This window comes from Ruegeria sp. K7, assembly GCF_056531785.1.
This window is the reverse complement of the sequence record NZ_JBQFMJ010000002.1, coordinates 55,280-283,272: the sequence shown is the minus strand read 5'-3', so window position 1 is coordinate 283,272 and position 227,993 is coordinate 55,280. Positions and strand designations below refer to the sequence as shown.

Genomic DNA, 227,993 nt, shown 5'->3' with positions numbered 1-227,993 from the left:
AGCCGCCGCATGCGTCGGGTTGAATGTCATAGGTCTCGGGCTTGACCACGCCTTCGGCAAAGGTCGGGTGATTGGTCGGGCAGTGGTAGCATTCCGAGTAATTCTCGATACTGACCTTCCAGTTGCAGTTTTCCGGAATTTCCACCCATTCCAGCGGTTCCAGATTGTCGATGTTCGGAACAAAGGCGCGGATTTCTTCGCGCACACCGGGATACCATTCATCCATAGGCGCGGCGTCATCATCGAGGTTGACGAAGATGAAACCGTTAAACACCTCGGTCCGGACAGAGGTCAGGCAGATGGCGCTGCGGTCAAAGCCGGGGACGGATTTGATGTTGGGACCGGCGCGCAGTTGGCCGGACAACTCGTAGGTCCAGGCGTGATAGGGGCAGACGACGACGCGCGTGTTGCCCGCGCCGGTGACCATCTCGTGCGCACGATGCTGGCAGACGTTGTAGAAGGTGCGGATTTCGCCATCGCGGCCGCGGATGCAGAACAGGCTTTGCCCGGCGATCTCGAAGGCGAAGTAATCCCCGGTCTCGCGGACCTGCGCGATGTGGCCCGCGAACTGCCACGTTCGGGCCAGCAGACCCTGCAACTCCTGCCCGAATATGGCGGGATCGGTATAGTATCGGGCGTCAAGGGAATGGGTCAGGGGGGCGTTCATTCGGGCTCCTCCGCGTAGAGGCCAAGTTGGTGTCTGCGTTGGTGAAACCGTTCCACCCGTTCAACGATCTCATCGCTGGACACCGCGATCACGAAGGACAGCAGCGTTTCCAGAAGCGCGATGGTTGAAACGGAGGACGGGAAGAACTGTGGTGTGTCGGCGGCGACGACAAAACCGTGATGTGCGTTCAGGATCACCGGGCTGGCCGGGCTGTCCGAGATGCCAACGACGGTCAGGCCTTGCTGGCGGGCCAGCTTGATCGCTTCGATCACCTCGGTCCGGTAGGGGCGGCAGGTGATCGCGATCAAAACGTCCTGTTCATCGGCCCAGGCCAGATCATCCACCGGGGTCGAGCCGGGTCGCGGGATGGCGTGGAACTGTTTCATCCCTGTCGAGGCCAGATAGGTGAAATTGCGCGCGTTCGAGTTGTTGACGCCGACGCCCAGCGTGAAGATCTGGCGGCTGTTCCAGATGTCTTCTGCGGCAGCTTTCAGCTTTGTGGCGTCGATACCGGCAAAGGTTTCTTCGATGTTGCGAATCGCGGCGCCGACCATATCGGCGTAAAGCCCGCCCAGTTCGCCCGACTTGCCAATGTCCTGCAACCAGCGGGCACGGTCGGGAAACGACACGCTGCCCTTGCGAATCGCTTCGCGGAAGGGCGCGCGGAAATCCTCGTACCCATCGAAGCCGACCTGACGCGCCATGCGGACAAAGGTGTTGGGCTTCACTTTTGCCGCTTCGGCAATCTCGCGCACGGTCGAGACCCCAACGTCGCTTGGGTTTTCCAGCACATAACGCGCGGCTTTCTGCGCCTCGGGGGTGAGGGCGTCCCACTCCTGACTCAGGCGGTTCAGAACGATTGATGATACATTTGTGTCATTCATGATTGACGATGGTACATTTGTGGAATTAGCCTGTCGAGCAGAAATGCGACTCGGGAAGAGGAAAAATCATGTCCGGGAATGAATTGCCGTCACAGGCCCGTGTGGTCATCGTCGGAGGCGGTGTTATGGGGGTCGGTCTGGCCTATCATCTGGCGCATGAAGGGTGGGGCGGTGATACCGTCCTGCTGGAGAAGGCTGAACTGACCAGCGGCAGCACCTGGCATGCGGCGGGCCAGATCACGCATTCGACCTCGAGCTTTGGGCTCGGCAAATGCGTGGACTACAACATCGGCCTGTATTCCGGCCAGCTGGAGGCTGAGACCGGCCAACCCGTCACATGGCATGGCTGCGGCTCGTTCCGGCTGGCCTATACCGAGGACGAGATGGACTGGTTGCGCCACACGTTGTCGGTGGGCCGGTCGCTGGGGTTCAACATCGAGCTGGTCGGCCCCGAGAAGGTCGCCGAGCTGCATCCGTTCTATAATCTCGAGGGCGTTCTGGGTGCGCTCTATACGCCAGATGACGGGCATGTGGATCCGACCAATGTAACAATGGCGATGGCGACCGGCGCGCGTCAGAAAGGCGTGCGAATCTTCCGCAATTGCCGCGCCACCAACATCACGCAGGCCGAAAATGGCGAGTGGGTGGTCGAGACCGAGTTGGGCGCAATCACCTGCGAGCATGTGGTGAACGCGGGCGGTACCTATGCCCGGCAGATGGGTGAATGGTCCGGTTTGCAACTGCCGATGACCTCGATGACCCACCATTACTTCGTGACCGAGCCGGTGCCGGAGTTCCAGAACCTGGATAAGGAGCTGCCGGTGATCCGCGATGACCGCAAGGTCTCGGGCTATATCCGGATGGAGCAGCAGCGCGGGCTGATCGGGATCTATGAGAAGGAAAACCCGAACTCGGTCTGGCACGATCATTGCCCTTGGGAATACGAGAACTGGCTGTTCGACGCGGATTACGACCGGGTGATGCCGTGGCTAGAGGAAAGCCTGAACCGGATGCCGATTTTTGCCGAGCTGGGTATTCAGCGCGATGTGCATGGGGCGATCTCGCATCCGCCGGATGGCAACCCTCTGATCGGGCCCGCGCCCGGTGTTCGGAACTACTGGTGTTGCTGCGGGACCCAGATCGGGATCGGCTGGGGGCCGGGTCTGACCCGCGAACTGGCGCGCTGGATGGTGCATGGCGCTGCTGATATTTCGATGCGCGAGTATGACCCGCGACGGTTTGGCAGCTATGCCAACAAGGACTGGCAGGTGATCAAGGCGGAAGAGGACTATTGCCTGCGTCACGAAGTACCCTTTCCGCATTTCAACCGTCTGGCGGGGCGCCCGATCAAGCCGTCCCCTTTGTATGAGTTGCTGAAATCCAAAGGCGCGGTGCACGAGGAGGTCTATGGTTTCGAACGCCCCCGCTGGTTCGCGCGGGACGGCGTGGAGCAGCGCGATCACTATTCCTTCCGCCGTACACCTGCCGATGACATGGTCGCGGCTGAAGTCAAAGCGGTACGCGAGAGCGTCGGCATCATGGATGTCACCGCCTTCACCAAGGTCGAGGTCTCGGGGCCGGATGCTTATGCCCTGCTGGACCGGCTGACCGCCAACCGGATGCCGCAGAAGGTCGGCTCGATCACGTTGACCCATATGTTGAACCGGCGAGGGCGGATCGAGTTGGAGACGACCATTGTCCGCATGGCCGAGGATCGGTTCTATCTGGTCTGCGCGGCGTTCTTCGAACAGCGCCTGCTGGATCATCTGGCGCAACAGCGCGCAGTTGAGGATGTGCAGATCACCGCATTGTCCGCAGACTGGTCGGCCCTGTCGCTGAACGGCCCCCGCTCGCGGGACGTGTTGGCGCGTTGCACCGACGCCGATCTGTCCAATGCCGGGTTCCGCTGGCTGTCCGCGCAGGAAATCACCATAGCGGGCCACAAGGTCTGGGCCTTCCGTATGTCCTATGCCGGTGAGTTGGGCTGGGAACTGCACATGCCCAACGCCGCCTGCCTGGATGTCTACAACGCGTTGTGGGTGGCAGGCGAGGCCCATGGCATCACCGATTATGGCAGCTTTGCCATGAACGTGATGCGGATGGAGAAGGCCTTCAAGGGCGCGGGTGAACTGACCAACGAGGTCACGTTGGCCGAGGCAGGCGTGCTGCGCTTTGCCCAGACGGACAAGGACTATCTGGGTAAGGACAAGACCCTGAACACTGACCTGCCCTGGGTGTGTGCATATCTCGAAATCGAGCCGGATGGTGTTGCGGATGGCCATGGTGGAGAAGCTGTGGTGCTGGACGGGCGTGTCGTGGGGTCGACTGCTTCGGTGGTCTATGGTCACACAGTCGGTAAGATCCTGGCCTTTGCCTATGTCAAACCCGACGCGGCCGCGCCCGGAACCGCAGTAGAGGTCGTGATCCACGGCAAGCCCCGCGCGGGCCGTATTCTTGGTCAGCCGGCCTATGACCCCGAAAGCCTGTTGCCCCGCACAGACGCAATAATGGAGACCGCGTGATGAGCCTGCCCGATACGATGAAAGCCATGGTCACGATGGGTCACGGCGGGCTGGAGCAGATGGTGCTGCACACGGACTGGCCGCGCCCGGACCCCGCCGCCGGAGAAGTTCTGATCAAGGTCGCCGCCTGCGGTCTGAACAACACTGACGTGAACACGCGATCCGGCTGGTACTCCAAAACCGTCTCTGAGGCGACCACCGGAGGTGCTTTCGAAGAAGTCAGTGAGGATGACCCGACATGGGGCGGCGCGCCGATCACCTTCCCCCGCATTCAAGGGGCCGATATCTGCGGTGAAATCGTGGCCGTCGGTGAAGGCGTTGACCCTGCCCGTATTGGCCAGCGTGTCATCACCGATGGCTGGTTGCGGGACCCTGCCGACCCGGAAAACATGGACAAAACCGGCTATTTCGGTTCGGAACGCGATGGCGGATTTGCCGAATACGCGACCACACTTGCGGTTAACGCTGTGCCGATCAACTCGGGCCTTTCGGATGCCGAATTGGCGACGTTCTCGTGTTCTTACTCCACCGCCGAAGGCATGCTGACCCGCGCCAACGTGACCGACAAAGACACCGTTCTGGTCCCCGGAGCCTCGGGCGGAGTTGGCGGTGCGCTGGTGCAACTGGCCAAACGCCGTGGCGCGCGGGTGATCGCAATGACATCCGAGGGGAAACACGCTGATGTCGCCGAGCTTGGCCCCGACATGATCCTGCCCCGCGGACCGGAAAACCTGCGGGCGGCGCTGGGCGACGAGAAGATCACCGTGGTTGCCGATGTGGTGGGCGGGCCCTACTGGCCGACCCTGATCGACATTTTGGAACGAGGTGGTCGGTATACCTGTTCCGGCGCCATTGCGGGCCCGATGGTCGAGTTTGACCTGCGGACTTTCTATTTGCGCGACCTGAACTTTACCGGCTCGACCGTGATCGACCCGCAGGTAATGCGGAACCTCGTGAAGTATATCGAAGCCGGAGAGATCAAGCCCGCGCTGGCCGCGACCTTTCCGCTGGAAAAGTTGCGCGAGGCGCAGGCCGCCTTCATCGCCAAACAACACACCGGCAATATTGTGGTGATCCCATGACGCTTGATGACGTACTGGAAGCGGCCCGGTTGGTGCATCAGGCGCATCCTGATCTTGCCGCTTTCGGGGCCTGGCCCGATGATCTGACCCCCACAGGTCTGCAGCCTGCGCCGATACCGGCGACCGATCTGGTGCGTGACTTTGCCGAGGACGTCGGGGAGCCGACCCGCGATCTGGTCGCGGCGATCAAGGCGACGGCGCATCTGGCGCAGTGGAAGCTGACCTATACCGAAGAGGAGGTCGGCGCGGATTTCCTGAACCGCTTTGGGTACTACGAACTCTTTGGTCCGACAGGGCATTTCCACTCGACTCAGCTGCGGGGCTACGTCGCGTATTGGGGTGCCGGCCTGAACTATGACTGGCATAGCCATCAGGCTGAGGAGCTGTATCTGACCCTGGCGGGCGGGGCGGTGTTCCGGGTCGACGGAAACGAGGCCTTCGTCGGCTCTAACGAAACGCGGCATCACGAAAGCTGGCAAAGCCACGCCATGACCACGACAGAACAGCCGATCCTGACCTTTGTCCTGTGGCGCGGCGACGGGATGGGCGATCTGCCCAGAATGGACGCTGCATGAAGATCAACCGTATCCGCGTCTTCCAGACCGGGCTGCCCTATGTAGGTGGCACGTATGTCTGGGGTGCGGGCAACGCGATTGAAACCGCTATTGCGTCGGTGGTCGTGATCGACACCGATGCCGGATTGCAGGGCTGTGGGGAGTTCACGCCCTGTGGCGAGAACTACATGGTGGCGCATTCCGAAGGTGTTCCTGCACTCGCACGTCTGGTGGCACCAAAGCTGCTGGGGGAAGACCCGCGTCAGGTCGGGCGGATCGAACGGCTTCTGGATCATCTGGTGCAGGGGCACGGCTATGCCAAGGCCCCGTTCGATGCCGCATGCTGGGATATTCTGGGGCAGGCCTGTGATCAACCGGTGTGGATGCTGCTGGGCGGTAAGCTAACCGACGGTGCGCCGATGTACCGGGTGGCCCCACAAAAGGCGGTGGACGAGACCGTGGCCGAGATGGCTCGCTACCGGGATCAGGGCTATCGCCAGTTTCAGGTCAAAGTCGGGGGCGATTGGGCCAGCGACATCGACCGCATACGCAGCACAGTGCCTTTGCTGAAACCGGGCGAAAAGGCCATGGCCGATGCCAACCAAGGCTGGCGCGTGGACAATGCGATCCGGGTGGCGCGTGCCACGCGTGATCTGGATTTCATTCTGGAACAGCCCTGCCGCACCTATGAAGAATGCCAGCAGGTGCGCCGTGTCGCCGAACAGCCGATGAAGCTGGACGAATGTCTGACCGGCATCCACATGGCGCAGCGGATCGTGGCGGATCGCGGGGCCGAGATCTGCTGTCTGAAGATCTCGAACCTCGGGGGGCTCAGCAAGGCGCGGCGCGTGCGGGATTATCTGGTCGATAACCGAATTCCGGTGGTCAGTGAGGATACCTGGGGTGGCGAGATCACATCCTCGGTCCTGGCGCATTTCGCGGCCTCGACCCCGGCAGAGTATCTGCAGAACACCACCGATCTGATGAATTACAACACCAGGTCGACCGGAATCGGCGGTCCGGCGTCGCGGGATGGCAAGCTTTACGCCTCTGATACGCGAGGACTGGGCGTAACCCCTGATTTCGAAAGCCTCGGCGCGCCGATAGAGGAGTTCCGCCTATGAGACCACAAGCAACGGCTACTCAAATGATTGACGACGCCCGTGTTCGGGTGACGCGATTTGACTTTGCGCCCGGTGGGGAAACCGGATGGCATCGGCACGAGATGGATTATGTCATCACCGCCATCTCCGATTGCCACATGCGGCTGGAATTGCCCGATGGCTCGGTCAATGACGTGACGGTCCCGGCCGGATCCGCGTATCGGCGCGATGAAGGGGTCGAGCATAACGTTATCAATATCGGGGACAGCCCCATGTCCTTTGTCGAAGTGGAACTGAAATGAAGATCACCCGGATATCGGTCTATCACGTCGATCTGCCGTTGGAGCATCCCTATTGGTTGTCCGGCGGGCGGCTCAAGTTCGAGGTGCTGGATGCAACGCTGGTCAAAGTCGAAACGGATGAGGGCCTGACCGGCTGGGGCGAGGGCACGCCCTGGGGCCACACGTACGTGCCCGCGCACGGGCCGGGTATCCGCGCGGGAATCGAGACGATGGCGCCCTTCGTTCTGGGCCTGGATCCGCGCAAAGTGTTGGATGTGGAACGTGCCATGGATCTTGCCTTACCCGGACATCTCTATGCAAAAAGCCCGATCGACATGGCCTGCTGGGACATCGCCGGTCAGGCGGCGGGCCTGCCCATTGCCGACCTTATGGGCGGCGGATCACGAACACCGCGTCCGATTGCTTCGTCCGTGGGTGCGAAGACCGTGGAGGAAACCCGCGCGGTGATCGAGCGCTATCGCAGCCGGGGCTACATCGCCCATTCGGTGAAAATTGGTGGAGATGTCGAACGCGACATTGCCCGTGTTCGCGATGTCGAAAGCATCCGGCGACCGGGTGAGATCATCCTTTATGACGTCAACCGGGGTTGGACCCGGCAACAGGCGCTGCGGGTGATGAGTGCCTGCGAGGACCTGAACGTCACGTTCGAACAACCCGGCGAGACGCTGGATGATATCGCCGCTATCTCGGGCCGTCATGCCTCGCCCGTGTCAGTCGACGAAAGCCTCGTCACCCTGCAGGACGCCGCCCGCATTGCCCGCGATGGCCTGGCCGAGGTGTTCGGGATCAAGCTGAACCGTGTCGGCGGCCTGACCAAGGCGGCGCGGATTCGTGATATCGCGCTGGCCCATGGTATCGACATGTTCGTGATGGCCACGGGCGGGTCGGTTCTGGCGGACACCGAAGCGCTGCATCTGGCCGCGACCATCCCGGATGACAACTGCCACGCGGTCTGGGCCTGTCAGGATATGATCACCCTCGACATCGCTGGCGGGCGCGGTCCGCGTAACATTGATGGCTACCTGCATCTGCCCGAAACGCCCGGCCTTGGTGTTTCGCCGGACGAGGATGCGCTAGGCGATCCGGTCGGAGCCTACCAATGAGGATCACCAAGATAACGCTCTGGTCCGTCGACCTGACAAGTCACGAAACCTATCACATGGCCGAGGGCAAGACCTGCGCGACAGTCAAAAGTCATATCCTGTGTCTGGAAACGGATACCGGCTTGAAAGGCTGGGGCGAGGTCTGCCCGATCCCGCATTACCTTCCCGCCTATGCCGATGGGGTTCCCGCAGCTGTGGCCGAGATGGGGTCGGAAATTCTTGGCATGTCTCCCTTCGGGGTCGATGCGCCCATGCGCAAGCTGGATGGGTTTCTGCAGGGGCATCTCTATGCCAAATCCATTGTGGATCTGGCGCTGTGGGACCTGTTTGGCAAGGCCTCGGGTCAGCCGGTCTATGCGCTGCTGGGCGGGCGGACACAGGCGGATATGCCGCTGTACCACTCGATTACCTGCATCGCGCCAGATGACATGGCGCGGATCGCCAAGACCGCTTACCAGACCGGCATTCGCCAGTTTCAGGTCAAGCTGGGCGTCGAGGGCGATTGGCAAGCCGACGCTGAGCGGCTGTCCAGGGTGCGCGAGGCCGTGGGCCCGGGACCGCTGGTTTATGGCGACTGGAATTGCGGGGCAACGCGCTTGCAGGCGACGCGTACGGGCCGGGCGGTGGCGCATCTGGATGTGATGCTGGAACAGCCCTGCAAAACGCTTGAGGACTGCGCGGCGGTGCGTCAGGCGACCGGCCTGCCGATGAAGATCGACGAAAACGCTCATGATCTGGCCTCGCTGTTGCAGGCGCATGCGCTGGGCTGCATGGATGCCGTCGCTTTGAAAATCTCGAAATTCGGCGGGCTGTCGGCCATGCGCCGGGCGCGGGATCTGACCGTGCATCTGGGGGCCGAGATTTGCGCCGAATGCACCTGGGGGTCGGATATCGTGACGGCGGCAGCGCTGCATTTCGCGGCGTCGACACCGGCTGCGTCGCTGATGAATACCTGCGACCTGTCTTCCTATGTCTCCCCGCGCGTCTGCCCGGACGCACCAAACCGTGAAAATGGCCGGATTGCCCCGCCTGAGGGTCCGGGGTTAGGTGTTACACCGGACCCGGAGGTTCTTGGCTCCCCAATATTGGAGATCGTTTGAGATGCTGAAAATCAATACGCAATCCGAATGGATCGCCCGCGCGAACGAGGTTCTTCCCGCCGGCGGGTTTGGCAATTTCGATCCGGGTATCATCATCGCCCGCGGCGAAGGCAGCCGCGTCTGGGATGAGGATGGCAAGGAATATGTCGATTACCTGATCGGCTCGGGGCCGATGCTGCTGGGCCATGGCCACCCCGAGGTGATGGAGGCGGTGCTGGAGCAATTGCCCAAGGGTATGACCTTTTTTGCCAACAATGCAAAGGGTGTCGAGCTGGCCGAAGCGATTGTCGATGCGGTGCCGTGTTGCGAGCAGATCCGCTTTGTCGCCTCGGGCGGTGAGGCGGATATGTATGCGATCCGGCTGGCCCGCGCCTATACCGGTCGCGACAAGATCCTGAAATTCGAAGGCGGTTATCACGGTATGAGCGCCGAGGCGCAGATGAGCCTGGCCCCCAGCCGCGAGGTCAACTTCCCACAGGCCGTGCCCGACAGCGCCGGTATCCCGCAGGGCGTGGCCGACCAGATGCTGATCGCGCCTTTCAATGATCTGGAGGCGGTGTCGAACCTGTTGAATGAACATGACGACATTGCGGCCATCATGGTCGAGCCGCTGCAGCGGATCATCCCGCCTGAACCGGGATATCTGCAGGGGCTGCGCGATCTGTGCGACAAGCACAGTGTTCTGCTGATCTTCGATGAGATCGTGACCGGGTTTCGTCTGGCCTATGGCGGTGCGCAGGAGAAATACGGTGTGACGCCCGATATCTGCACGCTGGGCAAGATCACCGGTGGCGGTTTTCCCCTGGCGGCTCTTGGTGCCAGCGCCGAGATCATGAAGCATTTCGACAAGGCGAAGGTGGGCGAAGAGGGCTGGCTCATGCAGTTGGGCACGCTGTCCGGCAATCCGATCGCGTCCGTGGCCGGTTTGAAAACCATGGAGGTTCTGCGCCGCGACGGTGTCTATGACAAGCTGCGCGCAACCGGAAAGGCGCTACAGACCATGCAGTCTGAAGCGCTGAGCGCCGCCGGTATCCCACACCGGATTTGCGGCGATGAGACACTGTTCGACATCTATTTCACCGCCAACACTTGCCGGGACTACCGCAGCGCGAAACATGATGATCCCCAGCGCAACGTCGTCTACAACGCCGCCTTGCGCGAGGCGGGTATCTTCAAGGCGCCGGGCAAGCTGTACCCGTCGCTGGCCGTGACCGAGGCTGATCTGGAACACACACGTGCGGCGGTGGCAAAGGCGGTTGCGGCCATCGTCTAAGGGTTTTGGCGCCCTGCGATCAGGTTTGCCCGGGCTTGCGCAATGGCCGGTGTTCTGCGCAAGTCGCATCTGAGTGGTGTCCCGGGATACCGCTCTTCAGGATCGAACCCAACAAGCTTGGTCCCCAGGAATGTCGCAGATCATATTCTGCACCCGCCGGACTGGGCCGAAGCCATGAAACAGGGGCTGAGACACCATGACATGCTGTTTGTCGGCGTGCACTGCCCGGTGCCTGAGCTGATCCGCAGAGAGGCAGCCCGCGGTGACCGTCCGCCCGGCAGCGCGGAACAGGACCAGCGGACAATTCACAAAGGCCGGCAATACGATCTGGAGGTCGACGCGATGGACGGGGTGGATGCCAACGTGGACGCGATCCTTGCGGCGTGGCGCAGCGGCACGCGCAAATCAGAATTCGCGATCTAGCGTTGGGGGGCTTGACGTTTAGCCGCGCGGCTGTGCCGCCGGGTAGACGCCCAGAATTTCAACGTTGGTCGTGAAGTGTTCCAGCTCGTCCATGGCCAATTGCACGTTGCGGTCCTCGGGGTGCCCAACGATGTCGGCGTAGAACTGGGTCGCGGTGAACGAGCCGTCGATCATATAGCTTTCCAGCTTGGTCATGTTGATGCCGTTTGTCGCAAAACCGCCCATCGCCTTGTAAAGGGCGGCCGGGATGTTGCGCACCTGAAACACGAAGCTGGTGATCATGCCGTGATCCCCGCGTGGCGTCAGGTCGGACTGCCGGGACATGACCAGAAACCGGGTGGTGTTGTTGTCGCGGTCCTCGATATGGCGGGCCAGCACGTTCAGGCCGTAGATTTCTGCCGCAAGCTCGCTGGCAAGGGCCGCCGAATGCAGCTCGGCCTGTTCTGAAACCTCGCGCGCGGCGCGGGCGTTGTCGGGGCTGACGCGGCCGCGAATGCCGTGTTCCTTCAAAAATCCCGCGCATTGCGGCAGCAGCACCAGATGGGAATGCGCCTCGGTGATGTCTTCAAGCTTTGCGCCCGGAACGCCCAAAAGGTTGATATGGACGCGCACGAAGGCCTCATCGATGATGTGCAGCCCGCTGTGCGGCAACAGCCGGTGAATGTCGGCCACCCGGCCATAGGTCGTGTTCTCGACCGGCAGCATCGCCAGATCCGCGTCACCGGCGCGAACCGATTCGATCACATCTTCGAAAGTGCGGCAGGGCAGGGCCTCCATATCGGGGCGCGCGTTGCGGCAAGCTTCGTGGCTGTAGGCGCCGGGCTCACCCTGAAATGCGATGCGATTGGTCATTTGGTCGATTCCGTGCAACAAGTTCTTGATTTGGGCGTTTAGTCGCGGTGTCTATACCTTGCCTCTTGCAAGGGGAAGCCTTAGACACCCCGCAGACAGCTGAAATGGACTCGCGATCAATGTTCGACACGATGACAGTTACCAAGGCCGCCGCAGGCCTGTTCGGCACCTTCCTGGTGCTTCTTCTAGCCAAATGGGGGGCAGATGTTCTCTATAGTGTAGATGCCCATGGCGCCGAAGCCGCCTATGTCATCGAAACCGAAAGCTCGGGCGAAAGCGCCGACGGCGAAGAAGTGGTATTCGAGGACATGCTGGCAGCCGCCGATCCTGAAAAGGGTGCGAAGGTATTCCGCAAGTGCACCGCCTGCCACAAGCTGGAAGACGGCGCCAACGGCACTGGCCCATATCTGTACGCGATTGTGGATCGTCCGGTTGCGTCCGCCAAGGGCTTTACCGGCTATTCCGCATCCATGCAGGCCCATGGCGGCAACTGGACGCCAGAGGCGCTGGATGCCTTCCTGACAAGACCCAGCAGCTACATTTCCGGCACCTCGATGAGCTTTGCCGGCCTGAAGAAGCCGCAGGAACGTGCCGACCTGATTGCCTATCTGCAGACCATCGGCAACTGATCGGCCGATCGGATGAACCGAATTCAAAGCCGCTGCCCCGTGCAGCGGCTTTATTTTTTGTCTAAGGACAACTTCACAATCCGTTCACGCGTTCTAAACTTGCAACTTACAGTTCTGGCCTTTTAGCTGTCGGTCACAACAATGAAGACGGAAACGACCAAGAGGATGAGCACCATGAAATCCCTTCTGTCCAGTAATCTCAAATTGCACGCCCGGTCCTGGGCTGCCGTTGTGGGGGTTTCTGCCGCTCTGGTCGTGGGGGCCGCGAATCTGGCCGGGGCCGTTGAGGAGGGCGTGACGCGCAGCCACGGGTATTCCTATTTTGGCAATCTCGACTACCCGCCCGATTATCCGCATCTGAACTATGTCAATCCCGAAGCCCCCAAGGGGGGCGAGCTGTCGCTGGCGGGGTCTGGCACCTTCGACTCGCTTAATCCTTATTCGCGCAAGGGCCGCGCCGGGGCGCTGACGTCGATCCAGTATGATGCGCTGATCGACAGCGCGTCAGACAGTGTGGGGCAGTATTACGGTCTGCTTGCACACAGCATGGAGTATGATGAAGGGCGCAATTACGTGATTTTCCACATGCGACCGGAGGCGACGTTCTGGGATGGAACACCGGTGACAGCCGAGGATGTAGTCTACAGCCATCGCCTGTTCATCGAGCAGGGGTTGCCATCTTATGCGCAGGCCGTCGGTCGCATGGTTACAGGGGCCGAAGCGCTGGACGATCATACGGTGAAATTTTCCTTTAGCCCGGAAGTGACGCGCCGCGGGTTGATCGAAACGGTCGGGTCGACGCCGGTATTCTCGAAAGCCTGGTTCGAGGCTGACGAATCCCGCCGTCTGGACGAGCCCCGGCTTGAGGTTGCCGTGGGGTCCGGGCCTTACAAGCTGGACAGTTACGACATCAACCGGCGCATCGTCTACAAACGCCGGGACGATTACTGGGGCAAGGATCTGCCGATCAACGTTGGCCGCAACAACTACGACACCATTCGTATCGAGTATTTCGCCGATCAGACTGCCGCTTTCGAGGGGTTCAAGGCCGGTGAATACACCATGCGGATCGAAAGTGACCCCAAGCTTTGGGCCTCGAGCTATGATTTTCCGAAGCTGACCCAAGGAACGGTTGTCCGCGACGAGATTGCGGATGGCAGCCCGCCGACGCCTTCCGGGTTTGTGTTCAATCTGGGTAAACCGCAATTCGAAGACAAGAAAGTGCGGCAGGCGCTGGCGCTGGCCTTCAACTTTGAATGGGCCAATGAATCGCTGATGTTCGGCTTGAACGCACCGCGCAATTCCTTTGTTCAGGACACCCATATTGAGGCCAAGGGGCCGCCGGAGGGGGCTGAACTGGCCTTTCTGGAAAGCCTTGGCGATATCGTGCCGGATGAGGTTCTGAGCGAACCGGCCCTGGTGATGCACGAGTCCAGTTCGGCGCGCCTGAACGATCGGCGAAACATGCGGGCGGCCTCGAAGCTGCTGGATGAGGCTGGCTGGCCGGTTGGAGATGGCAATCTGCGCCGAAACGAACAGGGTCAGACGCTGAAGGTGAACATTCCCTATTCTTCCAGCATTCCGACCTCGACCGCGACGATGATCGAGACCTTTGTGCAGAACCTGCAGGCCATTGGTGTGGATGCAACGGCGGAAAAGGTGGATCCGTCGCAATACACACTGCGCCGGCGCGAGCGGGACTATGACATGATCCATTCCACACAGTATGGGGCGTTCCTGTCCACCGGCGGGGGGCTCAGCCAGATGTACGGCTCGAAAGAGGCTGCGTTCAGCCTTTTCAACCCGGCTGGTCTGGCCAGCCCATTGGTGGATGCGGTGATCGAAGCCTCGTTCGATACCACGAATCAGGCAGAACAGGACGCGGCGTTGATGGCGCTTGACCGCGTGTTGCGGTATGAGTTTTTCGTGATCCCGGATGGATACGTTGCGGACTATTGGACGGCTTACTACGACATGTATGAATACCCGGAAAACCTGCCTCCGTTCAGCCTTGGTTATCTGGATTTGTGGTGGATCAATCCGGAAAAAGAGGCGGCTCTGAAAGCGAAAGGCGCGCTGCGATAACATGGGCGCGTATATTCTAAGACGCCTGTTGCTGGTCATTCCGACCCTTCTGGGCATCATGATCGTCAACTTCACGCTGGTGCAGTTCGTGCCGGGCGGCCCGGTTGAACAGATCATCGCCCAGATCGAAGGGCAGGGCGATGTCTTTGCCGGATTTGCAGGCGGTGGCGATGCCGGGGCGGCCTCGGAACCTGCCGGGGGCGCCTTTGACGACAAATATGTCGGCGCGCGGGGGCTGCCGCCCGAATTCATTGCCGAACTGGAGAAAGAATTCGGCTTCGACAAGCCTCCGCTCCAGCGCTTTCTGAGCATGATGGGCAACTACCTGACGTTGGATTTCGGCGAGAGCTATTTCCGTTCCATCAGTGTCATCGATCTGGTGCTGGAAAAGATGCCGGTTTCGATCTCGCTGGGTCTTTGGTCGACCCTGATCGCCTATCTGGTGTCGATCCCGCTGGGCATCCGCAAAGCCATCAAGGACGGATCGACCTTTGATACCTGGACCAGCGGAACCATCATTGTGGCCTACGCCATTCCCGGTTTCCTGTTCGCCATCCTGCTGCTGGTGCTGTTTGCGGGCGGATCCTACTGGCAGATTTTCCCGCTGCGGGGGCTGACATCGGACAATTGGGACAGCCTCAGCCTGATTGGCAAGATTGCGGACTATTTCTGGCACATTGCCCTGCCGATCATTGCGCTGACGATTTCGGCGTTTGCAACGCTGACGCTGCTGACCAAGAACTCGTTCCTGGATGAAATCAAGAAGCAATATGTGATGACCGCCCGCGCCAAGGGCCTGAGCGAGCGCGAGGTTCTGTACGGTCATGTGTTCCGCAATGCGATGCTGATCGTGATCGCGGGCTTTCCGGCGGTGTTCATCGGGGTGTTCTTTGGCGGTTCAATCATCATCGAGACCATATTCTCGCTGGACGGGCTGGGCCGTTTGGGGTTCGAGGCCGCGGTGGCGCGTGATTACCCGGTAATATTCGGCACGCTGTTCATCTTTGGTCTGATGGGGCTGGTGGTCGGCATCATCAGCGATTTGATGTACGTGGTGGTCGACCCGCGCATCGATTTCGAAAAGCGGGAGGGGTAAATGGCGCTGTCCCCTCTCAACCAGCGCCGCTGGCGCAACTTCCGGCGCAATGGTCGCGCGTTCTGGTCGCTGATCATCTTCTCGGTACTGTTCGGCCTGTCGCTGTTCGCCGAGTTCATCGCCAACGACAAACCGATTCTGGTGAAATACCGGGGCGAGTTCTTCACGCCGGTGTTCAATTTCTACGCCGAAACCGAATTTGGCGGGGATTTCCAGACCGAAGCCATTTATCGCGACCCCGAGGTGAGATGCCTGATCGACAGCGGTGGTCTTGATCAGTGTTTTGACGACCCCGAGCGGATCATCGAAGAGATCGATGCCGGCACGTTTCAGGCGGACGGGTTCGAGCGGGGCTGGGCGATCTGGCCGCCAATTCCGTACTCCTACAACACCAGCGTTGACCGGCCGGGTGCGGCACCCCTGCCGCCGAACGGGCAGAATCTTTTGGGCACCGACGACACCAAACGTGATGTTCTGGCGCGCGTGATCTACGGGTTCCGACTGTCGATCCTGTTCACGCTGGTCGTCACCGGCGCGGCCAGCCTGATCGGGGTGTTTGCAGGGGCCATCCAGGGCTATTTCGGCGGCTGGCTGGATCTGATCTTTCAGCGGATCATCGAGATCTGGTCCGCGACACCGTCGCTCTATGTCATCATCATCATGTTTGCGGTTCTGGGACGAAGTTTCTGGTTGCTGGTCATCCTGATGATCCTGTTCAGCTGGACAGGGCTGGTCGGGGTTGTGCGGGCGGAATTTCTGCGTGCGCGCAATCTTGAATATGTCCGCGCCGCCAAGGCGCTCGGCGTCGGCAACATGACGATCATGTTCCGGCACATGTTGCCCAACGCGATGGTGGCCATGCTGACCTTCATGCCATTTATCGTTACCGGCACCATCGCGGGTCTGGCCAGCCTTGATTTTCTGGGCTTCGGCCTGCCGTCCTCGGCCCCGTCACTGGGCGAACTGACCTTGCAGGCAAAACAGAATCTGCAGGCGCCGTGGCTGGCCTTCACCGCGTTCTTCACCTTTGCCATCATGCTGTCGCTGCTGGTCTTCATCTTCGAAGGCGTGCGGGATGCGTTTGACCCCAGAAAGACGTTCTCATGAGTTTGTTGGATGTGAATAACCTCAGGGTCTCGTTCCGGCAGGACGGGCAGGTTTCCGCGGCGGTCAGGGGAGTGTCCTTCACCGTCGACCGGGGCGAAACGGTCGCGCTGGTTGGGGAATCGGGGTCGGGCAAGTCTGTAACGGCGCTGAGCACGGTTTCACTTTTGGGTGACAGCGCGATTGTCGAAGGTTCGGTCACGTATGACGGTCAGGAAATGATCGGCGCGTCCGAGGACCGGCTTATGGATGTGCGCGGCAACGATATCAGTTTCATCTTTCAGGAGCCGATGACCTCGCTCAACCCGCTGCACACGATCCAGAAGCAGATGGCCGAGTCGCTGGCCCTGCATCAGGGTGTGACCGGCGACGAAGCGCGCGAGCGGATTGTGGAACTGCTGATCAAGGTTGGCATCCGCGACCCGAGGGATCGGCTGGACAGTTATCCGCACCAGTTGTCCGGCGGACAGCGCCAAAGGGTGATGATCGCGATGGCGCTGGCCAACAAGCCGGACATCCTGATCGCGGATGAGCCGACAACCGCGCTGGATGTCACAATTCAGGCGCAGATCCTGGAGTTGCTGGCTGACCTGCAGAAGTCCGAAAACATGGGGATGCTGTTCATCACCCACGATCTGGGTATCGTGCGGCGGATTGCCGACCGGGTGTGCGTGATGAAGGACGGTGAGATTGTTGAAACCGGCGAAACCGCCGAAATCTTCGACAACCCGCAGCATCCCTACACGCGCAAGCTGCTGGCGGCGGAACCGTCGGGCGAACCCGATCCGGTGGCCGCCGATGCCGAGGAAGTGGCGCGGACGAACCACCTGAAAGTGTGGTTTCCGATTCAGCGCGGGTTCTTCAAGCGGACGGTGGGCCATGTGAAGGCCGTCAACGATGCGACGCTGTCGGTACGCGCGGGTGAGACGCTGGGGATCGTGGGCGAAAGCGGGTCGGGCAAGACCACGCTGGCACTGGCGATCATGCGGCTGATTGCCTCTGAAGGCGGGATTACATTCCGCGATCAGGACGTGCGCCGCTGGTCCACGCGTGAATTGCGCCGCTTGCGCAAAGATATGCAGATCGTGTTTCAGGACCCGTTCGGCAGCCTCAGCCCCCGCATGACCTGCCAGCAGATCATTGCCGAGGGGTTGGCGATCCACAACGTTGATCCGCACCGCGCGCCGCGCGAACTGGTGGCCGAAGTTATGACCGAAGTCGGTCTGGACCCGGCGGCGATGGACCGGTATCCGCACGAGTTTTCCGGCGGTCAGCGCCAGCGCATCGCCATCGCGCGGGCCATGGTGCTGCGGCCCAAACTGCTGGTGCTGGATGAGCCGACCAGCGCGCTGGACATGACGGTGCAGGTGCAGATCGTCGATCTGCTGCGCGATCTGCAAAAGAAATACGGGCTGGCCTATCTGTTCATCAGTCACGACCTGAAGGTGGTGCGCGCCATGTCCCACAACGTCATCGTCATGCGAAATGGCGACGTGGTCGAGATGGGCCGGGCCGAGGACCTGTTCGAGAATGCCCAGACCGATTACACCCGAGAACTGATCGCGGCGGCGGGCTGAGAGCAGCCCGCCACGTTGCGTCAGGCGTTGGCCGTTTCACGCGATGCCGATTTCGGCACCGGTCCGCGCAGTTCCTGATAGTGATCGAAGCTCAGCTTGACCCAGCCGGTACCGCGCGTGGCACTGGCAAGGGTGCGGTGCAGCTCATCCTCGGCCACGGCGGGAAGCTGGGCGTTGAAGATTTCCCAGCCCGAGGCATTTGGGTTGCCTTCGAAACCCAGAACCTGCCCCTGGAGCGAGCTGATCGTCGGCACCAGGTCGCCCACAAAATCCGACGGCAGGTGGATCTCGGCGTTCAGGATCGGTTGCAGGACAACGGGTTTGCCCTGCGGCAGTGCCTCGCGCACGGCATTCTTGCCCGCAGTGCGGAAGGCATAGTCCGAACTGTCCACGTTGTGGTGCTTGCCATCGCTCAGCGTCACTTTGACATCGACAACGGGAAAGCCTTCGGGGCCTTCAACCAGCGCGTCTTTCGCGCCGTGTTCAACCGACGGAATGTAGTTCTTTGGGACCGCGCCGCCTTTGACAACCTCTTCGAACTGAAAGCCCGATCCGCGCGGCATGGGCGCGACCGTGATCACGACGTCAGCGAACTGACCGGCACCGCCCGATTGCTTGCGGTGTCTGTGACGATGTTCAACCGGTGTCCGGATGGTTTCGCGATAGGCAGTTTCGACCTGATCCGCCTCGATTTCGATCCCGAAGTCTTCTGCCAGCTTGGCGGTGACGCGCCGCATATGCTGAGGGCCCTGCGAGCCCAGAATCGCGTGACCGCTCAGTTCGTCCTGTTCGAGGGTCAGGCCGGGGTCGATTTCGACCAGGCGGCTCAGCGCGTTGGACAGGCGTACGTCGTCCCGTTCATGCGCCGGTGAGACGATCTGCCGATGCGCCGCGGGACGCGAGGTGGCCCAGTCTGGCAGAGGCGTGGCGGAGGAACTGTCGTAAATGTTGCCCGGATTGAGGTGATCGGACTTGACGGCGAGACCGATCTGACCGGCCTCAAGCGCGCCGATCTGGGTCTTGGCGTCCAGCGTGGTCAGGTTGCCGACGGTTTCGCCGCCCAACGCCTCATGCGCGGTGACGCCTTCGCCAAGGCCGCGCAGCACGATGATCTTGCCAATGTGTTTTTTTACGTCGGCGAACCCGGCAATGGCGCGGGCATTGTCTGCGGCCTCATCCCGCCCGGCGGCGATGTCGAACTCGGGCGCTTCGTGGCGCAGGGCTTTCATCAGGCGGGTCAGGCCGTTGCCGTGGCTGGCGGCGCCCAGGCAAGCGGGGATCAGCTGGTGGTTCTGCAGAACCTGTGCGGCCAGTTCAAAAACCTCTTCGTTGGGGGGCTGCTTGTCCTCAATCAGCTGTTCCAGCAGCTTGTCGTCGAAGTCGGACAGGGTTTCTAGCAATTCCGTGCGCGCTTCCTGTTCGCGGTCCTCGACCGATTGAGGCAGTTCGATCAGGGCCGAGGGCTGGCCTTCCTGATATTTCCACGCCCGCTCGGATATCAGATCAACCGCGCCGATGATGGCCTCGCCGTCGCGAATGGGCACCTGCCGTAGCGCGATATGATGGGTGCAATAGGTTTGCAGGGCCGCGATGATATCGCGGATGCGGCCGTTGGGGTTGTCCATCCGGTTGATGAACAGGAAGCAGGGAATCCCGGCTTCTTCGACCAGTCTGAGATAGGGGGCGCACAGCACTGCGGCGTCCGGGTCGGGCGGAACCACCACAACCGCCGCGTCCGAGATTGCCATGGCAGGACCGACATAGGCCAGGGAATCCCCGCCGCCATCCACGTCGATGGCGCACCACGGCTCGTCCAAATAAGAAAAACCGTGCAGATGCACGGTTCCGGATACGTCGAATGTTGTTGGCCGACCATCAAGGCGGCTGATGGCCTCGACCAGGGTGGATTTGCCCGATTGACTGGGGCCGAGGACGGTGAAAACGCGCATGAGTGCTGTCCCTCTTTCAGGTTTAAGAACGACTGCGCGATATCGGCTGCCTTGCGCTGACGCGCAGGGGTCAATTGCCTGAAAACGGATCTGCCTCGGGGTTGGGGCGGCTTGCCGCCCGCGTTCTTAAGTTTGCGGAATACCCCCTGTCTGCGTCAACCCCCCCTCTGTCCGAAGTCAATCAGATGGCCGAACTGTGGCCTGCCTTGCTGAGGTCATAGGCGTCAAAGCTGCGGGCGATCATCCGGGTCAGGGCACGGGCCTCGGGCGGGATGAAAAGACCGTCCCCGGTCACCTGCAGCAACCCGTCGAACGCATCGTTGGCCGTGTTGAACATGCCCTGCAGTTCCCCGACCGAGATGTCGTGGTCACGCAGGATTTCAGCCGAATCGATCCGGAAATCACACATCAGCGCCTCGATCAGGCGGGCGCGCAGGATGTCCTGCCCCTTGAACAGGTGCCCGCGCGAGGTCGAGAACTGGCCGTTCCGGATGGCCTTGGTATGCGCTGACGTCGCTGGCGCGTTCTGGGCGTACCCTTGCGGAAACTTTGAGATCGAGCTGGCACCAACGCCGATCAGAACCTCGGCCTGATCGTCGGTATAGCCTTGAAAGTTCCGTTTGAGCTTTCCGGTCTGCAGTGCACGGGTCAGCCCGTCATCCTGCGTCGCGAAATGGTCGATACCAATCTCGGCGTAATCGTCCCACATGAACAGGCGGCGCGCGGTATCGAACAGGTCAAGCCGCTGTTCCGGCGTCGGCAGCGCGTCCGAGGGGATAAGCTGCTGGCGTTTGGCCATCCAAGGCACATGGGCATAGCCATAGAGCGCCACGCGGTCCGGGCTGAGCGACAGCAGCTTTTGTACGCTTTCGGTCATCCGGGTCTTGGTCTGATGCGGCAGCCCATACAGGATATCGGCGTTCAGGCTGGTGATGCCGCGCGCGCGGATCATGTCGATTGCCTTGCGCGTGGTGTCATAGCTTTGGATGCGGCCGATGGTTTTCTGGATTTCGTCGTCGAAATCCTGCACCCCGATCGAGGCGCGATTCATGCCGGCCTCGGCCAGGGCGTCCAGCCGTGCTTCGTCGATTTCGTTCGGGTCGATCTCGACCGAGAACTCGGCGTCCGGGCCCAGCGGCACGATGTCCAGAATCCGCGCTGCCAGATCGCGCATCAAATCGGCGTTCAGCAGGGTTGGCGTGCCGCCGCCCCAGTGCAGCCGCGACAGGGTGACGCCCTCGGGCAGGCGCGCGGCCAGCAGATCAAGCTCGGCCTTCAGAACGTCAACATAAGCGATGACGGGGTTGTCGGTCTGTGTTCCCTGGGTTCGGCAGGCGCAGAACCAGCACAGTCTGCGGCAAAAGGGGACATGGATGTAAAGGGACACGGCGCTTCCGGGCTGAATGCCCGAAATCCAGTCGCCAAACATGCCTGATCCCACATCGTTGCTGAAGTGGGGCGCTGTCGGGTAGCTTGTGTAACGCGGAACTTTAGCGTCAAATAGTCCAAGCTGTGCTAATTGTGGTTTCACTATCATGGCGATACCGTTAAGGGACGGCCTTCAACAAGACCTTGACTGAGATCAAGTGGAAACGCGAATGAACCTGAATTCCCAATTTGACCACTCGAATTGTGCGGACTGCCCGATCCGGCACCGTGCCGTGTGTGCCCATTGCGAACCCGACGAGCTTGTGGAACTGGAAGAGATCAAGTTCTACCGCAGTTTCGAGGCCGGGCAGACAATCATCTGGTCCGGTGACCAGATGAATTTTGTCGGGTCCGTGGTTTCGGGCATCGCCTCGCTGACGCAGACGATGGAAGATGGCCGGACCCAGATGGTGGGCCTGTTGCTGCCCAGCGACTTTGTGGGCCGTCCGGGACGCGAAACTGCGCCCTATGACGTTCAGGCCACAACTGATCTGGTGATGTGCTGTTTCCGCAAGAAACCGTTCGAAGAATTGATGAGCACAACCCCGCATATCGCGCACCGGCTGCTGCAGATGACGCTGGATGAGCTGGACGCGGCCCGCGAGTGGATGCTTGTCCTTGGGCGCAAAACCGCGCGCGAGAAGATTGCCAGCCTGTTGTCGATCATCGCGCGGCGCGATGCTTCGGTGGCCCAGAAAAGCAACTCCGGTCCAATGGTGTTTGATCTGCCGCTCACGCGTGAGGCGATGGCGGACTATCTGGGGCTTACACTGGAAACGGTCAGCCGTCAGATGTCGGCGCTGAAAAAAGACGGCGTCATTACACTGGACGGAAAACGCCACGTGACCATTCCGGACATGGCGCGCCTCATGGATGAGGCCGGCGATGATGCGGACGGCGGTTTTCTGGTCTGACACCCGATACGCAAAAGGAGATTCGGATGGAGTTCACCAGCCTGCTTGCAATGTTGTTCATCGGCGCAATCGCCGGATGGCTTTCAGGCAAGATCATGGAAGGCCGGGGTTTTGGCCTGTTCGGCAATATCATCATCGGGATCGTCGGCGCGTTTCTTGCGGGCGCGATTTTCCCGGCCTTGGGCTTTTCGGTTGGCGGTGGGCTATTCTCGTCGATCTTTTTCGCAACCATCGGTGCGGTGATCCTGCTGTTCGTGATCGGCCTGATCCGGCGCAACTAGTTTAGAATACTGCCCCAATGAAAGGGGCAGTATCTGCAAGCCGCACGTCCCTTCGGATCAATGGGCCAAAAAGACCGGCACAACGGATTGTTCCAGCATGTTGCGGGTGGCACCGCCCAAAATGGCCTCGCGGAACCGCGAATGGCCATAAGCGCCCATGACGATCAGGTCAGCCTCGGTATCGCCAGCATGGCGGTTGAGGATGTCCGAGACGCGGGTCATGGTTTTGCTCAGCACGTCAATTTCGCATTTCACCCCGTGCCGGGCCAGCATTTGTGACAACAATCCACCCGGGTCCGAGCGGTCTGGTCCGTGGCGCGGCGGATCGATGACGACGATGCGCGCCAGGTCCGCCTGTTTCAGGAAGGGCAGGGCGCGGCGGATGGCCCGCATGGCCTCGACGCTTTCATTCCATCCGATCAGAACGGTTTTTGGTTTCTCGAACGGCGTCACATCATCGGGCACAACCAGAACCGGTGCGTGGCCTTCGAACATGGCGGCTTCAATGATGGGCTCGGCCTCGGCCGCGCGATCCTCGCCATAAGGCTGCGGCAGCACAACCAGATCGGAAAACCGTGCGCGATGGGCCACGTGGCGGCCGATATCGGCAATCTGGGCCACGCCGTTTTCCGCGGACCAGCGGATCCCGGTTTTGCCCAGGTAGTTCTTTGCATACTCCAGAACAGCGTCGGAATCGGCATTGGCGCGGCTGAGCGTCTCCTGAAGGATCAAGGCGTTTGCGCCAGCGTAATAGTAGCCGGTCTGGCTACGATCAACGCCGAGACACAGCGCTTCGACATGCGCGTCCTGCGCGTTTGCCAGAGCTACAAGCTGGGCCAGTGCCGCGTTCGCCTGCTTTGTCTCTGTCATGACTGTTAGAAGGGATTTGTAAGCCATTTTGACCTCACTCGATGTGCGCGGGGGGCAAGCTGCGACCAGTTAACCCACTCAATTGTTTATCACTGCCACGGAAAACAGGCTATTGTCTTGACACAGATCAAAGCAGCTATGGCCCTTGTCAGACAGAACAGCGGCCAGTCAAATGGGTTTCGTGCGGCGTCAAGAATCGCACGGGGCATGCAAAGGGACGCAATATGTCAAATTACATCAAGCTGATCGTGCTTGGTCTGATCGTGATTTTTGCCGCGATCGGGTCCAACTATGCACGGGATTTGGCGTATCAGGTGCACGCGATTCTGGTGATGCTGATCGCCGTTGGATTGTTCATCTGGACGCTTCGAAACACAGATGAGCCAGATATTCTCGTAGACCGCTCGGCCGAGTACATGGATGACGTGATCCGCTATGGCGTGATCGCAACTGCCTTCTGGGGCGTGGTCGGGTTTATTGCAGGAACTTTCATTGCGTTTCAGTTGGCCTTTCCGGCACTGAATTTCGAATGGGCCCAAGGATATCTGAACTTCGGCCGTTTGCGTCCGCTGCACACATCGGCGGTGATTTTTGCCTTTGGTGGCAACGCCTTGATCGCAACCTCGTTCTATGTTGTGCAGCGCACCAGCGCCGCGCGCCTGTGGGGTGGCAATCTGGCGTGGTTCGTCTTCTGGGGCTATCAGCTGTTCATCGTGCTGGCGGCAACCGGCTATGTCCTTGGCGGTACGCAATCCAAGGAATACGCCGAACCCGAGTGGTATGTTGACCTGTGGCTGACAATTGTCTGGGTCGCCTATCTGGCCGTTTATCTGGGCACGATCATCAAGCGGAAAGAGCCCCATATCTACGTGGCCAACTGGTTCTATCTGGCGTTCATCGTCACTGTCGCAATGCTGCACCTGGTGAACAACATGACCATCCCTGTCAGCATCTGGGGTTCGAAATCGGTCATCGTCTGGTCGGGTGTTCAGGACGCCATGATCCAGTGGTGGTATGGCCACAACGCCGTGGGCTTCTTCCTGACTGCGGGCTTCCTGGGCATGATGTACTACTTCATCCCGAAACAGGCCGAGCGCCCCGTGTTCTCGTACAAGCTGTCGATCATCCACTTCTGGGCGCTGATCTTCCTGTATATCTGGGCCGGTCCGCACCACCTGCACTATACGGCGCTGCCTGACTGGGCGTCGACGCTGGGTATGGTGTTCTCGGTGATCCTGTGGATGCCGTCCTGGGGTGGCATGATCAACGGTCTGATGACCCTGTCGGGTGCATGGGACAAGTTGCGTACAGACCCGGTGATCCGCATGATGGTGATCTCGGTCGGTTTCTACGGCATGTCCACCTTTGAAGGCCCGATGATGTCGATCCGCGCCGTGAACAGCCTGTCTCACTATACCGACTGGACCATTGGTCACGTGCACTCGGGTGCGCTGGGTTGGAACGGCATGATCACCTTTGGTGCGCTGTACTTCCTGGTGCCTGTTCTGTGGAAGCGGGAACGCCTGTACTCGCTGCAGATGGTCAGCTGGCACTTCTGGCTCGCGACTATCGGCATCGTGCTCTACGCCGCGTCGATGTGGGTGACCGGTATCATGGAAGGCCTGATGTGGCGTGAAGTGGATGCCAACGGCTTCCTGGTGAACTCGTTCGCCGACACCGTGGCCGCCAAGTTCCCGATGTATGTGGTTCGTGCTCTGGGTGGCGTTCTGTTCGTCGCTGGCGCTGTGATCATGTGCTACAACCTGTGGATGACTGTGCGGAAAGCGCCGGCCAAAGAGGCCAGCCTGACCGTCTCGGTCCCGGCTGAATAAGGAGGGCCGGAGCTATGGCAATTCTCGACAAACACAAGATCCTCGAGACCAACGCGACCCTCCTGCTGATCTTCAGCTTTCTGGTCGTGACCATCGGCGGCATCGTGCAGATCGCGCCCCTGTTCTACCTTGAGAACACCATCGAGAAGGTGGAGGGCATGCGTCCTTACACCCCTCTCGAGATGGCGGGGCGTGAGATCTACATCCGCGAAGGCTGCTATACCTGCCACAGCCAGATGATCCGTCCGATGCGGGACGAGGTCGAACGCTATGGCCACTACTCGCTGGCGGCTGAATCGATGTATGACCATCCCTTCCAGTGGGGGTCGAAGCGCACCGGGCCCGATCTGGCCCGTGTCGGCGGCCGGTATTCGGATCAGTGGCAGGTGGACCACCTGCGTGATCCGCAGTCGGTGGTGCCGGAATCGGTGATGCCGAAATACGGCTTCCTCGAGCATCGCAAGATCGATGGCAAATACATTGGCGACATCATGAAAGCGAACGCGATGGTCGGCACGCCCTACACCGACGAGATGTTGGAAAACGCCGTGGCGGACTTCCGCGCTCAGGCCGATCCGGACAGCGACTATGACGGGCTGCTGGAACGCTATGGCGACAAGGTCAACGTGCGGAACTTCGACGGTCAGCCCGAACTGACCGAAGCCGATGCGCTGGTCGCCTATCTGCAGATGCTGGGAACGCTGGTCGATTTCTCGACCTTCACCCCGGACGCAAGCCGCTAAGGGAGGATCGTGATGGAAGAGTACACCCTTCTCAGGCAGTTCGCGGACAGCTGGATGCTGCTTGTGCTGTTTGTCTTCTTTGTGGGCATCATCATCTGGGTTTTCCGCCCCGGTGCCAGCAAGGAATACAATGACACCGCCAACATCCCCTTCCGGCATCAAGACAAACCCGCCACATCCAAGGAGGCGCGGCAATGAGCAAGACACCTGAAAAACAGCCGGGTGATCCGAACACCACCGGCCACAGCTGGGACGGGATTGAGGAATTCGACAATCCGATGCCGCGCTGGTGGCTGTGGACCTTCTACGCCACCATCGTCTGGGGTGTGATCTACACGATCATGTATCCGGCATGGCCTCTGGTACAGTCGGCAACCGCCGGTGTCATGGGCTGGTCTTCTCGGGCGCTGGTTCAGCAGGAGATGGTTGCGTTCGAAGAAGCCAATGCGCCCTGGAACGCGAAGCTGGTGGAAACGCCGCTGGAAGACATCGCCAAGGATGCCGAGTTGCAGCAATACGCCGTCAATTCGGGTGGCGCTGTGTTCCGCACGTGGTGCGCGCAGTGCCACGGCTCGGGCGCGCAGGGCGCGCCGGGCTTCCCGAACCTGCTGGATGACGCCTGGTTGTGGGGCGGTTCGCTTGAGGATATCGAGTACACTGTGGCCTATGGCATTCGAAACGAAGAAAGCGACGATGCGCGCTATTCCGAGATGCCTGCCTTTGGTGAAATCCTCGAAGCGGAAGAGATCACGCAGGTGGTTCAGTATGTCATGTCCTTGACCAACGCCCAGACCGACGATGCAGCGGCACAGGCTGGCAAGGTCGTGTTCGAGGACAACTGCGCGTCCTGCCATGGCGAGGACGGGACCGGCGACGTCACGCAAGGTGCACCGAACCTGACCGACGCGATCTGGCTGTTCGGCGGCTCGGAAGAGGCGCTGACAGAGACGGTTACCTACAGCCGCTTCGGGGTCATGCCCGCGTGGGAAAACCGCCTGACCGAGGCACAGATCCGCGCCGTGTCGGCTTACGTCCACCAGCTGGGTGGCGGTCAATAAAGATAAGTGAACACCTTCGGGCGGTTCGCCGCCCGAAGGCTTAGGCACCGGCTGTTCCATCTGTTCGCGCGTTTCCTGAACAGCCGGTGCCGACTTTCCCGAGAATAGAACCAGGACCTGCCCGGGTCCAGTTTCCGGTGTGGCCATCTTCGTCGGATGTCACCGATTAACCTGCCGGTTTTCCGCTTTGCGGCCTATCCTTTCTTCGCTGAAACCGACCGAAAATGTGCTAGGTGTGACAAAAGGTGTCTGCCCGATGCGCATTTGACACATGTCAAAGTTGGTCAGCGCATGATCTGGGAAAAGACGCCTGATCAAAGCCAGACGTGGAGCCTGCCCGTGAGCGATTCCGACCCTGCCCCCAGCCTTTATGCAGCACGTGAGCCGATTTTCCCGCGGCGCGTGTCGGGTCCATTCCGTAACCTGAAATGGATCATCATGGCTGTGACCCTGGGGATTTACTACATCACCCCATGGTTCAGATGGGACCGGGGTCCCAGCCTGCCGGATCAGGCCGTGTTGCTGGATCTTGCGAACCGGCGATTCTATTTCTTCTGGATCGAAATCTGGCCGCATGAATTCTATTTTGTCGCCGGTCTGCTGATCATGGCAGGGCTTGGACTGTTCCTGTTCACCTCGGCCCTGGGCCGGGTCTGGTGCGGATATGCCTGCCCGCAGACGGTTTGGACCGACCTGTTCATTCTGGTCGAGCGCTGGATCGAGGGCGACCGGAACGCGCGCTTGCGGCTGCATCGTCAGAGGAAACTGGATTTCCGCAAGGCCCGCCTGCGGGCGACGAAATGGGGGGCGTGGTTTCTGATCGGACTGGCCACCGGCGGGGCCTGGATCTTTTACTTCGCGGATGCACCGACACTGGCGCGGGATCTGGTGACGGGCAACGCGCACCCGATCGCCTACACAACCATGTTGATCCTGACCGGCACGACCTTTCTGTTCGGCGGGTTTGCCCGTGAGCAGATCTGCATTTACGCCTGCCCCTGGCCCCGTATTCAGGCAGCTATGATGGATGAGGACACGCTGGTCGTCGGCTACCGCGAATGGCGGGGCGAGCCGCGCGGCAAGGGCAAGCGGACCGCTGACACCGAACTGGGCGATTGTATCGACTGCATGGCTTGCGTGAATGTCTGCCCGGTTGGTATCGACATCCGCGACGGCCAGCAATTGGAGTGCATCACCTGCGCGCTCTGCATCGATGCCTGTGATGACATGATGGCCAAGATCGGCAAGCCGCGCGGCCTGATCGATTATATGGCGCTGAGCGACGAGGCGCATGAACGCTCGGGGCAGCCGGCCAAGAATGTTTGGAAGCACATTCTGCGCCCGCGCACGATCATGTACACCGCGCTGTGGGCGCTGGTTGGGTTAGGCCTGTTGTTTGCCCTGTTCATCCGTTCCGACATCGACCTGACCGTGGCGCCGGTACGCAATCCGACCTTTGTCACCCTGTCAGACGGCACGATCCGCAATACCTACGACGTGCGTCTGCGCAACAAACATGGCGAGGATCGGTTGTTTAAACTGTCCCTGACCGGAGACCCGGCCATGCGGCTGGAGATTGAAGGAACGATCATAGACACTGTGAATGTCAGCGCGGATACGGCACAATTGAGCCGCGTTTACATAACCGCCCTGAAGGACACCGACCCAGCCAACACCGACGCGACGCCGGTTCGTATCTGGGTCGAGGATCTGATCAGCGGTGAACGCGCGTACAAGGACACCACGTTCAACGGACGAGGGAACTGAGAATGGCAGAACGACAGTTTACCGGAAAGCACGCGCTGGCCGTGTTTGTCGCCGCCTTCGGCGTGATCATCGGTGTTAATCTTGTACTGGCCTACAGTGCGGTCAAAACCTTTCCCGGGCTCGAGGTCAAAAACTCGTATGTCGCCAGCCAGGAGTTCAACGAGCGTCTGCAGGAACAGCAGGCGCTGGGTTGGGACGTGCGGGCCGAGACCAAGGGCGGCTTGCTGATACTGCACATCAACGACGCGCAAGGCGAGCCGGTCAGGGTCGATCAATTGCAGGCCGTTGTGGGGCGGGCGACCCATGTGCGCGAGGATTTCACCCCCGACTTTGTGTTTGACGGAACCGCATATTCCACCCCGGCGACCCTTGGAGAGGGCAACTGGAACATCCGGCTTGTCGCCAAGGATGGCGAAGGGGCGACCTTCTCGCAGCGTATTCCGCTTTACGTCAAAGGCTAGGCTGATGACGGCGCAACCCTCACCCGGAACCATGGCCTGTCCCGGCTGCGTCGCGGCCCCGGCCGAGCCTGCGCGTACGGTTCCCGAGGATGTCCAGATCGCCCTGTCCCTGCCTGGCATTCACTGTTCGGCCTGCATCTCGACGATCGAGCGGGAACTGAACGCGCTTCCGGGCGTCGAGGATGCGCGGGTCAACCTGACCCTGAAACGGGCGATGATTAAGGCCGCGCCTGAGATCCGCGCCGCCGATCTGATCCCGGTGCTGAAACAGGCGGGGTTTGAGGCGCATGAACTGGATACCGGTGCGCTGTCGGCCACGCAGACGGACAAGGCGGGCCGGGATTTGCTGATGCGGCTGGCGGTGGCCGGGTTTGCGTCGATGAACGTGATGCTGCTGTCGGTTTCCGTCTGGTCCGGGGCCACGGACGCGACGCGCGACATGTTCCACTGGATTTCGGCGGCCATTGCGTTGCCTGCCATCGCCTTTTCAGCGCAGCCGTTCTTCGCCAATGCCTGGAGCGCCCTGCGCGTGCGCCGTCTGAACATGGATGTGCCGATCGTGCTGGCCATCCTGCTGGCGTTGATCACCTCGCTTTGGGAAACTGCGCTGAGCGGCAAACATGCCTATTTCGACGCTGCGCTGACGCTGACATTCTTCCTGCTGGCCGGACGGTATCTGGATTATCGCACGCGCGCCGCTGCCCGGTCCGCGGCCGAGGAACTGACGGCGCTTGAAGTGCCGCGCGCCATCCGGCTGGTCGACGGCACAGAAGAGGAGGTGGCCGTCGCGACGCTGGCCGTCGGTGACCTGATCCTCGTTCGGCCCGGTGGCCGTATGCCCGTGGACGGAGAGATCGTTTCGGGCCGGTCGGAACTTGACCGCTCGTTGCTGACCGGGGAAACCCTGCCGGTTTTTGCCGAAGCTGGGCTGACAGTCAGCGCGGGCGAGGTCAATCTGACCGGTCCGCTGACGATCCGGGCGACAGCGGTGGGCGAGGACACCTCGCTGCACCGGATGGCCGATCTGGTGGCCATCGCTGAATCGGGCCGGTCGCGGTATACCTCGCTGGCTGACAAGGCGGCCAAGCTGTATGCGCCCGGGGTGCACGTCCTATCGGCGCTCAGTTTTGTGGGCTGGTACATCTATTCCGGCGATATCCGCACGGCGCTGAACATTGCGGCGGCGGTTCTGATCATCACCTGCCCCTGTGCGCTGGGGCTGGCGGTGCCTGCGGTGACGACGGCGGCATCGGGGCGGCTGTTCCGTAAGGGTATGTTGATCAAACACGCTACAGCGCTGGAGCGTCTGGCCGAGGTGGATACTGTTGTCTTCGACAAGACCGGCACGCTGACATCGGGTGCGCCCGAACTGACCAATCTGGCGGATCATTCCCGTTCCGATCTGGAAGTTGCGCTGGCGCTGGCCGAGGCGTCGGCGCATCCGCTTTCCGTCGCGTTGGCCAAAGCGGCGCGTGACGCGGGTATCAGGCCGGCCTGCCTTGACGCTGTGGTCGAAGTGCCAGGTTTTGGCACCGAAGGCGAACACAAAGGACAGCGCGTTCGGCTGGGCCGGGCGAATTGGGTCGGAGCCGAATCCGGCACTCAGACGTCAGCATGGCTTGCGGTCGGGAGCTGTAAACCCGTGCCGTTCGTGTTCGCGGACGCTCTGCGACCGGGCGCGGCCAGCGCGGTTGAGGCGTTCAGGAAAGCGGGCAAGGATGTGATCCTGATTTCAGGCGATACACGGGCTGCAGTGGAAAAGCTGGCTGGAAATCTGGGTATCGCAAACTGGGTGGCCGAAGCGCTGCCACAGGACAAGGCGCAGCGTGTTCAGGACCTGCGCGACAACGGGAAAAAGGTTCTGATGGTGGGGGATGGCCTGAACGATACCGCCGCCCTTGCGGTGGCGCATGTGTCGATCTCGCCCGCCTCGGCGCTGGATGCGGCGCGGGTTGCCTCGGATATCGTGCTGTTGGGCAACGACCTGTCGCCCATCGCCGATGCCTGCGACACGGCCACAAAAGCGACCAGACGGATTCGTGAAAACTTCCAGATCGCAACCGTGTATAATGTCATCGCGGTACCCCTGGCGGTGGCCGGGCTGGCGACGCCACTGATCGCGGCGCTGGCGATGTCGACCTCGTCCATCACCGTGTCCCTGAACGCCTTGCGGCTGAGGTGATCTGATGGAAGTTCTGGCCTATCTCATTCCGATTTCGCTGCTTTTGGGCGGTGTCGGTCTTGTGGCCTTTGTCTATACCGTGCGGTCGAACCAGTACGACGATCCCGAAGGCGATGCCCGGCGGATTCTGAGCGACGAATGGGACGACAAGCCCAAGCCCTAACCGCCCTTGAAATTGCCGCAATGCCCGGCTATGACGGGCGCATCCGCTAGCAGAGAGACAAAGCCTCATGGCCACCACAAACCCGATCCAGTTCATCCAGCAGGTCCGTGCCGAAGTATCCAAGGTCGTCTGGCCGACCCGGCGCGAGGTGCTGTTGACCACGGTCATGGTGTTCATCATGGCGGCGCTGACGGCCGTGTTCTTTGCGCTGGTGGATCTGGGCATTCGCGGCGGGCTGCAGTTGATTCTGGGCGCGTTTAGCTAAGACGGGACGGGCAGTGCGGAAACGCGGCTGCCCCCTTGCGCCGCGCGCAATGTCAGAGTAGTTCACGCGGAACTATCCGGAATGGGCGTGCGGCGATTCGGGCTGCGCGCCGCTTTTTGTTCCGGGTCTCGCGACAGAATTTCAATGACGGTACATCCGGATGTGCGGATGCGACCTAAGGCAAACAAGGACGGCAGGTTCATGGCGAAACGGTGGTACTCGGTCAGCGTTCTTTCGAATTTCGAAAAGAAGATCGCAGAGCAGATCCGCACGTCGGTGGCCGAGCAGGGCCTTGAGGACGATATCGACGAAGTTCTGGTGCCCACCGAAGAGGTGATCGAAGTGCGCCGGGGCAAGAAGGTTACGACCGAGCGCCGCTTCATGCCAGGCTATGTGCTGGTGCATATGGAAATGTCCGATCAGGGCTACCACCTGGTTAACTCGATCAACCGCGTCACCGGTTTCCTGGGTCCGCAGGGCCGCCCGATGCCGATGCGCGACGCCGAGGTGAACCAGATTCTGAACCGTGTTCAGGAAGGTGAAGAAGCGCCCAAGCTGATGATCACTTTCGAGATCGGCGAAAAGGTTAAGGTCAACGATGGCCCGTTCGAGGATTTTGACGGCATGGTCGAAGGCGTGGACGACGAGAACCAGAAGCTGAAGGTCTCGGTCTCGATCTTTGGCCGGGAAACCCCGGTCGAGCTGGACTTCACGCAGGTGACCAAGCAGAGCTGACAAGCTCGCCAACGCGTTTCGAAGCGCCGCGATGCCCTGGGCAACGTGGCGCTTTTTTGTTGTGCCGGTCCAGTGAAACTGGCCCAGGCAAAAACTGCAGGCTACTTCCCCAGCAAGGAAGGTGCTTTACGGTTATGGTCGGCCGGGGATCAGTTGTTGTTTTTGAAGAACCGTCAGAATGTCGAGAATGGTCGAAGGGCTGACATCCACCGATCCTTCCAAAAAAACACCAAGCCCGCCCTCTCCGATCTCCTTTGGACCGCCATTGTCGTAAGTAGGGTCAAGGGACGCGAGTTCGGGGGGTAATTCCGGGCACAAGGGGGTTTCGTTCAATACAAGGTCAACAGCGGCCAGCATAAGTTCCTTTGCCGACTCGAGCGTGTCATCCTCCAGAAGCTGTTCGCGCTGTTCTTCCGGGGCCGCAAGCGTCAGGTCGATGAGTTTGAAGTAGGCACAATTGTCACGCAGTTCGACGGTCGCTTCGGTGGACATGTTCGCCAGGATTGCCCTTTTCTGTTCACCCCGCTGAAAGTCGCGTTCACTGGTCCGGCTGCATTCGAAAATCGTGATGGTCACGTCGCCATCCAGATCGATCGCATCGTCCAGAGCTTGCAGGCTCAAATCGTCCAGGCGCACTTGCAGGCCACAGTTGTCGATTATGGCATTGTCCGCCAATCGCTCGGGCACCGTTTTCTGGATTTCGCGCAGATCGAGAAGGGCGCCCACCCCGATCCGAGTGGGCGCAACTGCGGTCAGGCTCAGATCAAGCTTGTATGGCAGTTCCGTTTCCCGGACCTGCTGGGTTGCATCGATGACAAAAGTCACTTCTTGTGCGCCGGACGAATGGGCACCCAGCGCTGCGGCCATCAGGGCCGGGAAAACCAACCACCGTCTCATTTGGCAAACTCCAATACGCCGAGGTCCTGCAGCCCACCAAGGACTTTGACGATGGTCTCTGCGCTGACATCAGCCGATCCGGTGATGGCTGCGCCCAGCCCGCCGGGCGCAATCTCGCGCGTGCCTCCGGATTCATAATTCGGGTCGAGAACCGTGAATTCCTCGGGCAAGGGCGGACAGACCGGGTTGGCAGCCAAAAACTCGCCACCCTTTTCAAGGACGGCTTCATTAATGCGGCTGGTCAGGCCGAAGAGGTTGGAGACAGCGCCGATGAACCCGCGCGGGTTCAGATCAATGTCTTCGATACTGAATGTAAGGCACTGGCCTTTTACCTCTGCCTTGGCGACGGCAACCGCGTCCACGGTTCCCCCGAAATAACGAAAGCCCGGTTCCTGGCGCCGGTTGCAGGTTGTAAATCGTGCACGGGCCGAGCCTTCGACCCTGACGGTGTCATCCTTGGCAGTGACATCCCGGATCTCGAGGTGGATTTGGCGTTTGCAGCTTTCTTCAAGCGGACCCGTCAGTATCTGGGGGGCCTTTTCCTGCAAGCCGCGCAAGTCCATGAACGCCCTCAACCGCAAGCGGGTAGGGCTGGCTTCTTCCAGGCCGCTGTAGACCGTGAAAGGCACCGGAATGTCGCGAACGGGGACTTCCTTGGTGAACTTGATCTGAAACCGACCGGCGTAAGTGGCGGGGTCGATCCCTGTTGCGCCGAAGGACGCTGTGCTGTCGGTGTCGTCGGTTTGGGTTGCCGATCCAGACCCTTCGCCCTGATCCTGAGCCCTGCTGCCACAGCCCGGCAGCATGGCAAAAAGAACGCAGATCAGTAATCCCTTGTTCAGCCGAGATGATCCCATCCCTGACCACCTCTTTTGTGTCCAAGTTTCACCAAGATACCCACCTGCGTCTCCGACGCAACTTATGTATTCAATAAAATCATTTTGTTCCGTCAGTTCCCTGGCCTCACCGAAGCCCGACTGGTATACAAATGGGTCACTTGGGAATAGGGTGCCAGCCACTTGCCAACCCCTCCGTTCCGCTGTATGTGCCGCCTCTATCGTCTTCGGGCGAGATTCTCTCGTGGGAGATTGCAGGGATCGCGATCCCGGATCGGACCACGCAACATAATCTGGGTGAGACGCGTTTCACCTAAGTTGAAAGGAAAACCAAATGGCCAAGAAGCTTGCTGGTACAATGAAGCTGCAGGTTCCTGCAGGTCAGGCGAACCCGTCGCCGCCAGTTGGTCCGGCGCTGGGTCAGCGCGGCATCAACATCATGGAATTCTGCAAGGCGTTCAACGCCAAGACCGCAGACATGGAGCCCGGCGCTCCGTGCCCGACCGTGATCACCTACTATCAGGACAAGTCCTTCACCATGGACATCAAGACGCCGCCCGCGTCTTACTACCTGAAAAAAGCGGCTGGCCTTAAGCCGGTTGGCAAGCGTAACCGTCCCCGCGGCGCGGAAAACCCAGGTCGTGAGACCGTGGCAACCGTGACCTCGAAGCAGGTTCGTGAAATCGCCGAAGCCAAAATGAAAGATCTGAACGCCAACGACGTCGAAGGCGCAATGCAGATCATCCTGGGCTCGGCCCGCTCCATGGGCATCGAGGTGAAATAAGATGGCAAAACTCGGTAAACGTACCCGCGCTGCGCGCGAAGCTGTCGCCGGCAAGGAAAACCTGTCGGTCGAAGAAGCCGTTGCCCTGGTCAAAGGCAATGCAACCTCGAAATTCGACGAGACCATCGAAATCGCTCTGAACCTGGGCGTTGACACCCGTCACGCAGACCAGATGGTGCGAGGCGTTGTCGGCCTGCCGAACGGCACCGGCAAAGACATGCGCGTTGCTGTTTTCGCTCGTGGCCCCAAGGCTGACGAAGCGAAAGAAGCAGGCGCAGATATCGTCGGTGCAGAAGACCTGATGGAAACCATTCAGGGCGGCACCATCGAATTCGACCGCTGCATCGCAACCCCGGACATGATGCCGATCGTTGGCCGTCTGGGTAAGGTTCTGGGTCCTCGCAACCTGATGCCGAACCCCAAGGTCGGCACCGTGACCATGGACGTGAAAGCGGCCGTGGAAGCAGCCAAGGGCGGTGAAGTTCAGTTCAAGGCGGAAAAAGGCGGCGTTGTGCACGCCGGTGTTGGCAAAGCTTCGTTCGACGAAGCCAAGCTGGTCGAAAACGTCCGCGCATTTGTCTCGGCTGTTGCCAAAGCCAAGCCGTCGGGCGCCAAAGGCACCTACATGAAGAAAATCGCGCTGAGCTCGACCATGGGCCCGGGCGTGACTGTTGATGTTGCGCAGGCTTCGGGCGAATAAGCCTCAGCCTCTGCAAAAACACGAAATAACCCGGGTGGTGCCAGCCATCCGGGTTCTTTCGTTTTTGGGTCGCTTGAATTCCAGTAAATGCCGGATCAACCTGAACTTCGGGGCAGGTTGAATGCCTGTTTCAGCCGTATCTCCAGCCGGGTGCGCCGGTGGTCTTCGAATTCGCTGCAAACATGGCTTGGCTGGCTAAGAAACAGCAAGTCCTTGAGCAGGCGTCCGCGAATGCAGAAATCCAGAATGTCCATATTGATTGGATGGCGGTACTGGCGGAAGAACATGTCCTTGTTTCGTTTCAGGATGCCGCTGCGATCCACATCTGACGGCTGACTGTCGCGGAATATGTCGGCCTTCAGGAAGTCGACGATGTCGTATACGGCCAGCTTTTCGCGTGCCTCGGTGAAATCCAGCCCGATGGTTTTCCCTTGCCCCATGATCAGGTTGAGACCGTGAAAATCGCCATGCGCGAACACCTGAATATCCGGCGTCCCTTTCAGGCGCGCGGCCTCGGCCAGCATCGTGTTGATCATTCGCTGACTTGTGCCGGCAAGATTGGCGGGCAGGTTTTCCGACAGGTCCCGGATGCTGTCGGTCATCCATTTGGGCCGGAACCCATAGTCTTTTGGCGGGCGAAACTCGTGCAGATCGTTCAGCCATGCTCCGGCGCGGCGATAGACCTGGGCGACCTGATCGTTGTCGGGGCTGTTGTAGATCAGATCGACGGCGGTGGGGCGTTTGATGTATTCGGTGACCATGAAGTCACCTGCGGAGGAGAGGTAGATCGGACGCACAACCTGCGACGTCTTCTTGTCGTCGAAGTATTCGGCAAGCTGACAGAGCAAATTATACTCCTTGCGCAGCCGGTCGGTTATGGGGGCTTGGGTGTCGGCCTTCAGCGCGTACATCGCCCCTTGGGTTTCAAGCTTAAGAACAAGCCGTGTTTCGGGGAAATCATGAGACCGGTAGATACAGGAATGTTCGCGAATGGGGTCGATCGTGCCGCTTCGGGAAAGCTGATCCAGATATTGGTATGTCCGGTCGCGCTCTTGTTGAGAAAGGATCAGCATTTTAAGGACGCGCGCCAGTTCGGATCGGGATCGGGGTCATAGACATTGACAGGACCGCAGCGCGTCCTTGGTGTCAATGAGTGACGGGCGCGATTTATCCGTGTTAGAACCGATGACGCCACAGCCCGCGAAACCCGTTTTTCGTGCAATTTACCTCTTGGAAACCGAGCGTGTCTGCCCTAAGTAGGGCTACGAAGTAAAGCGTGCGATTCGTCGTGCGCTTTATTTTGTTTCGTCCAAGACGGTGGGTGGGGCCATACGGTTCCTTAATTCCCTGCCTGAGACGGGTAAGACCAAAGAATTCTGAGGGTCCCACCCTCGGGCGAGTTTTGGCCAATCCCGTAACAACGGACCTGAACGCCGGGGCGCAAGCCGCGGCAAATATGAGCCGGGATGTCTGACATCCCTAACTTGGAGAGAACTGTGGATAGAGCCCAGAAAGAGAAAGTGGTCGAGGAACTCGGCCAAATCTTCGAAAGCTCTGGCGTCGTAGTGGTTTCGCACTACGCCGGTCTGACAGTTGCCGAGATGCAGGACCTTCGCGCACGTGCTCGTGACGCGGGTGGCTCCGTGCGTGTTGCCAAGAACAGGCTCGCCAAAATCGCCCTTGAGGGTAAGCCGTGTGCAAGCATGGCCGACCTGCTGACAGGGATGACCGTTCTAACCTATTCCGAGGACCCGGTGGCAGCAGCCAAGGTGGCCGAGGACTTCGCCAAGGATAACAAGAATTTTGAAATCCTCGGCGGTGCAATGGGCGAGAACGCTCTGGACCGCAAAGGCGTTGAAGCCGTTTCGAAAATGCCGTCGCGTGAGGAGCTTATTGCTTCGATCGTGGGCTGCATTGGCGCACCTGCTTCGAACATCGCCGGCGCGATTGGCGCACCTGCAAGCAACATCGCAAGCATCCTTTCCACCATCGAAGAGAAGGCGGAAGCTGCGTAAGCGGTTGGCACTGAATGATCTGCGTGGGGCATTTGCCCTGACGTTGGAACACACACTGTAAAACGGAAAGAGCTAATACAATGGCTGATCTGAAAGCACTCGCAGAAAGCATCGTGGGTCTGACCCTGCTGGAAGCACAAGAACTGAAAACCATCCTCAAAGACGAGTACGGCATCGAGCCCGCAGCAGGCGGCGCAGTTGTCATGGCAGCTGGTGGCGACGCCGCCGGTGGCGCAGCTGAGGAAGAAAAAACCGAATTCGACGTCGTTCTGAAGAACGCCGGCGCTTCGAAAATCAACGTGATCAAAGAAGTTCGCGGCATCACCGGTCTGGGCCTGAAAGAAGCCAAGGAACTGGTCGAAGCCGGCGGCAAGATCAAAGAAGGCGTGTCGAAAGACGAAGCCGAAGAAGTCAAAGGCAAGCTGGAAGCAGCTGGCGCAGAGGTCGAACTGGCCTAAGCCCTTTGTCTGGTGCGTCGCTGATGCGCCTGAAAATTTGGCTGGGTCCGGAGAAATCCGGGTCCAGCCGAACCTGTCTTAGAAAGGGCCTCATGGGTTGGGGCGTTTTCTAAGACACGGTTGTCGGATCGGGAGGCCGCCTTCGGGACGGTGGCCATGAATTGATCCGGACGTGTCGTCTCGAATGTGCAAGATGCCGGGGCCCGACGGTGTCTTTGCCCGCTGAGAACATCGAAAGGTGACATCTGACATGGCTCAAACGTTCCTTGGCCAGAAACGTCTTCGTAAATATTACGGCAAAATCCGCGAAGTGCTGGAGATGCCGAACCTCATTGAGGTCCAGAAATCTTCTTATGATCTTTTCCTGCGCTCCGGCGATGCAGAACAGCCCACAGACGGCGAAGGCATCAAAGGCGTGTTCCAGTCGGTTTTCCCGATCAAGGATTTCAACGAAACCTCCGTTCTGGAGTTCGTGAAATACGATTTGGAAAAACCCAAATACGACGTCGAAGAGTGCATGCAGCGCGACATGACCTACAGCGCTCCGCTGAAGGTAACCCTGCGCCTGATCGTGTTTGATGTCGACGAGGACACTGGCGCCAAGTCGGTCAAGGACATCAAGGAACAGGACGTGTTCATGGGCGACATGCCCCTGATGACGCCGAACGGAACGTTCATCGTGAACGGTACCGAGCGTGTGATCGTGTCCCAGATGCACCGTTCGCCCGGGGTTTTCTTTGACCACGACAAGGGCAAGACCCACTCCTCGGGCAAGCTGCTGTTTGCCTGCCGCATCATCCCGTATCGCGGCAGCTGGCTGGACTTCGAGTTCGACGCCAAGGACATCGTGTTCGCCCGTATCGACCGCCGCCGCAAACTGCCTGTGACAACCCTGCTGTATGCGCTGGGTCTGGATCAGGAAGCGATCATGGACGCGTATTACAACACCGTGTCCTATAAGCTGGACAAGAAAAAGGGCTGGATCGCGCCGTTCTTTCCCGAGCGTGTACGCGGTACCCGTCCGACCTATGACCTGATCGACGCGAAATCCGGTGAAGTGATTGCCGAAGCGGGCAAGAAAGTCACGCCGCGCGCGGTCAAGAAACTGATTGACGAGGGCGCCGTCACCGACCTGCTCGTTCCGTTCGATCATATCGTTGGCAAGTTCGTCGCCAAGGACATCATCAACGAAGAAACCGGTGCGATCTATGTCGAAGCCGGTGATGAACTGACCCTGGAATATGACAAGGACGGCGACCTGATCGGCGGTACCGTCAAGGAACTGCTGGATGCGGGCTTCAAAGACATCCCGGTTCTGGACATCGACAACGTCAACGTCGGCCCCTACATGCGCAACACCATGGCGCAGGACAAGAACATGGGCCGCGAAAGCGCGCTGATGGACATCTACCGCGTCATGCGTCCGGGCGAGCCGCCCACCGTCGAGGCTGCGTCGGCCCTGTTCGACACCCTTTTCTTCGACAGCGAGCGTTATGACCTGTCCGCCGTCGGCCGTGTGAAGATGAACATGCGTCTGGCACTGGACGCGCCGGACACCCTGCGCACCCTGCGCCGCGAAGACATCGTGGCCTGCATCAAGGCGCTGGTTGAACTGCGTGACGGCAAGGGCGACGTGGACGATATCGACCACCTCGGCAACCGTCGTGTGCGTTCGGTCGGCGAACTGATGGAAAACCAGTACCGCGTCGGTCTGCTGCGTATGGAGCGCGCGATCAAAGAGCGTATGTCGTCGGTCGAGATTGACACCGTCATGCCGCAAGACCTGATCAACGCGAAACCGGCTGCGGCTGCTGTTCGTGAATTCTTCGGCTCGTCGCAGCTGTCGCAGTTCATGGACCAGACCAACCCGCTGTCGGAAGTCACCCACAAACGCCGTCTCTCGGCGCTTGGCCCCGGTGGTCTGACGCGTGAGCGTGCAGGCTTTGAGGTTCGTGACGTACACCCGACCCACTATGGCCGGATGTGCCCGATTGAAACGCCGGAAGGTCCGAACATCGGTCTGATCAACTCGTTGGCTACCTTTGCCCGCGTGAACAAGTATGGCTTCATCGAAACACCGTACCGCGTCGTCAAAGACGCCGAAGTGACCGATGAGGTTCACTACATGTCCGCGACCGAGGAAATGCGCCACACCGTGGCGCAGGCGAACGCGACGCTGGATGAGAACGGCAAGTTCATCAACGATCTGGTTTCGACCCGTCAGGCCGGTGACTACACCCTCGCCCCGCGCGAGAATGTGGACCTGATCGACGTGTCGCCGAAGCAGCTGGTCTCGGTCGCTGCATCGCTGATCCCGTTCCTTGAAAATGACGACGCCAACCGCGCTCTGATGGGCTCGAACATGCAACGTCAGGCGGTTCCGCTGCTGCGCGCTGAGGCGCCGCTGGTCGGTACCGGTATCGAGGAAAAGGTTGCGATTGACTCGGGTGCTGCGATCCAGGCGAAGCGCGCCGGTATCATCGATCAGGTCGATGCCCAGCGTATCGTTATCCGTGCCACCGAGGATCTGGAACTGGGCGACGCTGGCGTTGACATCTATCGTCTGCGCAAATTCCAGCGTTCGAACCAGAACACCTGCATCAACCAGCGTCCGCTGATCAAGGTGGGTGACACCGTCCAGAAGGGCGAGGTCATTGCCGATGGTCCGTCGACCGATATGGGTGAACTGGCCCTTGGTAAAAACGTGGTCGTCGCGTTCATGCCGTGGAACGGTTACAACTACGAAGACTCGATCCTGATCTCGGAACGTATCGCGCGTGATGACGTCTTTACCTCGGTCCATATCGAGGAGTTTGAAGTCGCTGCCCGTGACACGAAGCTGGGCCCGGAAGAGATCACCCGCGACATCCCGAACGTCGGTGAAGAAGCGCTGCGCAACCTCGACGAGGCGGGCATCGTTTACATCGGTGCGGATGTTGAGCCGGGCGATATTCTGGTCGGCAAGATCACTCCGAAGGGCGAAAGCCCGATGACCCCGGAAGAAAAGCTGCTGCGCGCCATCTTTGGTGAAAAAGCATCTGACGTGCGCGACACCTCGCTGCGCGTGAAGCCGGGCGATTACGGTACGGTCGTTGAGGTTCGCGTCTTCAACCGTCACGGCGTCGAGAAAGACGAGCGTGCGCTGCAGATCGAGCGTGAGGAAGTCGAACGTCTGGCCCGCGACCGGGACGACGAGCTGGCGATCCTTGACCGCAACATCTATGCGCGTCTGCAGGGTCTGATCCTGGGTAAAACCGCTGTCAAAGGCCCGAAAGGCGTCAAGGCAGGGTCGGTGATCACCGAGGACCTGCTGGAAACCCTGACCCGTGGTCAGTGGTGGCAGCTGGCACTGGAAGGTGAGCAGGACGCACAGATCGTTGAAGCTCTGAACGAGCAGTACGAAGTGCAAAAGCGTGCTCTGGACGCCCGTTTCGAGGACAAGGTCGAGAAAGTCCGTCGTGGCGACGACCTGCCGCCGGGTGTGATGAAGATGGTCAAGGTCTTCATCGCCGTGAAGCGTAAGCTGCAGCCGGGCGACAAGATGGCCGGTCGTCACGGGAACAAAGGTGTGATTTCCAAGGTTGTACCGATGGAAGACATGCCGTTCCTGGCCGATGGTACGCCGGTTGACTTCTGTCTGAACCCGCTGGGCGTGCCTTCGCGTATGAACGTTGGTCAGATCCTTGAAACCCACATGGGTTGGGCCGCGCGCGGTCTGGGTCTGAACATCGATGATGCTCTGGGTGAATACCGTCGGTCCGGCGATCTGACCCCGGTTCGCGAAGCGATGAAGCTGGCCTATGGCGAAGATGTCTACGAAGAAGGCATCACCGGTCTGGACGAGGATGACCTGATTGAGGCTGCGGGCAACGTGACCCGCGGTGTTCCGATCGCAACCCCGGTCTTCGACGGTGCCAAAGAGGCTGACGTCAACGACGCGCTGGTGCGTGCGGGCTTCTCGGAAAGCGGGCAGTCGGTTCTGTTCGACGGTCGCACCGGTGAGCAATTTGCACGTCCGGTGACCGTGGGCATCAAGTACCTGCTGAAACTGCACCACCTGGTGGATGACAAGATCCACGCGCGTTCAACCGGGCCGTACAGCCTGGTTACCCAGCAGCCGCTGGGTGGTAAGGCGCAGTTCGGTGGTCAGCGCTTTGGTGAGATGGAGGTTTGGGCTCTGGAAGCTTACGGCGCCGCCTACACCCTGCAGGAGATGCTCACCGTGAAATCGGATGACGTCGCCGGCCGGACCAAGGTCTATGAGTCGATCGTCAAGGGCGAGGATAACTTTGAAGCGGGCGTACCGGAATCGTTCAACGTTCTGGTTAAAGAAGTCCGTGGCCTCGGCCTGAATATGGAACTCCTGGATGCGGAGGTTGAGGAGTAAGGGCGCTGCCCTTTCTCCCGTCCCCCCTTCCGCAAGATTTGAGGTAACAAATGAACCAGGAAATCACCAACAACCCGTTCAACCCGCTGACGCCCCCGAAAGTCTTCGACGAGATCAAGGTCTCGTTGGCGTCGCCCGAGCGGATCCTGTCTTGGTCCTATGGCGAGATCAAGAAACCCGAAACCATCAACTACCGGACGTTCAAGCCCGAGCGTGACGGCCTGTTCTGTGCGCGTATCTTTGGCCCGATCAAAGATTACGAATGTCTTTGCGGCAAATATAAGCGGATGAAGTATCGCGGCGTTGTCTGCGAGAAATGCGGTGTGGAAGTCACCCTGCAGAAAGTCCGCCGTGAGCGTATGGGCCACATCGAACTGGCCGCGCCTGTTGCACACATCTGGTTCCTGAAGTCGCTGCCGTCCCGCATCGGTCTGATGCTGGACATGACTCTGCGCGATCTGGAACGCGTTCTGTACTTTGAAAACTATGTCGTCATCGAGCCCGGTCTAACCGACCTGACCTACGGCCAGATGCTGACCGAAGAAGAGTACATGGATGCGCAGGATGCTTATGGCATGGATGCGTTCACCGCGAATATCGGTGCTGAAGCCATCCGCGAGATGCTGGCCCAGATCGATCTGGAAGCCGAAGCCGAGCAGCTGCGTGCTGATCTGGCCGAAGCAACCGGCGAGCTGAAGCCCAAGAAAATCATCAAGCGTCTGAAGGTTGTTGAATCCTTCCTCGAGTCGGGCAACCGTCCCGAGTGGATGGTGATGACCGTGATCCCGGTTATCCCGCCGGAACTGCGTCCGCTGGTTCCGCTGGATGGTGGCCGTTTCGCGACCTCGGATCTGAACGATCTGTATCGCCGCGTCATCAACCGGAACAACCGTCTGAAGCGTCTGATCGAACTGCGTGCACCTGACATCATCGTCCGCAACGAAAAGCGGATGCTGCAGGAATCCGTGGATGCTCTGTTCGACAACGGCCGTCGTGGCCGCGTGATCACCGGCGCCAACAAGCGCCCGCTGAAATCGCTGTCGGACATGCTGAAAGGGAAACAGGGCCGCTTCCGTCAGAACCTTCTGGGTAAACGCGTCGACTTCTCGGGCCGTTCGGTCATCGTGACCGGTCCGGAACTCAAGCTGCACCAGTGTGGTCTGCCCAAGAAGATGGCGCTGGAACTGTTCAAGCCGTTCATCTACTCGCGCCTTGAAGCCAAGGGTCTGTCTTCGACCGTGAAACAGGCGAAGAAACTGGTCGAGAAAGAGCGTCCCGAAGTGTGGGATATCCTCGACGAGGTGATCCGCGAACACCCTGTCATGCTGAACCGTGCGCCGACGCTGCACCGTCTTGGCATTCAGGCGTTCGAGCCGGTCCTGATCGAAGGTAAAGCCATCCAGCTTCACCCGCTGGTCTGTTCGGCCTTTAACGCCGACTTTGACGGGGACCAGATGGCCGTTCACGTCCCGCTTAGCCTTGAGGCCCAGCTGGAAGCCCGTGTTTTGATGATGTCGACGAACAACGTTCTGTCGCCTGCAAACGGCGCACCGATCATCGTTCCGTCGCAGGACATGATCTTGGGTCTGTACTATGTGACCCTGGAACGCGAAGGCATGCCGGGCGAAGGCAAGGTCTTTGGTTCGATCGACGAGGTTCAGCATGCGCTGGACGCGGGTGAAGTGCACCTGCACTCGAAAATCACCGCGCGGATCACGCAGATCGACGACGAAGGCAACGAAGTTCAGAAGCGCTATGAAACCACTCCGGGCCGTCTGCGTCTGGGTGCGTTGCTGCCGATGAACAACAAGGCGCCGTTCGAGCTGGTCAACCGCCTGCTGCGGAAGAAAGAAGTGCAGCAGGTGATCGACACCGTCTACCGTTACTGCGGTCAGAAAGAGTCGGTCATTTTTTGTGACCAGATCATGTCGATGGGCTTCAAGGAAGCGTTCAAGGCGGGCATCTCGTTCGGTAAGGACGACATGGTCATCCCGAACGACAAGTGGGGCATCGTTGATGACACCCGCAACCAGGTGAAAGACTTTGAACAGCAGTACATGGACGGCCTGATCACTCAGGGCGAAAAGTACAACAAGGTTGTCGATGCCTGGTCGAAGTGTAACGACCGCGTGACTGAGGCAATGATGAGCACCATCTCGGACGTCGCCAAGGCCGAAGACGGGTCGGACATGGAGCCGAACTCGGTCTACATGATGGCCCACTCGGGCGCGCGTGGCTCGGTCACTCAGATGAAACAGCTGGGCGGTATGCGCGGCCTGATGGCCAAGCCGAACGGTGACATCATCGAGACGCCTATCATCTCGAACTTCAAGGAAGGTCTGACCGTTCTTGAATACTTCAACTCGACCCACGGTGCCCGTAAGGGTCTGTCGGATACCGCTCTGAAGACGGCGAACTCGGGTTACCTGACCCGTCGTCTGGTGGACGTGGCGCAGGACTGCATCGTGCGCGAGATCGATTGCGGCACCGACCGCGCGATCACTGCCGAAGCGGCCGTCAACGATGGTGAGGTCGTCGCCTCGCTGGCCGAGCGTATTCTGGGCCGTGTGGCCGCTGACGATATCCTGCGTCCGGGTACGGAAGAGGTGATCGTGGCTGCTGGTCAGCTGATCGACGAGCGTATGGCCGACACCATTGATGAGGCCGGTGTTCAGTCGACCCGCATCCGCTCGCCTCTGACCTGTGAGTCCGAGGAAGGCGTTTGTGCCACCTGCTATGGTCGTGACCTGGCGCGCGGTACGATGGTGAACACTGGCGAAGCTGTCGGCATCATCGCAGCCCAGTCCATCGGTGAACCCGGTACGCAGCTGACGATGCGGACCTTCCACATCGGTGGTGTTGCGCAAGGTGGCCAGCAGTCGTTCCAGGAAGCCAACCAGGAAGGTGTTGTCACATTTGAGAACCCGCAGATTCTGATCAATGCCGCAGGTGAAAGCCTGGTCATGGGCCGGAACATGAAGCTGGTGATCAACGACGAACATGGCGAAGAGCGTGCCAGCTTCAAACTGGGCTACGGCTCGAAGCTGTTCGTCAAGGACGGCACCAAGGTGGCTCGTGGCGACAAGCTGTTCGAGTGGGATCCGTACACCCTGCCGATCATCGCCGAGAAAGCCGGTACTGCAAAATACGTCGATCTGGTTTCGGGCCTTGCCGTCCGCGACGAGACCGACGAAGCAACCGGCATGACCCAGAAGATCGTGATCGACTGGCGCGCGGCCCCCAAAGGCAGCGACCTCAAGCCCGAGATCATTCTGGTCGGTGAAGATGGCGAGCCGGTCCGCAACGATGCGGGCAACCCGGTTCACTATCCGATGTCGGTGGATGCGATCCTGTCGGTCGAAGATGGTCAGAAGATCGAAGCCGGTGACGTCGTTGCGCGTATCCCGCGTGAAGGCGCCAAGACCAAGGACATCACCGGTGGTCTGCCGCGTGTGGCCGAACTGTTCGAAGCCCGTCGTCCGAAAGATCACGCGATCATCGCAGAAGCCGATGGTTACGTGCGCTTTGGACGCGACTACAAGAACAAGCGCCGCATCAGCATCGAACCGGCTGATGAGTCACTGGAGCCGATCGAGTACATGGTGCCCAAGGGCAAGCACATCCCGGTTGTGGAAGGTGACTTCGTCCAGAAGGGTGACTACATCATGGACGGCAACCCGGCACCTCATGACATCCTGTCCATTATGGGTGTCGAGGCTCTGGCGAACTACATGATCGACGAAGTGCAGGACGTTTATCGTCTGCAGGGCGTGAAGATCAACGACAAGCACATCGAGGTTATCGTGCGCCAGATGCTGCAGAAGTGGGAGATCCTGGATTCAGGCGACACCACCCTGCTGAAGGGCGAGCATGTCGACAAGCAGGAGTTCGACGCGGCGAACGAGAAGACCATCGCCCGCGGTGGTCGTCCGGCACAGGGCGAGCCGATCCTCTTGGGGATCACCAAGGCCTCGCTGCAGACGCGTTCGTTCATCTCGGCGGCGTCGTTCCAGGAAACCACCCGCGTGCTGACCGAAGCCTCGGTTCAGGGCAAGAAGGACAAGCTGGTTGGCCTGAAAGAGAACGTCATCGTCGGCCGCCTGATCCCGGCCGGTACCGGTGGTGCCACCCAGGCAGTGCGTCAGGTTGCCCAGTCGCGCGACAATGTCGTGATCGAAGCTCGCCGGGAAGAGGCCGAAGCGGCCGCTGCCCTGGCAGCGCCGATGATCGACGACGACATGGTTGGCGACGAGCTGGACGTGCTGGTGGAAACACCGGAAAGCCGCGAGTGAGCGCCATAAAATGCTGAAGATCAGGCCCTGCGAAATCGCGGGGCCTTTTTCTTTGTGAGGCCACCACCGCCATTTTACTTAAGTCTCAAGAAAGCGTCGGGCTTTGGCGCTGGCAAAATTTTTCTAAATTTTGGGTGGTCTTGCAGATATTCAATAAGGCCGCGCTGCAATGTGGTAAGCTTAAGACTTGATGCTGGGGGCGAAAATGCTCAAGTTTGACCGGGAAACCGCCAAGATACTGGACGTTGCCTATCAGGGTGCCGACATTATTCGAAGAAGACGCGCTTCCTTTGATGCTCTCAATCCAAGTCCGGGCGAGACCATCTTGGATATTGGTTGCGGAAATGGTCTGCTGACCGCAGAGCTCGCGCGCGCAGTTGGCCCGTCGGGTCGGATCGTGGGCGTGGATCCAAGTAAAGATATGCTGGCGGTCGGAAAGAACAGATGCCTGGATTACTCCTGCGTTGAGCTTCTTGAAGGTGTTGCCGGTAATCTGCCACTAGCGGATGAAATCGCTGATAAAGCTGTTTCTGTTCAAGTATTTGAGTATGTTGAAGATATAGGGGCGGCCTTCGGCGAGGCGATGCGTTGCCTCAAACCTGCAGGGCGGTTTGTGATCAGCGATCTTCATTTCGGCAGTCTCATTTGGTTCAGCGATGAACCGGAAAGAATGCAGCTTGTGCTTTCCATCTGGAACGAACACTTCGCCAGTGGAACAGTTCCGGAACGACTGCCAGCCCTAATCAGGGAAAGCGGGCATAGTGTGGAGGATGTCGTATCGATCACGATGACGGATCATCAGTTAAAGCCGGATGGGATTGCTATCATGATGATGCATCTCATGAAACAATTTGTAGTGAACAGTGCAAAAATTGAGTCAGCTGTCGCACAAGCTTGGTTCGACGAACAAGTCAGACTTGCGGAGCAGGGTCGCTTTTTCTTTTCGGTTACGCAGTTTGTTGTCGTGGCGCGGAAATCAAGCTGAACCGTGAAATTGAGTGCGCGCGCGCGCGGTCGTCGCATGAACATGAACTTCGATAAGCGGGTTCCAACTTTGGGCTGTAATCAATTGGTGTGTTTTTCAAGCCTCCTCAGGGGCATGCTGAACACTGGTTGCCAACGCAGCCGGATGACCTTTCGGCGTCACTGGTATGAGTTGACAAAACTGGTCCCAAAAGCGCCAATGCCTCGATTGATTTGAGACCGGGCCTGATTGAAATGACCCCAAACCTAAAAGGCGCCTTGCTGATGATGGGCAGCATGGCTGCGTTTACCGTGAATGACACGCTGGTGAAGGTGGCGCTTGATGATTTGCCGCTGTTTCAACTGGTTGCGTTGCGCGGGTTGCTGGCCTCGTGTCTGGTGTTCATTCTCGCCCGGCATCTTGGGGCGTTGCACCTGAATTTCTCGCACCATGACAAGTGGCTGGTCGCGCTGCGCTGTCTCAGCGAATTGTCGGCAACGTTCTTTTTCCTGACAGCGCTGAAGCATATGCCGCTGGCGAATGTCACTGCCGTGCTGCAGGCGCTTCCGCTGACGGTCACCCTTGGCGCCGCGCTTTTCTTTTCCGAGCATATCGGTTGGCGGCGAATTACCGCGATCGCCATGGGCTTTGCCGGAATGTTGCTGATCGTCCGTCCCGGCCCGGACGGGTTCAGTATCTATGCGCTTTATGCGCTGATCGCTGTTGCTTCGGTCACGGCGCGCGATCTGATCACGCGGCGTATGTCGGCGGATGTGCCATCGATGGTTGTGACATTGGCGACATCGTTTTCGATCACGACCGCGGCCGCGGTTGCTTCGGTCGTTGAAGGATGGGTGCCAGTCACGGCCGGCTCTGGCCTGCTGGTTGCATCGGCCGCGGTATTTGTTCTGATGGGGTACTTGTTGAGCGTCATGGTGATGCGGGTTGGTGAGGTCGGATTTGTCGCGCCCTTCCGGTATTCCAGCCTGATCTGGGCGCTGGGGTTAGGCTGGACCGTTTTCGGCGACTGGCCGGATGCCGTGACAATGCTTGGCGCAGCTCTGGTCGTGGGCGCGGGCCTGTTCACACTGTTCCGCGAGCGGTCGCATCAACCGGCGGAATGAACCCGCCGAACGACGTTTTGATCAATGGCAAAGCGCGCAACGAACTCGCCTTCCTGTTAGGGGCTGAGGTCTGACAGACCGGCCCTGCTTTTGCGGGTCTGGGGCGAGTCGTTGAACTGATTCAGTGAACGCACCCACATAGGCGCGTCCGGATAGCTGACAACGGGCATGCGCCGAGCGATCTTGTTGTGGGCGAAATTCATGATCGTCAGCGAGCAACCGCCCTGAACGTGCATTCCCAAACCGGCGGTGACGAGATCGCTGTATACATTCAACGCCCGAATACCTGTCGCATCCATGCGGGCCAGAAATCCGTTGTTAAAATCAATGCCGACCGCAGGGTTGTTTTCAAAAAGTCCCCGGCAATCCTGCGCTGCAAGACGAAGGCGTTCGACGAAGTCGACGGAAACGGCGTCATCGTCATCGTGGCGAAACTGCAGGCAGGGTTGGTCCGGGTCCTGACGTGCAGCGTTCAGGATATCCTGCATGACCCTGCGATGTCGGGCAGGCTTTCTTTCGATGATCCGGACCTGACGGATGTTGGCCGTCAGGTCTTGCAGCCGGTCACGGGCCTGTGTGGGCAGGCAATCCCCGATTACGATCAGAAGCTGGAAATCTTCATCGGTCTGTTCCCGAAAACAGGGCAGGGTGCTGGACTCGAACAGCCTGAACCTTTCTTCCAGCCGCCTGGGACTGTAAAGATAACGTCGCCTGTCCTCCAGGGTCTCGTGTTCGATCTGAAAGCCGCCGAGGGCTGGATAGGAAAAACGGCACAGGCCGATGACTTGCATTGAATGTCCGGAAGCTAGGGTCTTGCCGGGACTATGCCGCTGCATTAGGTGCATCGCAAGCGGCAGACCGCTCCTTTGTCGCGGCCGCGAAAGCCGGTTGGACAGGGCACTGTTGACACTTGGGCCGACTTCCCCTATTACGCGCGTCATCTCGGTACCGGGGGCCGCCCCATAACCGATTTCAGTAATGAACTGGTCAAGGCCCGGACAATTTTGCAGTTCGCGCCCTCTGATAACAAACCGCGACGTTCACCTCGGAATGGGAACGCTCGCGGGTTTTGCGCTTGTGGACGCATGAGTGCAGCAAGTTTAACCGCACGCAACCGCGTGCATGTCATGTGTGTTGCAAAACGGGGAAGAAACCGGAATGCCAACTATTCAACAGCTGATCCGCAAGCCGCGGCAGCCGAAAGTAAAACGCTCGAAGTCCATGCACCTGGAGCAGTGCCCGCAGAAACGCGGCGTCTGCACACGTGTTTACACCACCACACCGAAGAAGCCGAACTCGGCTATGCGTAAGGTTGCCAAGGTGCGCCTGACCAACGGGTTCGAGGTCATCTCGTACATCCCGGGTGAAAGCCACAACCTGCAGGAACACTCGGTTGTTCTGATCCGTGGCGGCCGTGTGAAAGACCTTCCCGGTGTGCGTTACCACATCCTGCGCGGTGTTCTGGATACTCAGGGCGTCAAAGACCGTAAGCAGCGTCGTTCGAAATACGGCGCGAAGCGTCCCAAGTAAGAAGGAGAGGCTGATATGTCACGTCGTCACGCTGCCGAAAAACGCGAAGTCCTGCCTGACGCCAAATTTGGCGACAAGGTACTGACCAAATTCATGAACAACCTGATGATCGACGGCAAGAAGTCGGTCGCAGAGCGTATCGTTTACAACGCGTTTGACCGCGTTGAGAACAAGATCAAGCGCGCCCCGGTCGAAGTGTTTCACGAAGCGCTCGACAACATCAAACCGTCGGTCGAGGTTCGCTCGCGCCGGGTTGGTGGTGCAACCTATCAGGTTCCGGTCGAAGTGCGCCCCGAGCGCCGCGAAGCTCTGGCCATCCGCTGGCTGATCACCGCCGCCCGTGGCCGCAATGAAAACACCATGGAAGAGCGCCTTGCAGGCGAACTGTTGGACGCCGTTCAGTCCCGCGGTACCGCCGTCAAGAAACGCGAAGACACCCACAAGATGGCCGAGGCGAACAAAGCCTTCAGCCATTACCGTTGGTAATCCCAGAGGCTTATCCAAATGGCACGCGAATATCCGCTCGAACTATACCGCAACTTCGGTATCATGGCGCACATCGACGCAGGTAAGACCACCTGCTCGGAACGTATCCTGTATTACACTGGTAAATCCCACAACATCGGTGAGGTGCACGATGGTGCAGCCACCATGGACTGGATGGAGCAGGAGCAGGAACGCGGCATCACCATCACTTCGGCTGCGACCACCACCTTCTGGGAGCGCACCGAGGACGGTCAGACCGCCGATACCCCAAAGCACCGCCTGAACATCATCGACACCCCCGGCCACGTTGACTTCACCATTGAAGTTGAGCGTTCGCTGGCGGTTCTCGACGGTGCCGTCTGCGTTCTGGACGCAAACGCCGGTGTTGAGCCCCAGACCGAAACCGTGTGGCGTCAGGCTGACCGCTACAAGGTTCCGCGTATGGTTTTCGTCAACAAGATGGACAAGATCGGCGCAGACTTCTTCAACTGCGTTCGCATGATCGAAGACCGCACCGGCGCACGCGCTGTTCCGGTTGGTATTCCGATCGGCGCCGAGTCCGAACTGGAAGGCCTGATCGACCTGGTCACCATGGAAGAGTGGCTGTGGCAGGGTGAAGACCTTGGCGCAAGCTGGGTCAAAGCCCCGATCCGTGACAGCCTGAAAGACATGGCCGATGAATGGCGCGGCAAGATGATCGAAGCGGCCGTCGAAGAAGACGACGACGCGATGATGGCCTACCTGGAAGGCGAAGAGCCCGATGTTCCGACCCTGCGCAAACTGCTGCGCAAGGGCACGCTGGCGCTGCACTTCGTTCCGGTTCTGGGTGGTTCGGCGTTCAAGAACAAAGGTGTTCAGCCGCTGCTCAACGCTGTGATCGATTATTTGCCCAGCCCGCTGGACGTTGTCGATTACATGGGCTTCAAACCCGGTGACGAGGAAGAAGTTCGTAACATCGCACGTCGTGCCGACGACAACATGGCCTTCTCGGGCCTGGCGTTCAAAATCATGAACGACCCCTTCGTCGGTTCGCTGACCTTCACCCGGATTTATTCGGGTGTCATGAACAAGGGCGACTCGATCTTGAACTCGACCAAAGGCAAAAAAGAGCGCATCGGTCGTATGATGATGATGCACTCGAACAACCGGGAAGAGATCGAAGAAGCGTTTGCAGGCGACATCATCGCGCTGGCGGGTCTGAAAGACACCACCACCGGTGACACCCTGTGTGACGCGAAGGATCCGGTGGTTCTGGAAACCATGACCTTCCCCGATCCGGTGATCGAGATCGCGGTCGAGCCCAAAACCAAGGGCGACCAAGAGAAGATGTCCCAGGGTCTGGCCCGTCTGGCCGCCGAAGACCCGTCCTTCCGCGTGGAAACCGACCTGGAATCGGGTCAGACCATCATGAAGGGCATGGGCGAACTTCACCTGGATATCCTGGTCGACCGTCTGAAGCGTGAGTTCAAGGTCGAGGCGAACATCGGTGCACCGCAAGTGGCCTACCGTGAAACCATCTCGATGCCTGTCGAGCACACCTACACCCACAAGAAACAGTCGGGTGGTTCGGGTCAGTTCGCGGAAGTCAAGCTGGAGATCCAGCCCACTGAGGCGGGCGAAGGCTATTCGTTCGAAAGCCGCATCGTTGGTGGTGCCGTTCCGAAGGAATACATCCCCGGCGTTGAAAAAGGCATCAACTCGGTCATGGACAGCGGCCCGCTGGCTGGCTTCCCCGTGATCGACTTCAAGGTTGCCCTGCTGGACGGTAAGTTCCACGACGTTGACTCGAGCGTTCTGGCGTTCGAAATCGCATCGCGGATGTGTATGCGTGAAGGCATGCGCAAAGCCGGCGCGAAACTGCTGGAACCGATCATGAAGGTCGAAGTGATCACCCCGGAAGAATACACCGGCGGTATCATCGGTGACCTGACCTCGCGTCGTGGCCAGGTGTCTGGACAAGAGCCGCGCGGCAACGCAATCGCGATCGACGCGTTTGTTCCGCTGGCGAACATGTTCGGCTACATCAACACCCTGCGTTCGATGTCGTCGGGCCGTGCCCAGTTCACCATGCAGTTCGACCACTACGATCCGGTTCCGCAAAACATCTCGGACGAGATCCAGGCGAAATACGCATAAGCGAAGATTTGAGGGAGCTCGGGTAACGGGCTCCCTTCATTACCGAAAAAGGAGGCCATCATGGCAAAGGAAAAGTTTGAGCGTACAAAACCGCACGTCAACATCGGCACGATTGGGCACGTTGACCACGGCAAGACGACGCTGACGGCGGCAATCACCAAGTATTTCGGTGACTTCAAAGCGTATGACCAGATTGACGGTGCGCCGGAAGAGAAAGCGCGCGGCATCACCATCTCGACCGCCCACGTGGAATACGAGACCGATGCGCGCCACTATGCGCACGTTGACTGCCCCGGCCACGCCGACTACGTCAAGAACATGATCACCGGTGCTGCCCAGATGGACGGCGCGATCCTGGTTGTGAACGCAGCTGACGGCCCGATGCCGCAGACCCGCGAGCACATCCTGCTGGGCCGCCAGGTTGGCATCCCGAAGATGGTCGTGTTCATGAACAAGGTTGACCAGGTCGACGACGAAGAGCTGCTGGAACTGGTTGAGATGGAAGTTCGCGAACTGCTGTCCAGCTACGACTACCCCGGCGACGATATTCCGATCATCGCAGGTTCGGCTCTGGCGGCGATGGAAGGCAACAACCCGGAAATCGGCGAAGCGAAGATCCGCGAGCTGATGGCGGCTGTTGACGACTACATCGACACCCCCGAGCGCGCTGTTGATCAGCCGTTCCTGATGCCGATCGAAGACGTGTTCTCGATCTCGGGCCGTGGTACCGTTGTGACCGGTCGTGTTGAGCGTGGCGTGATCAACGTTGGCGACGAGATCGAAATCGTTGGTATCCGCGACACCGCGAAAACCACCTGCACCGGTGTGGAAATGTTCCGCAAGCTGCTGGACCGTGGTGAAGCCGGCGACAACATCGGCGCCCTGCTGCGCGGTGTTGACCGTGACGGTGTTGAGCGTGGCCAGGTTCTGTGTAAGCCGGGTTCGGTGACACCGCACACCAAGTTCGAAGCCGAAGCCTACATCCTGACCAAGGAAGAAGGCGGCCGTCACACCCCGTTCTTCGCGAACTACCGTCCGCAGTTCTACTTCCGTACGACGGACGTGACCGGCACCGTGACCCTGGCCGAAGGCACCGAGATGGTCATGCCCGGCGACAACGTGTCGTTCGGCGTTGAGCTGATCGCGCCGATCGCGATGGAGAACGGTCTGCGTTTCGCCATCCGCGAAGGCGGCCGCACCGTCGGCGCCGGCGTTGTGTCGAAAATCATCGAGTAATTCGCATCTGCGAAAAGCTACGGAAAGGGCGTCCCGCAGGACGCCCTTTTTTGTTTTTGCTAAGCCTTCTGTAATGCTAACTTCTTTCGTATTGAGACATTGCAATTAGAAAGAGTCATAAGATGCATTTTTCGGCGCGTTCATTTTGTCTTGTCGTAGCAGTTGTTTTCTCATCTACCTCAGCGTCTTCACAACAGATTGCGGATAAGATCTATCTCGGAGGAACCATCGTAACGATGAACGATACGGCTCCGTCCGCCGAAGCTGTCGCAGTTAAAGATGGGCGCATTCTTGCCGTTGGGTCGCTGTCTGACTTGTCGGCGCATCAGGGTGAAGAAACCGAAACCTATGATCTGGAAGGGCGCGCGATGCTTCCAGGTTTCGTAGACAGCCATGGGCATGTCGTTTTGGGGGGGGTGCAGGCTTTGTCCGCCAACCTTCTTGCGCCACCGGATGGAGAGGTCACTGATATCGCCAGTCTGCAATCCACACTGACAGACTGGGCCGAGGAGAATGCGCAGGCTGTTGAAAAGGTCAAAATGATCATCGGCTTTGGTTACGACAATGCGCAACTAAAGGAACTGCGCCACCCTACGCGGCAGGAGTTGGACATGGTGTCCGAGGACCTGCCCGTTGTCATTATTCATCAGTCTGGGCACCTGGGTGTGGCAAACTCGAAAGCCCTGGAGTTGGCAGGCATCACAGCGGCCTCAGAGGCTCCTCCGGGCGGTGTCATTCAACGCGATGAGGCCGGGGAACCAAATGGTGTTCTGGAAGAATACGCGTTCTTTTCGGTTCTGGTGCCGATATTGGGGAGTCTGGGCGAGGAAGGTCTGGCAGCATTTGCCCGAGCCGGAACCAAACTTTGGGCAAAGTTTGGGTATACGACCGGGCAAGAAGGCCGGTCATCGGGTGAAATCGTCGAAGCTCTCAAGAAAGTTGCCGCCGAAGAAGGACTTCCTATCGACGTTGTCGCGTTTCCAGATGTTCTTGAGTCGAGGGAGTATATTGGCGCAAACACCTCGGCGGATTATGACAACAGGGTTCGGGTAGGTGGCTGCAAGCTGACAATTGACGGATCGCCGCAGGGCTTCACGGCTTTGCGGGATCGACCCTATTACGATCCGGTTGGCAACTATGCAGCTGGGTATGCAGGATACTCCGCCATCACGATGGAGCAACTCCAGGATGCCGTGAACTGGTGTTTCGAGAACGGTTTCCAGATCCTCGTGCATTCCAACGGTGAAGGGGCATCTGACATGCTGATTGCGGCCCTCGAAGAGGCGCAGATAAAGTATGGGGATCCGGGCAACCGCCCTGTTCTGGTTCACGGTCAGTTTCTGCGAGAGGACCAGGTTGCCAGCATAAAACGGTTGGGAGTGTTCCCGACGCTTTTCCCTATGCACACATTTTACTGGGGTGATTGGCACCGGGAACACACAGTCGGTCCAGTGAATGCCGACAATATCTCTCCAACAGGGTGGCTGCGTGAGCGGGACATGATGTTCGGCACGCATCACGATGCCCCGGTCGCCTTTCCGGACAGTATGCGTGTCCTTGCGGCGACGGTTACACGTCGAACACGGTCTGGTGACATTCTTGGGCCGCACCAGAGGGTTGATGTGATGACTGCGTTGAAAGCCATGACAATTTGGCCCGCCTGGCAACATTTCGAAGAAGATCAGAAGGGCTCAATCGAAGTTGGAAAAGTCGCCGATTTCGTCATTTTGTCCGACGATCCAACTGCTGTTTATCCCGAGAAGCTGGCCGAACTTGAAGTACTTGTGACCATAAAGGGGGACGAAGTTGTCTATGAGGCCGAAGACGGTATCAGGGAAGGCAATCTGCAATTCTCGCCGTTTTCGAATGATCCAGTAATCGCGCACCTTTTTCTGCATGCGGTTTATCAAGGGATGAAGGTCGAAACCCCATGGCTCGTGCGGAATTAACATGAGTTTTTTCGCGGAAAGCTGAGGCTTTTTGTCGAAGATCATTGAGTAAATCGCATCTGCGAAATGCTACGGAAAGGGCGCCCTGCGGGACGCCCTTTTTTGCTTCGTACACGGCCGAGACTTCTTCGCGAATGATCTCGGGGTGCGGACTCTGCTGAACATAAGGCCGTTCCACTCCTGCAAGCGGTTTGCCCTGCGGACCGGACCGCCCGTTTTCAGAAACGCCGCTCGAAGCCCAGCTCAAACTCGGTTTCCATATAGCTGTAGGCCCTGATATCAGACTGAGTTCGGTTGTATTCCAGTTGCATGAACGGCGAGAAGCCGTTGCCAAAAAACAGATCGTTTTTTTCGACCCTGACTGCCGTACCCCACGACGTCTCGTCCGGCGAGGCGGTGAGGATCGGGCTGGGTGATTGGAATATCCTGTTTTCAAGATAGACGGACGGACGAAACGTGAAGCCGCCGCGTGTGTCGACCTGACCAAACAGGGTCAATCGCTTGCGCAAGTAATTGTCCAGATCGCCTTCGACTGACTTGTCCTGGATCAGCGCGCTCAACCCGATGGATCCCCGCCCGCCGATGGACCGGCGGACACCAAGTTCGGCCTGAAACTCATGACCGTCCAGCGCGCTGTTTGTCGGGTTGTGCAGGCGCGACGCGGATACAAGGCCAAAGACAGATCCCCCGAGCAGGTTTCTGCGTTCGAACGCAGTTTCCAGAGCGATGCGGTTTTCGAACACATTGCCGCCGACAAGTCGGGTCGAGAGGGCCGGCCCGAAAGACACGGTGGTCAACGAGGCGAGGGTGCGCAGACCGAACCTTCCGACAAAAATGTAGTCATCGTAGTTCGAGGTTCGCGCCTCGGTCACGTCAAACGCCAATGATGCAAATGCAACGGTATCGAGGGTGGAAAAGGACAGGTCGACCGGTTTGCGGAAATTCGCAGCTCCGGTGACGCGCAGGCCGAGCTCGGTCGAGGTGTCGCGGTCCAACGTGAACGGCAGCTTCAGCCCGAACAGGTTCAGTGTGATCTGGTCCGTGTCGTATTTGCGCGGATTGCCGACGGTGGTCAGGCCGAGGCTGAGATCCCAGTCGAACCCCCGGCGGGCGTCGATCTGCCGGATGTAGCTGAGAACACGGGCGCGCACAGGGTCCGGCAGATCGCCGGAAAGAACGACAAAGAACTCGTTTCGTGCCCGGTCCCACTGATGGGCCAGAAAGAATGCGCGGGCAAGTTCCAGCCTGACCCGCACGAGATTCGGATTGGCCGCCAGTATCGAGGAGAACTTTTCGATTGCAGCTTGCGGTTGTCCGCGTTGCAGATCCGCAAGGCCACTTAGAAACAAAGCTTCGATTTCCGTTTCGTCGACAAACGCAGCGACTGGAACTTTGTTTTCTGACTGGGCGCGGACCTCGGTATTGGGTAACAGGACAAACAGAAAGCTGAGGGCGGTAAGCAGAATACGGGTCAAGAACAAGCCTTTTTGGACGTCATCCGGCCCCAGAACGAAATTGAGCGGCGCGGTCTATTATTGTTGTTGCGGGAAACCATTTTTGCCGTGAAAACAAACTTTTGCGTCAATTCGGCCCACGGTGCCTGTCGCATTTTCAACAACAAAAACATATCCTATAGATTGCACGGGCGGCATCACTTGCGCCGTATGGGTGAGTAACTAATGTGCCGTTTCAGATTTGACTATGGAGCAGTTATGAATTCCCAAACACGTTGCCTGATTGCAGCATTCATCCCCGTATTATTCCTTGGCGCATGCGGCGGAGCCGCCGGTCTTGATTTTGATGGCGGCGGCGGTGGTGATTCGTCCTCTGGTGGTGGAAATTCTGCCGAAGGGCCGATTTCAACAACGCTGGCGCAGAAAATCAATCTGCCGCAGGATGGCACTGCAACCTTGAATGGCAGGGCAGTCGTGCAGGCGTATTCGTCAAATCAGGTGAATGGTCAAGTCATCGTTCAAAACCAGACTGGCCCGATTCCATCGGATCTGACGCTGATTACAAGCGGCGGAAACATCGTTGCGGCGACGGCTGTTTCGGGGGGATCCAGTTTCAATCTGGACAGCCGCAATGGTGACAGGATTGATCAGGGTACGGCAGCGGTCACCTTCAACTCTCCGGATTTGAATTCCGGTGCAACCATTCTGGACCCAACCCGGACACGGTTCGAGTATCAGACCTTTGGCGCGTGGTTGCATGACCGGAACCAGCCGTCCGGTACTGCGGGCGCCGGGTCCTATGGCTCGGTTACGCCGACCGCCGACATGCCGCGCGGGCAGACCGCCAGCTATCAGGGTGCCAGCACCGGGATTGCACGGCGCGCCGATGGAACCCACTATCGGACGGTTTTCGAAGTCAATGTGTCGACAGATTTCTCCACCGTTTCGATGAGCAGCACCAATACCGTGGCAGACAGCCTGCTGGTCGGAGGGGGCACCGGTCTCGCCCCAGAGCTGGATTTCGCAGGTACCGGCAGCGTTTCGAACTCGGTGTTCGTGGCGAATGTCGCCGGTTCGGGAACCAGCGGTCAGGCCCATGGTGTTTTCTACGGCCCCAATGCGGAAGAAGTTGGCGGAACATTCCAGACCACTGGCGCGAACGGTGTGTCTTATATCGGAGCGTTCGGCGCAGATTGATCACCCTGCAAGAGCCTTCCTGTGTAAAGGCTCTTGCTATCAGGGCTGAATGCCGGTGTCCCAAGCCTGTTACATGCGGGCTTGGGTTTCGTTGCCAAGAGTTCCCCAGGGTTCTCTGGCCGCGATGACGCCTAGAGTGCGGAGTTTGCGGCCGCCCGGACTGCCTGAATGTTTGCACCGTATACTTCGGGTCGGGAGACCGAGCCGCCCTTGAATACGGCGGAACCGGCGACCAGTACGTCCGCCCCGGCGGCTGCGACCAACGGTGCCGTCTGGGGATCAACGCCGCCATCAATCTCGATGTGAACCGGGCGATCACCGATCATCTGCCGCAGGCGGCGGATCTTTGCGGTCATATCGATGAATTTCTGGCCACCAAATCCAGGGTTCACCGTCATGACGCAAACGAGGTCCGTCAGGTCCAGCAGATGCTCGACCGCCTCGGCAGGAGTTCCCGGGTTCAGCGCAACGCCCGCTTTCATCCCGGCGGCTCGGATCGCCTGTAAGGTGCGGTGCGTATGTGGGCCTGCCTCGACATGGGCGGTCAGGATGTCGGCACCCGCATCGGCATAAGCCTGAATGTAGGGGTCGACCGGCGTGATCATCAGATGCACGTCCATCACTGTCTTCACATGCGGGCGGAATGCCTTTACCGCAGGCGGACCAAAGGTCAGGTTCGGCACAAAATGACCGTCCATCACATCGACATGCACCCAGTCGGCGCTCTGGGCCTCGATCGCCTGAATTTCTTGTCCGAAATTGGCGAAATCGGCGGACAGGATGGATGGGGCAATCTTGATGGAACGGTCAAAGCTCATGGCTGGCCTCGTGCGCAGGTAACTTGTTGCCCGCGCATATAGCCGCGATTGATGCCAAAGGGTAGGCCCAATCCCGCGTTTGCGGGGCTTGGAGCCGGGTGGCCGATACTTGCAGCACGGATCGCAGTTACAAAACTTTCATCGAACCGACACATCCCCGTTGAGTGCCGTCTGTAGCTGGCCACCAACACGATTTGGGGGTGGCACGTGCTGCGTATCGAAAAACTGACCAAACGATTTGGTGACAACGTTGCTGTCGATGCGGCAACGCTGGATGTGGACAAACCTTGCATGATCGGGATCATCGGCCGGTCCGGGGCGGGTAAATCGACGCTGTTGCGAATGCTCAACCGGTTAACCGATTCCAGCAATGGCCGCATTCTGTACGAAGGCCACGATGTTACCCGACTGAAAGGCCGGGAAAAACGGTCCTGGCAGGCCGAGTGCGCGATGATTTTCCAGCAGTTCAATCTGGTGCCGCGCATGGATGTCGTGTCGAACGTGCTGCACGGGACGCTGAACCGACACTCGACACTGGCGACGATATTCAACCTGTTCCCGATGGAGGATATCCATCGCGCCATCGACATAATGGATCGTCTTGGCATTGCCGAACATGCGCCAAAGCGGGCTGAGGCCCTGTCGGGGGGGCAGCAGCAACGCGTCGCCATCGCACGTGCCCTGATGCAGGATCCCAGGATTATTCTGGCCGACGAACCTATCGCCTCGCTGGACCCGATGAATGCGCAGGTCGTGATGCAGGCCCTGCGCCGTATCCACGAAGAGGACGGCCGCACCGTCATCGCAAACCTTCACACGCTGGACACCGCGCGCCGCTATTGCGACCGCGTGGTTGGCATGCGTGACGGGCGCATCGTGTTTGACGGGTTGCCCGAGCAGCTGACCACCGGGGTTGCCCGCGAAATCTATGGCGCCGACGCCAGCTTCTCGGAAGAGGCGACATCGACCGAGATCGAAACGCTCGGCGCCACCCAGAAGGCCCTGATGGAAGCCGAGGCCACCATCTGAGCCACCCCCACGACCTTTCATCGCCCGGCCCGATGAGAGGTCGGGGCAATCAAACTGGAGAGAGACAGATGAAAAAACTAATGGCTGCCCTTGTTGCGACCACTGCCATGGCCGCACCTGTAATGGCTCAGGACATCAGCGAATTCCGCATCGGTATTCTGGGCGGCGAAAACGCTCAGGACCGTCTGAACAACAACGAGTGCTTGAGGGAATACACCGAAGAGGCGCTGGGCGTTGAGACCAAACTGTTTGCCCCTGCCGACTATAACGGCGTTATTCAGGGTTTGCTGGGCGGCACCATCGACATGGCGTGGCTGGGCGCGTCGGGCTACGCCAAAACCTATCTGAGCGATCCTGAGGCGGTTGAGCCGGTTCTGGTCAAAGTGAATGTCGACGGCGGCTACGGCTACTACTCGATCGGGTTTGCCCACAAAGATAGCGGCATCACCTCGCTGGATGACATGAAAGGCAAGACCTTTGGTTTCGGCGATCCAAACTCGACCTCGGGCTATCTGATCCCGTCGATCGAAATCCCGCAGGCCACGGGTGCGACCATGGATTCGGGCGACTATTTTGGTGAAGTGAAGTTCACCGGCGGTCACGAGCAGACCATCGTTGCGGTCAACAATGGCGACGTTGACGGGGGCGTTACCTGGGCTGACGGTCTGGGCAACTGGGAAGACGGCTACAACTCGGGCGCCCTGCGCCGTGCTGTTGATGCCGGTCTGGTCGACATGAACGACATGGTCGAAATCTGGAAATCCAAGCCGATCCCGGAAGGTCCGGTTGTTCTGCGCACCGCGCTGCCTGCGGGTGTCAAAGAAAAGATGACTGCCCTGATGGCTGGCCTGCACGAGAAAGACCGCGACTGCTTCTACGGTGTTGCAGCGGGTGAGGCAAAAGCGTTCGAGCCGATCACGCATGACGCCTACGAAATCATCATCGAAGCACGCAAGCTGAAGTCCAACTAAGCCTGCCTATCCAATGATCGGGGTCTGGTACTGAACCGGACCCCGTTTTCCCCTCAGGAGCATTCCATGACAGACCTGACTGCAGGGTCCCAAAGCGTCGATCAGATCCGCGACGAATATACAGCGATGACACTACGCAAGAGGGTCTATGGTGGTATCCTTCTGATCTTGTTCGTGGCTTTGATGGCGGCGGGATTCCGCACCGCTGACAGCCGCAATGCAGGAAGCTTCACCGACGGCTGGCATCGCATTCTGGACTATCCGGCCGAGGTGTTGTCGGAAGCCTGGGAAAAGATCGGCGCGATGCCTGCGAATCTTGTCGAGTTTTTCCCCGCATTGATCGAGACATTGAACATTGCGGCGGCGGCAACTTTGGTCGGGACGATCGGTGGAACGTTTCTGGCACTGATGTCGACGCGGGGCATGGCGCTTTGGCCATCCCTGATCCCGGTCTTCCGCCGGATCTCGGACATCTTCCGCGCCATACCAGAGATCGTGATTGCGCTGGTTCTGATTTTCATTCTGGGTGGTGGCCCGATCCCGGCGATGATCGCCATTGCCATTCACACGGCGGGCGCGCTGGGCAAGCTGTTCTCGGAGGTCAATGAAAACGCCTCGCTCAAACCGGTGGAAGGGTTGCAGTCGGTCGGGGCCAACTGGTCGCAGCGCATGTATCTGGGCGTGATCCCGCAGGTCGGGCCGAACTATGTTAGCTATGCGCTATTGCGGTTCGAGATCAACATCCGCGCCTCGGCCATTCTGGGCTTCGTCGGTGCGGGTGGTCTGGGCTATGAGCTGCGTAATGCCATGTCCTGGGGGCAGGGGCGTTACGATGAGGCTGCGGCCATCTTCATCCTGCTTTTTGTCACCATCGTTATCGTGGATCAGCTGTCCGGGCTGCTGCGCGACCGCCTGACCCACGGGTCGGAAAAAGGAGCCACGGCATGAGTACCTTTGCCACCGACCTGTCGATAGATGACCTCAAGGCCGAGGCTGACCGCCTGTTTAGCCGCAAGCGTATCTTGAACTTTGGATTGCCGGGTCTGGTTGTTCTGTACCTGATCTATGTTTTCTTTGCCTTTGACGTGCCCGGTCTGGCCGAACGCGCCAATTGGGAAAATGGCAAGACGCTGGTTTCGGACAGCTACAGCTACAAAACCCATGTCGAGCGCGACAACCGCAATGGTGAAATTTCGGTTGCCATCGAGGGTGAGCGGAAGGGGGCCTATCCCGAGGGGACCGCGCCGGATTGGGTCGCGTTGGGTGAGACGACCGTAATAGATCTGGAAGACGGACACGTTGTGCGCTTTGGTCCTGAGACGGTCGAGTACGACATCCCGGGTTATGGAAGGGTACGCGCGACACCCAGCCGATCCGCTGGCGTGCAGGCGGAATTGCCGTCAGGGGATGTGCCTGAATGGATCAATGTCTCCAAGAACCGTTTGGCAATCACGACGGATGCGGGCCGTCTGACGGTCACCCGCAATCGCTCTGAGGTATTCCGCTATTTCACCGGTTGGGAGCTGTTCTGGTTTACGCTGGATAGCCCGTATTACGGAAAATCCTTCTCGGAGTTGATGGGGCGTGCCGCATCAGGCGAAGCCGGTGCGATCTTCAATGACTTCTGGACCAACAAGATGTGGCGGCATCAGGATGTGGCCTGGGCGATCTTTGAGACCATTTTGATGGCCTTTCTGGGAACCCTCGGGGCCGGCCTGATCGCATTGCCGCTGGCCTTCATGGCGACGCGCAATTTCAATCCGTTGCGGTCGGTGCGCTTTATCACGCGCCGGGTGTTCGATTTTGTCCGTGGCGTGGATGCGCTGATCTGGACGGTTGTTCTGGCCCGGGCCTTTGGTCCCGGCCCGTTGACGGGCGCGCTGGCCATTTTGGTGACGGACACCGGCACATTCGGCAAGATTTTCTCGGAGGCGCTGGAAAATGTGGATCAGAAGCAGATCGAAGGTGTGCAATCCACTGGAGCGAACGCGCCACAGCGCTATCGCTTTGGGGTGATCCCGCAGATCACTCCGGTGTTGTTGAGCCAATTGCTTTACTTCCTCGAATCCAACACCCGCAGTGCCACCGTGATCGGTGCGATTACCGGCGGCGGGATCGGTTTGCTGCTGACGCAGGCCATCATCACGCAAAAAGACTGGGAAGAGGTCGCCTATTACATCGTCCTGATCATCCTGATGGTGATGTTGATGGATTGGTTCTCAGGCTGGCTGCGCCGACGTCTGATCCAGGGTGAAACCGGAAAGACGCGCAAACCGCGGGATCGCAAGGGCAAGCCGTTCCTATTGCCGTGACCTAAGAACAAGGACAAAAAGACCATGGCGCGACTGCGTTCCGACCAGCCGTTCATCCATCCCGATTGCCAGATTACCGGCAGCAACTTTGGCGAGTTTGTCGAGATCGGTGCCGGTACCCGCGTGGCGAATTCCGAGTTCGGTGATTACTCCTATTGCGACCGAACCTGCGACATCGCCAATGCCCGGATCGGCAAGTTTGCGAACATCGCCAGCTTCACTCGGATCGGGGCGACTGATCATCCGATGGAGAATGCCTCGCTGCATCATTTCCACTATCGGTCAGCTGACTATTGGGACGATGCCGAAGACGATGCCGATTGGTTTGCCCATCGCGCGGGTCGCACAGCTTTTATCGGCCATGACACGTGGATTGGACATGCCGCGATCATCAAGCCCGAGGTGACCATCGGCCATGGCGCGGTCGTCGCCTCTGGTGCGATTGTCACCAAGGATGTAGTGCCATACACGATTGTTGCTGGTGTGACTGCACAACCGGTGCGTCGTCGCTTTCCCGAGGATATTGCAGATCGCATGATGGCACTGGCCTGGTGGGATTGGGACAACAGCAGGCTTCGTACTACCCTGCCAGATTTCCGTGCCATGTCTGCCGAAGCATTTCTGGAAAAACACGAGGCGTGATCAAGTCAGCCAAGACGGCTCCCGCGCCCGCAGGGACATCGGCTGCGCCGATACCCCTTGGCGGCCTTGGGCCCGGCGCCGCGCATAGCGCGGCGCTATGCCCAACGGGATGAGGCCTCCGTCAGGAGGCTGAAGACGGGCGGTAGCACTCCAGTTATTCATCGCTTAGGGTAAGTGTCACGCGCTCACCTGCGAATACGGTCTTGCCATATTCAACGGGCTGTTCGTCAGGATCAGCGTTTACCCCCAGCGAATGCAGCACGGGGGCACCTTCGGTCAATTGCAAATGCAGTGCCTGCGTTGCGCTGGCGGATCGCGCGGTCAGGCGGGTCGAAATACGGGTGTAATCCGTCACACCGCAGGTTTGCAGGGCCTTTGTCACCGATGCGTTTTCGGACAGGGCGTCCAGTAGGTCGGGAAATCGCTCTGCCGGAAAGACGCTCTGAAACAGACCCACAGGTTGCCCGTCAGCCAGAGACAAGCCGTCGTAGACATGCACCGGGTCACCTGTTTGCAGGCCGAGCGCTTCCGCTTCGGCCTCATCAGATGCGCGGGTCGTCAGGGCCAGTACCCGTTTGCCCGGGATCTTGCCGCTGGCCGAGATGTTCTTGTGATATCTGACACGTTTGCCAATCGGGTAATCGGTGGGGCGGGCCGAAACAAACACGCCTGCACCGCGCCGGGCGTGGACCAACCCGTGCTCGGCCAGATCGGACAAAGCCCGTCGGACGGTATGCCGGTTTACGCCATGGGTTGCGGCCAGTTGTGCCTCGGTGGGCAGGCGGTCGCCGGTGTTGTAGCGGCCCTCGGCTATGTCCGAGGTCAGGGTCAGGGCGATGCTTTTCCAGATCGGTGTTTTGCTCATGTCATAAAAACTTCACGGCTGCGGAGATTGCGACTCGAGGTCGAAAGGTGTAATATTTGTCTAGTTGTATAGTAAAAATAGACAACCTGGCCAAGAGGCTATGATGGTGGAACAGACAGATAAATCAGCCGAAACCAGGCAGGCATGGATGGGTGTGCTGGCCCGGGCGCCGCAGGATGCCCTGATGGCGCTATGGGACGGCCTGCAGCTGAACCCGACATATGAATGGCTGCGTGCGCCCGAAATCGGTGGCGTCATGGTGCGCGGTCGCACGGGTGGCACGGGGGCCCCGTTTAATCTGGGTGAGATGACAGTGACGCGATGCTCACTGGTGCTGGAGGATGGCACGGTCGGGCACGGCTATGTTCAGGGCCGATCCCGGGATAAGGCCCGAACGGCGGCTCTGGTCGATGCGCTGATGCAGACCGGGTCTGCCGACATGGTCCGGGCAAAAGTGATTGATCCGCTTGCACGGGAGATGCAGGCCACCAAGACGGCACGTGCGGCCAAGGCAGCGGCCACCAAAGTCGAGTTCTTCACCATGGTACGCGGAGAAGATCAATGAGCGCGCAAACCCAATTCTCGGGTGGGTTCCTAAATGCGCCGATTGATGCCGCACATGCCTTTCGTGCGGCAATGACCGTCATGGCGCGACCTGGAGAGATTCGTGACCTGACTGGTGCTGAACCCCCCGTGCCTTTGTCCATTGCGGCGGGTACATTGCTGTTGACGCTGTGTGATCCTGAAACCCGCGTTCATCTTGCCGGGGAGGCTGATACCGAAACGGTGCGGAAATGGCTGACCTTCCATACCGGCGCGCCGATTGTTCCGGCGGTCGAGGCCGATTTCTCGGTTGGCCGCTGGGAGGATCTCATGCCGCTGAACACCTACCGGATTGGCACGCCGGAATATCCCGACCGGTCTGCCACGCTGATCGTGGAATGCGACGCGCTCAAACAGCAGGGCGCGGCACTCAGCGGGCCGGGGATCAAGGAGGTGGCGCATCTTTCGCTGCCGGATATCGCTGTCCTGCAAGGCAATGCAGCGCTCTACCCACTGGGATGCGACTTCTTTTTCACCAGCGGAACGCAAGTCGCGGCATTGCCGCGCAGCACGCAGATCAGGGCAGAGGGTTAAGCGATGTATGTTGCTGTCAAAGGTGGCGAGAAGGCCATCGAAAACGCCCATTCCTGGCTGGCCGAGGAACGGCGCGGATCAACGGATGTTACCGAGTTGAGCCTTGCGCAGATCCGAGAACAACTGAGCCTCGCCGTGAACCGCGTGATGGCCGAAGGGTCCCTGTTCGATCCTGATCTTGCGGCGCTGGCGATCAAACAGGCGCGCGGTGATCTGATCGAGGGGATTTTCCTGATCCGGGCCTATCGCACGACACTGCCGCGGTTTGGTTATTCCAATCCGGTTGAGACGGGTGGCATGGCATGTGATCGCCGCATCTCGGCCACCTTCAAGGATGCGCCGGGCGGGCAGGTGCTGGGCCCGACTTTTGATTACACGCACCGTCTGCTGGATTTCAAACTGGCTGCCGACGGAGAGGTGGCTGCTGCGCCCGAAGGTTCTGCCAGGCAGGAGGCAACACCGCATATCACCGAATTCCTCAAGGGTGAGGATATCATTCAGGACGAACCGCCCAGCGACGTGACACCGGGAGACCTGACACGCGAGCCGATGGAGTTCCCGTCGAACCGGCCACTGCGCCTGCAATCCCTAACGCGCGGGGATGAGGGGTTTGTGCTGGGCATGGCTTACTCGACCCAGCGCGGTTATGCCCGCAATCATGCGTTCGTAGGAGAGTTGCGGATTGGGAGGGTCGCGGTCGAGATGGACATCCCAGAGTTGGGCTTTTCCATCGAGATTGGCGAGGTCGAACTGACCGAATGCGAAACGGTGAACCAGTTCAAAGGGTCCAAAACCGAACCGCCGCAGTTTACGCGCGGCTATGGTCTGGTCTTCGGCCAGTCCGAGCGAAAGTCCATCGCAATGGCTCTGGTTGACCGTGCCCTGCGCTGGAAAGAACTGGGCGAGGACGATCTGGGCGCCCCGGCTCAGGACGAGGAGTTTGTTCTGAGCCACGCGGACAACATTCAGGCCACGGGCTTTCTCGAGCATATCAAGTTGCCGCACTACGTGGATTTCCAGTCTGAACTGGAATTGGTGCGGAAACTGCGCCGGGAAGCCGAAGAACGGATTACTGGGAAGGAGGCAGCAGAATGAAGGCGGTAGTTTTTGATATTGGCGGTGTACTGGTCGACTGGAAACCGCATCTGGCCTGGGTCGAGGCGCTTGGGTCGGAAGACGCCGCACATGCGTTTATCGAGCGCACGGATTTCCTGGCGCGCAATGCGCGTGGAGATAATGGCGAGCTTTTTGCCGATCTGGCACTGGAGCTTGACGATCCGCAGGACCAGCGCCTTTTTGCAGCATATGTAGGATTGTACACGCGTACCGTTGAAAACGCGATCCATGGAACCTGGGATGTTCTGGACCGGCTCAGGGCGCAGGGTACGCCGGTTCATGCCATAACCAACTGGTCAGCCGAAACCTGGCCAGAAGGACTGAAGGTGCACCCGCGTCTGGGCGAGGTGTTCGGAACATTGGTCGTTTCGGGGCAGGAGGGCGTGATGAAGCCTGATGCGCGAATTTTCGAACTGCTTTGCGCGCGTGCTGGTATTGCGCCCGAGGAGTGTGTGTTCATCGATGACGGTCTGCACAATGTCGAAGGCGCGCGTGCGGTTGGCATGGATGGCATTCACTTTACGACGCCGCGGGCGCTGGAGGCAGAACTGACCGAAAGGGACTTCCTGTGACGGGGTTCAGGATTGTCTGTCCGGGGCGAAGTGAGTTGGGGAACGCTCCGGTGTATCCGCGCGGGCTGGCGGAATTTTGCCGAGAGAGGTCTGCGTCGGCGCGCCGATCGCGCTCCATTCGTCTGTTGGGTCGCGTTGTTGCGCCTCACGTCGCCGTTTTGCATGGCGGGTGTGCCAAAGCAAATAGAAGAAAACGATCAATAAGAACGAACCAATTAACATTACGTCCACAAAAACACCAAAAAACAAAACGATACGCCAAATGACTGAGTATAACTTCGCATATCTGGACGAACAAACCAAGCGAATGATACGCCGGGCCATCCTCAAAGGCCTTGCCATTCCGGGCTATCAGGTGCCGTTTGCCAGCCGTGAAATGCCGATGCCTTACGGCTGGGGCACCGGGGGTGTGCAGGTTTCAGCGGCGACGTTGACGCCTGATGACACGTTCAAAGTGATCGATCAGGGCGCGGATGACACGACGAATGCGGTGTCGATCCGCAAGTTCTTCGAGAATACGGCGGGCGTCGCGACAACCGAAGAGACGGCCAAGGCCACAGTCATTCAGACCCGCCACCGCATCCCCGAGGCGAAGCTGACCGAAGATCAGATACTTGTCTATCAGGTACCGATCCCGGAACCGCTGCGCTTTCTGGAGCCGCGCGAGACAGAGACGCGCAAAATGCACAGCCTTGAGGAATACGGGCTTATGCATGTGAAGCTATACGAGGATATCAGCCAGCACGGCGCGATTTCGACCGCGTATGCCTATCCGGTCAAGGTGTCGGGTCGCTATGTCATGGACCCGTCGCCGATCCCGAAATTCGACAATCCCAAGCTTGAAATGGATGCGATCCAGCTGTTTGGCGCGGGCCGGGAGCAGCGGATTTACGCGGTCCCGCCGCACACCAAAGTCGTGAGCCTCGATTTCGAAGACCATCCGTTTGAAGCGACGAAGGCCGACCATCCGTGCAGTCTGTGCGGGGCCGAGGACAGCTATCTGGACGAGGTGATCATGGATGATGCGGGCAACCGGATGTTTGTCTGTTCTGACACTGACTATTGCCGGTCACGCCGTGAATTAGGCCATGTGGGCCGATTGGCTGAGGAGAGCGCGGCATGACCCCTTTGTTGCAGGTCAAAGGCATCGGGAAACGCTATGGCGCGCGGATCGGGTGCATGGATGTAAGCTTCGACCTCTACCCTGGCGAGGTGATGGGGATCGTTGGCGAGAGCGGGTCGGGCAAGTCGACCCTTCTGAACTGCCTGGCGGGGCATCTGGAACCGGATGGGGGTCAGGTGATCTTTGAAACTCGGGCGAATGGACCGGTTGACACCGTTACCATGTCGGAACCCGAACGTCGGATGCTTGGCCGTACCGACTGGGCTTTTGTGCATCAGCATGCGCGGGATGGTTTGCGCATGTCGGTCAGTGCCGGCGGCAATATCGGCGAGCGGCTGATGGCGGTCGGCGATCGTCACTACGGCAATATCCGCCACAAGGCCATCGACTGGCTGGGCCGGGTCGAAATCGAGGCAGAGCGTGTCGATGACCGCCCGACCGCGTTTTCGGGCGGGATGCAGCAGCGGTTGCAAATCGCGCGGAATCTGGTGACCGGACCGCGGCTGGTGTTCATGGATGAGCCAACCGGCGGGCTGGATGTCTCGGTTCAGGCGCGTCTGCTGGATCTGCTGCGTGGGCTTGTGCGTGAAATGGGGCTGAGCGCCATTATTGTCACCCATGATCTGGCTGTGGTGCGCCTGTTGGCGGACCGGTTGATGGTGATGAAGGATGGTCGCGTGGTCGAAGCCGGGTTGACGGATCAGGTGCTGGACGACCCGCAACACGCCTATACGCAGCTGCTTGTGTCGAGCGTTCTGCAGGTATGAGTATTTGGGAAAAGATGAAGTGCGATGATTGAGTTAGTCAACGTGAGCAAGAGCTTCACCCTGCACAATCAGGGGGGCGCGGTGATCCCGGTGATGGAAGGTGCCTGTCTGCAAGTCGGACCGGGTGAATGCGTGGCCCTGACCGGAGCCTCCGGAGCGGGCAAGTCGACCCTGATGCGGGTGATCTACGGAAATTATCTGGCCGCCTCGGGTCAGGTGCGCGTCGGCGGGGTGGATGTGGCGCGGGCTGAACCGCGCGAGATTTTGGCGTTACGGCGAGAGACGTTGGGCTATGTCAGCCAGTTCCTGCGCGTGGTGCCCCGGGTGCCGACGCTTGAGGTAGTGGCCGAGCCGTTGTTGGCGGTTGGCTGCGACAAGCACGCGGCCTTGGACCGCGCGGCCGGGTTGCTGCGGCGTCTGAATATTCCCGAACGCCTTTGGACACTCAGCCCGACGACATTTTCGGGCGGCGAACAGCAGCGGGTGAACATCGCGCGTGGTTTTGCGCATGAATATCCTGCCATGCTGCTGGACGAACCTACAGCCAGTCTGGATGCGCAAAATCGTGAAACCGTCCTGTCGCTGATCCAGGAGGCGAAACAGCGCGGCGCTGCGATTGTCGGGATTTTCCACGATGTCGCGGCGCGGGAGCGGGTTTGCGATCGCGAGGTCAACGTCTCGGATTTCACGCCGGGGGTGGCTGCATGACCTTGGCCCCCGTCATAGCGATTGTCGGCCCTTCGGGTGTGGGCAAGGACAGTGTGATGGAGGCGCTCGAGGCGCGGGTGGACGGCATTCAGCGGGTGCGGCGGGTGATCACGCGACCCGAAGGCGAAGGCGGCGAAGATTTCGAACGTGTTCCGGTCGAGATGTTCCGACAAATGGCACAGGATGGCGCATTTGTGCTGCATTGGTGCGCCCATGGGTTGCAGTACGGAATTCCGGGCGGGGTCGCGGATCAGCGCCGCGGGGCCGAGGCGTTGCTGGTCAACCTGTCGCGTGCGGTCCTGTTGCAGGCGCAGGATGTGTTTGGTGAGCTGATTGTCGTGTCGCTGACCGCAGATCCGGACGTTCTGGCACAACGCCTGTCGGCGCGCGGACGTGAAAATGCCGCGGAACAAGCGCGTCGTCTGGGTCGGGCGGAGGCTCCGCTGCCCGAAGGTTTGAACCGGGTGATCGAAATCGACAACTCAGGGCCCCTTGATGCCACTGTGGATGAGATCCTGTCCCGGCTTCAGCCGGAAAGGGCGTAGCGATGGATCAGGTGGAACCGACCGTCTTCAGCCTCGCCCACCAATGCCAAGTCGTCGATCCGAAACGGGGTTGGCAGCATCGGTTCAAGGTGTGTTGCAAGCGCTGCCTGAGCGCTGCGAAGCGTGGGTTTGTCGAGTTTGCCGCTAAGCGTGATGTGAAATCGGAACGAATCCAACACGTAAGGGTAGCCCCAGTTGACCAGATTGGCGTCCTGTTCCGGTGTCAGGCCGTTGCCACGACGGCGGGCCAGATCCGCGTCGGTCGCAGGGGCGCGGAACGTATCGAGATCGCGAACACAAGCGGCGGCCAGTTCGCCAAGTTTCGCGGTGTCTCCCAAGGGGCACAGGGCGAGGAAGCGGCCGAGCCGCGCAATCTCCAGACCCTCCAACGTGACCGGAGCGTAGGATGCCGCCAGTCGTATGCAGGCGTCCTGCAGTTCTGCGGCTGTTCGGGTTTTGTGCAGGCGGAAGGGCGGTTTCATCGTCGCATGCAGGCCGTATTTGCGCGGAACCTCGGTCACGGCGGCTACGTCTACGCCGTCGACGTCAGGATGCGCCGCCACCGAGCCCGTTTCCATGTTCCAACCCAGCCAGCTGGTTGCGAACCTTGTCCAGTCCGCGTCGCCGGATGGCGCAAAATAGATCGCATATCGCGTGAATGTCACATTGGCCTCCTACCTGTGTGGCCGATCCATAGCCCAAACTGCGTGAAGTTCAGATGACAGAAGAATTGATCCTTGCCAATGCGACGCTTGTTTTGCCCGATGAAACGGTTACGGGCAGCATTCGCATCCTCGGCGAAACCATTGCTCAGGTCGATACTGGCGCGGCAGTCCCCAAGGGGGCGACGGATTGCGAAGGCGATTACGTCAGCCCCGGTCTTGTCGAATTGCATACCGACAATCTGGAGCGTCACATTCAGCCGCGTCCTAACGTACACTGGCCGCACGCCGCGGCGATCATTGCCCATGATGCGGAACTTGCCAGCACCGGCATTACGACCGTCTTTGATGCCATGCGCGTGGGTTCCATCCCTTCGGGCGCGGGGCGTTACGGGAAATATGCCCGGGGTTTGTCGCGCGAGCTGTGGCAATTGCGCGAGCAGGACGCATTGAAGATCAGCCATTTTCTGCATTTGCGGGCCGAGGTCTGTTCGGAAACTCTGATCGAGGAACTGGCCGAATTCGGCCCCGAAGATCGTGTCGGGCTGGTCTCGCTGATGGATCATACGCCGGGGCAGCGGCAGTTCCGGGACATGAACAAGCTCGAAGCCTATCTGAAGGGCAAATACGCGATGGATGACGCGATGTTCACGCGTCACGTGGCCCAGCTTAGGGGGTTGCGGGAACGCAATGGTAAAAAACACGAAACCGAGGCGGTCAAGGCCGCGCGTAGGTTCGGTGCGGTTCTTGCCAGCCATGACGACACCACAGCAGATCAGGTTCGTATCTCAGCCGGTCACGGCATTCGTCTGGCCGAGTTTCCCACAACGGTCGAGGCGGCGCAGGCCTGCCATGCGTATGACATCAAGGTCATGATGGGCGCGCCGAACGTGATCCGGGGTGGGTCGCATTCGGGCAATGTGGCCGCTCGGGATCTGGCCGAGCTTGGACATCTGGATATTCTGTCTTCGGATTACGTGCCGTCGGCGCTGCTGCTGTCCGCCACGATGCTGGGTGAGCTGTGGGGCAACATGGCGCAGGGCCTGAAGACAGTGACACAGACCCCCGCGCAGGCCGCCGGTCTGGCCGATCGGGGTGAACTGCGCGCGGGTTTGCGTGCCGATCTGATCCGCTTTCGCCTGCGCGATGGTATTCCGGCGCTGAGCGCGGCTTGGTCGCGAGGGCGCCGCGTCGCTTAGAGTGGCAGGGCAAAGGCCGCTCAGGTCCTGTAGAACAGATAGCGGTCCGGGGCGATGGTCTCGGGTCCGGCAAATTGCTTGAATCCCACTAGGGGCTGGCCGGAGATCAGCAATCCGCCCGGCAGCATGACCCGCGCGATCAGCGGGCTGAGGCGGGCGGCCTCGGCAACATCCTCTTCCTTGATGCCGCGTCCGAAATCATAGTGGGCCATGGCGATGCAGGGGCCGTTTTCTGCCAGCTTTTCCAGCATCGGTTCTGCCTCGCCCTGTAGAAAATCTTCGGCCGGGGGTGTGCTGGAGGGATGGCATTGCAACACGCGATCCATGACCCAGATGCGCCGGTCGGGCAGGATCTCCCGCAAATGGTCATAGGTCCGGCCATTGCCAAGTCCCATATCCAGAATATCCCCAGGTGTTTCGGCGATCCGGGCTGCAGCCCAGTTCAGACCGTCGCGTTGCGCGGTCAGGCGGCGCAGCATGGAATCAAGTCGGCTCATCGGGTACTCCGTGGGTGTTTCGAATGTGGGGCGCGGCCCAGATCTCCGTGGGTCCGTCCTGCAATCTGGCCAGCAGGGTTTCGGTAAATCGCCAGATGCCTGGATCGTGCACCAGGTGATGGGTCAGCACGCCAAACGGTTCGGCATTGTCCGCGCGACCTTCGCGCCGGTCGCGCAGCAAACCTGCGGTTCGGGTGATCAGTATGTCCGGATCAACAAGTCCCCGTGTCCCACGCCAGTCGATCGGGTCCAGATGGGTGTTCACCTGTTCCAGCCCAGGCGCGGCCAGCCTTGACGCACGCGGCGTTGCCGTTGACAGAATGCGGTAGCCGAGATCGGGCAAAACCTGCGCCACTTCGGGCGCGATGCGGTTCCACGGCGGAACGAAAACGGGCCTGAGCCGGTCGCCGAACAGTTTGTGCAGAGTCGAGATTCCAGCCCCCGCGTCCTGCGCAATTTGCGCCATTGGACGGTGCAGGCGGAATTCAGCTTTTTTCTCGGTGGCCGGAGCGTGGTTTTGATGGGACCACCCGTGCACCACCGGGACCAATTCGGAATGCTGCGCGACATAATCGACCAGGGCTTGGTCTGCGTCGCGGGGGATTACGGCAAGATGTACGGGCAGGCCGATGCGGCAAGACAGAGCCGACAGGGTTTCAAGCTGCGGCGTCACGGTTACCGCATCGTCGTCCCGCCACCAAAGCGGCAGGGTCAACTCTGCATCCGACCAGAGTTTCAGTTCGTGTGTCAGAGGGTTCCAGTTTGCGGTCATCGGCACCGCTCCAGCAGCGTTTTCGTGATCTCGACCGCTTCCCGCGCCCCGTCGAACCCCTGTGTTGGAACCTCCCGTGCACCGTCTGACAAGACTGTGCCGACAGCCTTGGCCAGAGCAGTGCCGCTTAACCGGGCGCTGGGCAGCACCCCGATGCCCGGAAGATCCGCAAGGCTTTGAGCGCGCAAACCCTGTTCGACCTCATTGCCGTCGTCAAAGGGTATGAAAACCGCCGGCGTTCCGCTTTGCAGAATATCCAGCGCAGTGTTGTAACCGCACATGCTGACCGAAGCGGCGGCAATTGGAAGCATTTCACGAAAATCCGGCCGGACCGGTTCCAGCGTGATGTTGGTGCCTTCGGCCTGTTTCGACAGATCGGCGATGCGCGCGCTTGCGTCTCGTCCGCCGACCAGCAGGCGCCAGCGCCTGTCTGGCATCTTTTGGGCGGCCTCGATGGCCGCGCGAAAGATCGGCTGGCCCACCGATCCGCCACCGGCGCTGACGATGACCTCGTCCCGGCCGACGCCGTCCGCGTGCGGTTGCGGTGCCGGTGGGGCAACAAAACCGGTGTAGTGCAACCGCTCGGACAGCTCAGCCGTGACAGGCCAACTGACATCCAGTTTCGTGAATTTTGGGTCCGAGTGGACAAGGATGCCGTCATAGTACCGCATCACCATCGCAAGTGCGCGATGAGCTTTCTCTGGTTTGGAGGGCGGCGCAAGGATGTCGCGGATCGACCCCAGAATCAGCGGGCGGCGCGGCAGGCCATGTGCTGCTTCAAGGGCAGCCGTGAACTCTCGGGCCAGCGAGCGCCGACCAAACGGAAACAGTTCGGTGATCAGAACATCCGGCTGAAAACGCCGAACGGCCTGCGTCAGCGCGACGATCCGGGCTGACAGATATATGTCGTCCGCAACAGAGCCTGTTTCGGTCAGAAGTCGCGTGAAGTCCGTTCCATCCGACCGCAGGGGAGGCAGCCCGAAAAGCGTCAGCCCCGCACTGTTCAGTTGCGGTGCGGGCATCCCGCCAGATACGACCAACACCTCAGCCCCGTCCCGCGCATAGGCGCGCCCAAGTGTCAGGGCACGGCTGAGATGACCAGTGCCCAACAGGTGCGTGACTACGATCAGAACCTTCATGAACTGCCCTTCGGGCGCAGCAGGCGAACCGGTTCGGGATCAGGGTGCATGTTTCTCATGTCGACGATATACAGCCGGTTGCGCTTGATTTTGAAGGGTGCGGGGCCGTTAAAGTCCCACCCCCAGGCCTGCGCCAGAATGACCCGCATGATACCGATATGGCAGACGGCAAGTGTGTCCCTTTGCAGGCCTGACAGCCAAGGGGCCAGACGGGCTCGGACGTCGGACGGGCTTTCTCCGTTTGGGGGGCGGAAATCCCATCCCCAGTCCTCGATATGGCGGTAACCGCTGCTGGCATCTGCGATCAGGTCAACGCCACGCTTACCCTCCCAGGCCCCCCAGTTCATTTCGATCAGGGCGTCTGATGTCTGCGACGCGCGTCCGGACACCAGTCGCGCCGTTTCGCTTGCACGCGTCAGAGGGCTGGACCACAGCTCGGCCGTGTCCCACGGGGAAGGGAGGGCGGAACCCGAAAGCTCGGCTTGCGCGTCGTCATCCAGTGCAATATCGCTGCGCCCCTGAATGCGCCCCGCACGGTTCCAATGCGTGTGGCCATGGCGAAGAAGGGCAAGCCGGGTCATGTAGGCACCCCCAATAGCGGGCGGGCGTGTTGCCAGAAGCGCCTGGTGGCTTCGGGCATCAGGTTGCGCGCTGCCACATGCGCGCGCGCGTTTTCTCCCAGCGCGCGGCGCAGGACCGAGTCATTCAGCAACAGCTGCATCCGGTCGGCCAGGCCTTGAGCGCCCGCTTCGACAGTCGGATGGTCCGAGGGGGCCAGAACATCGCAAACACCGGGTCTGTCCTGCGCAACAACCGGAAGGCCACAGGCCTGAGCCTCAAGATAGATCATGCCATAGGCTTCGTTCACGCCGGGCCAGACAAGAAAGGACGACTTTAGGTAGGCAGTTTGGACCCCGGCCCGGTCCAGCAGACCCAGAATACGCACCTTCCCGTTAAACCGGGCCATCAGTGCTTCGACTTCGGGTCGGGCGGGCCCATCGCCAACGATATTTAAGGCCCATTCCCCGTCAAGCTGGGCCAGTGCGTCGGCAAGAACCCGGTACGAGGTCAGCTTGTCGCCATGCCGCATCATGCCGACCGCCAGCATGGGCCCGTTGCGTTCCGAAACGGCGGGCAGATCTGCAATGGGCAGAAACGGCGGCAACTCGGCCAGGATTTGATCGCCAAATCGGTCCCGTTCCAGCGTGATCAGGTCGTTGGCGGTGTGATAGTAGATCACCCGCGCCGCATCACAGGCCCGATGCGCAGCACTGGCAAAATCGGCCCAAGGGCCGTTCAGCCGGCTGGAAGCGCGGGTGCTTTCCAATTGCACATACGGAAGACCCCGGGCCTTGCAGACCTGTGGCCCCAGCAGATCAGGGGCCTTGTAGTAGTTATGATAGGTCACCCACAGCGCAGTTTCGGCTGGCATCGTGTCCAGAACGCGTTCCACTTCGACCCGTGCCGCGGCATGCAACGCCTGCTGGGTTCCGGTATCTCCGGTCTTGTCATAGATGCGGAGCGTGGAAACGAGATCGACCTTGTCCCCCTGCGCGCCGATCGCCTTCATCAGATTGCGTGCCATTTCGCGGTCGCCCGAGGGAACCGGGCTGTCCGGAGATTTCATCGGAGCGTAAAAGGCAACCCGTGCCATCAGGCAGGTTCCAGACACAAGGCGTTCAGGCGGGCGGACAGCCGGGCAATGCCGGGATCCATTTGGAATTCGGTGATCAGACGGTTGTATGCCGCCGCAGCCATTCTGGCCGCATCTTCCGGATCGGCGGCAACACCGGATATCGCAGATGCCAGCGCTGCGGGATCATCGTCCGCCAGAATACCGTGCACTCCGGTCTCGATGAACTCGGGAATGGCGGAAACCGGGGTGGACAGGATTGGCAACTGCTGAGAGGCCGCTTCCATCAACACGTTGGGCAAACCATCACGGTCGCCGTCCACCGCAATCCGGCTGGGTAGAGCAAACAGGTTGGCACGCCGCATCGCCTCGATCACTTCGGGCTGATCGCAGGCACCTTTCCAGCTGATCCGGTTCGCCAAACCCGCAGCGACGGCCCGTTCCTGCAGCTGTTTGTTCAATGAACCGCCCCCGATATGGGTCCAGTGCCAGTCCAGTGCATCCGGTAACAGGGCGAATGCGTCGATCAGTCGGTCAAACCCTTTTTTTTCGACCAACCGGCCGACGGACAGCATGTGAAACGGGTCGTTTGCGGCCCGGATCATACGGTCAGGAGGGGACGGGAAGCGCGACAGATCCAGCCCGTGATAGATCAGTTCGATCCGCGCGGGATCATCAGAAAGCCCACGCAGGTGTTTTGCGCCAATGGCGGTGCAAGTGGCCCCAAACGCGGCACCAAACGTGTCGGACCGCAGTTTTTCCCGCTTCTCCCATTCTGGTGAGGTCCAGATGTCCTTGGCGTGGGCGGAAAAGCTCCACGGCAATCCCCGCATGATCGCGGCATATCGCGCGACTGAGGAGGGCGTGTGCATGAAATGCGCATAAAGCGCCAGCGATTGCTCCGGCAGTTCGGCGGCCAGAACGCAGGCCTGCCCGAAGCGCCGGATGCGATTGTGACTAGGGTCGCGGCGAAGATCATCGCGCCAGACCCGGTAAGCCTGGTTGTAGCCGGGCAAAGCCCGCGCCACATGACGGGCAGCCCAGACACGGCCGGGTTCTTCGTACAAGTACTCGGGCAGATAATGGACCCGACCCCGAAAACGGTCGTGCAGAGGGTGGCGTTTGACATCCGTTGGGTGGCGCAGGGACCAGATATCAAAGCGGTGGCCAGCCTCTTGCAGGGCCACCAGTTCCTGGGCGATGAACGTCTCGGACAGGCGCGGCCAACCTTTGACCAGCACCGCCAGTTTCGGCAGGTCTGCGGTCATCCGGTGGCCCGTTCCCGTTTGCGGCCCAGCAAAACCTCTATACGATCGGTCACGTAATCCAGCCCGCCCAACAATCCGCCCCGGATGGCTTCTGACGGCAGCGGCTGGTGCGGAATATTGCGAATGGCCTGGATCATTGCCTCGGTTGTCAACCCTTCCCGGCGTTCGTCCAGCATGCGGATCAGGCCCAGGTTTTCGGCCCGGGAAGCCCGGATCCACTGTTCCAGGCGCGGTGTCGTGCGCGGTACGATGACCGCGCGTTTGTCAAAGGACAGAACCTCGCAAAAGGTGTTGTAACCACCCATGCAGACAACTCCGGTGGCGCCGGCAAACAGGGTTTCAATCTGCGATTCAAATCCTACCGCGGTAACACGCCCATCAAGCGCGGCAACGCGCGTTTCGAACTCTTCTCGCAATTCGCCCGACAGGAACGGTCCGTAGACCAGCACCGCCCTTGGCGACAGGTCGGGGTCGCTTTCGTAAGCGGACAGCACCAGATTGACGAGCGCCTTGCCGTCTCCGCCGCCGCCGGGCGTGATCAGCACGTAAGGCTGCTTGGGTGGTTCGCCAACGGGGCCAAGATCGCGCCGAAGATAGCCTGTCCAGTGAATACGGGACTGCGCCGCCGGGCTGAGCGGCAGCCCCTTGGTCGGATCGTAGACCGAGCGCAACCCGTACACCCAGATTTCGTCGTAAAACCGCTCCGTCGCGGCCACTGCGTCCTTTCTGGCCCACTCGGCGGCTAGAACCTCGGGCTCGTCCAGAACATCCCGCAGACCCAGCACAAGCCGCGTCCGGCGCGAACGCTCAAGGGATTCCAGTGTACGCAGCAACTCGCCCCGAAACCCTGTCGGCTCTTTGTCCACGACAAAGACGTCAGGGTCGTATTGCTCGACCGCGGTCTGAATCAGACGGGCGCGCAGCTCCGTGACTTCTTCGATGCCCATGCCAATGGTCTGCGAGGCATATGAACCGTCGGCCCGCTTGGTGACGCCGGGCAAGCGCACATGGTCGACGCGGCGTGGAAACGTAAACCGCCCCGCCACGGGCGAACCCGTCAGGATCAGCGCCGACGCCGTCGGGTCTGCCTGAGTGATTGCGGCGGCCAGCGCACGGGAACGGCGCAAATGGCCCAACCCGAACGTATCGTGGCTGTAAAACAAAATGCGCGGCGCGCGGCCGGATATCTCACTATGTCGTTCTAGGCTCATGCCTTCGCCCGTTTTTTGTCATTTCGGTGCAGTATCCGCGCAAATGCACCCCTATCTTTTTATTTCAGTCTCTGCCCGCCAAACGAGCGCTGCCCGACCTGCAAATGCGCCATGCATTGCGATTTGGCAACATCAATTCCAGGGCAGAACAGGCGCGTGGCACCGGATTGTCCCGCCCGAACCTGTCTGACGGTGTTCACTTGTTACAGGATTGGTCATATTCAGTTTTTGTCAGGTTGAAAACAGCCTTGTCCAAAACTGTGCGCCAGGAACACGGCTGGACACTTTATCGAGATGGGAAGGTTGGATAATTTGAACACCTGTAAACGCTTGAGTATTCTGTGCGGCAACATGCGAACTGGACACAAACCCATGCACTTCAAACTGTTTGCCGCGCTGGTTTTCACTTTCTGGGCAGTGCTTGCTGCCGGAACGGGGGCCGTCGCTCAGACATCTTTGATTCCTGGATACCCGACTGCTGGCGACACCAGTGCCGAGACGAGCGCCGATGGAGACATAGGCGCAGCCATCCGCGCCGCGACCGAAGCTGGCGCAAGCGTGATCGTGATCGACAGCGCCGGGCAGGTCGCAACTGCCGGAACCACCGGAGCCGACGGTGCGGCTGCGGGTGCTGAGAACGACCCGATGGGTGAAGGCTCGCAACTGATGAAGGCGCAGGAGAGGTTCAGGACTTTCCGGGAGTCGGTTCAGTCGCGGCTGGAGGCGTTGCCCTATTCGATCTTCGAAGTGCAGTACATTCTGCGCCAGACCAGCCCGGACGGGCGGATCATGACCTATGTCGAGGTTCTGGCCTGGAATGTCCTGTTCCTGCTGCTGGGACGGTGGCTGTCCATCGAGATCTACGGCAAGCGTATCGCGCGGCGTATCGTGGTGGCGCGATCCAAGAACAACCCCCAGGGGTACCGTGAGAAGATGCCGTTCCTGGTGTTCCGTTTCCTGATGGGGATCGGGGCCACCGTGTTTGCCATGTTGCTGGCGCTGATCGTGGGGTATCTGTTTCTTGGCGAGGCCGAGGACATCTCGATCCAGTTCACGGTCACAGCCATCTTCACGGCGTTCTTCCTGTCGCGGACAGTGTCGGATCTGTGGCGGATGGTCCTGTCGCCCTACCTAAGCCAATACCGACTGCCACCCTTTTCCGACAGGGACGCAAAGCGGTTGTACATCTGGGCTTCGGCCATCGCGACCTATGACATTTCGGTCGTTCTGTTTTCCACCTGGGTTGCCGATTTCGGGCTGAACTACAACGTCTACGCGATGGTCTACGGAAGTCTGACAATGCTGGGCGCTGTCGCCAATGTCTTCATGATCCTATTCAATGCCCGTGCTATCTCGAACGCCATTCGCGGCGGACGCGCGCCGGATCAGGTGTCGTGGATATTGCGGTTCATCTCGTTCGCCTGGGCTCCTGTGCTGATCGTGTATCTGGTGTTCAGCTGGCTGAAACTGGCCGTGGATCTGTTGCTGGAAAATCAGAACTCAATACCGATTGTCGCCAGCAGCTATCTCATTTTCATGTCCGTCGTGATTGCATACGGCGCCATGAACTATCTGTTGGAGCGGTATTTCGACCGTAACCGTCAGATCGAGGAAATGAACGCCCGCGCGGAAGAGGCCGAAACCGAAGAGGGGCAAGGCGCAGCGGAAACACCTGAAGCTGAGCAGAGAAAGCACACCATCCTGACCTACGAGGATCTGGCCCGGCGCGTTGCGGGCATTCTGGCCTTTGTGGTTGGTGCCTACGCACTGGTGGTGATCTGGAACCCGGACGCCAACTGGAGCGAGGATCTTCCGATCGAGCGGGTGCTCGATGTGATGGTAATCATCTTCATGGGCTATATCCTGTTCCATTTCTTCCGCATCTGGATCGATTCCAAAATCGCCGAAGAAGAGGTCGATGTCGGCGAAGCGGAACTGGGCGATGAAGGCGGCGAAGGGGGGCAAAGCCGTCTGGCCACCCTGCTGCCGCTGTTCCGCGGTGCGATCCTTGCAGTTGTCGTCGTGACCATAATTCTGATTGTGCTGATGGAGCTGGGCATCAACGTCAGTCCGCTGTTCGCGGGTGCCGGTGTTGTTGGTCTGGCCGTCGGGTTCGGCTCGCAAACGCTGGTGCGGGACATCTTCTCGGGCGCGTTTTTCCTGATGGATGATGCCTTCCGTAAAGGCGAATATATCGATATCGGCGACGTGAAGGGGACAGTTGAGAAAATCTCGGTCCGGTCCTTCCAGCTGCGCCACCATCTTGGGGCGCTCAACACCATTCCGTTTGGCGAGATCAAGGTGCTGACCAACTACTCGCGCGACTGGGTGATCATGAAGCTGCCGCTGCGTGTGACCTATGACACCGATGTCGAGCAAGTGCGCAAGCTGATCAAGAAGCTGGGCCAGCAGTTGCTGAGCGATCCGGTGATCGGCGAGAACTTCATCCAGCCATTGAAATCGCAAGGCGTGATCGAGATGCAGGATTCGGCGATGATCATCCGGGTCAAGTTCATGACCAAGCCGGGTGACCAGTGGTTGGTGCGCAAAAAGGTCTATCAGGAAATTCGCGAGCTGTTCGCGCGCGAGGGCATTCGTTTCGCCCACCGCGAGGTCACCGTGCGTCTGGCCGATGACAAGAATGCCGAGGACCTGACGCCCAAGCAGCGCGAGGCCGTAACAGGCGCAGTGCAGGCGGCGATTGATGAAGACTATCTTGACGATATTGGCCCGGGCGGCGGCGATGACAGATAGCGCATCCTCCCGCCCCTTTGACCGGCGTCTCTGACGAGACGCCAGCAAAGAGTTGGGCTGGGCCGCGCGTCCCGCGCGGCGGTGGCTCTTTGGATGAGTGGGATAAACTGACACGCCTTTGAGCCACGGCGGGCCGAGAACGTGCAGAGCGGTTGGGGTTTTTGCGAGCGAGGGTCTGTCGGAAAAGCGTCAGGCAGACAGACCAGCCCACTGCGGCGGGGAGGTGCCAAGCCTTGATGCGGGCAGCGGCCAGTGCATCCTGGCAGTCCCGACGCTCAGCGCGGATTTCAGGCGGTGGCCAGGCCCCCAACCCGAAACCTCGGTAGCCTGGGCATAGTCCTGCGGGGTGGCACCCTGCATCTCGACCTCGGGGTCGGATTTGCTGAGTGCCACCAGCAACTCTGCGGTGCGTGCAAGTGACAGTTTGGCGTGCATCACCGGGTTCCCCCGCGCGGCCTGAGCAAGCGCCGACAGGATTGATGCGGCCATCAGGTAACCGGTGGCGTGATCCAGCGCCTGCACGGGCAGGGGGGTAGGCTTGTCCGCCTGCGCCCAGATGCGCCCGGCATCGGCGATCCCGGCGCTCATCTGGACAAGGCTGTCAAACCCGCGTCGGGTCGACCAGGGGCCTTGCCACCCATAGGCGTCCAGTGTCACCTCAACCCGGTTCGGGGCCAGTTCATCCCGTTTGGTTTTGGTCAATCCAAGCGCGTCCAGTGCGCCGGGACGATAGCCGTGAACAAAGACGTCCGCCTCGGCCAGTAGGTCATGCAATTTTTGACCCCCGGCAGGAGATTTCAAGTTCAGATAGGTGCATCGTTTGCCCAGCGAGATGTCGGGAATGACCCCGGGCTCGTCCCAACCGGGGGGATCGATCCGCAGCACTTCCGCGCCGAATCCGGCGAGGGTTCGGGTGGAAACCGGGCCAGCCAGAACGCGGGTCAGATCAAGGACCCGCAAGCCAGCGAGTGGCCGTTCTGCTGTGGCATTTGGCCGGTTGCGCAGGGTGACGATTCGCGGGTTTTCCCAGGTAATCAGCGGGTCGCGCGACACGGCACGGCCCTGAGGATGTTCAAGCCATTCCACCCGGCTGCGCATGGCAGCCGCAACACCGCCTTCGGCAACAATTGCGCTTTCAAGTTCCGAAATCGCCCACTGCCTGACCGCCTGGGATACGGCTTCCCGATCTGCGGGTGTATCCAGAACCTTGAGGGCCGCGTTGCGATGATGCGGCAGGTTGGTGTGCAACCGGATCCAACCGTCCGATGCCCTGTAGTTGCCGGCAACCGCATCCCACAGTTCCGGCATCTGCCAGCCATCGGGTTTGAACGAAAACCCGAACCAGAGCGATGCCAGGCGGTGATCGACGGTGATTTCCGGTAGCTTCGCGGACAGGTTCAGGGCGGAAGTCAATGAAGCAAGCTCTTGCCCGACGGCGGCAAAGCTGGCCGTGGCCAGCTCTGACACCGCAAACACGCTTGAAAGTGCGCCGTTCCCGGTAGTCCGATAGCTGTCTGCGGCGGGAAGGGACGACAGCAGGCTCATTGCTGATAGGGGTCCAGACTGTCGCGCAGCCCGTCGCCAAGGAAGTTGAAGGCCAGCACCACGACGATAATCGGCAGCATCGGGATGGCGGTCCACGGGTAGATCTCGATCGAGGCGAGGTTCTGCGCATCGTTCAGCATCACGCCCCAACTGACCGCCGGTGCCCGCAGGCCAAGGCCGAGGAAACTGAGCGCCGTTTCCCCGAGGATCATTGCCGGGATCGACAATGTGGCCGAAGCGATCAGATGTGACATGAAGTTCGGCAAAAGGTGCTTGCGGATCACCCGCCCCGAGCTTGCGCCCATCATTTCCGCCGCGCGCACGTATTCCTCTTCGCGCAGGGACAGGAACTTGGCGCGGACGGATCGGGCGAGACCGGGCCAGTCGAGAATGCCGAGAATGATCGAGATGATGAAGAACACCGCCACCGGGCTCCAGTTCGACGGGACTGCGGCGGACAACGCCAGCCACAGGGGCAGTTCCGGCAGCGAGCGCAGGATTTCGATCACCCGGTTGATGGTCCAGTCGATCCTGCCGCCGAAATACCCCGCCATCGACCCGAACAGGATACCCAGAAAGAACGACACCGAAATACCGATGAGGCCTACGGTCAGCGACAGTTGCGCGCCGTAAAGGATGCGGCTGAACACGTCCCGGCCCAGCCGATCCGAGCCCCAAAGGAACAGCGTGGCGCCCTCGGGGGCGCAGAACAGGTGCCTGTTTGTTTTGATCAGTCCTGCCAGCTTGTATTCGGACCCTTCACAGAAGAACCGGATCGGTCGTGGGTCTTCGGTGTCGGGGACGAATTTCCACTGAAAGGTCTCAAGATCAGCTTCGGCTATGATGGGGTAGACGTAAGGTCCGACAAATTCACCTTCGTGGAACCAGTTGACGCTTTGGGGCGGGGCATAGAGGTGTTCACCATTGCGGTCGTTCGGCCCGTAAGGCGCAATGAACCCGGCGAAGGGCAGCATCAGATAGCATAGCAGCAGGAAGATACCCGAAATCAGGCCCAGCTTATGGGTCCGGAACTTGCGCCAGACCAGAACCCAGTTCGGTGCGTCCAGATCCGCGCGTTCGAGTTGTTGGATCGAGGCTTCGGGATCGAACGGGGCGTCGTCGACATAGCGGCCGTCAGGAAGTTTGCTCATGCTTCACGGCCCTCGTATCGGATGCGCGGGTCCAGCATGACCAGCAGGATGTCGGAGATCATCGTCCCGATCAGGGTCAGCAGGGCGACGAACATCAGGATGAAGGCCGACAGGAACTGATCCTGTGTCTTAAGCGCGGTCAGCAGGGTCGGGCCAATGGTTTGCAGACCCAGAACGACCGACACAAGTACCGATCCCGATACCATCGAGGGCAGCAGGTTGCCGATGTCCGCCACAAACGGGTTGAAGGCAACGCGCAATGGGTATTTCGTCAGCATCCGCGACGGGGCCATGCCCTTGGCGATGGCGGTTTCGACATAAGGCTTGCCCAACTCGTCCAGCATATTGGCCCGCAAACGCTGCATCATTGCGGATGCCCCGGAGGTGCCGATGACAAAGGTCGGAACAATCAGGTGGACAAGAATGGACTTCAGCTTGTCCCAACTCATCGGCTGGCCTTCGAAGGATGGGTCCATCAGCCCGCCGATGGGCAGGTTGAAATAGCGGTGGCCGTAATAGAACAGGATCAGCGCCAGAAGAAAGTTTGGCGTGGCGAGACCAAGATAGCCAACAAAGGCCGAGGTGTAGTCGATCCAGGTTCGTGACTTTGCAGCAGCCAAAACACCCAGCGGCAGGGCCACTGCATAGACGAAAAGGATCGCGGCCAGGTTGACCACGACCGTCAGCCACAGCGTGTCACCCACGATTTCGGACACGGGGCGGTCGAATTCAAAGGACCAGCCGTAATTGCCCTGCAACAATCCTTCGAACCCGTGGGGACCGGGCCAGAATCCCATCCAGATCAGGTATTGCTCCGGCATCGACCGGTCCAGCGCGTATTCCTTGCGCAGAAACTCGGCCTTGGCCACGCCGGCCGACTGACCCGAGGCCTGCAATTCGGCAATCTGGTTGCTGAGATAGTCGCCGGGCGGCAGGTTGATGATCACGAAGATCAGAACCGACACCACCAGCAGTGTCAGCAGCATCGTGAAAAAGCGGTACACCGCGTAGCGCAGCATGATCATTTAGCTGCTCCTGTCAGTCGGCGAAAAAGAACTCGTCTGGCCGGTGGACGCCGAAATGCGCACCGGGTTCCCATGCCCACATGGCTTGCTGAGGTACATTGCGCAGACGGTTCGAAACCACGATCGGTTGCGGTGCACCGTTCAGAATACCGATGGCGTAAAGCTGGTCGGCATGAATTTTCAGCATTTCGGTCCAGACGGCCTGACGCTCTTTGTCGGTTGTGGCGATTTCCCATTTGTGGGCCAGTTCCATCAACCGCTCTGCCTCAGGCATGTCTGGTGACTCGCCCGCTTCGCCACCTGTCTGATGATACTGCCCCCATTTCGGCCACGCCAGAAATACCTGATCGGTCGGGGCCAGGTAGGCGGGGGAAGTGTGATTTTGCGGGATACCGTCATCCCAGCCGAACCAGACGGATGCCATCGTATTGCCCGAGAAGACGCGGTTGCGCAGGATGTCCCGGTCCAGCGGGCGCATGACCAGCTTGACGCCAACTTCGCGCCAGGTGTCGGTGACGATCTGCAATGCGTTTTCAACCTCTTGCCGTTCGCCAGCGGTTTCGATCACCAGTTCCATCGGACGTCCGTCAGGCAGCAATCGGATTCCATTGTTATCCCGCTTGTCCAGCCCGGCCTCGTCCAGAAGGGCATTGGCCTGCTCGATGTCGAACTGCGCCCAGGCCTGTGCATTTTCTTCGTTGTAGAAAGGTGAGGCAGGCAGCACCGACATCGCACCGGGCTGGGCCAGTTTGAAGTAAAGCGCCTGGTTGATCGTCTGGCGGTCAATTGCGAGTGAAAGGGCGCGGCGCACGCGCACATCGCGCAACACTTCGCGCCAGCCATCATCCGAGTAATTCAGGTTCGGGTAGATTGCGATCTGTGACGCCACCCCAGTTTTCCAAAGCAGTGTCTTGTAGTTCCCCTTCTCCTCACCCTTTTTCAGGATTGATGCGTCACGGAAAGCCAGCCCGCGCCCCTGCAAATCGGTCTCACCCGCGTTGGTCTTAGCTGCAACAAGGCCGGGGGCGACGATCTCCATCTCGACCACATCGATATAGGGCAGTTGCACGCCCTTGGAGTCGATGCGGTGATAGTAAGGGTTGCGGACAAAGTTGTGCCGGATCTTCTTGCCCGAGCTCGCGTTCAGCCAGGGCTGCAGGGTTGGCAGTTCGTGGTTGTCGAATTTATAGAGGTTATCCAGCTTGTTGTGCAGCGCGGCCCAGCTTTTGACCCTTGCATCGTCAACCTGAAAGGCCAGATCTTCGGCATCTGCAAACTTCTCATGATATTGCTTGAGGAAGGCGGACGGGCGGTAAATGAAGGGGGGGCGGGCCTGCGCCAAAGATTGCAGGAAATTCGGGTTCGGATCGTCCCATTCGTAAATGATTGTCTGCTCGTCCGGGAAAGTCACGGTCGGCAACTTGCCTTCGACTTGCAGGAAATCCGGCGGACCGGAGGGGCTGAGAAGTTCATTGTTGGCCACATCCTCCCACCAGTAGCGAAAATCTTCCGAGGTGAAGGGAGAGCCGTCGGACCATTTGTGCCCTTCGCGCAGATGCAGCGTGAACTTGCGGTTGTCTTCGTTGTCGAATGAGGCCAGCAGGTCCGGGACAATTTCATAATTCTGGTCGAAACCGACCAGGCGGGCATACCCATAGACGACCATCTGGCGGATGTCCTTGGATCGCGTCACCATCGTGCGCAAAGTTCCGCCGGGCGTGCCGAATTCACGCCCCTTTGCGGCCAGATCAACGATCAGGGGGTCCTTCGGCAAACGCTCCTGAACCGGGGGCAGGTTGCCTGCGTTGACTTCAGTGGCCCAGAATTCGCTTTCCTGTGGTGTCGGAACGGTCTCTGCCGTGGCGGGCAGCATCCAGGTCAGGGCCAGCGACGCGGCCAGAAACAGGGGACGAGTGGTTTTAAACATGGCAACGTACCTTATGGCCGGGCTCCAGCTCTATCAATGAGGGTACCACGGTGTCAGAGAAACGAAAGGCTTCTTCCCAGCTGCTCGGTGCCCCCGCGCCCAAAGCGACCAGTTTCAGGTCGATGGGGCGGTTGATGTCAGGTTCCGGTTGAGCGGCAATCAGCGCTTTGGTGTAAGGGTGGCGGGGATTGTAAAACAGGGTCTCAGGCGGGGCTTGTTCGACGATCAGTCCCCGTCGCATCACGGCGACCTCATCAGCGATGCGCGCCACGACGGCAAGGTCGTGGGAGATGAAGAAATAGGACAGGTTCAGACTGTCCTGTAGATTCTCCAGCAATGTCAGGATCTGTTCCTGCACCGACACGTCCAGTGCTGAGGTCGGCTCGTCACAGACGATCAGCAACGGGTCCAGCATCATGGCGCGGGCAATCGACAGGCGCTGGCGCTGACCACCGGAAAACGCATGCGGGTAGCGTTTGAGCATGTCCGCGTTCAAACCGACCCGTTGCAGCATCTCGGCCGCCTTGTCCCGCTGTTCGGAAACAGACCCGATGCGGTGGATTTCCAACGGCTCGGTCATGGCGTCCTGAATGCGCATGCGCGGGCTAAGCGAACTGTAGGGATCCTGAAACACCATCTGCGCATTGCGTTGAAACGCGGTGCGCTGTGCGCGTGTCATCTTGTGGACCGTGATCGGATCGGCATCAGCCGAAGTGCGGAACAGCACTTCGCCGCCCGGATCAGGTAGCTCGGCGCCCAAGGCGATGCGGGCGGCGGTGGTCTTGCCTGACCCGCTTTCGCCTACAACGGCCAGCGTTTTGCCCCGGGCCAGCTGCAGATCGACACCCTGACAGGCGAAGATTTTCTTGTCGTCCTGCCAACCCTTGCTTGAACGCATGGTGTAAGTCTTGCTGACGTCCTTCATCTGCAGGATCAGATCATCCTGCGGCATCGGCAGGCCGACGGCATCCTTGTCCGGGATTTCCGGTGCGGCATCAAACAGTTGCCGCGTGTATGGGTGCGCGGGCGCATTCAGCATCGGCTCGGCCGGACCGGCCTCCATCACGCGACCCTTGTGCATGACGACAACCTGCTCGGCCATGTTGGCGACAACGCCCAAGTCATGCGTGACCAGGATCAGCGCCATGCCGGTTTCTTTTTGTAGCTCCTTGATCAGCCCCAGAACCTGCGCCTGCGTCGTCACGTCCAGCGCGGTGGTCGGTTCATCTGCGATCAGCAATTCGGGTTTCGAGACCATCGCCATGGCGATCATCGCCCGCTGCCGCATGCCGCCGGACAATTCGAAAGGGTAAGAATCATATGCCCGCTGAGGGTCGGGAAACCCGACGCGCTCGAACTGGGTCAGAACCTCTTTGCGAGCCTGCGCCTCGGACGCACCGCGATGCAGCCAGAGAACCTCGCTGACCTGATTGCCGATCTTGTGCAATGGAGAGAGGGATCGCATCGGCTCCTGAAATATCATCGAAACGCGATTGCCGCGAATATCGCGCATCTGGCGTTCGTTGATTCGGGTCAGGTCCACCAGACCCTTGGAATCATTCAAGGTAATTGTTCCGCTGCGAATCTGGGCCGTGCGCGGTAGAATGCGCAACGCTGCCCGGCAGGAAATGGTTTTGCCCGATCCGGATTCTCCGACCAAAGCAAGCGTTTGCCCCGCCTCGACGTCAAAATTCACGCCTTTGACAACAGATTCCGCACTGCCAAAGCCAATGCTGAGGTCTTGGACAGACAACAAAGCATTCATGCAGGTTTACCACCTGTTTGACCGTAGGTCGGCATCGGCTTGTTCAACTCCCTGTGTTTTTTGGCTCAGTTTCGCGCGGTTAGTGCCGCATAGTCAAACCGTTCTTGGGCCCAAACGTCGCGGAAACGTGAAACCGGGGGCAATTTATCTACACAAAGTCTTGAGTTCTTGTCATCTAGGGCAGTGTCGGCCACATCTTGTCTGTCGACTGCCATCAAGGAGAGACTTGCCCCGTGTCCGACAATCAAAGCCGTCTGGATCTGTTCATCGACCGCATGGTGTCACAGCGCGCCTGCCTGGATTTTGCCATTGCGCAAACCCGCAGCATGCCGGGTCCCGTGTTTGAGCTCGGGCTGGGCAACGGGCGAACCTATCATCACATGATCGGTCGTATTCAGGATCGCCCGGTTTATGTTTTTGAACGGGCGGTTGCGTCGCACCCGGAGTCCACACCGCCCGACGATCGGGTGATCCTTGGCGACGTGCGGGAAACTCTGCCCGCGTCGGTCGACCGTTTTGGCGCATCGGCCAGCTTGATACATGCGGATCTGGGCGGGCATAACAGGGCCAAGAACGATGCGTTCGCACGATTTGTATCGCCGCTGATCGAGCCGCTGCTGGCCGAGGGCGGATTGATGGTGTCCAGTGATCGCATGTATTTCCAGGCCCTAACCGAAGTGCCGCTGCCGGCAGGTGCTGTGGAAGGCCGCTGTTTCATTTATCGCCGCTGATCCGGGCCACAGGAAAGAGCGCCAATGCTGTTTTATGACTGCTCAACCGCCCCCAACCCGCGCCGGGCTCGCATGTTCATCGCTGAAAAAGGGCTTGATATTGAAACCCGGCACATCTCGATCGCTGATCGAGAGCAGTTGAGCGACGATTTCAAAGCGGTAAATCCAAGGGCAACGGTGCCGGTTCTGGTGACGGATGGCGGCACAGTCCTGACCGAAAACCTTGGAATCGCTGCCTATCTTGAAGCGCGCTTTCCCAATCCGCCTTTGTTGGGCCGTGGTCCGGACGATAAGGGCCTTGTTCTGATGTGGAACAGTATTGTCGAGCAACAGGGCGGCGCCCCGATTGCCGAAGTGCTGCGCAACACCAATCCCTTCTTTCGGGACCGGGCGATCCCAGGACCGGTCAACTACGCGCAGATCCCCAAACTGGCGCAGCGCGGCACCGACCGTGTAGCACAGTTTTTCGATCTTCTGGAGCAGCGCTTGCGAAACAGCGCATTCTTGGCCGGGGCAGAGTTTTCACTGGCGGATATTTCGGCTTTTGTTTTTGTAGATTTTGCGCGGGTCATCAGAACGCGCATACCTCAGGAAAACACGGCGACGCTGGCATGGTTCGAGGGGATCAAGGAACGACCCAGCGCCAACCTTTGAAGCCAAGGTTTCAGGAAGCGTAGACCACCCAGGCCCAGACCATGGCGACGTAAGTCAGGTTGTGCATGAACTGATCCAGCCCGGCAGCCCGCCAGAATGCCGCCTGATTGGGTTGCAGTTGCCGCTTGTCCGAGTACCGGGCCTTGGCAAAGTCTATGTTGAAATGCACGAACCATTCCAGAACGGCGATAACAAGGATGAAAGCTATCGCGGTCCCGAACAGCAGAAACACAATAGCAGACCCCGCCGCATGCACCGCTGCATGCTGCGCGCGTCCCAAATGCATATATTCCCCGCGGCCCGACAGCATTTTTGCTGTCTGGAGATAAAAATCCGCGAACATATGTTTGACCTGCAATAAGCAGATCATCAGCAACACCGCGCCAAGTGTAGCAGTCAAAATCGCCTTCCCCATATCAGTCTGTCTCAAACTCTAGGTGCTAAATTGGGCTCGCGCAAATGAACTAGTTCACACAAGGGGGGAATTTTCGATCAATTGGAAACTATTTGCGTCTTTTGTTGGGATTGCGGTAAATTCGTACTGCTGAATTTAAAGATTACCATGACGTACGGGTCGATGACCTGAAGTAGGGGCGGGTTCAATAGAAAGAACGATTTTCCGGTTTATTTGGAAGTACTCCAAACGCGATCAGCTGGTGTTGCTGGCCGTGACGGCGACGCTGTTTCCATTGCTTTACCTGACGCTGGAACTGCCCAAGCGCATCATCAATGACGCCATCGGCGCAACCAGCAGCGTGGTCGAGGTCTGGGGCTACAGCCTGACGCAGACCAATTTCCTGATCATCCTGTGCTTTGCATTTCTGGCCTCGGTTCTGGCGCATGGTTTGATGAAGATGCGCATCAACACGATGAAGGGGATCCTTAGCGAACGGATGTTGCGCCGGTTCCGCTATCAGCTGATCAACAGCGCGCTGCGTTTTCCACAACCCTATTTCGAACGGGTCAGCCAGGGTGAACTGGTCTCGATGGTCACAGCCGAAAGCGAACCGATGGGCGGGTTGATGGGCGATGCGATCAGCCAGCCGGTGTTGCAGGCCGGACAGATGATCACGATCCTGTCGTTCCTGTTTCTGCAAAGCGTCTGGTTCGGATTGGCAGCAGTGGCGCTGATCCCCTTGCAGGCCTGGCTTATCCCGCGCCTGCAGCAGCAGATCAATCTGCTGAACAAGAAACGCATTCAGGAAGTGCGCGTGCTTGCGGCCCAGATTGGTGAAAACGCGGCGGGCGCATCGACATTGCGGTCAAACGGCGGCTGGCGGTATCGTCGCGCGATGGTCTCGGATCAGCTGGGGCGGCTGTTCGGCATCCGGTTCGAGATCTACCAGAAGAAGTTTTTTATGAAATTCATAAACAACTTCATCTCGCAGCTGACGCCGTTCATGTTCTATCTGGTTGGCGGGCTTCTTGTGCTTCAGGGGTCGGTCTCGCTGGGGGCGCTGGTCGCGGCCTTGGCTGCCTACAAGGACCTGAGTTCCCCATGGAAGGAACTGCTGACATATTACAACCAGACACAGGACATGTCCCTGCGCTGGGACGTGGTGGTCGAACGCTTTGCGCCTTCGGGAATGCTGGATGAAAGACTATTCGACGGCGAGCCTGAAACACGCCCGCATCTGAACGGTGATATCCATCTGAACCATGTCTCGGTGCGCGATATGGATGGAAATCAGGTGCTGGACGATCTGAATCTTACGTTTCCGGGTGGAAAGACGGTTGGTATTTCCGCCCCCAGCGAGGAAGACCGGCGTGCATTGGCGGAACTGCTGACGCGGGAAATCCTGCCAAGTGCCGGGCGCGTTGAAATCGGCGGGCAGAACCTGGCCGATATGCATCAGGGGGTTGTGGCGGCTCGGATCGGATATGCCACGTCGCGGCCCGTGATGTTTCAGGGAACGCTGGGCGACAACGTCATGATGCCGATGCGGTTCAAGCCGTTGTCGGACGGGCCGGCCGACCCCGGATTCGCCGAAACCCAGCGCGCCGGAAACAGCCCGGACCCGTTCCGGGCAGATTGGCTGGATCCCTCACTGGCCGGTCTGGACAATGCGCAGGCACTGCGTGCGTGGTGGCTGCAACTGGTCGAGGGTATGGGCTCGGGTGCGGCCCTGTTCCAGCGGGGCAGCGAGCAGACATTCGATGCAGCCGAGCACCCCGAGCTGGCGGCAAAACTGGTCGAACTGCGCCCGGTAGTGCAGCAGGCCGTTCAGCAGAATGGGTTGGAACAGCAGGCGCTGATTTTCGGTCGAGATATCTATAACCCGGCTTTGCCTGTGGCCGAAAACCTGCTGTTTGCCACCCCGCGCGTCCGGGTCACGCAGGATCTTCTGGCGCGCCAATCCGTGTTTCTTGGGCAATTACGCGAACTCGGACTGGATGAAACGCTGGTCAGCCTGACCCGGGACGTGATCGACATGCTGCGCCAGATCTTTGGGCTGGATGGAACCGATCACCCTCTGTTCCGCAAACTTGGCCTTGAAGCCCAGACCTATGAGGCCGCGGTCGAGCTGATAGACCGCACCCGGGACGAAGGCGCGACAGGGCTGAACGATGAACAGCTGGCAAACCTGCTGGCGGTGCCGTTGGTGATCTCGGCCGAACAGATCGGGCCGGCCTTTACCAATGAACTGAAGGACCGGATTCTCGAGTTGCGTCACAGCCATTCTGACAAACTGCTTGAGACATTGCATGACGTCTTCGTGCCGCTGGATGAGGGCGAGTTTGCACCGGGGCTGACCGTGATGGAGAACGCCCTTTTTGGCAAGGTCAGCCAGGTTGGAGGGGCCCGGTCCGACGAGTTGCGCAAGGTGATTGTCGATGTGCTGTCCGAAAAAGGCGCGCGTCCGCTGGTGATCGAACTGATCTACAACGTTCCGGTTGCCCTCGGTGGGCAAAACCTTCCGGCGGTTTTTGCCGAACCATTGGCCTTTACCCGTGCAACGATCAAGAAGCCGGACGTTCTGGTTCTTGAAAACGCGCTGGCCAGTTATGACATGAAAACGAAAGTGGCGGTCTACAAGAACCTGCGCGAGTTGCTGCCGGAGACCACGGTTGTCTACCTGAACGATCAGTTCCAGAATCCGGATGCATTCGACATGCATGTGGAAATCAGGCAAGGTCGTGTCGTTTCAGGGGAGGGACCGATCGACGTGGAGGAAGACAGCGCCGCCTCAGCCGACCTTGCGCGCAAACTGCGGGCATTGGAGCAGACGCCATTGTTCTCGGGTCTGAACCGCAGACAGCTGCGCCTGCTTGCATTTGGTGCGCGCTGGTTTGAGGCCGCGAAAGGCGAAGTGATCTTTCTGAAAGACGACCAGCCGACGGATGGGGCCTACGTTGTTCTTGAGGGCGAGGCGGGTTTGTATCTGCCGCAAAAGGACGAACCGGATCAGCTGATCACCAAGGTCGGACCCGGCGCGCTGGTTGGCGAACTTGGTCTGATCCGCAAAGAGCCGCGCGCGCTGAGCATGATTGCCGAAACCGATCTGTCCTGCCTGCGTATCGGTGAAGAAGAATTCCTTGCCGTCGTCGAAAACGATGCCGCAACTGCGTTCAAGCTGTTGCAGGTCATTGCCGGTTACGTTTCGAACTAGATGCCGCCGTCGGGGTTGCAGAACAGGTCATAGAGCAACGTGATGACCTGTGCGGTGTTGCCGTCTTTCAGTGTGTAGTAGATTGTTTTGCCATCCCGGCGGGTCGAGACCAGGTTTTCCTCGCGCAAGCGGGCAAGCATCTGACTGACTGCCGCTTGCCTTAGCTGCAACAGCTCCTCCAGTTGCCCTACAGATTTTTCGCCATCGCCCAGATGGCACAGGATCATCAATCGGCCTTCATGGGCCAGCGTCTTGAGGAATGCGGCCGCGCGGGCGGCGCTTTCGCTCATATCTGCAGGTTTTTCAGGGCTTGGTTGTTGGGACTGCACTTCCTTGAACGTCACGCGCGACCTGTCTACTAGTCTGTATTGTCAGCATTATGCCTGATTACAGTCGTGATTGTCACCCCTCGACAGCCGGGGCGCCGCCCTGAAAGGCGTTGCCGTTGACGTAGTCACAAGGTGCCTCCTGCATCTGCAGGTGCAGGCCATCCCCGGTATAGGGGTGCGCGCGGGCCAGTTCTTCATTGACGTCGATCCCGAGGCCGGCAGCAGTGGGCGGGATCACGAATCCATTGTCCACCTGCAAACTGCCGTTGATCAACTGGTTGTGGAACGGGGTTTCAATGGTTTCCAGCAGCAACAAGTTGGGTATGGATGCGGCCAGATGGATGTTCGCGGCCCATTCCACAGGCCCCGCGTAAAGATGTGGCGCCAACTGTGCATTGAAGATTTCGGCCATGGCGGCGACTTTCTTCATCTCCCATATCCCACCTGCGCGCCCCAGCGCGGGTTGCAGGATTTCCGCCGCGCCAGCCCGCAGAACCGCCCCGAACTCGGCCTTTGTGGTCATCCGCTCGCCTGTGGCCACCGGAATGCGGACGTTGCGGGCAACGCGCGCCATGTCTTCGATCATGTCCGGCGGTGTGGGTTCTTCGAACCAGAGTGGCGAGTACGGCTCGAGCGCCTGACCCAGTCGGATGGCCCCCGCCGTGTTGAACTGGCCGTGGGTGCCGAACAGCAGGTCGGCCTTGTCCCCGACTGCCTCGCGTATGGCTTTGCAGAACGCCACCGACATCGAGATATCGGACATCGCCGGCATATGGCCGCCGCGCATCGTGTAAGGACCAGCCGGGTCGAACTTAACCGCGGTGAAGCCGCGCCGGACCATTTCGGCCGCGCTTTCCGCCGCCTGATCGGGTGACGTCCAGAAATCGGTCAGATTGTGCCGGGGCAGGGGGTACAGATAGGTATAGGCGCGAATGCGTTCATTCATCAGCCCGCCTAGCAGGGCGTAAACCGGGCGGTCCCGGTCCTTGCCCAAGATGTCCCAGCACGCGATTTCAAGCCCGGAAAACGCGCCCATGACCGTCAGGTCCGGACGCTGGGTGAAGCCGCTTGAATAGGCGCGGCGGAACATCAGCTCGATGTTTTCCGGGTTCTCGCCCAGCATATGCCGTTCGAACACGTCCCGGATGACATGTTTCATGGCCTCCGGGCCAACCGACGAGGCGTAGCATTCCCCCCACCCGGTGATCCCGGTATCGGTCGTGACCTTGACCAGTATCCAGTACCGTCCGCCCCAGCCGGGGGCCGGAGGGGCCGTGACGATAATGTCGAGATCCTGCAGTTTCATCAGCTGCCCTCCTGCCGAGTCGCGTTAGTTCTGGTCGAAGATAATGACGTTGCGTTTGGCCGAGCCGGTCTTCGTGTCGGCAATCGCCTCGTTGATCTGGTCCAGCGTCCAGCGCCCCGAGATCAGTTCATCCAGCTTCAGCCGCCCCTGTTCGTACAGGTCGATCATCCAGGGGATGTCGCGCTGAATGACTACATCGCCCATTTTCGATCCGACCAGGCCCTGTCCCAATGCGGCAAGGATGACGGGTTCGTAGGTGGACTGATCGCCGGAATGCGGCATGCCGATCATGACCGCCTTGCCGCCGCGCCCAAGGTAACGCGGGGCCTGATCATAGGCCGGTATCGCGCCAACGGTGATCAGAACCGCATCCGCCCCGCGCCCGCCCAAAGCCTTGTATGCAGCCTTCCACGGCTCGTCCAGGCTGCCCAGCACGCCATGAGTCGCGCCAAACTCTTTGGCGATTTCCAGTTTCTCTTCGGTCATGTCTACAGCCACGATGCGCCGCGCCCCAGCAAGCCGCGCGCCCTGTATCGCGTTCAGGCCTACGCCCCCGGCGCCAATCACGACTACGTCCTGACCCGGGCGCAAACCGGCTGCGTTGACGGCTGCGCCAACGCCTGTGATCACGCCGCAGGACAACAGGCTGGCAACGTCCTTGGGCAGCGTTTCCGGGATTTTGACGATCTGCCTGTGGCTGACGACCACCTTTTCCGCAAAAGCGCCGCAGGCCATGGCCTGTTCAAGCGGACCGTTATCGGCTGTACGTAGCGGACCCTTGACCGTGTCGTAAGGGGTTTCACAGATCGTGGGTTTGCCACCTGCGCAGGACGGGCAGGACCCGCAGGCCCGGATCAGCGTGACAACGACCGGGTCGCCGACCTGGAACCCGCCTGCGTCCTTGCCCACCGCCGATATGATGCCAGCCGCCTCGTGCCCATAAACGGCAGGCAGAAACCCGCCCCAGGCGCCACTGGCGTATGTTATGTCGGAATGACAGATCGCGACGGCGTGCAGGGTCACTTCGACCTCGCCATTGCCCGGAGCCGAAATCCGGACATCTTCAATGACAAGCGGTTCCCCGAACGCATGGCATACAGCGGCTTTGATGGTTTGCATTGTTGTTAACTCTCCCTTTCGCACACGGTGGCGTTATGGCGCGCAGGCTGCAAGGCGGAATCCGTCATCGCGATGTCGTTGTTACGCCACAAGCGGGCGCGCCCGGGAAAACAGCACGAAACCTGCAATCATCAGCACAAGGGCAAGAAGAAACGGCGCACCGGGCAAATAGATAGCTGTGTCCGGTCGCACGAAATGCGCGAATACGCCGGTCATCAGCAAGGGAGAGATAATCATCGACAGAGCATGGAGTGAGGTCAGAACGCCCTGCAGTTCGCCCTGTTGGGAATCCGGTGTGGCCCGCGACATCATGGCCTGCAGGGCCGGGGTGATCACGGCGCCAAAGGCCGTGATCGGGATCAGGATCAGGGCGACAGTTCCGTTGGTCAGAAACGCCAACAGCAAGAAACTGATTATCTCGAATCCCATGCCGTAGATGATGGTTGCCCGCTCGCCCAGATATCGCGTGGCCGGGCGGATCAGACCGCCCTGCACGGCCGCCATGGCCATGCCGTAGACCCCAAGCGACACCCCGATCATCTGCGGTGACCAGCCAAAGCGCTCAGTCGTGAAATACGACCAGATTGCGGGGTAGACATAGATTGACACCGAATACAGGAAATAGACCCACAACAAAGGTCGAATTCCCGGCAGTCCGGCGATGGCGCGCAACGAATTTGCGGTATTGGCACGTCGCCAGCTGAATGCGCGCCGGGTCTTGTCCGTGATCGTTTCCGGCATGACGAACAGACCGACGACGAAGGTCAGCGCAGACAACCCCGCCGCCGCCCAGAACGGCGCGCGGGTTCCGTATTCACTCAGCACACCGCCCAGTACCGGCCCAAGCACGAAGCCAACGCCAAAGGCCGCCCCGATCAGCCCGAAATTGGCGGCTTTCTCGTGTGGCTTTGACACGTCCGCCATGAAAGCCGCCGCGGTTGCGTGGGTGGCGGCGGTGATGCCGCCAATGATGCGCCCGGCAAGAAGCAGCCAGATACTGCCTGCAACCGCCATGACCACGTAGTCCAGCGCCATGACAAACAGCGACACCAGAAGAACCGTGCGCCGCCCGTAAGCATCCGAAAGATTTCCCAGAATTGGACTGAATACAAACTGCATTGCAGCGAATGCGGTGCTGAGAATCCCGCCCCAGATTGCAGCACTGGCCAGCGTTCCTGCCTGAACCTCGAGGATCAGTTCGGGCATGATGGGCATCACCAGACCGATGCCCATGGCGTCGATCATCACGATGCTGAGAACAAACAGAAATGGCAGACGCATGAGTACCGGTTTCATTGGTTTCTGCGCGGACCCTAGCGACCGGCCGCAGGGAAGGGAACATCCCTGTACCGTGTCGTGACGTCCGGTCAGCCGGGTTCAGAGCCCATGCTCGATCTCGCTCAACAGTTTGGCCAGCTTTTCCGGCTGCGCGAAAAACGGTGAATGCGAACTGTCGATGGTGTGACGCAGGTTCGGCGGCGCGCAGTGGCTCATCGTTTCCTGATATTCGGTCGGTATCGTATGATCGTCGGTTGTACGGATATATGCCTTTTTGACGCCGGCGTGTCTTGCGGACAGCGGCAAAGGGGTGTCCTGAGGCCGGATCGGCTGAGGGCACATTCGTGCCAGCGCATATTGGGTCGTGCCGGTCGGGCAGTCGTGATAAAACAGATCCTGCACCCGGTCTGGATGGACGGTGTAGGACAGGCCGTCGGCAGATTTGTCCACGGCGTCAACAATCAGTTGCCGGGGCGCGCGTTTTCGCATCTCGACCATCGACAAACCGTCGTGCGGCACATACGCGCAAAGATAGATCAGGCCCCGCATTGCGTTTGGCTGAGCCTCGGCGGCGGCGCTGATCGGATATCCGCCCCAGGAATGCCCGACGATGAGTGTTTCCGGTGTTGTGGCCGCCAGAACAGCGTCCCGACACCCGTCCAGCGTAACCTCGCAGATGCGGGTCGGGTCGGAACCGTGGCTGGGCAGATCAATGGCATGGGCGGAATGCCCCAAACGTTCAAGTGCAGGTATAAGATCGCGCCAGCACCATGCGCCATGACAGGACCCGTGGATCAGCAAAAAATCCGCCACAGTCGTCTCTCCTTCAGATGTGTCCGACATCGGACAGGAAGCGTCGCAACAAGGCGGCGTATTGCTTCGGGTGTTCGACACAGGGCAGATGTCCCGCCTTGCGCATCAGTTCAAACCGGGAGCCGGGGATCAGGTCGACTGTTTCTCTGACCAGATCGGGCGGGGTCGAGCCGTCCTCGCTGCCGGCGATGCCCAATGTGGGCAGGCGCAATCCGCTGGTCGGCGTATAGAAATCGGTGCCCGATATGGCGGCGCAGCACCCCAGATAACCTTCGACCGGTTGGCGAACCATCATGTTGCGCCACAGCAGATGATCCGCCGATGTGCGATAAGCCTTCGAAAACCACCGTTCCATCGTTGCATCGGCCAGCGCTTCGATCCCGCCAGCTCGCACCGCGGCCATGCGATCCTGCCAGATGGCCGGGGTCGCGATTTTGGCGGCGGTGTTTGATAGAACCAGCGCGCGGATTTGATCCATCCTTTTGACGGCCAGGCCTTGGGCGATCATGCCGCCGATGGACAGGCCGACGAACACGCAATTCCGGACACCAAGATGGTCCAGAAGGGCCTCGGTATCCCTTATCAAGGCGCCCATCGAATACGGGCCGGGAGGCTGCGAAGACAATCCGTGACCACGCTTGTCGAAACGGATGATCCGCAGGCCATCCGGCAGATGCGGCAGGACGCTGTCCCAAAGGCGCAGATCGGTCCCAAGGGAATTGGCAAACACGATCGGTGCCCCGTCCGGGTTGCCGTCCGTTTGGTAATGCAGTTGCACGTCACCAAGATCGGCGATTTGCATGATTTCGGTCCCTGTCGATTCACAGTTCGGGGTCAACTTGCACGGATTGCCGCCTGCTGTCAGGTCAGGAATTCCAACGCCTGGCCAAAAACTTGCGGATCGGCATTTCCGCCGGATGCCACTACAATGACCGCGTCGCCCTGAATCTCGTCCTTGCGGAACAGGGCTGCCGCCAGCGACACGGCCCCGCCCGGTTCCAGCGCGATCTTGAGGCGCAAAAACGCCTGCGCCATTGCCCGCAGGGCTTCTTCCTCGGATACCGCCAGCCCGGGACCGCACAAACGCTGAAGGATCGGAAAGGTGATCTGGCCGGGTTGGGGGGTCAGGATTGCATCGCACAGATTGCCCGCTGCCGCCGCGTTCTTTTCGATGCGGCCGCTTTCCAACGATCGTTTGACATCATCAAAGCCTTCCGGCTCGCACGGGCGAACCCGCAGGTCAGGCGCGTGTTTTTCCAAAGCCAAGGCAATGCCCGATGACAGGCCGCCGCCGCCGCAACACACCAGAACGTCCGCATTGGCAACCCCGGCTTCGGCTGCCTGACGCGCAATCTCAAGCCCCGTGGTGCCCTGTCCGGCGATTACTTGCGGTTCGTCGTAGGGCCGGATCAGCGTCAGCCCACGCTCCTGCGCCAGACCTTCTCCGATCTCCTCGCGACTTTCGGTTGTTCGGTCGTAGAGAACAACCTCGGCCCCCAATGCGCGGGTGTTTTCGATCTTCAGCCGTGGCGCGTCTGAGGGCATGATGATGACCGATGATATCCCGTGCCGGGACGCGGCCAGCGCAACCCCCTGCGCATGGTTGCCCGAGGAATAGGCAATGACGCCGCGCTGCCGGTCACTTTCTTCCAGCGCCGAGATTGCCGACCACGCGCCGCGAAACTTGAAACTGCCGGTATGTTGCAGGCATTCGGGTTTCACCAGCACCCGCCGATCTGCGATTTCGTCCAGAAAGGGCGAGGTCAGGATCGGTGTTTCCCGCACATGTCCCTGCAGTCGGGTGGCGGCGGCTTCGATCAGATCAATGGTGCTCATGCGGCGTCCAGTACTTTGCGAATGACGGTCAGCGAAGGGGGCTCGTCCAGAAAGGGAACATGCCCACGGTCCGGCACCTCAGCCACGATAAGCCCGGGGTGACGAGTTTGCATTTGGGTAAGTGTTTCCTTTCCCAGAATGTCCGAGTTTGCGCCACGGATGACACCAACCGGCAAATCGCGCAAGGCCTCGAACAACGGCCACAAATCCGGCACCACCCCGGCAGCGGACTGTTCGATCAGCGCGGTCCGCAAGGCGGGGTCGTAGCGCAACGACAGATGCCCGCCCTGATCTTCGTACTGAAACTCGGCCTGCCGTCGCCAGATGCTCAGAGGGACACCGGGGAAATGAGGGTCCATAGCCTGTTTCAGTTGCCGTGCCGCCTGATCCAGTGTTCTGGAAACCGGCGGTTTGCCGACGTATTCCATGATCTTGGCAATGCCTGCAGGTCCAATAACCGGGCCGACATCGTTCAGGATAACGCCCGCCAGCCGGTGGCGGTGGCTGATTGCCAGCGCCATCGCGATCAAACCGCCGCGGGACGTCCCCAGAATGACCACCCGGTCGAGGGCCAGATGATCCAGCAATTCGATTGCGTCCAACGCCTCGCGCTGGATGTTGTAGTTCGCGTGGTCCGGGTCATGATCGGAGTGACCTCGCCCGCGATAATCCATTTTGATCATGCGGTAATCGGCCATGTGGGGCGCAAGGAAAGAAAAATCCCGACCATTGCGCGTCAATCCTGCCAGACACAGGACCGGAGCGCCTGTGCCATTGTCCTCATAATAAGTGCGCCTGTTGTCCGAGGTCGTGAAAAACGGCATCAAAGACCGGCCAGCTTTGGGATCGAAGTCAGGTCGGACATGACATGAGCGGGCGTCCACGGCAATCGGTCCTGGGGTTCGCCTGCACGGTTGACCCAGGCAGTCACGAAACCGTATCCGCTGGCTCCGGCGGCGTCCCAGCCATTGGAGCTGACGAACAGGACCTGATCGCGTTCACAGCCAAAGCGTTGCTGCACAAGGTCGTAGACTTTCGCATGTGGTTTGAAGACACCAACAGTTTCGACCGACAGCACGTCGTCCAGCAGATCGCCGACGCCGGCCGACAGCACAGCACCTTCCAGCATCGGCGGGGATCCGTTGGACAGGATAGCGGTCTGTAAACCACCCGCTTTCAATGCCCTCAGCATCTCGGGCACTTCCGGATAGGACTGCAGTTGCCAGTACAAATCCAGTAGCCTCTGTCGCAGGGCGGCATTGCCATCTAGCCCCGTGGCTTCCAATGCCCAATCAAGCCCGTCCTGCGTCACGTCCCAAAAATCGGCATGCGCGTCTGTTATCGCCCGCAACCAGGTATATTGCAGCTGTTTCAGGCGCCAGAAATTGGCCAGCTCGGGCCATTTCTGCTGCAGCGCCTCGAACTCCGGTTCACCTGCGGCCTGCCTTGCGGCGGCGGTGACATCGAACAACGTACCATAGGCATCAAAAACACAGGTGGAAATTACCATCGGACCCTCACTGCCGTTCGGCGGCAGGTTGGCACAGGAGTTTCGTGGGTTAAAGGGGCAAGGGTTTACATTATCGTGTCATACCCTAGGTTGACCGGTTCATTCCTTACCCGGTCGGAGTTCAATATGACTGAAATCAAACAAGGCGACACAGTGCGCATCCATTATACCGGCACCTTGCTGGACGGATCCGTCTTTGACAGTTCCGAGGGGCGCGATCCGCTTGAGTTCGTCGTAGGCTCGGGCCAGATCATTCCCGGCCTCGACACGGCCATGCCGGGCCTGGCGGCAGGCGACAAGAAACGGGTCGAAATCGCCTGTGTGGAAGCCTATGGGCCGATCAACCCGGCGATGCGCCAGGCCATCCCGCGCGAAGGCATCCCGGATGATATTCCGCTGGAGCCTGGTACTCAGCTGCAGATGCAGACACCTGACGGGCAAGCCTTGCCTGTTACCGTTGTCGATGCAGACGAGGCCACTGTTACTCTTGACGGGAACCATCCCCTGGCGGGACAGGACCTGATCTTTGAGATTGAGGTGGTTTCGGTAAACTGACCGGAAAAGGCGAAAAGACTGTCAGCCTGCAATCATGCCGATAAGGCGATCCACAGCTTCACGCACCGGTGGCTGAGTCAAAAAGACAAACAGCACCAGAAGGGATGTCAGCGTCAGTAACATGACACGACCCCGATTGGTCAGGAGTCCCGACTTGCGCCGGACCTGAGGTCCGCGCGCGTTGTTTGCAATGATCTGGTCTAGCTTGCTCATAAGCCAATCCCTGCCGCCGAAAGATGGTCAAATCTAGGCGTCGGCAGGGAAAGATATGGTCACATCGCCTCGGGCTGCGGCATTCCAAGGATATGGAAACCGCCATCGACACGGATGATTTCGCCTGATGTGCAGGACCCGGCGTCCGACGCCAGATAGACCGCAGTGCCGCCCACGGCCTCAAGCGTCGCGTTCGATCGCATCGGCGCGTTCTGGTCACAGAACTTGTAGGTCTTGCGCGCGCCGCCAATTGCGGCCCCGGCCAGCGTTTTCATCGGCCCGGGAGAGATTGCGTTGACGCGAATACCATCAGGGCCGAGATCATTGGCCAGGTAGCGGGTCGCCGATTCCAGTGCCGCCTTGGCCACACCCATCACGTTGTAGTTGGGAACAACCTTGTTGGACCCATGATAGGTCAGGGTCAGCAAGGTGCCACCATTGTCCTTCATAAGTGGATATGCCCGGCGCGCGACCTCGATAAAGGAATACGCCGAGACATCCAGCGAGTGTTTGAAGTTCGCGCGTGTCGTGTTCAGAAACCGGCCGGTCAGTTCGTTCTTGTCGGAATAGGCGATGGCGTGCACGACGAAATCGATGGTCGGCCATCGCTCACCCAGCTCGCCGAAAGCGCGGTCCAGCGATGCGTCATCGGTGACGTCCGCATCTACCATGAAATCGCTGCCGAGGCTTTGTGCCAGCGGCTCCAGACGCTTTCCGAACGCGTCACCCTGATAGGTGAACGCCAGTTCGGCACCGGCCTCATGCATCGCCTTGGCAATGCCCCACGCAATCGAGCGGTCATTTGCCACGCCCATGATCAGGCCGCGTTTGCCCTTGAGAAGATCCGACATCATAGTCACCCGTTATACCTGGACAGGATCATGGAGCCGTTGGTGCCGCCAAAGCCGAAGCTGTTGGTCATCACGCTGTCCAGGCCTGCGTTTTCAACCACCTGAGTTGCAATTTCACCGGGCAGGATGCCGTCGGAAAGTGTGTCGACATTGATCGACGGAGTAATGAAGTCATTTTGCAGCATCAAAAGGCAGAAAATCGCCTCAAGCGCGCCGGCTGCGCCTTGCGCATGGCCCGTCATCGATTTGGTCGACGAAATCGGCGGTACGCTGCCCTCACCGAAGATACGGCGAACGGCCTCAACCTCGCCCACATCGCCGACCGGGGTCGAAGTGCCGTGGGCGTTGATGTAATCGACCTTACGGCCTTCGGGCAGGGTGGACAGGGCCAGGCGCATCGCACGCTCGCCGCCTTCACCGGACGGTGCAACCATGTCATGTCCGTCGGACGTCGCGGCATAACCGGTGACCTCGGCATAGATCTTCGCGCCGCGTGCCAGTGCATGTTCCAGGTCTTCCAGAACCACGATGCCGCCGCCGCCGGAAATCACGAAACCATCGCGATTCTGATCGAATGCACGCGAGGCTTTTTCGGGGGTGTCGTTGTATTTGGAGGACATCGCACCCATCGCGTCGAACAGGCAGGACAGGGTCCAATCCAGTTCCTCGCCGCCGCCTGCAAACATCACATCCTGCTTGCCCAGCATGATCTGTTCCGCCGCGTTGCCGATACAATGCAGCGACGTCGAGCAGGCCGACGTGATGGAATAGTTGATACCCTTGATCTTGAACGCTGTCGCAAGGTTCGCCGAAATCGTCGAGCACATGCATTTCGGCACTGCAAAGGGGCCGATCCGCTTTGTCGCACCGTTTTTCAGCACAGTCTGATGCGCCGTCAGCATGGCGCTGGTCGATGGTCCACCGGAGCCGGCGACAAGACCCGTGCGCGGGTTGACGACCTGGTCTTCGGTCAGGCCGGCGTCTTCGATCGCCTGGCTCATGGCGATGTGCGCGTATGCGGCGCCGGGGCCCATGAAACGAAGGGTACGCTTGTCCACATGCTCGGCCACGTCGATCTTGAGCGTTCCGGCGATCTGGCTGCGAAATCCGTGTTCGACCATCTGTTCGTTGGCTTCGATCCCAGATTTACCTGCCTTGAGCGAGGCGAGGACCTCTTCGGCATTGTTGCCGATCGAGGAAACGACCCCCAGACCGGTGACGACGACGCGACGCATATGCGTACTCCTGTATTCCGTTCCTTGTTACCAGTCCGTCAGCCGGGTTCAGCTTTCGGACAGCGCAACTTTCATGTCCTTGACCTGATAAATCACTTCGCCGTCGGCTTCGACCCGGCCATCCGCCACACCCATGGTCAGACGGCGGGTTTGTACGGCTTTGGTGAAATCCACATAATATGTCAGCATCTTGCGGTCGGGGCGCACCATTCCGGTCAGCTTGACCTCACCCACGCCCAATGCGTATCCGCGACCCTGCCAGCCGCGCCAGCCCAAATTGAAGCCGGTCAGCTGCCACAGCCCGTCCAGACCCAGACAGCCTGGCATGATCGGGTTGCCGGGGAAATGGCAGTCAAAGAACCACAGGTCAGGATTGATGTCGAATTCTGCCACCACATGGCCTTTGCCATGTTCGCCGCCATCGCCGGAAATGTCGGTGATCCGGTCCATCATCAGCATCGGTGGGGCAGGTAATTGCGCGTTTCCGGGGCCGAATAATTCGCCACGGGCGCATTTCAGCAGATCATCCTTGTCAAAACTGCTCGGGAATTGGGCCATTCTGCCGCCTCTCCTGCCAGGGGTCCGTTCCTTATATCTGGCCTCGTCTAGCACCCGTTTGCAAGGGCCTGCAAGAGTTCTGGTCCATATCATGTCGCGCTCAGCCCATTCTTTGCGAATGAATTTCATTTGAAATTGTGGGGGCGAAGCACTTATATGTAAGTCAGCCAGAATTGCGGGTATCGGAAATCATGACACCTCAAAGCCAGAACAGAGCCACGACTTGGCTTGTAGACGCCGGATTGCGCCCGACGCGCCAGCGTGTTGCTTTGGCTGAGCTGCTTGTCGGCGACGGAAAACACCGTCACGTCACCGCCGAAAGCCTGTTTGATGCGGCGAAGAAAAATGGCGACGCCGTATCGCTGGCGACCGTGTACAACACGCTGCGCGCCTTTTGCGACGCCGGTGTTCTGCAGGAAATCACCGTGGACGGGTCAAAAAGCTATTTTGACACCAACACGCACGACCACCCGCACTTCTTCTGGGAAGACGAAGGCCGGCTGAGCGATGCGCCCTCGGATCAGTTGGTGATCCAGCGTCTTCCCGAAGCGCCTGAAGGGGTCGAGATCGCGTCGGTCGACGTTGTTATCCGCCTTCGCAAAACACAGTAACTCCTCTCACCAGCCGAGTTCAGCCAGAGCCTGTTCCGCCTTTTGAACATTGCTGTCCGCCGGACCGGTTCCGTGACGTGCCAGAACCACGGGTTCTGCCGCTTCCGGGTTGGATATCGGCCTACTGGTCAGCGGTCGCCCATCATAGCTGAAATGGCTGTGCGGGATGGCGTAGCTGATCGCGATTCCCTCACCGTGGGCGGCCAGGCTGCGCTGGATTTCCAGCGAGGCCGCGCGGTGCGCGACGGTGGGCGACAACCCGTTTTGCCGGAACAGGCCCAGCACATGCTGCGCCGACAAACCCTCCTGAGACAGGATTAGGGGGTGCGATTCCAATTCCTTCAGTGAAATTGTGTCGTTGCCCGTCAGAATATGCTCGGGCGGCATCACCGCGTGGGGGATGTTGTCGAACAGGATACGCCGCGAGAAACCGGCATCCATGCTCAGCCCATAGGTCAGGGCAATGTCAATGCGCCCATCTATCATTCCCGAAATCAGTCCCTCGAATCCGTCCACCTGATAAGTGATCGCGACGTCAGGCAGGGCATTCCGAAGAAGGTGCAAAGCCGGAGCCATCAGGAAAGGGGCCAGGTCCACGAAACACCCGATCCGCAGCGTCGCCGCGCCGGTGTTGGTCTGGTCCGACGATTCCAGCCGCGCGGCACGGTCCAGCAGCGCCTCAGCCTCGCCGATAAACCGGCGGCCCTGTGGCGTGACGGCCATCGCGGCGCCTCGCTTGCGGGCAAAAAGCGGATACCCCAATTGCGACTCGACCCGCGTCAGGGCGGTGGACAGCGCGGGTTGCGAGACATTGAGTTGCTGAGCCGCCGCAGACAGGCTGCCGTAGCGGCCGATTGCGCAGATATATTCATAATGTCGGAGCGTAACGTATAACATGCCCTTAATTCTAGGTTCGAAAGATATTATTTGAACAGAATTAATTTTCATGTGCAGATCGGGCAGGGAACGCACGGAGACCGAGATGACACACCCCCTTGTTACACAGGAAATGATTGACACCTTTCAGGAAGACGGCGTGGTCCTGATCAAAGGGCTATTTGCCGATCACGTGGAAGCTCTGCGCGACGGGGTGGCCGCAAACATGGCCGAGCCTGGACCGTATGCGTCCGACAACCATAAACAGGGCGAGACCGGACTGTTTTTTGACGATTACTGCAACTGGTCGCGAATCGGACAATTTGAAGACGTGATCCGAAACTCTCCGGCTGCCGAGGTGGCTGCAGACTTGATGCAGTCGCGCAGTGTTCAGATGTTTCATGATCACGTGCTGGTCAAGGAGCCGGGAACCTCGATGGCGACCCCATGGCACCAGGATGGTCCCTATTACTTTGTTGATGGCCAGCAAACGATCAGCTTCTGGTCGCCACTTGATCCGGTCAAGCAGGCAACCTTGCGCTGCGTTGCCGGGTCGCACCGGTGGGAAAAAGAAGTCCTGCCGACACGATGGGTTTCCGAGGAAGGGTTCTTTGCGGATGAAGGCCAGTACATCCCCGTGCCCGATCCGGATGCCGAAGGCATGCGGATCGTCGAGTTCGAGATGGAGCCGGGAGATGCGGTCGCCTTCAATTACCGCACACTGCATGGAGCGCGGGGCAATCAGTCGGACAGCCGCCGCCGGGCGTTTTCGTTGCGGCTGGTCGGTGACGACGCACGCTATGTCGAGCGCCCGGGCCGGACTTCGCCCCCGTTTCCGGGGCATGACATGCAGCCGGGGCAACGTCTGCGCGAAGACTGGTTTCCGGTCTTGTTGCAGCGGTAGGGGACTCTGCCCCCATCGCCACAATGCCGCGCTTCCACTGCGGCATTTTCAAACAGACGAAAAGCTTGTCAGAACCATTGTCCCGATTCCATCAGGCCCAGATCGAGCAATTGCTGCGAGGTCCATTCAAACGGCACTGAATTCTGCCAGCGGAAGGTCGGGATATCGAATGTGGAACCGGCATTGCTTTTAAGGGCCTTGGCGGCGCGGAAGGAACAAATCGCGGCCGTCAGGTTATGATGCCAGGGGCACGAATACGTGTTGTATTCCGCCTCGTTAAAGCTGTGGTCCGGCAGAAGCGTCAGGGTCTTTTTCGCCTTGAACAAGGAAATCCTGTCAATGCGGCGGCGTTCGTAGGGGATGTGATCCTCGAACCGCCACCGCAGGCCACCTGACATGTCCAGTTGGCGTTCAAGCGGATGTCCGTCAGCATCGTGGCGGGCGTGCGCGTAGTATCCGGTTCGGTCCAGCATGGCGTGATCGGGGGCGACACCGTTGGGATATACGGTCAGGTCCTCGGCATAAAGGTCGATCACGTGGCACAGCATCGCATTGCGGCGTTCTTCGGTGTGGAACGTCAGCATTTCGCCGATGCTTCGGGTCTCGCAAAACGGAAAGAACAGGTACTCGGCGTTGTAGCAGTAGTACAGCCACAACCCCGGCGCGGCCTGGATGATCCGATTGAGGGCGTCAAAGACAACGGTTCTTGGCGCGCAGGTCTGATCCACCCGGTGAATGCGTTCGGACAGTTCCGGGTCCAGTTGAAACTCCGGCGGCATCAAAGCGATCAGGGATTTGAAGCCAAGGTTCAGATGGTGGCGGATGGTTCCGTCAAGTTCGACGTCGTCCTCGGCGATGATCAGGGCAACGGGTCCCTTGGCGAGGGCGGCGCTGCCGGACTGCAGAAATGTGTCGAGGGTCTTGTAGTGCATCGCCTGTCTTGATCCGCCGTGCTGGAATTGCCGGCCAAAATCGGTTAATCGCGTCGGCATTGCAAGCGGCGTTCTATGGGTATAGACGACGCCGATCCCGCGAATGCAAAGGCCGTTTTCATGTCAGAACCCAAGAAGCTGTACATCAAGACCTATGGTTGCCAGATGAACGTCTACGACAGCGAGCGTATGGCCGAAACTCTGGGTGGGAAGGGCTATGTCGAAACCAAAAGCCCGGACGACGCGGATATGATCCTGCTGAACACCTGCCATATCCGGGAAAAAGCCGCCGAAAAGGTCTATTCCGAATTGGGCCGGTTCAAGGGGCTGAAGGCCGAAAAACCCGATCTCAAGATTGGCGTTGCGGGCTGTGTCGCCCAGGCCGAGGGTGAAGAGATCATGCGCCGCCAGCCTCTGGTCGATCTGGTTGTGGGGCCGCAAAGCTATCACCGCCTGCCCGAGATGGAGGCGAAGACCCGCGCGGGCGAAAAGGCGTTGGATACGGATTTTCCGGAAGAGGACAAGTTCGAGAAGCTCAAGAACCGTCCAAAGGCCAGCCGTGGGCCAACTGCATTTCTGACCGTTCAGGAAGGTTGTGACAAGTTCTGTGCCTTCTGCGTTGTTCCCTACACGCGGGGGGCCGAAGTCAGCCGGCCTGCGGACCGTATCATCCGCGAGGCGCAGGATCTGGTTGACCGCGGCGTGCGCGAAATCACCCTGCTGGGACAGAACGTCAATGCCTATCACGGTGCGGGCCCGAACGGGGATGTGTCGCTTGCCGACCTGATCTGGGAGTTGAACAAGGTCGACGGGCTGGAGCGTATTCGCTTTACCACATCGCACCCCAATGACATGGCGGATGACCTGATCGAGGCGCATGGAACCTGCGAAAAACTGATGCCGTATCTGCACCTGCCAGTGCAGTCGGGATCGGACAGGATCCTCAAGCGCATGAACCGCAGCCATACCGCCGAAAGCTATCTGCGCCTGATCGAACGTATCCGCGCTGCGCGGCCGGATATCGTCATGTCCGGCGATTTCATCGTGGGCTTTCCGGAGGAAACCGAACAGGATTTCCAGGAGACCATAGAACTGGTCGAGCAGGTCCGGTATGGATATGCCTATTCTTTCAAGTATTCGACGCGCCCCGGCACACCGGCCGCCGAGCGGCAACAGGTCGACCCGCAAGCGGCGGATGATCGTCTGCAGCGTCTGCAGGCGCTGATCACCCGCCATCAGCGCGAGATCCAGGATGACATGGTCGGCAGAAAAGTACGGGTTTTGTTTGAAAAACCAGGGCGTTTGCCGGGCCAGATGGTCGGAAAATCCGAGTATCTGCATTCGGTTCACGTTACGGGCACCGATATTATGGCGGGCGATCTGAGGGACGTGCTGATCACCGAATCCGGTGCAAACTCGCTTGCGGGCGAAGTGATCTGAGGTTGTTGTTATCCATGGCGCAGACACCATAACTGGTGTTTGTTTCCAAAATTTACCCTTGATTTATCGTTGCGAACTATGGTCGAGGAAACCCAGTCTTTCCTTGGGGCGGTTCCCACGCGCCTTTTTGGAGCGGATATGCGTTGGTCCGATGGTCCGTTCGGCGCAAAGGAGGGTACGAGTGAAAAAGCGAGCACATTCGGTTTCACCCAGGTTTTGGGCAGCATTGCCTTTGGCCCTTTTGATGGTGTTTCAAGCCGGTTCCAGCCCCGCCAGCGATCGCAACGGCGATGTTGCTGATGCTGAAGTGATCAGCGCAAAACGGTACGGCGATGATGTCAGCGCGTTCTACCTCGGGCTCAGCGCCGGATACGGGGGCGAGGGGGATGACAGGTTTGGCCTCAGAACTCCTGCTGGCACCAGGACTGTCGGCGATCTCACCCTGAGCGGTTCTTATGGCGGAATTCGGGGCGGGTGGCGCGGCAGCCTGCCTATCAGCGGTCGGCGCAACTATGTCTACGGGTTAGAGCTCGGGTACGATTTCGGATCATTGGAAGACAGTGTTTCCACTCAAGTTGGGTCCGCTGCCGTCACGGGCAGCTCCGAAATTTCCGATATCCTGTCAGTCCGGTTTCGTAATGGCGTGACAAACCGGGGCGGAAATACTCTGTATTTTGTGTCCCTCGGGTACGTGCAGGGCGATGTGACCACCTCCAACAGCTTTGGCCGCGTATCCCGCATTCAGTCCTTTGAGGAAAGCGACCAGCGCGGCGGGTTCTCGGTCAGTGTCGGTGCAGAGCACTTCCTGTCCGATAACTGGTCGATTACCGGTGAATATGAATTTGTTCAGTTCCAGTCGAAGGACGTGACGTTCGACTCGGGCTTTTCCACAAAATCCACGCCCAAGTACCAGGGGCTTCGGTTCGGTCTGAATTACCGGTTCTGAGGGCGCATTCCACCAAACGCGACCCAAGGCGCAAGGGGACGGTCGGCGGCGCTTTTGCAATGCGTGGGGGAAAATTTGAAACTCTGTCTTGCGCCCGACAAGAATTGTTGTCTACGCTGATTTTGAAACGCCAAGACAGGAGAACGGATTGGCCATCGGTGCCCTGAACCCACCGCAAAATGACATGCCCCGTAACGAGGCGCTTGTTGAATTTCCCGACAACCGACTGTTGATTGATCTTTGCGGCGAATATGACCGCAATCTGGCCGATATCGAACAGAAGCTTTCTGTTCAGATCGTGCGCCGGGGAAATCAATTGGTCGTAATGGGCGATGAAGATGCGCAAAAGCAAGCCCTGGAGGTGCTGCAGGCCCTGTACACCCGGCTGGAGGGCGGGCGCGAGGTCATGCCGGCCGATGTCGACAGGGAACTGCGGATGGGCAATTCCGAGGCCGAGACCGGAACGCGCGACGGCGATCAGCTTGAAATGTTCAAAGGCGGCACTGTCGAGATCAAGACGCGCAAAAAGCTGGTCGAACCGCGCACTGATGCCCAAAAAGCCTATGTCCGCTCGTTGTTCAACAACGAATTGGCCTTTGGAATCGGGCCTGCGGGAACCGGCAAGACATACCTTGCTGTCGCCGCCGGGGTGTCGATGTTCATCGGTGGGCAGGTCGACCGGATCATCCTCAGCCGACCCGCAGTCGAGGCCGGTGAAAAGCTGGGCTATCTGCCGGGCGACATGAAGGACAAGGTAGATCCTTACATGCAGCCTCTGTACGACGCGCTGAATGATTTCCTGCCCGGCAAGCAACTGGCCAAGCTGATCGAGGAAAAGCGAATCGAAATCGCGCCGCTGGCGTTCATGCGGGGTCGCACATTGGCCAATGCCTTTGTGGTGCTGGACGAGGCGCAGAACGCGACCACCATGCAGATGAAGATGTTTTTGACCCGACTGGGCGAAGGCAGCCGCATGGTTATCACCGGGGACCGGTCTCAGGTGGACCTGCCGCGCGGTGTTCAGTCGGGTTTGCGAGATGCGGAACGGCTGCTCAAGTCGATTCCCAATATCAGTTTCAACTATTTCACTTCCAAGGACGTTGTCCGCCACCCGCTTGTCGCCGCCATCATCGAAGCGTATGAGGCCGACGCGGGCCGGGACACAGAGTGACCTAGGCGCCCGCTGCACAGGCATTGGGTGAAAGGCATGAACCTGGAAATAACGGTCGAAGACGCACGCTGGTCAGGGCTGGAGCATTTGGCCCAAAGGGCGATCATTGGCGCTCTGACCCATTTCGGGCTTGAGTCCGATGAGTGTGAAATCAGCCTGCTGGGATGTGATGACGCCCGAATTGCCGATCTGAATTCGGAATTTCGGGGAAAGCCGGTGCCGACAAACGTGCTGAGCTGGCCCGCCGAGGATCTTTCACCGGCGGACCCAGGCGGAATCCCCGCGCAACCAAGTCCGGACTTCACGGGTGAGATCGTGCTGGGGGATATCGCCTTAGCCTTCGAGACCTGCGAGCGTGAGGCCGCAGAGGCGGGCAAATCCATGGGCGATCACGTGACACATCTGATCGTTCACGGTGTGTTGCATTTGCTGGGGTATGATCACATTCGTGACCCTGACGCCACTTTGATGGAGGCGGTCGAGGTCGAGATACTTGGCAAAATGGGTATTGATGACCCATATAATGTATGAATGGGGTCTCGGGCCCGCACAGTTGGAACAGGATAATGGGCGATACAGACGGCAGTTCTATGGCGGCGCAAAGCGCGCAACCAGAGGATGGCAACATTGAAAGTAAAGATAAATCCGGACTTTTTTCCCGGATCGTTGATGCATTTACATCGCAGAGTGACGACACCGCTAGCGTGGCCAACGGACATGACACCGACATGATTCAGCCCCGCGGCATGATCAACCTTCGCCGTATGCGAGTCGAGGATGTTGCAATCCCGTCTGCGGATATCGTCGCGGTCCCGTCAACGATCAGCAAGGATGAACTGGCGCAGCTGTTTCGTGACAGCGGATTGTCACGGATACCGGTTTACGACGGGACCCTGGACACGCCCTTGGGGTTTGTGCACCTCAAGGATTTCGCTCTGACCCACGGGTTCAATGGCGGATCGGCTGAATTTGACCTTGTTTCGATGCTGCGCACGCTTCTTTTTGTGCCGCCATCGATGCCGATCGGGGTTCTGCTGACAAAGATGCAGACAGAGCGACGCCATATGGCGCTGGTGATCGACGAATACGGTGGGGTTGATGGCCTGCTGACCATCGAAGACCTGATCGAACAGGTTGTGGGTGAGATCGCCGACGAACATGATGCCGATGAAAGTCAGTTGTGGGTTCAGGAGAAGCCCGGCTGCTATGTCGTTCAGGCCAAAGTCCCGCTTGAGGATTTCGAGGCCGAAATCGGACGCTCGCTGACCAGCCACGAAGATGTCGATGAAGAAGAGATCGATACGCTGGGCGGTCTGGTCTTCATGTTGTCCGGGCGTGTACCGACGAGGGGAGAGGTCGTACTGCACCCCGAAGGCCCCGAGTTCGAAGTCATCGACGCCGATCCCCGGCGCATCAAGCGTTTGCGTGTCATGTTGCCGGATCAGGTTGCATGAACCCTGCCAAAGGCTGGCCCTTCCTTTTGAGGGTGGCGCTGGCCGGGTTGCTTGGGGCGCTGGCCGCGTTTGGCCTGGCGCCGTTCGGATATTGGCTGGCAACTCTGGTTGCCCTGATATTGATCGCGCCTTTGTTTCTGACAACAGAAACAAAGGCGCGCGCCTGTTGGATGGGATGGGCCTTTGGCACCGGCTATTTCGCGCACGCGCTGTCCTGGATTGTCGAGCCGTTTCAGGTTGACGCCGCGCGCCACGCCTGGATGGCGCCCTTTGCGCTGGTATTCCTGGCCGGCGGGCTGGCGTTGTTCTGGGCTTTGGCGTTTCGTGTCTCGCGGCACCCCGGCGCTCCGGCGATTTTGCAGGCGTGTTTGCTGGCGACCGCAATTTCATTGGTGGAACTGGCACGCGGATATGTGCTCACAGGTTTTCCCTGGGCAGGGCTGGCGCAGATATGGGTCGGTACACCTGTGGCGCAACTGCTGTCGCTGATCGGGCCTTACGGCTTGGGCGCGATGACTCTTTTTGCCACCCTGCCTTTGGGCGCGGGCCTGACCAAGCGCGAAGACACTCGGTACCAGGCAGTGCCAATCGCGATGACGGCTGGGCTTGCGATTCTGGCCGGGGTATATGCGCTCAGCAGGCCCAATGTGACTGACACCGATCACGTCGTGCGTTTGGTGCAGCCCAATGCACCGCAACACCAGAAATGGGATCCGGATTTCACGCCGCTGTTTTTTGCGCGGCAGGTAGAATTTACTGCCGCTGAACCGCGCCCCGATCTGATTGTCTGGCCCGAAACATCCGTACCGGCGTGGCTGAGCGGGGCGCAACCTTATCTGAACGCCGTCGCAGATGCCGCCCAGGGTGTCCCGGTTGTTCTGGGTATCCAGCGCAGTGATGGCGCCCGTATTTACAATTCCATGATCTTGCTGGATCAGGATGGCCAGCAGCAGGGGCTGTATGACAAGCATCACCTTGCGCCATTCGGGGAATATGTGCCTTTCGGGAATCTGATGGCTCGTTTCGGAATTCACGGCATGGCCACGACTACGGGCAACGGTTTCAGTTCCGGACCCGGGCCAGCCCTGTTGGATACGGGCATGCTCGGCCGGGCGTTGCCGCTTATCTGTTACGAGGCGGTGTTTACTCAGGACGTCCTGTCGGCCCCGGGGCGCGCGGATTACCTGCTGCAAATCACCAACGACGCGTGGTTCGGAACACGATCCGGCCCTTACCAGCATCTGGCGCAGGCCCAGATGCGCGCGATTGAGACGGGCCTGCCGATGATGCGATCGGCCAACACCGGAGTATCGGCCATGATTGATCCGCTGGGGCGCATCACAAGTGCATTGCCCCTGGGGAAGGCAGGCTACGTGGATGCAAGGCTACCGGCCCCCCTGACGGAAACTTTTTATTCGCGCATTGGGGATAGTCCGGTGCTTTTGGCTTTATTGGCCATGTTTTCGGTGTCCTGGCTGCTTGCCAGGCGGGCCGGATCATAAATGTGGATTGACCCTTCTGGCCGGGCGATTTATGCATCCTGATGCCTGTCACAACGGCTTCCTGGCGTGATGGGGAAATCTTAATGGAGCACTTTCATGTCCCGACAAAACTATACCTTTACTTCGGAGTCTGTTTCCGAAGGGCACCCGGACAAGGTCTGCGACCGCATCTCCGATGCTGTGCTTGATGCATTTCTGAACGAAGAACCCGAAGCGCGTGTCGCCTGCGAGACATTCGCGACGACCAATCGAGTTGTAATCGGAGGCGAGGTCGGTCTTTCAGATCAGGACCGTTTGCACGAATATATGGGCCGTATCGACGAGATCGCGCGCGCCTGCGTAAAGGATATCGGGTACGAGCAGGACAAGTTTCACCACGAAACGGTCGAAGTCACCAACCTGCTGCACGAACAATCCGCGCATATCGCGCAAGGCGTGGATGCGTCGGGCAACAAGGATGAAGGCGCCGGTGATCAGGGGATCATGTTCGGTTATGCCACCACCGAAACGCCTGCGCTGATGCCTGCACCGATCCAGTACTCGCACGCGATCCTGCGTCGTCTTGCGGAGGTTCGCAAAAATGGCACCGAGCCTGCGCTTGGGCCGGATGCAAAATCACAACTGTCGGTGATTTATCGCGACGGCCAGCCGGTCGGCGTCAGTTCCATCGTATTGTCGACACAGCACCTGGACGAGGCGCTGTCTTCGAACGACATCCGCGCCATTGTCGAACCTTACATCCGGGAAACCCTGCCCGAAGGCTGGTTGTCGGCTGACACAGAATGGCACGTTAACCCCACGGGTAAATTCGTCATTGGCGGACCGGACGGTGATGCGGGGCTGACGGGTCGCAAGATTATTGTGGACACCTATGGCGGCGCCGCGCCGCATGGGGGCGGGGCGTTTTCGGGCAAGGATCCGACCAAGGTCGACCGCTCGGCAGCCTATGCCGCGCGCTATCTGGCCAAAAACGTCGTTGCCGCCGGAATGGCCGAGCGCTGCACAATCCAGTTGAGCTATGCGATCGGTGTTTCAAAACCCCTGTCTATCTATGCCGATACTCACGGCACTGGCGAGATCGAGGATGCAGCGATAGAAAATGCCGTCGGGCAGGTCATGGACCTGACGCCACGCGGTATCCGGACGCATCTGGAACTGAACAAACCGATCTACCAACGCACCGCAGCCTACGGCCATTTCGGGCGCGAGCCGGAGGCGGATGGCGGTTTCAGTTGGGAGCGCACCGACCTGGTGGATGCGCTGAAAGCCGCGGTCTGACCGGAAATTAACGGGGGACGCGCCCATCAGGGCGCGTTCTTTTTTGTTTGAAGACACCTCGGGGGTGTAGGGTCTGGCCTTCGCCCTCTGACCCTTGCAATGCCCGGGCGCGGGCAGTATGGGCACCGCCATGAGCACCGAGACCCCGCAACGCCCGCGCAGAAACTTCTATGGCCGCTTCAAGGGCAAGACCCTGAAGCCCAGCCAAAAGACCTATCTGAATGAAGACCTCGCAGCATTGTCACCTGGTGCGGTTGACTGGGACACCAACCCCGAACGGAACCCTCTGGACTTGCAGGCGCTGTTTGGCGGCCGGGACGTCTGGCTTGAAGTCGGGTTTGGCGGCGGTGAACACCTGGTTCATCAGGCCCAAAACAACCCCGGTGTCGGCATCATCGGGGCCGAGCCCTACATTAACGGCGTTGCCATGCTGCTGGGGAAAATTCGCCGGGCCGAGGTTGAGAATCTCGCCATCCATCCCGGCGATGCGCGTGATTTGTTCGACGTGCTGCCCGAGGCAAGCATCTCGCGCGCCTTTCTGCTTTACCCGGACCCGTGGCCGAAAACCCGGCACCACCGCCGCCGCTTCGTCACGCCTGAACATCTGGAACCCTTGGCGCGCACCCTCAAGCCGGGGTCGATTTTTCGCGTGGCGACCGACATTCCGGACTTTGTGCGGCAGACACTCGAGGAAGTTCCGCGCGCCGGTTTCGAATGGTTGGCGGAACGCCCGCAGGACTGGCGTACGCCATGGGACGACTGGATTTCCACCCGGTATGAACAAAAAGCCCTGCGGGAGGGGCGTACACCGCATTACCTGACGTTCCGCAAGACCTGAGCGCTAAGGCGCGGGGTCCCGCAGGTTGGGAAAGGCCCTGCCTTTGGCAAACCACGCCAGCCCGAACGCCCAAAGCGCGATGGTTTCCACAAAGAAGGTCAGATTGTGGGACTTCCACCCTCTCTGGGCGCCTTCGCCGGAAAACGCGACAATTCCCAGCACCAGAACACACAGCAGGATCGTGATGCCGCACAACGTATACAACGTGTTGCGCCGTCTTTTTGTCTCGATCAATTGACCGTTTTTGATGTGACGCTCGGGAACCACGCGGCGCAGAACAAACAGACAATAAAGGCCCAGATAGATAAACAAGATACCGGCAGACCAGGCATGCAAATGCGGGGCACCGGAAAACAGCGTGAAAAATGCTTCGGGATCGGGGTCAGACAAGACCGGTGGCGGTGTTTGGTTCACATCGGCAAAAATACGCGACTGGAAGCTGACCGGTTCTTCGCAGCCAGACCCGCTTGTCGGGAATACCGCAACAAAGCAGGCACCTAATCCGGCAATAAAGGACCCAAGATCCTCAAGCCAGTGGTCACCGGTATAAGCGATCAGAAAACCACCGATGAATATCAGTAATCCGACAAAAATCGCCCCCAGAAACTGGGCGTAATAAAAGTGGCTGATGCTGTCACGAAAACAGCTGCCGCCAAATATTGCGCCACTGGCAAGAATTATTGGCAGGCCGAAGGCGACCAACCCGACCAGAAAGGCCAGGCGCATCTGCAGAACACTGTCAGTCTTCAAGGGGTCTTCGGGCTGAAAGTAGGTTTCGGTTCCCTTGGAAAGCATGGATCGAAGCTGTGACATGATTAGACCTCGGAGTGATTTGTGTGAATCAAAACGAATGCGTCCTAAATGTCGCCACAATAGCCTGAAACTTGCTGATGCCCCAAATTCTGTTCAATCTTTCGGTCGCATTGCCGCTGGACCAACCGGCCCCAATTCGCTAATCGGCTTGAGCACTGATAGCGCAAAAGGAGCCCCCATGTCCGGACACGGAACGCCCATCCCGATGACGTCGCATCCCTGCGGCCCGCTGACCGGCACGGCAGAGGTGCCCGGCGACAAGTCGATCTCGCATCGGTCGCTGATTCTGGGCGCGATGGCGGTTGGCGAAACAAGAATTTCGGGTTTGCTGGAGGGCGAGGATGTTCTGGACACCGCCAAGGCCATGCGGGCCTTTGGGGCCGAAGTCACGGATCACGGCGGCGGCGAATGGACCGTGCATGGCGTCGGGGTTGGCGGCTTTGCCGAGCCCGATCAGGTTATCGACTGCGGCAACTCGGGCACCGGAGTGCGCCTGATCATGGGGGCGATGGCGACGTCGCCTATCACCGCGACCTTTACCGGCGACGCCAGCCTGAACAAGCGTCCCATGGCGCGGGTCACCGATCCGCTGGCGCTGTTTGGCACGCAATCTGTCGGTCGTTCCGGCGGGCGTCTGCCGATGACAATCGTGGGCGCGGCCGAGCCAGTGCCGGTTCGCTACGAAGTTCCCGTCCCCTCGGCTCAGGTCAAGTCGGCCGTCCTGCTGGCCGGTCTGAACGCACCGGGCAAGACCGTGGTGATCGAAAAAGAAGCCACCCGCGACCATTCCGAACGGATGCTGGCCGGTTTCGGAGCGGAGATTACGGTTGAGGACACGGACGAGGGTCGCGTGATCACGCTGACCGGTCGCCCCGAGTTGAAGCCGCAGGTTATTGCCGTTCCGCGGGATCCGTCCAGCGCGGCCTTCCCGGTTTGCGCGGCGCTGATCACGCCCGGTTCTGACGTACTGGTTCCGGGTATCGGTCTGAACCCGACCCGTGCGGGGCTGTTCACGACTTTGCGCGAGATGGGCGCAGACCTGACATATGAGAATGAGCGCGAAGAGGGCGGCGAACCAGTCGCTGATCTGCGCACCAAATATTCACCCAACATGAAGGGCATCAACGTGCCACCGGAACGCGCGGCCTCGATGATCGACGAATACCCGGTGCTGTCTGTGGTAGCGGCCAATGCCACCGGCACCATGATGATGGGCGGCGTCAAGGAACTGCGCGTCAAGGAAAGCGATCGCATCGACGCCATGGCGCGCGGGCTGCGCGCTAATGGCGTGACAGTGGACGAGGGCGACGACTGGTGGTCGGTCGAGGGCCTCGGCATCGGTAACGTCCCAGGCGGCGGCACATGTGAGAGCTTTCTCGACCACCGCATTGCCATGTCCTTTATGGTCATGGGCATGGGTGCGAAATCACCGGTATCTGTCGATGACGGCGGCCCGATTGCAACTTCGTTCCCGATTTTCGAACCACTGATGGCGGCCTTGGGGGCCAGGGTCGAGCGTACATGAGCTTTACGGTCGCCATAGACGGTCCTGCGGCGGCGGGTAAGGGCACGATTTCCAAGGGTGTCGCTGAACATTTCGGCTTTGCGCATCTGGACACGGGGCTGCTGTATCGTGCCGTCGGCAGGCACACACTGGTTGGTGTGGACCCGGTTGCGGCGGCGCTTGCGTTGACCGCTGAAGAACTGGCTCAGGGTGATCTGCGAACGGCCGAGATTGCACAGGCGGCCTCGAAAGTTGCGGTGATCCCCGAAGTGCGCGCCGCGTTGGTGGATTTCCAGCGCACCTTTGCCCGCCGGGCGGGGGGGGCCGTGCTGGACGGTCGCGATATCGGAACCGTGATATGTCCGGCGGCGGAAGTGAAACTGTTCGTCACCGCCAGTGCCGAGGTGCGCGCAGAGCGTCGCTATCTTGAACTCAGCGCGAAAGGGGCTGATGTCACACGCGATCAGGTCCTGACGGATGTACGGGAGCGTGACGCGCGGGATGCGGAACGCAGCGCGGCGCCGATGAGGCCCGCAGATGACGCGGTTCTGCTCGATACCTCTGATCTGAGTATCGAAGCTGCATTGGAACAGGCCATAGAGGTCATCAAACAAAGGCGACCCGCGACACCGTAGTGCCGCGGGCTGCCTGATTACAGTTCGCCGACGGCGATGCTTTTGATGCTTGCCCACTGGTTGTCAGCTGTTTTTGCCGTGGCGGTGACGTCCTTCAGGAACGCTGAGCGGGTGTCGGCGTTCAGGAACAGGTACAGTTTTCCATCAGCCACCAGATACTGATCCGGGTCGCCGTCGAACTTCTTGCCCACGGACACGCCATACGAGCAGAATCCGCCATGCTGCGGAAGATAGGCGGCCGGGTTGGCCTCGAACGCTTCGCGGTTCGCGGCGCTGGTGAAGTAGTACGACGCTCCGTCGTAGGTGGCGGAATGGGTTGCAAAACCCTCTACCGGGTTGCCGTCATTGACCAGCGCGACCAGATCGACGCCATGGGCCGCCAAAGGTGCGCCCGCTGCCGAGATGCCGTTCGAAACGTTGATTTCATCGGCGGCAAAGGCCGGGGCAGCGATCAGCGGCAGGGTTGCGATCAGGGTGGTCAGGACCAGATTTTTCATTGCATTTCCTTTCGTGTTCAGGTCCGGGCTGGCTGGTGCGCCAACCGCTGAAACAAAGATAGGCGGCTGTTCTTGTACGAACTATCGCAGGAAGGCCGTCAGATTTTGCAGATCGTTCAAAGATAGGGCTTGCCGGGAATACTCTTCACCAAGCTTTGTTTGGCCAGTGAAAAGGTGGCTTTCTATTGTGAAGGAATAGCCTGCAGGAGAAGTGCCATGATCCGACTAGCCGTATTGCTGATTTTTCTGGCCGGAGGACTGGCGGCTCAGGACAGGCAGGCACCCGAGCCGGCAATGGATTACGAGCGTCTGGGCAAGATCATCTTTGCGATTGACCCAGAAGCGCAACCGCAGGGCCCCGGATTTCAGATGACGGTTGCGGATTATCCGATGTTGGTGGTGACAGACATTCATGCCGATCGGATGCGCGCCATGGTCCCGATCCGCAGTGCCGAGGGGCTGTCGGATGATGATCTGCGGCGCATGATGCAGGCCAATTTCGACAGTACGCTGGATGCGCGTTACGCGATCGCCAATGGCACTTTGTGGGCTGCGTTCATCCACCCGTTGTCTTCACTGAGAAAAGACCAGTTGATCTCGGGGCTGGCCCAGACTGTGAACATCGCCGCGACCTACGGCACCCTTTATACCGGTGGTGCGGCAGAGTTCGGAGGCGGCGACAGTACCGACCTGCAGCGCGCCCTGATCGAAGAGCTTTTGAAGAAGGGCGAGGAAATCTGATCCGCGCCCGAAATGGGGTTTTTCCTGATACTGCCCTGTTTCGCAGGGACCCACGTTCTGAAGACGATGTACAGCACCGTGGCGACTGGCGCGCCATGGTTTCATGTGGTGCCGGGAGCAAAACGATGAGTGTTTTCCGTTGCGATTTCGGACGCATGGACGGGTCTGAATGCCATATTTTCATAGGCTCTAGCTGAAAGCAGGAAAACTGCTATAGTTTCCCGCAGCGAAAAGGGAAGGCTGCCACACAAGCCCAAAAACAAAAAAGGGCAGGCAGCCAAAAAATCCCCCAAGCCAACAGGGACAGAAATACATGAATAATCGTTTAAGTAAAATCACCATCGTAGGTGGTGGTACGGCTGGTTGGATGACCGCCTTGATCCTGGAAATGGTGCTTTCACGCACGTCAGCACCCAAGGATCGCCCGCGTATCTGCCTGATCGAAAGCCCGAATATCGCCACCGTTGGTGTTGGCGAAGCCACGGTTCCGCGCATGCCCGTCACGCTCCGCCAGGCGGGCATTTCAGAGCGGGATTTTTTCAGCGAGACCAACGCATCGTTCAAGCTGGGTGTGAAATTCTGCAACTGGAACAAGGACACCAAGGGCAATCGCATCGACTACGTGAACCCTTTTGCCCATGGTCAGATGCTGGAGGGGTTGGAGGCCGCCGAATATTTCCTGCGCTTTGGCAATGGGGATCGGGACTTTACGCAATCAATCTCGCCACACGATGATCTGGCCCGATTGTGTAAAGGCGCACGGCAACTGGGTCAGCCCGAATTTGAACAGCGCTTTGGCTATGCGTATCATCTGGATGCCGTAAAGTTCGCAGGCATGCTGACCAAGGTCTGCACCAAGCGTGGTGTGGAACATATACAGGATGAAGTGCAGTCAGTAGAGCTGGATGAAAAGGGCAATGTCAGCCACCTGATGTTGGACCGCAAAGGCCGCCATGACGTCGAGATGGTCGTCGATTGTACCGGTTTTCGCGGGTTGATCATCAACAAGGCACTTGGCGAGCCGTTTATGGATTATTCGGATTATCTGCCAAACGACCGTGCCATGGCGTTGCAGATCGAGCATCCCAACCCGGAAAAGATCGAAAGCGTTACGCGGTCTACCGCACTGGGCGCAGGGTGGACATGGCGGGTGCCGCTTTATAACCGTGTGGGCACCGGTTATGTGTTCTCGTCGGCACACCGCACGGATGATCAGGCGGCGGATGAATACCTCGAATGGCTGGGGGACAGCGGCAAGGGGGCGACTCCTCGGGTGATCCCGATGCGTATCGGTCGCGTCCGCAACGCCTGGGTCAAAAACTGTGTGGCGATCGGTCTTTCCGGTGGTTTTATTGAGCCATTGGAAAGTACCGCGATCCATATGATTGATCATGCAGTACGCTGGTTCGCCGAACACCTGCCCACACGCGACATGGAGCCGTCCTTGCGCGCCAGATATAATCGGCAGATGGACAAGCTTTATGGCGAAGTTCTGGAATTCATCTGTCTGCATTACCAACTGGGCAACCGCACGGACGACCAATACTGGATCGATGCACGCACCGAGATGAAAGTACCGGATCGGTTGGCCGAGAACCTGGAGTTGTGGCAGCACCGGCTTCCGATGCAGCACGATGTCGAGTTTGCAACGCTGTTTGACCACCGGGTCTATCAGACGGTTCTTTTGGGCAAGCAGGTCTATGATACGGGCTATGGTGAAGGCATCCGTGATCGGCTGCGACCGTTGAACCGACCGATTTGGTTCCAGTGGTGGAAGGGCGCGAAGGGGCACCTTGCACAGATCCTCAAAACGATGCCGGATCACAAAACGCTGCTGCGCGATATCCGGGGAGAACTGGAGAGACCAGCCTTTGGAAAGGCAGCTGCAGTGAAACCTACAGTGGCCATGCCGGGTGCGGTCCCGGCTCCGGCGGTTATCCACAACATGCCCAATTTTGCCGAAATCCAAAGCGGCGCGAAGGATTTGCAGCTGTTCTAAAATTCCCCGCCTCTCAGAAAGAGGGGTTGGAAGGACTTATGAGGGGCAGAGCTTCGAAACTCTGCCCCTGTTGCGTTCACTCGGGTGTTATGAGGACCGCCATTATCGGAGCCGCCGAGCGAAGTGATCTGACGCTATAGCGCGGATCCCTCGCGCATCTCGTCCTGTTCGGTCGGCGTCGGCGTATGGTTGAACACGAAGGCCGTGCGGCAAGCGTCTTCCCCTCCCAGCGCTTCGATCTTGCGGCGCTGGTCGGCAAAAGCGCGGGCGTTGATCTCCTCCGGATCGCAGATTTCGTGCAAGCGGCGCGCACCCTCAGCCAGCGCGGCGGCAACGTCGGGGTCGTTTACCCGATCCACCGCGCGGTTCACCAGTTCGTGCGGGTCGGTTTCCAGATCGAATAACTGCGGTGGTTGACCAACGTAGTGGACATATTTCCAGCGGCCCCAGCGCACCATGAAACTGCCGGTTTTTGAACCGCCATCATGGTACTCACTGAAACCGGTACGGTTCGGGTCGTCAGGCGCATTGGCGATGGTACGCAGCGACAGGCCGGGCTGGCCGGCGTTCCCTTCGTCATCGGCAACACCACAGACCTCGCGGGCGGTGGCGGCTATATCGGTCAGGTTTGTGCAGGTCGAAGCGGTGCGGCCTGCGGGAATACCGGGACCGGCAGCGATCATAGGCACACCGGCGCTGGCTTCGTACATGACCATCTTGGTCCAGAAACCCTGATCCCCCATCATGTCGCCATGGTCCGACACATATAGGATAACGGTATTGTCCAATTGTCCGCTGGCATCCAGCGCGGCAACCACGCGGCCGACGCAGTGATCCATGAACGAGGTCAGGCCGTAATAGGCAACCTTTGCTTCGCGCATCTTCTGTTCATCAAAATAGTCCTCGTAGTTGAAGAAGGCGGCGATATTGCGCAGCTCTTCATGGTCAGGCAGGCCTTCGCCGTAACCGACCGGCAGGTCCATGTCGGCGGGGTCGTAAAGGTTGTACCATTCCTCAGGGCAGGTCAGCGGGTAATGCGGGCTGACCAGCGAAACAAAGGCGGCCCAGGGCTGCTCGCGGCGCTTGGGATCCGCCAGCCAAGCCTCGGCGGCGTTTGTGACGCCCCTGTCGTATTCGGTATAGGTGCTGCTGCCGGCACCTACGTCGCCTGCCAGTTCAGCGGCTGAATCGTAAGGCGGTGGGTTTTCCCGTAGCAGACCGACGGGCCATCCGACGCCGCCGACCACGTGCATTGGAATGATTTCTTCCGAAAACCCGTTGTCATCGTCGGCCGACCGAAAATGAAGTTTGCCGATGGAAACCACTTCGCGCCCGGCGTCGCGCAGCTGCCGCATCCAGCTGCGGGGGTCTCCGGCGTAGGGCGAGGCGCTGTCCCAATTGCCGGTGCGGTGCACCCATTCACCTGTGGCCAGCGCTGCGCGGGTCGGGACACACATTGGCGACGGCGTGTAGGCGGCCCGGAACATCGTGCCCCGTGCGGCCAGCGCATCCAGATGCGGAGTTTTTACGATCGGGTGCCCTGCGCAACCCATGGCATCCTTGCGATGTTCGTCCGAAATGATGACAAGAAAATTCGTATTTTGCTGAGTCATGGGGTCCTCCGCCTCACTTCATACCGTCGGGTCGGGCCTGGTCGCAGGTTTGATTGCGACATTCCGGGAAAGTGATTTGGGGCCATTTGCGCAGTTGCGTCCTTCTGCACGAAATGTAATGTCATAACATATTGATTTGTTTTTAAGCAAAGGCGGAAATATGGGCGCGACTTCCTCTGGGGGTGTCAGCCGGGGCAGGCACAGGCGGCGAAATCAAAACACCAGTCTCCATCGCAGGATAAGAGGCGGTTCACCAATGCGGGCTTATGACGCGCTGCCGCCTGAATTGCGTCAGTGGCTTGCAGCCGCCTGCCTTCCGTGGAGCCCGGCTTCCGCAAAGCGGATCTGGATTCGTGCAGGCGGAACCCATAATCCGGAAGCGGCGAAAACCCGGCTGGATGCAATTGAAAGGGCAATGCTGAAGCGGGACGCCCGGATCTGGAAGCCAAAATTCGATCAGCCGGAGCGGCAGGATCGCGCCCAATAGGCCATTTACCTTGGAAATATGGGCTTTCCACTTGCGCCGGTCAGCAAATCCGCCTATACGCGCGCTGTCTGAACAAGGGCGGTCAACGTCCGGATGACGTATCTGAGCAGGGCCGGGTCACCTCGGCCCTTTGTGTTTGTGTAATCGGATGCGCCCCGGATCACGTCCGAAGACGTCATGAAACAAGACCGGCGGAGACAACCGCTCGGCCAGTAAAAACGTATGTAAAGGAAAACAACGCCACATGGCTAACGCATCCATGGAGGAATTCGAAGCCCTCCTTAATGAAAGCTTCGAAATGGACACACCCGAAGAGGGTTCTGTTGTCAAAGGCAAGATTCTGGCGATTGAAGCCGGTCAGGCCATCATCGACGTCGGCTACAAAATGGAAGGCCGCGTTGATCTGAAAGAATTCGCAAATCCCGGCGAAGCTCCTGAAATCGCTGTTGGTGACGAGGTCGAAGTATACCTGCGTGCCGCAGAAAACGCCCGTGGCGAAGCCGTCATCTCGCGCGAGATGGCCCGCCGTGAAGAGGCATGGGACCGTCTGGAAAAAGCATATGCAGACGACCAGCGCGTCGAAGGTGCAATCTTCGGTCGCGTCAAAGGTGGCTTCACCGTCGATCTGGGTGGCGCAGTTGCGTTCCTGCCCGGCTCGCAGGTTGACGTCCGCCCCGTGCGCGACGCTGGCCCGCTGATGGGTCTGAAGCAGCCGTTCCAGATTCTGAAAATGGACCGCCGCCGTGGCAACATCGTTGTTTCGCGCCGCGCTATCCTGGAAGAATCGCGTGCCGAACAGCGCGCCGAGGTTATCGGCAACCTGTCCGAAGGTCAGACCGTCGAGGGTGTCGTCAAGAACATCACCGAATACGGTGCATTTGTTGACCTGGGCGGCGTTGACGGTCTGCTGCACGTCACCGACATGGCATGGCGCCGTGTGAACCACCCGTCCGAGATCCTGACGATCGGCGAAACCATCAAGGTTCAGGTTATCAAGATCAACAAAGAGACCCACCGCATCAGCCTGGGCATGAAGCAGCTGCAGGAAGATCCGTGGGATCTGGTTGCTGCCAAGTACCCGCTGGGCTCGGTCCATCAGGGTCGCGTCACCAACATCACCGACTACGGCGCGTTCGTCGAGCTGGAAGCTGGTGTCGAAGGTCTGGTGCACGTGTCCGAGATGTCCTGGACCAAGAAAAACGTCCACCCCGGCAAGATCGTTTCGACCAGCCAGGAAGTCGACGTCATGGTTCTGGAAATCGACGGCGCCAAGCGTCGCGTGTCTCTGGGCCTGAAGCAGACTCAGCGCAACCCATGGGAAGTGTTTGCAGAAACACACCCCGAGGGCACCGAGGTCGAAGGCGAAGTCAAGAACATCACCGAATTCGGTCTGTTCATTGGCCTCGAAGGCGACATCGACGGCATGGTTCACCTCAGCGACCTGTCCTGGGACGAGCGTGGCGAGGATGCGATCCAGAACTACCGCAAAGGCGACATGGTTTCGGCCGTCGTTTCGGAAGTTGACGTGGAAAAAGAGCGTATCTCGCTGTCGATCAAAGCCCTGGGCGGTGACAAGTTCGCCGAAGCCGTGGGCGGCGTGAAGCGTGGCTCGGTCATCACCGTTGAAGTCACCGCGATCGAAGATGGCGGCATCGAGGTCGAATATGAAGGCATGAAGTCGTTCATCCGTCGTTCGGACCTGTCGCGTGACCGTGCCGAGCAGCGCCCCGAGCGTTTCTCGACCGGTGACAAGGTCGACGTCCGCGTCACCAACGTCGACAGCAAGACTCGCCGTCTGGGCCTGTCGATCAAAGCACGCGAGATCGCCGAAGAGAAAGAGGCCGTGGAACAGTACGGTTCTTCCGACTCGGGCGCATCGCTGGGCGATATCCTGGGTGCAGCGCTGAAATCCGGCGACTAAACCTCAGGCTGTTCGAAGCAGTCGAATTTCGGCCCCGCACGTCAGTGCGGGGCCGTTTTTGTTGCGAATCAATATGTTCTGATTTCCAGGCCCAACTTGGGCAACAGGCGTTCTTTCGAGCCCGGAATCAGGCCCGCAGGCAAAAAATTGCGTGAGAATATGGCAAAATGATGCCTCGGCACGCGGAGTTTGCGTTCCCCCGTTCCGCGTTTTTTCTTATACTGTCCAAAACAATAGACATGGTAATCCGGTCGCCTGGGAGGGTAATGCCTATGATCCGTTCAGAATTGATTCAGAAAATCGCCGACGAGAACCCGCATCTTTATCAGCGTGACGTTGAACGGATCGTGAATACCGTTTTCGAGGAAGTGACCGATGCTATGGCCCGTGGCGACCGGGTCGAACTGCGCGGATTTGGCGCTTTTTCTGTCAAACAGCGGGACGCGCGGGTCGGACGCAATCCCAGAACCGGTGAGACCGTGCAGGTCGAGGAAAAATGTGTACCGTTTTTCAAGACAGGCAAGTTGCTAAGGGATCGTTTGAACGGTAAAGCCTGACCTTATGATGCGCTACATTCGATATGCTTTTCTTGCGGTCCTCGGGATCACCCTGATCTCGATTTCGCTAGCCAATCGCGAAATGGTTGAACTCAAGCTTATGCCGGATGCCTTGTCCGAGCTGGTTGGCTTCAACCTCAGCACCTCGTTGCCGCTGTTCCTAGTTGTTCTTGGGGGCGTGGTTGCCGGGCTGGTCATAGGCTTTCTTTGGGAGTGGCTGCGCGAACACAAGCACCGCCGCGACGCGACGGCCAGCAAAGGCGAAGTGCGCAAACTTGAGCGTGAGGTCAAGAAGCTCAAGAAAAAGCAGAATCAAGGTCAGGATGAGGTTCTGGCTCTGCTGGACGAGGCCAGCTAAGCGGCATGTCTACTGAAATTAGTGTGAAAATCTGCGGCCTGACCGCCCCGGCTCAGGTGCGCGCGGCCGTAGATGCTGGTGCACGATACCTGGGATTCAACTTCTTTCCCAAGTCGCCCCGGTATGTCACGCCCGAACAGGCGGCTGCGTTGATGGCTGACGTGCCGGTTGGCGTGGCCAAGGTGGCCCTGGTCGTGAACCCCTCGGACGATCTGCTGGACAGTATCACTCAGGCGGCGCCCTTCGATATGTTGCAATTGCACGGCAGCGAAAGTGCTGAGCGTGTGCGCGAGGTCAAGGAACGTTACGGCTTGCCGGTGATGAAGGTCATCGGTGTGGCAGATGCCGAAGATCTGGCCGCAATCGATATCTACAGCGACGTCGCGGACCAGCTTCTGATTGATGCCAAAGCCCCCAAGAACGCGGTCTTGCCGGGCGGTAACGGGCTGGCGTTTGACTGGCGGTTGCTGGCTGGGCGCAAATACTGGCGTAAGCCATGGATGCTGGCCGGCGGTTTGAACCCGGAAAACGTGGCCGAGGCCATTCGGATGACGGGAGCACGGCAGGTAGATGTCGCCTCAGGTGTTGAAAGTGCTCCGGGGATCAAGGATTCGGGCCTGATCAACGCCTTTATCGAAGCCACCCGGTGATCTGATCGGGCCGCCATCGCGTATCTCCTTTCAAGGAGTATGAATGGATGCTGGCCGCAATCGGTGGAGTTGCCCTGAAAAACTGGTATCACGCGCCCGAGTTCTTCTGGCGCGCGCGCCAGGCTTATTTGCAGGCCCGTGACGATCCGCTGTGCCTGCGGGTGGAACTGTTCCCACATCAGGGCCTGTATTTTTCGCTGAGCGTCTGGCACGACGCCGAGGCCATGCTGACATTCGCCCAGTCCGGCCCGCATCGGCGCGTTGTGCAGGCGGCCTCCCGGTTGGCGGAGGTGCATGAGTTCCATCATTTCAACTGTATTGCCGTGCCAAGCAGAGACCAGGCGCTGCGGGTTTGGTCTCAGCATGTTCATGCGGCTGAATGATACGTTTTGCCATGGCAAATCCCGCCGCCACCTCCTATGAACAACGGGTACGACGAGGGAGACACCCATGGCCAACGATCTTTTCAATTCCTTCATGTCCGGGCCCGACGAACAGGGCCGTTTCGGCATCTTCGGCGGACGGTTCGTCAGCGAAACGCTGATGCCCCTGATCCTGTCGCTGGAAGAGGAATATGAGAAGGCCAAGGACGATGCGACCTTCTGGGCCGAGATGGACGATCTGTGGGCCAACTATGTTGGCCGCCCGTCGCCGCTGTACTTCGCGGAACGCCTGACCGAACATCTGGGTGGTGCAAAGATTTACCTGAAGCGTGACGAGCTGAACCACACCGGCGCGCATAAGATCAACAACGTGCTGGGCCAGATCATTCTGGCGCGGCGCATGGGCAAGACCCGGATCATCGCTGAAACCGGGGCAGGGCAGCACGGCGTAGCCACCGCCACCGTCTGCGCCAAGTTCGGATTGAAGTGCGTGGTCTACATGGGGGCCCATGACGTGCAGCGTCAGGCTCCGAACGTGTTCCGCATGCGCCTGCTGGGGGCCGAGGTGATCCCTGTGACTTCCGGTCGCGGGACACTGAAAGATGCAATGAACGACGCGCTGCGCGACTGGGTGACCAACGTGCGCGATACGTTCTACTGCATTGGAACGGTTGCTGGTCCGCACCCGTATCCGGCGATGGTGCGCGATTTTCAGTCGATCATCGGCAAGGAAGCCAAGGAACAGATGATGAAGGCCGAAGGCCGTCTGCCCGATACGATCATCGCCGCCATCGGTGGTGGGTCGAACGCGATGGGCCTGTTCTACCCATTTCTCGACGACAAGTCCGTGAATATCATCGGCGTCGAGGCGGGCGGTAAAGGCGTGAACGAAAAGATGGAGCATTGCGCTTCTCTGACCGGTGGTCGTCCGGGCGTTTTGCATGGCAACCGAACCTATCTGCTGCAGGATGACGACGGCCAGATTCTTGAAGGCTATTCCATTTCCGCTGGTCTGGACTACCCAGGCATCGGGCCAGAACATTCATGGCTGCACGAGGTAGGGCGTGCGCAATATGTCTCGATCACGGACAAAGAGGCGCTGGAAGCGTTCCAGCTGTGCTGCGCAACCGAAGGCATCATCCCGGCACTCGAACCCAGCCACGCACTGGCCCATGTGATGAAGATTGCCCCGGAACTGCCTAACGATCACCTGATCTGCATGAACATGTGCGGACGCGGCGACAAGGATGTTCAGACGGTTGCGAAATACCTGAACTTTGACATGTCCGACACCGAAGGCCGCGAGGCAATCTAAGCCTCTGATTTCGTCAGCGTAAGCCAGACAGATGTTGCACGGCGGTGGGTCCGAGAATCATTGGACCTGCCCCGGTCGCCATACTGCTTTCACTGTCTCGCAATTGCGGAAAATGAAGCGCTTTGGCGCGGATTGTCTGGCTTTTGCCGGGTTAGCTTGCAGTGCCGAAACAGCCCTCCTGTAAGGTCTGGTTAGAAAGCTGCTGAGTTTTACCAGGATTTTTCCGCCAACCCTCAGCATTATTTGCCAAATAGGCGCCGGGATAATCCCTGCCGCAAGCGCCAGATTCGGCGCATCTGGCAAATTCGATACACGCGAAATAATTGAGATGTGGTGAATCTGTACAGCGTTTTGAATTTGAATAAACTCACTGGCACTTCGCAACTTCTGGTTGCTAATCATAATGTGCCCCGGACGGTGTCAGAACTCAGTTGCGCGTTCGGAATGGCATGTCATAAGGCGCATATCCTTGTGTTATGCCCCTATCGGGTTTGTTGGAGGTTGGTATGGTTAACTCCTTTTTTAGTAGGCTGCTTGGCCTCGTCTGTTTGGTTTCAGTCGTTCTGTTCGGCAGCAGCAAGGAAGGCGCGGCCTTTGGTGGGGCTACCTTCTTCAATACACCCATTGCGTCACCCAATGGCGGTTCCGTCCAATTTACCAACATCCCCGGCGCAACGACTGCATTTGTCGCCCTCAGCGGCAGCGGCCAGGCACCGGGCGGTGCGATTTACTTTGGTGGCGGGATCACGCCGTCTCCGATCATCACTCCGGCCGGATTGACCAACCTCGGTTGGCTGAACCCAACCATTCTCAGCCAGGACGGCGCAGACAGCACATATGCCGCCGACGGTTACATGGGGATCATTTTCACGGCTCAGGAAACCCCGGGTGGGCCGCTTTACAGATACGAACTGGCCCTGTCGGGTGTGACGAACACGCAGATCATCAGCACCCGGACGCTGGTGGATACGACCCAGCCCACGGCTTCGGTCGGGGCGCTGACTGCGACAGGAAACGGCACCTTTACCGCGACAATCACCCTCAGCGAACCCAGCACCGACTTTGTTGCCAGTGATCTTTTGGTGGTGAACGCAACCGCGACCATGACCGGTTCGGGTGTCGATTACGTTGCCACACTGACACCGCAGAACAATGGTACGATCGAGCTTTCGGTTCCGGCCGGAGTTTTCACCGACGCCGCAGGCAATCTTAATCTGGCGTCGAACACTGTTACAACCGTGCAGGCCGCAACAAACACGCAGCGTTTGATTCAGGCCTTTCAGAATGCCCGCGCGAACAGCCTGGTTTCCAACCAGCCCAACCTGACGCGGTTTCTGCAACAGTCCGGCGCGGGAGCGTTCGATGCGTCCGTATCTCAGGGCGCCGGGTTTCTGAACTTTGCCAGCGATCCGACCTTGCCCATCTGGCTGAATGTCACAGGCAACTGGAGTTCGCAGGACGACTTTGACAGCAGCTATGCTTTGGCGGTTCTCGGGGCGCACCATAAGGTTAATCAGAACCTGTTGGTCGGTGCGATGCTGCAGTTGGACTATGCCGAAACCGAAAACGGCGCGTCCGAGATTGACGGCACCGGGTGGTTTGTTGGTCCGTATGTCGTGGCGAAACTGCCCGAGCATCCGATCTATTTCGAAGGACGTGCGCTTTACGGGAAAGCTGACAATGAGGTATCGCCTCTGGGCACATACTCGGACAAATTCGACAGTGACCGCTGGCTGGTGCAGTCGCGGGTCACAGGCGAAATCCAGCGCGGGGCGCTGACCCTGATGCCGCTTCTGGATCTGAGCTATGTCAGCGATGATGCCGAGGCCTATACGGACAGTCTGGGCAATCCGATTTCGGCCCAGGATTTCAGCCTGACGACCGTTCAGTTGGGAATGGATTTCAGCCACCCGATCTCCGTCGCACGTGGCAGCATGATTCTGACGGGCGGTCTGTCCGGCGTCTGGAGCAGCACATCAGGCACCGGCACCGTGCCGGGCGTCGCCCCGATCGGGGACACCACACGCGGCAGGGTCGATCTGGGTCTTGATTACAGGTTGCAGAACAACAGCCTGCTTGCGGCAGGTGTGTTTTACGACGGCATCGGCGAAAGCGGATTTGAAAGCTACAGCGTCGATCTGACGTGGCAGATCAACTTCTGACCGATTGAATCCTTGAAGTCCCGGATCCGTCCGGGACTTCTTTTTCTAAAAAATAAGCCGAAACGGGTTCTAAAGACCGACGAAGGGTCAGGACCCGGCTTTGTGCTGTTGAAGGATGTCCAGCGGCACAATGTCCAATGCGCGCTGATGCGTGGCCTCAAGATGAACCCTCGGGGCGCAGCCCTCGTCATGGGCCTGCAGGAACCGACCCGCACACAGACACCAGCTATCGCCGGGCTTGAGGCCCGCGAAATCGAATTCGGGGCGTGGGGTGCTCAGGTCATTTCCGACATATTTGGAATAGGCGAGGAATTCGGCTGTCATAACAGCACAAACCGTATGGCTGCCCTGGTCTTCGGGGCAGGTATTGCAGGCCCCGTCCCGGAAGAATCCGGTCAGCGGATCACGCGAACAAGGGACAAGGACACCCCCCAGCACATTGATGCTGTCCTGTTTTTGCATAGAGGCATCCTACAGGGTTTGGGCGATCTTGCGGAACATTTCTATATTCTGATCGCTGACACCGGGTTCGCGGAATTTGCGATCGGCTCCGGTGGTGACAATCAGGACATCCCGCGGCCGATCGAAATAGATGTATTGCCCATAGACGCCGCGCGCCAGAAATTCGCCCTCATGCGCGTTTTTGGGGATCCACCATTGATATCCATAGCCGATCTTGCCGGTTTCGGTTGGGGCACTTGGCCATGTCGACTCGGTAATCCAGTCGGCGGGAACAATCTGCTCGCCGCTTCGGGAACCGTCTTGCAGTATCATCTGTCCGAACCGGGCAAAGTCGCGTGTTGTAAAGTTCAACCCGCCAAGAACAAACGCGACACCGGCCCCATCCGTGATGTAGTACCCATCGCGTTCCAGCCCCAAAGGCTGAATGATCCTTTCGGTCAACAGCTCGGTAACACTGCGCCCGGTCGCGCCGCGAATGACCATACCGATCACATGCGTGTCGATTGATACATATTGCCAGGTGTCACCCGGCGCGGCAAAGCTGTCCTTCAGGGACGCGGCGAAGTCGTCCAACTCCCCGCCCAGCGCCACGGCACGGCCCATCCGATTGATGTCCGAGTTGTAATCCAGATAGTCCTCGTCAAATGTCACGCCGCTGGCCATGTTCAGGACATTGCGGATCGTGGCGCCGTCATAAGCGCTGCCGGCCAGTTTGGGCGCATATTTCACCACAGGATCGTCCAGCGAGTCGATTGCCCCCTCGGCCAACAGAAGGCCGAACAGGGCGGACAGATAGCTTTTGGCGACGGACCACGATATCCGCCGATCGTCCGGGCCGGTGTCCAGATAGTATTCTTCGAACCGGATCTGGCCTTTCTGCATCACCAGCAGGGATGTCACAGCGCGCTCCCCGATCCATTGATCGGTTCCCTCAGGCAGATCAAAGCCCGGTCCATAAGGCAGTTCCCATGTCGGGCCGCTCCCGCGCGGCAGATCGACCGTCAGAAAGGCGTCGCTCATGTGCGAGAAATTGTGAACGATCCGCTCTTCCGAGAACAGGGAATTGACCGCCAGAAGCCGCTCGATCTCTTCCCGTTTCCACAGGCCAACGACGACGGCCGCCAAAACCAGCGCCAGAACAATGCGCAACAGCCATCTGAATACAGTTCTCATTCGTCCCCTCCACCTGATCAACACAATAGAAAAGAGGTCCGGGACCTTTCGCAATCCGAACGTTGCGGCAGCAGGTGATTTACCGAAACTTGTCCAACAGCTTTTGCATCGGTGACCGGTCATCCGGGGCCGGAATAGGCTCAGGGTCGGTCGCAGCTTTTGGTGTGGGCCTTTCCGGTGTTTTTGACGACCGCGCAGGCACCGTCCGCAAAGCGACGGCATTCATGAATTTCCCGCTTTCCCCTTCGGCAAGATATTGGGCCCCGTCCGAAACGCCCCGCAGGACGTCTTCCAGCCAGTTGGCGTCAGCCTTGGCAAAATCGCTTAGCACATAGGCCGAGACCATTTCCTTGCGCCCCGGATGGCCAATCCCTAGCCGTACCCGGTCATAGGCAGGACTGATGTGTTCGTGGATGGATCGCAGCCCGTTATGCCCCGCGTGACCACCGCCGGCCTTGACCCGCACCTTTCCGGGGGGCAGGTCCAGTTCATCATGAAAGACGGTCACGTCAACCGACTCGAGCTTGTAAAACCGCATCGCTTCACCAACGGACTGGCCGGATCGGTTCATGAAGGTTTGCGGTTTCAGCAGCAGAATTTTGTCCGTGCCGAGACGACCTTCGCAGACCTCGGCCTGAAACTTTGAACGCCAGGGACCAAACCCGTGATCCTCGGCGATGCGGTCCAGTGCCATGAAGCCGATGTTGTGACGGTTTCCAGAGTATTTTGAACCGGGATTCCCCAGGCCGACAAACAGCTTCATCATTTCGTCCTTACATGTCGCGGGCCAATACCTGAATACGTATCAGGTTCATCGCACGGTTCGCCACCGCCTTTCCAGTCCCGCCCGGCCAAAAGAAAAACGGGGCTCTGAAAGAACCCCGTTTCATATCCAGAACCAAAAGGTTCCGAAATTATTCTTCAGCGCCGATTACTTCGACTTCGTCGGCTGCAACTTCGCCCTCTTCGCCGTCTTCATCGTCGCTGGACGTCAGACCGGTCGGAGCCGAAATGTTCGCGATCACGAAGTCACGGTCGATGGTCGGCTTGGTGCCGGCCGGCAGGTCAACCGACGAAATCGTCACAACGTCGTTGATGTTCAGACCGGTCAGATCGACGGTGATCTTTTCAGGAATGTCACCGGCGGTGCACATCAGTTCGACTTCCGGACGAACAACGGTCAGAACGCCGCCCTTCTTGATGCCGGGCGCTTCTTCTTCGTTGATGAACTCAACCGGGATGAACAGCGCGATCTTGGTGGTCCGGCGCAGGCGCATCAGGTCCAGGTGGGTCGGCAGGTCTTTGACGACATCCCGCTGAACGTCGCGGCAGATGACGCGGACGTCTTCGTGGCCTTCAACCTTCAGGTTCCACAGGGTCGACTTGAACCGACCTGCTTTCAGGCGCTTGAACAGAACGTTGAACGGGATCTGGATCGGCAGCGGCTCTTTGTCGCCACCAAAAACAATGCCCGGAACCATGCCGTCGCGGCGTGCCTGACGAGCGGCGCCCTTGCCTGTCCCCGTCCGTTCCAGAGCTACGAGATCAGGAATCTCTCCAGCCATGATAATTCTCCAATGTTAGGGCGGGCATCCTCCAAGGCTGTATGCCCGCGTGAAGCCGCGTCCTTAGCTTGATTCATTGGGTTTGGAAAGGGGTTTTTGACGGGTTGTCATTTTGCGAGGCTCTGCCTCGCGCTCCGGGATATTTGGGGCCAGATGAAAAACGGATCCGGTCTTCATCTGGCTAAAAATATCCCGGGGGAGACGCCCGTAGGGCGGCGGGGGCAGAGCCCCTGACAACAGCGGCCCTCTCAGTTCTGCCAGCGACCACCGAAGTCTTCTGGAACCAGCAGATTGTGGCGCCCCAGATCGCCAACATTGCGTTCGCCGCACAGCGCCATGGTGGTGTCCAGTTCTTTGTGGATGACGTCCAGCGCCGTGGTTACGCCTTTCTGACCCATCGCCCCAAGGCCATAGACAAAGGCGCGGCCGATATATGTACCCTTGGCCCCCAGCGCCAGTGCCTTCAGAACGTCCTGACCCGAACGGATGCCACTGTCCAGATGTACCTCAACGTCTCCGCCAACGGCGTCCATGATCTGCGGCAGCATTCGGATGGAACTGAGCGCACCATCCAGTTGGCGACCGCCGTGGTTCGAGACCACAATGGCATCCGCCCCCAGCTTTGCGGCCATCTTCGCATCTTCGGCATCCAGAATACCTTTCAGGATAACCTTACCGCCCCATTGCTCCATCAGCTTTTCGACCTTGCCCCAATCAAGGCTTGGGTCGAATTGTTCGGCAGTCCAGGCCCCCAGCGAGGATGCGTCAGAAACGCCATGCGCATGTCCGACGATATTGCCGAACTCGCGTCGGCTGGCACCTAGCATCTCGATTCCCCAGGCCCATTTCGTCATCAGGTTGGCGATTGTTTTGGCCGTCAATTTCGGCGGGGCGGACAACCCGTTCTTGAGGTCCTTGTGCCGCTGGCCGAGGATTTGCAGGTCGAGTGTGATCACCAATGCCGAGCATTTGGCGTCCTTGGCCCGCTGGATCAGGCGATTGATGTAGTCCTGATCCTTCATCGTATAAAGCTGGAACCAGAACGGCTTGCCCGTGTTCTCGGCCACATCTTCGATGGAATTGATTGACATTGTCGAAAGGGTGAAGGGTACGCCGAAATCTTCCGCTGCCTTGGCCGCTTTTATCTCGCCATCTGCGTGTTGCATGCCGGTCAGCCCCACTGGCGCCAGCGCGACCGGCATCGTTACGTCCTGCCCGACCATCTGTGACGCGGTCGAACGCCCGGACATGTCTACTGCAACCCGTTGGCGCAGGCGGATGTCCTCGAAATCCGAGGAGTTTTCGCGAAAGGTCTGCTCGGTCCAGCTGCCGCTTTCAGCGTAGTCGTAGAACATCCGTGGCACGCGGCGTTCATAGATGCGCCTGAGGTCTTCAATCGTTGTAATGACTGGCATGATTCCGGGTCTCGGTAGTTTTGGTTAATTTTCTTTACCAATTTCTCCTGCGCTCTGCAACGTATCTCTGGCAACAAAAAAACCGCAGCTCGCAAAGGCGGGCTGCGGTTGACGCATGAGACGAGTTTTGTCGGCAGATCAGGCTGAATGTGCACCGTCCGCCAGTGACCGGACGAAGCTCAGGATCTGGCCGACCGGCTTTCCCTCGGCAATCTGGCTGACAATGGCTGAACCGACCACGGCGCCATCAGCTATGCTTGCGATTGCCTTCGACTTTTCGGGTGTATTTATGCCAAAGCCCACGATAACCGGCAGATCGGTCTCCGACTTGATCCGAGCTACCTCCGGGCCGACATTGGTGGCCTGCGCCTCGGCAGCGCCGGTGATGCCGGTGATCGAGACGTAATACACAAAGCCCGATGTATTCTGAAGGACGCGGGGCAGGCGCTTGTCGTCAGTTGTGGGCGTTGCAAGCCGGATAAAGTTCAGGCCGGCGGCCTGCGCGGGCAGGCACAGTTCGGCATCCTCTTCCGGGGGCAGGTCCACAACGATCAGGCCATCGATCCCGGCGGATTTAGCCTCGGCCAGAAAGTCGTCGACACCTCGGCTGTAGATCGGGTTGTAATATCCCATCAGGACAATCGGGGTCGTATCATCCGTTTCCCGGAAAGCCCGCGCCAGGTCCAGTGTGCGCTGCAGGGTCATTCCCCCGTCCAGCGCGCGCTGGCCTGCAGCCTGAATCGTAGGGCCATCAGCCATCGGGTCCGTGAAGGGCAGGCCCAGTTCGATCACGTCGACACCGGCGCCCGGCAGACCTTTCACGATCTCAAGCGAGGTGTCGAAATCGGGATCCCCGGCCATGACGTAGGAAACAAAGGCCTTCCTGCCTTCGGCCTTGAGGGCGGCGAACTTGGCGTCGATACGGGTCATCTTCTGTCCTTGCATTCAGGTTTGAACCTGATGTGCAGAAACTTTGCCCGGAAATCAATCCCGCCAAGGCTGAATGGTTCAGAACGCGTAATGATATCTGACCAGGGCCGAGTTGACACCCGGGTTGTCGTCATGGGTGCTGGCGTTGGATTTGTGGGCAATCGCGAATGACAGTTTGTTGCCATTGTTCAACGTATATCCAAGGCCAACAAGGCTGCGGATCTGGAACTCTCCGCCCAGATCGTTCAATGAGTCGCCTTCGGAAAAGTACCCTGGCATGACGCTGCCTTCAACGAACCATCGGTCAGCGAAGGTGTAGAACCCGATCAACCCGATCCCGATATGAACATCACCAGCCGTATCCACCGTCAGGGCGCTGCCCCAAGTCGCGGACACGCGGGTGGCTTCGTAAAAGGGGCGGTGCTGGTACTCGAGCGAGAAAGCGGCTTCATCGTCTGCGTCGCTGTCGGAGAAATCCGAATACCCAGCGCCAAAGATGATGGTTTGAGCGTACGCTGCCGGAGCGGCCATTATCAGCACAAGGGCTGCAACAAAACTCTTCATAATTGTTGATCACTATCTGGTTGTTTGCAACGTCTTACATGGTGAGCTTAGAGCGCAGGATTCAATGCGGGCAAGATCACGGATGTCGAACGATTTCGTGATGTTGCATTTTGGACCAGGCCGCCATCTTTCGCTCTGGCTTGCGCATTGACCCGGACCTGCATAGAAGCACCCCTCGAATGGCATCAGGAGACCGTCATGGGCTTTAAAATGGGAATCGTGGGTTTGCCGAATGTGGGTAAGTCGACCCTCTTCAACGCGCTGACCAAAACCGCGGCTGCACAGGCTGCGAATTTCCCGTTCTGCACGATCGAACCCAACGTGGGTGATGTGGCCGTGCCCGATGATCGGCTGGACAAGCTGGCGGCGATTGCAAGCTCGAAACAGATCATTCCCACGCGGATGACGTTCGTTGATATCGCCGGTCTGGTTAAAGGTGCCTCGAAAGGCGAGGGGCTTGGAAACCAGTTTCTGGCCAACATTCGGGAAACCGACGCCATTGCCCATGTGCTGCGCTGTTTCGAAGACGGAGATGTGACCCATGTGGATGGCCGTGTCGATCCGGTAGCTGATGCGGACACGATTGAGACCGAGCTGATGCTGGCCGATCTGGAAAGCATCGAAAAGCGCCGCGCCAATCTGGTGCGCAAGCTGAAAGGCAGTGACAAAGAGGCACAGCAACAGGACCGCTTGCTGGCCCAAGCGCAAGCGATGCTGGAAAGCGGCAAGCCCGCGCGTCTGGTTGAAGTGTCAGACGAAGATGCCAAGGCCTGGAAGATGCTGCAACTGCTGACCACCAAGCCGGTGCTCTATGTTTGCAACGTGTCCGAAGAAGAAGCTGCCGAAGGTAATGAGTACTCGGCGAAGGTGGCCGAAATGGCCGCTGCTCAGGGTAATGCTCACGTTATCATCAGCGCCAAGATCGAAGAAGAGATCAGCCTGCTGGAAGCGGACGAAGCCCAGATGTTCCTTGAGGAAATGGGCCTGGAAGAACCCGGTCTCGATCGTCTGATCCGAGCAGGTTACGACCTGCTGAAACTGGAAACCTATTTCACCGTCGGCCCGAAAGAGGCCCGCGCCTGGACCATCCGCACCGGCACCGCCGCGCCGCAGGCCGCTGGCGTGATCCATGGGGATTTCGAAAAAGGCTTCATCCGTGCCGAGACCATCGCCTATGACGACTACATCGCTGCCAATGGCGAACAGGGTGCGAAAGAAGCAGGCAAGATGCGGGCCGAGGGCAAGGGCTACATCGTCAAGGACGGCGATGTGATGCACTTCTTGTTCAACACGTAAATCAATCAGGCTGCGGCAAGTTTTCAGAGCGCTTCGTTTAAGCTGCACTGGGTGATCAGCCACCTGCCGTCAGCCTGCTTATATAGGATATTCAAAGAGGTACCCTGGCCGGTCGTACCTTCGCTGTAACGAGCGAGGCACCAACCGACATTGTCATTGATATCAGCGTGCACAATTTCGATGACTTTGTCTTCGCCGCCTTCCTCAACCCACTCCGAATGGATATCTTCTATGGCTTGTCGCCCGATCGCTGCAGGGCCATAGGGTGAAAACAACTCTGCGTTTTCTGCAAAGTACGACGCGCATCCGGCGGCATCATTTGATCGATACCTATCGACGTATCCGTCATACAATTCTTGAAAAACGTCCTTTGCCGTCATTATGCGCTCCGTGCGTTCGTACGCTCGTTTCATTAGAGTTAGTTGACCAAGCGAGGCAAGAACTCTGTATTGCCGGGTCGCAGGCAGAGACGGCGCTTTTCCTTTGGAAAAATGCGGTTAGAGTGTCATTTTGCCCGACGTTGGAATGCTAAAACATGATCGAAATCCGCGACCTTCAACTCCTCAGCGCCTTGGCGCGGCAACGCCATTTCGCCAAGGCGGCCGAGGAATGTGGGATTTCTCAACCCGCGTTTTCCATGCGCATCCGCAATCTCGAAGATCGGCTGGGCGTTTCAATTGTCCGCCGGGCCAACCGATTTCAGGGCCTGACCGAAGAGGGCGAGATGATCGTCCGCCGCGCGCGGCGTATCCTCGATGACGCAAAGGCGCTGGAACAGCAGGTGCTGGCCGCGCGGGGTGAGATTACGGGGACGTTGATTCTGGGCGTGATCCCCACCGCGATTGCCTTTACCGGACGCCTCATCAAACGCCTCCAGCAAGCTCATCCACGCATTTTGTCGCGGATCGAAACCATGTCGGCCTCGGCCATTCAGCACCGGCTGGACGAAGGCAGTCTGGATGCGGGCATCACCTATGGCGACAGTATCGGCACTGACTTGCGGCAGGTTCAGCCGCTGTATGAAGAAACCTATGTGCTGCTGGTCCCGTCCCACATGACCGAGGAAACCGGCCCTATTCCGTGGGCTCGGGTGGCTGAATTTCCGATCAGCCTTCTGGAGCCGCAGATGCAGAACCGACGTATTCTAGACCGGATTTTCGCCGAACAGGGCCTGCATCCCCACGTCGTCGCCGAAACCAGTGGCTTTACCGCATCGATGGTGATAGCGCGCGAGGGGCTGGCAGCTACGGTTGTTCCTCGCGTTCTGGTCCGGGCGTTGGGTGATCTGAAGGGAACCAAAGTGCTGCCCTTGGTCGATCCCGTTGTCAGCAAACCGATTTGTCTGGCGACCCTCAGTCGTGACCCGGAATTGCCAACGGTCGAGGCTTTGCGTGCCGTGGTGACGTCTTTACGGTGATAAACTGTCGTTATCGTGCGATTGAATTTGGCGATTTGACGATATGCTATTCTGATGAGACACGGAGCCTCAATCGGAGGGCATCATGGCACCATTAGACACCAAGCCATCAGGCGCACCCAAGGGCGTCTGGAAGTCAGGTAAAGGCAAAGGGCGGCACACGCCCAAAGGCCGTCAGTTCACGGATGAGGCGCAGGCGGAGATTCATCGCCTGCTGGGCGACCGCCCGCGCCGCCGCGACCTGCTGATCGAATTTCTGCATTTGATTCAGGACGAACACGGCCATATCAGCGCCGATCACATTGCCGCGCTGGCGGTCGAGATGCGGATCGGACAGGCCGAGATTTATGAGACGGCGACCTTCTACGCCCATTTCGATGTTGTGAAAGAAGGCGAGACCCCTCCGCCTGCGCTGACGATCCGTGTCTGTGATTCCCTGTCCTGTGAAATGGCCGGTGCCCAGCAGCTGCAGAAGGCGCTGGAAGACGGTCTGGACCCGGCAGAGGTGCGTGTGGTGCGCGCGCCGTGCATGGGCCGTTGTGATACCGCGCCGGTGCTCGAAATCGGTCACAACCATATCGACCATGCGACCCCCGAAAAGGTGCAGGCTGCGATTGCTGCGGGCGACACTCACGCCCATCTGCCCGACTACGTAGCCTTCGCTGCTTATGAGGCAAACGGCGGCTACGCCAAGCTGAAAGAGCTGCGCGACGGTGGTGACTGGGAGAAAGTGCAGGAAGACATCCTGTCCTCGGGCTTGCGCGGCCTGGGTGGTGCTGGCTTCCCATCCGGCAAAAAGTGGGGCTTTGTTCGAATGAACGAGGGCACACGCTATCTGGCCGTGAACGGGGACGAGGGCGAGCCTGGCACGTTCAAAGACCGCTACTATCTGGAACGCACGCCGCATGTCTTCCTTGAGGGCATGCTGATTGCCGCCTGGGCGGTCGAGGCCGAGACCTGCTTCATCTACATGCGCGACGAGTATCCGGCGGTACTGGAAATCCTGGCCCGTGAGATTGCCGCGCTGGAACAGGCCGGGATCGTCGAAAAAGGTTACATCGACCTGCGTCGCGGTGCTGGCGCATACATCTGCGGTGAAGAATCCGCGATGATCGAGTCGATCGAAGGCAAAAAGGGCCTGCCGCGTCACCGTCCTCCATTTGTGGCGCAGGTAGGGGTCTTCAACCGTCCGACCTTGGTGCACAATGTCGAGACGCTGTATTGGGTCTCGAAAATCTGCCGTGAGGGGCCGCAGATTCTGAATTCAGTTGAAAAGAATGGTCGCAAGGGCTTGCGGAGCTACTCTGTCTCGGGCCGAGTAACCAACCCCGGTGTTTACCTGCTGCCTGCGGGTTCGACCATTCTTGACGTGATTGATGCCGCCGGCGGCATGGCCGAAGGTCATGCGTTCAAGGCGTATCAACCGGGCGGGCCGTCGTCAGGTCTTCTCCCCTCCAGTATCGACGACGTCCCGCTCGACTTTGACACCCTGCAGCCGTTGGGCACCTTCATCGGGTCTGCCGCTGTGGTGGTTCTGTCCGATCAGGACACGGCCCGCGATGCGGCGCTGAACATGCTGCGGTTCTTCGAGGATGAAAGCTGTGGTCAGTGCACGCCCTGCCGGGCGGGCTGCGAAAAGGCGGTGAAGCTGATGCAGGCCGACAAGTGGGATCAGGATCTACTGGAGGACCTGTGCCAGGTCATGGGCGATGCCTCGATCTGCGGTTTGGGGCAGGCGGCCCCGAACCCGATCCGCCTGGTCATGAAACATTTCGCTGACGAAATCTGAGGGAGACAGAGCCATGCTTGATGCAAGCCCAACCAAGACCGTCACCTTCAACCTGAACGGCGAAGACGTTACCGTCCCCGAGGGCTGGACCATCTGGGAAGCCGCCAAGGGGCAGGGATTCACTATCCCGCACCTGTGCCACAAGCCACAGCCGGGCTATCGCCCCGACGGCAACTGCCGCGCCTGTATGGTCGAGGTGGAAGGCGAGCGCACTCTGGTCGCCTCGTGCATCCGTCCTGCAGCCGAGGGAATGGTCGTCAAGACCGACAGTGACCGCGCCGAGAAATCACGCGCCATGGTCATGGAACTGCTGGTTGCCGACCAGCCCGAGGAAGCGCACGATAAATCGAGCCACTTCTGGGATATGGCCAAGCTGAACGATGTCAGCGACAGCCGTTTCCCGGCAAAAGAGGCCGACAAAATCCCGCTGCTGGACGACAGCCACGTTGCGATGCGCGTCAACCTGGACGCCTGTATCAATTGCAATCTCTGCGTCCGTGCATGCCGTGAAGTGCAGGTCAATGACGTGATCGGCATGGCCGGTCGTGGCCATACGGCGCAGGTCGTGTTCGACCAGAACGATCCGATGGGCGCGTCGACCTGTGTGGCGTGTGGCGAATGCGTTCAGGCCTGCCCAACCGGGGCGCTGATGCCCGCGACCGTGCTGGACGATCACCAGCACGGCGACAGTAAGGACTTCGATAGCGAAACCGAAAGCGTCTGCCCGTTCTGCGGCGTGGGCTGCAAGGTTTCGCTGAAGGTCAAGGACGGTAAGGTCAAGTATGTCGAGGGCATCAACGGCCCCGCCAACGAAGGCCGCCTGTGCGTCAAAGGTCGCTTTGGCTTTGACTATATCCACCACCCGCACCGCCTGACCAAGCCGCTGATCCGGCGCGAAGATGCACCTGAGAAGGGGCTGAACGTCGATCCGGGCAACCTGTCGACCCACTTCCGCGAAGCGACTTGGGAAGAGGCGATGGATCTTGCCGCCACCAAGTTGAAGGCGCTTCGCGACGAAGACCCGCGCAGCGTTGCAGGCTTTGGTTCGGCCAAGTGCACCAACGAAGAAGCCTATCTGTTCCAGAAGTTCATCCGTCAGGGTTTCAAGCACAACAACGTCGACCACTGCACACGTCTGTGTCACGCGTCGTCAGTTGCTGCTCTGATTGAGAACGTCGGTTCCGGGGCAGTGACCGCGACCTTCAACGAGATCGAAAACGCGGATGTGGCGATCATCATTGGTTCGAACCCGATCGAAAACCATCCGGTTGCGGCAACCTACTTCAAGCAGTTCGCCAAGCGTGGCGGCAAGCTGATCGTGATGGACCCGCGCGGCGTCGGCATGCGCAAGTTCGCCGACGAAATGCTGCAGTTCCGTCCGGGTGCTGATGTCTCGATGCTGAACGCGATCATGAACGTGATCGTCGAGGAAGAGCTGTATGACAGCCAGTACATCCACCGCTGGACCGAGAACTGGGAAGCCGAGAAAGAGCATCTGCGCCAGTTCACGCCCGAGGCGATGTCGCCGATCTGCGGCATCGAACCGGATCAGCTGCGCCGTGTCGCGCGCACCTTTGCGCAAGCCAAGGCTGGACTGATTTTCTGGGGCATGGGCGTCAGCCAGCACATCCACGGCACCGACAACTCGCGTTGCCTGATCTCGTTGGCTCTGATGACCGGCAACGTCGGTAAACCCGGCGCGGGTCTGCACCCGCTGCGTGGTCAGAACAACGTGCAGGGTGCATCCGATGCGGGCCTGATCCCGATGTTCCTGCCGGATTACCAGACCGTGACGGACGATGGCATTCGCGCCAAGTTCAACGAGGTCTGGAACTCGGACGACTTCTCGAACGAGAAGGGCCTGACCGTGACCGAGATCATCGACCAGATTTATGCGCGCAACATCAAGGGCATGTATATTCTGGGCGAAAACCCGGCCATGTCCGACCCGGATGTGAATCACGCGCGTGACGCGCTGGCCAAGCTGGACCTGATGATCGTGCAGGACATCTTCCTGACCGAAACGGCGAACTATGCTGACATCATCCTGCCCGCCTCGGCGCTGTATGAAAAGAACGGCACGGTGTCGAACACCAACCGTCAGGTGCAGCGGGTGCGGCCGGCTGTGACCCCTCCGGGTGAGGCGCGCGAGGACTGGAGGATCACCGTTGATCTGGCGCAGCGGATCGGGCTGAACTGGGACTACACGGACGTGTCTCAGGTGTTTAATGAGATGAAGCTGACCATGGCGTCGCTTGACAACATCACGTGGGAGAGGCTTGAGACCGAAACCATCACCTACCCGTCGCTCAGCGAGACCGATCCGGGGCAGGCGATTGTATTCGGTGACGGATTCCCGCGCGCGGATGGCCGGGCCCGGTTTACCCCGGCCAGCGTCATCCCGCCGGATGAAGCGCCGGATGACGAGTACCCGATGATCGCCACCACCGGCCGTCAGTTGGAACACTGGCACACCGGGTCGATGACTCGTCGGTCGAATGTTCTTGACGCTGTTGAGCCGGAAGCGAACTGTTCGATGAATCCCCGCACGCTCAAGCTGATGGGGATCGAGCCGGGTGAGATGATCCGGCTGACCACCCGGCGCGGGACGATTGACATCATGGTTCGAGCCGATCGGGCGATCGCCGAAGACATGGTCTTCATTCCGTTTGCCTATGTTGAGGCGGCGGCGAACATTCTGACCAACTCGGCCATCGACCCCTATGGGAAAATCCCCGAGTTCAAATTCTCGGCCATTCGCGTTGAAAAGATTGGGGATGCCATCGCAGCGGAGTAGGCGCCGCGCACGACAAAAATTCAAGGGCGGTTCTGATCAGAGCCGCCCTTTCGCGTTTCACACCATCCTGTGCCGGTCATGCCTGTCCAAAACTGTGCAGCGTCAGTTGCGCCTCAACGCGCCGCAGTCGCCAAGGAGCAAGGCGAAAAAAAGCGCTTTGGCACAGGACAAAACAAACTTACACACTTGTCCCGATGGTTCTGGAACCGCACCTGGCCCTAGTAGTCGCGTTCGAAAAAGACGCCCAAACCTGTTTCACCACGCCCGTCGACCGTTCCTCGCACGGTGAAACTGTCAGTAACATCCAGATTCAGGTTCACTTCGGTGTCGCCTTCGGTGTTGACCGTGAAATCAGTGTAGAGGTTGTCGCTCAGATAAGCGCCTGCGCCCAGACGGCCCGCACCGCTCTCCGAGGCGCCAATGTCGACGGTATCCACGCCCGTCGCATCGCGCAGCCCTTTGGTTGCGTCCCCGCCTGCACCGCTGAGTTGCGCCAGCGACGCTGCCATTTGCGCGATCACAAAGGGTGAAAGTTCGGAAAAGCGATTGCCGAACAACAATATCGCCAGGGCCTCTTCCGCAGGGCGTTCAGGGTCGGAAAATATGTCGACCTGAGGCGCATCCAATGGCCCCGCAATTTCAATCGTGGCAGTGCCGTCCGACGTGCTGGTTGAGGATTCGAACTCGATATAGGGCGTCAGGTCGCCCTGAAGTGTCACGACACCCTTGGTCAGCGCCAGCCTGCGCCCCAGAATGTCGAAGTTACCCCGGATAAGCTCAATCTGACCGGACGGCACGATGGATGCCGTGGTTCCACCGATATTGATTCTGCCCCCAAGTTCAGCGTTTACACCGCGGCCGCGCACAAACACGGCTTTGGGGGCCAGCAGGCTGACGTCCAGCGCAATCCGGGAATCGCTTTTGGCTTTGTCGCCGGTCACGACCAGCTGCGCGCGTTCCCGGGTCAGGAAGCCAGCCGCGCTTTCGTTGACATGCGTGATGTTGGGAATGGGTGCCGCGCCCACCGCGCCGGAGGCTGCGGCGAGATTGATATTGGTCTCGTCGAATGTGATCTGCCCGGCAACCGAGCTGTTGCCCGCCAAAGCGCCGGTCATGGCGACCTGGCCGTTCAGCGTCGTTTCATATAGCAGCCTGTCCGTCAGCGCGAGGCTGTTGAGAACGGTCGTGATGTTGGCATTGAAGGGTGGCGTCAGGTCTATTGGGCCGTTGACCGTAAAGGACCCGCCAGCCTGCATCCCACCGTTCAGCGCGACGGTAGCGCGGCTTTGCGCCAGGTCGACCGAACCGCTGATCCCCGTCACGGTCTGTCCAGCCGCAGGAATGGCCAGAGCTGTACCGGAGGTTGTAACCGTTCCGCTTAAGGCCGCCAGTGACGGAGCGCCTTTCAGCGAAAGATCAAACCGCGCCTGACCATCGATCTTGTTGGGTGTGATAAACACATTGGCGATGCCAAGGTTCAAACCACCTTGCGCGGTCAGGTCGGCCTGACCGGTGGTCTCGCTAAATGTCCCCGAGACATCGCCGCTGATTTCCGCAGGTCCATCGGCCTTGGCGCTGATGGTCCAGACGCCGTTGTCTCGTTTTGCCGTACCCTTGGCCGCAATTGTCCCCGGAAACTCGGGCACAAACCGTTCGATTTTGTTGAACCGGGCGTCAAATTCCAGATCGGCGTTTCCGTCCAGTCCAACATTGCCGTCCAGACTGGCATAGGAGCTGTCAGGGCCTCGCAGGCTAACGGTGCCTTCCAGCCCTGAACCGTCGGGTGCCACATTTCCGGTCAGGGTCAAAGGACCGGAGAGGGTGCTTGCCAACCTGGCCAGGTCATCCAGTCTGACGTTGAAGGTCAATCCCCCGTTTTCGCGGTTTAGTTCACCGGACGCGTCCGCGGACAAGGCCGTTCCCTGCAGACGGAATGCCCGGATATCGACGGTTTCTTCGGTTTTCTCGGCGTCCACCGTCAAAGTCGTGCGGCCCTGAATCAGCTTGTCCAGCGCTTCGATACCGGTCTGGATGTCGCGCGCATCCAGATCGCCCTTGATGTCAAAAGTCCGGTTGGCCAGCGCGGCGGTCCCATTGGCGTCGGCCTGCACCGAACCCGCCAGATCGCGTTTTGCCAGGCCGGAGAACAGCGACAGATCCGGCGCGTTCAATTGCGCCTGTCCATCAACGGACAGATCCCCTGTCGGATTCTGAACAATCGCCGAGACCTGCGCGTTCAGTGCGGTGCCGTTTACCGTGGCGTTACGGATATCAATTTTGTCGGCGGTCCGGGCGCCATCCCACTCGATAGTGGTCCGACCGGTCAAAAGCGGATCGATGTTCGAAAGCCCGGTTGTGATGTCTTGTCCGATTACGCTGGCTGTTCCGTCAAACTCCAGCGTTTGCACGGTTCCCTGCCCGTCGAGGGTGGCCTGAACTGCGCCGCTCAGTTCGCGCTTTGCCAGACCCGAAAAGACGGAAAGATCCTGCGCGTTGACGCTGGCCTGACCGTCGATGGTCAGGTTTCCGTCCGGTGTCGTGACCTCACCGCTGGCCGCCGCCTGCAAGGTTTCGCCGTTTACTGTAAGGTCACGGATGGTGACGCCGTCCGTGTCGCGCTTTGCATCCACCACAATGGTCGTTTCGCCGGCAATCACCGGATCGATATCGTCCCGGCCCGTCAACAGATCGCGGGCCTCGACGTTCAGCTTACCGTCAAAGCTGCCTTCCAGCGGTGATCCATTACCCTCGACCCGGGCCGAGACCTGTCCGCCCAGATCAAGCTTGGCCAGTTCCGAGAACCGGGACAGGTCCGTTGCGTCTAGGGTCGCCGTTCCGTCAATCGTCAGACCGCTGGCCAAACCGCTGATCAATGCGTCCGCCCCAAGCGTATAGTCCGAACCCACCAGTTCCACCCCTGACAGGGTCAACGACTGATCACTACCGTAGCTGAACAATCCGTCCAGTGTGATGCGATCGCCGAGTGCCGCGTTCAGCCCGGCATCCGCCAGATCGATCCCGTCCAGCGCGGCCTGAATGTCACCTTCGAATTGTAAGGATGCACCTTGTTCCAGTGTTCCCTGGCCGGTGATCTGCGCCCGCTGCAACCCGATTTGCGGCGATTTGAAAGCGTTTGTTGTCAGGCTCAAATCCCACAGGTTGCCGTTCTTCTGATCGAACAGCGCTGAAATCTGAGCCGCTTCGATAGATGTCTGACCGCCCGAAATCGGCAGCACGACAGTTTCGCCATCCGGCGGCGTGATCCGCCCTTGCAGGGCCGCCAGTTGCAGCACACCGCCAGGGGCAAGCTGCAGTTCTCCCTTCAGCTTCAGCGCCTGCGAGGAAAACTCGAGATCGGAAATGTCCAGCGCGCCGTCCGGCTGCGTCCGGCCATCGACAAACAGACGCGTGTCTGGGCCAAAGAACGTGTCCATGTTTTGCGCCAGAAATGGCGTCAGGTCGCCTTTCAGATCGGTTGTAAACGCAATGCCGTCACTTGACGCGCCACCTTCCGCCGTGGCCGACCGCAACCGGACCTGTCCTGCGACACGCTGCTGGTTGTCACTGCTCAGGCCGATATCCGCTGTGAAATCCGTAAGGGGACCTGACCCGGTGGCGGTCAGACCGATCGGTGGGCTGTCGGGTATCTTCAGCGCCGTCGAGATCAGCCCGCCCGAATCCTCGACCACTTTCAGATCCAGACGGATTTCACTGCTCGCGTTCTCAAACCCGGCGGACAGGCTGATTTGGTCGCCGGTCCGGTCCAGTCGCGTGACATCCAGTTTGGTATCCAACGTGCCATCTGCCAGCGACAGATTTCCATTCACGGCAAGCTCGGCCGCGACCCCGATCAGCGGTTGGCCCAGCGACAGCTCGTCCACCCGGATTTCGCTGATTTGGATGGCAACGGGCAATTCAGGCAGCTGGAACGGTTTGGTTTCAGCCGATGGTGCGGGGGTGTCCTTGGTGGTTGCCCCGGGCGCGCGGGCGATGTCGATTTCCTGCGCGGTCAGGGCGTTGACCGAAAAACGGCCGCGGATCAATGCAAGCCGGTTCCAGTCCAGCACTGCATCCTTGATGGTCAGCCAGACGCCTTCGTCATCGGCCACGGTGATTTCTTCGATGGTCGCCCGCGAACTCAGCGCGCCCTGAAGGCCCTTGACCCGGACGTTCTGGTCGTCGCCGGACAGGGTGTCCTGCAGGAAATTCTCCAGCATGCTGCCGCCGCTATCTTCCTGCGCGGTCACGGGCGATGTGATCAGCACCGCGCCGATCAGAACGGGATATGAAAGCCGCCGGATCAAAATGCCTGTCCAATCCCGATATAGAACTGCAACCCGCTGCCGGTGTCGCCCTGAACCGGCCATGCCAGATCAACGCGCAACGGGCCGAACCCACCTAGATCGTATCTGGCACCGATACCGGCACCGGCATGATACTCGGCACCGCTGCCGATGAAGGATGACGTGTCGACCGTGCCATAGTCGTAGAACCCGACCAGAGACAGTGAGTCGGTGACCTTGCCGCGTACCTCTCCGGACAGGCCGAGAAAGGACTTGCCGCCCGCCACGCCGGTTCCCACCGGGATGCCGAGGCTTTCAAAAGGTTGTCCGCGCACGGTTCCCGCGCCGCCCGAGAAGAACAGAAAATCCGGTGTCACCCCGTCCGGTGACGGCCCCAGAACCGACCCCAGCTGCACGCGGCCGGCCAGCACCAGCCTGCCGCCGGTTCCGAAACTGGTATAGCCGCGCCCGTCCACAAAAATGCGCAGGCCGGACTCGGTCTCGGACAGTCCGGCAAAAGGCATGGCATTCGCATCAAGATAGAACCCCCGCGTGGCGCTGACCTTGCTGTCGCGCTGGTCCCATTCCGACCGGAAGGGGAGGATGAAATACCTGAATTTGCGCCCGGAGCCGTAGGCATCATCCGCATCCGAATACTGGAACCCTGCTGATGCCTCGGCATAAAGCTGGTCCGAGAAGGTGCGCCTCGCACCATATGCCACTGAGGCCACGGTAACGTTGTAGTTTTCGGTGTCGCGCCGCTCCAGCAGGGCGCTCCAAAAGGTGCTGTCGTCGGGGCCCAGCCTGTCTGGCTGATCCAGTCGCAGGCCAATCCGCCCATCGATATTCTCGGCCCCGCCAATGTTGCGGATCGCGGCCTCGAACCTCAGCCGCTGCGCGCGCCTGAACACATTTCGATGGGTCCATGTCGCGGTCAGATCAAGACCATCGCGTGAGGCAAGCTCGCCCCCGAGTGTTATACGACGCGGGGGCAGGTCCTCGAACGTGGCATCAAAATCAAGCGAGCCATCAGGGTTGGGTTCTTCTCGCTCCTTGATCGAGACAACATTGAACGTCCCGGTGCGGCGCAGACGGGTTCCGACTTTCTGGACTTTTTGGGGGGAGTAGACTTCGCCCGTGGGAAAACCCGCGATCTTTTCGATCGATCTGTGCCGCACGGTGGTGTCGCCATCAATGAACATCCTTCCGAATGTCAGACGCGGGCCGGGCGCCAGATCGATCTCGGCATCCAGCTTGGATTGTTTGTGCCGGGCGACGACCTTTTGCCCTGCAACGTCCGCCTTTGCGTGCCCAGCGTCTTTCCATGCCTGAACACCTGCGGACGTGGCCTGCTGGATCGCGCCCGTTGTCGCACGTTTGCCGGTAGAAAATTCCTGGGGCAATACGGTCAGCGGGGCCAACGGCTGTACAAGCGCTGTTCCGAAGGTAAAGACCGGGCCCGTGTTCACAGTGATGACAGCGCGCTTGATCTGGCTTGGAACGCTCAGCGAACTGAGATCGGCCGCTTCCTGTCCATCTAGTTTGATGCTGACGACCGGGCTGAAATACCCTTCGTCATACAGGATCTGGACGATGGTGCGGTAATCCGAAAGCGCGGCGGACAGTATTTCCAGCGGAGTGTCCAGCCCGCGCGATTTGGCTGTTGTTACCGAAGAGTTTTCCTTGAGGCGGTCCACCACGTCTTTCGGCGCTCCGGGCGCCGTCAACGTGGTTTCCAGCGCCGCCAATGTGGTCGGCGCGATGGCCACGACAACGCCAAACAGCCAGCACTTAAGAATGGCGCGCGGCCTTCTTCCCTGCATCAAATGGCTCCAACTGCCCCAACTCGAAATCACTTTGGCCGCCTTGTATGGTTCGGCGGCTGTTCAACTTCATGTTAGACCATCTGATGGGGTGCAGGAAAAGGGAAATGACGTGCGAATTGCGATTTGAGGCAATCTTTTGTGCGGTCAAAGACCCGCATTCCGGAACCAGCGGATCAGGGCGTCGCGGTCCTCGGGCTCCATGAAGGTGACATTTGCAGGCGGCATCGCATGACTGACGCCTGCCTGCAGATAGATCTGCTTTGCGTTTCTTGCGATGTCGCCTTCGGTTTCCAATAGCACGCCCTTGGGTGCCCACAGGATACCCTCCCAGACCGGTTCGCGAGCGTGGCACATGGAGCAGCGGCCCAGCACGATGTCATGCGCCTCTTCGAACCCGTCTGCCGCGGCGAATTTTTGTTCATAAGGCGTCAGCGGCTGCGCTTCGGCCTCTTCCAGCGGTTTGTACATCGGCGCGGTGGACAGCCACATGATAGCGATGAACAGCAAGGCGGTGACCAGCCAGGTCCATGTCGGGTTGCCGGCGCGGGCATGGCGGGTGTTGAAATAGTGCCGGATGGTGACACCCATCAGAAAGACCAGCGCCGCGATGATCCAGTTGTATTCGGTCGCAAAGGCCAGTGGATAGTGGTTCGACAGCATCAGGAACACGACCGGCAGCGTCAGGTAGTTGTTGTGCGTGGACCGCAGCTTGGCGATTTTGCCGTATTTCGGGTCCGGTGTGCGCCCGTTCTTCAGGTCATCCACTACGATGCGCTGGTTGGGCATGATTATGAAGAACACGTTCGCCGTCATGATAGTGGCTGTGAAGGCCCCCAGATGCAGCATCATTGCACGGCCGGTGAATATCTGGTTGTACCCCCAACCCATTGCCACCAGCAGCACGAACAGCAGCACCATCAAAAGGGTGGGGCGTTCGCCAAGACCGGATTTGCACAGGTAGTCATAGGCCAGCCAGCCCACGGTCAGCGAGGCGGCCGAGATCAGAATCCCCTGCCACAGCGCCAGATCGGCCTTTTGCGCGTCGATCAGATACAGCTCGCCGCCGACCCAATAGACGATCATCAGAAGCGCCGCCCCGCTGAGCCAGGTCGCATAGCTTTCCCATTTGAACCAGGTCAGGTGGTCCGGCATCCGCTCGGGCGCGACCAGGTATTTCTGAATGTGGTAGAAGCCACCACCATGCACCTGCCATTCCTCGCCATCGGCGGGGCCGGGGATGTCGCGGTTCAGCCCAAGATCCAACGCTATGAAATAAAAGGATGATCCGATCCACGCGATGGCAGTGATCACGTGCAGCCAGCGCACAGCAAAGGCTATCCAGTCCCAGAACACGGCGAGGTCATACATGCAAGAAGTCTCCGATTGCTTGCCGTCACACTAGGCAAAAGGGATTTTCTTCGGTATTCCCGTATATTGTCAAACTGTATCAAAAAAATCGATAAGATGTCTTATCTCGAGAACATCCGTACCTTTGTCCGTGTCTATGATCTGGGCAGCATGTCCGCTGCGGGTCGAGACCTGCGGATCTCCCCTGCCGTAACCTCGGCCCGGATTTCCCAGCTTGAGGATCATCTGGGCGTGCGTCTGTTTCAACGCACCACGCGAAACCTCAGTCCGACCGAACAGGGTCGCGCCTTTTATCCCGGTGCGGTCGCGGTTCTGGATGCGGTGGATGAGGCCGAGGCGCAGGTTGTCCATCTGACCGAAGCGCCAAGGGGATCGCTATTCGTTGCGGCGCCGTTGGGGGTTGGCCGCCGGTTGCTGGCCCCGCATGTGCCTGATTTTCTGTTGGAGTACCCTGAGATTGACGTGCGCCTGCGGCTGACGGACAGATCGGTTGATCTGACCACCGAAGGCCTGGATCTGGCATTTTTCATTGGCCAGCCCGAGGACAGCACCCTGCGGATCAGAAAGATCGCGGATTGCCAGCGGGTACTATGCGCCGCGCCGGATTACGTGGAACGCAGGGGCATGCCGCAGACCGGTGCGGATCTGGTTTCGGACAAGCATGAATGTCTGAACCTTCGTTTCCCCGGCGCGACAGAGTTCCAATGGCTGCTGGAAACACCCGAGGGCCCGAAGCGATACGCTGTATCAGGTCGCTTCGAATGCGATGACGGCGATGTTTTGACCGATTGGGCGTTGTCCGGACAGGGGATTGCGATGAAACCCGCCTTTGAAGTGGCGGAGCATTTGAAAGCGGGCCGTTTGGTGGCCGTTGCAACGCAGACGCCGCCGGTGCCTGTGCAGATGGCATGCCTCTATACCCATCGCCGCCATCAGGACCCCAAGGCGCGGTTGTTCATGGATTTCATGATTTCACGTATCGGTAAGGTCGTGCGCAGCTCGCAAGCGAAGGGTTGAGCCGAAGCTTCCGCCGCCGTTTGCGCCTTGCAGGCGCGGCACAGCGTTGTGCCCGGCGCCGCGGCAAGGCCGCGGCGCGGTTGCAACCTTTATCAAGGCGGGAACAGTGCCCAGCCCAACCGAAGAGGACACTGAAAGGGTCGGCGACCGGCAGGAGGCGTGCGGAAAGCCGTCAGCTGCCCCGGTAGGTCGAATACCCGTAAGGAGAAAGCAGCAGCGGTACGTGATAATGTGCCTCGGCATCGGACATGCCGAACCGAATGGGAACCTGATCCAGAAACAGCGGATCCTCTGCTGCCTGCCCGGTTGCGCGCAGGTAGTCACCGGCAAAAAAGATCAGCTCGTAAGTTCCGGTTTCAAAGTCTTCCTGCGGCAGGATGGGGCTGTTGGTGCGCCCGTCGGAATTTGTCTCCATCTCGACCAGTTTGCGATGGGAGTTTCCCGACACCTGATACAGTGCGATTTTCAGACCTTCCGCCGGGCACCCGCGCGCCGTGTCCAGAACATGGGTTGTCAGGTAGCCTGCCACAGTGATCTCCTTTGACTGTTTCATCGGGTTTGCCACAGTGTGGCGCAAACATCAAAATGGTGGAAATGCCGAAACAACCGGAAACAGCGTTCGGATTGATTTGATAATCGGATACGAATTTTTAGGCTATTGCATTAATCAGGAAGTTAAACCCGGAACGGAAGACGACATGCAGCCCCCTCGTTACCCCCGCGATATGATCGGATACGGTGCCACCCCGCCCAATGCCAATTGGCCCGGTGGTGCAAGGATCGCGGTGCAGATCGTGCTCAACTACGAAGAGGGCGGCGAGAACTGCTTATTGCACGGCGACAGCGCGTCCGAGGCCTTCCTGTCCGAGATCGTCGGTGCTGCGCAATGGCCAGGGCAACGTCACTGGAACATGGAATCGATCTATGAATACGGATCACGGGCCGGGTTCTGGCGCCTGCACCGATTGATGAAAGATTTGCCGATCACGGTTTACGGGGTCGCTACCGCACTGGCCCGCTCACCCGATCAGGTGGCCGCGATGAAGTCGGCAGGGTGGGAGATCGCGAGCCACGGTTTGAAATGGGTGGAACACAAGGACATGCCCGAAGCCGAGGAACGGGCCCAGATTGCCGAAGCCGTGCGCCTGCATACCGAAGTCGTGGGCGAGCGCCCGCGCGGCTGGTACACGGGGCGGTGCTCGGAAAACACAGTAAGGCTGGCGGCAGAAGAAGGCGGGATGGCCTATGTCGCGGATACCTATGCGGATGACCTGCCGTACTGGGCTCGGTTCGGTGATCGGCATCAGTTGATTGTGCCTTACACTCTGGACTGCAACGATATGCGCTTTGCAACGCCACAAGGGTTCAATTCAGGCGATCAGTTCTTTTCCTACCTCAAAGACAGCTTTGATGCGCTTTATGCCGAAGGCGGGGCCGGGGTGCCAAAAATGCTGTCGATTGGCCTGCATTGCCGGTTGATCGGGCGTCCGGGTCGGGTGATGGCCCTAAAACGGTTCCTGGATTACGCGCGCGGGTTTTCGGATGTGTGGTTCGCCACGCGCCTGCAGATCGCCGAACACTGGGCCGCGCATTACCCACCCATACCGCGCGCAAGGCCGACCGAGTTGAGCCGGGAGGACTTTGTGGCCAGCTATGGCGGCATTTTCGAACACTCTGCCTGGATCGCCGAGCGCGCCTTTGGTCTGGAACTGGGTCCGGCTCATGACACGGCGGGCGGCCTGCACAATGCCCTGGCCCGCATGTTTCGCTCGGCCACTGAAACGGAAAGGCTTGGCGTGCTGACAGCGCATCCCGATCTCGCGGGCAAGCTTGCGCAGGCTAAACGTCTGACCCAGGAAAGCACGACCGAGCAGGCCTCGGCCGGGCTGGATGCGTTGACCGACGATGAACGCGCGACTTTCACGGATCTGAATCAGACCTACACGGACAAATTCGGATTTCCGTTCATCATCGCGGTTCGGGATCACGACAAGGCATCGATTCTGGAAGCGTTCAAACGGCGGATCGGGCAGGACCGGGACACTGAATTTGCGGAAGCCTGTCGACAAGTCGAACGGATCGCTGAGTTCCGCCTGCGGGATGTGTTGCCGTCATGAGCAATCGGATCAGTGTTCAGCCGCTGACCGCTGATGCGTTTGCCCCATACGGCGATGTGATCGACGTTGCGGGCGAGCCGGACAAGATCATAAACCAGGGCCAATGTGGTCGGTATCATGACCGGGCGGCTCTGGATTTTGCCGACGGGCGCGCCGGGATCAGCCTATTTAACGCCAATCCACGGGCACTGCCCTATACGCTCGACATGGTCGAACGGCACCCCGAGGGCAGTCAGGCCTTTATCCCGATGACCCACCAGCCCTTTCTGGTGATCGTCGCGCCGGACGCGGATGGCAAGCCCGGGCGACCGCTGGCTTTTGTGACCCGGCCGGGGCAGGCGGTGAATTACCATCGCGGCACCTGGCACGGGGTCCTGACGCCGCTCCACGCCCCCGGCCTGTTTGCCGTCGTCGACAGGATCGGCGCAGGCGCAAATCTTGAAGAATTCTGGTTCGACACGCCCTATCAGGTCGTGCCGTAGCCAGTTGAAGCCGCAGGATAAGCGGTAAGACCCCCATGAAATCTGACAGGGAGGACAGTACTCATGGCCGACACTTCGATCGGTACGCCCGAACAGCTTCGGGATCCGAACTATACACCCGCATTACACAAGGCGGTTCCCCTTGGGATACAGCACGTTCTGGCGATGTTCGTGTCCAATGTGACGCCCGCGATCATCGTCGCGGGCGCGGCGGGATTCGGATTTGGGTCAAATTCGCCCGATTTCCCGGAACTTCTTTTTCTGATCCAGATGTCCATGCTGTTTGCCGGGGTCGCAACCCTGCTGCAGACGGTGACACTTGGTCCGGTCGGGGCGGCCTTGCCCATCGTTCAGGGAACAAGCTTTGCCTTTCTGCCCATCATGATCCCGCTTGTGGCCGGTAAGGGCGTCGATGGGCTTGCTGCCCTGTTCGGCGGTGTTCTGATCGGTGGCCTGTTTCACGCCAGCCTCGGGGCGGTGATCGGTAAGATCCGGTTTGCGCTGCCGCCTCTGGTGACGGGGCTGGTCATAACCATGATCGGTCTAGCGCTAGTCAAGGTAGGTATTCAATACGCGGCTGGCGGCGTTCCGGCGATTGGCACGCCGGAGTACGGCTCGGCCCTGAACTGGTCGGCGGCTCTGGTCGTGATCTTCGTGACCCTTGCACTCAAGTTCTTTACACGCGGGATGCTGTCGGTTTCGGCGGTGCTGATCGGTCTGGCTGCCGGCTACGTATACGCGCTGATGGTTGGCATGGTGACATTTGAGGCAATCGGTTCAAGCTGGAGCCGCGCCTCGGCCTTCGCCTTGCCGATGCCGTTCAAATACGGGTTCGAGTTTTCGTTCGCTGCCGTGATCGGGTTCTGTCTGATGGCCTTTGTTTCGGCCATCGAAACCGTGGGCGATGTGTCCGGTGTGACCAAGGGCGGTGCCGGACGTGAAGCCACCGACAAGGAGATTGCCGGTGCAACCTATGCGGATGGTTTTGGCTCGGCGGTTGCCGGTGTGTTCGGCGGGTTGCCCAACACGTCGTTCAGCCAGAATGTCGGCCTGATCGCCATGACCGGTGTCATGAGCCGCAATGTCGTGACCATTGGTGCGCTGTTTCTAATCCTGTGCGGGCTGGTCCCCAAAGTCGGGGCCATTATCCGCACCGTTCCGATCGAAGTGCTGGGCGGCGGTGTGATCGTCATGTTCGGGATGGTTGTCGCAGCTGGTATATCCATGTTGTCCGATGTGGACTGGAACCGGCGCAATATGGTGATCTTTGCCATCTCGTTGTCCATCGGATTTGGGCTGCAACTGGAACCGGATGCGGTCCAGCACTTGCCGGAAACTTTGGGCATCTTGATGAAAAGTGGGCTTTTGCCTGCTGCGGTCATCGCAATTGTGCTGAATCTGATCCTGCCCGAAGAACTGGCGGATGAGGCCACCGAAGAGGTGTCAGGCGGAATGGCCGGGCATGGCTCGGGCAGCTTGCCCCACGACTGATCCGTGAATCGCAGCCCGCCGTTTGGCGGGCTGCGTCGACTTCAGCTTGCCGCCATCAGGCGCGCGACATCCAGCATTCGCGCCGAAAAGCCCCATTCATTGTCATACCAGCCAAACACCCTGACCTGCCTGTTTCCCACCATGCGAGTTTCGGGGCCCGCGATCACAAGCGACTCGGGTCGCGTGCGCAGATCGGATGAGACCAGAGGCAGGTCCGTCCAGCCCAAAATAGGCGAGTGTTCGGCCGCTGCGCGCAGCTTGGCGTCGAACACCTCGGGGCTCATCTCGTTTTCCAGGGTCACGATCAGGTCTACGGCCGAAACGCTGGCGGTGGGTACGCGCACCGCGGCGCCCGAGATGCGACCGGCCAGATGAGGCATGACTTCGTCAATCAGATGCGTGGCACTGGTTGTGGTTGGAACCATGGACAGCGCACCCGCACGCGAGCGCGCAAGATCGCCGCGCGGCGCGTCCACCATCGGCTGGCTGTTTGTGTAGCAATGGATCGTTGTCATATGGGCCGCGGTGATGCCGCCGATCCCATCCAATACCCGCACCAGCGGAGCCAGCCCGTTGGTGGTACAGGATGCGTTCGAAACGATCCGGGCATTGCCCAGTTGATCTTCGTTTGCGCCCAGTACGATTGTGACTTCGGTCGCAGGCGAGGGGCCCGAGATCAGCACCTTGCTGGCACCGGCAGTCAATCCTCGGCTGGCCACATCGGACGTGCGTGCGATACCTGTGCAGTCCAGCAGGACATCGACCCCGGATAGATCCACACGGGTCAGATCCTCGCTGTGGGTCATCGGAACCCGGTGCCCGTCCACGATCAGGGTGTCACCTTCGGCCAGGACCGTTCCGGCGTAAGGGCCAAAGGTGCTGTCGTATTTGAACAGATAGGCGCAGGTCTCAAGCGGGGCGATATCGTTGATCAGCACCAGCTCGACATTGCTGTCTTCCGGCAAGGCCAGAACCTGCCGCAGAATTGTGCGGCCGATACGGCCGAATCCGTTGATCGCGAGTTTCATGGGCAAGCTATGGCAGGCTGACCGGGCGATCTCAATGCCCGTTTCGATACCGTTCTAACCGCAGGAGACCTGCGAGAAAAACTGGCCCGAGATGTTCTGATACATGCTTGAGCGGATAACCTTGCAACCCGTGGCCTGCTGGATCGCCGCTATGGCTTGTATCGTCCGCAGGCGCGGGGGCGGACCGAAGGGGTTCAGATTGTTGTTGTCCCGTGTGGCGCGGTAAATGACCGGAGCGTCTGAAACCTGCGTCACAGCCCATGTACGGCTCATGACAAATACGGATTTGGTTTCTCCCCTGGCCGCAACAGGTGCGGCATCGAACGCCGTCAGGCCGATAACGGCCGCAAGCACAAACATCGTTCCGCGAAATAACATGGTGCAATCTCCAGTACTATAACCCGAGGATATTTCACCAGATTCAGACGCTTCTGTGAACCCCTGACAGGCAAATGACCATTCTACCCGTTTAACGCCGCGACAGGTTCAGCGGCATGTGCCGGTTAACGTCCTTGTAAAGCAGATAGCGGAACCGCCCCGGGCCGCCTGCGTAACAGGCTTGCGGGCAGAAAGCGCGCAGCCACATGTAGTCTCCGGCCTCGACCTCGACCCAGTCTTGGTTGAGCCTGTAGACGGCCTTGCCCTCCAACACGTAAAGCCCGTGCTCCATCACGTGGGTTTCGGCAAAGGGGATCACGCCGCCGGGTTCGAAGTTAACGATGTTGACATGCATGTCGTGGCGCAGATCCTGCGGGTCGGCAAAGCGGGTCGTCGACCAGCGCCCTTCGGTGCCGGGCATTTCGATGGGGACCACGTCGCGTTCATTGGTGATGATTGGATCGGGCACGGGCAGGCCGGGGACGGCCTCGTAAGCCTTGCGGACCCAGTGGAATCTGGTCACTTCATCTGCTCGGTTGTGCAGCGTCCAGTCCGAACCCGGCGGGATGTAGGCGTAGCCACCGGTTTCAAGGACATGAACATCGCCGCCAAGGGTCAGTGTGACCGTGCCCTCGACCACAAAGATCACCCCCTGGGCCTGCGCGTCGGTTTCGGGGCGATCAGATCCGCCGCCGGGCTGAACCTCCATAATGTACTGCGAAAAGGTCTCGGCAAATCCGCTGAGCGGGCGCGAGAGCACCCATAGACGCGTGCCTTCCCAGAATGGCAGGTAACTGGTGACGATGTCGCGCATGGTGCCCTTGGGGATCACCGCGTATGCGTCGGTGAACATGGCGCGGTCTGTCAGAATCTGGTCCTGGCCGGGATGCCCGCCGGATGGGGCGTAATAAGTCGGATGTGCCATCGAATGCCTCTGGTTCGTATCGGTCGCACTATGCTGGCAATAAACCGGCGGTCCTAGCGCCTGTGTTGCGATAGGTTTGTTCGGGATAATTTGAAGGTGCGCGCCGTGGGGGGCTTGGCCACGGACCAGCGCGAGTATAGTCTTGGGACTAAATCTATTTCAGAACGGTGAGGCGAATATGAAGCCCAGGAAATTGGCAACCTTCGCAGCGGTAATGAGTTTTGGTCTGGGCGTTGCCGCAGACGCCAAACCGCTGTCCCGCATCATATCGGAGATGGGGCTGACCCCTGCGGATTTTGAAGTGGTAAATGCAACGGCGGACCAGTTGCTGACCGGCAGCGCGCGGGCCGGAGATGAACGCAGCTGGGTCAATGACGCCACGGGGTCAAAGGGAACGATCCGGGTCCGGGATGTTCGCGGCAACTGCGTTCATCTGCAGCATTTTATTCAGCCCGAAGGCGCCGAGAGTTCCCGCGAGGTCAGAACACGCAGATGCAAGGACGCCAGCGGCAACTGGATTCTGACGCCCTGACAGTCACCGATTATTCAGTAACCCCGCGCCCTGTCGACTTCGTGCAGCAGAGGCTGACCGCTGGTCAGGCGCCGGAAATTCTCGGCCACATCGGACAATGCGTTGCCCAGATGCCAGCCCGACACATGCGGGGTGATCGTCACTTGGGGATGCCGCCATAACGGGTTGTCCGAAGGCAGGGGTTCTTGCGAGGTGACGTCCAGAACCGCATGACCTGGTGTGCCGCGATCCAGCGCCGCCATCAGCGCGGTTTCGTCGATCAGATCACCGCGTCCGGCATTCAGCAACTGGCTTCCGGGCTTCATCGCACCCAGAAGCGTCTCATCGAACAATCCGATTGTCTGAGGTGTCGATGGCAGGATGGCACAGACATGATCGCACTGCCCCAGCAGGTCGGGCAGCATGTTTTCGCCATGCAGGCAGGTCACGCCCTCAATCTGCTTTGGCGAACGGCTCCATCCCATGACCTGGAACCCGACATCGCGCAGCATCCGGGCGGTTCGCGCACCGATATGGCCCAGCCCCAACACTCCGACCACCGTATCAGGGCTGAAGCCGGGCGCGCGCGGAGTCCATTCGGCTCGGCGCTGGGCGGCTTCATAGATTGCCATGTGCCGCTGCCGGCGCAGGACATACGCGAGAAACCATTCGGCTATGCCCTGCGCCGGTGCATCGGGTTTCAGGCGGGTAATGCGGACATGATCGGTCAGGCCAGGATTGCTGACGATTGTCTCAACCCCGGCGCCGAGTTTCTGCACGAGTTTCAAATTCGGATAGCGCTTCGGCTGATCCTGGCGCAGGCCGACAAGCGCGATCATCGTGATGTCTGCGGCATCGCCAATCGTATCCGGGGTGCGCACGTCCGCGTCCGGATGGTGTCGCCGGATTTCGCGCGCAATATCATCATCGCTGATCCAGTCGGACAATCCGGTTTCAACCAACAATGCCATTTCGCACCCCCATGTGTTTCGATTTGAACGAATGACGTTCCGTCACCCAACTGGACATCTTTCGGGCAGCTAAGTCATTCTCGGTCCAAAGGTAAAGCCCGGTCCGTCGTCGGATCGCGGAAACATGATCGACAAATGACCCGTGGGATCCGACACCGATGACTGCCATGCCCAGCCAAAAGGCTTTCTTTGACCTTGACCCGGATGGCGTGTTTGTCGGCAACGACCCGGCGCGCGGACCGTGGTCCGCCGATCATTGTCATGCCGGCCCCGTTGCCGGCCTGATCGTCCGCGCGGCCGAGGCTGAAACAGGCCCCGAAAAGATGCTGACCCGGCTGACGGTGGACCTGATCCGGCCATTGCCGCTGGCGGGATTGCGGGTTGCCGCCGAGACCACCCGGCACACACGCACATTGGCGACAACACGGGTCACGGTGCACGATCTGGACAACACGCTGTGCGCAACGGCAACAACAATGCATCTTGTGCGCAAGGATCTGGGCGAGGTTCCCACGGCTGAGGTTCACGCACCTGCATTTCATGATCTCGTGACCGGGGATTTTCCCTTGATGGAGTTGCGGCATGACCTGCACTGTTTTGCGCAGGCCGTCGACGTGGCCTATCCAAAAGGCGGCAATCAGGGCCTTGGTCCCAAGACGATCTGGTTGCGAACGCCGCAATTGCTTGGCACTGAACAGCCTTCGCCTGTTCAGTCGCTGTGTCCGCTGGCCGATTGCGGCAACGGTATCTCGTGCAACGTGCAACCGTCCGGCATGGGGTTTATGAACACGGACCTGACGCTGCACATCCACCGCGAACCTGTTTCGGACTGGTTGGCGGCCGAGTCGGTCTCGCACTGGCAGCCGAACGGAATCGGAATGTCGCAAGCGATCCTGTATGACACGCAGGGGCCAGTGGGTACGGCGTTGCAGACACTCGTTCTGCTTCCACCGCGCTAGCGCATACCCTTCGGATGTTTCGATCCGTGTTGGAAGTGCATTGCCGCAGCGGTCTTCGGCCCCTATGTTCTGGCCATGCGCTGGCTGATCACACTGTTAACCTGTTGCCTGCCGGTTTCGGCAATTCCGCACCCGCATGTCTATATCGACACCGGGCTGGAATTCATTGTCGATGAGACGGGCCAATTGACTCATGTCCGCGTGACCTGGGTCTATGACGAATTCTATTCCCTTCTGGTTCTGGAAGACCTGAAACTCGATCAGGATGCAGACGGCGTGTTGTCCGAGGCCGAGCAGACGGTTCTGACCGGTTTCGACATGCAATGGGTCGAAGGCTACAACGGCGATCTTGTCGTCACCGCAGGTGGAACGCCGGTCTCATTGACGGGGCCGTCAGAGCCGTCCGCGACCACCGAAGACGGGCGTATCGTGACAACTCATCTGCGCGAGGTCGAATCTGGCGGCGTATCGGCGGCGGACCTGTCCGCCAAACCTTTCGATGAAACCTTCTACACGGCTTACGAGGTCACGCGCCCGGTGACGATTTCCGGGCCGGATGGCTGCCAGATCGATCGCCGGGAACCCGATATCGACGGACAATTGGCGCAGATGCAGGCTTTTCTGCTGACATTGGATGCAGATGTCGACCTTGAAGAAAACGATATCCCCCTTGTCGGGGAAAGCTTTGCGACCGAGATCCGCGTTTCATGTCCAAATTCCTGATCATTCCGGTCGCGCTGGCCTGTGCCTTGCTGTTGTGGTTCTGGGGCAGCGGCGGATTCGACCATCTTGCTGCCTGGGCTGCGGGTGAACAACGGGACTTCCAGAACCAGATCGCGCGTTCCCTGCGCGCCGCGCGCGCGGAACAGCCGGAAGCTGTCGCAACCCTGCTGACGGTTTGTTTCGCCTATGGGTTTTTCCACGCGATCGGCCCGGGACACGGCAAGGTGCTGATCGGCGGCTACGGGCTGGGCCGTCAGGTCGCTTTCTGGCGTTTGTCCGCAATCAGTGTTCTGTCCAGTCTGGGGCAGGCGGTAACGGCGATCGTTCTGGTCTATGCCGGGGTGCTGGTGTTTCAGATGTCGCGCGAGTCTCTGATCGGGACAACAGAACAGGTGATGGCTCCGATCAGTTATGGGGCCATTGCGGCGATCGGGATGTGGCTTGTCCTGCGTGCGGTTCGCAGTTTTGCCCGACAGCATCGAAACTCACAGTCTTCCGCGCACCGTCATCATGACCACCATGATCACCACCACCACAATCACGGGGAGTGTTCCGAGTGCGGTCACCGCCATGGCCCAAGCCCCGAGGAAGTGGCGAATGTTGGCAGCCTGCGCGAGGCGTTGGTGCTGATCGCGGGGATTGCTGCGCGTCCCTGCACCGGCGCGCTGTTCGTGCTGATCCTGACTTGGCAGATGGGTATCGCAATGGTCGGCATCGCCGGGGCATTTGCCATGGCGCTGGGCACTGCGACGGTCACAACCTTTGTGGGCTGGACATCCTTCGGCTTGCGCGGGGGGCTTCTGGCCTCGGCCTCGGCCACGCGGTTCGTTTCTGTGCTGGCCCCGACTATCGAACTGGTTGCGGGTCTGATTATTGCAGTGATCGCAAGCGGGTTGCTGATGCGCGCGCTATAGGTCAGTCGAACACCGGTTCAGGGTATCCGACCCGCGCTAGGTAAAGGCCTTGCGGCGGGCAGACCGGGCCACAGGCAGCACGGTCAGCGGCCTGCAGCGCATCGCGCACATCTTCTGGTGTCCACGATCCCGCGCCGACCCGTTCCAGCGTGCCCACAAAGCTGCGCACCTGATTGTGCAGGAACGACCGCGCGCGCACGTGGAAGTGCACTTCGGGCCCTGAAAAGCCCTGAACCCGTTCAACCCGCAACTCATCCAGAGTTTTGACCGGGCTGACCGCCTGACAGATCGACGAGCGGAAGGTCGTGAAATCATGCCGCCCGATCAGCATGTCCGCACCGGCTTGCATCGCGTCGACATCCAGCTGGTGGTTGATCTGCCAGACCTGCCCGCTGTCATGGGTGGCGGGGGCGCGGCGCATCAGAATGCGGAACAGGTATTGCCGTTCGAGTGCTGAAAACCGGGCATGCCAATCGTCATCCACCCGCGCAGCCTTTACGATGGCCACGGGTTGAGGCTTGAGGTGATAGTTCAGCGCCTCGGACAGGCGAAACGAATCCCAGTCTTTCACCAGATCGCAATGCGCCACCTGTCCCAACGCATGAACGCCCGCGTCTGTCCGCCCGGCGGCGGCAATTGTGTGCTCACCCGGCTGGATACGCGACAGTGCGGTCTCGATTGCGCCCTGCACGGACGGCAGGTCCTTTTGCCGCTGCCATCCGGCAAACGGTTCCCCCTGATATTCGACTTTCAGCGCGTATCTTGGCATGTGGCGCTGGTATCGCGCCGCGCCGGTCCGGGCAAGAGCCGGATTGGGAAAAGCTCTGGCAACCTCGGGGCTTGCTACCTATCTTGAGCAAAACAACCATGCGGGGCGGCGGATTGGTCATCTCATCACTGGCAGACAGTCTTGTGCGCGGTGTCGAATCCGTGGGCGACCGCGTGTCTGAAACCCTGTTCGAGCCTGTCATACGTCTGGGCGTCACCGGGCTGGCGCGGTCCGGCAAAACGGTGTTCATCACCTCGCTTGTGGCCAATCTTCTGGATCGGGGCCGCATGACGGGGCTTGTCGCCCAGCAGGAGGGGCGGATCAACGCCGCCTATCTGCAACCACAGCCTGATGACACGGTTCCCCGGTTCGACTTTGAATCTCATCTGTCCGACCTGACCGGCCCCGCGCCGCACTGGCCCGAGAGCACGCGCGCGGTGTCCGAACTGCGCCTGTCATTCAAGGCGCGCCCCGCCGGTTTGCTGGCCGGGTTGCAGGGGCCACGTACCGTTCACCTGGATATCGTGGACTATCCGGGGGAATGGCTGCTGGATCTGGCCCTGTTGGAGAAATCCTATGCGGAGTGGTCGCAGGGCACGCTGACTCGCATCGAAGACCGGTCCGAAGCAACAGATTTCCTGTTACGGATTGGGGCAACCGATCCCAATTACAACCACGATGAACCGACGGCTCAGGCGCTGGCAGCGGCGTTCACGGATTATCTGAATAGGGCGCGGGACAGTGGTTACTACGACTGTACACCGGGGCGGTTCCTGTTGCCGGGCGACCTGGCCGGATCACCGGTTCTGACCTTTGCGCCTTTGCCGGTTGACGGCCCGTCGCGCAGGCGCTCGCTGCACCGCGAGATGGAACGGCGGTTCGAGGCGTACAAGTCGCAGGTGGTCAAACCCTTCTTCCGTGATCACTTCTCGCGCATCGACCGGCAGGTTGTGTTGGTCGACGCGCTGGGCGCAATTCACAAGGGCCCGAAGGCGGTCGAGGACATGCGCCGCGCGATGGCAGATATCCTGTCCGCTTTTCGTCCAGGCCGAAATGCGTGGCTCAGCCAATTGCTGCTGGGCAAACGGGTCGAGCGTATTCTCTTTGCCGCCACCAAGGCCGATCATCTGCACCACTTGCAACACCCACGCCTGACCGCGATCATGGAGGCGCTGACGCGCGAAGCGCAGGACAGGGCCAAATTCGCCGGAGCCGAGACCGCCGCCCTGTCGCTGGCGTCGCTGCGTGCCACGACGGAAGAAATGCGCAATCACAACGGGTCGGAACTGCCCTGCGTGCGTGGCACCCTGTTGGATACCGGGAACCAGGCCGCCTTTTATGCCGGGGATCTGCCGTCAGATCCCGCTCATCTGCTGGGCCCGGCCCGCGACGGGGCTGAGAACTGGCTGAACGATGATTTTGGTTTCATGACATTTGCCCCGGCGCATCTGACCCTTCGCCCCGGGGACGGGCCGCCGCACATCCGGCTGGACCGGGCCGCCCAGTTTTTGATCGGAGACCGCCTGTGACCGTAAAACTCCGCCCCGCCCGCAGTACGGATGCCGGCACAACCGGTGAAATCCTGCATGGATTCGCACGCGAAAACGACTGGATGCCCGAGCTGCATTCCTGCGCTGAAACCATCGCGTTTTGCGGCAGGATGATCGATCAGGGTTGGGTCACTGTGGCCGAGACGGACAAGGGCGTCGTGGGGTTTCTGGCGCGTCATGGTGACGAGGTTCACTCCCTCTATCTTGCTGCTGCGGCGCGGGGGCAGGGGATTGGGCGGAAATTGCTGGACCGGGCTAAAATCGAACGATCTCAGCTGTCGCTGTACGCGTTCGAGGCAAACAGGCCCGCGCGCAGGTTTTATGAGCGTCACGGATTTGTCGAGGTCGCGCGCGGCGACGGATCGGACAACGATGAAAACCTGCCGGATATCAGGTTTGTCTGGAATGCGGAGGGCGGCAACAATGGCTAAAGGCCCGGTTCTGATCGATCTGGAAGCGGATGAACCCGCTGCCGACGTAGCGCAGGTGCCGCCCGTTCCCGATGTTGCGCAGCCGCAAGGTCAGGCAATGCAGGCCGCGGCCCGGCTTGCGGCCCGAAAACCTTCTGCCCTGTCCCGGTGGTTCTGGGGGCTGGCGCTGGCCGTTGTGGGCGCGGCGGTATCGATTGCAGCGTGGGATTTTGCAACGTCGCTGGTGGCGCGTTCGCCTGTTCTGGGGTGGATCGTCACCGGGCTGATTGCGGCGCTGGTATTGGTGACGCTGATCATCGTGATCCGTGAACTGGCGGCTATTGGACGGTTGTCGCGCGTGGATGGAATGCGCCGCGCCGCCGATGCCGCGCTGGCCGAAGCTGATCTGGCGCAGGCGCGGTCGGTCACGAACAGGCTGGTCGCGTTCTACAAGGGCCGCGAAGACACGAGATGGGGCCGCGACAGGCTGGCCGAGCGCATGAGTGAGCAATTCGATGCCAGCGGTCTGCTGTCCCTTGCCGAGGACGAATTGCTTGCCCCGCTCGACGCTGCCGCCAGCCGTGAGGTCGAAGCGGCGGCCAGGCAGGTGGCCACCGTGACCGCGCTTGTACCGCTGGCTCTGGCGGATGTCGCAACGGCGATGCTGGCGTCCCTGCGGATGATCCGGCGCATTGCCGAAATTTACGGAGGCCGCGCCGGTTTTTTTGGCGGATGGCGTTTGACGCGGGCAGTCTTTGTGCATCTGGTCGCCACGGGTGCCGTCGCTGTGGGTGATGATCTGCTGGAGCCGGTTCTGGGCGGCTCAGTCCTCAGCAAACTGTCCCGCCGTTTTGGTGAGGGTCTGGTAAACGGCGCGCTCAGCGCCCGTGTTGGCGTTGCCGCGATGGAAGTCTGCCGTCCGTTACCCTTTTCCAAGCGACACAAGCCGTCGACCCGCGGCATGATCCGGCGTGCACTGAGCGGCCTGTTCTCGAAAGATTGATCTGACGCAAGGCCATAGTGCTATCCTTCCGCCAAGCTAATGGCGACGGAGGGCCAGCCATGATCGACCACGGTCACAGCCAGAAAGAGATTTCCGCCCGGATCAATGCCCCGCCCGGTCGCGGCGTCCTGCGGGATCTTGTTTATGGCGGGCTGGACGGGTCGGTCACGACCTTTGCCATCGTGTCCGGTGTCGCCGGGGCGGGTCTGTCGCCCTTTGTCATCGTGGCGCTTGGCCTTGCGAACGTGCTGGCCGACGGGTTTTCGATGGCGGCGGGGAACTATTCGGGCACCAAGGCCGAACTGGACAATATCCGCCGCATTCGCGCGGTCGAGGAACGCCATATCGACCTTTATCCCGAAGGCGAGCGCGGCGAAGTGCGCGAGATTCTGGCTCAGAAGGGGCTTTCGGGCCGCGTTCTGAACGAGGCGACGGATGCCATCACCGATAATCGGGAAAACTGGATCAACCTGATGATCGAAGGCGAATACGGTCTGGGCAGTGTCGAGCCTCATCCGCTCAAGGCTGCAATGGCGACGTTCCTCGCGTTTCTGGTAGCCGGGATGGTTCCGTTGGTTCCGTTTCTGGTGTCTGTCCAGAATGCCTTTGCGGTCTCGGTTTCACTGACACTTGCGGTTTTCTTCGCCATCGGTGCGATGAAAAGCCGGTGGTCGCTGGCCCCTTGGTGGCGGTCGGGGTTTGAGACCTTGTTGATCGGCGGAACGGCGGCGATGATTGCCTACCTTGTCGGGTCCCTGTTTCACCCCTGACGGCCCGGTTGGTCGTGTGGAATTGGTGTTGAAAATGACACGCTCACCGCTCTTCACTCCGGGCGGCAGAACCTCTGGACCATTGCGGGAAGGCGTCTTATAAGCCTGCCATGCATGACCGTCTGGCCATCATTATTCGAATTATATCCCCGGCGCTCTGACCCTCTGAGACGCCGGGCAAAGGTGTTTGAGACTTCGCACCGAACGCTTCGATCCTAGTAAGACCAGATCATCCAAGGGACGCCCCAAATGTGCGCCGATACGATCCAGACACCTGACTACAAAGACACGCTGAACCTGCCCAAAACCGAGTTCCCGATGCGCGCCGGCCTGCCCAAGCGCGAGCCCGCATGGCTGGAGCGGTGGGAAACCATCGGCGTCTATGACCGCTTGCGTGAAAAAGAGGGCCGCACGCCCTTTACGCTGCATGATGGCCCTCCTTACGCGAATGGTCACCTGCATATCGGCCACGCGCTGAACAAGACCATCAAGGACATGATCGTGCGATCCCATCAGATGATGGGTTTCGACGCGCGTTACGTGCCCGGCTGGGACTGTCACGGCCTGCCCATCGAATGGAAAATCGAGGAGCAGTATCGCAAGAAGGGCAAAAACAAGGACGAGGTGAACATCGTCGACTTCCGTCAGGAATGCCGCAAGTTCGCCGAAGGTTGGATCGACGTCCAGCGCGAAGAGTTCAAGCGTCTGGGTATCACCGGCAACTGGCCCGACCCCTACATCACCATGGACTATCACGCCGAAGCAGTGATCGCCGACGAGTTCATGAAATTCCTGATGAACGGCACGCTCTATCAGGGCTCCAAACCCGTGATGTGGTCGCCCATCGAGAAAACTGCGCTGGCCGAGGCTGAGGTCGAATATCACGACAAGGAAAGCTTCACCATCTGGGTGAAGTTTAAGGTCGTAAATGCGGGCGATCTGGATGACGCTTTTGTGGTGATCTGGACCACGACGCCTTGGACCATGCCGTCGAACAAAGCGGTCGTGTACGGCAAGGACATCTCTTATGGCCTTTATGAAGTCACCGGAGCGCCGGAGGAATGTTGGGCCAATGTGGGCGACAAATTCCTGCTGGCCGACAATCTCGCCGCCGATGTGCTTGGCCGCGCCCGCCTGAACGACGACCAATGGACCCGCGTCCGCGATGTGACTGCCGATGAACTGGAAGGTGTCCAGCTGACCCACCCGCTGGCCGGCGCCGAGGGTGGCAATGGTGAATGGGACGACATCCGTGACTTCCGCGCCGCTGAGTTCGTAACCGACACCGAAGGCACAGGTTTCGTTCACTGTGCACCGTCCCACGGGATGGAAGAATTCGAGCTGTACCGCGATCTGGGGATGCTGGAACAGGTCATCACCTACAACGTGATGGACGATGGCTCATTCCGCGCTGATCTGCCGTTCTTTGGAGGCAAATTCATCCTGTCCCGCAAGGGCGGTGAGGGTGACGCGAACAAAGCCGTGATCGACAAGCTGGTCGAGGTTGGTGGACTGCTGGCGCGGGGCAAGATCAAGCACAGCTATCCGCATTCGTGGCGCTCAAAAGCTCCGATCATCTACCGTAACACGCCGCAGTGGTTCGCCTCGGTCGACCGCAAGCTGGATGATGGCATGGGCGAGATGGGAGACACCATCCGCGAACGGGCCCTGCGCTCCATCGACGAACTGGTGAAGTGGACACCGCAAACGGGCCGCAATCGCTTGTATTCCATGATAGAGGCGCGCCCGGACTGGGTTCTGTCCCGCCAGCGCGCCTGGGGCGTGCCGCTGACCTGCTTCACTAAAAAGGGTGCTCTGCCGACCGACGCAGATTATCTGCTGCGCAACGCAGACCTGAACGCGCGTATCAAAGCGGCGTTCGAGGCAGATGGCGCGGACGTCTGGTACACCGAGGGCTTCAAAGAGAAGATCCTGAACGGCATCGCCAACCCCGATGACTACGATCAGGTGTTCGACGTGCTGGATGTGTGGTTCGACTCGGGCTCGACCCACGCTTTCGTTCTGCGTGATCGCGAGGACGGCACCGAAGACGGCATCGCCGATGTCTACATGGAAGGGACCGACCAGCATCGTGGCTGGTTCCATTCGTCCATGCTGCAGGCCTGCGGCACCAAGGGCCGTGCGCCTTATCGCAACGTTGTGACCCACGGCTTCACGCTGGATGCCAAGGGCAACAAGATGTCCAAATCGCTGGGCAACACCATCGTGCCGGAAGAGGTCATCAAGCAATATGGTGCCGATATCCTGCGCCTTTGGGTGGCTCAGACCGACTATACCGCCGACCAGCGGATCGGGCCGGAAATCCTCAAAGGCACCGCCGACAGCTATCGCCGCCTGCGCAACACCATGCGGTTCATGCTGGGTTCGCTGGCTGACTTCTCCGAGGCGGATCGCGTCGCGCCCGAGGATATGCCGCGACTGGAGCGTTGGGTTCTCAGCCGTCTGGCCGATCTGGATGAGCAAGTACGCAAGGGCTACGCCGCGTTCGACTTCCAGGGCGTGTTCAGTGCCGTATTCACCTTTGCGACCGTCGATCTGTCATCGTTCTATTTCGATATTCGCAAGGATGCGCTGTATTGCGATGGCGACACGCTGCGCCGCCGGTCCGCGCGCACCGTGCTGGATACCCTGTTCCACCGCCTGACCACCTGGCTGGCGCCGGTCCTGGTCTTCACCATGGAGGAAGTCTGGCTGGAACGGTTCCCGGGCGACGACAGTTCAGTCCATCTGGTGGACTTCCCCGAGACGCCTGCCGACTGGCGCAACGCCGAGCTTGAGACAGCCATGGCCAAGATCCGCCGGGTGCGCCGTGCTGTGACCGCTGCGCTGGAAGTGCAGCGCCAGGACAAGGTCATCGGCTCCAGCCTGGAGGCGGCGCCGATCGTATATATCGAAGACTCCGAAACCCGCGATCTGCTGGCAACGTTTGATGTGGATGACATGTGCATCACCTCTGGTCTGTCGGTGACCGGCGATCCGGCCCCGGCCGAGGCGTTTCGCGTGCCCGAGATCGAAGGCGTCGGAGTGGTGTTCGAAAAGGCGGAAGGCGCGAAGTGCCAACGGTGCTGGAAGATCCTGCCTGACGTGGGCCGCCACGCGCATGACGACGTCTGCGGGCGCTGCGACGAAGCGCTGGGCTGATCCGTTACCGGCGGATATGGGGCAGGGCCTTTAGTGAGGCTCTGCCTTTCTCCGAAAGGTATTTTGAACAAAAGACGGGCGAATTGTCTGGATTCGGGTTGCGGTGGCTGTGACCTGTCTGTCAGCATGACCGAATGGGAACGATTGCGGTAGACACACGGTTTGGACGCCTTGGCATCGTCGAGGAAGACGAGGCAATCACGGGGCTGATTTGGGACGGGTCCGACGATGCCCCTGATACGCCGTTGCTCCGCGAGGCGGCGGCGCAGATGCGGGCCTACGACCAGAAACGCCTGCAAAGGTTCGATCTGCCCTATCGTATAAAGGGATCAGAGTTTCAGCGCCGGGTCTGCGACGCAATGTTCGCGATCCCGCTGGGTGAGACCCGGACTTATGGCCAGTTGGCAGAGGAGCTGGGCTATTCGGCGCAGGCGGTGGGGCGCGGCTGTGGCGGCAATCCGATCCCGGTGATCATCCCGTGCCACCGCGTTTTGGGGGCAAATGGAAGGATGGTCGGGTTTTCCGGGTGCGGGGGTGTCGAGACCAAGGTTGCCCTGTTGCGCCATGAAGGAGCCGCCAGCCTGCTTATCTGAACAGTGGAAACCTGTTGCAATCGCCCGGATTGCGGCCCAACTTATATTCGATACTGAATTTGAAGGACCGCATTGAATGACCACTGAAGCAGACCTTGCAGCCCGCAAGAAGGCAATTATCGACCGGCTGATGTCGCTTGAAGCGCAGGAGCTTGCCACGGCGCAGGCGCATTATGATGCGTTTCTGAAAGATTCGCAGCTGGATGACCGTGAAGGACATGACAAGGACGACATCGCTGCCTCGCGCGAGAATGCAGATCTGGCGGCAGCTTTCGACGCGCCGGTCCATGCCCATCATGCCAAGATCGACGTGATCGAAAACACTGATTTCAGCCTGACCGACACGGTGCAGCCCGGCGCGGTGATCAAATTCAACAACCGGCGGTTTGTTGTGTGTGTTTCAACGACGCGGTTTGACGTCGACGGCAACACCTACATGGGCATTTCCATGCAAAGCCCGATCTACCTAGCCATGGCCGGCCTGCAGGAGGGTGATGTGTTCACCCATAATGGCACCGAATTCGAAGTGCAGGAGGTCCTGTAATTTCAGCTATCGCGCGCGGGTACCATCTGCTGAGCGATGCCCGCGAAGGTCAGGTACAGGCTGGTGACGACCAGCCCCCAGTGCGCCCAGCTTTCGGGATGGAAATCGACCCAGGCTGCCCATCCGGCAAAGAACGTCCAGGCCAGGGCCATTGGCAAAGTCAGGTTGCGCCAGCGTTCGGTCCGGACCGGATGAACGAATTTCAGCGGCAGGAACATTGCCAATGATAGCAGCGTGACCAGCAGCAGGATCACCCAGAAATTCGGTTCGAGTGCGAAGATCACGATGACGAACATGTTCCAGCAGCCGGGAAAGCCGGAAAAAGAGTTGTCCTTGGTCTTCATTCGGGTGTCGGCAAAGTACATCGCGCTGGCAAATGTGATGACAATGATGGCGAACCAGCCGGTCCAGCCGTCCATCAGCCCCGATTTGAACAGTGCGAAGGCGGGGATGAACACATAAGTCAGGTAGTCGATGATCAGGTCCAGCAGGACGCCATCGAACTCGGGCGCGTTTTTCTTGACGTGGTAGTGGCGGGCCATCGGGCCATCGATACCGTCCACGATGAAAGAGACCACAAGCCAGAGATACATCAGGCTCCATTTTTCTTCGACGGCGGCCAGCATGGCCAGCATTGCAAAAACGGCACCGGTGGCGGTGAACAGATGAACGCTAAGGGCTTTGAATCTCAATGTCATGGGGGTGTCATGGACGATGCGGCCACGAGATGCAAAGCAAAAAGTCACCAATGACCAAACGCCGGCGAATGGCTGTGGTGATCCGGTTCAGGCCTTGGGATGAGCCCGGTTGTAGACTTCCATCAGGCGCGCGCTGTCGACTGCCGTGTAGGTCTGCGTGGTCGAAAGCGACGCATGCCCCAGCAATTCCTGAATTGCGCGCAGATCACCACCCGCCGACAGAAGATGCGTAGCAAAGCTGTGCCTAAGTGCATGTGGGGTGGCTGTGGCAGGCAGGCCCAGCTGCATCCGAGCCTTCGCCATGACGCCCTGTATTGCACGGGGGTTTAGCGGCCCGCCCCGCACACCGCGAAACAGCGCTTCTGAGGGCACCAGGGAATGAGGACAAAGCGACGTGTACCGTTCCACGGCCTGCCGGGCGACTGGCAGAACCGGCACGACCCTTTCCTTCCCGCCCTTGCCCAGAATCCGCAGTGTTGCTGGCAGAGGCACATCCCTACCTGTCAGGGACAGGGCTTCGGATATTCGCAATCCGCACCCGTAAAGCAGTGTGACCACCGCCATGTCCCGGGCCGCGACCCAATCCGAGCTGGATTGCAGTTCGACCGTATCAATCATCGCGCGCGCCGCATCTTCGGCAAGCGGACGGGGCAGTTTTTGGGTGTATTTGGGTGCGCGGGTCGACAAAACGGCGGTGGGTTCAAAGCCTTCGCGCTCGGCCAGCCAGCGATAAAAGCTTTTGACGGCGGACAGTTTGCGTGCCAGCGACCGCGCCCCCACACCGCTACCGCGCTGATCCGCCATCCAGGCCCGCATGTCCGAAACCGTGATCCGTTCAAGCGCGGCCAGCCCCTGCTGCCCGTTGTGGTGCAGGGTCATGAAGGCCAGAAAGTCGCTGACATCTCCGCGATAGGCGGATTGCGTGTTCTCCGATCGTCCGGCCAGCGCGGCAAGCCCGTCAATCCAGTGCTGCAGCGCCTCGCGGCAGGCCGGAGAAATCAGGCTCACGACAGCCAGTGGCGCATGGAGCGTTCAAATACGCCGGCAAAAAAGGTCAGAAGGTCGGTACCCAGTTGTGGAGTGAAATGTCGTGGATCCCGGGCGCCCATAACGATCATGCCCGGCAGGCGACCCGTGCCCAGGTTCAGCCGCAGGCAGGCTTCGGACCGCAAATGCCCCGCCTGCGCACCATAGATCCTGCGGCTGTGTTGCCGGGTTTCGCGCAAAATGACATCCCGCGTGGATCTGCTGCGATCACTGTTGAGGTACGCGTCGACAAAGCCGGGCTCGACCACAGCCAGAACGCCCCCCAGCTTTTCGATCGCGGGATCGTTTTGTTCGATTGTGGTTTCCAGAACCAGAGTGATCTGGTCCACGCGCAAAATATCGGCCACGTCACTGCCCAGGGCGCGCAGGAATTCTTCGAACTCGACGGGCTCCAGCAGGCGCAGAATGGCGCGGTGTACTTGATTGGTGCCCGCAAGGTTCTCGTAAGCGGCCGCGATGACCGAGCGGTGGGTGTCTTCCAGTCGGTCCAGCCGCGCCTCAAGCCGCTGCATGGCGATGCCGCGCAGGTCGATGACATTTTCGCCACGCGCCTGTTCGTTCGCGGCCACCAGGGCCTGCATCAGGTCCTTGTCATCCAGCACGGCGTCTGGTTCAGCCAGAATCGCGGCGCGAAGGCTATCCTCGAGTTTGGGGTTACTGCTCATATCCCGTCCGGTCTTTTTTTGTTGTGCCGGACTATAACATGGCTTGCCGCGATTGCCTTGGAAAAAATGCAGCTTTGACGGGTTTTCTCAGGTCTGATGCGGGGGCTCCCGCCTGCCTGCGCCTGATCGGGGATCAGGCCTCGGCCGTTGGGCCGGGCGCGGCGCCAGACGGCGCCGCGCTGTTGTGCAATGGATCAGAGGATTTTCTGGCCGGTCTTGGCCCAGTCGGCCAGGAAGGTCTCGAGACCCTTGTCGGTCAGCGGGTGATCGGCCAGTTTCTTGATGACGGCGGGTGGCGCTGTGATCACGTCGGCACCGATGCGCGCGCTGTCGGTCACATGGTTCACGGTGCGGATCGAGGCGGCCAGAATTTCAGTTTCGAACCCGTAATTGTCATAAACCTGACGGATGTCGGCGATCAGATCCATGCCATCAAGGTTGATGTCGTCCAGACGTCCGATGAACGGCGAGATGAAAGTCGCACCAGCCTTGGCTGCCAGAATGGCTTGATTGGTGGAGAAGCAGAGAGTCACGTTGACCATCTGGCCTTCGTCGGTCAGCGTTTTGCATGTTTTCAGACCAGCCCATGTCAGCGGCACTTTTACAGCGATGTTGGGGGCGATCTTGGCCAGCTTGCGGCCTTCAGCGATCATGTCGTCGGCTTCGGTTGCGACCACTTCGGCAGACACAGGCCCGTCGACCAGATCGCAGATTTCCTTGGTCACTTCCAGAATGTCGCGTCCCGACTTCAGGATCAGCGACGGGTTGGTGGTAACGCCGTCCACCATGCCCAGATCGTTCAGTTCGGCGATGGCATCGATCTCGGCGGTGTCTACAAAGAATTTCATGAGGGCAGTCCTTTGATGGGTTGGCCTTGGTTGCGGATGGCTTTACCTCAAAGAGACCCATGCTGGAACCCCCTGCGAAGGATATGCCGTGAGCGCTAACGGATTTTTCGACGAAGGAGACCTGGTTGCGGTGCTGACGACGCAGCCGCTGGACCGGACGTTGGACTATGAGGCGCCCGAGGGTGGGTGTTTTCTGGGGGCGTTTGTCGAAGTACCATTGGGGCCGCGCAAGGTTCTTGGCGTGGTCTGGGGGCCGGGGCAGGGGGGCTTTGACCTTGCCAAGGCGCGGTCGGTCATACGTGTGCTCGAAGTTGCGCCGATGCGAGAGGAGATGCGCGTGTTTCTGGGGCGGGTGGCCGATTACACGCTGACGCCGATGCCCGCGATGCTGCGTCTGGCGACCCGCGCGCCGGGGCTGGGTGATCCGCCGTCTATGCGCAAGATCTATCGCCTTGGCGAAGGGCAACCTGACCGGATGACGGATGCACGTGCCCGCGTGCTGGAAGTGTTGCGCGACTATGGCGGGCTGGCCTTTACGCTGAAGGAGTTGGCTGAACAGGCAGGGGTGACGTCCTCGGTCGTCAAGGGCTTGGTCAAGCAAGGCGCGGTTCGGGAAGAGGACAGCCCGCGAGATCTGCCCTATCCGCGTCTGGACCCGGATTTGCCCGGAAAGGAGCTGACAGATGATCAGGCAGAGGCGGTCGCGCGGCTGCGAGCCGGGCAGCGGACGGGGAATTATGGCACGACGTTGCTGAAGGGTGTGACCGGGTCCGGCAAGACCGAGGTGTATCTGGAAGCGGTGGCCGAGACTTTGCGGCAAGGGCGGCAGGCGCTGGTCTTGCTGCCAGAGATTGCCCTGACCGCCGAGTTTCTGACCCGGGTCGAGGCAAGGTTCGGCGCGCGGCCGGCCGAATGGCACTCGGGCGCGACCATGACCGAACGCCGCCGGGTCTGGCGGATGGTCGGGCAGGGGGATGCGCAACTGGTGGTCGGCGCCCGGTCGGCGCTATTCCTGCCGTTCCGCCATCTGGGGCTGGTTGTTGTCGATGAGGAACATGATACCTCTTACAAGCAAGAGGATGGCGTGCTTTACAGCGCCCGCGACATGGCGGTCCTGCGCTCGGCCATCTGTTGCGCGCGGGTGATTCTGGCCAGTGCCACGCCCTCATTGGAAAGCTGGGCCAACGCCGAGGCCGGGAAATACGAGCGTCTCGATCTGACGTCGCGGTTCGGGGCGGCAGTCCTGCCGGAGATGAAGCCCATCGACATGCGCGCCGAACAGATGCAGGCAGGGACGTGGATTTCCCCGTCCCTGCGGCAGGCAGTACGACAGCGGATCGAGAAGGGTGAACAATCGCTGCTGTTCATCAACCGCCGTGGCTACGCGCCGGTGACGCTCTGCCGCGCTTGCGGTGAACAGATTGCCTGTGATCACTGTGACGCGCGGATGGTCGAGCATCGCTTTTTGAAACGCCTTATGTGCCATCAATGCGGCGAAACCAAACCGATGCCCGAGACCTGTCCGTCCTGCGGGGTCGAAGGCAAGCTGGCCCCGGTCGGGCCGGGAATCGAGCGGCTGGCGGAAGAGGCCGAAGCGACCTTTCCCGAGGCGAATATCGCGATGCTCAGTTCCGACCTGTTCGGCTCGGCGCGGGCGCTGAAGGCCAAGATTGAAGAGATTGCCGAAGGCGACGCGGATCTCGTCATCGGGACACAGCTGGTGGCCAAAGGGCACAACTTTCCAAAGCTGACGCTGGTCGGAGTTATCGACGCGGATCTCAGCCTGCATGGCGCAGACCTGCGGGCTGCCGAGCGGACCTTCCAGTTGATGCGGCAGGTTGCGGGTCGAGCCGGTCGGGCCGACAAGCCCGGGCAGGCGCTGTTGCAGACCTTTCAACCGGAACATCCTGTCATCCGCGCCATTCTGTCCGGCGATGAAGAAGGTTTCTGGAAGGCCGAGGCCGCCGGGCGGCAGGCGGCAGGCGTGCCGCCTTATGGCCGCATGGCTGGAATTGTTCTGTCGGGCCCCGAGGTCGGCCCGGTTTTCGACATCGGCAATGCCATGGCCCGCAATGACGCGCCGCTGCGTGACGTGGGCGCGCAGGTGTTTGGTCCGGCCCCGGCGCCCATCGCCCGCATCCGTGGCCGCCACAGGGTGCGGCTGCTGGTCAAAGCGCCGAAGGGCGCGCCCATTCAGGACGCGATCGCGCGCTGGATCGCGCCTTTGCGCCTGAAAGGCGATATCCGACTTTCCGTGGATATCGACCCGCAAAGCTTCTACTGACGTCTGCATCTGCGCAGGCCTGCTGTGCGCATGCCGCTTCCCTCTCGCCAAACTGTTCAAATGGGCGTAGAGGGAGTCCCATGCTGAAACCCATGCCGCTTTCTGAGGCGCAGAGCCTTCCGTTCTGGCGCCGTCCGGTCACGCTCCTTTTCGTGATGGCATTGACCATGCCCATCGCGTTCAATGCGTGGAGCGCGCTGTTGAACAACTTTGTCATCGAGGTGGCGAATTTTGATGGTGCGGATATCGGTCTGCTGCATACGGTGCGGGAAATTCCGGGCTTTCTGGCCGTCGGCGTGATTGCCGTGATCCTGTTCATTCGCGAACAGGTGCTGGCGATGATCTCGCTGATGCTGCTGGGTGTTGCAACGGCCGTCACCGCTTGGTTTCCCAGCCTTGGCGGGTTGCTGTTTGTGACGCTGTTCAGCTCGATCGGCTTTCACTACTACGAAACGGTAAACCAGTCGCTGCAACTGCAATGGTTGCCCAAAGACCGCGCGCCGCAAGTGCTGGGATGGCTGGTGGCGATGGGGTCTGCCTCGACTCTGGTGGTCTACGGCCTGATCGTTCTGACATGGGACCGGTTCGATCTGTCCTATAACACGGTATTCATGGCGGCCGGGGGGCTGACGGCGCTGCTTGGCTTGTTGTGCCTGGTCGCTTACCCGCAATTCGATGCGCCGACGCCGCAGACAAAGAAGATCATACTCCGCCGCCGGTATTGGCTGTATTATGCGCTGCAATTCATGGCCGGGGCCCGGCGGCAGATTTTCATTGTTTTCGCCGGTTTCATGATGGTCGAGAAGTTCGGTTTTGACGTGCACGAACTGACAGGGCTGTATCTGATCAATCTGCTGATCAACATGACCGCTGCGCCCATGTTGGGCAAAGCGGTGGCGATGTTCGGCGAACGCCGCACGCTGATTTTTGAATATACCGGTCTGGCGATCGTGTTCGCGGCCTATGGCGGTATCTACTGGTTTGGCTGGGGCGTGCTGCTGGCCGCAATCCTATACGTGATCGACCACGTACTGTTCGCGCTGGCATTGGCGTTGAAGACCTATTTCCAGAAGATCGCCGACCCGGCGGATATTGCGCCCACGGCGGCGGTGGCTTTCACGATCAACCATATCGCGGCTGTGTTCCTGCCTGCATTGCTGGGGCTCCTGTGGGTTGTCTCGCCCGGCGCCGTTTTCGGGCTGGCTGCTGCCATGGCGCTGGTCTCGCTGGGTCTGTCCCTGCTGATCCCGCGTCACCCGGAACCGGGCAACGAAACCATCCTGTCGAAATACGCCCCCGCCCCCGCCGAATAGGCGCCAGCGCTTGACCTTGGCGGCCGGTGGCCCTAGGCGCAGTGCGAGATTGGACAGGAGGCCCCGATGCCCACATTCACTGCGCTCACGACACTGAACGGGAAGAAAGCCGCCGAAAGCCTGGGCGAAGCGATGGAGCGTCTGGACCCGGAACCAACTGGCGTGGGCGTGTTCGAGGTCGAAGACGACTCGGGCCTGTGGGAGGTTGGCGGTTACTTCACCGAAGCCCCCGATGAAACCGCGCTGGCCGTTCTGGCCGCTGCGTTCGGGGCGAAGCCCTTTGTCGTTTCGGAACTGCCCGAAACCGACTGGGTCGCGCATGTCCGCCGGGAACTGGCACCGGTCGAGGCGGGGCGGTTCTTTGTCTATGGCAGCCATGATGCGGACAAGCTGCCCGAAGGCCGTATCCCTCTGCTGATCGAGGCCGCGATGGCGTTTGGCACGGGGCACCATGGCACGACCCTTGGATGCCTCAAGGCGTTGGATCGGTTGCTTGACGAAGGGTTCTCGGCGGCGAAAGTGGCAGATATCGGCTGTGGCACTGCTGTTCTGGCAATGGCCGCCGCGCGGGTCTGGGACGGGCAGTTTCTGGCCAGCGATATTGACCAGGTCGCGGTTGACGTGGCCGAGGCCAACCTGAAGGCAAACGGGATGTCCGGTCAGGTGCTCTGTATCGAGGCGGCGGGCTTCGATCACCCCGAACTGCAATCGCATGCGCCCTATGACCTGATCTTTGCAAATATTCTGAAAGGTCCGCTGGTGGCTCTGGCACCGGAAATTTCAGCGAATCTGCGCTCTGGAGGCTACGCGATTCTGTCAGGGATTCTGAACGAACAGGCCGATGACGTCGTTTCCGTTTATTTACAAAATGGGTTCAATACCCATCATCGCGGCCAGATTGGTGACTGGACGACGCTGATCTTAAGCAAACAGGGCTAATTCAGGGCCATTTGCAGGAGTTTTGTGGTTTTTTGCCTCTTTTTTGTCGCAATCTGTTTCTACCGTCATTCAAGTCAGCGGGGGGCGGTTTTAGGAGGCTGCCATGACGGTAAAACAACTGGAGTTCGATCAGCGCGTCAATCGCCTGAACAAGAAGCACAGCAAGATGAGCCACGGCTATCGTGCGACGATGCGCAAGGATGGTCTGGTGGTGATGAAACCACAACGCGTCAGATCGGCGATCCCTGCAAAGGTTCTGCTGTTCTGCATCTGCGGGTTCTTTGCCTTCAAGGCGTTTCTGCTGTCCAGCCTTGGTCCAACCGGTTATGACCACCGCATTGACACCCTAAGCCAGGGCACCTCGGTTGAGCAGGCAGGAGCCTGGATCATGCAGGTGGACCCGATGACAGAGTTTCTCTCGGTTCAGCTTAACAAAGTCCTCTACTGACTTTGCCTGAATCAAAAAACACCGCGCTGCTTCTGGCTGCGCGGTGTTTTTTTGCTCCGTAAAGAAGCTGTGAGTGGGCGTTTGCCGTCTTAGCGGCGGCCTTCGGCAACGACGTCGATGTCGCCGCGGCACAGGCCGATATCTTCCAGTTCACGGTCGGTCAGACCGCTCAGCGCGTTGCGGGTAACGCGGGCGTCATTCCATTCGACAACGGCGTTGACGACCGCTGCGAAAGTTTCGCCGATACGGCCAACGAGGCCGAACGAGCCAGTGGCGGTGCGGGTTGTATCCAGTGCAGCCATATCCTGTTTCCTTCTGGTTTGTGTTACTGTCTGATCTTGCGATCTGCCGGGCATCTAGTGATGTCATATCGCCGGCACAAGAGCGGAATTTGCATGTGTCCTATGCAATTTCTGCAGAGCTCGAGTTTCATTAAATTCCCTTAAATCATTGATGAATTTCTCTTTCATTAGGTGGCGGAAACAGGACATTCCGGGTCGCAAAAAGGGTCCATCTGTCGCCGTTGAGACAGGTCTGTCGTTTTTGGCCTTTGGGTCAATTCGCTTGGAAAATGTTCTTGCTTCGTGCTAGTTGATAAAAAAATCACACGAACCCGAGCAGGCCAAAGGCACAACATGCGAATTCTAGGCATTGATCCGGGGCTGAGAACCCTGGGATGGGGCATCATCGAATCAAATGGCAGCCGTCTGAGCCATGTCGCCAACGGGTTGTGCAAGTCGGACGGGGACGATCTGGGTGAACGCCTTTTGTCCCTGCACAACCAGATCGTCGAGGTCATAGCCGAGTATCGACCGGATCAGGCCGCGATCGAGCAGACATTCGTCAACAAGGACGGGGCCGGAACGCTGAAACTGGGTCAGGCGCGCGGCGTGGCGTTGCTGACGCTGGCGAAGGCCGGTTTGACGGTCGGGGAATATGCGCCCAACCGGGTCAAGAAAACCGTGGTCGGTGTGGGTCACGCCGAAAAAGAGCAGGTGCTGCATATGGTCAAGCTGCAACTGCCGGGGTGTCAGCCCAAAGGGGCGGACGCGGCGGATGCGCTGGCGATTGCTATCTGTCATTCCTATTACGGCGCGGCGCCTCAGGCGCGGATGAAAGAGGTGCGGGCATGATCGGAAAATTGACCGGGCGGCTGGATTATCGCGCGGCAGACCACGTGCTGATTGATGTGCGCGGGGTCGGCTATATCGTCTACTGTTCGGACCGGACCATGGCGGCACTACCGGGTGTGGGTGAGGGCGTCTCGATCTACACCGAGATGGTCGTGCGTGAGGACCTCATGCAGCTTTACGGGTTTCTGTCGCTGGTCGAAAAGGAATGGCATCGCTTGCTGTGTTCGGTGCAGGGCGTTGGGGCCAAGGTCTCGCTAGCCATTCTGTCCGCACTGGGACCGGACGGGGTCAGCCGCGCCATTGCGTTGGGTGACTGGGGTGCGGTCAAGGCGGCCAAGGGTGTCGGACCTAAGACGGCGCAGCGAATTGTGCTGGACCTCAAGGACAAGGCTCCGGGCGTGATGGCAATGGGCGGCACGGTGACCGAGGCGATGAGCGGTCCCGAACTGGAAGTGGTCGAATCGTCCGAACCTGCACCAGTCGCCAAACCGACGGTCAGGCCAGTCTCGGGTTCGGCGGCTGCTACTGCGGGGGCTTTGTCGGCCTTGTCCAATCTGGGGTATGGACCGTCCGAAGCGGCATCGGCCGTGGCCGAAGCCGCAGCCAACCTGCCCGACGCGGGTGAGGCGGAACTGATCCGGGCCGCTTTGAAACTGCTTGCTCCGAAAGGGTGAATGAATGGTAGACGCCGATCCCGCCCTGCGCCCCGATCCGTTGCCGGAAGACAATGACCGAGCGCTGCGTCCGCAGGGGCTGGACGAATTTATCGGTCAGGCCGAGGCAAGAGCCAATCTGCGCATCTTCATCCAGTCAGCCCGCCAGCGAGGCGAGGCGATGGATCACACGTTGTTCCATGGCCCGCCGGGGCTTGGGAAAACCACGCTGGCGCAGATCATGGCGCGCGAGCTGGGGGTGAGTTTCCGCATGACTTCGGGCCCCGTGCTGGCCAAGGCGGGCGATCTGGCGGCGATCCTGACCAATCTGGAATCGCGGGACGTGTTGTTCATCGACGAAATCCACCGTCTGAACCCGGCTGTTGAAGAGGTGCTGTACCCGGCGATGGAGGATTTCGAGCTGGATCTGGTGATCGGTGAAGGTCCTGCGGCGCGCACCGTGCGGATCGAATTGCAGCCGTTCACTCTGGTGGGCGCTACGACTCGCATGGGGCTTCTGACCACGCCTTTGCGCGACCGGTTTGGTATTCCAACGCGGTTGCAGTTCTACACGGTCGACGAACTGCACGAGATCGTCACCCGTAACGCGCGCAAGCTGGGTGCTCCGGCTGATGATGAAGGCGCGCGCGAGATTGCCCGGCGTTCGCGCGGAACCCCGCGGATCGCCGGGCGGCTGCTGCGGCGCGTGGTCGATTTTGCCATTGTCGAGGGCGATGGACGGATTACACGCGATCTGGCCGATGGTGCCCTGACGCGTCTGGGTGTGGACAACCTGGGGCTGGATGGCGCGGACCGGCGTTATCTGAAGCTGATCGCAGAGAATTACGCGGGCGGCCCCGTGGGAATCGAAACCTTGTCAGCAGCGCTGTCAGAAAGCCGGGATTCGCTCGAAGAAGTGATTGAGCCCTATTTGTTGCAGCAGGGCCTGATACAACGCACACCGCGTGGGCGGATGCTGGCGCAGAAGGCATGGACCCATTTGGGAATGGCGGCGCCCCGGGGGCAGAGCGATCTGTTTGGTTGATGCGGTGCGCCATGGGTTTTATGCCTTCGGCGAGAGTATTTTTGAAAAGATGAAGGGTCGGCCGTGACACCGGAAGAAATCGAAGCACTTTTTACGCGTGAAAGCGGCGAGTTCCTGTTCGCGCGTTGGGGGCGACCGATCGTGCCGATCGTCTTTGGCGTCGAAGATGATACGCTTTCCGTGATCAAGGGCGCGTTCGAGGCGGTTGTCGCGCTAGCTGGCCACAAGATGGCCGAGACCGATCCGGAACTGGGCGCGAACTGCATGGTCTTCTTTTTTCGCGACTGGCAGGAATTGCTGGAGGTGCCCGATCTGGACCGTCTGATCCCTGATCTGGCTCCTCTGGTCGGGCGGCTGATGGAGGCGGATGCCAACCAGTACCGTATATTCCGGTTCGAGGAGGACGGGACCATCCGGGCGGCGTTCGTGTTTTTGAAGATGGATGGCGAATTGTCCAAAATTCCTGCCGAAACGCTTGCGCTGGGGCAGGTGGTACAGACCGTTTTGTTGTGGTCCGATGCTGCGTTCCGGTCGCAGTCTCCGCTGGCCGTAGCTGGCGGAACGACAATTCTGCGCCCTGAAATCTCCGCGCTTATCCGGGCCGCCTATGATCCGATTTTGCCGGGAATGGCGCAGGATGCGTCTCACGCATTGCGATTGTTTGCGCGTCTGGAGCAGCCACAATGAAGCACGTCTTTCCCATCCGGGTCTATTACGAAGACACCGACATGGGCGGTGTTGTCTATCATGCGAATTACCTGCGTTTTATTGAACGGGCACGGTCGGACTGGGTGCGCAACCTCGGCAATGACCAGAACGCGATGCGGGATCAGGGGATTGTCTGGGTCGTGCGCCGGATCGAGGCGGATTATCTGTCGCCGGCCAAGTTTGATGATGAACTGATCGTCGAAACCGAGATGGTTTCGATTTCAGGAGTGCGCCTGACCATGGCGCAGCTTGTCCGGCGCGGCGAAACCGAGATTTTCCGCGCCACCGTGACCGCCGTTTGCATCAATAGCGAAGGCAGGCCGATCCGTCTTCCGGCAGAGATTCGCGCATTGATGTAACAATTTACTCAGCCGGGGTGGTTCTGTTGGCTTTTCGATACCAACTGCGTTAGCGTTTGGCAAAACAAGGCCAAATGGCTGTCAGGCAAAACAAAGAGCAGGTTCATGGAAGCTGAAACGCTGGCGCTGGCGCAGGAGATCGACTTCTCCATGTGGGGGCTGTTTGCCCGCGCGACATTTATCGTCAAACTGGTGATGCTGATACTGGTCGTCGCATCGTTCTGGTCCTGGGCGATCATCATTCAGAAACTGATCAATTACCGCGCAGCGCGACGCGAAGCGGAGGTTTTTGATGAATCCTTCTGGTCCGGCAATCCGCTGGATGAGCTGTTCGAACAGATCGGGACGCGACCGGACGGCAGTTCCGAGAAGATATTCGCCGCCGGCATGATCGAGTGGCGCAGGTCACACCGAAATGACGGCGGCTTGATTGCCGGCGCGACGGCACGGATTGACCGGTCGATGGATGTGGCCATCGCAAAAGAGGCGGAAACACTGCAAAAAGGTCTGCCCATATTGGCCACGGTCGGCTCGACCGCGCCATTTATCGGTTTGTTCGGCACCGTATGGGGCATCATGAACGCCTTTATCGAGATCGCCGAGCAGCAGAACACCAACCTTGCCGTTGTTGCGCCCGGTATTGCCGAAGCGCTTCTGGCCACCGGTCTGGGCCTGCTGGCCGCGATCCCGGCGGTGATTTTCTACAACAAGCTCAGCGCGGACAGTGATCGGATCGTTGGCGGGTATGAAGCGTTTGCCGACGAATTCGCCACCATCCTGTCGCGGCAGTTGGACAGCTGAGATGGGTGCGGCGGTTCAGCAACCCTCGGGCGGAAACGGCCGCAGGCGGGGGCGGCGGCGTGGTCGCGCCCAGCCGATGGCTGAGATCAACGTGACGCCATTTGTAGATGTCATGCTTGTGCTGCTCATCATCTTCATGGTGGCGGCCCCGCTGCTGACCGTGGGGGTGCCCGTGGACCTGCCCAAGACGGCGGCCAGTGCCCTGCCGGGTGACAATGAGGAACCGCTGACCGTCACACTGACAGCGGACGGGCGGGTGCAGATCCAGACCACGGACGTCGCGCGTGCCGATCTGATCGGAAAACTCAGGGCCATTGCGGTTGAGCGTACCAGTGACCGGGTGTTCCTGCGGGCGGACGGCGCAATTCCCTACGCGCAGGTGATGCAGGTGATGGGGGCGCTGAATGCCGGCGGGTTTTCGAATGTGGGCCTTGTGACCGATACCGGCGGGCCGACATTTGACGAAGGTGGAGAGTGAGGCCGCGCGGTGGATACCGGCACCAAGATCTCGGCGATTGCCCACGTAGGTCTGATCGGATGGGCGCTGTTTGGCGGCACGTTCCGGTCCGAGCCTTTGCCTATGGCCGTTCAGGAGGTATCTGTGGTCACGGCTGAACAGTTTGCTGCGATGACCGCGCAACGCGACGCGCCCCAGGTTCCGTCGCCGCCCGCTGAATTGCAGCCGCCTGAAGAGCCCGAAGTGGCCAACGCCCCTGAACCGACACCCGAAGAACAACCAGAACCCGAGCCGATTGTCGCGTCCGAGCCCGAGCCTGATCCTTTGCCCGAGCCGGTGGAAGCCCCGCCCGAGCCGGAAGTGATCGAACAACCCCCGACGCTGGACCAACCTGATCCGGAAGTCGCTGCGTTGCCGACGCCGGGTCCGGAATCCCTGCCCAATTCCGCTGACAAGGTTGCGCCCGAGCCGGTGGCCCCGCCGCCGCCCGAGGCAAAACCGGATGACATCGAAACCCCCGCCGTATCCCTGGATGAAGGGGCCGAGACCCAGCAGGAGCAACAGGATCAGACCGCGCCCGAGGAAGCCACGGATCAGATCGTGACCGAGGCGGAAGAGACGCAGGAATTGTCGCCCCAGACTTCCCCGCGCCCCCGAACGCGTCCCAGCCGCCCGCAACCTCCGGCCGAACCCGTGGTGGCCGAAGCCCCGGAAGCCCCCGAAGAACCGGCGCAAAGTGACCAGCAGGCCATCGAGGATGCGCTGGCCGATGCGTTGGGACAGAATGACGAGCCATCGGGGCCACCGCTGACCAGTGGTGAAAAGGACGCGATGCGGCTGGCGGTATCGAAATGCTGGAATGTCGGATCGTTGTCGACGGACGCCTTGCAGACAGTCGTTGTGGTCGGCTTTTCTCTGACCCCGGATGGTAAGGTTGTTGGCGGCAGCTTGCAGTTGCTCGACAGCTCAGGCGGCTCTTCAGGGGCTGCAAAACAGGCCTACGAGGCCGCTCGGCGCGCTATTTTGCGTTGCGGAGCCAAAGGATACGACCTGCCTGCTGACAAATACGCGCAGTGGCAGGATATTGAGATTACATTCAATCCCGAGAGGATGCGGATCAAATGATGAAACTTCTGACCAGCCTCTTTATTGGCCTGACGCTTCTGTCGGCGCCGGTTTTTGCACAAAGCGGGCCGCTGCGGTTGGAATTGGATCAGGGTATTATCGAACCCTTGCCCTTTGCCGTTCCAAATTTCGTACCGGACAGTCCTACCGCGGCGCAATACGCGCAGGACATCTCGCGCGTTGTTGCGGCGGATCTGACTGGCACCGGGCTGTTTCGCGAAATCTCATCGGATGCGTTCATCAGTCAGGTGACAAGCTTCGAGGCCCCGCTTCAGTTTGCGGACTGGAAGGCCATCAATGCCGAAGCGTTGGTGACGGGCGCGGTCAACGTGTCAGGCAAAAAGCTGACCGTCCGTTTCCGGGTCTGGGATGTTTTCTCGGGTCAGGAACTGGGCAGCGGGTTGCAGTTTGCAGGCACCACGGATGGCTGGCGGCGCATGGCGCATAAAGTGGCCGATCAGGTTTATAGCCGGGTGACAGGCGAGGGCGGATATTTCGACAGCCGGGTTGCGTTTGTGTCGGAAAGCGGCCCCAAGGACCAGCGCCTGAAGCGGCTGGCGATCATGGATTACGACGGAGCCAATGTTCAGTATCTGACCGACAGCTCGACCATCGTTCTGGCTCCGCGCTTTTCCCCTACCGGCGAGCAGTTGCTTTACACAAGTTATGAAAGCGGCAGCCCCCGGATTTACGTTCTGGACGTGGGCCGGGTCAAACGGCGTGAACTCAAGACGCAGGACGGCACGATGAGTTTCTCGCCGCGCTTCTCGCCGGATGGGCGCTCGATCGTCTATTCGCTGATTCAGGGCGGTAATACCGACCTTTGGAAGATGGACCTTGCGTCGGGCCAAAGCGTCCGCCTGACGAACACGCCCGCAATCGAAACCGCACCTAGTTATTCGCCGGACGGTTCGCAGATCGTGTTCGAAAGCGACCGCTCTGGCACGCCGCAACTCTACATCATGCCCGCCGGCGGGGGTGAACCGACACGCATCAGTTTCGGGCAGGGCCGGTATGGCACGCCGGTCTGGTCGCCGCGTGGTGACCTGATCGCCTTCACCAAGCAGAACAAGGGCCGTTTCCACATCGGTGTCATGCGTACGGACGGCAGTGAAGAACGCTTGCTGACCTCGTCCTTCCTGGACGAAGGCCCCACGTGGTCGCCCAATGGTCGCGTGATCATGTTCACCCGCGAGACCCAGGGCGCAAGCGGACGGGCGACGCTGTATTCGGTGGATATTTCCGGCCGGAACCTGCGCCCGGTCCGCACGCCGGATGGCGGCAGCGACCCGTCCTGGGGGCCTTTGCAGAATTGATCGGGTCAGCGGATCGGCAAAGTTCACATGAAACTCTGGCTGTGCTAAAGAGACGGCAATAAACAAACAAATCCACGAGGCACCTGAAATGAACGTATTGGGCAAAATCCTGGCCTTGGGCGCGCTGAGCGTGATCGCGGCCTGTACAAACAATGATCCATCGGCACTGGGCGGCGGCGCAGGCGGCAGCGGTTCGATCCTGCCAGGATCGCCAAGCGACCCACGCTCGCCTGCCTATTTCCAGCAGACGGTCGGGGACCGGGTGCTGTTCGAGGTCGACCAATCCACCCTGACCGCGCAGGCGCAGACCGTTCTGCAGGGGCAGGCCGACTGGCTGATGGCAAACCCGGATTTTGTGGCGATGATCGAAGGTCACGCCGACGAACAGGGCACACGCGAATACAACCTTGCGCTGGGCGCGCGCCGGGCGAACGCCGCGCGTGAATATCTGATCTCGCGGGGGGTGGCGGGTAGCCGTCTGACCACGGTCAGCTATGGCAAGGAACGCCCGATCGAGATTTGCAGCACCGAGGATTGCTATTCCAAGAACCGCCGCGCTGTGACGGTGCTGACCGGCTCAACACTGGGGTAAGATGATGCGAATTGCAGGATGGGTTCTGGCGGCGGTCGTGCTGAGCGCCGGCGTGGCAAAGGCGCAGGATCAGCAGACGCTGGCGGATATCCGGCAGGAACTGACGGTGCTGCACGTGGAAATCCAGCGCCTCAAGCGCGAGTTTTCGACCACCGGCTCCCCGGCTCCGAACCTGTCCGGCAGTTCCGTACTGGAACGCGTTGACGCCATTGAGGCCGAGTTGCAGCGCCTGACCCGGCAGACCGAACAGCTGAACCAACGTATCCAGAGCGTTGTGACCGATGGCACCAATCGAATTGGCGATCTGGAATTCCGGCTGGTCGAACTGGAAGGGGGCGATCTCAGCACGTTGGGCGAAACGTCGACCCTAGGCGGGGAAACCGCGACCGATGTCGCCGTCGCTCCTGCGCCAATTGAGCCGACCAACTCGGGTCAGGGTGAACTTGCCGTGGGTGAACGCGCTGATTTTGATGCAGCGTCGCAGGCGCTGGCTGATGGTGACTTTCAGTCTGCCGCAGATGGATTCGCGCAATTCGACACCTCATATCCCGGCAGTCCGCTTGCACCCGAGGCGCACTTGAAACGTGGCCAGGCGCTGGAAGGTCTGGGCGATACCCGGGAAGCCGCCCGGGCATTCCTGGCGAGCTTTACCGGTGATTCCGAAGGGGCCTTTGCCCCCGAAGCGCTGTTTGAACTGGGGGCCGCGCTGGGGCGATTGGGACAAACCGATCAGGCCTGTATCACGTTGGGCGAGGTTGGGGTGCGTTTCCCATCCTCCAGCACGGTCTCGGACGCCACGCAGGAAATGGCGTCTCTGGGTTGTTCTTGACCCGAAGTGCAGCTTCTCTGACAGCTCAGATCCGCGAGCGACTGCCGAAAACACTGCCGCGCCGTATCGGTGTGGCGGTTTCGGGCGGCGGCGACTCGGTTGCGCTGATGCATCTTCTGCATGGCATAGCACAGGCTGAAGGGGTGACAGTTCTGGCAGCAACCGTGAATCATGGCCTGCGGCCTGAAGCAGCGGCCGAGGCAGAAACGGTGGCCGCGCAGGCAGGAAGTCTTGGGCTGTCGCATGATACTCTGCTCTGGCAAGGGTGGGATGGCAGCGGAAACCTGCAGGATCAGGCCCGTCAGGCGCGTTACGCGTTGCTGACGGAATGGGCCGGTCGCAATGGGGTGGAGGCCATTGCCCTTGGGCACACGGCAGACGATCAGGCCGAAACCGTTCTGATGAGGCTGGCGCGCGCGGCCGGCGTCACCGGCCTGTCATCGATGCCGTCTGTTCGCGCACGAGACGGGGTTTTGCTGCTTCGACCGATGCTGGATATCTCGCGTCAGGAACTGCGCACTTATCTACGCGAGATCGGCGCTGATTGGATCGAGGACCCGTCGAATCACGATACCCGATTTGACCGGATCAAGGGGCGGCAGGCTCTGGCAAGCCTTGAACCGATTGGCATCACCGCGCAGTCTCTGGCCCGGGTGGCAGAAAATCTTGCACAAGCCCGTGATGCTTTGGCGCGGTATACGCAGGAATCCGCCCGCAAGATCACCGAAGTGAAAGACGGCGCTGTCTGCATTGATCCCGCAGGTTTTGCGGCGTTGCCGCGCGAGATCCAGCGCCGCCTTCTGATCGCGACCATCAACTGGATCGCGGGAGAGGGGTATCCGCCGCGCCAGTCAAATGTGGATCAGGCGCTGGAAGCATTATTGAATCGCCGGACCAGCACCATCGGAGGCTGTCTGGTCTTCACAGAACGCGATAATGCGTGGATTTGCAGGGAACTAAAGGCGCTTCAGGGTGTAACGGCCGCGTGTAACCAGCCTTGGGACCGACGCTGGGTGGTGTCCGGCCCCACAATTCCAGATGCCGAAATCCGCGCGCTGGGCGAGGACGGGCTGAAACAACTGCTGGATTGGCGTGAAGCACGCTTGCCCCGGCGCGCACTGATGTCCACGCCTGCGGTCTGGACACGCGATACGGTCGTGTCTGCCCCGCTTTCCGGATCTCCAAATGGCTGGCATGCCGAAATGATGCCAAATTGGCCCGAGTTTTATGCTATGATTTTATCGCATTGAACCTGCCACAATCCTCTCTATTTTAAGGAGCAAGCGGCGGATCCTCACCTGCCGAAATCTGTTGGGAGATTTTTCTTGGGCAACGCTCGTAATATCGCTTTCTGGGTCGTTCTTTTTCTGCTGATCCTGGCATTGTTTAATCTGTTCAGCGGACCGGGCGGTTCGCTTCAGAATAACGAAAGAACTTATTCCGACTTTGTCAGCGCAGTTGAGGGCGGCGAAGTCAAGAATGTGACACTGGACGGCGAGCAGATTCGCTATACCACCCAAAGTGGTGCCAGCTATGTTACGATCAAGCCCGGCGATGCCGAAGTCACCAAACTGCTGATCGACAAGAACATCCCCGTGCGCGCTGAAAAGCAGCAACAGTCGGGTTTCCAGTCGTTCCTGATCACACTGCTGCCCTTCCTGCTGCTGATCGGTGTCTGGGTCTATTTCATGAACCGGATGCAGGGCGGCGGCAAGGGCGGCGCGATGGGCTTTGGCAAGTCGAAGGCCAAGATGCTGACAGAAAAGCATGGCCGCGTGACATTTGACGACGTGGCGGGCATCGATGAAGCCAAGGAAGAACTGGAAGAGATCGTCGAGTTTCTGCGCAACCCGCAGAAATTCTCACGTCTTGGCGGCAAGATCCCGAAAGGTGCGCTGCTGGTTGGCCCTCCGGGAACCGGTAAAACGCTGCTGGCCCGCGCGATTGCGGGTGAGGCGGGCGTGCCGTTCTTCACCATCTCGGGTTCAGACTTCGTTGAAATGTTCGTGGGTGTCGGCGCGTCCCGTGTGCGCGACATGTTCGAGCAGGCCAAGAAAAACGCGCCCTGTATCGTCTTCATTGACGAAATCGACGCCGTGGGTCGCCATCGTGGCGCCGGTTATGGCGGTGGTAACGACGAACGCGAACAAACCCTCAACCAGTTGCTGGTCGAGATGGACGGGTTCGAGGCCAACGAAGGCGTGATCATTCTTGCGGCCACCAACCGTAAAGACGTTCTGGACCCCGCGCTGCTGCGTCCGGGCCGTTTCGACCGTCAGGTCACTGTGGGTAATCCGGACATCAAAGGCCGTGAGAAGATCCTGGGTGTCCACGCCCGCAAGACGCCTCTGGGCCCCGATGTCGACCTGCGTATCATTGCACGCGGTACGCCGGGTTTCTCGGGTGCTGATCTGGCGAACCTCGTGAACGAGGCCGCACTGATGGCCGCCCGTGTGGGCCGCCGCTTTGTCACCATGGAAGATTTCGAGAATGCGAAAGACAAGGTGATGATGGGGGCCGAGCGCCGCTCGATGGTTCTGACACAGGACCAGAAGGAAAAGACCGCTTATCACGAGGCCGGTCACGCCGTGGTCGGCCTGACCCTGCCGCTGTGCGATCCGGTCTACAAGGCGACGATCATCCCGCGCGGTGGTGCGCTGGGTATGGTGGTTTCGCTGCCGGAAATGGACCGCCTGAACTATCACCGCGATGAGTGTGAGCAGAAGCTGGCCATGACCATGGCGGGCAAAGCCGCCGAGGTGATCAAATACGGTGAAGACCATGTGTCGAACGGTCCGGCCGGTGACATCATGCAGGCCAGCCAGCTGGCGCGCGCCATGGTGATGCGCTGGGGCATGTCCGACAAGGTCGGCAATATCGACTATGCCGAGGCGCATGAGGGGTATTCAGGCAACACGGCCGGATTCTCGGTTTCCGCCCACACCAAGGAACTGATCGAGGAAGAGGTGAAGCGCCTGATTCAGCAGGGTTATGAGCGCGCGCTCGAAATCCTGCACGAGAACGGTGAAAGCTGGGAACGCCTGGCACAGGGCTTGCTGGAATACGAAACGCTGACAGGTGACGAGATAAAGCGCGTCATGAACGGCGAATCGCCCGGCGAGGGGGATGACGAAGGCGACAACACCGACGAGGGTAGCGCGCCCAGTGTCACCGCGATCCCGAAAACCAAGGTCAAGAAGTCTCCGCCCGAAGGCGGGATGGAGCCGGAACCCTCGGCATAACAAACGGACCCGGGCAATGTCCCGGGTCTTTTTTCTTTCCAATCACCTGAAACTGGGTTTCTGTGCCGCGTTATCGCACACAGCCTGAAAGGGGTGACATGCCCGTATTGCGCCAAACCGAATACACCGCCGAAGTTATCTGGCTGGGGCACGTTCCTGCCGGCAATAGCATTCGGGCCAAGTCGGTCGAGAGGCTGGATCTGGATTTCGCGGGTGATCCCGGCGCGCGGCACGAAGGTGTGAACCGGGCCTCCTGCGTTCGCATGACAAACCTGTATCCAAAGGGAACGGAAATTCGAAATGTCCGGCAGTTGTCGGTATTGTCAGCCGAAGAACTGGACGAGATTGCCGCCGGGATGAGCCTGACCCGGCTGGACCCGTCCTATCTGGGCGCCAGCCTGGTGTTGCGCGGAATTCCCGATTTCACCCATGTGCCGCCAAGTTCCCGTCTGCAGGCCGCAAATGGCCTGACGCTAACGATCGATATGGAAAACCGTCCCTGCATCATTCCGGGACGCGAGGTGGAAGCCGACCTGCCGGGACATGGCCCTGCCTTCAAACCGGCGGCGCAGGGGCGCAGGGGCGTGACCGCCTGGGTCGAACGTCCGGGTCAATTGAAGCTGGGTGACAGCATGAAACTGTTCGTGCCGGATCAGCGGGCCTGGGCACCTTCCGGTACCGGCGTTTCCGATTAGAAACGCGGTAAACACCCCGACGCCGTTTCGCGGCACAATTATGTCGGAATCCATAGCCATCTGATTTGTACACGACGGTATGGATTGCGCAGCGCCGACGCTCAGCGTCGGTTTTGCACGGCATTCAACCAGGGACCCTGCCCAATGAGCTACAAATCCGACATCGAAATCGCCCGCGAAGCGAACAAGAAGCCGATTCAGGAAATCGGCGCTAAAATCGGCATCGAGTCCGCAGACCTGCTGCCATACGGTCACGACAAAGCAAAGGTCAGCCAGGACTTCATCAACTCGGTGCAGGACCGTGAAGATGGCAAGCTGATCCTGGTGACCGCGATCAACCCAACCCCGGCAGGTGAAGGCAAAACCACTACCACCGTTGGTCTGGGCGACGGCCTGAACCGCATCGGCAAGAATGCGATGATCTGTATCCGCGAAGCCTCGCTGGGCCCGAACTTCGGGATGAAGGGCGGCGCTGCAGGTGGCGGTTACGCGCAGATTGTTCCGATGGAGGAAATGAACCTTCACTTCACCGGTGACTTCCACGCCATCACCTCGGCTCACTCGCTGCTGTCGGCCATGATCGACAACCACATCTACTGGGGCAACGAGCAGGCCATCGACATGCGCCGCGTCGTGTGGCGCCGCGTGGTCGACATGAACGACCGTGCCCTGCGTCAGATCACCTGCTCGCTGGGCGGTGTCTCGAACGGTTTCCCGCGTGAAGCAGGCTATGACATCACGGTGGCGTCTGAAGTCATGGCGATCCTGTGCCTGGCCAACGATCTGAAGGACTTGGAAAAGCGCCTGGGCGACATCATCGTCGCTTACCGTCGCGACAAGACGCCGGTCTACTGCCGCGACATCAAGGCTGAAGGCGCAATGACCGTTCTGCTGAAGGACGCCATGCAGCCGAACCTGGTGCAGACGCTGGAAAACAACCCGGCCTTCGTTCACGGCGGTCCTTTCGCGAACATCGCGCATGGCTGTAACTCGGTCATCGCCACCAAGACCGCTCTGAAAGTCGCCGACTATGTCGTGACCGAAGCGGGCTTTGGTGCCGATCTGGGTGCCGAAAAGTTCATGAACATCAAATGCCGCAAGGCAGGCATTGCGCCGTCTGCCGTCGTGCTGGTTGCCACCGTGCGCGCGATGAAGATGAACGGCGGCGTTGCCAAGGCCGATCTGGGTGCCGAGAATGTTGATGCCGTCAAGTCGGGCTGTGCCAACCTGGGCCGCCATATCGAGAACGTGAAGTCCTTCGGTGTGCCGGTCGTCGTCGCGATCAACCACTTCGTCACCGACACCGACGCCGAAGTGCAGGCCGTCAAGGACTATTGCGCCGAGCACGGGGTTGAGGCGGTTTTGTCCCGTCACTGGGAACTGGGCTCGGAGGGATCCGAGGATCTGGCCAAAAAGGTTGTGGAAATCGCCGATGCCGGTACTGCGAACTTCTCGCCGATCTATCCGGACGACATGCCGCTGTTCGAAAAAGTCGAGACCATCGCCAAGCGCATCTACCGCGCTGACGAGGTGTTGGCGGATTCCAAGATCCGCAACCAGCTGAAGGAATGGGAAGCCGCCGGTTATGGCAACCTGCCGGTCTGCATGGCGAAAACCCAGTATTCGTTCTCGACCGATCCGTCCTTGCGTGGCGCGCCCACCGGCCACTCGGTTCCGGTGCGCGAGGTTCGCCTGTCCGCTGGTGCCGGTTTCATCGTGGTTGTCTGTGGTGAGATCATGACCATGCCCGGTCTGCCGCGCAAACCCGCCGCGGAAACCATCTGCCTCAATGACGCAGGTGAGATCGAGGGCTTGTTCTAAGCCGCTGAATGAGACATCTCGTGGTCCGGGGAATCCCCGGGCCATGAGGAGATTGCGATGCCCACTCTGACACTGCCGCAAGACTGTCTTTCCATGCAGGAATTGCGAGTTCAGATCGACAAGCTGGACCGCCAACTGATTGAGATGTTGGTGACGCGCGCAACTTACATTGACCGCGCGTCCGAGCTGAAACCGGGCGAGGGTCTTCCGGCCCGAATTCCTGATCGAGTTGAAGATGTGGTGCAAAAGGTACGTGTGAGCTCGGACAGACTGGGTATGGACCCTGATCTTGCCGAAAATCTGTGGCGTATCTTGATTGATTGGTCGATTGCACGCGAAGAAAGTGTGCTCGGCCTTGACTGAATGACCGGGCGCTTCTGGCGCCCGATCCGCTTTTGAAAGAAGGGATCAAAGGATGGTAGCTCAAGTCATCGACGGCAAGGCCTTTGCGGCCAAAGTCCGCGCGCAGGTGGCCGATCAGGTTGCAAAGCTGAAAGAGGAAAACGGCATCACGCCCGGCCTGGCCGTGGTTCTGGTGGGCGAGGATCCGGCCAGTCAGGTCTATGTGCGTTCAAAGGGCAAAATGACCGTCGAGGTCGGCATGAACTCGTACGAGCACAAGCTGGATGCCGAGACCTCGGAGGCAGACCTGCTGGCGTTGATCGACAAGCTGAACAACGATCCCGCCGTGCACGGGGTTCTAGTTCAGCTTCCGCTGCCCAAGCATCTGAACGAGGATCTGGTGATCAACTCGATCGACCCGGCCAAGGACGTGGATGGGTTCCATATCTCGAATGTGGGCCTGTTGGGTACCGGTCAGAAGTCGATGGTGCCCTGCACCCCGCTGGGTTGCCTGATGATGCTGCGCGACCACCATGGGTCACTGTCGGGTATGGATGCTGTTGTGATCGGCCGGTCGAACATCGTCGGCAAGCCGATGGCGCAACTGTTGCTGGGTGACAGCTGCACCGTGACCATCGCGCATTCGCGCACCAAGGACCTGCCGGACGTCGTGCGCCGCGCCGATATCGTGGTTGCCGCCGTGGGCCGCCCCGAGATGGTGCCGGGCGACTGGATCAAGGAAGGGGCGACCGTCATCGACGTGGGCATCAACCGGATCGAGCGCGACGGCAAGAACAAGCTGGTCGGAGACGTCGACTATGCCAGTGCGGCCGAACGCGCCGGTGCGATCACGCCGGTTCCGGGCGGCGTTGGCCCGATGACCATCGCTTGCTTGCTGGCCAACACGCTGACAGCGTGCTGCCGCGCGAACGGTTTACCTGAACCCGAGGGCCTGACCGCTTGATCGCGGAAGATTGCGCGCAATTTCAGCGCTCAACCGATGCTTTGGAACGGCCGGGCAGGGGAAACCTTCCCGGCCGTTTCCTTATTGAGAGACAACATTAATTTTGAATAAACGGGTTTGAATGTGATCAAATCGGTGATAAGTTATTAAATCCAGTTGGTTAAATGCGAAATGCATGCCGCTCGAAGTGACTGTAACGGACCTCAGCGGATTGCCCGTCGGAACAATATGAAGTCAAAACTGAACCTGATCATAGCCGCTTGCACCCTTCAACGCGTGGTGGCTGGATTGGTTTTCGTTCCGCTGCTGGCTTACACTTTTCCACCTTTTTTGGACGTCGCATTGCCGTTCGGCATGCGATTGACATTCTGGGCCGGTGTCATGGCACTGGCAATCGCCGCGACATGGCTTTCCAGAAAGTTCATCTATGAACATCTGTCTCAGGACTATCTTTCGGCCCGAGACGTTGTCTTCTCTGCCGTCATCCTGATCCTGTTTACACCGGCATTGTGGCTTTTGGCCTGGCTGCTGTTCACGATTGGCGGACAGGAAGCCCCAGGTGCGCTGGCGGTCTTACCTTACGGGGTGCTGTTCTCGACCGGCCTGATTCTGGTCGGCCGGACGGAACCCGGACATCCAAAGCCGACCGGAGTGCCAGAGCAGATGCCGCGTCTGGTCAGACGTCTTCCGGCGGGTTTTCAGGGCCGGATCTATCGTCTGACGGTTCGGGATCACAATGTGGATGTCGTCACCTCCGAGGGTACGTTTACCATTCGATCGCGTTTTACGGATGCGATCGACGAGATGGAGCCGATCCCCGGTCATTGCACACACCGATCCCATTGGGTGACTGATGATGCAATTGTCAGCACCGAACGGACCGACGGAAAGACTTTCGTCCGGCTGCGTAACGGCGACCTTGTGCCGGTCAGCCGAAAATACAGACCCATGTTGGAACAGGACGGGCTGATCTGAACTAGCGCGGCATGGGAATGATCTGTGGCTGTGGCCCGGTCAGAATGGCTTTGGCCTGTTTGTCCATCAAGCCGGCCAAGGCCGCGTCGGTACTGCGCAGACCGCCCGTAAACGTACCGTAGGCCGGCATTATCAAACGCGCCTGATCCAGCAGGAACGCCGGCCGGGTGATGGACCGGCCACGCACGCGTAAGCTCGCCTTGGGGTGGTAGTGGCCCGAAACCTCGGCCCGGCCAGACGGTTCGGCGATGTGGCGGAATACCAACGGTCCAAAGGAGCACTCGGACAAATGCGTTCCGCCCAGTTCGACAGGTCCGGGATCGTGGTTGCCTTCGATCCAGATCCAGTCCCGGCCGGCCTGCAGGGTGACGATCTGCAATTGATGGTCCGGGATCAATGACTGTGCGGCGTCCAGATCGTCGAAGCTGTCACCCAGGCAAATGACCGTCTCGGCGCGGGTGTGGTGCAGGTCCGCCGCCAGCCGCGTCAGCGTGTCCTGTGTGTCATAGGGCGGCAGCGCGGCCCCGCCGCGCCGGGCCATCCGCTCGGACTTGCCCAGATGCAGGTCGGACACGCACAGCAATTTCCGATCGGGCCACCACAACGCCCCGGACCCCAAAGCGTGCAGGGATAGACCGGCAAAGGTAAACAACAGGCTGTTCATGATCCGTTCTTTGCCTTTTTCCCGACCCAAGGCAAGCGGATTAACCGCTCTCTAATCCCGCAGCCTGCAAAAGCCGCGCGCTTTCCTCGGCCAATAGCCGTTCTTCGGCGGCCCCTTTGACGGGCACTTTGCCGACCTCAAGAAACAGCGGCGCGGCCAGGGGGGAAACTCTGTCCAGCCGAAGAAGATCGATGCGGTCGCCGATGCGCGCAATCATTTCCTCGATCCGTCCGAAATCTACCAGACCACGCATGGCCTCTTCGCGTGTGATCTGCATCAACAGGTGGTCCGGGTCATATTTCAGCAGCGTGTCATACAGTATGTCAGACGAGAACGTTGCCTGCCGCCCGCTCTTGCGCTGGCCGCCGGTGTTCCGTTCGATCAGCCCCGCGATTGTCGCCGAGGCGCGAAAGGTACGCTTCATCACCGCGTTGCCCGCCAGCCATGTCTCGAGCCCCGCCCGCAATGCTCTGTGTTCGAACAGGGGGCGCGGATCGGTCACCGCATCCAGTCCCCAGATCAGCGTGGCATAGTCGGTGGCGACAAAGCCCAATGGTGCCAGCCCGGTTTCCTCCATCCGTTTGGTCAGCAGCAGGCCCAGCGTTTGTTGTGCGTTTCGTCCAGCGAAGCCGTAGACACACAGGTTTTCGCGCCCGTCATTGGGAAAGCTTTCGATCAGCAGCCTGTCGCGTTGGGGCAGTCGGGACATGTTGCGTTGCAGGGCCAGCCACTCGGCGGTGTGTGGCGGCAATTGCGGCCAGTCGTCCTGGGCAAACATCCGCAGGATGCGGTCGCTCAACTGCGTGGAAGTGGCAAATTTCGTACCAGAAAACGTTGCGATCTTTGGTTTGCGATCAGCGCGGCGACTGACCTCGACAACCATTTCGCGCAGGCCTTCATAGCGGACGATTTGCCCGCCGATCAGAAAGGTATCACCCTGCGTCAGCGAAGCGGCAAAGCCCTCTTCGACCTCACCCAGGGGTTTGCCGCCCCGGTTGCGTTTCAGGCGCACTTTCAGGGTGTCGGTATCCTGAATCGTGCCCAGATTCATACGGATACGCTGCGCCGCGCGCGGGTCGCGCAGTTGCCAACGGCCATCGGGGCGCTGCTGCAGTCGTTGCCAGCGGTCATAGGCGCGCAGGGCGTATCCCCCAGTGGCACAGAACTCCAGACAGGCGTCGAACTCAGGACGCGACAGTTGGGCAAAAGGCCCTGCCATCGTCATTTCCGCATAAAGGTCGTCCGCATCGAACGGCCCTGCGGCGGCGGCAATCAGAATGTGCTGGCACAACACGTCCCTTGGGCCGCGCCCGCGCGGTTCGCCATCCAGATCATGCGCCTGGACGGCTTCAAGCGCTGCGACGCATTCAACAACCTCGAACCGGTTGGCAGGCACCAGCAAAGCCTTGGAGGGGGCGTTGTATCGATGATTGGCGCGACCAATGCGTTGCACCAGTCGCTTGACGTTCTTGGGCGCGCCGATCTGGATCACCAGATCCACATCACCCCAGTCGATGCCCAGATCCAGGCTGCCGGTACAGACAATGGCGCGCAACTCTCCGCGCACCATTGCGGCTTCAACCCTTTCGCGTTGCTGCCGGTCCAGACTGCCATGATGAATGCCGATGGGCAGACCCTCGTCATTTGCGAGCCACAGGTTGTGAAAAAAGATCTCGGCCTGTGCGCGGGTGTTGTGAAAGATCAGTGTCGTCTTGTGTTGCCGGACCTGCTCCAGCACGGCCGGAATGGCATAGGCCGCGCCGCCGCCGGACCATGGTGGCATCTCGGTTGTTTCCAGCATCGAGATATCCGGGTCAGGGCCGGGGTCGGCCTGAATGATCCGGCAGGTGTCAGGATGGCGGGCAAGAAATCGGGCGATGGCATCGGGGTCTTCGACAGTTGCTGACAGGCCCACGCGGCGTAGGGCAGGGCACAGGCTTTGCAGGCGCGCCAGTGCCAGCATCAACTGATCGCCGCGTTTGCTTTCGGAAAGGGCGTGGATCTCGTCAACGATCACCCGCTGCACGCCTTTGAACATGCGCGGCGCGTCCTCGTACGAGGTCAGCAGCGCCAGACTTTCGGGCGTCGTCAGCAGGATATGCGGCGGATCCACGCGCTGGCGTTTCTTTTGCGTGGCTGAGGTGTCGCCGGTCCGGTCTTCGATCCGGATCGGCAGGCCGATTTCGTCTGCCGGGCCGCGCAGATTGCGCCGGATATCCGCCGCCAGCGCCTTGAGCGGCGAGACATAGAGTGTGTGCAGGCCCTCGTGCGTGCCATCGGCCAGTTCCGCCAGCGTCGGCAGGAAGCCGGCCATGGTCTTGCCGCCACCTGTGGGTGCGATCAGCAATGTCGCCGGGTCTTGTGCCCGGTCGAACATGTCCTGCTGATGCGGGTGGATGGACCAGCCTTTGGCTGAAAACCAGTCGGTGATCCGGGCGGGAATCTGCGTCATTTGCGCAGATTAACCGCCCTCGCGCCTGATTGGCACGGCGTTATTTGACGATTTTCTCGTCCTTGACGAACATGTTTGCCCAGGCCCGGTCGATCAGGTCGGGGCTCATCTGATAGGGGATGCCTTCGAATTCGCAGATCGCGATCATCTGGTCGATCAGGAAGATCGGCTGATAGTTCGCATAGATGTTGTTGATCGTGGGGTATTTGACCTTCAACAGATGCACCAGCGCGGCCTCGTCCAGCGGCATGCCGCGTTTGCGGGCAACCATGGCGAAGATTTTCAGGAAGTTTTCCTGGTTCGGACCGTCGATCTTGATCTTGAAGAAGATACGGCGCAGGGCGGCCTGGTCAAAGATCTCGTTCGGGTGGAAGTTGGTCGAGAAGATGACCAGCGTGTCAAAGGGAACTTCGAACTTTTCACCCGATTGAAGGCCAAGGATGTCCTTGTTTTCTTCCAGCGGAACGATCCAGCGGTTGACCAGCGCCTGAGGTGGTTCCGCCTGACGGCCAAGGTCGTCGACGATGAAGATGCCACCTGTCGATTTCAACTGCAGCGGCGCCTGGTAGGTGCGCGCGGTCGGGTTGTAGACCAGATCAAGCATGCTGAGAGACAGTTCGCCCCCGGTCACAACCGTCGGGCGCTCGCACTGAACATAGCGCGAATCGAACCGTTTGCGGCGGCGCAGGCTGTTGGGGTCATCAGGTTCCTGTTCGATGGCGGTATGGACGATCGGGTCATAGACGGTGATCACCTGCCCGGCATATTCGATGGCCCAGGGCACATAGACATTGTCCCCCAGCGCGTCGCGGATACCGTTCGAGATCGAGGATTTACCATTGCCCGGCGGGCCATACATCAGGATCGACCGGCCGGCGCTGACCGCCGGGCCCAAATGGTCAAGCAGGCTGTCGGGCAGAACCAGATGACCCATCGCACCGGTCAGTTGTTCACGCGTAACCTGAATGTTGCGAATCGACTGGCGCTTGACCTGCTCGCGATACACGTCCAGCGGTACTGGCATGGCGCCGAAATACTCCGACTGGCTCAACGCGTCCAGCGCACGCGCCTTTCCCGCATCGGTCAGTTGGTACCCCATTTCGTTGCCGCTGTTGGCGTTCAGGGTGCCGGTCGCCTCAAGCAGTTTCTGATCGCGGGTGATATCAACCAGTTCCTGCGTAACGGAACCCGGAAGACAGATGGCTGCGGCGATCTCGGACACGGTGTCGACGTTCTTGCGAAAGATCGTCTTGAGCAAAATGTCCCGCATCATCACCAGCGGAAGCTGCATTTCACCCAGCCCCTTTGGGGCAGGGGGGGCCATAACGGAAGTGGTCTGCATATTCATGAGCGTGGCTCGTCTATCCCGGTTTCACGTCAACCGGCCCTGAAAGGGCCGCTTGCGGAAAATTTGGCCCGCCTTTGTGGCAGGACCAAGGCGGGGGCAAGGCGCGCTGATGATAGTTCACGAACCGTAAACAGTTCCCAAAATCAGATACATGGCCAAAGCGCCTGCCAGGGCCAGACCCATTGGAAATTGCCGGCCACGGTCCCAGCTTTCCCAATGCGGTGCGATGCTGCGCAGACGGGTGTTTTTGGCCAGACGATGGGTTGCCACGGCGGCCAGAAGGGTCGCTGTCAGAACGGCCAACAGGATAAAAGCGTCGGCAAACCAGACGAAAGGAGAGGCCGCAGCCAGGAACTTGGCGTCTCCCGCACCCATGACCCCTGCCGCGTTCAGGACGATGCCAACAAGCAGAACAATGACAATATGCAGCAGTTGCCACAGATAGAGGGGCAAAGTGACGGATAGGGGGCCAATATTCCCGCTTAACCACTCCTGCGACCACGGCGGCAGGACAAACAGACCGATGACGACATAAACAATCGCCAGCGCCAGAACCGCGTGATTCTTGATCCGCATTTCACGCATATCAGTGAAAGCGACGTAAAAGCAGATTGGCAGCACAAATGGCAGGAACCACGCAGCTGCAACCGCAGGGATATGCATCAATCAGGCTTCCTCGAGCGCACGCAGCGAACGGACGGCTTCGTCGAAATGTTGCGGGTGGGTGGCAATGGCCTCGCGGAACAGGTTCTTGGCCGTGTTCACATCGCCTTGCTTGACCGCCGAGATCCCCATCGTATTCAGCAACTGGGCGCGCTCGATTTGGGTCATCGGAATAACCGGCATGGTGTAGTTTCTCTGGGCCGATCTGGCCAGGACAAGGTTGTTCTTGGCGGTGAACAGGGATTTGTCGTGCCGGATCGCTTCAGTAAACAGGCGTTCGGCCTCGGCATACTGGCCGCGTGTCAGCTTGGAATAACCCCAGTTGTTCATCACACTGCCCGGGCGCGTCGTCAGGCCCACGGCGGTTTCGTAGAAATGATCCGCCCGCTTCCAGCTTTCCTGCGAATCCGCCACCAACGCCTCGAGACGATAGCGCTTGAATGTCTCAAATGTGGGTGGAACCGAATCCAGCACAGCCTCGGCCTCTTTCCAGTTGCCGCCGCGAACCAGAGCGTCTGCATACTCGACCTTGTCCGCGTTGGTCGAGCCTTTCATGCCTGTAACCTTCTTCCACGCGGTAGAAGCTTCGGTTGTGCGTTTGGCGCGTGACAGGGATATCGCCAGACCCCGCTGCAGGTCGATGCGATCAGGGTTCTTGGTGGCCGCATTGTGGAAATATGTGACCGCCTCGTTCGGGTCGGCCGCACTCAGCAACACGTCATTCAGATTGGTTTCATCAATGACGTTTACTTCCTGAAATGTACGCTCGACCTTTTCTTCTTCGGTCTCTTTGGCGCATGCCGATACAATCAATCCGCATATGACGATCGACGGAATCAAGAATTGTTGGCGCATTTTTGCGTCCTTTACTGCTCTTGTCTCTGGTTACGGGAGCTTGCGAAGCTTAAATTGCCCGTCGCCTTGCTGCTCCAGCGTATATTCTTGTTCTTGTGAGGTATTATTATCAGGATTTTCCATTTTTGCGAGTGCTAACCGCAGATTGTCGCGGATTGCGTCACTTTCGCCATTGTCCAGCGCATAAGCGCGCTGAAACACCTGAGCCGCTTCCGGATATTGCCCGGTTTCCATCAGCAGAACGCCCAGATTGTTCCAGGCCACCGGCCAATCGGTATCATCCTTGACGGCCCGTCTCAGCAGGGTTTCGGCTTGGCCAAGGCGCTTCAGGCCCAGATTTGCCGTGCCCATCGATGTCAGGATTTGCGGCGTCATCCCCTGTTCCAGAGCGGCGCGGGTAAAGGACTTGAGCGCCAGTTCGTACTCGCCGGCGGCCATCAAGCGGTTTCCAACCTCAATTTCGTCTTCGGCCTGTCCCCCGCGGTCAATGCCCGGAGCCTCCAGATCGCCGGAACGATCGGTCTCTGTGCAAGAGGCCACCATGGCGAAAACCAGGGTGACCTGAAAGATGCGGCGGAGCCCGGTCCGGGCGCAGCATCGAAATGGGTTCATCAGGTTACTACCGGCCGAAAGTCGAAATAACGTTTGCCGAAGGCCCGACAAGAATAACCAGCAAAGGCGGAACTGTCAGTCCCATTGTGACAAGCGTCATTTTGGTTGGCAGCTTGTTCGCAGCCTCTTCCGCGCGCATGACGCGCTTGTCGCGCATCTCGCCCGCATACACCCGCAGGGCTTCTGCAATTGATGTACCAAAAGTCGCCGACTGGATCATCACCGTGACGAACGAGTTGACGTCCTGCACGCCACAACGGGTGCCAAAGTCACGCAGGACGGTATCCTTGTCCTTACCCGCTTTCATCTCGTAAGCGACGATCTCGAACTCCTGCGCAATGTCGGGGTACGAGGCTTTCATTTCGTTTGACACCCGAACAATGGCCTGATCGAGGGACTGACCGGCCTCCACACAGACCAGCATCAGGTCGAGCGTGTCGGGAAAGGCTTGCGTAATCTTCTCTTTCCGCTCTTCGATGCGGCGCGTGATCCAGTATTTGGGGATCATGTAGCCGACACCGCCGGGCACCAGCACGCGCACCAGAATTTGCTGGGTGGTGAATTCCTGCGTTCCCGCGAACACCGTTACCAGCAGAACGCCGACAATGATGCCGATGATCCCAAGGGAGAACTGTGCAAAGTGGAAAAACCGCACCGCATCCTTGGTCTGGTACCCTGCCTGCCGCAGCTTGAGCTGCATTGCCGACAGCTCTTCCTGATCTTTCGGTTCCAGAAAGGTCGCGAATTTTTCAAGCTGCTCGTTCCGTCCGGCGTTCCGCAACTGGTCTTTCTTGGCCTTTTTTCCCTTCTTGGGCGCGGCATTCGAACGCTGCAACTTCTTGAGCGGATCCTCGGGCTGGTTCAGCATCAGAGGGATAGTGACCAGGATCATGAACAACCCCAGAACACCGACCACGATCAGTGGTCCGAACTCGCCCAGATGCTCGGTCAGCAAGTCATTGATGCGGGTCAGGAATTCCATTGCCGTGCCCTCAAACCTTGATGTTGGTGATGATTTTCATGACGATCAGGTTCAGCGTCAGCGTGATGCCAACAAAGAAACACATCGGAATGAACCAGGGATGGTCGAGAACGCCGTCATAATAACCGGGATCCTTGACCAGTATGAAAGCCAGACAGCCCAGCGGGAAGGCCGACAGGAATTTACCGGACCACTGTGCCTCGGCCGTGATCGCCTTGACGCGGCGAAACAGGCGGAATCGGGCACGGATAACCTGTGCAAGACCGGCCAGAATCTCTGCGAGGTTACCGCCGGATTGCTGCTGGATGCCCACGGCAACCGCCAAAAACCGCAAATCCTGCATGTCCAGACGTTCGGCCATGTCTTTCAAGGCTTCGCCAACGTCGCGGCCATAGGCGCATTCATCGGCGATGACGCCAAACTCGGTTCCCAGCGGGTCCTGAACCTCGGAAGCAACAACCTGAATCGTTGAGACGAAGGGGTTGCCGACACGCAGCGAGCGAACCATCAGTTCCACGGCTTCGGGCAATTGTTCTTCGATCATGCCCATGCGTTTCTTGGCCTTTTGGTTCACCCACGCATAAACGCTGCCAACACCGATTGCGACGGAAATGGCCGCCCGTAAGGCGGTATCGGTGGCTGTGCCGATGCTAAGCCCCATGAACGCGACCCCGGATACAAGGCACATGATCATGATCAATTGCCGGGGCGAAAACGCAATCGCCGCCTTCTGCGCCTTGTCGGCCAGAAGGGAATAGAGCGGGATGCTCTGCGATTTCATATGCTGCTGCATTTCCTTGCGCAGCTGTTCCAGAACCTGTTCACGCCCGACACCTTTGTCGAGCATGTCGAGGCGGCGGTTTACCCGGCTGTTAAGGCTGATGGATTTGCCGAACGCGACCAGGTAGATACCTTCGACCAGGGCCAGAACGCCCACGAAGATCGCGACATAGATCAATGCCTCCATAGGCAGTTGCATATCCTTGATCTCCTACATTGTGGTTGGGTCGTAAATGGACGCGGGCAGGTCAAAGCCCCACAGGCGGAAGCGCTCGGAGTAGTGGCTGCGCACGCCGGTTGCGGTGAAGTGACCGATAATCTTGTTGTCAGGTGTCAGGCCAACACGTTGAAAACGAAAGATTTCCTGCATGGAAATCACATCGCCTTCCATCCCGGTGATCTCGGTGATCGATGTCATGCGGCGCGAACCGTCCTGCAAGCGGCTGGCCTGTACGATCAGGTTCACAGCGCTGGCAATCTGGCTGCGCACGGCCTTGATCGGCATCTCGATCCCGGCCATCGCGATCATGTTTTCCAGACGCGAGATCCCGTCGCGGGCCGAGTTGGCGTGGATCGTAGTCATTGACCCGTCGTGGCCAGTGTTCATGGCCTGCAACATGTCGATCACCTCGGCACCACGCGTCTCACCCACGATGATACGGTCGGGGCGCATCCGCAGGGCGTTTTTGAGACAGTCGCGCGGGCTGACTTCGCCTTTGCCTTCCACGTTGGGCGGACGACTTTCCATCCGGCCCACATGGGTCTGCTGCAGCTGAAGTTCCGCTGTATCTTCGATCGTCAGGATGCGTTCGGCGTCGTCAATGAAGCTGGACAGGGCGTTCAGGGTGGTCGTTTTACCGGAACCAGTACCGCCCGAGACGATAACGTTCAGGCGCGTAGACACCGCAGCTTGAAGATAGGCAGCCATTTCTTCGCTGAACGCACCGAAATTGACCAGATCATCGATGCCCAGCTTGTCCTTTTTGAACTTACGAATGGATACCAGAGATCCGTCCACCGCAATCGGCGGCACCATGGCGTTGAAACGCGATCCGTCAGCAAGACGGGCGTCAACATAAGGGTTGGATTCATCGACCCGGCGACCCACGGCGGACACGATCTTGTCGATGATCCGCATCAGGTGCTTTTCGTCCTTGAAGGTGATGTCGCTGAGTTGCAGCTTGCCGTCGCGTTCTACGAAGATCTGCTGCGGACCGTTCACCAGAATATCGTTGACCGTGTCATCCTGCAGCAAGGTCTCCAAAGGCCCAAGCCCTGTGACCTCGTCATAAAGTTCCTTGTTGAGCTGCGAACGGTCTTCGCGGTTCAGAACGATGTTGCGCGATTCGAGAACTTCGCTGGCAATGGCGCTGATCTCAGCCCGAAGCTCAGCCTCGGCGGCTGATTCCAGCGCCGAGAGGTTCAGGTTTTCAAGCAATTCGCGATGCAGATCGATCTTGATTTCACTCAAGCGTTCCTTGCGCTTGCGGTCACGGTCGGAAGATGAGGCCTCGGCGGCCTTTTTTTGCACCGGTTTGCGGACAACCGCCGTTGTGGCAGAGGCAGGAGCGTTTGCCGCGGCCGGGGCGGCCTCTGGGGCTTTGGCCGCAGTCTTGACCGGCTGCGCATCAGGCTGCTTCTTGTATCTCGAAAACATGACGGCTGTCCCCTTGAGAAGTTGTTACGCGGCTTCCGCGTTGCTCGAGCCCAGACTGTGAAGCGACTTGGCCAGTTTGGCGATTTCCCGCCGCAGGGGGTTCTTGGCGGCAGATTTTGCAAGCGGCAGGCCGTGATCGCCGGCTTGCAGAACAGGTTTGCCACCTTCGGGCAGTTGCAGATCGATGGAGATTCCCAGGCTTTCGCCCATGCGCTTGACCCGGCCCTTGCCGTTCAGATCCGTGAATTTTGGCGCCCGGTTCAATGCAAAGCGCAGCTTGTTGAAGGGCAGCTCCTCGGCCTGCAAGGCACGCTTCAGGCGCAGCGCGTTCTGGGCGGACCGCATATCCAGCTCGATCAGTGCAAAATAGACATGCGCCGCCGCCAGCACCGTTTCGGACCAGTGCACCAGCGTTTTTGGCATATCCACGACCACATAGTCGAAATGTTTGCGCGCGGTGTCGATGACGCGCTGAATATCCTCCGGCGTAATCAGGTCCAGCGGCACAATGTCGGAAGGCGAGGTCAGAACCTGCAGTTTTTCTTCATATGTCTGCAGCGCCTGGGAAAAAACATCGTCGTCCATGGACGCCGTGTCCGACAGCATTTCAAACACTGTCTCGCGACGCGGCAGGTCCAGATAGGTGGAAACTGTGCCAAATTGCAGATCCAGGTCAATCAGGCAGACGGTCGGTGCTTCTTTGTCCGAAACCGTAGCCAGTTCCCAGGCAAGATTGACCGCCAGAGTGGTCGAGCCTACGCCTCCGGCCAGGCCGTGCACCACAAACAGCGCGCCTTCTTTTGATTCGCCCTGGGTCAGCGGAACTGCCGCCGAGTGGGGCGCGGCAACCGGATCGGGCCGTTTCATGCGCTCGATGGCTTCCTGCAACTCGCCTTCGGGCAGCGGGTAGGGGACAAATTCATCGGCACCTTTGCGCAGCAGCTGATGCAGCGACGCAGGTGTGACATCTTCGGCGATCAGAACAACTTTGATTTTCTTGTCCTTGGCGCGGGTGATGATTTCACCCATCAGCGTCAGGTTGTCTTCGTCTTCCCCGTCGATTGCAAGTGCCACAAATTCAAGAGAATCTGCCTCGGGTTGGCTGAAAAAAGCCAGTGCCTCAGCAAATCCAAGATCGCCCCAGCGTTCACCCAGCGCAACTTCCATGTCTTCGATCAACAGATCGAAATTCTGGACATCACGGCTGATTGTGCAGGCCAGAATGGCATTATTTTCGTCTTGCGGCGTGGCGCTTGTCATTAACACAATCCTCGTAGTGAGGGCTTGGCAAATCTTACAAACACAAGCGGTCTGGTCGGATTGGCTGTCGCCCCGATGCGGTCAAATCTGGCCGCAGGTCACCCAATTATTGACAACGTCTCTTGGAAGTTGGGCGAGAATTGGGCGTAAAAGAACAAATTGTAGGGAATTGGGCGACGATGTCGCCCAAAACCAGTTTATTGTTCGGATGTAACGCCAAGGTTTGTTGCGCTGCTCAGTTGTGTTGCGTAAGTCGCGCTCGCAACATACTCGCGATAGACGACCTGGGCGTACTTGCCGTCCAGAATCAGCGGATCGCGATCCAAGAAGCCCGACACCTCGGTCACGGTACGGCGGTTGCGCCGATCCCGGTTTGGCGTGTCGATCAGCGGGCGCGCTTTGCCAAAGGACACAACGGCCTCTAGGCGCGATCGCGAGATGCCCTGCTGAATTAGGAAGGCAACCGCAGCATTGGCGCGCCGTTGACCCAAAGCCTTGTTATAGGCCGTTGAGCCGACAGCATCCGTGTGGCCGTACACGCGGAACCGAGCCTCAGGGAATTGCTTGATCCAATCCGCCTGCTGCGCCAGGATCCGCTGTGCCGAAGCATCCAGTTGCGAACTGTTGAAGGCAAAATTGATCTGGGTTGGAACCTCGGCCGCAAACCGCTGAGCCAGGATCTGGGCATAGGACAACTCACCATTCATCACCTGGATATTGTTGAGAGTTGCGTTGCCGAAAGCGCCCGAATCGATTTCGTAGCCCGCTTCCCGTGTACAGCCTGCGACAGCGACCGACAGACATAGTGTCATCATCCACTTTTGCATGGGTCCTATCCTCCTCATCAATCCAGGACGTAGCCGTAAGAGCTGCCATAGCCCTGTTTGGCCACTTCTGTTGCGGCGCCTGCACCGGCACGTGTTGTCCGGGCGGTCTTGCCATTCACGAACAGATCGAATTCGCTGGGCGGTTTGACCCGATCGGTGGGCAGAGCCAGGGCTTCACCCCGCGTCGGCGACACAAGATGTGCGGTGATGATAATAACCAGTTCGCTTTGCTCGCGCTGGTATTCGGCGCTCCGGAACAGGGCACCCAGGACAGGCACATCGCCAAGCCACGGGATCTGGTTGTTCAGGTCGGCAAAGTTGTCCTGGATCAGCCCGGCGATAGCAAAGCTCTCACCGTCGCGCAGTTCAACCGTCGTGCTGGTCTGGCGTGTGATAAAGCTTGGAACGTTGTCGCCATTGATCGTGAAGTTCGAGCTGTTATCGATCGCCGAGACAGACGCGGCCATCTCCAGATTGATCAGCTCGCCGTCGACAACACGTGGGATGAAGTCTATTTCGACACCGAAGGCCTTGTATTCAATGGTAACGACACCATCGTCCTGCGGAACCGGGATGGGTACTTCGCCGCCGGCCAGGAATGTCGCTTCTTGCCCGGACAGTGCTGACAGGTTGGGTTCAGCCAGGCTGCGGGCCAGGCCTTTGGCCTCAAGGGCCTCCAGCAACAGGCGAACCTGGGTCGAACCTGCGCCAAATCCAAACAGGATCGCACCTGTGTTGGACTGCACGGCGGGAATGTTGTTGCTCAGTGCGTTCTGCAATGCCAGCGAGTTGTTCAGCGTGTTGATACCGCCGGTCACATCGCCGCCACCGAAGCCCAGCGATGCTGACAGGCTCTTGGCGACCGAGCGGTTCATCTCTGCAAACCGGACTTTCAGCATGACCTGCTGCACGCCGCCAACGCTCATAAGGTTCGAAACGCGTTCCGGGGCATAACGCTCCGCCAGTTCCAGCGCGCGGGCCAGCTTTGCCGAGCTGGACACGGTGCCGGACAGCACGATGCCGTCATTTGCCGTACGCACCTCGACCCGCTCATCGGGCAGGATCTGGCGCAGCCTTTCCTTGAATTCGGTCACATCCGGTGCCACACGAACGCGAACGTTCGTGATCAGATTGCCGACGCCATCGAACAACGTCAGCGTTGTGATGCCAGGAGCCTTACCAAGAACATAGATCGTGCGGTCCGAAAGCGACGAGATGTCGGCGATACCCGCGTTGGCGATGCTCAGTTCTGCGAACGGCTCTTCACTCTCAACAACAATTGCGCGATTCATAGGGACATCCAGCGTTTCCGCTGTGCCTTTTTTAACCACGCGAATATTTTGTGCCCAGGCGGCATCGCCTACCGGGCTCACAACAAGCGCCAACCCCAGCAGGGTTGCGCTGATCCAGGAACGTATTGTCATGTGACCTGCCTCTCCGATCACGCCTCGTTTTTGGGTCTATCGCCCTCTAATACGAAACACTGCGCGAATTCAGAATTTATTGCAATAATCAATGGTTTCTGGATTGTTCCTTATGTGGGGAATGGGCAACAATCAAAATAGAAAGAGCCGCGCAGATTGCGCGACTCAAGTCCGTAACGCTCTGATTTAACGTCAGTTTGTGCAGGGAATTGGGGTTTCGACGATCTCTCCGCCGCGGCGAGTCCGGATCGTACACACTCTTTCCTGGGCTTTTTTCGGAGCAGGCGCCGCCTCTTTAATACCCAACAGTTTTCGCTGGTCGACTTCGATTGCCGCGGTGATGGCCTCGTCCTCGACCCCAACCAAGGCAAGGGACAGGCGACCGGTACTCTGAGCCTGGGCCAGCGAGATGGCCTGTTCCGGTGTAACGGCCACCGTGACCGTACGTGCAATCGTTGTGCCCGTGACGTCCGAGCCTGCGGACTGATCAATAGCAACCAGTCTGATACTAGGAAGGATCAAACGTGTGAGTTCACCGCTGGCACCCTCGACCGTGCCCCGCAACGAGCCGGTCCAGATAATGTCGACGTCGTCTCCTGGGCGCAGAAATCCGGATACGCCGGACGCAACATCAACGCTGATGGCAAAGGCCCGCTTGCCTTTTTCCAGGCGCGAGGTCAGACCCGCGGCTTCGCCCGGCCGGGTAATCTTGACCTCCATGATCGCTTCGTCTTTTTCCATGGCCCTCATGACATAACGCTCATTGTCTCCGGTCTCGGGGAACAGGACGGTCATTTCCGTGAATGTGCCCTCGGGGATCGCGTTTTCGGGCCAATCGACGATACGCACATCTTCTTCCTTTACGCGTTCGCCATACTTTAGCGAACGGTTGGACACGATGACGCTGACGGTCGGAATTACATTGACGTTCGCGTTTGCCAAAGCTTCCTGGGCTGCCAAACGCTCGCGTGCGAGAGCATCCTGATAGGCGGTGATATAGTTGCGCGCCATGTAAACCGCGCCGCCGGCCAGAGCCACCCCGACGATCAGAACAAGACCAAACACAGCTCGCATGCGCGCACCTCATATTTTCGATGGCCAGAGTCATTTCGGCCAGTGGGAAACTTTGAAACAGCTTATTTCCTAAACGGGAATTGTGTCGAAATGTAGGACAAAGAAGACATTTCTATCACTGTTCCACGATTGTAGGGCGAGTTGGCAACACACTCAGGTCAAGCGCAGGCCCGAGGGGGGCTACGTTTCAAACGTCCAGCTTGAAGAGCCCAGAGTTGGCTGAACTATGCTTGGAAACCTTAGACAGTAGCTCAGCTACCGCCGCCCGCGGTCCCTGAAACAACGATCCCGCCAGGCGCGTTGTTGGATCCGGTACTGATGGTCGCGCTGGACATCGCCGAGCTGGTGTTCCCGCTCAGGCTGATGGTTGCTGTCTGGATACCGAAGTAAATCAGTGTCGCAAGCGCAATGATTATGGCAGTCAGAACGACCCAGTCGACGGTGACAGCACCGTCTTCAGAGGTGATAAAGGTTTTCGTGAACCTGATCATTGCGGGTCACTCCAGTAAAGCAGGGTCGGGGCAGAACCGACCAATAGAATCGGTTCATGTACAACCTTTGCTGATGCACTCATTATGTTTTGCTTTGCCGGAATGGCGTGAATTGGGCAAAACATTGAATAATATGACGTATTTGGATTTCTTTGAGGTGCGCATGGCCGTGACCGCGCCTGATTTTCGCTCGGTTGCCAAATCGCCGATGCCTTGCCTGGCCGGTTCTTGAGTTCACGGTTCCAAAAGAAAAGCCGCGCCAGTGTTGGCGCGGCCTGTTTCCAGTTCTGGGAATTGTCTGGCTTAGTTGGTGCCCGAACCGGTGATACCACCTGAAACGGTACCATCGCTGGTGCCGGTGTTAATGGTTGCGCTGCTCAGCGCGGCGTTCACGTCGGTTGCCATGCCCTGTGCGCCGTTGGCGATCTGCTGGTAGGCCACGGTGCCCAGGCCGATGACTGCTGCGGTCAGAACGACCCAGTCAACTGTTACGGCGCCGTCTTCGTCTTTGCGGAAGTTCCTGATGAACTTGATCATGTTACGTCCCTCCTAAAGGATCTAAGTCAATTAACCTTGGCGTCTTTCAGAGCTTTCTCTCTCAGTCCGCTCATGACCGTCTCGGTATGGATATATGTTTGACCTTTGTGCGTGGCAGGAATTGGGCCAAACACAGTTTTTTTGCGCCTCCTCTTAACTTTTTGGTGACGAATTCGACATCTCATTGAAAAATAACAAAAAAAATTTTCAAAGTGATGGTGCTGACCTTCGCAAGAGATGCAAAATTGCGCCAAATGAGGCGAAATTGCCCCAATTCGCTTTGTTTTTCTGGCCTTGAGGCCGGATTCGAGGTTCAAATTCATCAAAAGAAAACAAGAGGCAGGCAAAAAATGAATCTCCGGTACGCAATCACATGCGCCGGCGTGTCGGCATTTCTGATATCGGGCACGGTTCCGGTGATCGCCGCCGATATCGAGCCGAGAGGCGTCTATAAAAGGATCAAGGCGCCAAAGCCCGGAACGCGTCCGCGCATCACCGTTCAGATCACGGCTGAAGAACATGCATCCCAGCCTTTTGCCCCCAGCACCGGGGCCGAGCTTGAAACGCCTGAAGTGGTCAAGCGCACCGCGCTTCCGCCCGAGAACCTGCCGGGGTCGAACAGCCCAGAAAAGCCCGTCGGTTCCTACACAGCCTTCTGGGACAAGATCTCGCCGGAACTGGCTGAGGCTGGGGCAGGGCGGCTGGATATGGCGATCAATGCGCTTTCATCCACAAATGTTGCTTCACCACGTTTGCAGACCCTTCAAAATATCGCACAGCTGCAGGGGATCGACATTCTGCGCTCGACAGTGGGAACCAAGGTTTCCCCGGCGCTTGTCCTTGCGGTGATTTCCGTGGAATCGGCCGGCCGGGCGGATGCTGTCAGTTCAGCCGGTGCGCAAGGACTGATGCAACTGATGCCCGCCACGGCCGAAAGGTTCGGTGTTGAGGACAGTTTTCAGCCCTCGCAGAATATCGCGGGCGGTGTGAAATACCTGAACTGGCTGATGGGGGAATTCAAAAACGACCCGATTTTGGTGCTGGCCGGATATAATGCGGGCGAAGGAGCCGTTCGCAAACACAGTGGTGTGCCGCCTTATGCGGAAACCCGCGATTACGTGCCAAAAGTGCTTGCGGCGTTTCAGGTGGCGCGCGCGTTGTGCTCGACCCCGCCGGAACTGATCTCGGATGGCTGCGTATTTCAGACGCTAAACTGAAAATGGCCCGCGAGTCGGCGGGCCATTCAATATCAGGTCAATCAGCCGACGATCGTGGCTTGGGTCGAGGCCCGCATATCGTCTTCACTGACACCGTCGGCCAGTTCGACAATCTTCAGGCCGCCTTCAACCACATCCAGCACGCCCAGATTGGTGATGATGCGATCAACGACGCCCTTACCTGTCAGCGGCAAGGTGCATTCCTTAAGCACTTTTGAATCGCCATGTTTGTTGGTGTGATCCATGACCACGATCACACGACCGACGCCGGCGACCAGATCCATCGCGCCGCCCATACCCTTGACCAGCTTGCCGGGGATCATCCAGTTGGCCAGATCGCCCTTTTCGTCCACTTCCATGGCACCCAGAATCGCCGCAGCGATCTTGCCGCCCCGGATCATGGCAAAGGACGTGGCGCTGTCGAAGTAGGACGTGCGGGACAGTTCGGTGATCGTCTGCTTGCCCGCGTTGATCAGGTCGGGGTCTTCTTCACCCTCGAACGGGAATGGACCCATGCCCAGCATGCCGTTCTCGGATTGCAGAGTGATGTCCTTGTCCCCCACATAGTTTGCCACCAGCGTCGGAATGCCGATGCCGAGGTTCACATACATGCCGTCTTCCAGCTCTTCCGCCGCGCGAGCGGCCATCTGATTGCGGTCCCAGGGCATTATGCGTCCTCCTTCTTGCGGGTGGTGCGCTGTTCGATGCGCTTTTCGTGGCTCCCCTGAATGATGCGGTGCACGTAGATGCCGGGCAGATGGATCCCATCCGGGTCGAGCGAGCCGCGCGGCACGATCTCTTCAACTTCGGCGATGCAGATCTTGCCGCAGGTCGCGGCAGGTACATTGAAGTTGCGTGCAGTCTTGCGGAAAATCAGGTTGCCGGTGTCATCGGCCTTCCAGGCTTTGACGATGGCGAGATCGGCAAAAATGCCTTCCTCCATGATGTAGGTCTCGCCATTGAAGTCCTTGTGTTCCTTGCCGTCGGCAATCACGGTGCCCACGCCGGTCTTGGTGTAAAAGCCGGGGATGCCCGCGCCGCCTGCGCGCATACGTTCGGCCAGAGTGCCTTGCGGGTTAAATTCCAGCTCCAACTCGCCGCTCAGATACTGGCGCATGAATTCGGCGTTTTCACCGACATACGAGCTGATCATCTTTTTGACCTGCTTCGTCTGCAGCAGGATGCCGATACCGAAATCGTCGACCCCGGCGTTGTTGCTGGCAAAAGTCAGATCCTTGGCGCCCGATTCCCGGATCGCCTCAAGCAGCAGTTCGGGAATACCGCACAGGCCGAAACCGCCCGCTGCAATCAGCATGCCATCCGACAGCACCCCATCGAGCGCTTCAGTGGCATTGGCATAGATTTTCTTCATGGAAAACTCCCCCAATGACATGGTGATGCGGCAGGTTGTGCCGCCACGTCACGGGGAAGTCAATGAAACCAGAGGGCAATGGTATTTCTACCTAGCCCCGTCTCAGCCCGCCTTCTTGGCTGTCTTATTGGCAGCGGCCTTTTTCTTTGGCGCCGCTTTTTTCTTGGTGCCCTTCTTGGCCGCGCGCTCGTTGATCAGTTCAACGGCCATTTCCTGCGTCACGTCTTCGGGTTTTACGTCCTTGGGAATGGTCGCGTTGACTTTCTCCCATTTCACATACGGCCCGTAGCGCCCGTCCAGAACCTGCATCGCGCCGCCATCGGGATGCTCGCCCAGTTCCTTCAGCGGTTTGGCTGCCGCACTACGGCCCCGACCGGGGTTGGCCCGTTTTTCGGCCAGCAGTTCAACGGCCCGGTTCATCCCGATCTCGAACACGTCATTGGGATCTTTGAGGTTGGCGTAAACCGGTTTGGCTTCATCGGCCAGTTGATGCATCAGGTAAGGCCCGAAGCGACCGAAATTCGCGCTGATCATTCCACCTTCGGGGTGTTCGCCGATCTGGCGGGGCAGGCTGAGAAGGGTAAGCGCCTTGTCCAGATCCATGTCATCCTTGCTCCAGCCACGCGGCAGCGACGCACGGGGGGGTTTCTTGTTCTCCGGCGTCGGCTCGCCACGCTGGACATAAGGACCAAAGCGGCCGGACTTCAGCCAGATCTCATCACCCGTGTCCTCGCCCAGAAGACGTTCGTCGCCTTCCGCGCCTTCACCGGCGATCGGGCGGGTATACGTGCATTCCGGGTAGTTGCCGCACCCGACGAACCCGCCGGTGCGCGACGTCTTCAGGTGCAATTGCCCCACGCCGCATTTCGGGCAGATCCGCGGATCCGACCCGTCTTCGCGCGGCGGATAAAGCTGCGGCGCCAGCGCTTCGTCCAGCTTGTCCAGCACTTCCGAAATGCGCAGATCCGAGGTCTCGCCGATTGCAGCCGAAAACTCGCGCCAGAACTTGCCCAACAGATCCTTGTAGTCGCGATCCCCGGCGCTGACGTCGTCCAGCTGTTCTTCCAGATTGGCGGTGAACTCATAGCCCACGTATTGTCGGAAGAAATTCAGCAGGAAGATGGTGACGATGCGGCCCTTTTCTTCAGGGATCAGCCGGTTTTTGTCCTTGCGCACATATTCCCGGTCCTGGATCGTCGTCACGATCGAGGCATAGGTCGAAGGGCGACCGATCCCCAATTCCTCCATCCGTTTGACCAAAGTGGCCTCGGTGTAACGCGGGGGCGGTTGGGTGTGATGTTGCAGGGCCAGAACGGCTTCATTCTCGGACAGGATGGCGGCCTTGTCATCGTTCGTGGCCTTTGTGTGCTGATCCCGCAATGAGGTCTTGGCAAACGGGGCAGGGTCCCCCTTCATGATCTGAGGCAGGCGTTTTTCGTCGTCATCCGTGACGTCATCGCGGCCCTCTTCATAGACGCGCATGAACCCGTCGAACAAAACCACCTGCCCGGTGGCGCGCAGACCGACCTGACCGTCGGCGCTGCCAATCTCGACCGTGGTCCGCTCCAGCCGGGCGGCAGCCATCTGGCAGGCGATTGTACGTTTCCAGATCAGATCATAAAGCTTGCGCTGATCCTCATCCGTGACCTTCAGCGCCTTGGCATCGCGGGTCATATCCGTCGGGCGGATACATTCATGCGCTTCCTGAGCGTTCTTGGCCTTGTTCTTATACATGCGCGGGCTGTCTGGCACGTAGTCCGCGCCATATCGGTCGGCGATGGCGTCGCGGGTGGCAGTCGCAGCTTCGGGCGCCATGTCGATGCCGTCAGTCCGCATATAAGTAATGTAACCCGCCTCATACAGCCGCTGCGCCACCTGCATCGCGTGGCGGGCTCCCATGCCGAACTTGCGGCTGGCCTCCTGCTGCAGCGTGGATGTCATGAACGGCGCGCTTGGGTTGCGGGCGGCAGGCTTGGCCTCGACTGATGTCACGCTCAACGCGCGGCTGGTGATGGCCTGAACTGCCAATTCGGCCTGTGTCGAATTGGTCAGATCGTGCTTGTCCAGCTTTTTTCCGGCCAGCGTGACCAGCCGGGCCTCGTAGGTCTGGCCGCGGGGCGTTTCGAACAAGGCCCGCACCGACCAGTATTCGACCGGCTTGAACGCCTCGATCTCCATCTCGCGCTCGACGATCAACCGCAGACAGACCGACTGCACCCGGCCAGCCGACCGCGCGCCGGGCAGCTTGCGCCACAGAACGGGTGACAGGTTGAACCCCACCAGGTAATCCAGCGCACGGCGGGCCAGATAAGCCTCGACCAGCGGCATGTCCACCTGACGCGGGTTCTGCATCGCCTGCGTCACAGCCTCTTTGGTGATGGCGTTGAATGTAACCCGGCTGACCGGTGTGTCTTTCTTGATCGAGCGCCGCTTGGTCAGCGCTTCCTGCAGGTGCCAGCTGATTGCTTCGCCCTCGCGATCGGGGTCAGTGGCCAGGATCAGCGCATTGTCGTCCTTAAGTGCGTCGGCGATGGCCTTGACGTGCTTGCGGCTGTCATTGCCGACTTCCCATTTCATCGAGAATTCATGCTCTGGATCAACCGATCCATCCTTCGGCGGCAAGTCGCGTACATGGCCGTACGAGGCCAGAACGGTGTAGTCGGGGCCCAGATATTTGTTGATCGTTTTTGCTTTGGCCGGAGATTCTACAACAACTACAGGCATTTAAGATGAATCCTTGCTCGACAGGCTTTGCGCTTTGTATGGCGGTGCAAAATGTGTGCGGCAAGATCGAATTGTCAATGCGTACCTTGCCGCATCCAGTTTTTCCCGCAATTTCAGGGCTCTGGCCGGACCAAATTTCTTCAAACAGACGGGGCCAAGCAAAAGCCGGTGATCAGGCTACTCGCGAAAGCAGGCCGCCCGCCTGCCGCTGGATTCGTCCGTCCAGTTCCAGATCCAGCAAGGCCGGGGCGATGGCCTCGGCCGAGGCGGCAATGTCCCGGATCAACTGGTCTTCGGCCACTGGCGAAGGACCCAGCCGCGCCAGAATTTCGGCCTGCAAGACTGACGCCTCTGGCATTGCAGGGGCGTCAGACGAAGGTTGAAGGCTTAGCGGAAGTTCCGGCGCCTCTGCCACAGATTGTTGCGGCGGCAGCGCGTCAATCACGTCTTGCGCGGAACGGACCAGCGTTGCGCCATCGCGGATCAGCAGGTTGCACCCGGCGGCGCGGGCATCGAACGGGTGGCCGGGTACGGCCAGAACCTCGCGCCCCTGATCCAGCGCGTCCCGCGCCGTGATCAGACTGCCGGATTTTGCCGCCGCCTCGACCACCACAACCGCCTGCGCGAGGCCCGAGATGATGCGGTTGCGCCGCGGGAAATGCCGTGCCTGCGGCGTCACCCCCATCGGCTGTTCGGACAATCGCAGGCCCTTGCGTGCAATATCGTTCGCAAGATCGGTATTTTCCGCCGGATAAACAACGTCGACCCCGCCTGCCAGAACAGCCACCGTTCCGGTGTCCAGCGACGCGATGTGCGCGGATGTGTCGATGCCGCGCGCCATGCCTGAGACGACCGTATAACCGCACGCCCCAAGCTCTTTCGCCAGGTTCCGGGCCATGCGCCCCCCGAGGGACGAGCAGTTGCGCGCGCCGACCAAAGCAATTGCCGGTTTTGCCAGTACGCTGATGTCACCGATGGCCCACAGCATCGGGGGTGCGTCAGACAGGGTCGACAGGGAAGCGGGGAAGTCAGCGGCCCCAAGGCACAGAAGCCGCGCTTTTGCGGCTTTTGCAGCCCTGAGCTCCGCCTCAATCACGCCGGGTGGGCATATTTCATAGTCTTCGATCCCGGCGGCGCGTGCCATTTCCGGCAACGCGGCCAGCGCATTCTGCGCCGAGCCATGTTCGCGCAACAGTCGCCGGAATGTTGCCGGGCCAACCTTGCGTGAGCGCAACAGACGGAGCCAGGAAAACCGGTCCTCTTCCGTGGTGGGTGGGAGTGGGGGGTGATAGGAAGAAAGCTGCTCTTCAGTCATCCGTTGCTCCGCCTGATTGCAGAACTGGTTTACGGGATGCGGGGTTAACAGCCTGTGAATCGTTGAAAATTAGATGCTATTTGCACAGGTGGTGTGATTTGATTGCAGGATAACCAATGGAAAGTAAAAAGAAAAACCGCGATAGCTTTCCTTGCGCAGTTTGCGGTCATTCCAATGCAGAAGTCAAAAAATCAGGCGCAGTGTTAACCCTGCGCCCTTGAGTCTCCAATTGATTCCCGCTCAGGCGGCCGATCCGCCCACGGTCAGGCCATCCATCAGAACGGTTGGTTGGCCGACCCCCACAGGCACCCATTGCCCGTCCTTGCCGCAGGTTCCCATGCCCGGGTCCAGCTCCATGTCATTGCCGAGCCCGCGAATGCGCTTCAGAGCGGAAGGGCCATCCCCGATCAGCGTCGCGCCCTTGACCGGTGCACCGATCTTGCCGTTCTCGACCCGATACGCCTCGGTGCAGGAGAAAACAAACTTGCCGTTGGTGATATCCACTTGGCCACCGCCAAAGCCTACGGCCCAGATACCGTCCTTGATGTCCGCAACCAGGGCCGCAGGGTCCGCATCGCCTCCCAGCATGATCGTGTTGGTCATGCGTGGCATAGGCTTGTGCGCATAGCTTTGCCGCCGCCCGTTGCCGGTGGGCGCAACATTCATCAGCCGTGCGTTCTGGCGGTCCTGCATATACCCCGTCAGTATTCCGTCTTCGATCAGAACCGTGCGGGAACTGGGCGTGCCTTCGTCGTCCACCGTGATCGAGCCACGCCGGTCCGCGATGGTGCCGTCATCGACGACAGTCACACCCCTGGACGCGATCGGTTGCCCCATCAGCCCGGCAAAGGCTGAACTGCCCTTGCGATTGAAATCCCCTTCAAGCCCGTGCCCAATCGCCTCGTGCAGCAGGATACCGGGCCAGCCGGGGCCGAGGGCCACTTCCATCACACCGGCCGGGGCAGGGACTGCGTCCAGGTTGACCAGAGCGATGCGCAATGCCTCGCGCGCCTTGTCCTGCCAGTCCGCCGGATCGATCAGCCCATCCAGACCGACACGGCCACCGCCGCCTGCCGAACCGCTTTCGCGGCGTCCGTTCTGCTCCACGATGACCGAGATGTTCAGACGGGTCATCGGGCGCACGTCGCGCACCAGAACGCCATCAGGGCGCAGAATCTCAACCTCCTGTACTGCCGCTGCGATGGTTGCGCTGACCTGAACCACCCGGGGGTCGAGATCGCGGGAAAACGCATCAATCTCGCGCAGCGTCTCGATTTTGACCGGAAAGCTGGCGGTTTCGATCGGATCCTCATCTGTGTAAAGCCGCTTGTTGGTCGCCCGCGGTGCCTCGGCCAGCGTGCCACCGCCATCCCCGACCGCCAGCCGCGCGGTCTGGGCTGCCCGTTTCAGTGCGGGGATCGATACGTCCGTGGAATGCGCATATCCGGCAACTTCACCCTGCACGGCCCGCAGTCCGAACCCTTCGGACGCATCATAAGACGCGGTCCGCAGTCGACCGTCATCAAAGACCAGAGATTCGGATTTACGGCGTTCCACGAACAGCTCGCCATCCTCGGCGCCCGCCGTTGCCGATTGCAGCACCGCAAGCGCTTCATCATGCGGAATTGCGGTTTCAAAGGGGCGAAACGGGTCGTTTGACATGGCTTGGGACCTTTCCGGTTTGATCCAGATCAAAAATAGCGTCTGTTTGACGCAAGCATTTTGCTTTATCTACCCGCAGGAATATGGTTTTTAACGCGGCCAAAGACAACGGGAGAGGTGTGGCCGATTCACACCTTTTCGCCAGGGACGCAAAGATCAAACGATCAGGACAGAAAATGAAGAATGCTTTGATGCTTTCGGGGTTTATGACAGCCCTCTCCAGCCTTCCCGCCATGGCTCAGGAGCTTGAGATTATCGGCAAGCCGGTCGATGGTGGCATGGGTTTCCAGCCCCCCGCCACCAGCCTGGCCGAAGGGATTCGGGATCTGGATGGGATGATTCTGGTCATCATCACCGCCGTTTGTTTGCTGGTTGGTGGCCTGCTGCTTTATTGCATCGTGCGCTACAATCAGCGCGTTAACCCGAAGCCAGCCGGTTTCTCTCACTACACCCCGGTCGAGATCGCCTGGACGCTTGGCCCGATCCTGATTCTGGTCTTCATTGGCGCCTTCTCGTTGCCGGTTCTGTTCAAGCAGCAGGAGATTCCCGAAGGCGACGTGGTGATCAAGGTTGTCGGCAACCAGTGGTACTGGACCTATGAATACGTCGATCACGACTTTGCGTTCGACAGCTACCTGCTGGGCCACCCGGCCACCCTGGACGAAGGTGCCCGCCCAGCTGACGCTGACGTGACGCCGTTTGTTTTGGACGACGCGATGCGCGCCAAGCTGGCCGATTCCGGATACAGCGACGATGAATGGCTGTTGGCCACCGACACTGCGGTTGTCGTGCCGGTGAACAAGGTCGTCGTCATGCAGGTGACCGCATCCGATGTGATCCACTCGTGGACGATCCCGTCCTTCGGCGTGAAGCAGGACGGTGTACCCGGTCGTCTGGCCGAGCTGTGGTTCGAGGCCGACAAGGAAGGCATCTATTTCGGCCAGTGTTCGGAACTGTGTGGCAAAGACCACGCCTATATGCCGATCACCGTCAAGGTCGTCAGCCAGGAAGCCTATGATGAATGGCTGAAGAGTGCGATCGACGAATACGCAGGCCTGCCGCAATCCTATCAGATTGCTGCCAAGTAAACGCGACAGGGCGGGCTGGCCCCGCCTGAAACAACATGCAGGCTGCGCGTTAATCGCGCAGCTTTCGCCCACAAAGGACCGGAAATGAGCGACGCAAGCTTCAATGCCAGCACCGTGACCGCGAAGGGATACGCGGACGAGGCCAGCTTTGGCGATTATTTCGCCCTACTGAAGCCGCGTGTGATGTCTCTGGTCGTGTTCACCGCGCTGGTCGGTCTGCTGGCGGCTCCGGTTTCCGTGAATCCCGTGGTCGGTTTTTGCGCCATTCTGTTCATTGCCATCGGTGGCGGTGCGTCCGGCGCGCTGAACATGTGGTGGGATGCGGATATCGACAAGGTGATGAAGCGCACCAAGGGTCGTCCCATCCCGTCCGGCAAGGTTGAACCGGGCGAGGCGATGGCGCTAGGCCTAGCGTTGTCGGGCATGTCAGTCATCATGCTGGCGCTGGCTACGAACATCTTTGCCGGTGCGTTTCTGGCCTTTACCATCTTTTTCTATGTCGTGATCTACACGATGTGGCTGAAGCGCCTGACGCCGCAGAACATCGTGATCGGCGGCGCGGCCGGAGCGTTCCCGCCGGTGATCGGCTGGGTTGCCGCCACAGGCTCCATGACGCTTGAGCCGTGGCTGATGTTCGCTCTGACCTTCATGTGGACGCCGCCGCATTTCTGGGCGCTGGCATTGTTCATGCGCACGGATTACGACGATGCCGGTGTTCCGATGCTGACGGTCACTCATGGGCGACGCGCGACCCGTGTGCATATCCTGATCTATACTGCGCTGCTGGCCATTCTAGCGGTTGGCACGGCCTTCTCGGGCATTGGCGGCCCGGTCTATCTGACCGTCGCCCTTGTTCTGAATGCGCTGTTCCTGCGCGGCGCATGGCGGATTTCCCGCCGCAGCGAAGACGATGCCGAGGCGGACAATTTCAAGGTCGAGCGTGGCTTCTTCAAACTGTCACTGCTGTATCTGTTCCTGCATTTCGGCGCCATTCTCGTGGAAGCGCTGCTGAAGCCCTATGGGCTGGGAGGCTGGTCATGAGCCTGCGCAAAAGCCACGAGCTGCATCAGCGCCGTTTCAGCCGTAATCTTGGCGTGGGGCTGACCCTGGCTGCTTTCATCGTGATCATCTTCGGCCTGACCATCGCCAAGGTTTCCAGCAGTTCCTTCACGGGTCCCGCTGTCGAGGTGCAGAACTGATGGCGATGTCGGGTCCTCAAAAAACGGTTGTGCAACTGGTCGGTGTGGTCGTCCTGATGGGCGGTCTGGCCTGGGCTGCGGTGCCGTTTTACAACTGGTTCTGCAGGGTTACAGGATTTGGTGGCACCACCGGCGTCGCTCAGCAAGCCCCTGATGACATTCTCGACCGCATGGTCACGATCCGTTTCGACGGCTCCAAGGCCAAGGGCATGCCGTGGGAGTTCAAGCCCGTCGAACGCGAGATGAAGGTCCGCATCGGGGAAACCGGGCTGGCCTTTTACGAGGCCTACAATCCGACCGACAAACCCATTGCCGGGCAGGCGTCCTATAACGTGACGCCGTATTCGGCAGGCGGGTATTTCCAGAAGATCGCCTGCTTCTGCTTTGACGAGCAGGTATTGCAGCCGGGTGAGCGGGTCGAGATGCCCGTAACCTTCTTTGTCGACCCCGAAATCGTCGAAGACCCCGAAGCACAGTATGTTCATACGATCACTCTGTCGT

The 227,993-nt window shown here is 59.6% G+C and carries 217 protein-coding genes and 1 riboswitch (2 of these 218 running past the window's edge); of the genes, 128 read left to right on the top strand and 89 right to left on the bottom strand.

Annotated features, from left to right (window positions below):
* Positions 1-667: the 5' portion of an aromatic ring-hydroxylating oxygenase subunit alpha gene (locus ACR0FE_RS06025; RefSeq protein ID WP_480911685.1), read on the bottom strand. The gene continues 422 nt to the left of window position 1, outside the view; only the first 667 of its 1,089 coding nucleotides appear in the window; the start codon lies at positions 665-667; its stop codon lies off the left edge, out of view.
* Positions 664-1,551: a MurR/RpiR family transcriptional regulator gene (locus tag ACR0FE_RS06020; RefSeq protein ID WP_170613630.1), complete on the bottom strand. Its 888-nt coding sequence runs from the start codon at positions 1,549-1,551 to the stop codon at positions 664-666. Before ACR0FE_RS06020 ends, ACR0FE_RS06025 begins: the two co-directional genes overlap by 4 nt.
* A 68-nt stretch (positions 1,552-1,619) precedes the next feature.
* Here ACR0FE_RS06020 and ACR0FE_RS06015 point away from each other — a divergent pair, with 68 nt between their 5' ends.
* Genes ACR0FE_RS06015 through ACR0FE_RS05975 form a run of 9 tightly spaced genes read left to right on the top strand, consistent with a single transcriptional unit; the run spans position 1,620 to position 11,013 of the window.
* Positions 1,620-4,073, top strand: a complete 2,454-nt coding sequence (locus ACR0FE_RS06015; RefSeq protein ID WP_480911682.1) for an FAD-dependent oxidoreductase — start codon at positions 1,620-1,622, stop codon at positions 4,071-4,073.
* Positions 4,073-5,155 carry an alcohol dehydrogenase family protein gene (locus ACR0FE_RS06010; protein WP_480911680.1) on the top strand — a complete coding sequence of 361 codons (1,083 nt, stop codon included), beginning with the start codon at positions 4,073-4,075 and terminating at the stop codon, positions 5,153-5,155. Before ACR0FE_RS06015 ends, ACR0FE_RS06010 begins: the two co-directional genes overlap by 1 nt.
* Positions 5,152-5,730, top strand: a complete 579-nt coding sequence (locus ACR0FE_RS06005; protein ID WP_480911678.1) for a dimethylsulfonioproprionate lyase family protein — start codon at positions 5,152-5,154, stop codon at positions 5,728-5,730. The genes ACR0FE_RS06010 and ACR0FE_RS06005 overlap by 4 nt, the downstream gene beginning before the upstream one ends.
* Positions 5,727-6,833 (top strand): mandelate racemase/muconate lactonizing enzyme family protein, encoded by a 1,107-nt coding sequence (locus ACR0FE_RS06000; protein ID WP_480911676.1) that lies wholly within the window; start codon positions 5,727-5,729, stop codon positions 6,831-6,833. Before ACR0FE_RS06005 ends, ACR0FE_RS06000 begins: the two co-directional genes overlap by 4 nt.
* A complete protein-coding gene (locus ACR0FE_RS05995; RefSeq protein ID WP_170613622.1) occupies positions 6,830-7,114 on the top strand; it encodes a cupin domain-containing protein in 285 nt (94 codons plus the stop codon). Before ACR0FE_RS06000 ends, ACR0FE_RS05995 begins: the two co-directional genes overlap by 4 nt.
* On the top strand, positions 7,111-8,217 hold the full coding sequence (locus ACR0FE_RS05990; RefSeq protein ID WP_170613620.1) for an enolase C-terminal domain-like protein: 1,107 nt from the start codon (positions 7,111-7,113) through the stop codon (positions 8,215-8,217). Before ACR0FE_RS05995 ends, ACR0FE_RS05990 begins: the two co-directional genes overlap by 4 nt.
* Positions 8,214-9,317 (top strand): mandelate racemase/muconate lactonizing enzyme family protein, encoded by a 1,104-nt coding sequence (locus ACR0FE_RS05985; protein WP_480903463.1) that lies wholly within the window; start codon positions 8,214-8,216, stop codon positions 9,315-9,317. Before ACR0FE_RS05990 ends, ACR0FE_RS05985 begins: the two co-directional genes overlap by 4 nt.
* 1 nt (position 9,318) lies before the next feature.
* Entirely contained in the window at positions 9,319-10,590 is a 1,272-nt protein-coding gene (locus tag ACR0FE_RS05980; protein WP_170613616.1) for an aminotransferase class III-fold pyridoxal phosphate-dependent enzyme, read from the top strand.
* Positions 10,591-10,632: 42 nt separating this feature from the next.
* Positions 10,633-11,013 (top strand): phosphotransferase-like protein, encoded by a 381-nt coding sequence (locus ACR0FE_RS05975; protein ID WP_170613614.1) that lies wholly within the window; start codon positions 10,633-10,635, stop codon positions 11,011-11,013.
* A gap of 18 nt (positions 11,014-11,031) precedes the next feature.
* Here the strand turns inward: ACR0FE_RS05975 and ACR0FE_RS05970 are convergent, their stop codons facing one another.
* Complete coding sequence (locus ACR0FE_RS05970; RefSeq protein ID WP_170613612.1) at positions 11,032-11,865, bottom strand: prephenate dehydratase; 834 nt, start codon at positions 11,863-11,865, stop codon at positions 11,032-11,034.
* Positions 11,866-11,984: 119 nt separating this feature from the next.
* On the opposite strand from ACR0FE_RS05970, the gene ACR0FE_RS05965 reads away from it, so the two are divergent.
* From ACR0FE_RS05965 to ACR0FE_RS05945, 5 genes are all read left to right on the top strand, one after another.
* Entirely contained in the window at positions 11,985-12,494 is a 510-nt protein-coding gene (locus ACR0FE_RS05965; protein WP_170613798.1) for a c-type cytochrome, read from the top strand.
* Between the two features lie 174 nt (positions 12,495-12,668).
* Positions 12,669-14,579, top strand: coding sequence for an extracellular solute-binding protein (locus tag ACR0FE_RS05960; protein WP_170806031.1), 1,911 nt, complete (start codon positions 12,669-12,671; stop codon positions 14,577-14,579).
* A gap of 1 nt (position 14,580) precedes the next feature.
* Complete coding sequence (locus ACR0FE_RS05955) at positions 14,581-15,675, top strand: microcin C ABC transporter permease YejB (protein WP_480911672.1); 1,095 nt, start codon at positions 14,581-14,583, stop codon at positions 15,673-15,675.
* The gene (locus tag ACR0FE_RS05950; protein ID WP_170613606.1) at positions 15,676-16,782 is read left to right on the top strand and encodes an ABC transporter permease; all 1,107 of its coding nucleotides are present in this window, start codon (positions 15,676-15,678) and stop codon (positions 16,780-16,782) included.
* The gene (locus tag ACR0FE_RS05945) at positions 16,779-18,356 is read left to right on the top strand and encodes an ABC transporter ATP-binding protein (protein WP_480911670.1); all 1,578 of its coding nucleotides are present in this window, start codon (positions 16,779-16,781) and stop codon (positions 18,354-18,356) included. Before ACR0FE_RS05950 ends, ACR0FE_RS05945 begins: the two co-directional genes overlap by 4 nt.
* A gap of 20 nt (positions 18,357-18,376) precedes the next feature.
* On the opposite strand, the gene ACR0FE_RS05940 is transcribed toward ACR0FE_RS05945, so the two are convergent.
* Together ACR0FE_RS05940 and hemN are read right to left on the bottom strand one after the other, a co-directional pair.
* Positions 18,377-20,305, bottom strand: a complete 1,929-nt coding sequence (locus ACR0FE_RS05940) for an elongation factor G (RefSeq protein ID WP_170613602.1) — start codon at positions 20,303-20,305, stop codon at positions 18,377-18,379.
* Between the two features lie 181 nt (positions 20,306-20,486).
* Complete coding sequence (hemN, locus tag ACR0FE_RS05935; protein WP_480911667.1) at positions 20,487-21,842, bottom strand: oxygen-independent coproporphyrinogen III oxidase; 1,356 nt, start codon at positions 21,840-21,842, stop codon at positions 20,487-20,489.
* 61 nt (positions 21,843-21,903) lie between these two features.
* Here hemN and fnrL point away from each other — a divergent pair, with 61 nt between their 5' ends.
* Positions 21,904-22,647, top strand: coding sequence for a transcriptional regulator FnrL (gene fnrL / locus ACR0FE_RS05930; RefSeq protein WP_170613598.1), 744 nt, complete (start codon positions 21,904-21,906; stop codon positions 22,645-22,647).
* Positions 22,648-22,673: 26 nt separating this feature from the next.
* Positions 22,674-22,928, top strand: a complete 255-nt coding sequence (locus ACR0FE_RS05925) for a GlsB/YeaQ/YmgE family stress response membrane protein (protein WP_170613596.1) — start codon at positions 22,674-22,676, stop codon at positions 22,926-22,928.
* A gap of 57 nt (positions 22,929-22,985) precedes the next feature.
* On the opposite strand, the gene ACR0FE_RS05920 is transcribed toward ACR0FE_RS05925, so the two are convergent.
* The gene (locus ACR0FE_RS05920; RefSeq protein WP_480911665.1) at positions 22,986-23,825 is read right to left on the bottom strand and encodes a universal stress protein; all 840 of its coding nucleotides are present in this window, start codon (positions 23,823-23,825) and stop codon (positions 22,986-22,988) included.
* Positions 23,826-24,022: 197 nt separating this feature from the next.
* Here ACR0FE_RS05920 and ccoN point away from each other — a divergent pair, with 197 nt between their 5' ends.
* The 10 genes from ccoN to nusG all read left to right on the top strand — a co-directional run bounded on the left by ccoN (position 24,023) and on the right by nusG (position 33,004).
* Positions 24,023-25,630: a cytochrome-c oxidase, cbb3-type subunit I gene (gene ccoN / locus ACR0FE_RS05915; protein ID WP_170613592.1), complete on the top strand. Its 1,608-nt coding sequence runs from the start codon at positions 24,023-24,025 to the stop codon at positions 25,628-25,630.
* Between the two features lie 14 nt (positions 25,631-25,644).
* Positions 25,645-26,373, top strand: coding sequence for a cytochrome-c oxidase, cbb3-type subunit II (ccoO, locus tag ACR0FE_RS05910; RefSeq protein ID WP_170613590.1), 729 nt, complete (start codon positions 25,645-25,647; stop codon positions 26,371-26,373).
* Between the two features lie 12 nt (positions 26,374-26,385).
* Entirely contained in the window at positions 26,386-26,571 is a 186-nt protein-coding gene (locus ACR0FE_RS05905) for a cbb3-type cytochrome c oxidase subunit 3 (RefSeq protein ID WP_170613588.1), read from the top strand.
* On the top strand, positions 26,568-27,431 hold the full coding sequence (ccoP, locus tag ACR0FE_RS05900) for a cytochrome-c oxidase, cbb3-type subunit III (protein WP_321251211.1): 864 nt from the start codon (positions 26,568-26,570) through the stop codon (positions 27,429-27,431). The genes ACR0FE_RS05905 and ccoP overlap by 4 nt, the downstream gene beginning before the upstream one ends.
* A 339-nt stretch (positions 27,432-27,770) precedes the next feature.
* The gene (gene ccoG, locus ACR0FE_RS05895) at positions 27,771-29,198 is read left to right on the top strand and encodes a cytochrome c oxidase accessory protein CcoG (protein ID WP_480911662.1); all 1,428 of its coding nucleotides are present in this window, start codon (positions 27,771-27,773) and stop codon (positions 29,196-29,198) included.
* Between the two features lie 2 nt (positions 29,199-29,200).
* Positions 29,201-29,659 carry a FixH family protein gene (locus ACR0FE_RS05890; RefSeq protein WP_170613583.1) on the top strand — a complete coding sequence of 153 codons (459 nt, stop codon included), beginning with the start codon at positions 29,201-29,203 and terminating at the stop codon, positions 29,657-29,659.
* Positions 29,660-29,663: 4 nt separating this feature from the next.
* Positions 29,664-31,841: a heavy metal translocating P-type ATPase gene (locus ACR0FE_RS05885; protein WP_480911660.1), complete on the top strand. Its 2,178-nt coding sequence runs from the start codon at positions 29,664-29,666 to the stop codon at positions 31,839-31,841.
* Positions 31,842-31,845: 4 nt separating this feature from the next.
* A complete protein-coding gene (ccoS, locus tag ACR0FE_RS05880; RefSeq protein WP_170613579.1) occupies positions 31,846-32,004 on the top strand; it encodes a cbb3-type cytochrome oxidase assembly protein CcoS in 159 nt (52 codons plus the stop codon).
* A 67-nt stretch (positions 32,005-32,071) separates the two neighbouring features.
* The gene (secE, locus tag ACR0FE_RS05875) at positions 32,072-32,269 is read left to right on the top strand and encodes a preprotein translocase subunit SecE (protein WP_050605011.1); all 198 of its coding nucleotides are present in this window, start codon (positions 32,072-32,074) and stop codon (positions 32,267-32,269) included.
* A gap of 201 nt (positions 32,270-32,470) precedes the next feature.
* Positions 32,471-33,004 carry a transcription termination/antitermination protein NusG gene (nusG, locus tag ACR0FE_RS05870; RefSeq protein WP_170407498.1) on the top strand — a complete coding sequence of 178 codons (534 nt, stop codon included), beginning with the start codon at positions 32,471-32,473 and terminating at the stop codon, positions 33,002-33,004.
* A 132-nt stretch (positions 33,005-33,136) separates the two neighbouring features.
* Here the strand turns inward: nusG and ACR0FE_RS05865 are convergent, their stop codons facing one another.
* Both ACR0FE_RS05865 and ACR0FE_RS05860 read right to left on the bottom strand, forming a co-directional pair.
* Positions 33,137-33,901: a hypothetical protein gene (locus ACR0FE_RS05865; protein ID WP_480490567.1), complete on the bottom strand. Its 765-nt coding sequence runs from the start codon at positions 33,899-33,901 to the stop codon at positions 33,137-33,139.
* Positions 33,898-34,758 carry a hypothetical protein gene (locus tag ACR0FE_RS05860; RefSeq protein ID WP_480911658.1) on the bottom strand — a complete coding sequence of 287 codons (861 nt, stop codon included), beginning with the start codon at positions 34,756-34,758 and terminating at the stop codon, positions 33,898-33,900. Before ACR0FE_RS05860 ends, ACR0FE_RS05865 begins: the two co-directional genes overlap by 4 nt.
* 313 nt (positions 34,759-35,071) lie before the next feature.
* Between ACR0FE_RS05860 and rplK the strand changes: the two genes are divergently transcribed.
* Both rplK and rplA read left to right on the top strand, forming a co-directional pair.
* Positions 35,072-35,521 (top strand): 50S ribosomal protein L11, encoded by a 450-nt coding sequence (rplK, locus tag ACR0FE_RS05855; RefSeq protein WP_010440985.1) that lies wholly within the window; start codon positions 35,072-35,074, stop codon positions 35,519-35,521.
* Position 35,522: 1 nt separating this feature from the next.
* Entirely contained in the window at positions 35,523-36,221 is a 699-nt protein-coding gene (rplA, locus tag ACR0FE_RS05850; protein ID WP_170613573.1) for a 50S ribosomal protein L1, read from the top strand.
* A 95-nt stretch (positions 36,222-36,316) separates the two neighbouring features.
* On the opposite strand, the gene ACR0FE_RS05845 is transcribed toward rplA, so the two are convergent.
* Positions 36,317-37,294 carry a phosphotransferase family protein gene (locus ACR0FE_RS05845; protein WP_480911655.1) on the bottom strand — a complete coding sequence of 326 codons (978 nt, stop codon included), beginning with the start codon at positions 37,292-37,294 and terminating at the stop codon, positions 36,317-36,319.
* 423 nt (positions 37,295-37,717) lie between these two features.
* On the opposite strand from ACR0FE_RS05845, the gene rplJ reads away from it, so the two are divergent.
* From rplJ to ACR0FE_RS05815, 6 genes are all read left to right on the top strand, one after another.
* A complete protein-coding gene (gene rplJ, locus ACR0FE_RS05840) occupies positions 37,718-38,236 on the top strand; it encodes a 50S ribosomal protein L10 (protein WP_170613569.1) in 519 nt (172 codons plus the stop codon).
* A gap of 80 nt (positions 38,237-38,316) precedes the next feature.
* Positions 38,317-38,694 carry a 50S ribosomal protein L7/L12 gene (gene rplL / locus ACR0FE_RS05835; protein WP_170613567.1) on the top strand — a complete coding sequence of 126 codons (378 nt, stop codon included), beginning with the start codon at positions 38,317-38,319 and terminating at the stop codon, positions 38,692-38,694.
* A gap of 250 nt (positions 38,695-38,944) precedes the next feature.
* Entirely contained in the window at positions 38,945-43,081 is a 4,137-nt protein-coding gene (rpoB, locus tag ACR0FE_RS05830; protein ID WP_480911653.1) for a DNA-directed RNA polymerase subunit beta, read from the top strand.
* Positions 43,082-43,131: 50 nt separating this feature from the next.
* Positions 43,132-47,373, top strand: coding sequence for a DNA-directed RNA polymerase subunit beta' (gene rpoC, locus ACR0FE_RS05825; RefSeq protein WP_170613563.1), 4,242 nt, complete (start codon positions 43,132-43,134; stop codon positions 47,371-47,373).
* A 205-nt stretch (positions 47,374-47,578) separates the two neighbouring features.
* Complete coding sequence (locus ACR0FE_RS05820) at positions 47,579-48,358, top strand: methyltransferase domain-containing protein (RefSeq protein ID WP_480911652.1); 780 nt, start codon at positions 47,579-47,581, stop codon at positions 48,356-48,358.
* Between the two features lie 233 nt (positions 48,359-48,591).
* Positions 48,592-49,461, top strand: coding sequence for a DMT family transporter (locus ACR0FE_RS05815; protein WP_170613559.1), 870 nt, complete (start codon positions 48,592-48,594; stop codon positions 49,459-49,461).
* Between the two features lie 56 nt (positions 49,462-49,517).
* On the opposite strand, the gene ACR0FE_RS05810 is transcribed toward ACR0FE_RS05815, so the two are convergent.
* Complete coding sequence (locus ACR0FE_RS05810) at positions 49,518-50,252, bottom strand: putative rhamnosyl transferase (protein WP_480911650.1); 735 nt, start codon at positions 50,250-50,252, stop codon at positions 49,518-49,520.
* Between the two features lie 367 nt (positions 50,253-50,619).
* Between ACR0FE_RS05810 and rpsL the strand changes: the two genes are divergently transcribed.
* From rpsL to ACR0FE_RS05785, 5 genes are all read left to right on the top strand, one after another.
* Complete coding sequence (rpsL, locus tag ACR0FE_RS05805) at positions 50,620-50,991, top strand: 30S ribosomal protein S12 (RefSeq protein WP_005621086.1); 372 nt, start codon at positions 50,620-50,622, stop codon at positions 50,989-50,991.
* Positions 50,992-51,006: 15 nt separating this feature from the next.
* A complete protein-coding gene (gene rpsG, locus ACR0FE_RS05800) occupies positions 51,007-51,477 on the top strand; it encodes a 30S ribosomal protein S7 (protein WP_039529242.1) in 471 nt (156 codons plus the stop codon).
* An 18-nt stretch (positions 51,478-51,495) separates the two neighbouring features.
* Positions 51,496-53,613: an elongation factor G gene (fusA, locus tag ACR0FE_RS05795; protein WP_480526885.1), complete on the top strand. Its 2,118-nt coding sequence runs from the start codon at positions 51,496-51,498 to the stop codon at positions 53,611-53,613.
* Positions 53,614-53,673: 60 nt separating this feature from the next.
* Positions 53,674-54,849 (top strand): elongation factor Tu, encoded by a 1,176-nt coding sequence (gene tuf / locus ACR0FE_RS05790; protein WP_170805981.1) that lies wholly within the window; start codon positions 53,674-53,676, stop codon positions 54,847-54,849.
* A gap of 236 nt (positions 54,850-55,085) precedes the next feature.
* On the top strand, positions 55,086-56,798 hold the full coding sequence (locus tag ACR0FE_RS05785; protein ID WP_480911647.1) for an amidohydrolase: 1,713 nt from the start codon (positions 55,086-55,088) through the stop codon (positions 56,796-56,798).
* Between the two features lie 218 nt (positions 56,799-57,016).
* Here the strand turns inward: ACR0FE_RS05785 and ACR0FE_RS05780 are convergent, their stop codons facing one another.
* Complete coding sequence (locus ACR0FE_RS05780) at positions 57,017-58,273, bottom strand: tetratricopeptide repeat protein (RefSeq protein ID WP_170613549.1); 1,257 nt, start codon at positions 58,271-58,273, stop codon at positions 57,017-57,019.
* Between the two features lie 237 nt (positions 58,274-58,510).
* Between ACR0FE_RS05780 and ACR0FE_RS05775 the strand changes: the two genes are divergently transcribed.
* Entirely contained in the window at positions 58,511-59,449 is a 939-nt protein-coding gene (locus ACR0FE_RS05775; protein ID WP_480911646.1) for a transferrin-binding protein-like solute binding protein, read from the top strand.
* A gap of 131 nt (positions 59,450-59,580) precedes the next feature.
* Here ACR0FE_RS05775 and rpe read toward each other — a convergent pair whose 3' ends face one another.
* Positions 59,581-60,267 (bottom strand): ribulose-phosphate 3-epimerase, encoded by a 687-nt coding sequence (gene rpe, locus ACR0FE_RS05770; protein WP_480911644.1) that lies wholly within the window; start codon positions 60,265-60,267, stop codon positions 59,581-59,583.
* A gap of 207 nt (positions 60,268-60,474) precedes the next feature.
* Between rpe and phnC the strand changes: the two genes are divergently transcribed.
* The 5 genes from phnC to ACR0FE_RS05745 all read left to right on the top strand — a co-directional run bounded on the left by phnC (position 60,475) and on the right by ACR0FE_RS05745 (position 65,221).
* Positions 60,475-61,296, top strand: a complete 822-nt coding sequence (gene phnC / locus ACR0FE_RS05765; RefSeq protein ID WP_480911642.1) for a phosphonate ABC transporter ATP-binding protein — start codon at positions 60,475-60,477, stop codon at positions 61,294-61,296.
* Between the two features lie 68 nt (positions 61,297-61,364).
* On the top strand, positions 61,365-62,267 hold the full coding sequence (gene phnD, locus ACR0FE_RS05760; protein WP_480911640.1) for a phosphonate ABC transporter substrate-binding protein: 903 nt from the start codon (positions 61,365-61,367) through the stop codon (positions 62,265-62,267).
* Between the two features lie 66 nt (positions 62,268-62,333).
* Entirely contained in the window at positions 62,334-63,215 is an 882-nt protein-coding gene (gene phnE / locus ACR0FE_RS05755; RefSeq protein ID WP_480911638.1) for a phosphonate ABC transporter, permease protein PhnE, read from the top strand.
* Positions 63,212-64,579 carry a phosphonate ABC transporter, permease protein PhnE gene (phnE, locus tag ACR0FE_RS05750; RefSeq protein WP_480911636.1) on the top strand — a complete coding sequence of 456 codons (1,368 nt, stop codon included), beginning with the start codon at positions 63,212-63,214 and terminating at the stop codon, positions 64,577-64,579. The genes phnE (ACR0FE_RS05755) and phnE (ACR0FE_RS05750) overlap by 4 nt, the downstream gene beginning before the upstream one ends.
* 24 nt (positions 64,580-64,603) lie before the next feature.
* Positions 64,604-65,221 (top strand): LbetaH domain-containing protein, encoded by a 618-nt coding sequence (locus ACR0FE_RS05745; protein WP_480911634.1) that lies wholly within the window; start codon positions 64,604-64,606, stop codon positions 65,219-65,221.
* A 154-nt stretch (positions 65,222-65,375) separates the two neighbouring features.
* Here ACR0FE_RS05745 and phnF read toward each other — a convergent pair whose 3' ends face one another.
* The gene (phnF, locus tag ACR0FE_RS05740; protein ID WP_480911633.1) at positions 65,376-66,086 is read right to left on the bottom strand and encodes a phosphonate metabolism transcriptional regulator PhnF; all 711 of its coding nucleotides are present in this window, start codon (positions 66,084-66,086) and stop codon (positions 65,376-65,378) included.
* A gap of 103 nt (positions 66,087-66,189) precedes the next feature.
* Here phnF and phnG point away from each other — a divergent pair, with 103 nt between their 5' ends.
* The 8 genes from phnG (at position 66,190) to ACR0FE_RS05700 (ending at position 72,054) form a co-directional block, all read left to right on the top strand.
* Positions 66,190-66,651, top strand: a complete 462-nt coding sequence (gene phnG / locus ACR0FE_RS05735; RefSeq protein ID WP_480909042.1) for a phosphonate C-P lyase system protein PhnG — start codon at positions 66,190-66,192, stop codon at positions 66,649-66,651.
* Positions 66,648-67,223: a phosphonate C-P lyase system protein PhnH gene (gene phnH / locus ACR0FE_RS05730; protein ID WP_480889911.1), complete on the top strand. Its 576-nt coding sequence runs from the start codon at positions 66,648-66,650 to the stop codon at positions 67,221-67,223. Before phnG ends, phnH begins: the two co-directional genes overlap by 4 nt.
* Before the next feature lie 3 nt (positions 67,224-67,226).
* The gene (locus tag ACR0FE_RS05725; RefSeq protein ID WP_480911630.1) at positions 67,227-68,318 is read left to right on the top strand and encodes a carbon-phosphorus lyase complex subunit; all 1,092 of its coding nucleotides are present in this window, start codon (positions 67,227-67,229) and stop codon (positions 68,316-68,318) included.
* Positions 68,315-68,911: an HAD family hydrolase gene (locus ACR0FE_RS05720; protein ID WP_480911628.1), complete on the top strand. Its 597-nt coding sequence runs from the start codon at positions 68,315-68,317 to the stop codon at positions 68,909-68,911. Before ACR0FE_RS05725 ends, ACR0FE_RS05720 begins: the two co-directional genes overlap by 4 nt.
* A gap of 262 nt (positions 68,912-69,173) precedes the next feature.
* Positions 69,174-70,034: an alpha-D-ribose 1-methylphosphonate 5-phosphate C-P-lyase PhnJ gene (locus ACR0FE_RS05715; protein ID WP_480911626.1), complete on the top strand. Its 861-nt coding sequence runs from the start codon at positions 69,174-69,176 to the stop codon at positions 70,032-70,034.
* A complete protein-coding gene (gene phnK / locus ACR0FE_RS05710) occupies positions 70,031-70,801 on the top strand; it encodes a phosphonate C-P lyase system protein PhnK (protein ID WP_480911624.1) in 771 nt (256 codons plus the stop codon). The genes ACR0FE_RS05715 and phnK overlap by 4 nt, the downstream gene beginning before the upstream one ends.
* Positions 70,802-70,825: 24 nt before the next feature.
* A complete protein-coding gene (gene phnL, locus ACR0FE_RS05705; protein WP_480911622.1) occupies positions 70,826-71,509 on the top strand; it encodes a phosphonate C-P lyase system protein PhnL in 684 nt (227 codons plus the stop codon).
* The gene (locus ACR0FE_RS05700) at positions 71,506-72,054 is read left to right on the top strand and encodes an AAA family ATPase (protein WP_480911620.1); all 549 of its coding nucleotides are present in this window, start codon (positions 71,506-71,508) and stop codon (positions 72,052-72,054) included. Before phnL ends, ACR0FE_RS05700 begins: the two co-directional genes overlap by 4 nt.
* On the opposite strand, the gene ACR0FE_RS05695 is transcribed toward ACR0FE_RS05700, so the two are convergent.
* Positions 72,036-72,719, bottom strand: coding sequence for a DUF1045 domain-containing protein (locus ACR0FE_RS05695; protein WP_170825103.1), 684 nt, complete (start codon positions 72,717-72,719; stop codon positions 72,036-72,038). The two genes, ACR0FE_RS05700 and ACR0FE_RS05695, sit on opposite strands and share 19 nt — an antisense overlap.
* 53 nt (positions 72,720-72,772) lie before the next feature.
* Between ACR0FE_RS05695 and ACR0FE_RS05690 the strand changes: the two genes are divergently transcribed.
* The gene (locus ACR0FE_RS05690; RefSeq protein ID WP_480812601.1) at positions 72,773-73,915 is read left to right on the top strand and encodes an alpha-D-ribose 1-methylphosphonate 5-triphosphate diphosphatase; all 1,143 of its coding nucleotides are present in this window, start codon (positions 72,773-72,775) and stop codon (positions 73,913-73,915) included.
* 20 nt (positions 73,916-73,935) lie between these two features.
* Here ACR0FE_RS05690 and ACR0FE_RS05685 read toward each other — a convergent pair whose 3' ends face one another.
* From ACR0FE_RS05685 to ACR0FE_RS05650, 8 genes are read right to left on the bottom strand one after another with little or no spacing between them, the layout of a single operon-like run.
* Positions 73,936-74,412: a class I SAM-dependent methyltransferase gene (locus ACR0FE_RS05685; RefSeq protein ID WP_170678362.1), complete on the bottom strand. Its 477-nt coding sequence runs from the start codon at positions 74,410-74,412 to the stop codon at positions 73,936-73,938.
* On the bottom strand, positions 74,399-75,184 hold the full coding sequence (locus tag ACR0FE_RS05680; protein ID WP_170678360.1) for a polysaccharide deacetylase family protein: 786 nt from the start codon (positions 75,182-75,184) through the stop codon (positions 74,399-74,401). The genes ACR0FE_RS05685 and ACR0FE_RS05680 overlap by 14 nt, the downstream gene beginning before the upstream one ends.
* The gene (locus ACR0FE_RS05675; RefSeq protein ID WP_480911617.1) at positions 75,181-76,323 is read right to left on the bottom strand and encodes a glycosyltransferase family protein; all 1,143 of its coding nucleotides are present in this window, start codon (positions 76,321-76,323) and stop codon (positions 75,181-75,183) included. The genes ACR0FE_RS05680 and ACR0FE_RS05675 overlap by 4 nt, the downstream gene beginning before the upstream one ends.
* A complete protein-coding gene (locus ACR0FE_RS05670; protein ID WP_480911615.1) occupies positions 76,320-76,904 on the bottom strand; it encodes a histidine phosphatase family protein in 585 nt (194 codons plus the stop codon). Before ACR0FE_RS05670 ends, ACR0FE_RS05675 begins: the two co-directional genes overlap by 4 nt.
* Positions 76,901-77,977, bottom strand: a complete 1,077-nt coding sequence (locus tag ACR0FE_RS05665; RefSeq protein ID WP_480911613.1) for a glycosyltransferase family 4 protein — start codon at positions 77,975-77,977, stop codon at positions 76,901-76,903. The genes ACR0FE_RS05670 and ACR0FE_RS05665 overlap by 4 nt, the downstream gene beginning before the upstream one ends.
* Positions 77,977-79,224, bottom strand: a complete 1,248-nt coding sequence (locus ACR0FE_RS05660; RefSeq protein ID WP_480911611.1) for a glycosyltransferase — start codon at positions 79,222-79,224, stop codon at positions 77,977-77,979. Before ACR0FE_RS05660 ends, ACR0FE_RS05665 begins: the two co-directional genes overlap by 1 nt.
* A complete protein-coding gene (locus tag ACR0FE_RS05655) occupies positions 79,221-80,435 on the bottom strand; it encodes a glycosyltransferase family protein (protein WP_480524971.1) in 1,215 nt (404 codons plus the stop codon). Before ACR0FE_RS05655 ends, ACR0FE_RS05660 begins: the two co-directional genes overlap by 4 nt.
* Before the next feature lie 59 nt (positions 80,436-80,494).
* Positions 80,495-80,635, bottom strand: a complete 141-nt coding sequence (locus ACR0FE_RS05650; protein WP_480911609.1) for a hypothetical protein — start codon at positions 80,633-80,635, stop codon at positions 80,495-80,497.
* 172 nt (positions 80,636-80,807) lie between these two features.
* On the opposite strand from ACR0FE_RS05650, the gene ACR0FE_RS05645 reads away from it, so the two are divergent.
* Positions 80,808-83,189 (top strand): mechanosensitive ion channel domain-containing protein, encoded by a 2,382-nt coding sequence (locus ACR0FE_RS05645; protein ID WP_480911607.1) that lies wholly within the window; start codon positions 80,808-80,810, stop codon positions 83,187-83,189.
* A gap of 189 nt (positions 83,190-83,378) precedes the next feature.
* Here ACR0FE_RS05645 and ACR0FE_RS05640 read toward each other — a convergent pair whose 3' ends face one another.
* Genes ACR0FE_RS05640 through ACR0FE_RS05620 form a run of 5 tightly spaced genes read right to left on the bottom strand, consistent with a single transcriptional unit; the run spans position 83,379 to position 90,602 of the window.
* Positions 83,379-84,734: a CoA transferase gene (locus tag ACR0FE_RS05640; protein WP_480911605.1), complete on the bottom strand. Its 1,356-nt coding sequence runs from the start codon at positions 84,732-84,734 to the stop codon at positions 83,379-83,381.
* A complete protein-coding gene (locus tag ACR0FE_RS05635; RefSeq protein WP_170678343.1) occupies positions 84,731-85,885 on the bottom strand; it encodes an ABC transporter permease in 1,155 nt (384 codons plus the stop codon). Before ACR0FE_RS05635 ends, ACR0FE_RS05640 begins: the two co-directional genes overlap by 4 nt.
* Entirely contained in the window at positions 85,882-86,910 is a 1,029-nt protein-coding gene (locus tag ACR0FE_RS05630) for an ABC transporter permease (RefSeq protein WP_170613497.1), read from the bottom strand. Before ACR0FE_RS05630 ends, ACR0FE_RS05635 begins: the two co-directional genes overlap by 4 nt.
* A 13-nt stretch (positions 86,911-86,923) precedes the next feature.
* On the bottom strand, positions 86,924-88,837 hold the full coding sequence (locus ACR0FE_RS05625; protein ID WP_480911603.1) for an ABC transporter substrate-binding protein: 1,914 nt from the start codon (positions 88,835-88,837) through the stop codon (positions 86,924-86,926).
* Positions 88,830-90,602, bottom strand: a complete 1,773-nt coding sequence (locus ACR0FE_RS05620) for an ABC transporter ATP-binding protein (protein ID WP_170613493.1) — start codon at positions 90,600-90,602, stop codon at positions 88,830-88,832. The genes ACR0FE_RS05625 and ACR0FE_RS05620 overlap by 8 nt, the downstream gene beginning before the upstream one ends.
* Before the next feature lie 233 nt (positions 90,603-90,835).
* Between ACR0FE_RS05620 and ACR0FE_RS05615 the strand changes: the two genes are divergently transcribed.
* Both ACR0FE_RS05615 and ACR0FE_RS05610 read left to right on the top strand, forming a co-directional pair.
* The gene (locus tag ACR0FE_RS05615; protein ID WP_170613491.1) at positions 90,836-91,333 is read left to right on the top strand and encodes a class I SAM-dependent methyltransferase; all 498 of its coding nucleotides are present in this window, start codon (positions 90,836-90,838) and stop codon (positions 91,331-91,333) included.
* Between the two features lie 24 nt (positions 91,334-91,357).
* Entirely contained in the window at positions 91,358-91,987 is a 630-nt protein-coding gene (locus tag ACR0FE_RS05610) for a glutathione S-transferase (RefSeq protein ID WP_170613489.1), read from the top strand.
* A 10-nt stretch (positions 91,988-91,997) separates the two neighbouring features.
* On the opposite strand, the gene ACR0FE_RS05605 is transcribed toward ACR0FE_RS05610, so the two are convergent.
* Positions 91,998-92,387: a DUF3307 domain-containing protein gene (locus tag ACR0FE_RS05605; protein WP_170816776.1), complete on the bottom strand. Its 390-nt coding sequence runs from the start codon at positions 92,385-92,387 to the stop codon at positions 91,998-92,000.
* A gap of 214 nt (positions 92,388-92,601) precedes the next feature.
* On the opposite strand from ACR0FE_RS05605, the gene ACR0FE_RS05600 reads away from it, so the two are divergent.
* The gene (locus ACR0FE_RS05600) at positions 92,602-95,598 is read left to right on the top strand and encodes a cyclic nucleotide-binding domain-containing protein (protein ID WP_480911903.1); all 2,997 of its coding nucleotides are present in this window, start codon (positions 92,602-92,604) and stop codon (positions 95,596-95,598) included.
* Here the strand turns inward: ACR0FE_RS05600 and ACR0FE_RS05595 are convergent.
* The 9 genes from ACR0FE_RS05595 to ACR0FE_RS05555 form a co-directional block, all read right to left on the bottom strand.
* Positions 95,595-95,888, bottom strand: a complete 294-nt coding sequence (locus ACR0FE_RS05595) for a metalloregulator ArsR/SmtB family transcription factor (RefSeq protein WP_321254896.1) — start codon at positions 95,886-95,888, stop codon at positions 95,595-95,597. The genes ACR0FE_RS05600 and ACR0FE_RS05595 overlap by 4 nt on opposite strands.
* 112 nt (positions 95,889-96,000) lie before the next feature.
* The gene (locus ACR0FE_RS05590) at positions 96,001-97,233 is read right to left on the bottom strand and encodes a mandelate racemase/muconate lactonizing enzyme family protein (protein ID WP_480911599.1); all 1,233 of its coding nucleotides are present in this window, start codon (positions 97,231-97,233) and stop codon (positions 96,001-96,003) included.
* A 24-nt stretch (positions 97,234-97,257) separates the two neighbouring features.
* Positions 97,258-98,352, bottom strand: coding sequence for a Zn-dependent alcohol dehydrogenase (locus ACR0FE_RS05585; RefSeq protein ID WP_480524953.1), 1,095 nt, complete (start codon positions 98,350-98,352; stop codon positions 97,258-97,260).
* An 81-nt stretch (positions 98,353-98,433) separates the two neighbouring features.
* The gene (locus ACR0FE_RS05580) at positions 98,434-99,633 is read right to left on the bottom strand and encodes a TCR/Tet family MFS transporter (protein ID WP_170613790.1); all 1,200 of its coding nucleotides are present in this window, start codon (positions 99,631-99,633) and stop codon (positions 98,434-98,436) included.
* A 96-nt stretch (positions 99,634-99,729) separates the two neighbouring features.
* Positions 99,730-100,443: an alpha/beta fold hydrolase gene (locus ACR0FE_RS05575; RefSeq protein ID WP_480911597.1), complete on the bottom strand. Its 714-nt coding sequence runs from the start codon at positions 100,441-100,443 to the stop codon at positions 99,730-99,732.
* 13 nt (positions 100,444-100,456) lie between these two features.
* Positions 100,457-101,245, bottom strand: a complete 789-nt coding sequence (pcaD, locus tag ACR0FE_RS05570; RefSeq protein ID WP_480911595.1) for a 3-oxoadipate enol-lactonase — start codon at positions 101,243-101,245, stop codon at positions 100,457-100,459.
* Between the two features lie 59 nt (positions 101,246-101,304).
* Entirely contained in the window at positions 101,305-102,279 is a 975-nt protein-coding gene (locus tag ACR0FE_RS05565) for a threonine ammonia-lyase (RefSeq protein WP_480911593.1), read from the bottom strand.
* Complete coding sequence (locus ACR0FE_RS05560) at positions 102,276-103,103, bottom strand: alpha/beta fold hydrolase (protein WP_480911591.1); 828 nt, start codon at positions 103,101-103,103, stop codon at positions 102,276-102,278. Before ACR0FE_RS05560 ends, ACR0FE_RS05565 begins: the two co-directional genes overlap by 4 nt.
* The gene (locus ACR0FE_RS05555) at positions 103,103-103,789 is read right to left on the bottom strand and encodes a haloacid dehalogenase type II (protein WP_480911589.1); all 687 of its coding nucleotides are present in this window, start codon (positions 103,787-103,789) and stop codon (positions 103,103-103,105) included. The genes ACR0FE_RS05560 and ACR0FE_RS05555 overlap by 1 nt, the downstream gene beginning before the upstream one ends.
* Positions 103,790-103,915: 126 nt before the next feature.
* On the opposite strand from ACR0FE_RS05555, the gene ACR0FE_RS05550 reads away from it, so the two are divergent.
* Positions 103,916-104,344, top strand: coding sequence for an FKBP-type peptidyl-prolyl cis-trans isomerase (locus ACR0FE_RS05550; RefSeq protein WP_170678317.1), 429 nt, complete (start codon positions 103,916-103,918; stop codon positions 104,342-104,344).
* A 21-nt stretch (positions 104,345-104,365) separates the two neighbouring features.
* Here the strand turns inward: ACR0FE_RS05550 and ACR0FE_RS05545 are convergent, their stop codons facing one another.
* Genes ACR0FE_RS05545 through fabA form a run of 4 tightly spaced genes read right to left on the bottom strand, consistent with a single transcriptional unit; the run spans position 104,366 to position 107,201 of the window.
* Positions 104,366-104,557, bottom strand: a complete 192-nt coding sequence (locus tag ACR0FE_RS05545) for a hypothetical protein (protein WP_170613469.1) — start codon at positions 104,555-104,557, stop codon at positions 104,366-104,368.
* A 59-nt stretch (positions 104,558-104,616) separates the two neighbouring features.
* Positions 104,617-105,408 (bottom strand): enoyl-ACP reductase FabI, encoded by a 792-nt coding sequence (locus ACR0FE_RS05540; protein WP_480911586.1) that lies wholly within the window; start codon positions 105,406-105,408, stop codon positions 104,617-104,619.
* A gap of 5 nt (positions 105,409-105,413) precedes the next feature.
* Positions 105,414-106,643 carry a beta-ketoacyl-ACP synthase I gene (gene fabB / locus ACR0FE_RS05535; RefSeq protein WP_170613465.1) on the bottom strand — a complete coding sequence of 410 codons (1,230 nt, stop codon included), beginning with the start codon at positions 106,641-106,643 and terminating at the stop codon, positions 105,414-105,416.
* A 48-nt stretch (positions 106,644-106,691) separates the two neighbouring features.
* Positions 106,692-107,201 (bottom strand): bifunctional 3-hydroxydecanoyl-ACP dehydratase/trans-2-decenoyl-ACP isomerase, encoded by a 510-nt coding sequence (gene fabA / locus ACR0FE_RS05530; protein ID WP_170807690.1) that lies wholly within the window; start codon positions 107,199-107,201, stop codon positions 106,692-106,694.
* Positions 107,202-107,392: 191 nt separating this feature from the next.
* Between fabA and irrA the strand changes: the two genes are divergently transcribed.
* Positions 107,393-107,812 carry an iron response transcriptional regulator IrrA gene (gene irrA / locus ACR0FE_RS05525; protein WP_170619440.1) on the top strand — a complete coding sequence of 140 codons (420 nt, stop codon included), beginning with the start codon at positions 107,393-107,395 and terminating at the stop codon, positions 107,810-107,812.
* Between the two features lie 6 nt (positions 107,813-107,818).
* Here the strand turns inward: irrA and ACR0FE_RS05520 are convergent, their stop codons facing one another.
* Positions 107,819-108,709, bottom strand: coding sequence for a LysR family transcriptional regulator (locus ACR0FE_RS05520; RefSeq protein ID WP_480911583.1), 891 nt, complete (start codon positions 108,707-108,709; stop codon positions 107,819-107,821).
* Between the two features lie 85 nt (positions 108,710-108,794).
* On the opposite strand from ACR0FE_RS05520, the gene ACR0FE_RS05515 reads away from it, so the two are divergent.
* Positions 108,795-109,592, top strand: coding sequence for a phytanoyl-CoA dioxygenase family protein (locus ACR0FE_RS05515; RefSeq protein WP_480911581.1), 798 nt, complete (start codon positions 108,795-108,797; stop codon positions 109,590-109,592).
* Positions 109,593-109,660: 68 nt separating this feature from the next.
* Here ACR0FE_RS05515 and ACR0FE_RS05510 read toward each other — a convergent pair whose 3' ends face one another.
* Entirely contained in the window at positions 109,661-110,524 is an 864-nt protein-coding gene (locus tag ACR0FE_RS05510; RefSeq protein WP_170613455.1) for a glycosyltransferase family protein, read from the bottom strand.
* A gap of 120 nt (positions 110,525-110,644) precedes the next feature.
* Between ACR0FE_RS05510 and miaB the strand changes: the two genes are divergently transcribed.
* The 8 genes from miaB (at position 110,645) to trmB (ending at position 119,153) form a co-directional block, all read left to right on the top strand.
* Positions 110,645-111,964, top strand: coding sequence for a tRNA (N6-isopentenyl adenosine(37)-C2)-methylthiotransferase MiaB (miaB, locus tag ACR0FE_RS05505; protein WP_321254901.1), 1,320 nt, complete (start codon positions 110,645-110,647; stop codon positions 111,962-111,964).
* A 181-nt stretch (positions 111,965-112,145) separates the two neighbouring features.
* Complete coding sequence (locus ACR0FE_RS05500; RefSeq protein WP_480911579.1) at positions 112,146-112,910, top strand: outer membrane protein; 765 nt, start codon at positions 112,146-112,148, stop codon at positions 112,908-112,910.
* Positions 112,911-113,058: 148 nt separating this feature from the next.
* A complete protein-coding gene (locus tag ACR0FE_RS05495) occupies positions 113,059-114,081 on the top strand; it encodes a PhoH family protein (protein ID WP_170678305.1) in 1,023 nt (340 codons plus the stop codon).
* A 36-nt stretch (positions 114,082-114,117) separates the two neighbouring features.
* A complete protein-coding gene (gene ybeY / locus ACR0FE_RS05490) occupies positions 114,118-114,612 on the top strand; it encodes an rRNA maturation RNase YbeY (RefSeq protein WP_480911577.1) in 495 nt (164 codons plus the stop codon).
* 35 nt (positions 114,613-114,647) lie between these two features.
* On the top strand, positions 114,648-115,535 hold the full coding sequence (locus ACR0FE_RS05485) for a hemolysin family protein (RefSeq protein ID WP_170613450.1): 888 nt from the start codon (positions 114,648-114,650) through the stop codon (positions 115,533-115,535).
* A complete protein-coding gene (gene lnt, locus ACR0FE_RS05480; RefSeq protein WP_170613447.1) occupies positions 115,532-117,037 on the top strand; it encodes an apolipoprotein N-acyltransferase in 1,506 nt (501 codons plus the stop codon). Before ACR0FE_RS05485 ends, lnt begins: the two co-directional genes overlap by 4 nt.
* Before the next feature lie 42 nt (positions 117,038-117,079).
* A riboswitch (SAM-SAH riboswitch) is annotated at positions 117,080-117,128 on the top strand.
* A 5-nt stretch (positions 117,129-117,133) separates the two neighbouring features.
* A complete protein-coding gene (gene metK, locus ACR0FE_RS05475; protein WP_170613445.1) occupies positions 117,134-118,315 on the top strand; it encodes a methionine adenosyltransferase in 1,182 nt (393 codons plus the stop codon).
* Positions 118,316-118,445: 130 nt separating this feature from the next.
* Positions 118,446-119,153, top strand: coding sequence for a tRNA (guanine(46)-N(7))-methyltransferase TrmB (gene trmB / locus ACR0FE_RS05470; RefSeq protein WP_170613443.1), 708 nt, complete (start codon positions 118,446-118,448; stop codon positions 119,151-119,153).
* Positions 119,154-119,156: 3 nt separating this feature from the next.
* Here the strand turns inward: trmB and ACR0FE_RS05465 are convergent, their stop codons facing one another.
* The gene (locus ACR0FE_RS05465) at positions 119,157-119,966 is read right to left on the bottom strand and encodes a hypothetical protein (protein WP_480905834.1); all 810 of its coding nucleotides are present in this window, start codon (positions 119,964-119,966) and stop codon (positions 119,157-119,159) included.
* A gap of 178 nt (positions 119,967-120,144) precedes the next feature.
* Here ACR0FE_RS05465 and aroA point away from each other — a divergent pair, with 178 nt between their 5' ends.
* Both aroA and cmk read left to right on the top strand, forming a co-directional pair.
* Complete coding sequence (gene aroA, locus ACR0FE_RS05460) at positions 120,145-121,491, top strand: 3-phosphoshikimate 1-carboxyvinyltransferase (protein ID WP_480911574.1); 1,347 nt, start codon at positions 120,145-120,147, stop codon at positions 121,489-121,491.
* The gene (gene cmk / locus ACR0FE_RS05455) at positions 121,488-122,105 is read left to right on the top strand and encodes a (d)CMP kinase (protein WP_480911572.1); all 618 of its coding nucleotides are present in this window, start codon (positions 121,488-121,490) and stop codon (positions 122,103-122,105) included. Before aroA ends, cmk begins: the two co-directional genes overlap by 4 nt.
* Positions 122,106-122,122: 17 nt before the next feature.
* Here cmk and ACR0FE_RS05450 read toward each other — a convergent pair whose 3' ends face one another.
* Positions 122,123-122,602 carry a YHS domain-containing (seleno)protein gene (locus ACR0FE_RS05450; protein WP_480911570.1) on the bottom strand — a complete coding sequence of 160 codons (480 nt, stop codon included), beginning with the start codon at positions 122,600-122,602 and terminating at the stop codon, positions 122,123-122,125.
* A 216-nt stretch (positions 122,603-122,818) separates the two neighbouring features.
* Here ACR0FE_RS05450 and ACR0FE_RS05445 point away from each other — a divergent pair, with 216 nt between their 5' ends.
* Positions 122,819-123,343: a hypothetical protein gene (locus tag ACR0FE_RS05445; RefSeq protein WP_170613433.1), complete on the top strand. Its 525-nt coding sequence runs from the start codon at positions 122,819-122,821 to the stop codon at positions 123,341-123,343.
* 313 nt (positions 123,344-123,656) lie between these two features.
* Positions 123,657-125,342 (top strand): tryptophan halogenase family protein, encoded by a 1,686-nt coding sequence (locus ACR0FE_RS05440; protein ID WP_480911568.1) that lies wholly within the window; start codon positions 123,657-123,659, stop codon positions 125,340-125,342.
* 134 nt (positions 125,343-125,476) lie between these two features.
* On the opposite strand, the gene ACR0FE_RS05435 is transcribed toward ACR0FE_RS05440, so the two are convergent.
* Positions 125,477-126,955 carry a sulfatase-like hydrolase/transferase gene (locus ACR0FE_RS05435; protein ID WP_170613429.1) on the bottom strand — a complete coding sequence of 493 codons (1,479 nt, stop codon included), beginning with the start codon at positions 126,953-126,955 and terminating at the stop codon, positions 125,477-125,479.
* 160 nt (positions 126,956-127,115) lie between these two features.
* Here ACR0FE_RS05435 and ACR0FE_RS05430 point away from each other — a divergent pair, with 160 nt between their 5' ends.
* The 7 genes from ACR0FE_RS05430 (at position 127,116) to trpB (ending at position 132,626) form a co-directional block, all read left to right on the top strand.
* On the top strand, positions 127,116-127,442 hold the full coding sequence (locus ACR0FE_RS05430) for a DUF6525 family protein (protein WP_480911566.1): 327 nt from the start codon (positions 127,116-127,118) through the stop codon (positions 127,440-127,442).
* Between the two features lie 244 nt (positions 127,443-127,686).
* Positions 127,687-129,363 (top strand): 30S ribosomal protein S1, encoded by a 1,677-nt coding sequence (gene rpsA, locus ACR0FE_RS05425; protein WP_170613425.1) that lies wholly within the window; start codon positions 127,687-127,689, stop codon positions 129,361-129,363.
* A 272-nt stretch (positions 129,364-129,635) separates the two neighbouring features.
* Positions 129,636-129,920 carry an integration host factor subunit beta gene (ihfB, locus tag ACR0FE_RS05420; RefSeq protein WP_037310872.1) on the top strand — a complete coding sequence of 95 codons (285 nt, stop codon included), beginning with the start codon at positions 129,636-129,638 and terminating at the stop codon, positions 129,918-129,920.
* 7 nt (positions 129,921-129,927) lie between these two features.
* Positions 129,928-130,278, top strand: a complete 351-nt coding sequence (locus tag ACR0FE_RS05415) for a lipopolysaccharide assembly protein LapA domain-containing protein (protein WP_480911900.1) — start codon at positions 129,928-129,930, stop codon at positions 130,276-130,278.
* Positions 130,279-130,283: 5 nt separating this feature from the next.
* Positions 130,284-130,928 carry a phosphoribosylanthranilate isomerase gene (locus tag ACR0FE_RS05410; protein ID WP_170613421.1) on the top strand — a complete coding sequence of 215 codons (645 nt, stop codon included), beginning with the start codon at positions 130,284-130,286 and terminating at the stop codon, positions 130,926-130,928.
* Between the two features lie 47 nt (positions 130,929-130,975).
* The gene (locus ACR0FE_RS05405) at positions 130,976-131,311 is read left to right on the top strand and encodes a hypothetical protein (protein ID WP_170613420.1); all 336 of its coding nucleotides are present in this window, start codon (positions 130,976-130,978) and stop codon (positions 131,309-131,311) included.
* Between the two features lie 67 nt (positions 131,312-131,378).
* Positions 131,379-132,626, top strand: a complete 1,248-nt coding sequence (trpB, locus tag ACR0FE_RS05400) for a tryptophan synthase subunit beta (protein ID WP_170613418.1) — start codon at positions 131,379-131,381, stop codon at positions 132,624-132,626.
* Between the two features lie 57 nt (positions 132,627-132,683).
* Here the strand turns inward: trpB and ACR0FE_RS05395 are convergent, their stop codons facing one another.
* Entirely contained in the window at positions 132,684-133,028 is a 345-nt protein-coding gene (locus ACR0FE_RS05395) for a hypothetical protein (protein WP_480911563.1), read from the bottom strand.
* 104 nt (positions 133,029-133,132) lie between these two features.
* Here ACR0FE_RS05395 and ACR0FE_RS05390 point away from each other — a divergent pair, with 104 nt between their 5' ends.
* Positions 133,133-134,788 (top strand): Ig-like domain-containing protein, encoded by a 1,656-nt coding sequence (locus ACR0FE_RS05390; RefSeq protein WP_480911561.1) that lies wholly within the window; start codon positions 133,133-133,135, stop codon positions 134,786-134,788.
* A gap of 87 nt (positions 134,789-134,875) precedes the next feature.
* On the opposite strand, the gene ACR0FE_RS05385 is transcribed toward ACR0FE_RS05390, so the two are convergent.
* From ACR0FE_RS05385 to ACR0FE_RS05355, 7 genes are all read right to left on the bottom strand, one after another.
* The gene (locus tag ACR0FE_RS05385) at positions 134,876-135,250 is read right to left on the bottom strand and encodes a DUF2237 family protein (RefSeq protein WP_480911559.1); all 375 of its coding nucleotides are present in this window, start codon (positions 135,248-135,250) and stop codon (positions 134,876-134,878) included.
* 9 nt (positions 135,251-135,259) lie between these two features.
* The gene (locus tag ACR0FE_RS05380) at positions 135,260-136,423 is read right to left on the bottom strand and encodes a serine hydrolase domain-containing protein (RefSeq protein ID WP_480911558.1); all 1,164 of its coding nucleotides are present in this window, start codon (positions 136,421-136,423) and stop codon (positions 135,260-135,262) included.
* A gap of 79 nt (positions 136,424-136,502) precedes the next feature.
* Positions 136,503-137,186 (bottom strand): aminoacyl-tRNA hydrolase, encoded by a 684-nt coding sequence (pth, locus tag ACR0FE_RS05375; protein ID WP_480911556.1) that lies wholly within the window; start codon positions 137,184-137,186, stop codon positions 136,503-136,505.
* A gap of 151 nt (positions 137,187-137,337) precedes the next feature.
* Entirely contained in the window at positions 137,338-137,988 is a 651-nt protein-coding gene (locus ACR0FE_RS05370) for a 50S ribosomal protein L25/general stress protein Ctc (protein ID WP_480812634.1), read from the bottom strand.
* A 248-nt stretch (positions 137,989-138,236) separates the two neighbouring features.
* Positions 138,237-139,403 carry an alpha-hydroxy acid oxidase gene (locus tag ACR0FE_RS05365; RefSeq protein ID WP_480911554.1) on the bottom strand — a complete coding sequence of 389 codons (1,167 nt, stop codon included), beginning with the start codon at positions 139,401-139,403 and terminating at the stop codon, positions 138,237-138,239.
* A 138-nt stretch (positions 139,404-139,541) separates the two neighbouring features.
* On the bottom strand, positions 139,542-140,333 hold the full coding sequence (gene trpA, locus ACR0FE_RS05360; RefSeq protein WP_170678260.1) for a tryptophan synthase subunit alpha: 792 nt from the start codon (positions 140,331-140,333) through the stop codon (positions 139,542-139,544).
* Positions 140,334-140,411: 78 nt separating this feature from the next.
* A complete protein-coding gene (locus tag ACR0FE_RS05355) occupies positions 140,412-140,897 on the bottom strand; it encodes an acyloxyacyl hydrolase (protein WP_480911552.1) in 486 nt (161 codons plus the stop codon).
* A gap of 198 nt (positions 140,898-141,095) precedes the next feature.
* On the opposite strand from ACR0FE_RS05355, the gene ychF reads away from it, so the two are divergent.
* Positions 141,096-142,193 (top strand): redox-regulated ATPase YchF, encoded by a 1,098-nt coding sequence (ychF, locus tag ACR0FE_RS05350; protein ID WP_321251396.1) that lies wholly within the window; start codon positions 141,096-141,098, stop codon positions 142,191-142,193.
* Between the two features lie 23 nt (positions 142,194-142,216).
* On the opposite strand, the gene ACR0FE_RS05345 is transcribed toward ychF, so the two are convergent.
* Positions 142,217-142,573 (bottom strand): YybH family protein, encoded by a 357-nt coding sequence (locus ACR0FE_RS05345; protein ID WP_321251398.1) that lies wholly within the window; start codon positions 142,571-142,573, stop codon positions 142,217-142,219.
* Between the two features lie 155 nt (positions 142,574-142,728).
* On the opposite strand from ACR0FE_RS05345, the gene ACR0FE_RS05340 reads away from it, so the two are divergent.
* From ACR0FE_RS05340 to fdhF, 3 genes are all read left to right on the top strand, one after another.
* Positions 142,729-143,610, top strand: a complete 882-nt coding sequence (locus ACR0FE_RS05340; protein WP_480911549.1) for a LysR family transcriptional regulator — start codon at positions 142,729-142,731, stop codon at positions 143,608-143,610.
* 85 nt (positions 143,611-143,695) lie between these two features.
* The gene (locus tag ACR0FE_RS05335) at positions 143,696-145,399 is read left to right on the top strand and encodes an NAD(P)H-dependent oxidoreductase subunit E (RefSeq protein ID WP_480911547.1); all 1,704 of its coding nucleotides are present in this window, start codon (positions 143,696-143,698) and stop codon (positions 145,397-145,399) included.
* A gap of 13 nt (positions 145,400-145,412) precedes the next feature.
* Positions 145,413-148,196: a formate dehydrogenase subunit alpha gene (fdhF, locus tag ACR0FE_RS05330; protein WP_480911545.1), complete on the top strand. Its 2,784-nt coding sequence runs from the start codon at positions 145,413-145,415 to the stop codon at positions 148,194-148,196.
* A gap of 218 nt (positions 148,197-148,414) precedes the next feature.
* Here fdhF and ACR0FE_RS05325 read toward each other — a convergent pair whose 3' ends face one another.
* The 3 genes from ACR0FE_RS05325 to ACR0FE_RS05315 form a co-directional block, all read right to left on the bottom strand.
* On the bottom strand, positions 148,415-152,500 hold the full coding sequence (locus tag ACR0FE_RS05325; protein WP_480911543.1) for a translocation/assembly module TamB domain-containing protein: 4,086 nt from the start codon (positions 152,498-152,500) through the stop codon (positions 148,415-148,417).
* Positions 152,497-154,302: an autotransporter assembly complex protein TamA gene (locus ACR0FE_RS05320; RefSeq protein WP_480911541.1), complete on the bottom strand. Its 1,806-nt coding sequence runs from the start codon at positions 154,300-154,302 to the stop codon at positions 152,497-152,499. The genes ACR0FE_RS05325 and ACR0FE_RS05320 overlap by 4 nt, the downstream gene beginning before the upstream one ends.
* Before the next feature lie 147 nt (positions 154,303-154,449).
* Positions 154,450-155,673 carry a urate hydroxylase PuuD gene (locus ACR0FE_RS05315; protein WP_480524873.1) on the bottom strand — a complete coding sequence of 408 codons (1,224 nt, stop codon included), beginning with the start codon at positions 155,671-155,673 and terminating at the stop codon, positions 154,450-154,452.
* Positions 155,674-155,769: 96 nt separating this feature from the next.
* Here ACR0FE_RS05315 and ACR0FE_RS05310 point away from each other — a divergent pair, with 96 nt between their 5' ends.
* A complete protein-coding gene (locus ACR0FE_RS05310) occupies positions 155,770-156,690 on the top strand; it encodes a LysR family transcriptional regulator (RefSeq protein ID WP_480490508.1) in 921 nt (306 codons plus the stop codon).
* Between the two features lie 172 nt (positions 156,691-156,862).
* On the opposite strand, the gene uraH is transcribed toward ACR0FE_RS05310, so the two are convergent.
* Positions 156,863-157,219: a hydroxyisourate hydrolase gene (gene uraH, locus ACR0FE_RS05305; RefSeq protein ID WP_170678585.1), complete on the bottom strand. Its 357-nt coding sequence runs from the start codon at positions 157,217-157,219 to the stop codon at positions 156,863-156,865.
* A gap of 169 nt (positions 157,220-157,388) precedes the next feature.
* Here uraH and puuE point away from each other — a divergent pair, with 169 nt between their 5' ends.
* The 3 genes from puuE to ACR0FE_RS05290 all read left to right on the top strand — a co-directional run bounded on the left by puuE (position 157,389) and on the right by ACR0FE_RS05290 (position 160,780).
* Positions 157,389-158,807, top strand: a complete 1,419-nt coding sequence (puuE, locus tag ACR0FE_RS05300) for an allantoinase PuuE (RefSeq protein ID WP_480911539.1) — start codon at positions 157,389-157,391, stop codon at positions 158,805-158,807.
* Positions 158,804-159,289 carry an ureidoglycolate lyase gene (locus tag ACR0FE_RS05295; RefSeq protein ID WP_480911537.1) on the top strand — a complete coding sequence of 162 codons (486 nt, stop codon included), beginning with the start codon at positions 158,804-158,806 and terminating at the stop codon, positions 159,287-159,289. The genes puuE and ACR0FE_RS05295 overlap by 4 nt, the downstream gene beginning before the upstream one ends.
* 63 nt (positions 159,290-159,352) lie before the next feature.
* Positions 159,353-160,780 (top strand): uracil-xanthine permease family protein, encoded by a 1,428-nt coding sequence (locus tag ACR0FE_RS05290; protein WP_480911535.1) that lies wholly within the window; start codon positions 159,353-159,355, stop codon positions 160,778-160,780.
* 41 nt (positions 160,781-160,821) lie between these two features.
* On the opposite strand, the gene ACR0FE_RS05285 is transcribed toward ACR0FE_RS05290, so the two are convergent.
* From ACR0FE_RS05285 to ACR0FE_RS05275, 3 genes are all read right to left on the bottom strand, one after another.
* Complete coding sequence (locus ACR0FE_RS05285) at positions 160,822-161,808, bottom strand: type I glyceraldehyde-3-phosphate dehydrogenase (RefSeq protein WP_480911533.1); 987 nt, start codon at positions 161,806-161,808, stop codon at positions 160,822-160,824.
* A gap of 54 nt (positions 161,809-161,862) precedes the next feature.
* Positions 161,863-162,186: a hypothetical protein gene (locus ACR0FE_RS05280; protein ID WP_480911531.1), complete on the bottom strand. Its 324-nt coding sequence runs from the start codon at positions 162,184-162,186 to the stop codon at positions 161,863-161,865.
* A gap of 91 nt (positions 162,187-162,277) precedes the next feature.
* Positions 162,278-163,111, bottom strand: a complete 834-nt coding sequence (locus tag ACR0FE_RS05275; RefSeq protein WP_321251420.1) for a bifunctional allantoicase/(S)-ureidoglycine aminohydrolase — start codon at positions 163,109-163,111, stop codon at positions 162,278-162,280.
* A 178-nt stretch (positions 163,112-163,289) separates the two neighbouring features.
* Here ACR0FE_RS05275 and ACR0FE_RS05270 point away from each other — a divergent pair, with 178 nt between their 5' ends.
* Positions 163,290-163,643 carry a hypothetical protein gene (locus ACR0FE_RS05270; protein ID WP_170807724.1) on the top strand — a complete coding sequence of 118 codons (354 nt, stop codon included), beginning with the start codon at positions 163,290-163,292 and terminating at the stop codon, positions 163,641-163,643.
* A 14-nt stretch (positions 163,644-163,657) separates the two neighbouring features.
* Here the strand turns inward: ACR0FE_RS05270 and ACR0FE_RS05265 are convergent, their stop codons facing one another.
* Positions 163,658-164,593, bottom strand: a complete 936-nt coding sequence (locus ACR0FE_RS05265) for a 2-hydroxyacid dehydrogenase (RefSeq protein WP_480911529.1) — start codon at positions 164,591-164,593, stop codon at positions 163,658-163,660.
* Positions 164,594-164,751: 158 nt separating this feature from the next.
* Between ACR0FE_RS05265 and ACR0FE_RS05260 the strand changes: the two genes are divergently transcribed.
* The 3 genes from ACR0FE_RS05260 (at position 164,752) to ACR0FE_RS05250 (ending at position 167,189) form a co-directional block, all read left to right on the top strand.
* Complete coding sequence (locus ACR0FE_RS05260) at positions 164,752-165,552, top strand: thioesterase family protein (RefSeq protein ID WP_480911527.1); 801 nt, start codon at positions 164,752-164,754, stop codon at positions 165,550-165,552.
* A gap of 75 nt (positions 165,553-165,627) precedes the next feature.
* Positions 165,628-166,275, top strand: coding sequence for a DUF1007 family protein (locus ACR0FE_RS05255; protein ID WP_480911525.1), 648 nt, complete (start codon positions 165,628-165,630; stop codon positions 166,273-166,275).
* Positions 166,260-167,189: a nickel/cobalt transporter gene (locus ACR0FE_RS05250; protein WP_480911523.1), complete on the top strand. Its 930-nt coding sequence runs from the start codon at positions 166,260-166,262 to the stop codon at positions 167,187-167,189. Before ACR0FE_RS05255 ends, ACR0FE_RS05250 begins: the two co-directional genes overlap by 16 nt.
* 1 nt (position 167,190) lies before the next feature.
* Here ACR0FE_RS05250 and truA read toward each other — a convergent pair whose 3' ends face one another.
* The gene (truA, locus tag ACR0FE_RS05245; RefSeq protein WP_480812652.1) at positions 167,191-167,958 is read right to left on the bottom strand and encodes a tRNA pseudouridine(38-40) synthase TruA; all 768 of its coding nucleotides are present in this window, start codon (positions 167,956-167,958) and stop codon (positions 167,191-167,193) included.
* Between the two features lie 113 nt (positions 167,959-168,071).
* Here truA and ACR0FE_RS05240 point away from each other — a divergent pair, with 113 nt between their 5' ends.
* From ACR0FE_RS05240 to ACR0FE_RS05210, 7 genes are all read left to right on the top strand, one after another.
* Positions 168,072-169,487: a YcjX family GTP-binding protein gene (locus ACR0FE_RS05240; protein ID WP_480911898.1), complete on the top strand. Its 1,416-nt coding sequence runs from the start codon at positions 168,072-168,074 to the stop codon at positions 169,485-169,487.
* Complete coding sequence (locus ACR0FE_RS05235; protein WP_480911521.1) at positions 169,484-169,939, top strand: N-acetyltransferase family protein; 456 nt, start codon at positions 169,484-169,486, stop codon at positions 169,937-169,939. The genes ACR0FE_RS05240 and ACR0FE_RS05235 overlap by 4 nt, the downstream gene beginning before the upstream one ends.
* Positions 169,932-170,921 carry a YcjF family protein gene (locus ACR0FE_RS05230; RefSeq protein ID WP_170613357.1) on the top strand — a complete coding sequence of 330 codons (990 nt, stop codon included), beginning with the start codon at positions 169,932-169,934 and terminating at the stop codon, positions 170,919-170,921. Before ACR0FE_RS05235 ends, ACR0FE_RS05230 begins: the two co-directional genes overlap by 8 nt.
* Positions 170,922-170,980: 59 nt before the next feature.
* Positions 170,981-171,691, top strand: a complete 711-nt coding sequence (locus ACR0FE_RS05225; protein WP_480911519.1) for a VIT1/CCC1 transporter family protein — start codon at positions 170,981-170,983, stop codon at positions 171,689-171,691.
* 249 nt (positions 171,692-171,940) lie between these two features.
* A complete protein-coding gene (gene ileS, locus ACR0FE_RS05220; RefSeq protein WP_480911517.1) occupies positions 171,941-174,853 on the top strand; it encodes an isoleucine--tRNA ligase in 2,913 nt (970 codons plus the stop codon).
* A gap of 134 nt (positions 174,854-174,987) precedes the next feature.
* On the top strand, positions 174,988-175,446 hold the full coding sequence (locus ACR0FE_RS05215; protein ID WP_480905746.1) for a methylated-DNA--[protein]-cysteine S-methyltransferase: 459 nt from the start codon (positions 174,988-174,990) through the stop codon (positions 175,444-175,446).
* 76 nt (positions 175,447-175,522) lie between these two features.
* The gene (locus tag ACR0FE_RS05210) at positions 175,523-175,990 is read left to right on the top strand and encodes a hypothetical protein (RefSeq protein WP_170613349.1); all 468 of its coding nucleotides are present in this window, start codon (positions 175,523-175,525) and stop codon (positions 175,988-175,990) included.
* A gap of 2 nt (positions 175,991-175,992) precedes the next feature.
* Here ACR0FE_RS05210 and ACR0FE_RS05205 read toward each other — a convergent pair whose 3' ends face one another.
* The 4 genes from ACR0FE_RS05205 to fsa all read right to left on the bottom strand — a co-directional run bounded on the left by ACR0FE_RS05205 (position 175,993) and on the right by fsa (position 179,248).
* Positions 175,993-176,688, bottom strand: a complete 696-nt coding sequence (locus ACR0FE_RS05205) for a CDP-alcohol phosphatidyltransferase family protein (protein WP_480911514.1) — start codon at positions 176,686-176,688, stop codon at positions 175,993-175,995.
* An 87-nt stretch (positions 176,689-176,775) separates the two neighbouring features.
* The gene (locus ACR0FE_RS05200; RefSeq protein WP_480911512.1) at positions 176,776-177,696 is read right to left on the bottom strand and encodes a tyrosine recombinase XerC; all 921 of its coding nucleotides are present in this window, start codon (positions 177,694-177,696) and stop codon (positions 176,776-176,778) included.
* Entirely contained in the window at positions 177,693-178,400 is a 708-nt protein-coding gene (locus ACR0FE_RS05195; protein ID WP_480905740.1) for a DUF484 family protein, read from the bottom strand. The genes ACR0FE_RS05200 and ACR0FE_RS05195 overlap by 4 nt, the downstream gene beginning before the upstream one ends.
* Positions 178,401-178,594: 194 nt before the next feature.
* A complete protein-coding gene (fsa, locus tag ACR0FE_RS05190) occupies positions 178,595-179,248 on the bottom strand; it encodes a fructose-6-phosphate aldolase (protein ID WP_170613342.1) in 654 nt (217 codons plus the stop codon).
* A gap of 88 nt (positions 179,249-179,336) precedes the next feature.
* On the opposite strand from fsa, the gene ACR0FE_RS05185 reads away from it, so the two are divergent.
* The 4 genes from ACR0FE_RS05185 (at position 179,337) to ACR0FE_RS05170 (ending at position 184,232) form a co-directional block, all read left to right on the top strand.
* Positions 179,337-181,532, top strand: coding sequence for a primosomal protein N' (locus ACR0FE_RS05185; RefSeq protein ID WP_480911510.1), 2,196 nt, complete (start codon positions 179,337-179,339; stop codon positions 181,530-181,532).
* 80 nt (positions 181,533-181,612) lie between these two features.
* Positions 181,613-182,845 carry an MFS transporter gene (locus tag ACR0FE_RS05180; RefSeq protein ID WP_170678188.1) on the top strand — a complete coding sequence of 411 codons (1,233 nt, stop codon included), beginning with the start codon at positions 181,613-181,615 and terminating at the stop codon, positions 182,843-182,845.
* A 66-nt stretch (positions 182,846-182,911) separates the two neighbouring features.
* Complete coding sequence (locus ACR0FE_RS05175) at positions 182,912-183,784, top strand: 50S ribosomal protein L11 methyltransferase (RefSeq protein WP_321251453.1); 873 nt, start codon at positions 182,912-182,914, stop codon at positions 183,782-183,784.
* A 103-nt stretch (positions 183,785-183,887) separates the two neighbouring features.
* On the top strand, positions 183,888-184,232 hold the full coding sequence (locus ACR0FE_RS05170; protein ID WP_170678184.1) for a hypothetical protein: 345 nt from the start codon (positions 183,888-183,890) through the stop codon (positions 184,230-184,232).
* A gap of 89 nt (positions 184,233-184,321) precedes the next feature.
* Here the strand turns inward: ACR0FE_RS05170 and ACR0FE_RS05165 are convergent, their stop codons facing one another.
* Positions 184,322-184,534: a DUF1127 domain-containing protein gene (locus tag ACR0FE_RS05165; RefSeq protein WP_170613332.1), complete on the bottom strand. Its 213-nt coding sequence runs from the start codon at positions 184,532-184,534 to the stop codon at positions 184,322-184,324.
* Positions 184,535-184,867: 333 nt separating this feature from the next.
* Here ACR0FE_RS05165 and ruvC point away from each other — a divergent pair, with 333 nt between their 5' ends.
* The 18 genes from ruvC to ACR0FE_RS05075 all read left to right on the top strand — a co-directional run bounded on the left by ruvC (position 184,868) and on the right by ACR0FE_RS05075 (position 201,289).
* Positions 184,868-185,365 carry a crossover junction endodeoxyribonuclease RuvC gene (gene ruvC, locus ACR0FE_RS05160; protein WP_480911506.1) on the top strand — a complete coding sequence of 166 codons (498 nt, stop codon included), beginning with the start codon at positions 184,868-184,870 and terminating at the stop codon, positions 185,363-185,365.
* Entirely contained in the window at positions 185,362-186,039 is a 678-nt protein-coding gene (ruvA, locus tag ACR0FE_RS05155; protein WP_480911504.1) for a Holliday junction branch migration protein RuvA, read from the top strand. Before ruvC ends, ruvA begins: the two co-directional genes overlap by 4 nt.
* Before the next feature lie 4 nt (positions 186,040-186,043).
* Positions 186,044-187,063: a Holliday junction branch migration DNA helicase RuvB gene (ruvB, locus tag ACR0FE_RS05150; protein ID WP_480911503.1), complete on the top strand. Its 1,020-nt coding sequence runs from the start codon at positions 186,044-186,046 to the stop codon at positions 187,061-187,063.
* 63 nt (positions 187,064-187,126) lie between these two features.
* Positions 187,127-187,750 carry a hypothetical protein gene (locus ACR0FE_RS05145; RefSeq protein ID WP_480911501.1) on the top strand — a complete coding sequence of 208 codons (624 nt, stop codon included), beginning with the start codon at positions 187,127-187,129 and terminating at the stop codon, positions 187,748-187,750.
* The gene (gene ybgC, locus ACR0FE_RS05140) at positions 187,747-188,130 is read left to right on the top strand and encodes a tol-pal system-associated acyl-CoA thioesterase (RefSeq protein WP_480812663.1); all 384 of its coding nucleotides are present in this window, start codon (positions 187,747-187,749) and stop codon (positions 188,128-188,130) included. Before ACR0FE_RS05145 ends, ybgC begins: the two co-directional genes overlap by 4 nt.
* 105 nt (positions 188,131-188,235) lie before the next feature.
* Positions 188,236-188,931 carry a protein TolQ gene (gene tolQ, locus ACR0FE_RS05135; protein WP_480911499.1) on the top strand — a complete coding sequence of 232 codons (696 nt, stop codon included), beginning with the start codon at positions 188,236-188,238 and terminating at the stop codon, positions 188,929-188,931.
* A gap of 1 nt (position 188,932) precedes the next feature.
* Entirely contained in the window at positions 188,933-189,409 is a 477-nt protein-coding gene (gene tolR / locus ACR0FE_RS05130) for a protein TolR (protein WP_170807746.1), read from the top strand.
* A gap of 9 nt (positions 189,410-189,418) precedes the next feature.
* Positions 189,419-190,513, top strand: coding sequence for an energy transducer TonB family protein (locus ACR0FE_RS05125; protein WP_170613316.1), 1,095 nt, complete (start codon positions 189,419-189,421; stop codon positions 190,511-190,513).
* Positions 190,510-191,829 carry a Tol-Pal system beta propeller repeat protein TolB gene (gene tolB / locus ACR0FE_RS05120; RefSeq protein WP_480911497.1) on the top strand — a complete coding sequence of 440 codons (1,320 nt, stop codon included), beginning with the start codon at positions 190,510-190,512 and terminating at the stop codon, positions 191,827-191,829. Before ACR0FE_RS05125 ends, tolB begins: the two co-directional genes overlap by 4 nt.
* Positions 191,830-191,917: 88 nt before the next feature.
* A complete protein-coding gene (pal, locus tag ACR0FE_RS05115) occupies positions 191,918-192,421 on the top strand; it encodes a peptidoglycan-associated lipoprotein Pal (RefSeq protein WP_170613312.1) in 504 nt (167 codons plus the stop codon).
* Between the two features lie 4 nt (positions 192,422-192,425).
* Positions 192,426-193,250 carry a tol-pal system protein YbgF gene (ybgF, locus tag ACR0FE_RS05110; RefSeq protein ID WP_170807817.1) on the top strand — a complete coding sequence of 275 codons (825 nt, stop codon included), beginning with the start codon at positions 192,426-192,428 and terminating at the stop codon, positions 193,248-193,250.
* Positions 193,247-194,500: a tRNA lysidine(34) synthetase TilS gene (tilS, locus tag ACR0FE_RS05105; protein ID WP_480911494.1), complete on the top strand. Its 1,254-nt coding sequence runs from the start codon at positions 193,247-193,249 to the stop codon at positions 194,498-194,500. Before ybgF ends, tilS begins: the two co-directional genes overlap by 4 nt.
* Before the next feature lie 75 nt (positions 194,501-194,575).
* Positions 194,576-196,492 carry an ATP-dependent zinc metalloprotease FtsH gene (ftsH, locus tag ACR0FE_RS05100; protein ID WP_170613308.1) on the top strand — a complete coding sequence of 639 codons (1,917 nt, stop codon included), beginning with the start codon at positions 194,576-194,578 and terminating at the stop codon, positions 196,490-196,492.
* A 98-nt stretch (positions 196,493-196,590) separates the two neighbouring features.
* Positions 196,591-197,187: an MOSC domain-containing protein gene (locus tag ACR0FE_RS05095; protein ID WP_480911492.1), complete on the top strand. Its 597-nt coding sequence runs from the start codon at positions 196,591-196,593 to the stop codon at positions 197,185-197,187.
* Positions 197,188-197,331: 144 nt separating this feature from the next.
* Positions 197,332-199,008, top strand: a complete 1,677-nt coding sequence (locus ACR0FE_RS05090; protein ID WP_480911490.1) for a formate--tetrahydrofolate ligase — start codon at positions 197,332-197,334, stop codon at positions 199,006-199,008.
* A 57-nt stretch (positions 199,009-199,065) separates the two neighbouring features.
* Positions 199,066-199,371 (top strand): chorismate mutase, encoded by a 306-nt coding sequence (locus ACR0FE_RS05085; RefSeq protein WP_480911488.1) that lies wholly within the window; start codon positions 199,066-199,068, stop codon positions 199,369-199,371.
* A gap of 52 nt (positions 199,372-199,423) precedes the next feature.
* Entirely contained in the window at positions 199,424-200,314 is an 891-nt protein-coding gene (gene folD / locus ACR0FE_RS05080; RefSeq protein ID WP_480911487.1) for a bifunctional methylenetetrahydrofolate dehydrogenase/methenyltetrahydrofolate cyclohydrolase FolD, read from the top strand.
* Between the two features lie 228 nt (positions 200,315-200,542).
* Positions 200,543-201,289 carry a LytTR family DNA-binding domain-containing protein gene (locus ACR0FE_RS05075; RefSeq protein ID WP_170613298.1) on the top strand — a complete coding sequence of 249 codons (747 nt, stop codon included), beginning with the start codon at positions 200,543-200,545 and terminating at the stop codon, positions 201,287-201,289.
* A 1-nt stretch (position 201,290) separates the two neighbouring features.
* On the opposite strand, the gene pdeM is transcribed toward ACR0FE_RS05075, so the two are convergent.
* The 14 genes from pdeM to ACR0FE_RS05005 form a co-directional block, all read right to left on the bottom strand.
* Positions 201,291-201,953 (bottom strand): ligase-associated DNA damage response endonuclease PdeM, encoded by a 663-nt coding sequence (gene pdeM, locus ACR0FE_RS05070; protein WP_170613296.1) that lies wholly within the window; start codon positions 201,951-201,953, stop codon positions 201,291-201,293.
* A 40-nt stretch (positions 201,954-201,993) separates the two neighbouring features.
* Positions 201,994-204,405, bottom strand: coding sequence for a ligase-associated DNA damage response DEXH box helicase (locus ACR0FE_RS05065; RefSeq protein WP_480911484.1), 2,412 nt, complete (start codon positions 204,403-204,405; stop codon positions 201,994-201,996).
* 40 nt (positions 204,406-204,445) lie between these two features.
* Entirely contained in the window at positions 204,446-205,753 is a 1,308-nt protein-coding gene (locus ACR0FE_RS05060) for an ATPase (RefSeq protein ID WP_170613292.1), read from the bottom strand.
* Positions 205,754-205,870: 117 nt separating this feature from the next.
* Positions 205,871-206,416, bottom strand: a complete 546-nt coding sequence (locus tag ACR0FE_RS05055) for a prepilin peptidase (protein WP_170613776.1) — start codon at positions 206,414-206,416, stop codon at positions 205,871-205,873.
* 3 nt (positions 206,417-206,419) lie between these two features.
* Positions 206,420-207,271 (bottom strand): tetratricopeptide repeat protein, encoded by an 852-nt coding sequence (locus ACR0FE_RS05050; RefSeq protein ID WP_170613290.1) that lies wholly within the window; start codon positions 207,269-207,271, stop codon positions 206,420-206,422.
* A gap of 30 nt (positions 207,272-207,301) precedes the next feature.
* Positions 207,302-207,883 carry a tetratricopeptide repeat protein gene (locus ACR0FE_RS05045; RefSeq protein WP_480911482.1) on the bottom strand — a complete coding sequence of 194 codons (582 nt, stop codon included), beginning with the start codon at positions 207,881-207,883 and terminating at the stop codon, positions 207,302-207,304.
* Positions 207,884-207,890: 7 nt separating this feature from the next.
* Entirely contained in the window at positions 207,891-208,865 is a 975-nt protein-coding gene (locus ACR0FE_RS05040) for a type II secretion system F family protein (RefSeq protein ID WP_170816792.1), read from the bottom strand.
* 10 nt (positions 208,866-208,875) lie between these two features.
* Positions 208,876-209,844: a type II secretion system F family protein gene (locus tag ACR0FE_RS05035; protein ID WP_170613284.1), complete on the bottom strand. Its 969-nt coding sequence runs from the start codon at positions 209,842-209,844 to the stop codon at positions 208,876-208,878.
* Between the two features lie 12 nt (positions 209,845-209,856).
* Positions 209,857-211,302, bottom strand: coding sequence for a TadA family conjugal transfer-associated ATPase (locus ACR0FE_RS05030; RefSeq protein ID WP_170613282.1), 1,446 nt, complete (start codon positions 211,300-211,302; stop codon positions 209,857-209,859).
* Positions 211,303-211,326: 24 nt separating this feature from the next.
* Complete coding sequence (locus ACR0FE_RS05025) at positions 211,327-212,562, bottom strand: CpaE/TadZ family protein (RefSeq protein ID WP_480911480.1); 1,236 nt, start codon at positions 212,560-212,562, stop codon at positions 211,327-211,329.
* A gap of 197 nt (positions 212,563-212,759) precedes the next feature.
* Positions 212,760-213,389 (bottom strand): OmpA family protein, encoded by a 630-nt coding sequence (locus tag ACR0FE_RS05020; RefSeq protein ID WP_170678138.1) that lies wholly within the window; start codon positions 213,387-213,389, stop codon positions 212,760-212,762.
* Positions 213,390-213,406: 17 nt separating this feature from the next.
* Positions 213,407-214,813 (bottom strand): type II and III secretion system protein family protein, encoded by a 1,407-nt coding sequence (locus ACR0FE_RS05015; RefSeq protein ID WP_170678136.1) that lies wholly within the window; start codon positions 214,811-214,813, stop codon positions 213,407-213,409.
* A gap of 192 nt (positions 214,814-215,005) precedes the next feature.
* The gene (gene cpaB, locus ACR0FE_RS05010; RefSeq protein ID WP_480911477.1) at positions 215,006-215,887 is read right to left on the bottom strand and encodes a Flp pilus assembly protein CpaB; all 882 of its coding nucleotides are present in this window, start codon (positions 215,885-215,887) and stop codon (positions 215,006-215,008) included.
* 251 nt (positions 215,888-216,138) lie between these two features.
* The gene (locus ACR0FE_RS05005) at positions 216,139-216,378 is read right to left on the bottom strand and encodes a hypothetical protein (protein WP_170678132.1); all 240 of its coding nucleotides are present in this window, start codon (positions 216,376-216,378) and stop codon (positions 216,139-216,141) included.
* Between ACR0FE_RS05005 and ACR0FE_RS05000 the strand changes: the two genes are divergently transcribed.
* Positions 216,365-216,610 carry a hypothetical protein gene (locus ACR0FE_RS05000; RefSeq protein ID WP_480911475.1) on the top strand — a complete coding sequence of 82 codons (246 nt, stop codon included), beginning with the start codon at positions 216,365-216,367 and terminating at the stop codon, positions 216,608-216,610. The genes ACR0FE_RS05005 and ACR0FE_RS05000 overlap by 14 nt on opposite strands.
* Positions 216,611-216,681: 71 nt before the next feature.
* Here the strand turns inward: ACR0FE_RS05000 and ACR0FE_RS04995 are convergent, their stop codons facing one another.
* Positions 216,682-216,915, bottom strand: a complete 234-nt coding sequence (locus ACR0FE_RS04995; protein ID WP_170678128.1) for a hypothetical protein — start codon at positions 216,913-216,915, stop codon at positions 216,682-216,684.
* A 350-nt stretch (positions 216,916-217,265) separates the two neighbouring features.
* On the opposite strand from ACR0FE_RS04995, the gene ACR0FE_RS04990 reads away from it, so the two are divergent.
* The gene (locus ACR0FE_RS04990) at positions 217,266-218,132 is read left to right on the top strand and encodes a lytic transglycosylase domain-containing protein (RefSeq protein WP_170678126.1); all 867 of its coding nucleotides are present in this window, start codon (positions 217,266-217,268) and stop codon (positions 218,130-218,132) included.
* A 41-nt stretch (positions 218,133-218,173) separates the two neighbouring features.
* Here ACR0FE_RS04990 and ACR0FE_RS04985 read toward each other — a convergent pair whose 3' ends face one another.
* The 5 genes from ACR0FE_RS04985 to tldD all read right to left on the bottom strand — a co-directional run bounded on the left by ACR0FE_RS04985 (position 218,174) and on the right by tldD (position 225,205).
* Positions 218,174-218,800 carry a 3-oxoacid CoA-transferase subunit B gene (locus ACR0FE_RS04985; protein WP_170613264.1) on the bottom strand — a complete coding sequence of 209 codons (627 nt, stop codon included), beginning with the start codon at positions 218,798-218,800 and terminating at the stop codon, positions 218,174-218,176.
* The gene (locus tag ACR0FE_RS04980; protein ID WP_170613262.1) at positions 218,800-219,504 is read right to left on the bottom strand and encodes a CoA transferase subunit A; all 705 of its coding nucleotides are present in this window, start codon (positions 219,502-219,504) and stop codon (positions 218,800-218,802) included. Before ACR0FE_RS04980 ends, ACR0FE_RS04985 begins: the two co-directional genes overlap by 1 nt.
* Positions 219,505-219,606: 102 nt before the next feature.
* A complete protein-coding gene (topA, locus tag ACR0FE_RS04975; protein WP_480911472.1) occupies positions 219,607-222,228 on the bottom strand; it encodes a type I DNA topoisomerase in 2,622 nt (873 codons plus the stop codon).
* Between the two features lie 172 nt (positions 222,229-222,400).
* Complete coding sequence (gene dprA / locus ACR0FE_RS04970) at positions 222,401-223,543, bottom strand: DNA-processing protein DprA (protein ID WP_170825134.1); 1,143 nt, start codon at positions 223,541-223,543, stop codon at positions 222,401-222,403.
* 240 nt (positions 223,544-223,783) lie between these two features.
* Positions 223,784-225,205, bottom strand: a complete 1,422-nt coding sequence (tldD, locus tag ACR0FE_RS04965) for a metalloprotease TldD (RefSeq protein WP_480911471.1) — start codon at positions 225,203-225,205, stop codon at positions 223,784-223,786.
* A gap of 176 nt (positions 225,206-225,381) precedes the next feature.
* On the opposite strand from tldD, the gene coxB reads away from it, so the two are divergent.
* The 4 genes from coxB to ACR0FE_RS04945 form a co-directional block, all read left to right on the top strand.
* Positions 225,382-226,293, top strand: coding sequence for a cytochrome c oxidase subunit II (gene coxB / locus ACR0FE_RS04960; RefSeq protein ID WP_480812672.1), 912 nt, complete (start codon positions 225,382-225,384; stop codon positions 226,291-226,293).
* Positions 226,294-226,377: 84 nt separating this feature from the next.
* A complete protein-coding gene (cyoE, locus tag ACR0FE_RS04955; protein ID WP_170807767.1) occupies positions 226,378-227,334 on the top strand; it encodes a heme o synthase in 957 nt (318 codons plus the stop codon).
* Positions 227,331-227,492, top strand: coding sequence for a hypothetical protein (locus ACR0FE_RS04950; RefSeq protein WP_170807768.1), 162 nt, complete (start codon positions 227,331-227,333; stop codon positions 227,490-227,492). Before cyoE ends, ACR0FE_RS04950 begins: the two co-directional genes overlap by 4 nt.
* Positions 227,492-227,993, top strand: the 5' portion of a protein-coding gene (locus tag ACR0FE_RS04945; protein ID WP_170619417.1) for a cytochrome c oxidase assembly protein. 74 nt of this gene lie beyond the right edge of the window; the window shows 502 of its 576 coding nt (coding positions 1-502); its start codon is at positions 227,492-227,494; the stop codon falls past the right edge of the window. Before ACR0FE_RS04950 ends, ACR0FE_RS04945 begins: the two co-directional genes overlap by 1 nt.

Bases quoted from the DNA above. Each gene is read 5' to 3' on its own strand.
- ACR0FE_RS06020 (WP_170613630.1), bottom strand. From the start codon at position 1,551: ATGAATGACACAAATGTATCATCAATCGTTCTGAACCGCCTGAGTCAG.
- ACR0FE_RS06015 (WP_480911682.1), top strand. From the start codon at position 1,620: ATGTCCGGGAATGAATTGCCGTCACAGGCCCGTGTGGTCATCGTCGGA.
- ACR0FE_RS06010 (WP_480911680.1), top strand. From the start codon at position 4,073: ATGAGCCTGCCCGATACGATGAAAGCCATGGTCACGATGGGTCACGGC.
- ACR0FE_RS06005 (WP_480911678.1), top strand. From the start codon at position 5,152: ATGACGCTTGATGACGTACTGGAAGCGGCCCGGTTGGTGCATCAGGCG.
- ACR0FE_RS06000 (WP_480911676.1), top strand. From the start codon at position 5,727: ATGAAGATCAACCGTATCCGCGTCTTCCAGACCGGGCTGCCCTATGTA.
- ACR0FE_RS05995 (WP_170613622.1), top strand. From the start codon at position 6,830: ATGAGACCACAAGCAACGGCTACTCAAATGATTGACGACGCCCGTGTT.
- ACR0FE_RS05990 (WP_170613620.1), top strand. From the start codon at position 7,111: ATGAAGATCACCCGGATATCGGTCTATCACGTCGATCTGCCGTTGGAG.
- ACR0FE_RS05985 (WP_480903463.1), top strand. From the start codon at position 8,214: ATGAGGATCACCAAGATAACGCTCTGGTCCGTCGACCTGACAAGTCAC.
- ACR0FE_RS05980 (WP_170613616.1), top strand. From the start codon at position 9,319: ATGCTGAAAATCAATACGCAATCCGAATGGATCGCCCGCGCGAACGAG.
- ACR0FE_RS05975 (WP_170613614.1), top strand. From the start codon at position 10,633: ATGGCCGGTGTTCTGCGCAAGTCGCATCTGAGTGGTGTCCCGGGATAC.
- ACR0FE_RS05970 (WP_170613612.1), bottom strand. From the start codon at position 11,865: ATGACCAATCGCATCGCATTTCAGGGTGAGCCCGGCGCCTACAGCCAC.
- ACR0FE_RS05965 (WP_170613798.1), top strand. From the start codon at position 11,985: ATGTTCGACACGATGACAGTTACCAAGGCCGCCGCAGGCCTGTTCGGC.
- ACR0FE_RS05960 (WP_170806031.1), top strand. From the start codon at position 12,669: ATGAAATCCCTTCTGTCCAGTAATCTCAAATTGCACGCCCGGTCCTGG.
- ACR0FE_RS05955 (WP_480911672.1), top strand. From the start codon at position 14,581: ATGGGCGCGTATATTCTAAGACGCCTGTTGCTGGTCATTCCGACCCTT.
- ACR0FE_RS05950 (WP_170613606.1), top strand. From the start codon at position 15,676: ATGGCGCTGTCCCCTCTCAACCAGCGCCGCTGGCGCAACTTCCGGCGC.
- ACR0FE_RS05945 (WP_480911670.1), top strand. From the start codon at position 16,779: ATGAGTTTGTTGGATGTGAATAACCTCAGGGTCTCGTTCCGGCAGGAC.
- ACR0FE_RS05940 (WP_170613602.1), bottom strand. From the start codon at position 20,305: ATGCGCGTTTTCACCGTCCTCGGCCCCAGTCAATCGGGCAAATCCACC.
- hemN (WP_480911667.1), bottom strand. From the start codon at position 21,842: ATGATAGTGAAACCACAATTAGCACAGCTTGGACTATTTGACGCTAAA.
- fnrL (WP_170613598.1), top strand. From the start codon at position 21,904: ATGAACCTGAATTCCCAATTTGACCACTCGAATTGTGCGGACTGCCCG.
- ACR0FE_RS05925 (WP_170613596.1), top strand. From the start codon at position 22,674: ATGGAGTTCACCAGCCTGCTTGCAATGTTGTTCATCGGCGCAATCGCC.
- ACR0FE_RS05920 (WP_480911665.1), bottom strand. From the start codon at position 23,825: ATGGCTTACAAATCCCTTCTAACAGTCATGACAGAGACAAAGCAGGCG.
- ccoN (WP_170613592.1), top strand. From the start codon at position 24,023: ATGTCAAATTACATCAAGCTGATCGTGCTTGGTCTGATCGTGATTTTT.
- ccoO (WP_170613590.1), top strand. From the start codon at position 25,645: ATGGCAATTCTCGACAAACACAAGATCCTCGAGACCAACGCGACCCTC.
- ACR0FE_RS05905 (WP_170613588.1), top strand. From the start codon at position 26,386: ATGGAAGAGTACACCCTTCTCAGGCAGTTCGCGGACAGCTGGATGCTG.
- ccoP (WP_321251211.1), top strand. From the start codon at position 26,568: ATGAGCAAGACACCTGAAAAACAGCCGGGTGATCCGAACACCACCGGC.
- ACR0FE_RS05890 (WP_170613583.1), top strand. From the start codon at position 29,201: ATGGCAGAACGACAGTTTACCGGAAAGCACGCGCTGGCCGTGTTTGTC.
- ACR0FE_RS05885 (WP_480911660.1), top strand. From the start codon at position 29,664: ATGACGGCGCAACCCTCACCCGGAACCATGGCCTGTCCCGGCTGCGTC.
- ccoS (WP_170613579.1), top strand. From the start codon at position 31,846: ATGGAAGTTCTGGCCTATCTCATTCCGATTTCGCTGCTTTTGGGCGGT.
- secE (WP_050605011.1), top strand. From the start codon at position 32,072: ATGGCCACCACAAACCCGATCCAGTTCATCCAGCAGGTCCGTGCCGAA.
- nusG (WP_170407498.1), top strand. From the start codon at position 32,471: ATGGCGAAACGGTGGTACTCGGTCAGCGTTCTTTCGAATTTCGAAAAG.
- ACR0FE_RS05865 (WP_480490567.1), bottom strand. From the start codon at position 33,901: ATGAGACGGTGGTTGGTTTTCCCGGCCCTGATGGCCGCAGCGCTGGGT.
- ACR0FE_RS05860 (WP_480911658.1), bottom strand. From the start codon at position 34,758: ATGGGATCATCTCGGCTGAACAAGGGATTACTGATCTGCGTTCTTTTT.
- rplK (WP_010440985.1), top strand. From the start codon at position 35,072: ATGGCCAAGAAGCTTGCTGGTACAATGAAGCTGCAGGTTCCTGCAGGT.
- rplA (WP_170613573.1), top strand. From the start codon at position 35,523: ATGGCAAAACTCGGTAAACGTACCCGCGCTGCGCGCGAAGCTGTCGCC.
- ACR0FE_RS05845 (WP_480911655.1), bottom strand. From the start codon at position 37,294: ATGCTGATCCTTTCTCAACAAGAGCGCGACCGGACATACCAATATCTG.
- rplL (WP_170613567.1), top strand. From the start codon at position 38,317: ATGGCTGATCTGAAAGCACTCGCAGAAAGCATCGTGGGTCTGACCCTG.
- rpoB (WP_480911653.1), top strand. From the start codon at position 38,945: ATGGCTCAAACGTTCCTTGGCCAGAAACGTCTTCGTAAATATTACGGC.
- rpoC (WP_170613563.1), top strand. From the start codon at position 43,132: ATGAACCAGGAAATCACCAACAACCCGTTCAACCCGCTGACGCCCCCG.
- ACR0FE_RS05820 (WP_480911652.1), top strand. From the start codon at position 47,579: ATGCTCAAGTTTGACCGGGAAACCGCCAAGATACTGGACGTTGCCTAT.
- ACR0FE_RS05815 (WP_170613559.1), top strand. From the start codon at position 48,592: ATGACCCCAAACCTAAAAGGCGCCTTGCTGATGATGGGCAGCATGGCT.
- ACR0FE_RS05810 (WP_480911650.1), bottom strand. From the start codon at position 50,252: ATGCAAGTCATCGGCCTGTGCCGTTTTTCCTATCCAGCCCTCGGCGGC.
- rpsL (WP_005621086.1), top strand. From the start codon at position 50,620: ATGCCAACTATTCAACAGCTGATCCGCAAGCCGCGGCAGCCGAAAGTA.
- rpsG (WP_039529242.1), top strand. From the start codon at position 51,007: ATGTCACGTCGTCACGCTGCCGAAAAACGCGAAGTCCTGCCTGACGCC.
- fusA (WP_480526885.1), top strand. From the start codon at position 51,496: ATGGCACGCGAATATCCGCTCGAACTATACCGCAACTTCGGTATCATG.
- tuf (WP_170805981.1), top strand. From the start codon at position 53,674: ATGGCAAAGGAAAAGTTTGAGCGTACAAAACCGCACGTCAACATCGGC.
- ACR0FE_RS05785 (WP_480911647.1), top strand. From the start codon at position 55,086: ATGAACGATACGGCTCCGTCCGCCGAAGCTGTCGCAGTTAAAGATGGG.
- ACR0FE_RS05775 (WP_480911646.1), top strand. From the start codon at position 58,511: ATGAATTCCCAAACACGTTGCCTGATTGCAGCATTCATCCCCGTATTA.
- rpe (WP_480911644.1), bottom strand. From the start codon at position 60,267: ATGAGCTTTGACCGTTCCATCAAGATTGCCCCATCCATCCTGTCCGCC.
- phnD (WP_480911640.1), top strand. From the start codon at position 61,365: ATGAAAAAACTAATGGCTGCCCTTGTTGCGACCACTGCCATGGCCGCA.
- phnE (WP_480911638.1), top strand. From the start codon at position 62,334: ATGACAGACCTGACTGCAGGGTCCCAAAGCGTCGATCAGATCCGCGAC.
- phnE (WP_480911636.1), top strand. From the start codon at position 63,212: ATGAGTACCTTTGCCACCGACCTGTCGATAGATGACCTCAAGGCCGAG.
- ACR0FE_RS05745 (WP_480911634.1), top strand. From the start codon at position 64,604: ATGGCGCGACTGCGTTCCGACCAGCCGTTCATCCATCCCGATTGCCAG.
- phnF (WP_480911633.1), bottom strand. From the start codon at position 66,086: ATGAGCAAAACACCGATCTGGAAAAGCATCGCCCTGACCCTGACCTCG.
- phnG (WP_480909042.1), top strand. From the start codon at position 66,190: ATGGTGGAACAGACAGATAAATCAGCCGAAACCAGGCAGGCATGGATG.
- phnH (WP_480889911.1), top strand. From the start codon at position 66,648: ATGAGCGCGCAAACCCAATTCTCGGGTGGGTTCCTAAATGCGCCGATT.
- ACR0FE_RS05725 (WP_480911630.1), top strand. From the start codon at position 67,227: ATGTATGTTGCTGTCAAAGGTGGCGAGAAGGCCATCGAAAACGCCCAT.
- ACR0FE_RS05720 (WP_480911628.1), top strand. From the start codon at position 68,315: ATGAAGGCGGTAGTTTTTGATATTGGCGGTGTACTGGTCGACTGGAAA.
- ACR0FE_RS05715 (WP_480911626.1), top strand. From the start codon at position 69,174: ATGACTGAGTATAACTTCGCATATCTGGACGAACAAACCAAGCGAATG.
- phnK (WP_480911624.1), top strand. From the start codon at position 70,031: ATGACCCCTTTGTTGCAGGTCAAAGGCATCGGGAAACGCTATGGCGCG.
- phnL (WP_480911622.1), top strand. From the start codon at position 70,826: ATGATTGAGTTAGTCAACGTGAGCAAGAGCTTCACCCTGCACAATCAG.
- ACR0FE_RS05700 (WP_480911620.1), top strand. From the start codon at position 71,506: ATGACCTTGGCCCCCGTCATAGCGATTGTCGGCCCTTCGGGTGTGGGC.
- ACR0FE_RS05690 (WP_480812601.1), top strand. From the start codon at position 72,773: ATGACAGAAGAATTGATCCTTGCCAATGCGACGCTTGTTTTGCCCGAT.
- ACR0FE_RS05685 (WP_170678362.1), bottom strand. From the start codon at position 74,412: ATGAGCCGACTTGATTCCATGCTGCGCCGCCTGACCGCGCAACGCGAC.
- ACR0FE_RS05680 (WP_170678360.1), bottom strand. From the start codon at position 75,184: ATGACCGCAAACTGGAACCCTCTGACACACGAACTGAAACTCTGGTCG.
- ACR0FE_RS05675 (WP_480911617.1), bottom strand. From the start codon at position 76,323: ATGAAGGTTCTGATCGTAGTCACGCACCTGTTGGGCACTGGTCATCTC.
- ACR0FE_RS05670 (WP_480911615.1), bottom strand. From the start codon at position 76,904: ATGACCCGGCTTGCCCTTCTTCGCCATGGCCACACGCATTGGAACCGT.
- ACR0FE_RS05665 (WP_480911613.1), bottom strand. From the start codon at position 77,977: ATGGCACGGGTTGCCTTTTACGCTCCGATGAAATCTCCGGACAGCCCG.
- ACR0FE_RS05660 (WP_480911611.1), bottom strand. From the start codon at position 79,224: ATGACCGCAGACCTGCCGAAACTGGCGGTGCTGGTCAAAGGTTGGCCG.
- ACR0FE_RS05655 (WP_480524971.1), bottom strand. From the start codon at position 80,435: ATGAGCCTAGAACGACATAGTGAGATATCCGGCCGCGCGCCGCGCATT.
- ACR0FE_RS05645 (WP_480911607.1), top strand. From the start codon at position 80,808: ATGCACTTCAAACTGTTTGCCGCGCTGGTTTTCACTTTCTGGGCAGTG.
- ACR0FE_RS05640 (WP_480911605.1), bottom strand. From the start codon at position 84,734: ATGAGCCTGCTGTCGTCCCTTCCCGCCGCAGACAGCTATCGGACTACC.
- ACR0FE_RS05635 (WP_170678343.1), bottom strand. From the start codon at position 85,885: ATGAGCAAACTTCCTGACGGCCGCTATGTCGACGACGCCCCGTTCGAT.
- ACR0FE_RS05630 (WP_170613497.1), bottom strand. From the start codon at position 86,910: ATGATCATGCTGCGCTACGCGGTGTACCGCTTTTTCACGATGCTGCTG.
- ACR0FE_RS05625 (WP_480911603.1), bottom strand. From the start codon at position 88,837: ATGTTTAAAACCACTCGTCCCCTGTTTCTGGCCGCGTCGCTGGCCCTG.
- ACR0FE_RS05620 (WP_170613493.1), bottom strand. From the start codon at position 90,602: ATGAATGCTTTGTTGTCTGTCCAAGACCTCAGCATTGGCTTTGGCAGT.
- ACR0FE_RS05610 (WP_170613489.1), top strand. From the start codon at position 91,358: ATGCTGTTTTATGACTGCTCAACCGCCCCCAACCCGCGCCGGGCTCGC.
- ACR0FE_RS05595 (WP_321254896.1), bottom strand. From the start codon at position 95,888: ATGAGCGAAAGCGCCGCCCGCGCGGCCGCATTCCTCAAGACGCTGGCC.
- ACR0FE_RS05590 (WP_480911599.1), bottom strand. From the start codon at position 97,233: ATGAAACTGCAGGATCTCGACATTATCGTCACGGCCCCTCCGGCCCCC.
- ACR0FE_RS05585 (WP_480524953.1), bottom strand. From the start codon at position 98,352: ATGCAAACCATCAAAGCCGCTGTATGCCATGCGTTCGGGGAACCGCTT.
- ACR0FE_RS05580 (WP_170613790.1), bottom strand. From the start codon at position 99,633: ATGCGTCTGCCATTTCTGTTTGTTCTCAGCATCGTGATGATCGACGCC.
- pcaD (WP_480911595.1), bottom strand. From the start codon at position 101,245: ATGCAAATCGCCGATCTTGGTGACGTGCAACTGCATTACCAAACGGAC.
- ACR0FE_RS05565 (WP_480911593.1), bottom strand. From the start codon at position 102,279: ATGAGCACCATTGATCTGATCGAAGCCGCCGCCACCCGACTGCAGGGA.
- ACR0FE_RS05560 (WP_480911591.1), bottom strand. From the start codon at position 103,103: ATGCCGTTTTTCACGACCTCGGACAACAGGCGCACTTATTATGAGGAC.
- ACR0FE_RS05555 (WP_480911589.1), bottom strand. From the start codon at position 103,789: ATGGTAATTTCCACCTGTGTTTTTGATGCCTATGGTACGTTGTTCGAT.
- ACR0FE_RS05550 (WP_170678317.1), top strand. From the start codon at position 103,916: ATGACTGAAATCAAACAAGGCGACACAGTGCGCATCCATTATACCGGC.
- ACR0FE_RS05545 (WP_170613469.1), bottom strand. From the start codon at position 104,557: ATGAGCAAGCTAGACCAGATCATTGCAAACAACGCGCGCGGACCTCAG.
- ACR0FE_RS05540 (WP_480911586.1), bottom strand. From the start codon at position 105,408: ATGTCGGATCTTCTCAAGGGCAAACGCGGCCTGATCATGGGCGTGGCA.
- fabB (WP_170613465.1), bottom strand. From the start codon at position 106,643: ATGCGTCGCGTCGTCGTCACCGGTCTGGGGGTCGTTTCCTCGATCGGC.
- fabA (WP_170807690.1), bottom strand. From the start codon at position 107,201: ATGGCCCAATTCCCGAGCAGTTTTGACAAGGATGATCTGCTGAAATGC.
- irrA (WP_170619440.1), top strand. From the start codon at position 107,393: ATGACACCTCAAAGCCAGAACAGAGCCACGACTTGGCTTGTAGACGCC.
- ACR0FE_RS05520 (WP_480911583.1), bottom strand. From the start codon at position 108,709: ATGTTATACGTTACGCTCCGACATTATGAATATATCTGCGCAATCGGC.
- ACR0FE_RS05515 (WP_480911581.1), top strand. From the start codon at position 108,795: ATGACACACCCCCTTGTTACACAGGAAATGATTGACACCTTTCAGGAA.
- ACR0FE_RS05510 (WP_170613455.1), bottom strand. From the start codon at position 110,524: ATGCACTACAAGACCCTCGACACATTTCTGCAGTCCGGCAGCGCCGCC.
- miaB (WP_321254901.1), top strand. From the start codon at position 110,645: ATGTCAGAACCCAAGAAGCTGTACATCAAGACCTATGGTTGCCAGATG.
- ybeY (WP_480911577.1), top strand. From the start codon at position 114,118: ATGAACCTGGAAATAACGGTCGAAGACGCACGCTGGTCAGGGCTGGAG.
- ACR0FE_RS05485 (WP_170613450.1), top strand. From the start codon at position 114,648: ATGGGCGATACAGACGGCAGTTCTATGGCGGCGCAAAGCGCGCAACCA.
- lnt (WP_170613447.1), top strand. From the start codon at position 115,532: ATGAACCCTGCCAAAGGCTGGCCCTTCCTTTTGAGGGTGGCGCTGGCC.
- metK (WP_170613445.1), top strand. From the start codon at position 117,134: ATGTCCCGACAAAACTATACCTTTACTTCGGAGTCTGTTTCCGAAGGG.
- trmB (WP_170613443.1), top strand. From the start codon at position 118,446: ATGAGCACCGAGACCCCGCAACGCCCGCGCAGAAACTTCTATGGCCGC.
- ACR0FE_RS05465 (WP_480905834.1), bottom strand. From the start codon at position 119,966: ATGTCACAGCTTCGATCCATGCTTTCCAAGGGAACCGAAACCTACTTT.
- aroA (WP_480911574.1), top strand. From the start codon at position 120,145: ATGTCCGGACACGGAACGCCCATCCCGATGACGTCGCATCCCTGCGGC.
- cmk (WP_480911572.1), top strand. From the start codon at position 121,488: ATGAGCTTTACGGTCGCCATAGACGGTCCTGCGGCGGCGGGTAAGGGC.
- ACR0FE_RS05450 (WP_480911570.1), bottom strand. From the start codon at position 122,602: ATGAAAAATCTGGTCCTGACCACCCTGATCGCAACCCTGCCGCTGATC.
- ACR0FE_RS05445 (WP_170613433.1), top strand. From the start codon at position 122,819: ATGATCCGACTAGCCGTATTGCTGATTTTTCTGGCCGGAGGACTGGCG.
- ACR0FE_RS05440 (WP_480911568.1), top strand. From the start codon at position 123,657: ATGAATAATCGTTTAAGTAAAATCACCATCGTAGGTGGTGGTACGGCT.
- ACR0FE_RS05435 (WP_170613429.1), bottom strand. From the start codon at position 126,955: ATGACTCAGCAAAATACGAATTTTCTTGTCATCATTTCGGACGAACAT.
- ACR0FE_RS05430 (WP_480911566.1), top strand. From the start codon at position 127,116: ATGGGCGCGACTTCCTCTGGGGGTGTCAGCCGGGGCAGGCACAGGCGG.
- rpsA (WP_170613425.1), top strand. From the start codon at position 127,687: ATGGCTAACGCATCCATGGAGGAATTCGAAGCCCTCCTTAATGAAAGC.
- ihfB (WP_037310872.1), top strand. From the start codon at position 129,636: ATGATCCGTTCAGAATTGATTCAGAAAATCGCCGACGAGAACCCGCAT.
- ACR0FE_RS05415 (WP_480911900.1), top strand. From the start codon at position 129,928: ATGCGCTACATTCGATATGCTTTTCTTGCGGTCCTCGGGATCACCCTG.
- ACR0FE_RS05410 (WP_170613421.1), top strand. From the start codon at position 130,284: ATGTCTACTGAAATTAGTGTGAAAATCTGCGGCCTGACCGCCCCGGCT.
- ACR0FE_RS05405 (WP_170613420.1), top strand. From the start codon at position 130,976: ATGCTGGCCGCAATCGGTGGAGTTGCCCTGAAAAACTGGTATCACGCG.
- trpB (WP_170613418.1), top strand. From the start codon at position 131,379: ATGGCCAACGATCTTTTCAATTCCTTCATGTCCGGGCCCGACGAACAG.
- ACR0FE_RS05395 (WP_480911563.1), bottom strand. From the start codon at position 133,028: ATGATTAGCAACCAGAAGTTGCGAAGTGCCAGTGAGTTTATTCAAATT.
- ACR0FE_RS05390 (WP_480911561.1), top strand. From the start codon at position 133,133: ATGGTTAACTCCTTTTTTAGTAGGCTGCTTGGCCTCGTCTGTTTGGTT.
- ACR0FE_RS05385 (WP_480911559.1), bottom strand. From the start codon at position 135,250: ATGCAAAAACAGGACAGCATCAATGTGCTGGGGGGTGTCCTTGTCCCT.
- ACR0FE_RS05380 (WP_480911558.1), bottom strand. From the start codon at position 136,423: ATGAGAACTGTATTCAGATGGCTGTTGCGCATTGTTCTGGCGCTGGTT.
- pth (WP_480911556.1), bottom strand. From the start codon at position 137,186: ATGAAGCTGTTTGTCGGCCTGGGGAATCCCGGTTCAAAATACTCTGGA.
- ACR0FE_RS05370 (WP_480812634.1), bottom strand. From the start codon at position 137,988: ATGGCTGGAGAGATTCCTGATCTCGTAGCTCTGGAACGGACGGGGACA.
- ACR0FE_RS05365 (WP_480911554.1), bottom strand. From the start codon at position 139,403: ATGCCAGTCATTACAACGATTGAAGACCTCAGGCGCATCTATGAACGC.
- trpA (WP_170678260.1), bottom strand. From the start codon at position 140,333: ATGACCCGTATCGACGCCAAGTTCGCCGCCCTCAAGGCCGAAGGCAGG.
- ACR0FE_RS05355 (WP_480911552.1), bottom strand. From the start codon at position 140,897: ATGAAGAGTTTTGTTGCAGCCCTTGTGCTGATAATGGCCGCTCCGGCA.
- ychF (WP_321251396.1), top strand. From the start codon at position 141,096: ATGGGCTTTAAAATGGGAATCGTGGGTTTGCCGAATGTGGGTAAGTCG.
- ACR0FE_RS05345 (WP_321251398.1), bottom strand. From the start codon at position 142,573: ATGACGGCAAAGGACGTTTTTCAAGAATTGTATGACGGATACGTCGAT.
- ACR0FE_RS05340 (WP_480911549.1), top strand. From the start codon at position 142,729: ATGATCGAAATCCGCGACCTTCAACTCCTCAGCGCCTTGGCGCGGCAA.
- ACR0FE_RS05335 (WP_480911547.1), top strand. From the start codon at position 143,696: ATGGCACCATTAGACACCAAGCCATCAGGCGCACCCAAGGGCGTCTGG.
- fdhF (WP_480911545.1), top strand. From the start codon at position 145,413: ATGCTTGATGCAAGCCCAACCAAGACCGTCACCTTCAACCTGAACGGC.
- ACR0FE_RS05320 (WP_480911541.1), bottom strand. From the start codon at position 154,302: ATGCAGGGAAGAAGGCCGCGCGCCATTCTTAAGTGCTGGCTGTTTGGC.
- ACR0FE_RS05315 (WP_480524873.1), bottom strand. From the start codon at position 155,673: ATGTATGACCTCGCCGTGTTCTGGGACTGGATAGCCTTTGCTGTGCGC.
- ACR0FE_RS05310 (WP_480490508.1), top strand. From the start codon at position 155,770: ATGTCTTATCTCGAGAACATCCGTACCTTTGTCCGTGTCTATGATCTG.
- puuE (WP_480911539.1), top strand. From the start codon at position 157,389: ATGCAGCCCCCTCGTTACCCCCGCGATATGATCGGATACGGTGCCACC.
- ACR0FE_RS05295 (WP_480911537.1), top strand. From the start codon at position 158,804: ATGAGCAATCGGATCAGTGTTCAGCCGCTGACCGCTGATGCGTTTGCC.
- ACR0FE_RS05290 (WP_480911535.1), top strand. From the start codon at position 159,353: ATGGCCGACACTTCGATCGGTACGCCCGAACAGCTTCGGGATCCGAAC.
- ACR0FE_RS05285 (WP_480911533.1), bottom strand. From the start codon at position 161,808: ATGAAACTCGCGATCAACGGATTCGGCCGTATCGGCCGCACAATTCTG.
- ACR0FE_RS05280 (WP_480911531.1), bottom strand. From the start codon at position 162,186: ATGTTATTTCGCGGAACGATGTTTGTGCTTGCGGCCGTTATCGGCCTG.
- ACR0FE_RS05275 (WP_321251420.1), bottom strand. From the start codon at position 163,111: ATGGCACATCCGACTTATTACGCCCCATCCGGCGGGCATCCCGGCCAG.
- ACR0FE_RS05270 (WP_170807724.1), top strand. From the start codon at position 163,290: ATGAAGCCCAGGAAATTGGCAACCTTCGCAGCGGTAATGAGTTTTGGT.
- ACR0FE_RS05265 (WP_480911529.1), bottom strand. From the start codon at position 164,593: ATGGCATTGTTGGTTGAAACCGGATTGTCCGACTGGATCAGCGATGAT.
- ACR0FE_RS05260 (WP_480911527.1), top strand. From the start codon at position 164,752: ATGACTGCCATGCCCAGCCAAAAGGCTTTCTTTGACCTTGACCCGGAT.
- ACR0FE_RS05255 (WP_480911525.1), top strand. From the start codon at position 165,628: ATGCGCTGGCTGATCACACTGTTAACCTGTTGCCTGCCGGTTTCGGCA.
- ACR0FE_RS05250 (WP_480911523.1), top strand. From the start codon at position 166,260: ATGTCCAAATTCCTGATCATTCCGGTCGCGCTGGCCTGTGCCTTGCTG.
- truA (WP_480812652.1), bottom strand. From the start codon at position 167,958: ATGCCAAGATACGCGCTGAAAGTCGAATATCAGGGGGAACCGTTTGCC.
- ACR0FE_RS05230 (WP_170613357.1), top strand. From the start codon at position 169,932: ATGGCTAAAGGCCCGGTTCTGATCGATCTGGAAGCGGATGAACCCGCT.
- ACR0FE_RS05225 (WP_480911519.1), top strand. From the start codon at position 170,981: ATGATCGACCACGGTCACAGCCAGAAAGAGATTTCCGCCCGGATCAAT.
- ileS (WP_480911517.1), top strand. From the start codon at position 171,941: ATGTGCGCCGATACGATCCAGACACCTGACTACAAAGACACGCTGAAC.
- ACR0FE_RS05215 (WP_480905746.1), top strand. From the start codon at position 174,988: ATGGGAACGATTGCGGTAGACACACGGTTTGGACGCCTTGGCATCGTC.
- ACR0FE_RS05210 (WP_170613349.1), top strand. From the start codon at position 175,523: ATGACCACTGAAGCAGACCTTGCAGCCCGCAAGAAGGCAATTATCGAC.
- ACR0FE_RS05205 (WP_480911514.1), bottom strand. From the start codon at position 176,688: ATGACATTGAGATTCAAAGCCCTTAGCGTTCATCTGTTCACCGCCACC.
- ACR0FE_RS05195 (WP_480905740.1), bottom strand. From the start codon at position 178,400: ATGAGCAGTAACCCCAAACTCGAGGATAGCCTTCGCGCCGCGATTCTG.
- fsa (WP_170613342.1), bottom strand. From the start codon at position 179,248: ATGAAATTCTTTGTAGACACCGCCGAGATCGATGCCATCGCCGAACTG.
- ACR0FE_RS05180 (WP_170678188.1), top strand. From the start codon at position 181,613: ATGCTGAAACCCATGCCGCTTTCTGAGGCGCAGAGCCTTCCGTTCTGG.
- ACR0FE_RS05175 (WP_321251453.1), top strand. From the start codon at position 182,912: ATGCCCACATTCACTGCGCTCACGACACTGAACGGGAAGAAAGCCGCC.
- ACR0FE_RS05170 (WP_170678184.1), top strand. From the start codon at position 183,888: ATGACGGTAAAACAACTGGAGTTCGATCAGCGCGTCAATCGCCTGAAC.
- ACR0FE_RS05165 (WP_170613332.1), bottom strand. From the start codon at position 184,534: ATGGCTGCACTGGATACAACCCGCACCGCCACTGGCTCGTTCGGCCTC.
- ruvC (WP_480911506.1), top strand. From the start codon at position 184,868: ATGCGAATTCTAGGCATTGATCCGGGGCTGAGAACCCTGGGATGGGGC.
- ruvA (WP_480911504.1), top strand. From the start codon at position 185,362: ATGATCGGAAAATTGACCGGGCGGCTGGATTATCGCGCGGCAGACCAC.
- ruvB (WP_480911503.1), top strand. From the start codon at position 186,044: ATGGTAGACGCCGATCCCGCCCTGCGCCCCGATCCGTTGCCGGAAGAC.
- ybgC (WP_480812663.1), top strand. From the start codon at position 187,747: ATGAAGCACGTCTTTCCCATCCGGGTCTATTACGAAGACACCGACATG.
- tolQ (WP_480911499.1), top strand. From the start codon at position 188,236: ATGGAAGCTGAAACGCTGGCGCTGGCGCAGGAGATCGACTTCTCCATG.
- tolR (WP_170807746.1), top strand. From the start codon at position 188,933: ATGGGTGCGGCGGTTCAGCAACCCTCGGGCGGAAACGGCCGCAGGCGG.
- tolB (WP_480911497.1), top strand. From the start codon at position 190,510: ATGATGAAACTTCTGACCAGCCTCTTTATTGGCCTGACGCTTCTGTCG.
- pal (WP_170613312.1), top strand. From the start codon at position 191,918: ATGAACGTATTGGGCAAAATCCTGGCCTTGGGCGCGCTGAGCGTGATC.
- ybgF (WP_170807817.1), top strand. From the start codon at position 192,426: ATGCGAATTGCAGGATGGGTTCTGGCGGCGGTCGTGCTGAGCGCCGGC.
- ACR0FE_RS05095 (WP_480911492.1), top strand. From the start codon at position 196,591: ATGCCCGTATTGCGCCAAACCGAATACACCGCCGAAGTTATCTGGCTG.
- ACR0FE_RS05090 (WP_480911490.1), top strand. From the start codon at position 197,332: ATGAGCTACAAATCCGACATCGAAATCGCCCGCGAAGCGAACAAGAAG.
- ACR0FE_RS05085 (WP_480911488.1), top strand. From the start codon at position 199,066: ATGCCCACTCTGACACTGCCGCAAGACTGTCTTTCCATGCAGGAATTG.
- folD (WP_480911487.1), top strand. From the start codon at position 199,424: ATGGTAGCTCAAGTCATCGACGGCAAGGCCTTTGCGGCCAAAGTCCGC.
- ACR0FE_RS05075 (WP_170613298.1), top strand. From the start codon at position 200,543: ATGAAGTCAAAACTGAACCTGATCATAGCCGCTTGCACCCTTCAACGC.
- pdeM (WP_170613296.1), bottom strand. From the start codon at position 201,953: ATGAACAGCCTGTTGTTTACCTTTGCCGGTCTATCCCTGCACGCTTTG.
- ACR0FE_RS05065 (WP_480911484.1), bottom strand. From the start codon at position 204,405: ATGACGCAGATTCCCGCCCGGATCACCGACTGGTTTTCAGCCAAAGGC.
- ACR0FE_RS05060 (WP_170613292.1), bottom strand. From the start codon at position 205,753: ATGAATATGCAGACCACTTCCGTTATGGCCCCCCCTGCCCCAAAGGGG.
- ACR0FE_RS05055 (WP_170613776.1), bottom strand. From the start codon at position 206,416: ATGCATATCCCTGCGGTTGCAGCTGCGTGGTTCCTGCCATTTGTGCTG.
- ACR0FE_RS05050 (WP_170613290.1), bottom strand. From the start codon at position 207,271: ATGCGCCAACAATTCTTGATTCCGTCGATCGTCATATGCGGATTGATT.
- ACR0FE_RS05045 (WP_480911482.1), bottom strand. From the start codon at position 207,883: ATGAACCCATTTCGATGCTGCGCCCGGACCGGGCTCCGCCGCATCTTT.
- ACR0FE_RS05040 (WP_170816792.1), bottom strand. From the start codon at position 208,865: ATGGAATTCCTGACCCGCATCAATGACTTGCTGACCGAGCATCTGGGC.
- ACR0FE_RS05035 (WP_170613284.1), bottom strand. From the start codon at position 209,844: ATGCAACTGCCTATGGAGGCATTGATCTATGTCGCGATCTTCGTGGGC.
- ACR0FE_RS05030 (WP_170613282.1), bottom strand. From the start codon at position 211,302: ATGTTTTCGAGATACAAGAAGCAGCCTGATGCGCAGCCGGTCAAGACT.
- ACR0FE_RS05025 (WP_480911480.1), bottom strand. From the start codon at position 212,562: ATGACAAGCGCCACGCCGCAAGACGAAAATAATGCCATTCTGGCCTGC.
- ACR0FE_RS05020 (WP_170678138.1), bottom strand. From the start codon at position 213,389: ATGCAAAAGTGGATGATGACACTATGTCTGTCGGTCGCTGTCGCAGGC.
- ACR0FE_RS05015 (WP_170678136.1), bottom strand. From the start codon at position 214,813: ATGACAATACGTTCCTGGATCAGCGCAACCCTGCTGGGGTTGGCGCTT.
- cpaB (WP_480911477.1), bottom strand. From the start codon at position 215,887: ATGCGAGCTGTGTTTGGTCTTGTTCTGATCGTCGGGGTGGCTCTGGCC.
- ACR0FE_RS05005 (WP_170678132.1), bottom strand. From the start codon at position 216,378: ATGATCAGGTTCACGAAAACCTTTATCACCTCTGAAGACGGTGCTGTC.
- ACR0FE_RS04995 (WP_170678128.1), bottom strand. From the start codon at position 216,915: ATGATCAAGTTCATCAGGAACTTCCGCAAAGACGAAGACGGCGCCGTA.
- ACR0FE_RS04990 (WP_170678126.1), top strand. From the start codon at position 217,266: ATGAATCTCCGGTACGCAATCACATGCGCCGGCGTGTCGGCATTTCTG.
- ACR0FE_RS04985 (WP_170613264.1), bottom strand. From the start codon at position 218,800: ATGCCCTGGGACCGCAATCAGATGGCCGCTCGCGCGGCGGAAGAGCTG.
- ACR0FE_RS04980 (WP_170613262.1), bottom strand. From the start codon at position 219,504: ATGAAGAAAATCTATGCCAATGCCACTGAAGCGCTCGATGGGGTGCTG.
- topA (WP_480911472.1), bottom strand. From the start codon at position 222,228: ATGCCTGTAGTTGTTGTAGAATCTCCGGCCAAAGCAAAAACGATCAAC.
- dprA (WP_170825134.1), bottom strand. From the start codon at position 223,543: ATGACTGAAGAGCAGCTTTCTTCCTATCACCCCCCACTCCCACCCACC.
- tldD (WP_480911471.1), bottom strand. From the start codon at position 225,205: ATGTCAAACGACCCGTTTCGCCCCTTTGAAACCGCAATTCCGCATGAT.
- coxB (WP_480812672.1), top strand. From the start codon at position 225,382: ATGAAGAATGCTTTGATGCTTTCGGGGTTTATGACAGCCCTCTCCAGC.
- cyoE (WP_170807767.1), top strand. From the start codon at position 226,378: ATGAGCGACGCAAGCTTCAATGCCAGCACCGTGACCGCGAAGGGATAC.
- ACR0FE_RS04950 (WP_170807768.1), top strand. From the start codon at position 227,331: ATGAGCCTGCGCAAAAGCCACGAGCTGCATCAGCGCCGTTTCAGCCGT.